Annotated in this window: 225 protein-coding genes, 2 tRNA genes, 7 pseudogenes and 6 other annotated features (2 of these 240 running past the window's edge); of the genes and pseudogenes, 176 read left to right on the top strand and 58 right to left on the bottom strand. The window is 36.7% G+C overall.

Annotated elements, in window-relative coordinates; translation table 11 throughout:
* Window positions 1-195, top strand: the 3' portion of a protein-coding gene (locus MHH45_RS20290) for a DUF2553 family protein (RefSeq protein WP_033671564.1). The gene continues 42 nt to the left of window position 1, outside the view; 195 of the gene's 237 nt are visible here — the last part of the coding sequence; its start codon lies beyond the left edge, outside the window; it ends in the stop codon at window positions 193-195.
* Window position 196: 1 nt separating this feature from the next.
* Window positions 197-379, top strand: coding sequence for a sporulation protein Cse60 (locus tag MHH45_RS20295; RefSeq protein ID WP_003201211.1), 183 nt, complete (start codon window positions 197-199; stop codon window positions 377-379).
* A 34-nt stretch (window positions 380-413) separates the two neighbouring features.
* On the opposite strand, the gene MHH45_RS20300 is transcribed toward MHH45_RS20295, so the two are convergent.
* Window positions 414-632, bottom strand: a complete 219-nt coding sequence (locus MHH45_RS20300) for a DUF3973 domain-containing protein (RefSeq protein ID WP_016116700.1) — start codon at window positions 630-632, stop codon at window positions 414-416.
* 360 nt (window positions 633-992) lie between these two features.
* Here MHH45_RS20300 and MHH45_RS20305 point away from each other — a divergent pair, with 360 nt between their 5' ends.
* Both MHH45_RS20305 and MHH45_RS20310 read left to right on the top strand, forming a co-directional pair.
* Window positions 993-1,421 (top strand): SRPBCC family protein, encoded by a 429-nt coding sequence (locus MHH45_RS20305; RefSeq protein ID WP_016116699.1) that lies wholly within the window; start codon window positions 993-995, stop codon window positions 1,419-1,421.
* On the top strand, window positions 1,422-1,745 hold the full coding sequence (locus tag MHH45_RS20310; RefSeq protein ID WP_016116698.1) for an ArsR/SmtB family transcription factor: 324 nt from the start codon (window positions 1,422-1,424) through the stop codon (window positions 1,743-1,745). It abuts the gene before it with no gap.
* 133 nt (window positions 1,746-1,878) lie between these two features.
* Here MHH45_RS20310 and MHH45_RS20315 read toward each other — a convergent pair whose 3' ends face one another.
* Window positions 1,879-3,312: an MDR family MFS transporter gene (locus MHH45_RS20315; protein WP_016116697.1), complete on the bottom strand. Its 1,434-nt coding sequence runs from the start codon at window positions 3,310-3,312 to the stop codon at window positions 1,879-1,881.
* Window positions 3,313-3,419: 107 nt separating this feature from the next.
* On the bottom strand, window positions 3,420-4,691 hold the full coding sequence (locus tag MHH45_RS20320) for an NAD(P)/FAD-dependent oxidoreductase (RefSeq protein WP_016116696.1): 1,272 nt from the start codon (window positions 4,689-4,691) through the stop codon (window positions 3,420-3,422).
* Window positions 4,692-4,841: 150 nt separating this feature from the next.
* On the opposite strand from MHH45_RS20320, the gene MHH45_RS20325 reads away from it, so the two are divergent.
* Together MHH45_RS20325 and MHH45_RS20330 are read left to right on the top strand one after the other, a co-directional pair.
* The gene (locus tag MHH45_RS20325) at window positions 4,842-6,494 is read left to right on the top strand and encodes a putative polysaccharide biosynthesis protein (RefSeq protein WP_016132126.1); all 1,653 of its coding nucleotides are present in this window, start codon (window positions 4,842-4,844) and stop codon (window positions 6,492-6,494) included.
* 42 nt (window positions 6,495-6,536) lie between these two features.
* Window positions 6,537-7,271: a pseudouridine synthase gene (locus MHH45_RS20330; protein ID WP_016116694.1), complete on the top strand. Its 735-nt coding sequence runs from the start codon at window positions 6,537-6,539 to the stop codon at window positions 7,269-7,271.
* Between the two features lie 83 nt (window positions 7,272-7,354).
* Here the strand turns inward: MHH45_RS20330 and MHH45_RS20335 are convergent, their stop codons facing one another.
* Window positions 7,355-7,576: a DeoR family transcriptional regulator gene (locus tag MHH45_RS20335; protein WP_000805512.1), complete on the bottom strand. Its 222-nt coding sequence runs from the start codon at window positions 7,574-7,576 to the stop codon at window positions 7,355-7,357.
* Between the two features lie 357 nt (window positions 7,577-7,933).
* Here MHH45_RS20335 and pepV point away from each other — a divergent pair, with 357 nt between their 5' ends.
* From pepV to MHH45_RS20355, 4 genes are all read left to right on the top strand, one after another.
* On the top strand, window positions 7,934-9,340 hold the full coding sequence (gene pepV / locus MHH45_RS20340) for a dipeptidase PepV (RefSeq protein ID WP_088093798.1): 1,407 nt from the start codon (window positions 7,934-7,936) through the stop codon (window positions 9,338-9,340).
* 113 nt (window positions 9,341-9,453) lie between these two features.
* Window positions 9,454-10,008 carry an RNA 2',3'-cyclic phosphodiesterase gene (gene thpR / locus MHH45_RS20345; protein ID WP_016116692.1) on the top strand — a complete coding sequence of 185 codons (555 nt, stop codon included), beginning with the start codon at window positions 9,454-9,456 and terminating at the stop codon, window positions 10,006-10,008.
* 429 nt (window positions 10,009-10,437) lie between these two features.
* Window positions 10,438-12,579, top strand: a complete 2,142-nt coding sequence (gene pulA / locus MHH45_RS20350) for a type I pullulanase (RefSeq protein ID WP_016116691.1) — start codon at window positions 10,438-10,440, stop codon at window positions 12,577-12,579.
* A gap of 486 nt (window positions 12,580-13,065) precedes the next feature.
* Entirely contained in the window at window positions 13,066-13,863 is a 798-nt protein-coding gene (locus MHH45_RS20355; protein ID WP_016116690.1) for a phosphotransferase family protein, read from the top strand.
* An 8-nt stretch (window positions 13,864-13,871) separates the two neighbouring features.
* On the opposite strand, the gene MHH45_RS20360 is transcribed toward MHH45_RS20355, so the two are convergent.
* Complete coding sequence (locus MHH45_RS20360; RefSeq protein ID WP_016116689.1) at window positions 13,872-14,150, bottom strand: YtzH-like family protein; 279 nt, start codon at window positions 14,148-14,150, stop codon at window positions 13,872-13,874.
* Between the two features lie 274 nt (window positions 14,151-14,424).
* Between MHH45_RS20360 and trmB the strand changes: the two genes are divergently transcribed.
* From trmB to MHH45_RS20395, 7 genes are all read left to right on the top strand, one after another.
* Window positions 14,425-15,078, top strand: coding sequence for a tRNA (guanosine(46)-N7)-methyltransferase TrmB (gene trmB, locus MHH45_RS20365; protein WP_003201235.1), 654 nt, complete (start codon window positions 14,425-14,427; stop codon window positions 15,076-15,078).
* A 195-nt stretch (window positions 15,079-15,273) separates the two neighbouring features.
* On the top strand, window positions 15,274-16,137 hold the full coding sequence (locus MHH45_RS20370; protein WP_016116688.1) for a YtnP family quorum-quenching lactonase: 864 nt from the start codon (window positions 15,274-15,276) through the stop codon (window positions 16,135-16,137).
* A 203-nt stretch (window positions 16,138-16,340) separates the two neighbouring features.
* Window positions 16,341-17,903, top strand: coding sequence for a fatty acid--CoA ligase (locus MHH45_RS20375; protein ID WP_016116687.1), 1,563 nt, complete (start codon window positions 16,341-16,343; stop codon window positions 17,901-17,903).
* On the top strand, window positions 17,903-19,048 hold the full coding sequence (locus MHH45_RS20380) for an acyl-CoA dehydrogenase family protein (protein WP_016116686.1): 1,146 nt from the start codon (window positions 17,903-17,905) through the stop codon (window positions 19,046-19,048). The genes MHH45_RS20375 and MHH45_RS20380 overlap by 1 nt, the downstream gene beginning before the upstream one ends.
* Window positions 19,048-20,163: a CaiB/BaiF CoA transferase family protein gene (locus MHH45_RS20385; RefSeq protein WP_016116685.1), complete on the top strand. Its 1,116-nt coding sequence runs from the start codon at window positions 19,048-19,050 to the stop codon at window positions 20,161-20,163. The genes MHH45_RS20380 and MHH45_RS20385 overlap by 1 nt, the downstream gene beginning before the upstream one ends.
* 135 nt (window positions 20,164-20,298) lie before the next feature.
* Window positions 20,299-21,171: a 3-hydroxyacyl-CoA dehydrogenase family protein gene (locus tag MHH45_RS20390; RefSeq protein WP_016116684.1), complete on the top strand. Its 873-nt coding sequence runs from the start codon at window positions 20,299-20,301 to the stop codon at window positions 21,169-21,171.
* Window positions 21,168-22,319 (top strand): thiolase family protein, encoded by a 1,152-nt coding sequence (locus MHH45_RS20395; RefSeq protein WP_016116683.1) that lies wholly within the window; start codon window positions 21,168-21,170, stop codon window positions 22,317-22,319. Before MHH45_RS20390 ends, MHH45_RS20395 begins: the two co-directional genes overlap by 4 nt.
* Window positions 22,320-22,511: 192 nt before the next feature.
* Here MHH45_RS20395 and MHH45_RS20400 read toward each other — a convergent pair whose 3' ends face one another.
* Window positions 22,512-22,823 carry a PepSY domain-containing protein gene (locus MHH45_RS20400; protein ID WP_016116682.1) on the bottom strand — a complete coding sequence of 104 codons (312 nt, stop codon included), beginning with the start codon at window positions 22,821-22,823 and terminating at the stop codon, window positions 22,512-22,514.
* 142 nt (window positions 22,824-22,965) lie between these two features.
* Between MHH45_RS20400 and MHH45_RS20405 the strand changes: the two genes are divergently transcribed.
* The 10 genes from MHH45_RS20405 to murC all read left to right on the top strand — a co-directional run bounded on the left by MHH45_RS20405 (window position 22,966) and on the right by murC (window position 35,893).
* Window positions 22,966-24,039, top strand: a complete 1,074-nt coding sequence (locus MHH45_RS20405; RefSeq protein WP_016116681.1) for a M42 family metallopeptidase — start codon at window positions 22,966-22,968, stop codon at window positions 24,037-24,039.
* A gap of 380 nt (window positions 24,040-24,419) precedes the next feature.
* Entirely contained in the window at window positions 24,420-24,929 is a 510-nt protein-coding gene (locus MHH45_RS20410) for a DUF84 family protein (RefSeq protein WP_003201255.1), read from the top strand.
* A gap of 82 nt (window positions 24,930-25,011) precedes the next feature.
* On the top strand, window positions 25,012-25,326 hold the full coding sequence (locus MHH45_RS20415; protein WP_003201257.1) for a thioredoxin family protein: 315 nt from the start codon (window positions 25,012-25,014) through the stop codon (window positions 25,324-25,326).
* 80 nt (window positions 25,327-25,406) lie between these two features.
* Window positions 25,407-26,219 (top strand): DUF1444 domain-containing protein, encoded by an 813-nt coding sequence (locus MHH45_RS20420; RefSeq protein WP_016116680.1) that lies wholly within the window; start codon window positions 25,407-25,409, stop codon window positions 26,217-26,219.
* On the top strand, window positions 26,216-26,830 hold the full coding sequence (gene ytpR, locus MHH45_RS20425) for a YtpR family tRNA-binding protein (RefSeq protein WP_016116679.1): 615 nt from the start codon (window positions 26,216-26,218) through the stop codon (window positions 26,828-26,830). Before MHH45_RS20420 ends, ytpR begins: the two co-directional genes overlap by 4 nt.
* Window positions 26,831-27,362: 532 nt before the next feature.
* Window positions 27,363-27,719, top strand: coding sequence for a hypothetical protein (locus tag MHH45_RS20430; RefSeq protein ID WP_003201263.1), 357 nt, complete (start codon window positions 27,363-27,365; stop codon window positions 27,717-27,719).
* A gap of 239 nt (window positions 27,720-27,958) precedes the next feature.
* Window positions 27,959-28,933, top strand: coding sequence for an N-acetylmuramoyl-L-alanine amidase (locus MHH45_RS20435; RefSeq protein WP_016116678.1), 975 nt, complete (start codon window positions 27,959-27,961; stop codon window positions 28,931-28,933).
* Window positions 28,934-29,255: 322 nt separating this feature from the next.
* Window positions 29,256-33,152, top strand: a complete 3,897-nt coding sequence (locus tag MHH45_RS20440; RefSeq protein ID WP_340862897.1) for a DNA translocase FtsK — start codon at window positions 29,256-29,258, stop codon at window positions 33,150-33,152.
* Between the two features lie 60 nt (window positions 33,153-33,212).
* A complete protein-coding gene (locus MHH45_RS20445; RefSeq protein WP_016116674.1) occupies window positions 33,213-34,331 on the top strand; it encodes a nicotinate phosphoribosyltransferase in 1,119 nt (372 codons plus the stop codon).
* A gap of 251 nt (window positions 34,332-34,582) precedes the next feature.
* The gene (gene murC, locus MHH45_RS20450) at window positions 34,583-35,893 is read left to right on the top strand and encodes a UDP-N-acetylmuramate--L-alanine ligase (RefSeq protein WP_016116673.1); all 1,311 of its coding nucleotides are present in this window, start codon (window positions 34,583-34,585) and stop codon (window positions 35,891-35,893) included.
* Here murC and MHH45_RS20455 read toward each other — a convergent pair.
* On the bottom strand, window positions 35,860-36,126 hold the full coding sequence (locus MHH45_RS20455) for a hypothetical protein (protein WP_139350061.1): 267 nt from the start codon (window positions 36,124-36,126) through the stop codon (window positions 35,860-35,862). The genes murC and MHH45_RS20455 overlap by 34 nt on opposite strands.
* A complete protein-coding gene (locus MHH45_RS20460) occupies window positions 36,123-36,467 on the bottom strand; it encodes a PadR family transcriptional regulator (RefSeq protein WP_016116672.1) in 345 nt (114 codons plus the stop codon). Before MHH45_RS20460 ends, MHH45_RS20455 begins: the two co-directional genes overlap by 4 nt.
* A 123-nt stretch (window positions 36,468-36,590) precedes the next feature.
* On the opposite strand from MHH45_RS20460, the gene MHH45_RS20465 reads away from it, so the two are divergent.
* The 6 genes from MHH45_RS20465 to MHH45_RS20490 all read left to right on the top strand — a co-directional run bounded on the left by MHH45_RS20465 (window position 36,591) and on the right by MHH45_RS20490 (window position 39,691).
* Window positions 36,591-37,004 (top strand): MerR family transcriptional regulator, encoded by a 414-nt coding sequence (locus MHH45_RS20465; protein ID WP_016116671.1) that lies wholly within the window; start codon window positions 36,591-36,593, stop codon window positions 37,002-37,004.
* Window positions 36,994-37,902 carry a DMT family transporter gene (locus MHH45_RS20470; RefSeq protein ID WP_016132119.1) on the top strand — a complete coding sequence of 303 codons (909 nt, stop codon included), beginning with the start codon at window positions 36,994-36,996 and terminating at the stop codon, window positions 37,900-37,902. The genes MHH45_RS20465 and MHH45_RS20470 overlap by 11 nt, the downstream gene beginning before the upstream one ends.
* Window positions 37,903-37,966: 64 nt before the next feature.
* Window positions 37,967-38,515: a GNAT family N-acetyltransferase gene (locus tag MHH45_RS20475; protein WP_016116669.1), complete on the top strand. Its 549-nt coding sequence runs from the start codon at window positions 37,967-37,969 to the stop codon at window positions 38,513-38,515.
* Entirely contained in the window at window positions 38,512-39,003 is a 492-nt protein-coding gene (locus MHH45_RS20480; protein WP_016116668.1) for a GNAT family N-acetyltransferase, read from the top strand. Before MHH45_RS20475 ends, MHH45_RS20480 begins: the two co-directional genes overlap by 4 nt.
* Before the next feature lie 90 nt (window positions 39,004-39,093).
* Entirely contained in the window at window positions 39,094-39,492 is a 399-nt protein-coding gene (locus MHH45_RS20485; protein ID WP_016116667.1) for a PH domain-containing protein, read from the top strand.
* A 13-nt stretch (window positions 39,493-39,505) separates the two neighbouring features.
* On the top strand, window positions 39,506-39,691 hold the full coding sequence (locus tag MHH45_RS20490; RefSeq protein ID WP_016116666.1) for a hypothetical protein: 186 nt from the start codon (window positions 39,506-39,508) through the stop codon (window positions 39,689-39,691).
* Between the two features lie 69 nt (window positions 39,692-39,760).
* Here the strand turns inward: MHH45_RS20490 and MHH45_RS20495 are convergent, their stop codons facing one another.
* A complete protein-coding gene (locus MHH45_RS20495) occupies window positions 39,761-40,876 on the bottom strand; it encodes an aminopeptidase (protein WP_016132118.1) in 1,116 nt (371 codons plus the stop codon).
* 142 nt (window positions 40,877-41,018) lie between these two features.
* Between MHH45_RS20495 and MHH45_RS20500 the strand changes: the two genes are divergently transcribed.
* The 8 genes from MHH45_RS20500 (at window position 41,019) to MHH45_RS20535 (ending at window position 48,793) form a co-directional block, all read left to right on the top strand.
* A complete protein-coding gene (locus tag MHH45_RS20500; RefSeq protein WP_033671532.1) occupies window positions 41,019-41,567 on the top strand; it encodes a DUF948 domain-containing protein in 549 nt (182 codons plus the stop codon).
* A 1-nt stretch (window position 41,568) separates the two neighbouring features.
* A complete protein-coding gene (ytxJ, locus tag MHH45_RS20505; RefSeq protein WP_016116663.1) occupies window positions 41,569-41,895 on the top strand; it encodes a bacillithiol system redox-active protein YtxJ in 327 nt (108 codons plus the stop codon).
* 355 nt (window positions 41,896-42,250) lie between these two features.
* The gene (locus tag MHH45_RS20510; RefSeq protein WP_088093800.1) at window positions 42,251-43,321 is read left to right on the top strand and encodes a bifunctional 3-deoxy-7-phosphoheptulonate synthase/chorismate mutase; all 1,071 of its coding nucleotides are present in this window, start codon (window positions 42,251-42,253) and stop codon (window positions 43,319-43,321) included.
* Between the two features lie 273 nt (window positions 43,322-43,594).
* A complete protein-coding gene (gene ccpA, locus MHH45_RS20515) occupies window positions 43,595-44,593 on the top strand; it encodes a catabolite control protein A (RefSeq protein WP_016116661.1) in 999 nt (332 codons plus the stop codon).
* Between the two features lie 452 nt (window positions 44,594-45,045).
* The gene (locus MHH45_RS20520) at window positions 45,046-45,357 is read left to right on the top strand and encodes a hypothetical protein (protein ID WP_016116660.1); all 312 of its coding nucleotides are present in this window, start codon (window positions 45,046-45,048) and stop codon (window positions 45,355-45,357) included.
* Between the two features lie 75 nt (window positions 45,358-45,432).
* Window positions 45,433-47,463, top strand: a complete 2,031-nt coding sequence (locus tag MHH45_RS20525; protein WP_088093801.1) for a hypothetical protein — start codon at window positions 45,433-45,435, stop codon at window positions 47,461-47,463.
* A 2-nt stretch (window positions 47,464-47,465) separates the two neighbouring features.
* The gene (locus MHH45_RS20530; protein ID WP_016116658.1) at window positions 47,466-48,113 is read left to right on the top strand and encodes a putative bacteriocin export ABC transporter; all 648 of its coding nucleotides are present in this window, start codon (window positions 47,466-47,468) and stop codon (window positions 48,111-48,113) included.
* A gap of 407 nt (window positions 48,114-48,520) precedes the next feature.
* Window positions 48,521-48,793 (top strand): DUF3917 domain-containing protein, encoded by a 273-nt coding sequence (locus MHH45_RS20535; protein ID WP_016116657.1) that lies wholly within the window; start codon window positions 48,521-48,523, stop codon window positions 48,791-48,793.
* Window positions 48,794-48,854: 61 nt separating this feature from the next.
* Here MHH45_RS20535 and MHH45_RS20540 read toward each other — a convergent pair.
* The 3 genes from MHH45_RS20540 to MHH45_RS20550 form a co-directional block, all read right to left on the bottom strand.
* A protein-coding gene (locus MHH45_RS20540; RefSeq protein WP_340862339.1) for an IS3 family transposase occupies window positions 48,855-50,188 on the bottom strand; the annotation gives its coding sequence in 2 pieces (ribosomal slippage) (window positions 48,855-49,801 and window positions 49,801-50,188; 1,335 coding nt in all).
* A 125-nt stretch (window positions 50,189-50,313) separates the two neighbouring features.
* A complete protein-coding gene (gene mscL / locus MHH45_RS20545) occupies window positions 50,314-50,712 on the bottom strand; it encodes a large conductance mechanosensitive channel protein MscL (RefSeq protein WP_016116656.1) in 399 nt (132 codons plus the stop codon).
* 147 nt (window positions 50,713-50,859) lie between these two features.
* Entirely contained in the window at window positions 50,860-51,792 is a 933-nt protein-coding gene (locus MHH45_RS20550; protein WP_016116655.1) for a Gfo/Idh/MocA family protein, read from the bottom strand.
* Between the two features lie 132 nt (window positions 51,793-51,924).
* Here MHH45_RS20550 and MHH45_RS20555 point away from each other — a divergent pair.
* Window positions 51,925-52,032: pseudogene (locus MHH45_RS20555) on the top strand (DNA-binding response regulator); the annotation flags it as partial.
* A gap of 5 nt (window positions 52,033-52,037) precedes the next feature.
* On the opposite strand, the gene MHH45_RS20560 reads toward MHH45_RS20555, so the two are convergent.
* From MHH45_RS20560 to MHH45_RS20575, 4 genes are read right to left on the bottom strand one after another with little or no spacing between them, the layout of a single operon-like run.
* On the bottom strand, window positions 52,038-52,895 hold the full coding sequence (locus tag MHH45_RS20560) for an alpha/beta fold hydrolase (RefSeq protein WP_016116654.1): 858 nt from the start codon (window positions 52,893-52,895) through the stop codon (window positions 52,038-52,040).
* A gap of 52 nt (window positions 52,896-52,947) precedes the next feature.
* The gene (locus MHH45_RS20565; protein WP_018764514.1) at window positions 52,948-54,114 is read right to left on the bottom strand and encodes an acetoin utilization protein AcuC; all 1,167 of its coding nucleotides are present in this window, start codon (window positions 54,112-54,114) and stop codon (window positions 52,948-52,950) included.
* Window positions 54,111-54,755 carry an acetoin utilization AcuB family protein gene (locus MHH45_RS20570; RefSeq protein WP_016116652.1) on the bottom strand — a complete coding sequence of 215 codons (645 nt, stop codon included), beginning with the start codon at window positions 54,753-54,755 and terminating at the stop codon, window positions 54,111-54,113. Before MHH45_RS20570 ends, MHH45_RS20565 begins: the two co-directional genes overlap by 4 nt.
* A 16-nt stretch (window positions 54,756-54,771) precedes the next feature.
* Complete coding sequence (locus tag MHH45_RS20575) at window positions 54,772-55,404, bottom strand: GNAT family N-acetyltransferase (protein ID WP_016116651.1); 633 nt, start codon at window positions 55,402-55,404, stop codon at window positions 54,772-54,774.
* Window positions 55,405-55,584: 180 nt separating this feature from the next.
* Here MHH45_RS20575 and acsA point away from each other — a divergent pair, with 180 nt between their 5' ends.
* The 7 genes from acsA (at window position 55,585) to MHH45_RS20610 (ending at window position 61,064) form a co-directional block, all read left to right on the top strand.
* The gene (gene acsA, locus MHH45_RS20580) at window positions 55,585-57,303 is read left to right on the top strand and encodes an acetate--CoA ligase (RefSeq protein WP_016116650.1); all 1,719 of its coding nucleotides are present in this window, start codon (window positions 55,585-55,587) and stop codon (window positions 57,301-57,303) included.
* A 98-nt stretch (window positions 57,304-57,401) separates the two neighbouring features.
* Entirely contained in the window at window positions 57,402-57,959 is a 558-nt protein-coding gene (locus MHH45_RS20585) for a maltose acetyltransferase domain-containing protein (protein WP_033671531.1), read from the top strand.
* A gap of 69 nt (window positions 57,960-58,028) precedes the next feature.
* Entirely contained in the window at window positions 58,029-58,409 is a 381-nt protein-coding gene (locus MHH45_RS20590; RefSeq protein WP_016116648.1) for a hypothetical protein, read from the top strand.
* Window positions 58,390-58,923 (top strand): RNA polymerase sigma factor, encoded by a 534-nt coding sequence (locus tag MHH45_RS20595; protein ID WP_016116647.1) that lies wholly within the window; start codon window positions 58,390-58,392, stop codon window positions 58,921-58,923. The genes MHH45_RS20590 and MHH45_RS20595 overlap by 20 nt, the downstream gene beginning before the upstream one ends.
* Entirely contained in the window at window positions 58,916-59,161 is a 246-nt protein-coding gene (locus MHH45_RS20600) for a hypothetical protein (protein WP_016116646.1), read from the top strand. Before MHH45_RS20595 ends, MHH45_RS20600 begins: the two co-directional genes overlap by 8 nt.
* Window positions 59,162-59,239: 78 nt before the next feature.
* Window positions 59,240-59,465, top strand: a binding site (T-box leader).
* A 68-nt stretch (window positions 59,466-59,533) separates the two neighbouring features.
* Window positions 59,534-60,790, top strand: coding sequence for a tyrosine--tRNA ligase (tyrS, locus tag MHH45_RS20605; protein ID WP_077295316.1), 1,257 nt, complete (start codon window positions 59,534-59,536; stop codon window positions 60,788-60,790).
* A 145-nt stretch (window positions 60,791-60,935) separates the two neighbouring features.
* A complete protein-coding gene (locus MHH45_RS20610) occupies window positions 60,936-61,064 on the top strand; it encodes a hypothetical protein (protein ID WP_016116644.1) in 129 nt (42 codons plus the stop codon).
* Window positions 61,065-61,193: 129 nt separating this feature from the next.
* Here MHH45_RS20610 and rpsD read toward each other — a convergent pair whose 3' ends face one another.
* The gene (rpsD, locus tag MHH45_RS20615; RefSeq protein ID WP_016116643.1) at window positions 61,194-61,796 is read right to left on the bottom strand and encodes a 30S ribosomal protein S4; all 603 of its coding nucleotides are present in this window, start codon (window positions 61,794-61,796) and stop codon (window positions 61,194-61,196) included.
* A 352-nt stretch (window positions 61,797-62,148) separates the two neighbouring features.
* Between rpsD and megL the strand changes: the two genes are divergently transcribed.
* Window positions 62,149-63,339, top strand: coding sequence for a methionine gamma-lyase (gene megL, locus MHH45_RS20620; RefSeq protein WP_016116642.1), 1,191 nt, complete (start codon window positions 62,149-62,151; stop codon window positions 63,337-63,339).
* Window positions 63,340-63,381: 42 nt separating this feature from the next.
* Here megL and MHH45_RS20625 read toward each other — a convergent pair whose 3' ends face one another.
* The gene (locus tag MHH45_RS20625) at window positions 63,382-63,861 is read right to left on the bottom strand and encodes a GAF domain-containing protein (RefSeq protein ID WP_016116641.1); all 480 of its coding nucleotides are present in this window, start codon (window positions 63,859-63,861) and stop codon (window positions 63,382-63,384) included.
* A 149-nt stretch (window positions 63,862-64,010) separates the two neighbouring features.
* Between MHH45_RS20625 and refZ the strand changes: the two genes are divergently transcribed.
* The gene (gene refZ, locus MHH45_RS20630; RefSeq protein ID WP_016116640.1) at window positions 64,011-64,649 is read left to right on the top strand and encodes a forespore capture DNA-binding protein RefZ; all 639 of its coding nucleotides are present in this window, start codon (window positions 64,011-64,013) and stop codon (window positions 64,647-64,649) included.
* A 46-nt stretch (window positions 64,650-64,695) separates the two neighbouring features.
* Here the strand turns inward: refZ and MHH45_RS20635 are convergent.
* A pseudogene (locus MHH45_RS20635) lies at window positions 64,696-65,007 on the bottom strand (EamA family transporter); the annotation flags it as partial.
* Here MHH45_RS20635 and MHH45_RS20640 point away from each other — a divergent pair.
* The 7 genes and pseudogenes from MHH45_RS20640 to MHH45_RS20670 form a co-directional block, all read left to right on the top strand.
* Window positions 65,004-65,385, top strand: a pseudogene (locus MHH45_RS20640) (LysR family transcriptional regulator substrate-binding protein); the annotation flags it as partial. The pseudogenes MHH45_RS20635 and MHH45_RS20640 sit on opposite strands and share 4 nt — an antisense overlap.
* Window positions 65,386-65,628: 243 nt before the next feature.
* A complete protein-coding gene (gene ezrA, locus MHH45_RS20645; RefSeq protein ID WP_016116637.1) occupies window positions 65,629-67,338 on the top strand; it encodes a septation ring formation regulator EzrA in 1,710 nt (569 codons plus the stop codon).
* Window positions 67,339-67,549: 211 nt separating this feature from the next.
* Window positions 67,550-68,692: a cysteine desulfurase family protein gene (locus MHH45_RS20650; protein WP_033671530.1), complete on the top strand. Its 1,143-nt coding sequence runs from the start codon at window positions 67,550-67,552 to the stop codon at window positions 68,690-68,692.
* Between the two features lie 6 nt (window positions 68,693-68,698).
* Window positions 68,699-69,910 (top strand): tRNA uracil 4-sulfurtransferase ThiI, encoded by a 1,212-nt coding sequence (gene thiI / locus MHH45_RS20655; protein WP_077295314.1) that lies wholly within the window; start codon window positions 68,699-68,701, stop codon window positions 69,908-69,910.
* A 79-nt stretch (window positions 69,911-69,989) separates the two neighbouring features.
* Entirely contained in the window at window positions 69,990-70,184 is a 195-nt protein-coding gene (locus MHH45_RS20660; protein ID WP_000168892.1) for a small, acid-soluble spore protein, alpha/beta type, read from the top strand.
* A gap of 150 nt (window positions 70,185-70,334) precedes the next feature.
* Entirely contained in the window at window positions 70,335-71,921 is a 1,587-nt protein-coding gene (gene mbcS, locus MHH45_RS20665) for an acyl-CoA synthetase MbcS (RefSeq protein WP_016116634.1), read from the top strand.
* A 119-nt stretch (window positions 71,922-72,040) separates the two neighbouring features.
* A complete protein-coding gene (locus tag MHH45_RS20670; protein WP_016116633.1) occupies window positions 72,041-72,472 on the top strand; it encodes a VOC family protein in 432 nt (143 codons plus the stop codon).
* A 62-nt stretch (window positions 72,473-72,534) separates the two neighbouring features.
* Here the strand turns inward: MHH45_RS20670 and MHH45_RS20675 are convergent.
* Window positions 72,535-73,702: pseudogene (locus tag MHH45_RS20675) on the bottom strand (IS3 family transposase).
* 154 nt (window positions 73,703-73,856) lie between these two features.
* Here MHH45_RS20675 and MHH45_RS20680 point away from each other — a divergent pair.
* Window positions 73,857-75,419: an amidohydrolase gene (locus MHH45_RS20680; RefSeq protein ID WP_016116632.1), complete on the top strand. Its 1,563-nt coding sequence runs from the start codon at window positions 73,857-73,859 to the stop codon at window positions 75,417-75,419.
* 97 nt (window positions 75,420-75,516) lie between these two features.
* Here the strand turns inward: MHH45_RS20680 and MHH45_RS20685 are convergent, their stop codons facing one another.
* Window positions 75,517-76,320: an NAD kinase gene (locus tag MHH45_RS20685; RefSeq protein WP_016132112.1), complete on the bottom strand. Its 804-nt coding sequence runs from the start codon at window positions 76,318-76,320 to the stop codon at window positions 75,517-75,519.
* A 194-nt stretch (window positions 76,321-76,514) separates the two neighbouring features.
* Between MHH45_RS20685 and MHH45_RS20690 the strand changes: the two genes are divergently transcribed.
* The 5 genes from MHH45_RS20690 to MHH45_RS20710 all read left to right on the top strand — a co-directional run bounded on the left by MHH45_RS20690 (window position 76,515) and on the right by MHH45_RS20710 (window position 81,012).
* Window positions 76,515-77,153 (top strand): DUF2953 domain-containing protein, encoded by a 639-nt coding sequence (locus MHH45_RS20690; protein WP_016116630.1) that lies wholly within the window; start codon window positions 76,515-76,517, stop codon window positions 77,151-77,153.
* A 9-nt stretch (window positions 77,154-77,162) separates the two neighbouring features.
* Window positions 77,163-77,558, top strand: a complete 396-nt coding sequence (gene ytfJ / locus MHH45_RS20695; protein ID WP_006096135.1) for a GerW family sporulation protein — start codon at window positions 77,163-77,165, stop codon at window positions 77,556-77,558.
* A gap of 134 nt (window positions 77,559-77,692) precedes the next feature.
* Entirely contained in the window at window positions 77,693-78,193 is a 501-nt protein-coding gene (gene tpx, locus MHH45_RS20700) for a thiol peroxidase (protein ID WP_003201032.1), read from the top strand.
* Window positions 78,194-78,536: 343 nt separating this feature from the next.
* On the top strand, window positions 78,537-79,526 hold the full coding sequence (locus MHH45_RS20705; RefSeq protein WP_016132110.1) for a class I SAM-dependent methyltransferase: 990 nt from the start codon (window positions 78,537-78,539) through the stop codon (window positions 79,524-79,526).
* Window positions 79,527-79,818: 292 nt separating this feature from the next.
* Entirely contained in the window at window positions 79,819-81,012 is a 1,194-nt protein-coding gene (locus MHH45_RS20710) for an acetate kinase (protein WP_016132109.1), read from the top strand.
* Window positions 81,013-81,034: 22 nt separating this feature from the next.
* On the opposite strand, the gene MHH45_RS20715 is transcribed toward MHH45_RS20710, so the two are convergent.
* Window positions 81,035-81,472: an NUDIX hydrolase gene (locus MHH45_RS20715; RefSeq protein WP_016132108.1), complete on the bottom strand. Its 438-nt coding sequence runs from the start codon at window positions 81,470-81,472 to the stop codon at window positions 81,035-81,037.
* 108 nt (window positions 81,473-81,580) lie between these two features.
* Here MHH45_RS20715 and MHH45_RS20720 point away from each other — a divergent pair, with 108 nt between their 5' ends.
* Window positions 81,581-82,414, top strand: a complete 834-nt coding sequence (locus MHH45_RS20720; RefSeq protein ID WP_077294872.1) for an EcsC family protein — start codon at window positions 81,581-81,583, stop codon at window positions 82,412-82,414.
* 30 nt (window positions 82,415-82,444) lie between these two features.
* Here the strand turns inward: MHH45_RS20720 and MHH45_RS20725 are convergent, their stop codons facing one another.
* From MHH45_RS20725 to MHH45_RS20735, 3 genes are all read right to left on the bottom strand, one after another.
* Window positions 82,445-83,095, bottom strand: a complete 651-nt coding sequence (locus MHH45_RS20725) for a YitT family protein (RefSeq protein WP_016116625.1) — start codon at window positions 83,093-83,095, stop codon at window positions 82,445-82,447.
* Window positions 83,096-84,026: 931 nt separating this feature from the next.
* The gene (locus MHH45_RS20730) at window positions 84,027-85,931 is read right to left on the bottom strand and encodes a C39 family peptidase (RefSeq protein ID WP_340862924.1); all 1,905 of its coding nucleotides are present in this window, start codon (window positions 85,929-85,931) and stop codon (window positions 84,027-84,029) included.
* Between the two features lie 279 nt (window positions 85,932-86,210).
* Window positions 86,211-86,528 (bottom strand): hypothetical protein, encoded by a 318-nt coding sequence (locus tag MHH45_RS20735; protein ID WP_016116621.1) that lies wholly within the window; start codon window positions 86,526-86,528, stop codon window positions 86,211-86,213.
* Window positions 86,529-86,695: 167 nt separating this feature from the next.
* Between MHH45_RS20735 and MHH45_RS20740 the strand changes: the two genes are divergently transcribed.
* From MHH45_RS20740 to MHH45_RS20760, 5 genes are all read left to right on the top strand, one after another.
* On the top strand, window positions 86,696-87,901 hold the full coding sequence (locus tag MHH45_RS20740) for an argininosuccinate synthase (RefSeq protein WP_016132103.1): 1,206 nt from the start codon (window positions 86,696-86,698) through the stop codon (window positions 87,899-87,901).
* Entirely contained in the window at window positions 87,898-89,286 is a 1,389-nt protein-coding gene (gene argH / locus MHH45_RS20745; protein ID WP_088093802.1) for an argininosuccinate lyase, read from the top strand. The genes MHH45_RS20740 and argH overlap by 4 nt, the downstream gene beginning before the upstream one ends.
* 291 nt (window positions 89,287-89,577) lie before the next feature.
* Entirely contained in the window at window positions 89,578-89,919 is a 342-nt protein-coding gene (locus MHH45_RS20750) for a zinc ribbon domain-containing protein YjdM (protein ID WP_003201064.1), read from the top strand.
* A gap of 971 nt (window positions 89,920-90,890) precedes the next feature.
* Window positions 90,891-92,270: a catalase gene (locus MHH45_RS20755; protein WP_016116618.1), complete on the top strand. Its 1,380-nt coding sequence runs from the start codon at window positions 90,891-90,893 to the stop codon at window positions 92,268-92,270.
* A gap of 42 nt (window positions 92,271-92,312) precedes the next feature.
* Window positions 92,313-92,465 carry a hypothetical protein gene (locus MHH45_RS20760; RefSeq protein WP_016116617.1) on the top strand — a complete coding sequence of 51 codons (153 nt, stop codon included), beginning with the start codon at window positions 92,313-92,315 and terminating at the stop codon, window positions 92,463-92,465.
* A 446-nt stretch (window positions 92,466-92,911) separates the two neighbouring features.
* Here MHH45_RS20760 and MHH45_RS20765 read toward each other — a convergent pair whose 3' ends face one another.
* Window positions 92,912-93,091 carry a hypothetical protein gene (locus tag MHH45_RS20765; RefSeq protein ID WP_000502255.1) on the bottom strand — a complete coding sequence of 60 codons (180 nt, stop codon included), beginning with the start codon at window positions 93,089-93,091 and terminating at the stop codon, window positions 92,912-92,914.
* A 281-nt stretch (window positions 93,092-93,372) separates the two neighbouring features.
* Window positions 93,373-93,831, bottom strand: coding sequence for a universal stress protein (locus MHH45_RS20770; protein ID WP_006096151.1), 459 nt, complete (start codon window positions 93,829-93,831; stop codon window positions 93,373-93,375).
* 148 nt (window positions 93,832-93,979) lie between these two features.
* Here MHH45_RS20770 and MHH45_RS20775 point away from each other — a divergent pair, with 148 nt between their 5' ends.
* Together MHH45_RS20775 and ald are read left to right on the top strand one after the other, a co-directional pair.
* Window positions 93,980-94,777: an SDR family oxidoreductase gene (locus MHH45_RS20775; protein ID WP_088093803.1), complete on the top strand. Its 798-nt coding sequence runs from the start codon at window positions 93,980-93,982 to the stop codon at window positions 94,775-94,777.
* Between the two features lie 276 nt (window positions 94,778-95,053).
* Window positions 95,054-96,187, top strand: a complete 1,134-nt coding sequence (ald, locus tag MHH45_RS20780; RefSeq protein WP_016116615.1) for an alanine dehydrogenase — start codon at window positions 95,054-95,056, stop codon at window positions 96,185-96,187.
* A 163-nt stretch (window positions 96,188-96,350) separates the two neighbouring features.
* Here ald and MHH45_RS20785 read toward each other — a convergent pair whose 3' ends face one another.
* Together MHH45_RS20785 and MHH45_RS20790 are read right to left on the bottom strand one after the other, a co-directional pair.
* Window positions 96,351-96,761, bottom strand: a complete 411-nt coding sequence (locus tag MHH45_RS20785; protein WP_088093804.1) for a hypothetical protein — start codon at window positions 96,759-96,761, stop codon at window positions 96,351-96,353.
* Window positions 96,762-96,763: 2 nt separating this feature from the next.
* Window positions 96,764-97,021 carry a helix-turn-helix transcriptional regulator gene (locus tag MHH45_RS20790; protein ID WP_088093805.1) on the bottom strand — a complete coding sequence of 86 codons (258 nt, stop codon included), beginning with the start codon at window positions 97,019-97,021 and terminating at the stop codon, window positions 96,764-96,766.
* A gap of 178 nt (window positions 97,022-97,199) precedes the next feature.
* Between MHH45_RS20790 and MHH45_RS20795 the strand changes: the two genes are divergently transcribed.
* From MHH45_RS20795 to MHH45_RS20830, 8 genes are all read left to right on the top strand, one after another.
* A complete protein-coding gene (locus tag MHH45_RS20795) occupies window positions 97,200-97,634 on the top strand; it encodes a hypothetical protein (protein ID WP_016116613.1) in 435 nt (144 codons plus the stop codon).
* Window positions 97,635-97,882: 248 nt separating this feature from the next.
* On the top strand, window positions 97,883-98,101 hold the full coding sequence (locus MHH45_RS20800) for a hypothetical protein (RefSeq protein ID WP_016116612.1): 219 nt from the start codon (window positions 97,883-97,885) through the stop codon (window positions 98,099-98,101).
* Between the two features lie 27 nt (window positions 98,102-98,128).
* On the top strand, window positions 98,129-98,461 hold the full coding sequence (locus tag MHH45_RS20805; protein WP_016116611.1) for a cupin domain-containing protein: 333 nt from the start codon (window positions 98,129-98,131) through the stop codon (window positions 98,459-98,461).
* Window positions 98,458-99,252 (top strand): GNAT family N-acetyltransferase, encoded by a 795-nt coding sequence (locus MHH45_RS20810; protein ID WP_088093806.1) that lies wholly within the window; start codon window positions 98,458-98,460, stop codon window positions 99,250-99,252. The genes MHH45_RS20805 and MHH45_RS20810 overlap by 4 nt, the downstream gene beginning before the upstream one ends.
* 3 nt (window positions 99,253-99,255) lie before the next feature.
* Entirely contained in the window at window positions 99,256-99,600 is a 345-nt protein-coding gene (locus tag MHH45_RS20815) for a DUF6176 family protein (RefSeq protein ID WP_088093807.1), read from the top strand.
* Between the two features lie 135 nt (window positions 99,601-99,735).
* On the top strand, window positions 99,736-100,245 hold the full coding sequence (locus MHH45_RS20820) for an RNA polymerase sigma factor (protein WP_088093808.1): 510 nt from the start codon (window positions 99,736-99,738) through the stop codon (window positions 100,243-100,245).
* The gene (locus MHH45_RS20825) at window positions 100,226-101,245 is read left to right on the top strand and encodes an anti sigma factor C-terminal domain-containing protein (protein WP_016132101.1); all 1,020 of its coding nucleotides are present in this window, start codon (window positions 100,226-100,228) and stop codon (window positions 101,243-101,245) included. Before MHH45_RS20820 ends, MHH45_RS20825 begins: the two co-directional genes overlap by 20 nt.
* Before the next feature lie 64 nt (window positions 101,246-101,309).
* Window positions 101,310-101,516: a hypothetical protein gene (locus MHH45_RS20830; protein ID WP_016116606.1), complete on the top strand. Its 207-nt coding sequence runs from the start codon at window positions 101,310-101,312 to the stop codon at window positions 101,514-101,516.
* Window positions 101,517-101,529: 13 nt separating this feature from the next.
* Here MHH45_RS20830 and MHH45_RS20835 read toward each other — a convergent pair whose 3' ends face one another.
* Complete coding sequence (locus MHH45_RS20835; protein ID WP_016132100.1) at window positions 101,530-102,363, bottom strand: DUF2785 domain-containing protein; 834 nt, start codon at window positions 102,361-102,363, stop codon at window positions 101,530-101,532.
* Between the two features lie 190 nt (window positions 102,364-102,553).
* Here MHH45_RS20835 and MHH45_RS20840 point away from each other — a divergent pair, with 190 nt between their 5' ends.
* Window positions 102,554-102,958 (top strand): DUF3221 domain-containing protein, encoded by a 405-nt coding sequence (locus MHH45_RS20840; RefSeq protein WP_016116604.1) that lies wholly within the window; start codon window positions 102,554-102,556, stop codon window positions 102,956-102,958.
* 28 nt (window positions 102,959-102,986) lie between these two features.
* Here the strand turns inward: MHH45_RS20840 and pepQ are convergent, their stop codons facing one another.
* Window positions 102,987-104,084 carry a Xaa-Pro dipeptidase gene (pepQ, locus tag MHH45_RS20845; protein WP_016116603.1) on the bottom strand — a complete coding sequence of 366 codons (1,098 nt, stop codon included), beginning with the start codon at window positions 104,082-104,084 and terminating at the stop codon, window positions 102,987-102,989.
* Window positions 104,085-104,232: 148 nt separating this feature from the next.
* Here pepQ and MHH45_RS20850 point away from each other — a divergent pair, with 148 nt between their 5' ends.
* Window positions 104,233-104,916: a metal-dependent hydrolase gene (locus MHH45_RS20850; RefSeq protein ID WP_088093809.1), complete on the top strand. Its 684-nt coding sequence runs from the start codon at window positions 104,233-104,235 to the stop codon at window positions 104,914-104,916.
* A gap of 38 nt (window positions 104,917-104,954) precedes the next feature.
* Here the strand turns inward: MHH45_RS20850 and MHH45_RS20855 are convergent, their stop codons facing one another.
* Window positions 104,955-105,116 (bottom strand): hypothetical protein, encoded by a 162-nt coding sequence (locus MHH45_RS20855; protein ID WP_088093810.1) that lies wholly within the window; start codon window positions 105,114-105,116, stop codon window positions 104,955-104,957.
* Window positions 105,117-105,362: 246 nt separating this feature from the next.
* Here MHH45_RS20855 and MHH45_RS20860 point away from each other — a divergent pair, with 246 nt between their 5' ends.
* Window positions 105,363-106,676, top strand: a complete 1,314-nt coding sequence (locus tag MHH45_RS20860; protein WP_016116600.1) for a DRTGG domain-containing protein — start codon at window positions 105,363-105,365, stop codon at window positions 106,674-106,676.
* 336 nt (window positions 106,677-107,012) lie between these two features.
* Entirely contained in the window at window positions 107,013-107,279 is a 267-nt protein-coding gene (locus MHH45_RS20865) for a DUF3949 domain-containing protein (RefSeq protein ID WP_016116599.1), read from the top strand.
* Between the two features lie 6 nt (window positions 107,280-107,285).
* On the opposite strand, the gene MHH45_RS20870 is transcribed toward MHH45_RS20865, so the two are convergent.
* A complete protein-coding gene (locus MHH45_RS20870; RefSeq protein ID WP_006096165.1) occupies window positions 107,286-107,591 on the bottom strand; it encodes a YtpI family protein in 306 nt (101 codons plus the stop codon).
* A gap of 439 nt (window positions 107,592-108,030) precedes the next feature.
* On the opposite strand from MHH45_RS20870, the gene MHH45_RS20875 reads away from it, so the two are divergent.
* Complete coding sequence (locus MHH45_RS20875) at window positions 108,031-108,963, top strand: DHH family phosphoesterase (RefSeq protein WP_088093811.1); 933 nt, start codon at window positions 108,031-108,033, stop codon at window positions 108,961-108,963.
* Window positions 108,964-109,011: 48 nt separating this feature from the next.
* On the opposite strand, the gene ytrI is transcribed toward MHH45_RS20875, so the two are convergent.
* Entirely contained in the window at window positions 109,012-109,515 is a 504-nt protein-coding gene (gene ytrI / locus MHH45_RS20880; RefSeq protein WP_088093812.1) for a sporulation membrane protein YtrI, read from the bottom strand.
* Window positions 109,512-109,847, bottom strand: a complete 336-nt coding sequence (locus tag MHH45_RS20885) for a YtrH family sporulation protein (RefSeq protein WP_033671552.1) — start codon at window positions 109,845-109,847, stop codon at window positions 109,512-109,514. Before MHH45_RS20885 ends, ytrI begins: the two co-directional genes overlap by 4 nt.
* A 117-nt stretch (window positions 109,848-109,964) precedes the next feature.
* Here MHH45_RS20885 and dnaE point away from each other — a divergent pair, with 117 nt between their 5' ends.
* The 8 genes from dnaE to MHH45_RS20925 all read left to right on the top strand — a co-directional run bounded on the left by dnaE (window position 109,965) and on the right by MHH45_RS20925 (window position 120,900).
* Window positions 109,965-113,294 carry a DNA polymerase III subunit alpha gene (dnaE, locus tag MHH45_RS20890; protein WP_088093813.1) on the top strand — a complete coding sequence of 1,110 codons (3,330 nt, stop codon included), beginning with the start codon at window positions 109,965-109,967 and terminating at the stop codon, window positions 113,292-113,294.
* 133 nt (window positions 113,295-113,427) lie between these two features.
* Entirely contained in the window at window positions 113,428-114,636 is a 1,209-nt protein-coding gene (locus MHH45_RS20895) for an NAD(P)-dependent malic enzyme (protein ID WP_170927928.1), read from the top strand.
* A gap of 14 nt (window positions 114,637-114,650) precedes the next feature.
* Window positions 114,651-115,295 (top strand): FadR/GntR family transcriptional regulator, encoded by a 645-nt coding sequence (locus MHH45_RS20900; RefSeq protein ID WP_016132098.1) that lies wholly within the window; start codon window positions 114,651-114,653, stop codon window positions 115,293-115,295.
* Window positions 115,296-115,549: 254 nt separating this feature from the next.
* On the top strand, window positions 115,550-116,419 hold the full coding sequence (gene accD, locus MHH45_RS20905; RefSeq protein WP_006096170.1) for an acetyl-CoA carboxylase, carboxyltransferase subunit beta: 870 nt from the start codon (window positions 115,550-115,552) through the stop codon (window positions 116,417-116,419).
* The gene (accA, locus tag MHH45_RS20910; RefSeq protein ID WP_016116592.1) at window positions 116,407-117,381 is read left to right on the top strand and encodes an acetyl-CoA carboxylase carboxyl transferase subunit alpha; all 975 of its coding nucleotides are present in this window, start codon (window positions 116,407-116,409) and stop codon (window positions 117,379-117,381) included. The genes accD and accA overlap by 13 nt, the downstream gene beginning before the upstream one ends.
* Window positions 117,382-117,509: 128 nt before the next feature.
* The gene (pfkA, locus tag MHH45_RS20915) at window positions 117,510-118,469 is read left to right on the top strand and encodes a 6-phosphofructokinase (RefSeq protein WP_016116591.1); all 960 of its coding nucleotides are present in this window, start codon (window positions 117,510-117,512) and stop codon (window positions 118,467-118,469) included.
* Window positions 118,470-118,522: 53 nt separating this feature from the next.
* Window positions 118,523-120,280 (top strand): pyruvate kinase, encoded by a 1,758-nt coding sequence (gene pyk, locus MHH45_RS20920; protein WP_016116590.1) that lies wholly within the window; start codon window positions 118,523-118,525, stop codon window positions 120,278-120,280.
* A gap of 230 nt (window positions 120,281-120,510) precedes the next feature.
* The gene (locus MHH45_RS20925; RefSeq protein ID WP_016116589.1) at window positions 120,511-120,900 is read left to right on the top strand and encodes an FxsA family protein; all 390 of its coding nucleotides are present in this window, start codon (window positions 120,511-120,513) and stop codon (window positions 120,898-120,900) included.
* 243 nt (window positions 120,901-121,143) lie between these two features.
* Here MHH45_RS20925 and ytvI read toward each other — a convergent pair whose 3' ends face one another.
* Window positions 121,144-122,262 carry a sporulation integral membrane protein YtvI gene (gene ytvI / locus MHH45_RS20930; RefSeq protein WP_016116588.1) on the bottom strand — a complete coding sequence of 373 codons (1,119 nt, stop codon included), beginning with the start codon at window positions 122,260-122,262 and terminating at the stop codon, window positions 121,144-121,146.
* Between the two features lie 407 nt (window positions 122,263-122,669).
* Between ytvI and MHH45_RS20935 the strand changes: the two genes are divergently transcribed.
* The 5 genes from MHH45_RS20935 (at window position 122,670) to MHH45_RS20955 (ending at window position 127,768) form a co-directional block, all read left to right on the top strand.
* Window positions 122,670-123,131: a DUF441 domain-containing protein gene (locus MHH45_RS20935; RefSeq protein ID WP_003200968.1), complete on the top strand. Its 462-nt coding sequence runs from the start codon at window positions 122,670-122,672 to the stop codon at window positions 123,129-123,131.
* A gap of 385 nt (window positions 123,132-123,516) precedes the next feature.
* Window positions 123,517-124,665 carry a citrate synthase gene (gene citZ, locus MHH45_RS20940; protein WP_003200970.1) on the top strand — a complete coding sequence of 383 codons (1,149 nt, stop codon included), beginning with the start codon at window positions 123,517-123,519 and terminating at the stop codon, window positions 124,663-124,665.
* Between the two features lie 161 nt (window positions 124,666-124,826).
* Window positions 124,827-126,119: an NADP-dependent isocitrate dehydrogenase gene (gene icd, locus MHH45_RS20945; protein ID WP_016116587.1), complete on the top strand. Its 1,293-nt coding sequence runs from the start codon at window positions 124,827-124,829 to the stop codon at window positions 126,117-126,119.
* A gap of 20 nt (window positions 126,120-126,139) precedes the next feature.
* Window positions 126,140-127,078 carry a malate dehydrogenase gene (gene mdh, locus MHH45_RS20950; protein ID WP_016116586.1) on the top strand — a complete coding sequence of 313 codons (939 nt, stop codon included), beginning with the start codon at window positions 126,140-126,142 and terminating at the stop codon, window positions 127,076-127,078.
* A gap of 216 nt (window positions 127,079-127,294) precedes the next feature.
* Complete coding sequence (locus tag MHH45_RS20955) at window positions 127,295-127,768, top strand: MaoC/PaaZ C-terminal domain-containing protein (RefSeq protein WP_006096177.1); 474 nt, start codon at window positions 127,295-127,297, stop codon at window positions 127,766-127,768.
* A 245-nt stretch (window positions 127,769-128,013) separates the two neighbouring features.
* Here the strand turns inward: MHH45_RS20955 and MHH45_RS20960 are convergent, their stop codons facing one another.
* A complete protein-coding gene (locus MHH45_RS20960; protein WP_170927927.1) occupies window positions 128,014-128,154 on the bottom strand; it encodes a hypothetical protein in 141 nt (46 codons plus the stop codon).
* A 97-nt stretch (window positions 128,155-128,251) separates the two neighbouring features.
* Window positions 128,252-128,575 carry a YnfA family protein gene (locus MHH45_RS20965; RefSeq protein ID WP_003200983.1) on the bottom strand — a complete coding sequence of 108 codons (324 nt, stop codon included), beginning with the start codon at window positions 128,573-128,575 and terminating at the stop codon, window positions 128,252-128,254.
* A gap of 171 nt (window positions 128,576-128,746) precedes the next feature.
* On the opposite strand from MHH45_RS20965, the gene MHH45_RS20970 reads away from it, so the two are divergent.
* The 19 genes from MHH45_RS20970 to MHH45_RS21060 all read left to right on the top strand — a co-directional run bounded on the left by MHH45_RS20970 (window position 128,747) and on the right by MHH45_RS21060 (window position 150,182).
* Window positions 128,747-129,463: a response regulator transcription factor gene (locus tag MHH45_RS20970; RefSeq protein ID WP_016116583.1), complete on the top strand. Its 717-nt coding sequence runs from the start codon at window positions 128,747-128,749 to the stop codon at window positions 129,461-129,463.
* Complete coding sequence (pnpS, locus tag MHH45_RS20975; RefSeq protein WP_016116582.1) at window positions 129,456-131,219, top strand: two-component system histidine kinase PnpS; 1,764 nt, start codon at window positions 129,456-129,458, stop codon at window positions 131,217-131,219. The genes MHH45_RS20970 and pnpS overlap by 8 nt, the downstream gene beginning before the upstream one ends.
* 954 nt (window positions 131,220-132,173) lie before the next feature.
* Window positions 132,174-134,807, top strand: a complete 2,634-nt coding sequence (gene polA, locus MHH45_RS20980) for a DNA polymerase I (RefSeq protein ID WP_016116581.1) — start codon at window positions 132,174-132,176, stop codon at window positions 134,805-134,807.
* A 12-nt stretch (window positions 134,808-134,819) separates the two neighbouring features.
* Window positions 134,820-135,650 (top strand): DNA-formamidopyrimidine glycosylase, encoded by an 831-nt coding sequence (mutM, locus tag MHH45_RS20985; protein WP_003200990.1) that lies wholly within the window; start codon window positions 134,820-134,822, stop codon window positions 135,648-135,650.
* A gap of 83 nt (window positions 135,651-135,733) precedes the next feature.
* Entirely contained in the window at window positions 135,734-136,366 is a 633-nt protein-coding gene (ytaF, locus tag MHH45_RS20990; RefSeq protein ID WP_016116580.1) for a sporulation membrane protein YtaF, read from the top strand.
* 52 nt (window positions 136,367-136,418) lie between these two features.
* On the top strand, window positions 136,419-137,021 hold the full coding sequence (gene coaE, locus MHH45_RS20995) for a dephospho-CoA kinase (RefSeq protein ID WP_016116579.1): 603 nt from the start codon (window positions 136,419-136,421) through the stop codon (window positions 137,019-137,021).
* 109 nt (window positions 137,022-137,130) lie between these two features.
* Window positions 137,131-138,159, top strand: coding sequence for a glyceraldehyde-3-phosphate dehydrogenase (locus MHH45_RS21000; RefSeq protein ID WP_016116578.1), 1,029 nt, complete (start codon window positions 137,131-137,133; stop codon window positions 138,157-138,159).
* Between the two features lie 394 nt (window positions 138,160-138,553).
* Window positions 138,554-138,937 (top strand): adenosylmethionine decarboxylase, encoded by a 384-nt coding sequence (gene speD / locus MHH45_RS21005; RefSeq protein ID WP_006096185.1) that lies wholly within the window; start codon window positions 138,554-138,556, stop codon window positions 138,935-138,937.
* A 266-nt stretch (window positions 138,938-139,203) separates the two neighbouring features.
* Complete coding sequence (gene nrdR / locus MHH45_RS21010; RefSeq protein ID WP_016116577.1) at window positions 139,204-139,665, top strand: transcriptional regulator NrdR; 462 nt, start codon at window positions 139,204-139,206, stop codon at window positions 139,663-139,665.
* A gap of 115 nt (window positions 139,666-139,780) precedes the next feature.
* A complete protein-coding gene (locus MHH45_RS21015) occupies window positions 139,781-141,187 on the top strand; it encodes a replication initiation and membrane attachment family protein (protein WP_016132096.1) in 1,407 nt (468 codons plus the stop codon).
* 33 nt (window positions 141,188-141,220) lie between these two features.
* A complete protein-coding gene (gene dnaI, locus MHH45_RS21020; protein WP_016116575.1) occupies window positions 141,221-142,159 on the top strand; it encodes a primosomal protein DnaI in 939 nt (312 codons plus the stop codon).
* Between the two features lie 230 nt (window positions 142,160-142,389).
* Window positions 142,390-143,271 (top strand): putative sporulation protein YtxC, encoded by an 882-nt coding sequence (gene ytxC, locus MHH45_RS21025; protein WP_016116574.1) that lies wholly within the window; start codon window positions 142,390-142,392, stop codon window positions 143,269-143,271.
* 31 nt (window positions 143,272-143,302) lie between these two features.
* Window positions 143,303-143,531, top strand: a binding site (T-box leader).
* Window positions 143,532-143,578: 47 nt separating this feature from the next.
* Window positions 143,579-145,510 (top strand): threonine--tRNA ligase, encoded by a 1,932-nt coding sequence (gene thrS / locus MHH45_RS21030; RefSeq protein ID WP_016116573.1) that lies wholly within the window; start codon window positions 143,579-143,581, stop codon window positions 145,508-145,510.
* A 206-nt stretch (window positions 145,511-145,716) separates the two neighbouring features.
* Window positions 145,717-145,838, top strand: a sequence feature (ribosomal protein L20 leader region).
* Window positions 145,839-145,899: 61 nt separating this feature from the next.
* The gene (gene infC, locus MHH45_RS21035) at window positions 145,900-146,403 is read left to right on the top strand and encodes a translation initiation factor IF-3 (RefSeq protein ID WP_000973214.1); all 504 of its coding nucleotides are present in this window, start codon (window positions 145,900-145,902) and stop codon (window positions 146,401-146,403) included.
* Between the two features lie 21 nt (window positions 146,404-146,424).
* Window positions 146,425-146,625, top strand: a complete 201-nt coding sequence (gene rpmI, locus MHH45_RS21040) for a 50S ribosomal protein L35 (RefSeq protein ID WP_001125945.1) — start codon at window positions 146,425-146,427, stop codon at window positions 146,623-146,625.
* A 37-nt stretch (window positions 146,626-146,662) separates the two neighbouring features.
* Window positions 146,663-147,019, top strand: a complete 357-nt coding sequence (gene rplT, locus MHH45_RS21045; RefSeq protein WP_003201011.1) for a 50S ribosomal protein L20 — start codon at window positions 146,663-146,665, stop codon at window positions 147,017-147,019.
* A 197-nt stretch (window positions 147,020-147,216) separates the two neighbouring features.
* Window positions 147,217-148,233 carry an alcohol dehydrogenase AdhP gene (adhP, locus tag MHH45_RS21050; protein WP_016116572.1) on the top strand — a complete coding sequence of 339 codons (1,017 nt, stop codon included), beginning with the start codon at window positions 147,217-147,219 and terminating at the stop codon, window positions 148,231-148,233.
* A 301-nt stretch (window positions 148,234-148,534) separates the two neighbouring features.
* Window positions 148,535-149,026 (top strand): dUTP diphosphatase, encoded by a 492-nt coding sequence (locus MHH45_RS21055; RefSeq protein ID WP_003200923.1) that lies wholly within the window; start codon window positions 148,535-148,537, stop codon window positions 149,024-149,026.
* A gap of 70 nt (window positions 149,027-149,096) precedes the next feature.
* Window positions 149,097-150,182, top strand: coding sequence for a M42 family metallopeptidase (locus tag MHH45_RS21060; RefSeq protein ID WP_016116571.1), 1,086 nt, complete (start codon window positions 149,097-149,099; stop codon window positions 150,180-150,182).
* Window positions 150,183-150,222: 40 nt separating this feature from the next.
* Here the strand turns inward: MHH45_RS21060 and MHH45_RS21065 are convergent, their stop codons facing one another.
* Window positions 150,223-150,516 (bottom strand): DUF2691 family protein, encoded by a 294-nt coding sequence (locus MHH45_RS21065; RefSeq protein WP_016116570.1) that lies wholly within the window; start codon window positions 150,514-150,516, stop codon window positions 150,223-150,225.
* 16 nt (window positions 150,517-150,532) lie between these two features.
* The gene (locus MHH45_RS21070; protein ID WP_006096191.1) at window positions 150,533-151,150 is read right to left on the bottom strand and encodes a TetR/AcrR family transcriptional regulator; all 618 of its coding nucleotides are present in this window, start codon (window positions 151,148-151,150) and stop codon (window positions 150,533-150,535) included.
* A 298-nt stretch (window positions 151,151-151,448) separates the two neighbouring features.
* On the opposite strand from MHH45_RS21070, the gene MHH45_RS21075 reads away from it, so the two are divergent.
* Together MHH45_RS21075 and MHH45_RS21080 are read left to right on the top strand one after the other, a co-directional pair.
* Window positions 151,449-152,102 (top strand): HlyD family secretion protein, encoded by a 654-nt coding sequence (locus MHH45_RS21075; RefSeq protein WP_016116569.1) that lies wholly within the window; start codon window positions 151,449-151,451, stop codon window positions 152,100-152,102.
* 16 nt (window positions 152,103-152,118) lie between these two features.
* Entirely contained in the window at window positions 152,119-153,879 is a 1,761-nt protein-coding gene (locus MHH45_RS21080) for a DHA2 family efflux MFS transporter permease subunit (protein WP_016116568.1), read from the top strand.
* A gap of 38 nt (window positions 153,880-153,917) precedes the next feature.
* Here MHH45_RS21080 and MHH45_RS21085 read toward each other — a convergent pair whose 3' ends face one another.
* The 3 genes from MHH45_RS21085 to MHH45_RS21095 form a co-directional block, all read right to left on the bottom strand.
* A complete protein-coding gene (locus MHH45_RS21085) occupies window positions 153,918-154,283 on the bottom strand; it encodes a hypothetical protein (RefSeq protein ID WP_016116567.1) in 366 nt (121 codons plus the stop codon).
* Between the two features lie 51 nt (window positions 154,284-154,334).
* Window positions 154,335-155,042, bottom strand: coding sequence for a CPBP family intramembrane glutamic endopeptidase (locus tag MHH45_RS21090; RefSeq protein ID WP_077294890.1), 708 nt, complete (start codon window positions 155,040-155,042; stop codon window positions 154,335-154,337).
* 146 nt (window positions 155,043-155,188) lie between these two features.
* Window positions 155,189-155,902, bottom strand: a complete 714-nt coding sequence (locus tag MHH45_RS21095; protein WP_016116565.1) for a CPBP family intramembrane glutamic endopeptidase — start codon at window positions 155,900-155,902, stop codon at window positions 155,189-155,191.
* 287 nt (window positions 155,903-156,189) lie between these two features.
* Between MHH45_RS21095 and MHH45_RS21100 the strand changes: the two are divergent.
* Window positions 156,190-156,294, top strand: a pseudogene (locus MHH45_RS21100) (sigma-70 family RNA polymerase sigma factor); the annotation flags it as partial.
* Window positions 156,295-156,416: 122 nt separating this feature from the next.
* On the opposite strand, the gene MHH45_RS21105 reads toward MHH45_RS21100, so the two are convergent.
* Window positions 156,417-156,998, bottom strand: coding sequence for an HD domain-containing protein (locus MHH45_RS21105; protein ID WP_016116564.1), 582 nt, complete (start codon window positions 156,996-156,998; stop codon window positions 156,417-156,419).
* A 175-nt stretch (window positions 156,999-157,173) separates the two neighbouring features.
* A complete protein-coding gene (gene sspI / locus MHH45_RS21110) occupies window positions 157,174-157,383 on the bottom strand; it encodes a small acid-soluble spore protein SspI (protein ID WP_016116563.1) in 210 nt (69 codons plus the stop codon).
* Window positions 157,384-157,497: 114 nt separating this feature from the next.
* Here sspI and MHH45_RS21115 point away from each other — a divergent pair, with 114 nt between their 5' ends.
* From MHH45_RS21115 to MHH45_RS21135, 5 genes are all read left to right on the top strand, one after another.
* On the top strand, window positions 157,498-158,262 hold the full coding sequence (locus MHH45_RS21115; RefSeq protein WP_016116562.1) for a TrmH family RNA methyltransferase: 765 nt from the start codon (window positions 157,498-157,500) through the stop codon (window positions 158,260-158,262).
* A 63-nt stretch (window positions 158,263-158,325) separates the two neighbouring features.
* Window positions 158,326-158,554, top strand: a binding site (T-box leader).
* Window positions 158,555-158,598: 44 nt separating this feature from the next.
* On the top strand, window positions 158,599-159,633 hold the full coding sequence (gene pheS / locus MHH45_RS21120) for a phenylalanine--tRNA ligase subunit alpha (RefSeq protein ID WP_016116561.1): 1,035 nt from the start codon (window positions 158,599-158,601) through the stop codon (window positions 159,631-159,633).
* 18 nt (window positions 159,634-159,651) lie between these two features.
* Window positions 159,652-162,072 carry a phenylalanine--tRNA ligase subunit beta gene (gene pheT, locus MHH45_RS21125; RefSeq protein WP_016116560.1) on the top strand — a complete coding sequence of 807 codons (2,421 nt, stop codon included), beginning with the start codon at window positions 159,652-159,654 and terminating at the stop codon, window positions 162,070-162,072.
* Window positions 162,073-162,557: 485 nt separating this feature from the next.
* Window positions 162,558-162,810, top strand: a binding site (T-box leader).
* Window positions 162,811-162,862: 52 nt separating this feature from the next.
* Window positions 162,863-164,254: an asparagine--tRNA ligase gene (gene asnS, locus MHH45_RS21130; RefSeq protein ID WP_016116557.1), complete on the top strand. Its 1,392-nt coding sequence runs from the start codon at window positions 162,863-162,865 to the stop codon at window positions 164,252-164,254.
* Window positions 164,255-164,527: 273 nt separating this feature from the next.
* A complete protein-coding gene (locus tag MHH45_RS21135; RefSeq protein ID WP_077294892.1) occupies window positions 164,528-164,662 on the top strand; it encodes a YuzL family protein in 135 nt (44 codons plus the stop codon).
* Between the two features lie 92 nt (window positions 164,663-164,754).
* On the opposite strand, the gene rnhC is transcribed toward MHH45_RS21135, so the two are convergent.
* On the bottom strand, window positions 164,755-165,693 hold the full coding sequence (gene rnhC / locus MHH45_RS21140) for a ribonuclease HIII (protein WP_016116556.1): 939 nt from the start codon (window positions 165,691-165,693) through the stop codon (window positions 164,755-164,757).
* Window positions 165,694-165,816: 123 nt separating this feature from the next.
* Between rnhC and zapA the strand changes: the two genes are divergently transcribed.
* The 7 genes from zapA to MHH45_RS21175 all read left to right on the top strand — a co-directional run bounded on the left by zapA (window position 165,817) and on the right by MHH45_RS21175 (window position 175,324).
* A complete protein-coding gene (zapA, locus tag MHH45_RS21145; RefSeq protein WP_000082702.1) occupies window positions 165,817-166,086 on the top strand; it encodes a cell division protein ZapA in 270 nt (89 codons plus the stop codon).
* 1 nt (window position 166,087) lies between these two features.
* Window positions 166,088-166,627, top strand: a complete 540-nt coding sequence (locus MHH45_RS21150; protein WP_016116555.1) for a CvpA family protein — start codon at window positions 166,088-166,090, stop codon at window positions 166,625-166,627.
* Between the two features lie 55 nt (window positions 166,628-166,682).
* Window positions 166,683-168,401: a DNA polymerase/3'-5' exonuclease PolX gene (gene polX, locus MHH45_RS21155; RefSeq protein WP_016132095.1), complete on the top strand. Its 1,719-nt coding sequence runs from the start codon at window positions 166,683-166,685 to the stop codon at window positions 168,399-168,401.
* Window positions 168,402-168,422: 21 nt separating this feature from the next.
* Complete coding sequence (locus tag MHH45_RS21160; protein ID WP_016116553.1) at window positions 168,423-170,783, top strand: endonuclease MutS2; 2,361 nt, start codon at window positions 168,423-168,425, stop codon at window positions 170,781-170,783.
* A gap of 209 nt (window positions 170,784-170,992) precedes the next feature.
* Window positions 170,993-171,682, top strand: coding sequence for a 23S rRNA pseudouridine(2604) synthase RluF (locus MHH45_RS21165; protein ID WP_016116552.1), 690 nt, complete (start codon window positions 170,993-170,995; stop codon window positions 171,680-171,682).
* A gap of 96 nt (window positions 171,683-171,778) precedes the next feature.
* Window positions 171,779-172,030, top strand: a binding site (T-box leader).
* A gap of 119 nt (window positions 172,031-172,149) precedes the next feature.
* Window positions 172,150-173,475, top strand: coding sequence for a branched-chain amino acid transport system II carrier protein BrnQ6 (gene brnQ6, locus MHH45_RS21170; protein WP_016116551.1), 1,326 nt, complete (start codon window positions 172,150-172,152; stop codon window positions 173,473-173,475).
* Window positions 173,476-174,124: 649 nt separating this feature from the next.
* Window positions 174,125-175,324 (top strand): class I SAM-dependent rRNA methyltransferase, encoded by a 1,200-nt coding sequence (locus MHH45_RS21175; protein WP_088093814.1) that lies wholly within the window; start codon window positions 174,125-174,127, stop codon window positions 175,322-175,324.
* Between the two features lie 93 nt (window positions 175,325-175,417).
* Here MHH45_RS21175 and MHH45_RS21180 read toward each other — a convergent pair whose 3' ends face one another.
* Window positions 175,418-175,612: a YwbE family protein gene (locus MHH45_RS21180; protein WP_016116548.1), complete on the bottom strand. Its 195-nt coding sequence runs from the start codon at window positions 175,610-175,612 to the stop codon at window positions 175,418-175,420.
* Entirely contained in the window at window positions 175,613-175,786 is a 174-nt protein-coding gene (locus tag MHH45_RS21185) for a hypothetical protein (RefSeq protein WP_016116547.1), read from the bottom strand. It lies immediately after the preceding gene.
* A gap of 170 nt (window positions 175,787-175,956) precedes the next feature.
* On the opposite strand from MHH45_RS21185, the gene MHH45_RS21190 reads away from it, so the two are divergent.
* The 8 genes from MHH45_RS21190 to MHH45_RS21225 all read left to right on the top strand — a co-directional run bounded on the left by MHH45_RS21190 (window position 175,957) and on the right by MHH45_RS21225 (window position 182,238).
* The gene (locus MHH45_RS21190; protein WP_016116546.1) at window positions 175,957-176,649 is read left to right on the top strand and encodes a response regulator transcription factor; all 693 of its coding nucleotides are present in this window, start codon (window positions 175,957-175,959) and stop codon (window positions 176,647-176,649) included.
* Window position 176,650: 1 nt separating this feature from the next.
* The gene (locus tag MHH45_RS21195) at window positions 176,651-177,586 is read left to right on the top strand and encodes a sensor histidine kinase (RefSeq protein ID WP_016116545.1); all 936 of its coding nucleotides are present in this window, start codon (window positions 176,651-176,653) and stop codon (window positions 177,584-177,586) included.
* 253 nt (window positions 177,587-177,839) lie between these two features.
* Complete coding sequence (locus tag MHH45_RS21200; RefSeq protein WP_033671547.1) at window positions 177,840-178,763, top strand: ABC transporter ATP-binding protein; 924 nt, start codon at window positions 177,840-177,842, stop codon at window positions 178,761-178,763.
* On the top strand, window positions 178,756-179,436 hold the full coding sequence (locus MHH45_RS21205) for an ABC transporter permease (RefSeq protein ID WP_088093815.1): 681 nt from the start codon (window positions 178,756-178,758) through the stop codon (window positions 179,434-179,436). Before MHH45_RS21200 ends, MHH45_RS21205 begins: the two co-directional genes overlap by 8 nt.
* A gap of 50 nt (window positions 179,437-179,486) precedes the next feature.
* A complete protein-coding gene (locus MHH45_RS21210) occupies window positions 179,487-180,191 on the top strand; it encodes an ABC transporter permease (RefSeq protein WP_016116542.1) in 705 nt (234 codons plus the stop codon).
* 55 nt (window positions 180,192-180,246) lie between these two features.
* A complete protein-coding gene (locus tag MHH45_RS21215) occupies window positions 180,247-181,119 on the top strand; it encodes a DUF4097 family beta strand repeat-containing protein (protein WP_016116541.1) in 873 nt (290 codons plus the stop codon).
* A gap of 132 nt (window positions 181,120-181,251) precedes the next feature.
* Window positions 181,252-181,425, top strand: a complete 174-nt coding sequence (locus tag MHH45_RS21220) for a hypothetical protein (RefSeq protein ID WP_016116540.1) — start codon at window positions 181,252-181,254, stop codon at window positions 181,423-181,425.
* 117 nt (window positions 181,426-181,542) lie between these two features.
* Entirely contained in the window at window positions 181,543-182,238 is a 696-nt protein-coding gene (locus tag MHH45_RS21225) for an ABC transporter permease (RefSeq protein ID WP_016116539.1), read from the top strand.
* Window positions 182,239-182,302: 64 nt separating this feature from the next.
* On the opposite strand, the pseudogene MHH45_RS21230 reads toward MHH45_RS21225, so the two are convergent.
* Window positions 182,303-182,392, bottom strand: a pseudogene (locus MHH45_RS21230) (spore coat protein C); the annotation flags it as partial.
* 96 nt (window positions 182,393-182,488) lie between these two features.
* Window positions 182,489-182,992 (bottom strand): DinB family protein, encoded by a 504-nt coding sequence (locus MHH45_RS21235; protein WP_016116538.1) that lies wholly within the window; start codon window positions 182,990-182,992, stop codon window positions 182,489-182,491.
* A 505-nt stretch (window positions 182,993-183,497) separates the two neighbouring features.
* Here MHH45_RS21235 and MHH45_RS21240 point away from each other — a divergent pair.
* From MHH45_RS21240 to trxA, 6 genes are all read left to right on the top strand, one after another.
* Window positions 183,498-185,183, top strand: a complete 1,686-nt coding sequence (locus tag MHH45_RS21240) for a long-chain-fatty-acid--CoA ligase (RefSeq protein WP_140385986.1) — start codon at window positions 183,498-183,500, stop codon at window positions 185,181-185,183.
* A gap of 115 nt (window positions 185,184-185,298) precedes the next feature.
* Window positions 185,299-185,886 (top strand): TetR/AcrR family transcriptional regulator, encoded by a 588-nt coding sequence (locus MHH45_RS21245; RefSeq protein WP_018764425.1) that lies wholly within the window; start codon window positions 185,299-185,301, stop codon window positions 185,884-185,886.
* A gap of 11 nt (window positions 185,887-185,897) precedes the next feature.
* The gene (locus tag MHH45_RS21250) at window positions 185,898-186,674 is read left to right on the top strand and encodes an enoyl-CoA hydratase (RefSeq protein WP_016116536.1); all 777 of its coding nucleotides are present in this window, start codon (window positions 185,898-185,900) and stop codon (window positions 186,672-186,674) included.
* 79 nt (window positions 186,675-186,753) lie between these two features.
* Window positions 186,754-187,527 (top strand): electron transfer flavoprotein subunit beta, encoded by a 774-nt coding sequence (gene etfB / locus MHH45_RS21255; protein WP_016116535.1) that lies wholly within the window; start codon window positions 186,754-186,756, stop codon window positions 187,525-187,527.
* Window positions 187,528-187,563: 36 nt separating this feature from the next.
* The gene (etfA, locus tag MHH45_RS21260) at window positions 187,564-188,541 is read left to right on the top strand and encodes an electron transfer flavoprotein subunit alpha (RefSeq protein WP_016116534.1); all 978 of its coding nucleotides are present in this window, start codon (window positions 187,564-187,566) and stop codon (window positions 188,539-188,541) included.
* A 209-nt stretch (window positions 188,542-188,750) separates the two neighbouring features.
* A complete protein-coding gene (trxA, locus tag MHH45_RS21265; RefSeq protein ID WP_016116533.1) occupies window positions 188,751-189,065 on the top strand; it encodes a thioredoxin in 315 nt (104 codons plus the stop codon).
* A gap of 285 nt (window positions 189,066-189,350) precedes the next feature.
* Here trxA and MHH45_RS21270 read toward each other — a convergent pair.
* A pseudogene (locus MHH45_RS21270) lies at window positions 189,351-189,595 on the bottom strand (cytoplasmic protein).
* Between the two features lie 284 nt (window positions 189,596-189,879).
* Between MHH45_RS21270 and uvrC the strand changes: the two are divergent.
* On the top strand, window positions 189,880-191,664 hold the full coding sequence (uvrC, locus tag MHH45_RS21275; RefSeq protein WP_016116532.1) for an excinuclease ABC subunit C: 1,785 nt from the start codon (window positions 189,880-189,882) through the stop codon (window positions 191,662-191,664).
* A 315-nt stretch (window positions 191,665-191,979) separates the two neighbouring features.
* On the opposite strand, the gene MHH45_RS21280 is transcribed toward uvrC, so the two are convergent.
* Window positions 191,980-192,429 carry a YslB family protein gene (locus tag MHH45_RS21280; RefSeq protein WP_016116531.1) on the bottom strand — a complete coding sequence of 150 codons (450 nt, stop codon included), beginning with the start codon at window positions 192,427-192,429 and terminating at the stop codon, window positions 191,980-191,982.
* A 312-nt stretch (window positions 192,430-192,741) separates the two neighbouring features.
* Between MHH45_RS21280 and sdhC the strand changes: the two genes are divergently transcribed.
* The 4 genes from sdhC (at window position 192,742) to MHH45_RS21300 (ending at window position 196,674) form a co-directional block, all read left to right on the top strand.
* Entirely contained in the window at window positions 192,742-193,368 is a 627-nt protein-coding gene (gene sdhC / locus MHH45_RS21285; protein WP_016116530.1) for a succinate dehydrogenase cytochrome B558, read from the top strand.
* A gap of 13 nt (window positions 193,369-193,381) precedes the next feature.
* Window positions 193,382-195,175, top strand: a complete 1,794-nt coding sequence (gene sdhA / locus MHH45_RS21290; RefSeq protein WP_016116529.1) for a succinate dehydrogenase flavoprotein subunit — start codon at window positions 193,382-193,384, stop codon at window positions 195,173-195,175.
* Window positions 195,168-195,929 carry a succinate dehydrogenase iron-sulfur subunit gene (gene sdhB / locus MHH45_RS21295; RefSeq protein ID WP_016116528.1) on the top strand — a complete coding sequence of 254 codons (762 nt, stop codon included), beginning with the start codon at window positions 195,168-195,170 and terminating at the stop codon, window positions 195,927-195,929. Before sdhA ends, sdhB begins: the two co-directional genes overlap by 8 nt.
* A gap of 298 nt (window positions 195,930-196,227) precedes the next feature.
* Window positions 196,228-196,674: an acyl-CoA thioesterase gene (locus tag MHH45_RS21300; protein ID WP_016116527.1), complete on the top strand. Its 447-nt coding sequence runs from the start codon at window positions 196,228-196,230 to the stop codon at window positions 196,672-196,674.
* A gap of 35 nt (window positions 196,675-196,709) precedes the next feature.
* Here the strand turns inward: MHH45_RS21300 and MHH45_RS21305 are convergent, their stop codons facing one another.
* Both MHH45_RS21305 and MHH45_RS21310 read right to left on the bottom strand, forming a co-directional pair.
* On the bottom strand, window positions 196,710-197,489 hold the full coding sequence (locus MHH45_RS21305; RefSeq protein WP_016116526.1) for a M15 family metallopeptidase: 780 nt from the start codon (window positions 197,487-197,489) through the stop codon (window positions 196,710-196,712).
* Between the two features lie 526 nt (window positions 197,490-198,015).
* On the bottom strand, window positions 198,016-198,846 hold the full coding sequence (locus MHH45_RS21310; RefSeq protein WP_003200718.1) for a 5'-nucleotidase, lipoprotein e(P4) family: 831 nt from the start codon (window positions 198,844-198,846) through the stop codon (window positions 198,016-198,018).
* Window positions 198,847-199,212: 366 nt separating this feature from the next.
* On the opposite strand from MHH45_RS21310, the gene MHH45_RS21315 reads away from it, so the two are divergent.
* The 3 genes from MHH45_RS21315 (at window position 199,213) to MHH45_RS21325 (ending at window position 201,874) form a co-directional block, all read left to right on the top strand.
* On the top strand, window positions 199,213-200,097 hold the full coding sequence (locus MHH45_RS21315) for an ABC transporter ATP-binding protein (RefSeq protein ID WP_016116525.1): 885 nt from the start codon (window positions 199,213-199,215) through the stop codon (window positions 200,095-200,097).
* Window positions 200,098-200,099: 2 nt separating this feature from the next.
* Complete coding sequence (locus MHH45_RS21320) at window positions 200,100-201,326, top strand: ABC transporter permease (protein WP_016116524.1); 1,227 nt, start codon at window positions 200,100-200,102, stop codon at window positions 201,324-201,326.
* A gap of 116 nt (window positions 201,327-201,442) precedes the next feature.
* A complete protein-coding gene (locus tag MHH45_RS21325) occupies window positions 201,443-201,874 on the top strand; it encodes an Rrf2 family transcriptional regulator (RefSeq protein WP_016116523.1) in 432 nt (143 codons plus the stop codon).
* A gap of 153 nt (window positions 201,875-202,027) precedes the next feature.
* Here the strand turns inward: MHH45_RS21325 and MHH45_RS21330 are convergent, their stop codons facing one another.
* Window positions 202,028-202,993, bottom strand: coding sequence for a DMT family transporter (locus MHH45_RS21330; protein WP_077294902.1), 966 nt, complete (start codon window positions 202,991-202,993; stop codon window positions 202,028-202,030).
* 105 nt (window positions 202,994-203,098) lie between these two features.
* Between MHH45_RS21330 and MHH45_RS21335 the strand changes: the two genes are divergently transcribed.
* The 8 genes from MHH45_RS21335 to MHH45_RS21370 all read left to right on the top strand — a co-directional run bounded on the left by MHH45_RS21335 (window position 203,099) and on the right by MHH45_RS21370 (window position 214,827).
* Window positions 203,099-203,671 carry a helix-turn-helix domain-containing protein gene (locus tag MHH45_RS21335; RefSeq protein ID WP_016116521.1) on the top strand — a complete coding sequence of 191 codons (573 nt, stop codon included), beginning with the start codon at window positions 203,099-203,101 and terminating at the stop codon, window positions 203,669-203,671.
* Between the two features lie 120 nt (window positions 203,672-203,791).
* A complete protein-coding gene (locus MHH45_RS21340; protein ID WP_016116520.1) occupies window positions 203,792-205,501 on the top strand; it encodes a sensor histidine kinase in 1,710 nt (569 codons plus the stop codon).
* Window positions 205,498-206,664, top strand: a complete 1,167-nt coding sequence (locus MHH45_RS21345; protein WP_016116519.1) for a response regulator transcription factor — start codon at window positions 205,498-205,500, stop codon at window positions 206,662-206,664. Before MHH45_RS21340 ends, MHH45_RS21345 begins: the two co-directional genes overlap by 4 nt.
* 186 nt (window positions 206,665-206,850) lie before the next feature.
* Complete coding sequence (locus tag MHH45_RS21350) at window positions 206,851-208,101, top strand: ABC transporter substrate-binding protein (protein WP_077294914.1); 1,251 nt, start codon at window positions 206,851-206,853, stop codon at window positions 208,099-208,101.
* Window positions 208,102-208,123: 22 nt separating this feature from the next.
* Complete coding sequence (locus MHH45_RS21355; protein WP_016116517.1) at window positions 208,124-209,068, top strand: carbohydrate ABC transporter permease; 945 nt, start codon at window positions 208,124-208,126, stop codon at window positions 209,066-209,068.
* Window positions 209,069-209,091: 23 nt separating this feature from the next.
* The gene (locus MHH45_RS21360) at window positions 209,092-209,919 is read left to right on the top strand and encodes a carbohydrate ABC transporter permease (protein ID WP_016116516.1); all 828 of its coding nucleotides are present in this window, start codon (window positions 209,092-209,094) and stop codon (window positions 209,917-209,919) included.
* A 49-nt stretch (window positions 209,920-209,968) separates the two neighbouring features.
* Window positions 209,969-213,055: a glycoside hydrolase family 2 TIM barrel-domain containing protein gene (locus MHH45_RS21365; RefSeq protein ID WP_088093817.1), complete on the top strand. Its 3,087-nt coding sequence runs from the start codon at window positions 209,969-209,971 to the stop codon at window positions 213,053-213,055.
* 50 nt (window positions 213,056-213,105) lie between these two features.
* Entirely contained in the window at window positions 213,106-214,827 is a 1,722-nt protein-coding gene (locus MHH45_RS21370) for an amylo-alpha-1,6-glucosidase (RefSeq protein ID WP_016116514.1), read from the top strand.
* Window positions 214,828-214,859: 32 nt separating this feature from the next.
* Here MHH45_RS21370 and MHH45_RS21375 read toward each other — a convergent pair whose 3' ends face one another.
* Together MHH45_RS21375 and MHH45_RS21380 are read right to left on the bottom strand one after the other, a co-directional pair.
* Entirely contained in the window at window positions 214,860-215,045 is a 186-nt protein-coding gene (locus MHH45_RS21375) for a PspC domain-containing protein (protein WP_016116513.1), read from the bottom strand.
* Window positions 215,046-215,248: 203 nt separating this feature from the next.
* Complete coding sequence (locus tag MHH45_RS21380; RefSeq protein ID WP_016116512.1) at window positions 215,249-217,072, bottom strand: APC family permease; 1,824 nt, start codon at window positions 217,070-217,072, stop codon at window positions 215,249-215,251.
* 775 nt (window positions 217,073-217,847) lie between these two features.
* Here MHH45_RS21380 and gerE point away from each other — a divergent pair.
* The 8 genes from gerE to MHH45_RS21420 all read left to right on the top strand — a co-directional run bounded on the left by gerE (window position 217,848) and on the right by MHH45_RS21420 (window position 222,540).
* On the top strand, window positions 217,848-218,072 hold the full coding sequence (gerE, locus tag MHH45_RS21385; protein WP_000659494.1) for a spore germination transcription factor GerE: 225 nt from the start codon (window positions 217,848-217,850) through the stop codon (window positions 218,070-218,072).
* Between the two features lie 190 nt (window positions 218,073-218,262).
* Window positions 218,263-219,078 carry a glutamate racemase gene (gene racE, locus MHH45_RS21390; RefSeq protein ID WP_139350037.1) on the top strand — a complete coding sequence of 272 codons (816 nt, stop codon included), beginning with the start codon at window positions 218,263-218,265 and terminating at the stop codon, window positions 219,076-219,078.
* Window positions 219,079-219,229: 151 nt separating this feature from the next.
* On the top strand, window positions 219,230-220,276 hold the full coding sequence (locus tag MHH45_RS21395) for a GerMN domain-containing protein (RefSeq protein ID WP_077294904.1): 1,047 nt from the start codon (window positions 219,230-219,232) through the stop codon (window positions 220,274-220,276).
* A gap of 136 nt (window positions 220,277-220,412) precedes the next feature.
* Window positions 220,413-221,150, top strand: coding sequence for a ribonuclease PH (gene rph, locus MHH45_RS21400; RefSeq protein WP_016116509.1), 738 nt, complete (start codon window positions 220,413-220,415; stop codon window positions 221,148-221,150).
* 11 nt (window positions 221,151-221,161) lie between these two features.
* A complete protein-coding gene (locus MHH45_RS21405; RefSeq protein ID WP_016132081.1) occupies window positions 221,162-221,770 on the top strand; it encodes an XTP/dITP diphosphatase in 609 nt (202 codons plus the stop codon).
* 13 nt (window positions 221,771-221,783) lie between these two features.
* Complete coding sequence (locus MHH45_RS21410; protein ID WP_016116507.1) at window positions 221,784-222,290, top strand: metallophosphoesterase; 507 nt, start codon at window positions 221,784-221,786, stop codon at window positions 222,288-222,290.
* Window positions 222,291-222,391: 101 nt separating this feature from the next.
* Window positions 222,392-222,465: transfer RNA gene (locus MHH45_RS21415), tRNA-Gly, on the top strand.
* A 1-nt stretch (window position 222,466) separates the two neighbouring features.
* Window positions 222,467-222,540, top strand: a tRNA-Arg gene (locus MHH45_RS21420).
* Window positions 222,541-222,592: 52 nt separating this feature from the next.
* Here MHH45_RS21420 and MHH45_RS21425 read toward each other — a convergent pair.
* Window positions 222,593-223,207, bottom strand: coding sequence for a PH domain-containing protein (locus tag MHH45_RS21425; protein WP_016132079.1), 615 nt, complete (start codon window positions 223,205-223,207; stop codon window positions 222,593-222,595).
* 524 nt (window positions 223,208-223,731) lie between these two features.
* On the opposite strand from MHH45_RS21425, the gene MHH45_RS21430 reads away from it, so the two are divergent.
* From MHH45_RS21430 to lon, 6 genes are all read left to right on the top strand, one after another.
* Window positions 223,732-223,980 carry a hypothetical protein gene (locus tag MHH45_RS21430; RefSeq protein WP_016116504.1) on the top strand — a complete coding sequence of 83 codons (249 nt, stop codon included), beginning with the start codon at window positions 223,732-223,734 and terminating at the stop codon, window positions 223,978-223,980.
* A gap of 198 nt (window positions 223,981-224,178) precedes the next feature.
* The gene (locus tag MHH45_RS21435; RefSeq protein ID WP_016132078.1) at window positions 224,179-225,177 is read left to right on the top strand and encodes a hypothetical protein; all 999 of its coding nucleotides are present in this window, start codon (window positions 224,179-224,181) and stop codon (window positions 225,175-225,177) included.
* 333 nt (window positions 225,178-225,510) lie between these two features.
* Window positions 225,511-226,794: a trigger factor gene (gene tig, locus MHH45_RS21440; RefSeq protein ID WP_016116502.1), complete on the top strand. Its 1,284-nt coding sequence runs from the start codon at window positions 225,511-225,513 to the stop codon at window positions 226,792-226,794.
* Between the two features lie 269 nt (window positions 226,795-227,063).
* A complete protein-coding gene (gene clpX / locus MHH45_RS21445; protein WP_016116501.1) occupies window positions 227,064-228,323 on the top strand; it encodes an ATP-dependent protease ATP-binding subunit ClpX in 1,260 nt (419 codons plus the stop codon).
* 106 nt (window positions 228,324-228,429) lie between these two features.
* Window positions 228,430-230,100 carry an ATP-dependent protease LonB gene (gene lonB / locus MHH45_RS21450; protein WP_016132077.1) on the top strand — a complete coding sequence of 557 codons (1,671 nt, stop codon included), beginning with the start codon at window positions 228,430-228,432 and terminating at the stop codon, window positions 230,098-230,100.
* 362 nt (window positions 230,101-230,462) lie between these two features.
* Window positions 230,463-230,686: the 5' end (the start) of an endopeptidase La gene (gene lon, locus MHH45_RS21455; RefSeq protein WP_016116499.1), read on the top strand. 2,107 nt of this gene lie beyond the right edge of the window; 224 of the gene's 2,331 nt are visible here — the first part of the coding sequence; the start codon lies at window positions 230,463-230,465; its stop codon lies off the right edge, out of view.

Below are 230,686 nucleotides of genomic sequence, written 5' to 3' on the forward strand. Positions count from 1 at the left end.
GCAAGATTTAAATCAAATTATTTAGAATTATATACAAATAAATTTATGATAGGTAAGTTTTATGTCTATACTGAAGATAAGCAATATGTGTTAGAAGACGGATATGTATATGAAGATGGTAAGTTTTATCGCATCATAGATACGCACCGTGGCAATAATCGAGCGGCGGAGAGCTGTGATCTAGGATGGTGTTAACATGATTCGCGTTAAGGTGTTTGATGAAAGTCATGAAAAGGACTTGGAAGACTCCGTAAATGTGTTTCTAAAGAAGCTGAATGACGAACAGCTTGTAGATATTAAATATCAAGTTGGTGTATCCATTAATGACGATGAAAATCAAATTTATTGTTTTTCGGCAATGGTTATCTATAAAACATAAAAAAGAGCTGGGGAACCAGCTCTTTTTTATGTTTTTAAGTAGAAATTATATGGGTTGGTAAAGCATTCATAATGGATTGTGGTGCCAGGTTTTCTTTTGTAGATAGAACTTTTTCACCAATGGTAGCATCTTTACACATACCGAGATGGTAGCGTTCACCTAGGAATGGATCAATATAAAAACCATTTTTGAAGACTCGATCAGTCAAACCTCTTTCATGATGAATTTCAGAGCAATGAATGCAGTAATACATATCTTTCATCTCCTTTTATTGTTAAAAATTTTTAAAGAAAAAGAGTGAGTAGGTAGTCAGTTTATTGTTTTTGAAAATCGCCACCTGCTCAAATTACATTGCGTATACATATCTCGTTTATATCAATGTGTTTTCTAAATAAATCCCAAGGGAAGGAGGGAGGCTAAGGATTGAGATGTGTTTGCTTTTGTGAGTATATTATGACGAAATGTTGCACTGGTGTTTGTCCTGTTGAAAAAATGTTGATAATTTCTCAACAGGCAAATGGAGGTTTCTTGACGTGAAACCAAAAGGTGTTATATTATCAAGAGGTAAAACCAAAAGGTGTTATATTTTGATGCCTCGTAAAGGAGATATAATATGGAAGAGCAAAATACATTACAAGATATTAAACAAACAGTTATTTTTGAAGCGCCTATTCAAAAAGTATGGAATACAGTATCGACTTCAGAAGGGATTGCATCTTGGTTTATGCCAAATGACTTTGAACCTAAGGTAGGGCATGAGTTTCATGTGCAATCACCTTTTGGACCATCTCCGTGTAAAGTGTTAGAAATTGATGAGCCTCATCGTTTATCTTTTTCATGGGATACAGATGGTTGGGTCGTTTCATTTGTTTTGAAAGATTTAGGAGATAAAACGGAGTTTACTCTTATTCATGGTGGATGGAAGCAGGCTGATACAATTCTTCCGAAAGCAAACGAGAAAAGTTCTGTTATTCGCGATAGAATGGCAGGTGGCTGGGTAACAATTGTAAATGAAAAACTGAAAAAGGTTGTTGAAGGATAAGTGTCCTCATCAGCAGCGAAATACGATGTCTTTCAAGCAATTGCTGATCCAACACGCCGCGAAGTACTCCGGTTATTAACTGAAAAAGAATTGCCGATTTCTAAAATAACAGATCATTTTCCAATGAGTCGTACAGCTGTAGCGAAACATCTTCACATTCTTTCAGAAGCGAAATTAGTAAGTAGAAGAAAAGTTGGGAGAGAAAAGATATATCGGTTGCAGCCTGAGCCGTTGGCCGAATTACAGCAGTGGCTTTCCTATTATGAACAGTTTTGGAATAATAAATTGTCTATGCTCAAATATGTGGTGGAACATGAAGAGTAAGTGTTGTCACGTATTGTCGAATGGTCGATATTCTGTGTCGAATCGCCGATATATCGTGAGAAACGGTGGATATATTTAAAAAATCGCCGATATATAGAAAGAGGATGATCGCTATGAACGATCATCCTCTTTTTTACTGTTCAGTTGTTTGCGTAGCTGGCTTTAATAGAAGCCACCCGATAAATAGTGTAAGTAGTGCAAGTGCAAATGTACTCATATAAATGATGTGTACGCTCGAAGCTAATACTTCTTGTGATTTTGTTACTACATTTGTTGTACCGCCATGTCCACCTGAGACAAGATCAACATTTTGCATGCCTTGTGCATGAATCATCGTATTAAAGATTGTTCCGAAGATAGCGGCACCTAATGTTTGGCTAAATGTATTAACAAATGTGTTTAAACCAATTGCTGTTCCGCGTGTATGTGCAGGGACAGCTGCTTGAATGGTTACCATATAAATTGGTGTAATAAGTCCCATTCCTAAGCCGAATAGTCCGACCGCAACATAAATTAGAAATGCTGGTGAATGAGTTGATAATATGAATAATAAGAAGGTAGCGACTGATAAAATGCTAGCTCCAAGTAAAATAATTTGTTTTGTTTGCAACTTACCAACTAAATTCCCGGAAAGAATCGCACCAAATGTCCACATAACGGGAACTGGCATGAGAATAATTCCAGCTTCGGTAGCATTTTTTCCTAATACACCTTGACTCCAAATTGGAAGGTACATTGTAATACTAATGATCATTACGCCAGCAATAAGCGTTAGTACATTTATTGTTGATAATGTACGGTTTGAGAAAAGTGCTAACGGGATTAATGGTTCCGGAGATTTTTTCTCAACGAATAAGAAAATAATGAATGAAACAGCTGCAAAGATTAGGAGGCCGATAATTGTAATGTCGCCCCAGTTTTGCTTACTGCTTCCTGTTAAGAGTGCGTAAAGTAAAGCGATTGTACTTAGTGAGAAGATAATCGCACCAGGATAATCGATATGATGTTTCGCTGGTTTGATCGACTCTTTATAAGAAGTGGCAATCATCACACAAGCAAGGATTCCAAATGGAACGTTTAAGAAGAAGATGTAGCGCCAAGAAAGAGAGTCAACTAAAAATCCGCCTACTAACGGTCCTACAACACCTGAAACGCCCCAAACAGCACTCATCCAGCCTTGTGCTTTTGCACGGTCTTTTGCTTCGCTATATAAGTCTCCGATAATCGTCATTGTAATTGGCATAACAGCGCCGGCACCTATACCTTGAAGAGCGCGAAAGACGATTAATTGTTCCATCGATGTCACGACTCCGCATAATGCAGAACCGATTAAAAAGATGGCTGCACCGATGAGCAGTACTTTTTTACGTCCGAATAAATCTGCTAGTTTTCCGTAGATTGGAGTCGAGACAGCAGTTGCGAGCATATAAATTGCATACACCCAACTAACAAGTTCAACGCCAGATAAATCACTCGTTATACGAGGGATTGCCGTACTAACAATCGTTCCTTCCACAGCGGAAAGAAACGTCATTAACATTAAAGATATCATGACTTTTTTTCTCATATGTTTTCCCCTTTATAATATTCAACAATATAAAATATAAAGCTACTAAGCTATATAAGGCAACAAAAAAGAAACAGGAGGGGGAAGAATCCACCCGTGTTTCTTTTTTAGTACCGCACTTTTGCGTTTTGTCCTGCAGTTGTTCCGGCGATTCGCCCTGTGACAAGAGCGGAAGTGATATTGTAGCCGCCTGTATAGCCATGAATATCAAGAACTTCTCCGCAGAAGTATAGACCATTCATTAATTTAGAAGCCATTTCTTTCGGATGAATTTCTTTAACAGAAACGCCGCCGCCTGTAACGAATGCTTTTTCAAGTGGCTGTGTGCCGTTTACTGTTACTTTAAACTCTTTGAAGTCTTTCACAAGTGCACGGATTTTTTCATGTGAAACTTGCCCAGCTTGTTCGCTACCGTCAATTCCGTTTCTTTCTAATAAGAATAGGAAATAACGTTCAGGAACATATCCTTTTAACACATTTTTGATTCCTTTTTTGGGTTCTTCTTTCATTTGTTTCATCATGCGTTGGAAGAGCTGTTCGCTATTTTCTTCTGGCAGTGCATCGATGCTCATTTCTACTGCGCGCATTTTAAATTTTTTCATCGTTTTTACAACGAATTGGCTACAGCGAAGAGCGGCTGGGCCAGAAATACCAAAGTGGGTAAAGAGCATGTCCATTTTATGAGAAATGACAGCTTTTCCTTTTGGATTTAATACGCTTAAGTTTACATCGCGTAAAGCAAGACCTTGCAATGTACGGTCACGAATAAATGGTTCGTTTGAAGTAATTGGGACTTCCGTTGGGAAAAGTTCTGTAATTGTATGTCCCGCTTTTTCAGCCCAAGCGTAGCCATCCCCAGTTGAACCAGTGTGAGGGACAGATTTTCCGCCAACAGCAATTACAACATGATTTGTTTCAAGAACCTCGCCTGTCTGGAGAACAACGGCTTTTGTTTGACCGTTTTCATATTCGATCGTTTCAACAGGTGTGTTCGTACGCATTTTAACGCCTAGTTCTTCTAGTCTTGTTAATAAAGCGTCGACAACTGATTGCGCTTTATTTGAGACAGGGAACATGCGCCCATGATCCTCTTCTTTTAGCTTTACACCAAGCTTTTCGAAGAACGTAATAATATCTTCATTATTAAAGATAGAAAAGGCACTGTATAAAAAGCGACCGTTTCCTGGTATATGTTTCACAATTTCATCAAGCGGTAAGCGGTTTGTTACGTTGCAGCGTCCACCGCCAGAAATCGCAAGCTTACGTCCTAGTTTATTTCCTTTATCAAGAAGCAAGACGCGTGCGCCTTCTTCAGCAGCACCGATTGCGGCCATTAATCCTGAAGGGCCTCCTCCGATGACAATCACATCATAATGCATAGTATATCGACCTCATTTTCTACATTTCCTGCCTAAAAGAATAGCATGTTTTCGTAGAAAAGAAAAATTCAGTGATATACTGTTTCGCTGAAGAATTGTGGTACAATACAAAGGTTAGAGTTCAGCGTTATATATGTAGGAGGATCATCTATGTCCGATTCAAAATTTCTGCGCGGAACGCTTATTGTGACGTTAGGAACTTTTTTAGTTAAGTTTCTAGGCATGATTTATGTCTTTCCATTTCATGCCTTAGTTGGCACAGAAGGCGGAACGCTCTATACGTATGGATATATTCCATATACGATCTTTTTAAGTATTGCAACGGCGGGAGTGCCGCTTGCTGTTTCAAAGTTTGTTTCTAAATATAATGCGCTTGGAGATTATAAGACGAGCCGGAGAATGTTCCGCTCGGGAATGGTTATGATGATTGCAACAGGAATCCTTTCCTTCTTAGTTCTTTACATGTCTGCGCCATTATTTGCTGAGGCAATGCTTGGTAAACAACGTGTACACAATAGTATAGAAGATGTTACGATGATTATTCGCCTCGTAAGTTTTGCGCTTATTGTTGTACCAGCAGCAAGTTTAATTCGTGGTTATTTCCAAGGTCATCAATCGATGGGACCGACTACGGTATCGCAAATTATTGAACAAATTATTCGCATTATCTTTTTATTAGCGGGTAGTTTTATTGTCATTAAAGTAATAGGTGGATCAGTAGCGGCAGCAGTTGGAGTGGCAACTTTCGCAGCGTTTGTTTCAGCTGTGGGAGCGCTTGGTGTATTAATATGGTACTGGTTAAAACGCAAAAAGCATCTCGATCAATATTTAATTGAACAAACTGTACCAGAATCAACAGTAAGTACAATTCAATTATTTAAAGAATTATTTGCATATGCAATTCCTTATGTTGTTATTGGATTAACAATTCCTTTATATCAACAAATTGATACATTAACATTCAACTCTATTATGCAAGCGATTGGACAAGGTGATATTGCAGAGCGAGCACTTGGTATTTTTACGATGTGGACGCATAAATTAATTATGATTCCTGTGTCACTTGCAACGGCGTTTAGTTTAACTCTTGTTCCAGCAATTACAAAATCATTTACAGAAAAACAATTTCGCTATTTAAAACTACAAATTACACAAACATTCCAGGCAAATATGTTCTTGACATTACCAGCGGTAGTTGGTATTTCGACGCTTGCGTATCCGATTTATACAGCGTTTTATGAAAAGGATCCATTAGGTGGACAAGTATTGATGTGGTATGCGCCAGTTGCGTTATTATTCGCGTTATTTACAGTGACTGCAGCGATATTGCAAGGGATTAATCAGCAGAAGCATGCGGTTATTGCGCTTGGCATGGGCGTTATTTTGAAGTTTTTATGTAATGTGATTTTAATTCGTTACTTCGGTACAGTTGGAGCTGTTTTAGCAACAGGTATTGGATTCCTAGCTTCCATTTGGTATACGAATAAACAAATTCGAAAACATGCACACTATTCATTCGGTGTTGTATATAAACGAACATTCCAAATTGCAATATTAACAATTGTGATGGTCATTGTCGTAAAACTATCACAAGGAATTTTATCCTTTGTGATTTCGCCTGAGGGCCGATTTGGTGCACTGATTACAGTTGCGGTTTGTGCAGGTATTGGTGGCCTTACTTACGGATTGTTAGCGATTCGCACAGGTGTACTTGAAAGAGTATTTAGCGGAGAAGCTTTAGAGAAGATTCAGCGTAAGCTTGGCGGTAAGCTGAAAATAAAGATGAAATCAAAAGGGGCGTAATACACGTCCCCTTTTCTATGATAAATACAAGAAGGTGAAAAAATGAGATTAGATAAATTATTAGCAAATATGGGATACGGAAGTAGAAAAGAAGTAAAGAAGTTATTAAAGGATGGCGTTGTAAAAATTGATGGAATTTCAGTAAAAGATGCGAAGTTTCATGTGAATGTAGAAGAACAAGAGGTTACGATTCACGGTGAGATTGTTGAATATAAGGAATTTGTATATTTAATGATGCATAAACCACAAGGGGTCATTTCGGCAACAGAAGATGATAATCATGAAACAGTTGTTGATTTATTGGAATTAGAAGATGCAATCTTTGATCCGTTTCCAGTTGGAAGACTTGATATTGATACAGAAGGCTTCCTATTATTAACAAATGATGGGAAGCTTACGCATCAGTTATTATCTCCGAAAAAGCACGTTCCGAAAAAGTACTATGCACACGTAGCTGGAGTTGTAACAGAAAAAGATGTAGAAGAATTTGCAAAAGGTGTTATTTTAGATGATGGCTATGAAACGAAGCCAGGTGAACTTACAATTTTGAAAAGCGATGATGTGTCTGAAATCGAGCTTGTCATTACAGAAGGAAAATTCCATCAAGTAAAGCGCATGTTTGAAGCGGTAGGGAAAAAGGTTGTCTACTTAAAGAGAACGGAGATGGGACCTTTAGTGTTAGATGGAGAATTAGAACTTGGTCAATACCGTGAATTAACAGATGAAGAAGTGGAAATGTTAAAAACGTATCAAGTTCAAACAGAGAGTCAAGATTGAGACCGATTCTAAAAAATAGAAAGAACCCCTTTCTGATTTTACAGAAAGGGGTATGTATTATATTTTAGATACAATTGTTTTCGTTATGAGGTCATTCTCACTTTCTTTCCTGTTGTTGTCCACTTACCGCGGCAAGGGCTATACACGAGTTCATTAAATTGCAACACATTCAGATCACGTTGTATTGTTCGCGGTGTGATCCCGAACTCATCTACAAGGTCTTTCGTCGTTACCGTACCATTCTCATTGATGTACATATAAATTGATTTAATGCGTGTTAGCATACGAGTAGTCGTAGGTTTCAAGAGAAAACCACTCCTCTACTAGTTTTTTTGACCCCATTCAGGAAAGAAGGTCCTTACTTCCATTGTACTCCACTTGACAAATTTCATGCTTTAACCTAGTTAAATTTTACAAAAGTTTAACAAATAATAAAATATAAAAATATTGGTAGTTGACATTCTATGTCTCTTCTATCAACTACCACATAAATTTCTACGTAAAACGCCAAATTCCTGCAAATTTTTTTAGAAAAATAAAAGAAAAACTAATATGAAGTGTCTGAAAAATTAAAATTGTTCATTATTGGATGTTCTCCTGTTGTCATATCGGATTTTCGTTTGCTATGATGAAAGAGAGAATATAGAAGAGGTGAATGAGTTATGTCAGCAATTAATTGGACAGAAGAAGTTGAGAAAAGAAAAGATGAATTAATTCATGACGCGCAGCAATTCCTGCAAATTAAAAGTGTATGGGAAGAAGAAACGGAAAAAGAAGGTGCACCGTTTGGAGAAGGTGTAGCAAAGGCATTATCCTTCATGTTACATAAAGGGGAAGTAGAAGGATTTACTTCTAAAAATTTAGAAGGGTATGCAGGGCATCTTGAAATGGGACAAGGAGAAGAGTTAGTTGGCATTCTTTGTCACGTTGATGTTGTACCAGAAGGAGATGGTTGGACAACTCCTGCATACAGCGCTGATATTCGTGACGGAAAGATTTTTGCACGCGGTGCAATTGATGATAAAGGGCCAACAATGGCTGCTTACTATGCAATGAAAATTGTAAAAGAATTAGGATTGCCGCTTTCAAAACGCGTACGCATGATTTTAGGAACGGATGAAGAAAGCAACTGGAAATGTGTCGATCATTATTTCAAAAATGAAGAAATGCCAACAATGGGGTTCGCGCCAGATGCAGATTTTCCTATTATTAATGCGGAAAAAGGGATTTCTGATATACAAGTTGTGCAAAAGAATAGCGAAACAGAAGGCGGGGAATATGAGCTTGTTTCATTTGCTTCAGGTCGCCGTTTAAATATGGTTCCTGATTTTGCGGAAGCAGTGATTACGACTGAAAAAGCAGAGGAACTCAGCAATGCTTATGAACAATACTTACAAACTGTGAAGAAGACAGGTAAAGCAAATGTAGCAGGAAATACCGTGACACTACAATTAGAAGGAGTTTCAGCTCACGGTTCTACTCCTGAAAAAGGTGAAAATGCAGGACTCTTATTAGCGAACTTTTTAACAACGATTGCTCTTGACGGTAAAGGCGCTTCATTTGCGGCGTTTGTTACAGAAACATTTACGAATGATACGCTTGGAGAAAAAGCAGGAATCGCTTATAAAGATGAAATTAGCGGACCGTTAACAGTCAATGTAGGTCGCCTTTCTTATATGAAAGAAGAAGGCGGAAACTTAGGTTTAAATGTGCGCTATCCAGTAACAACGAATTTTGAAGAGACGGTGCAGAAATTAAAAGACTATGTCGGCAACAAAGGCTTCCAAGTAGCTGATTATTCTAACTCACGTCCGCATCACGTTGATAAAGATCATGTTTTAATTCGTACATTACAACGTGTGTATGAAGAACAAACAGGAGAGAAAGCGGAGCTATTAGCAATTGGTGGCGGTACATATGCTCGTTCATTAAAAGCTGGTGTAGCATTCGGTCCGCTTTTCCCTGGAAAAGAAGAACTTGCTCATCAAAAAGATGAGTATATTGAAATAGAAGATTTACTAAAAGCAACAGTAATTTATGCACAGGCAATTTATGAATTAGCGAAATAGGTTGATTTTCCTGTGATATATGACCGCTCCCTATTTTAGGGAGCGGATTCTTTTTATCCAATTGAATGAGATACAAAAGAAAAGCAACAATAACAAGAAAGGAGAAGATACAAATGGTACCACATTATTTTTTAGCAGTTACCCTGCCGGATCATATAAAAGAAATACTTGGAAATTACAAAGAAGAAATGAAGGATAAGTTGCCATTTCGCTCATGGGTATATAAGGAAGACTATCATATTACACTTGCTTTTTTAGGGAGTGCGGCGCAGGAACAATTGAAAGGAATAGAGAAAGGATTACAACTCCTTACAAATAAAACGGAATTAGATCTCACGCTGCAAAATTTTTCTACATTTGGCCTAGTAGAGAGCCCACGTATATTTTGGGCTGGATTAAAAGAAAATCAAGCGTTATTTGATATGCAAAAACAGGTGCATGCTATTTGTGAAAGAAACGGTTTTTCGCTTGAAACACGTCCCTATCATCCGCATATTACTGTTGCTCGTAAGTGGATGGGAGAAGAAACATTTAATCTTAAAGATCTGAAGCAATTAGATGCGATATTGTTTCAGGCTGATACGATTACATTGTATGAGTCTCACATCCATCAAACTCCAAAGTATGAGTCAATTTATGAAATAAAGTTACAGAATCTTAAAGTGTGAAAACGTTTCTTATGAATGTGAATATACTATAGAAAATAGTAAGTTTGTGTAACGTCCCATTTATCCTGTTATTTTCGGGCAGTAAGACCCCCCACCTCAATATTCAGAGAGAAACAAGGGAGATGGGTGGAAGATGAAGAAAACCCCCACTGATGGAAGTTTCACTTTATCTTTAGGGGATACCTATTTCTTACAGATATATAAATCTATTTTGATTTTTCAACATAAAATCCCCTGTTATGTAAAGCAAAAAGTGATCGCTACTTGTTTTCTCTCTTTGTTTTAGCGTTGCACGGGGCAGGAAGAGGTTCTGACCGCTTCTATGAATGGCCAGTTGCTCTCTCCCACCTAAAGATTGGGTTTTATGTCGGTTTTTCAAATTGTATTCATATAGTTTCATTTTAATTTCGAGAATGATGGTGATTTTTTATGCTGAAAGTAAAGCGTCCATTTGAAGCTTATTTAGATGAAATGAATAAAATTACAATTTTGCTCCCGCATACGTATGGAACAAGCCGGACATTTTTTATGCAGGAAGGAAATCATGTATGGGAGCTTAAGGTTGCTCAAATTATTTCCCTTGCAGATGTAACAAAGTATGAATGTTATATAGAATATCCACTTGATGTGGGGAAGTATTATACAGTGCGGGATGAGCGGAATGAAGAAACAGATTTACAAATTGGAGCGGTTATTCGAACGGCTGTATTTGATGAAAAATATTATTATGATGGTAGCGATTTAGGAGCTTGTTATAGAAAGGAAAAAACAACTTTTAAAATGTGGGCACCAACTGCAAGACTTGCGAAAGTAAGAATTTATAAAAATGATAAAGAGTATACGGATTATGAGATGCAAAGAGAAGAGAATGGTGTTTGGTCTCGTATTTTACAAGGAGACTTTGAATTAGCAAGGTATACATTTCTTGTTTGTATTAATTTAATATGGAATGAAGTTGTAGATCCATATGCAAAATCGGTATCGGTGAATGGTAAGTATGGAATTGTAATTGATCTTGCGAAGACATATGTAAAAGAACAAAATTCATTACCTAAACTTGAATCTTTTACGGATGCAATCCTTTATGAATTGCATATTCGTGATGCCACTATGCATCCAAATAGTGGTGTGGAAAAAAAGGGGACATATACTGGATTAACAGAAGAGAATACGAAGGGGAGACTTGGGACAGAGACGGCCTTTTCTTATATAAAAGGATTAGGAGTTACACATGTTGAGCTTTTACCTCTTCATCATTTTGCTGGAGTAGATGAAACGACCCCTTTTGTAACGTATAACTGGGGCTATAATCCATTATATTACAACGTTCCAACGGGAGTGTATGCAAGTGATCCTACCGACCCTTATAACCGAATCAAGGAATGTAAACAACTTATTGAAAAGTTTCATGAGCATGGACTCCGCGTTATTTTGGATGTTGTATACAACCATGTATATGAAAGAGAAACATCATCTTTTGAAAAGCTTGTACCAGGATACTATTTCAGACATGATGAAAATGGTATGCCATCAAATGGAACTGGAGTTGGGAATGATCTAGCATCAGAGCGAAAAATGATGCGGAAATTTATTATTAATTCTGTTTTATATTGGCTTACTGAATATAACGTGGATGGTTTTCGATTTGATTTAATGGGAATTTTAGATGTAGAAACGATGAATGAATTAGAAAAGGAAATAAGGAAAAGAAAAAAGGATGCACTGTTATTAGGGGAAGGCTGGGATTTACAAACACCGCTTCCGGCAGAAGAGAAGGCAACGCTTAACAATGCAAACAAAATGCCACAAATCGCGCAGTTCAACGATCAATTTCGTGATGGAATAAAAGGTAGCACGTTTGATGTAAGTAAACGTGGTTTTGCATTTGGAGGAAGTGTAGACCCCGCGCATTTGCAATATGTGTTAACAGGAAGTCTTGTAAATGAAAAAGGAGACGGGTTATTTTTAGAACCCATTCAAAGTATTAACTATGTGGAATGTCATGACAATATGACGATGTGGGATAAACTCGTGCGTAGCAATCAGGAAACGGAAGAAGTGCAAAAAAGGCGTCATCGTTTAGCGACAGCGATGACATTACTCTCACAAGGAATTCCATTTTTACATGCAGGACAAGAGTTTTATCGTTCTAAGAAAGGAAATGAAAATAGTTATAATGCGCTTGACGAAATTAATCAACTCGATTGGGATCAAAAAGAGAAAGAAATAGAAACAATTGCTTATATACAAGGCTTGATTGCGATTCGTAAGGCACATAGAGCGTTTCGCTTACAGTCAGCGAATCTTATAAAGAAGCATATGACATTTTTACAAACATCTCCTACTGTTGTTGCTTATCATTTACAAAATATAGGAAAGTTCGGTCCTTGGAAGGAAATTGTGGTGTTGTTTCATAATGGTGTGCAATTAGAAACGATTTCACTGCCGAAACACGAAATGTGGTACGTATTAGCAGACAGTACAAAAGCGAAAGTACATCCGATTTCTTCATTTCAAGGAAGTGAACTTCAAATGGTTCCGATTAGCTCGTATATATTGGCGATAATGTGACAAATCGCTACTTGACGATGAGAATATAATAAATGTAGAATTGACAAAGGTGACGATTTCGATAAGTTGTCATTGTATTATTGGTTTTGTAAAATATAAAAGAATAGACGGTTAGTTTGTTTTGATTTCTTGGCCCATGCCAAGTTTTCTTTTATCAAAAAAAGTAAGAAAACTCCACTTTCAAGGAATATGCTTAGTATAGTCTTTGAGGATGAAGATGAATTGCTAGTAACTGTCTTTATACAATATATTAAAAAATTAGTTCCAGGGGCGTTTGCCAATGGAATAGAGGGGTTGTGCATCAGGCAGCTGTGTCAACTCTACTCGTGTTAATCATCTGTTAGAGATGATTAACACGAGAAACCCCTACTTTAAGAGCCAAAGGAGCTAAGTGGCGGGAGTTTTCATATGAATCCACAACATCTTCAAAAGGTGTTGCGGTTTTTCTTTTCATAACTATAAAAGATAAGGATTTGTTAACGGGTAATGAATATGGAATGGTTGGAACAATTATTAGGAGAAGAGTGGAGTCTTATACCAGCTGGTGGGGCAACAGGCGATGCATATATTGCGCAAAATGGACAACAAAAGCTATTTTTAAAGCGGAATACATCGCCTTTTTTAGCGGTATTGTCAGCAGAAGGAATTGTTCCAAAATTACTTTGGACAAGAAGAGTGACGAACGGTGATGTGATTTCAGCTCAAAAGTGGCTTCCAGGGCAAAAGCTAGAGCCAGAGGATATGAAACTTGAGCGTGTTGCAAAGCTTTTAAAAAAAATACATTCATCTAAAGCGCTTGTGCAGATGATACAAAGGCTTGGAAAACAGCCGCTCTATGCGCAGGAGTTATTGCAACAATTGTATTTTGTTTTAAGAGGAGATTTAAGAACGGATGAAACGATTCAGACAGGGCTACGATATTTAAAAACCACACTGAAAGATGTTGAACATGATGAGTTTGTCGTGTGCCACTGTGACGTCAATCATAACAATTGGTTATTATCGAACGAAGATGAATTATTTTTAATTGATTGGGATGGAGCGCTTATTGCGGATCCTGCTCTTGATCTTGGTATGTTATTATATTGGTATGTTCCGCGTCACGAATGGGACGAATGGTTAGCGTATTATGGAATTGAAATGAATGAATCATTGGTTCATCGTATGAAGTGGTATGTAGTGGCACAAACTATTTTATCTGTTCAATGGCATACAACAAAAAAACAGCAAGCAGAAGCTGAATATTGGCATCAATATTTACAGCAACTACTTGCTTCAGAGTAATAAATAATTTAAGAGAAATTGTCCATTCCAGAAATCCATTGCGTGAGTTGCTCTTGATTATTGGAAATATGATTGTCTAAATCAGGAGAATATTTACCCGATTGACTATAGTAATATACATCGTTTAGCATTGCTTTTACATCGCTGTTCACACTATCGTTTGCAAGCAATGATTGAATGAGCCGTTCTAATTGTTCGCACTCAGAAACCGTTCCACAGCAATCGCTTTGGTGATTGACTAGAATATCTTTTAAAATTTCTAATTGATGTTGTTGATTAATCGGCATGATTGGATCATCCTTTCGATTGTTGTTCAATTTGAACAAGTAAGAGAAATTTTCTATTTCGTCATGGAGTAGCTAATCATTGGCTAACGAAACGTTTCTACAGGAGAGTTTCGTTCTATGCTCTTTGTAGTTTGTATCAAAATGGAACACCTTATACTTGAAAGAAACGGACCGAGTGCTCGTACGTACTTGGTTTTTTGTTTGATAGATTGATTAAAAAAGAAAGAAGGAATAAACCTTCTAAAAATAGTCTGGTAAAGAGAGGAAGACATCTATGCGTTTAAGACATAAACCATATGCAATGGATCGAATTAATGAGTATTCACAGTTTGTAATTGGAAACCCAGAGGAGCGTTGTGGCAATTGGAAAGAAGTGTTTGGAAATGACCATCCGATCCATATTGAAGTAGGAACAGGTCGTGGTCGTTTCGTTTATGAGATGGCAAAAGCGAATCCGCATATTAACTATATCGGAATTGAAAAATTCACAAGTGTTATCGTAGATGCGCTTGATAGGTTAATTGAAGAAGAAGTACCAAACTTAAAATTAATTAATAAAGATGCTGAAGATTTAACAGTTTTCTTTGCGGAAGGCGAAATTGACCGTGTGTATTTAAACTTCTCAGATCCATGGCCAAAAAATCGTCACGAGAAGCGTCGTTTAACGTATAAAACATTTTTACGCAATTATGAAGAAGTGTTAGTAACAGGCGGAGAGATTCATTTTAAAACGGATAACCAAAGTTTATTTGAATACTCTCTTATGAGTATGGCTGAATATGGCATGCTACTCACATTCCTTAGCTTAGATCTTCATAACAGTGATTTCGAAGGTAACATTATGACGGAATACGAAGAGAAGTTTTCTAGTAAAGGACATCGTATTTATCGTGTTGAAGCGAAATATAGAACAGAACCTGCGCAGTAATGCGCAGGTTTTTTTGTTGTAAAAAAACATTCTGAATTTTGTGTTAGAATAAAGAGGAACTTTAATCAGCCCGCACCAATCGGGCTTTTACGGGCAGTTGATTCCCCGACTAACTTCTTTGCATTTGCTGCATTTTGAGGTGGGAGTCTTACTGCACACGAATAGCGGGGTAAAATGGAAAAGGGGGAATGTGGAATGGAATCTTTAAAAATCGGAGAAATAAAAGTGACATGGCTCCGCGGAGGGAACACTCATTTAGATGGGGGAGCGATGTTTGGTGTCGTACCAAAAATCTTATGGTCACGCAAATATAAACATAATGATACAAATCATATTTATTTAAGAACAGATCCGTTGCTTGTACAAACGAAAGAAGGAAATATGCTCATTGATTCAGGAATTGGAAATAATAAAATGAATGAAAAAATGAAGCGGAATCAAGGGGTAACAGAAGAATCGTCAGTTGAACATTCTCTAGTGGAGCGCGGTCTAACAGCTGAAGATATTCATTATGTATTAATGACACACCTTCATTTTGATCATGCATCAGGATTAACAAAATCGGAAGATGGTGAGCTTGTTCCGACGTTTCCAAATGCAAAAGTGTATGTATCAGAAATAGAATGGAATGAAATGAAAAACCCTAATATCCGCTCTCGTAATACATATTGGAAAGAAAATTGGGAGCCAATTGTAGAGCAAATTGTCACTTTCAAAGACGAAATACAAATTTCAGATGAAATCAGAATGGTACATACAGGAGGGCATAGTGATGGTCATGCTGTAATTGTTCTTGAAAGTAAAGGAGAAACGATGCTTCATTTAGCGGATCTCTTGCCAACGCATGCTCATCAAAACGTATTATGGGTGATGGCATATGATGATTATCCAATGACTTCAATTGAACATAAGCAAAAATGGATGAAGTATGGCACAGAAAAGAAAGCATGGTTCACTTTTTATCATGATGCCTATTATCGCGCTGTGAAGTGGGATGAGGAAGGGAATATGGTTGAGAAGGTAGAACGAAAAGAGGAAAATGTATTAAGTGAAGTGTAAGAAAGATAGAAGTATGGAGTGGAGGGTCACCCCCTCCACTAAAAAGTAAATTTTTTATGTTCTTGTTCACCTACAAACACATGGCAAGGATTTGTCGAAAGAAATACTGTTAAAATATTCTGAAAATTGTTATAATATCTCTGAGTTACTGCATTGTGACATGCTCTATATGAGAAACTTTTTATTCGAAAGGGGGAAACGTATTGTATATAACGATTGGAAATTTGCTTGAACTGACTACTGGAAATTATCCAAATAAAGAAGCGATTGTTGAACCGAAAAAAAATATTCGCTGGACGTATACAGAATGGAATGAACAGGTGAATAAGCTAGCTTATGCGCTCCAAAAAAGTGGTATACAAAAAGGTGACCGTGTCTCGACATTTCTCTTTAATAGTAGTGAACTAGCAACTACATGTTTCGCTTGTGCAAAAATTGGCGCCATATTTAACCCAATCAATTTCAGATTAAAACCACAAGAACTCATTTATATATTAGAAGATGCCTCTCCAAAAATCGTACTTTTTGAACAGCAATTATCCTCTCAAGTACAAAGCATTTATAAACAGTTTCCTCATATTCAGTTCTGGTACATTGACCAAAATCATCCATCGTTTTCTATTTCATATGAAGAAAAATTATCCAATGCATTACCGGATTTTGAAACAGTAGAAGTAAAAGAAGATGATATTTGTTCCATTATGTATACAAGTGGAACAACCGGTTATCCGAAGGGAGTACTTCACCGTCACCAAGAAATTATCGATCAAAGCTTGATAGGAATCGCATATTTACATTATACCGAGAATAGTCGCGGTCTTGTAACAGCACCGATGTTTCATTGTGCTGAGCTGCATTGTTGCTTCGTTCCAAGGGTACATAGCGGCGGGGCGAATATTATTCTACACCATTTCGATGCAAAGAATGTGCTCGAAACGATTGAAAAAGAGAAGGTTACTGTTATGTTTGCGGCACCTACAATGTGGAATATGATGTTGCAGGAAGATTTAATGCAGTATGATTTATCTTCTCTTAGGTACGGTTTATATGGAGCAGCTTCAATGGCACCGGCACTTGTAAAAGCTTGTGATGAAAAATTGAATGTTTCATTAGTACAAGCTTATGGTATGACGGAAATGGGACCGGCAGTTACTTTTTTACGAGAGAATGAGCAACTTACTAAAGTAGGTTCTGCAGGAAAAGCTGCTTATAATCATGAAATTCGTGTTGTCCGTCCAAATGAAGAAGGACCATCTGAGCCGAATGATATATTACGACCGTATGAAATTGGAGAAATTATTGTGCGAGGTTCCTGTTTGATGAAAGGGTATTACAACAATGAAGAGGCAACAGCAAAAGCATTATATAAAGGATGGTACCATTCAGGAGATTTGGGGTATGTAGATACAGATGGTTATTTATACGTTGCGGATCGCGTTGACGATATGGTTGTTAGTGGTGGAGAAAACATTTACCCACGTGAGGTCGAGGATTTTTTGTATACACATGAAAGTGTTTTAGATGTTGCGGTGCTTGGAGAGAAAGATGAGCTTTGGGGAGAAAGTGTTCTAGCATACATCGTTTCAAAAGATCAGTCTCTTACCGAAGAGATATTAGATGAGTATTGCAAAGCAAGTGATAAGCTTGCTGATTATAAACGTCCACGTCGCTATGTGTTTGTTGAACAACTGCCAAGAAATGCAAGCGGTAAAATTCAAAAGTTTATTTTGCGTAATGCAGAAACGGAAGCTAAGGGGAGGATATGATGAGGCATAAATATTTACAGGAGGAGCATCACATTTTTCGTGATGCTTTTCATAAATTTTTAGAAAAGGAAGCATATCCATACTATAACGAATGGGAAAAAGAAGGAATAATTCCTCGTGCTTTTTGGACAAGAATGGGGAGTAAAGGTTTTCTTTGTCCAATGGTAGATGAGCGGTATGGTGGAGCAGGTGCTGATTTTGGATATTCGGTTGTCATTAACGAGGAACTTGAAAAGGTTGGATCAAGTTTAATCGGAATCGGTTTGCACAATGACATTGTCGTTCCATACTTCATGCAGTATGGAACAGAAGAACAAAAGAAACGTTGGTTACCAAAATGTGTAAGCGGTGAATGTATAACTGCAATTGCGATGACGGAGCCAGGAGCAGGTTCGGACTTAGCGAGTATTCGAACAACTGCAAGAAAAGAAGGTGATTATTATGTCGTGAATGGAGAAAAAACATTTATTACAAATGGTATTCATGCAGATTTAGTTATCGTTGTTTGTAAGACAGATACAAATATTAAACCGGCTCATAAAGGCATGAGTCTACTTGTTTTAGAAAGAGGAATGGAGGGATTTAAAAGAGGAAAAAAACTAAAAAAAATCGGCTTACATAGTCAAGATACAGCAGAACTTATTTTTGAAGATGTAAAAGTGCCTGCTTCGAATTTGTTAGGGGAAGAAGGAAAAGGTTTTTATTATCTCATGGAAAAGTTGCAGCAAGAACGTCTCATTGTTGCAATTGCAGCTAAAACAGCCGCGGAAGTGATGCTACATATAACGAAAAACTATGTCCAAGAGCGAAAAGCATTTGGGAAAAGTATAAGCGATTTTCAAACAGTACAGTTTCGATTAGCAGAGATGTATACGGAAATTGAAATTGGCAGAACATTTGTCGATGACTGTATTGCCAATCACATGAATGGTGAGAACATCGTAACGAAAGTATCGATGGCGAAGTGGTGGCTGACAGATCTTGCAAAAAAAGTGTCAGCAGAGTGCATACAATTGCACGGTGGATATGGATATATGGAAGAATACGAGATTGCGCGGCGTTATCGTGATATTCCAGTAAGCGCGATTTATGCTGGTACGAATGAGATTATGAAAAACATAATTGCGAAGGGTATGGGCTTATGATGTTGAAAGGAATAACAGTTGTTGATTTTTCTCACTACTTACCAGGTCCGTATGCAGCACTTCGCCTTGCTGATTTAGGTGCAGAAGTGATAAAGGTAGAACCGCTTTATGGTGATTTAGCAAGAGGGTTGGAATCTGGTAATCAGGCGTTTTTTTATGCGAATAATCGTAACAAGAAAAGTATTGCAATAAACGTAAAGCATCCAGAAGGAGTAGCGGTAGTGAAAAAACTTCTTCAAAAATCTGATGTTTTAATAGAAAGCTTTCGGCCTAACGTAATGAACCGTCTTGGTCTTGGATATGAAGAAGTTAAACGGATAAATAAAAGTATCATTTATACTTCATTAACTGGATATGGACAAAATAAAGAACATTCGAATCTTGCAAGCCACGACATAAATTTTATGGCAGTAAGCGGCGTATTAGCACAGTTGAAAGATCAAGAAGGAATTCCGGTTCATCCCAAAATTACCCTTGGGAATGAGATAGGCGGAATGATGGCTTCAGAAAAAATTATGGCAGCATTGTTTCAAAGAGAGCGAACTGGGGAAGGGAGTTATCACGATATTTCCCTCACAGATAGCTTAATGATGTTAATGAACAATCATATCATGCTTGAAAAAATGTATAACAAACGTCATGGGCTAGATTTGCTTAGCGGTAAGATTGTATGTTATTCCCTCTACGAAACGAGCGATGAAAGGTTTGTTGCGCTCGGAGCAGTTGAACAGAAATTTTGGCATTCCTTTTGTGAAGCGGTAGGAAGAGTAGAATGGGGGGATAAGCAATATGAACTAACTCAAGATGGTCAAATCATTTATGAGCAAATGAAAGCACTCTTTGCTAGTAAGCCATTGGCGTACTGGACGAAATTTGCGATGGAAGTGGATTGTTGTTTAGCGCCCGTTTTGGAGACAAATGAATTATCGTCGTCACCATTTACAAGGCATCTAGTAAATGAGAAAGGATATGTATTTACACATACGAGTCATGCATTTGCGAATCCACCGAAGCTTGGTGAGCATACCGAAGAAGTGTTGCAAAAGCTTGGATTATCGAAGTTAGAGATTGAGAGATTGGAACAATTAGATGTAATTGAGCGAGTTCGTGTATGAATAATTAGAGAGAAGATAGAGAATCAAGGGGACATTTATTTCTCGTGAATATGCAAGACTATTTCGAAAAGTATTGATTCGTTGTTGAAATGTATGTTGTGGAAATGAAAAGAAAATAATTAAAGGAGGAAAATAATGATTCAAAATATCGCAGTAATTGGTGCAGGAATTATGGGAAGTGGAATTGTCCAAGCGTTAGCGATGGGCGATAAACATGTGAAAATGTATGATATATCAGAAGAAAGTTTACAAAAAGCTTATGGAACTATCACCAAAAGCTTGAGTCGTTTCGTGAACGCAGGACGTATGACAGAGGAAGAAAAAAATGGCATTCTAGCTCATATTACTTCTACAGTTATATTGGAAGAAGCTTGCCAAAATGTAGAGCTTGTTATTGAAGCAGTACCAGAAATATTACAGTTAAAGAAGGAGATTTTTCAAAAGCTAGATTTGTATACATCGCAATCTACTATTCTAGCAACGAATACGTCTGAATTAAGTGTAACTGCAATTGCAAGTGTAACAAGTCGTCCAGAAAAAGTAGTGGGGATGCATTGGTTTAATCCCGCTCCTGTTATGAAGCTCGTTGAAATTGTACGAGGAGTGGTTACAGCAGAAAGTACGATACAAGCAGTAAGAACAGTCTCAGAAGGAATTGGGAAAGAAACGGTTGTTGTGAAAGATATGCAAGGATTTGTGACGTCGCGGGCAATTGCTATTCATATGTTAGAGTGCATGCGTATGTATGAAGAAGGAATTACAAGTAAAGAGGACATTGATAAGGCAATTAAGCTTGGTTTGAACTATCCAATGGGACCATTTGAATTAGCGGATTATGTAGGGCTAGATACGATGCTATTTGCGAGTACAGGACTAATGGAAGCATTTGGCGATAGGTTTAGAGCGCCGCAAACACTTGTGAAACTTGTAGAGGCAGGACATCTTGGAAGAAAGACTGGGAAAGGTTTTTATGATTATTCAAAAGGGAAAGTAGGCGAGAAAATATGAAGCGGGACGTTGTTATTGTTGAAGCTGTACGTACGCCAGTTGGTAAAAGAAATGGGGCATTTCGTTTACTTCACCCCATACAACTTGCGGCAGTTGCACTGAGTGAAGTAACAAAACGGGGGAATATAGAAAAAGGACTTATAGAAGATATAGTTATGGGGTGTGTAACGCCAATTAACGAACAAGGTTTTAATATTGGAAGACTTTCGGCACTTGAAGCAGATTTTCCTATAACGGTTCCAGCAGTAACGATTAATAGGCTCTGTGGTTCAGGGCAACAGGCTATTCACTTTGCTGCGCAAGAAATTAAATCAGGGGATATGGACATTACGATTGCAGCTGGTGTTGAGCATATGACAAAAGTTCCTATTTTAAGTGATGGAAATGAGCAGACGATCCCGAGTAGTCTTCGCGAAAAGTATCAAATTGTGCATCAAGGTGTATCTGCTGAGATGATTGCAGAAAAATATGGTATTACACGTGAACAGTTAGATGCTTACGCGCTAGAAAGTCATAGACGCGCACTTCAAGCTATTGAATCTGGACACTTTCAGCGAGAGATTGTACCACTGCGTGGTGTAGATAAAGAAGGCAATGAAATATTAGTTGAAAATGATGAAGGTCCGAGAAGGGATACTTCTTATGAAGCGTTATCAAATTTAAAAACAGTGTTTAAAGAAAATGGAGTGATTACAGCAGGGAATGCAAGTCAAATTAGTGATGGTGCTGCAGCAATCTTGCTGATGGATAGTGAAAAGGCTAAAGAGCTAGGTTGTAAAGCACGTGCTCGTATTGTTAATCAAGTGGTTGTTGGTTCTGACCCGACAACAATGCTTGATGGCGTTATCCCTGCAACAAAAAAAGTGCTACAAAAATCAAATTTAACAATTCGTGATATGGATGTTGTAGAAATCAATGAAGCATTTGCATCGGTTGTTTTAGCATGGCAAAAGGAAATGGAAGCGGATTTACAAAAGGTGAATGTTAATGGTGGTGCGATTGCGCTAGGTCATCCACTTGGGGCAACTGGTGCGAAATTAATGACTTCTCTTCTTCATGAATTGGAGCGGAGGCAGGGAAGGTACGGCCTACTGACAATTTGCATCGGACATGGGATGTCGACAGCGATGATAATTGAAAGAATGTGAAAAAGTGTGCAGAAATTCATCTGCACACTTTAATCTCACTACTCATGAGTGGTAGCCCTCACCTCAAAGTTATGCAAGCGGAGTATTATTGTCCGTAACAATCTAATTGGCCGGGAGTGAATAATCAATGTGGGAATGAGGCCCTCCACTGATCAAAATTTCACTTTATGCTTTTTGATTTTCTAAGTTATTTTAAGCAGCCGTTACTTCTAAAACGGTACCTGTTTTTGCATCTACTAAAAATTCAAATCGTTCTTGTATATCATTTAAAATTGTTGTAAGACCGCCGCGGTATACTTCGTACGCGACATCATATTTTTCAAACGTCTCTGGAACCATATGTACCCAAGAGCCAGTAATTTCGCCTTTATGACTTAATGCTTGTTTCACCATTTTTAATGCTTTCTCTGAAGAAATATGGGATTGTTCTTGAACTTTGTTTGCAACAAGATAACCAGCTGCAAAACCAACACCAACACCAGCTAGTAAACCTTTCCAGCTCATATATTCACCTCAATTCTATAAAGTAGTGTATTGATGATAATTATAATGCAATTTTAACGAAAAAAGAAGAAACTAGAAACATTTCGAAAATTTCGTTACAATAAAAGAGGTATTCTACTAAGGTTTGAAAGAAGGGAACTTCGTGAATAAAGAGACATTAGAATTATTTCGTACGTTAACAGAATTACAAGGTACATCAGGATTTGAACATGATGTGCGCCGTTTTATGAAAGAGGAGTTAAGTAAATATGCAGATGAAATCGTCCAAGACGGTTTAGGTAGCGTGTTCGGTCTGAAAAAAGGGGATGAAAATGGCCCACGTGTACTTGTAGCTGGTCATATGGATGAAGTTGGTTTTATGGTTACGCAAATTACGAAAAACGGGATGATTCGTTTTCAAACGCTAGGTGGCTGGTGGAGTCAAGTATTGCTGGCGCAGCGTGTACAAATTATGACGAAAAACGGCCCGGTTGTTGGGGTTGTTGGTTCGATTCCACCTCATTTATTAAGTGATGCACAACGTGCGAAACCAATGGATATAAAAAATATGTTAATTGATATAGGTGCAGATAGTTATGAACAAGCGCTTGAGATTGGTGTGAAACCAGGCCAACAAATTGTTCCAATTTGTCCGTTTACACCAATGGCAAACGAAAAGAAAATTATGGCGAAAGCTTGGGATAATCGCTACGGCTGTGGTCTTGCGATTGAATTGTTAAAAGAATTAAAAGATGAAACATTACCAAACACGTTATACTCTGGTGCGACTGTACAAGAAGAAGTTGGTCTTCGCGGCGCACAAACAGCAGCTAATATGATTCAGCCAGATATTTTCTATGCGCTTGATGCGAGTCCAGCAAATGATGCATCTGGGGATAAAACGCAGTTCGGTCAATTAGGAAAAGGAGCACTTCTTCGCATTTATGACCGTACAATGGTAACACATAGAGGAATGCGTGAATTTATTTTAGATACAGCAGAAACACATAACATTCCGTATCAGTACTTTATTTCACAAGGTGGTACAGATGCAGGTCGTGTACATACGAGTAACTCAGGTATTCCGTCAGCAGTAATTGGTGTTTGCGCTCGTTACATTCATACACATGCTTCTATTTTACATGTTGATGATTATGCAGCAGCGAAAGAATTGATTACAAAACTTGTGAAAGCAACAGATAAAACAACATTAGAAACAATTAAGAACAATGCTTAAAAGAAAGGGCCGAATTCGGCCTTTTCTTTTCGTATATGAAAAGAAATAAAAACACTCTTTTTAGATGGGAGAGAGCGTCCGCTCATGCATAGAAGCGGTCAGTGCTCTTTTTAGCCCCATACCATGTGAAACCAAAAAGAGACAATGAGTGGAGGTCTTTTTTGGGTCTCATAGCCGTAATGTATATGTTGGGAAATGGAAGAGGACATATGATGAAGAACTGAACAAAACACTCTTTTTTAGATAGGAGAGAGCGTCCGCTCATGTATAGCAAAGTTCAGACTTTTTCCTATCCCATATAGAGTTAAAAACAAAGAAAGAACAAGAGTGTCAATTACCTTTTGTTCTTTGTAGCAATGACTTATATAGAGGTGAACAATATGAAAGTAGCAGTCGGCTCAAAAAATCAAACAAAAGTAGGAGCCGTACAAGAAGTATGGAAAGAGGTAAGTATTACTTCAGTTTCTGTTCCTTCAGGAGTTGCAGCACAGCCATTTTCTGATGAGGAAACGATGCAAGGCGCAATCAATAGAGCGAAGCGAGCACTAGAAGAAAAACAAGCTGACATCGGTATCGGACTAGAAGGCGGCGTAATGAAAACAGAGCACGGTTTGTTTATGTGCAATTGGGGTGCTTTGGCGACAAGCGCGGGGAAAGTATTTGTCGCAGGCGGGGCACGGATTATGCTTCCTGATGATTTTCTTTCTCCTCTTGAAGATGGAAAAGAGTTAAGTGAAGTAATGGAGGCATTTGTAAAACGAAAAGACATTCGTAGCCATGAAGGTGCAATCGGAATCTTTACAGATCATTATGTGGATCGTACACAATTATTTGTACATGTTGTAAAGCTGTTAATTGGGCAATATAAGTATGACGAAAAACAAGCATAAACCTTGCACCATACGTGATGTATGGTAGTATAAAAGAAGATTAGAGATGAAAAGATACACTTCGTTAGAGGAGGAAATATAGATGAAATCATTAGAAAGCATGGAACAATTTCAAGAATTAAAAAATGAAGAGAACGTCATTTTTATGTTCTCAGCAGAATGGTGCCCAGACTGCCGTTTTATTGATCCATTTATGCCAGAAGTAGAAGAGAAATATAGCGATTTCTCATTTTACTATGTAGATCGTGACGAATTTATTGACCTTTGCGTGAAATTAGACGTATTTGGCATTCCGAGCTTTGTAGCGTACAATAAAGGTGAAGAAACTGGACGCTATGTAAACAAAGATCGTAAAACACAAGAACAAATCGAAGCGTTTATTGAAGGGTTAAAATAAGGCGATCTCGCCAATTAAATTGTAAAAACAACCTCTACCTTCGCGGGGGAGGTTATTTTTTTGGAAGGGAGGCAAACGAAATGAAAATGACAAGCAAAAAGATGAAAGACGAGTTAATGACTAGATTAGCTCGTCCAGAGTGGGAATTTCATTATGATAGCGAGAAGGATACGCTCCGTATTGAACAAAAAGATACGAAAAAGGGAATTAATGTTTCGCTTCCAGGAGTTGTGGCGAAATGGGAAGTGAAGAAGGAAGCAGCGATTGAAGATGTTGTGTATTACGTACAAGAGGCGCTACTTGCGATGCATAAAGAAGAAAGCGGCGCGGCAAAAATTTTACCGGTTATTCGATCCACTTCTTTTCCAAAGCAAGCTGAAGAAGGAAACCCTTTCGTAATGACAGATCATACAGCAGAAACGCGCATTTATTATGCATTAGATTCCAATAAAACATATCGATTAATTGATAAACGTTTGTTACAAAAACTAGGACTTACAGAGCAGCAAGTACGTGAAATGGCATTGTTTAATGTACGTTCCTTAAGTCATTCATTTAAACAAGATGAAGTGGCGGGGAATACATTTTATTTCTTAAACACAAATGATGGCTATGATGCGAGTCGTATTTTGAATGAATCATTATTACAATCGATGCGTGAAAAGATTTCAGGTGACATGGTTGTAGCTGTTCCACACCAAGATGTATTAATTATTGCTGATATCGTGAACGAAATCGGTTATGATATTATTGCACAAATGACAATGAAGTTTTTTGCCGAAGGTCATGTTCCGATTACATCACTTTCATTCGTATATGAAGATGGGGACTTTGAGCCAATCTTTATTTTAGCGAAGAATCGGAAGAAGACAAATGGAAAAGAGAAAGGATGAACAAAGTGAACGTTTTTTACAACCTTGAAGGAATTGGCGACACATTAATCGTTGCCTTACAAGATATCACATTAGAAAACCGTACATTTGACCGCAAAGGAGATGTTGCACGCGTTTATGATCGTGAAAGCAACGTAACAGGAGGATTCAACATCTTTAATGCGTCTTCTTATGTAGAAGTAAAGGAAACAGGAAACATTACTTTAACAAAAGAGCTTGTTGAAAAAATCAATGACATTTTAGCAAAGAATGGCTTTGAAGAAAAAGTAGAAGCAGACCTCACGCCGAAATTTGTCGTTGGCTACGTAGCTGAAAAAGAAAAGCATCCAAATGCAGATAAACTAAACATTTGTAAAGTAGAAATCGGTACAGATACACTACAAATCGTATGTGGTGCACCAAACATTGATGCAGGACAAAAAGTTGTTGTCGCAAAAATCGGTGCTGTAATGCCAAGTGGTATGTTAATTAAACCAGCTGAGCTTCGCGGCGTTCCATCTTCTGGAATGATTTGTTCTGCACGTGAATTAGAGCTTCCGGATGCTCCTCAGGAAAAAGGTATTCTTGTATTAGAAGACAGCTATGAGGTTGGACAAGAGTTCAAATTTTAATTGATATATAATTACAAATTGAAAACCCGACATAAAACCCAATCTTTAGGTGAGAGAGAGCATCCGGCCATACATAGAAGTGGTCAGATCCTTTTCCTGCCCCATGCCAAGTGAAAACAAAGGGAAAAAACAAGTAGCGATCATCTTTTGTTCTTCGTAGCAGCGAACGATATGCCGGAAAATTAAAATAGAATTATATAGAAAAAATAGTCTCATGATAAAATGAGGCTATTTTTTTATTTACATGTCCTTATATTGTAACGCTTTTCTCAAAATCTATATTGTATTTCAAAAACAAATTAGTTAAAATTTAGAAAAATATATAAATGCAAATTGAAAACCCGACATAAAACCCAATCTTTAGGTGGGAGAGAACATCTGGCCATGCATAGAAGCGGTCAGCCCCTTTTCCTGCCCCATGTCAAGTGAAAACAAAAAGAGAGAACGAGTGCAGGTCACCTTTTGTTTTTCATAGCAGCGACTTATATGTTGAAAAATCAAAATGGAGTTATATAGAAGGAGATAGGAACATATGAGACAATTTCCAAAAGTGAAAGAGCTTCTGGGGCTTATCGAAACTTCGAAGAAACATGATATTGAATTACAATCATTTGAAATATATTTATTGCATGAAAATGAATTGGAAAAGGGACAAATTGGATATCGATATGATAAAAACAAAAATTCACTCATGAGTGGGAAAAAGGGAGATTGGCAAGAGAGTTGGATTGTTATTGGATATGATACAGATATGGGTGATCCTATCTTTGTTGATATAGATAATCCACTCCATCCGATCTACACAGCTGAACAAGGATCGGAAATATGGGAACCAGTTTGTATAGCACGTAGTATAGATGAGATTATGAAACAGTTAAAAGAAATTTAGGGTGTTTTTATATAAATGCAAATTGAAAACCCGACATAAAACCCAATCTTTAGGTGGGAGAGAACATCTGGCCATGCATAGAAGCGATCAGTCCCTCTTTCAGTCCCATGCCAAGTGAAAACAAAAAGAGAGAACGAGTACAGGTCACCTTTTGTTTTTCATAGCAGCGACTTATACACTTGGAAACCAAAATGGATATATAAATAGAGTATGCGCAAAGTAGATGGGAGGAGGAAGCTATGAAATATATAAAAATGATGTGTGTAGTTGTATTACTTGGAATATATATGGGAGCGTGCTCGAAGGAACAAGAGAAGAAAATACCATCTACTGTGCAAGAAGAGAATAAAAAGGTTGTAGAACAAACGAAAGAAACGCCACCAGAGAAGCAAGCGGAAAAAGAGAAGAAAATAGAAGCTGAATTACCAGTGGAACAAAATGGAGAACAAGAGAAAAATGTTGAACAAGAACCATCCGTGGAGCAAGATGAAAAACAAGAGCTAAAGGTAGAGCAAGTACCACAGGCTGAGGAATCGGCCAAAACCCTTGAGGTAAAAGGAAATGCTGAGCAAAAACAAGCAAAATTTCTTGTTGTAATTGACCCAGGGCATCAAGAGAAAGCAAATTTAAATTTAGAACCAATTGGCCCGGGGGCAACTGAGCAAAAGTATAAAGTGACTGATGGAACGACAGGTGTTGTGACGAAAAAAAGAGAATCTGTTCTTGTATTAGAAGCTGCTGTCATATTGAAAGAGAAGCTCGAAGCAAAAGGTATGCAAGTACTTATGACAAGAACAACACATGATGTTGATATAAGTAATAAGGAGCGAGCGACATTTGCGAATGAGCATCAAGCAGATTTATTTTTACGCCTTCATGCGGATGGTTCAGAAAATCGAGCACAAAAAGGGTTTGCTGTGTTGACGCCAGCGGAAGGAAATACATATACAAAAGGAATCTATGCAGAAAGTTTACAAGTTTCTCAAATAATCGTAAAGAAAATGAAAGAAAACAGCCAGGTAAAAGTAAATGGAATCAAGTTTCGAGATGATCTTTCTGGATTTAATTGGTCAAAAGTTCCAGGCGTTTTACTTGAGCTTGGATTTATGTCGAATCCTGAAGAAGATCAGAAACTATCAGACACACAATATTTAGACTCTTTACTGCAAAGTGTAACCGATAGTGTAGAAGAATATCGGAAGAGTAAAGCTTAAACGGCAGTCTTATATATGAGGCTGTTTTTTTATGTATAAATACAAGTGAAAACCTTTCTTTTTGGGTGTGAGAGAGGGGACCGGCTATGTATAGAAGCGGTCAGGTCCTTTTTGAGCCCCGTGCCGGGTTTAAAACAAAGGGAGAAGGAGAGAGTAGGCCCTCTTTTGTGTTCATAGCCGCGACTTGTATGTTGAGAATCTATTGTACTTACTGAAAATTTGAATATGGTAGACAAAATACAAGAGCGTAATTTTACCTGCACTTTTTGCCGAATGCTGATACAATAAAGGATGTTACTATTTAGTAGAAAGAGTGGTAAACATGTTAGATTGGATGAAAAAGCTGTTTAACAAAGAGGAACATCAGGAAGAAAAAGCAGCGATAAATAAAGCAGTACCGAAGAACACTGAAAGTAAGCCGAAAATTCCTCGTGTAAACCACTACACTGAAGCAAGAGAAGCACAAATGGCTAGTCGGAATTTAGGTGTGAAATGCCGATTTCCGTTAATACCTGATGATGGATTTGATGAGGAGAATGTGGAAGAATCAACACATTTTGAGCAGCAACCTCTGCCAAGAGTAACGAACATGGAGAGACGCAGGCCAAGATATGTAGAAGAAGAACCAGAACCAGTTCATACATTTGCCCCGCCAAAAATTGAACGAGAAATTGAGCCAGAGCCTATCGTGCCAAAAAAATCTGTGCCAGTACAAGAAAGCCGTCGAAGACCATTTCGCCCGACAGAAATGATTTCGCCTATCTTTGGATATAAACGTCCTTCGAGAGAGAAACAAGAAGTTAAGACGGAAGAAAAAGGGCAGGAAGATCTTGAAATATCCGTTGAAGGAAAATCTGTCGTCGATGCTTGGTTGGAGAAAAAAGGATACTCTATTTCGAATTTCTCAGACGAATCCTTTATTCCTTCTAAGAAGCAGGAGAAAAACCTGGAGCATACTGGGCAACAAGAAAGCCCAGAAGAGGAAAAGTCAGTTGTTGATCAGTGGCTAGAGAAAAACGGTTACGATTCTGAGCGTTCATTCACTTCGTTAGAGGGGCAAGAAAAGGTAGATGTCATTTCAGACTCTCTTCCATTTGAAACTGATAACTTGTTACATAAATCAGTTGGACAGGATAATAAGAAAGAAGAGCATACTGTTGAAATCGTACAGGTATTTGAGCAAGAACCAGATGTAGTGGCGTTATCACAATATGATAACGAAGCGAAGGAAGAAATCTTGCAAGATGAGTTGCTAGATTCTACGGTAGAGAATATGGATACAGCGTCAACGGAAGAAAATGAATATAAGAAAGAAATAGAAGAAGAACAGCTAGTGGAGAAAACTACTTTAGAAGAAAATGTTGTTGAAGTAGTGGAAGAAGCTGAAGAACCAACGCCGGAAGTTGGAGAAGTGGAAGAAGCTGAAGAACCAACGCCGGAAGTTGGAGAAGTGGAAGAAGCTGAAGAACCAACGCCGGAAGTTGGAGAAGTGGAAGAAGCTGAAGAACCAACGCCGGAAGTTGAAGAAGTGGAAGAAGCTGAAGAACCAACGCCGGAAGTTGAAGAAGTGGAAGAAGCTGAAGAACCAACGCCGGAAGTTGGAGAAGTGGAAGAAGCTGAAGAACCAACGCTGGAAGTTGGGGCAGTGGAAGAGGCTGAAGAACCAACGCCGGAAGTCGGAGCGGTGGAAGAAGCTGAAGAACCAACGCTGGAAGTTGGGGCAGTGGAAGAGGTTGAAGAACCAACGCCGGAAGTCGGAGCGGTGGAAGAAGCTGAAGAACCAACGCTGGAAGTTGAAGCAGTGGAAGAAGCTGAAGAACCAACGCCGGAAGTTGGAGAAGTGGAAGAAGCTGAAGAACCAACGCTGGAAGTTGAAGCAGTGGAAGAAGCTGAAGAACCAACGCTGGAAGTTGGAGAAGTGGAAGAAGCTGAAGAACCAACGCCGGAAGTTGAAGCAGTGGAGGAACCAGAAGAAACGCTGGTAGCAGAAACATTTGAAGAAGCAAAAATTGCCGAAACAGCGAAAGAGTCTTCAGAAGAAACGGCTCAAGTAGTAGTTGAAAAAACGACAGAACAAGAGAATTTGGTTTCTAAAGCGGAAAACAATGTTTCAGAAACATCTTCAGCAGCAGACGAGCACACGAAGGAAGCAGTTCAAAACTTTGCAAATGTATTAATCGAAGAGGCAGAAGAAAAGCAAGAAGTTGCTGTGGAACAGCCTGTTAAGCAAAAAGAAGAACCGAAACGTGAGAAAAAGCGCCATGTGCCGTTTAATGTTGTGATGTTAAAACAAGATAGAAGAAAGTTAATAGAGAGACATGTGGCAGGAATGAAAACGCCGCAGACTCCTATAAAACAAGCTGAAGAACCAGTAAAGGTGCACGAGCAGTCTGTACAACAAGTGGAAGAAGCACCACAAGGAAAAGCGCAAACTGCACAGCAAGTTATAGTGGAAACTCAAGTGGAAGAGAAACCAGTAGAACAGGTTATAGTGGAAACTCAAGTGGAAGAGAAACCAGTAGAACAAGTTATAGTGGAAACTCAAGTGGAAGAGAAACCAGTAGAACAAGTTATAGTGGAAACTCAAGTGGAAGAGAAACCAGTAGAACGAGTTATAGTGGAAACTCAAGTGGAAGAGAAACCAGTAGAACGAGTTGCAGTGGAAGATCAAGTAACAGAGGAGCCAGTTCAACAAACGGAAATGAAGGCACCTGTTGCAAGTGCAGGAGTACAAGAGAAAGCATACGTTATAGCGCGAAGAGAGAATGATATGCGTAATGTACTGCAAACACCGCCTGAATATGCTATGCCACCATTAACACTATTGACGATTCCAAGTCAGTCGACATTAGATAATACGGAATGGTTAGAAGAACAGAAAGAATTATTAGATACGACGTTTAATAATTTCCATGTTGGGGCTCATGTTATCAATGTTTCACAAGGACCAGCTGTAACGCGCTTCGAAGTACAACCTGATCCGGGTGTGAAAGTAAATAAAATCACAAATTTAAGTGATGATATTAAGCTGAGTTTAGCTGCAAAGGATGTTCGAATTGAAGCACCAATTCCAGGGAAAAGTGCCATCGGAATTGAGGTTCCGAATAAAGAAAGTAAGCCGGTATTTCTTCGGGAAATCTTAAGAAGTCCTGTGTTTACGAAGAGTGAATCACCGCTTACAGTTGCGCTTGGACTTGATATTTCTGGAGCGCCAATTGTAACCGATATTCGAAAGATGCCGCATGGACTCATTGCTGGTGCGACTGGTTCAGGGAAAAGTGTGTGCATTAACGCGATTTTAACGAGTATTTTATATAAAGCGAAACCACATGAAGTGAAGCTGATGTTGATTGACCCGAAAATGGTTGAGCTCGCACCATATAATTCTATTCCCCATCTTGTAGCACCTGTTATTACAGATGTGAAAGCTGCTACAGCAGCGTTAAAATGGGCTGTAGAAGAAATGGAACACCGTTATGAATTGTTTGCGCATGCTGGTGCACGTGATTTAGCTCGTTATAATACCATCGTAAGTAGCCGAGAAATTCCAGGGGAAACATTGCCGTACATTGTTATTGTAATTGATGAGTTAGCCGATTTAATGATGGTTGCTCCTGGTGATGTAGAGGAAGCAATTTGCCGCATTGCACAAAAAGCACGTGCTTGTGGTATTCACTTATTAGTTGCAACGCAGCGTCCGTCTGTGGATGTTATTACAGGATTGATTAAATCAAACATTCCAACGCGTATTGCGTTTACAGTATCATCTCAAGTAGATTCACGTACAATCATTGATATTGGAGGAGCGGAAAAATTACTTGGTCGCGGTGATATGCTATTTTTAGGAAACGGTACGTCAAAACCCGTTCGTGTACAAGGGGTATACGTATCGGATGATGAAATTGAAAAAACAGTTGAACATGTGAAAAAGCAAATGAAGCCGAACTATTTATTTAAGCAAGAGGATTTATTGGCGAAAACAGAACAACATGAAGCCGAAGATGAACTGTTTTTTGATGCATGTCAATTTGTTGTAGAACAAGGGGGAGCGTCCACATCTTCTGTACAGAGAAAATTCCGCATCGGTTATAATCGTGCGGCACGTCTTATTGAAGAGATGGAAGCACAAGGTATTATTTCCGAAGCAAGGGGAACAAAACCGAGGGATGTTCTTATTTCAGAGGATGAGTTTGCTGCGATGCAGGAAACGAATGTATAGGAAGCGGTTTTGCTGTATACTAAGAGAAAATGTTGGATAGTAAAGTAGGGAGTAAACGACATGAAAGAAATTGAATTAAAATTAAAAGGTGAAATCAATCGACTAACAAATAAAACATTTAAATTTGATGAACGAGTTGGGGAAGGTTGGTTCTCTGCCGTTTACTTTTTAAAAACTCGTGACATTATTCAAGAATTTCGCCCGAAAAGTGTTGTGACAATGCAATTTTTCCAAAAGGAACATGCGGTACTTTGCGGAACAGATGAAGTATTAGCATTGTTACAAACATTTGCTGAACATCCGGAAGAGCTTGAAATCCATTCTTTAAAAGATGGGGACAATATTAATCCATTTGAAACAGTTTTAACAATCTCTGGACCTTATGAATATTTCGGGTTTTTAGAAGGTGTAATCGATGGGATCTTAGCTCGTCGTACATCTGTTGCAACAAATGTATATAATGTTGTACAAGCTGCTCGCAGTGGTGAAAAAGAAAAACCTGTTATTTTCATGGGAGACCGTGATGATCATTATACACAGCAAGCTGGTGATGGGTATGCTGCGTATATTGGTGGTATGAGTGCACAAGCAACGCATGCAATGAATGAATGGTGGGGCAAGAGTGGAATGGGGACAATGCCTCACGCATTGATTCAAATGTTTAATGGAGATGTTGTAGAAGCTGCAAAAGCGTACTATAAAAAGTTTCCAGAGGATGATTTAGTTGTACTAATTGACTACAATAATGATGTGATTACAGATGGTCTTCGTGTTGCACGTGAATTCGGCTCAGAATTAAAAGGTGTACGCATTGATACATCACGTACAATGATTGATCAGTATTTCATTCGTCATCCAGAAGTACTTGGCACATTTGACCCGCGTGGTGTAAATCCATCCCTTGTTTTCGCGCTTCGTAAAGCGCTTGATGAAGAAGGGTTCCAGCATGTAAATATTGTTGTAACTGGTGGATTTGATGAAAAACGTATTCATGAATTTGAAGCGCAAAATGTTCCTGTAGATCTATACGGAGTGGGCAGCAGTTTATTAAAAATGAACATTGGTTTTACAGGTGATAATGTAGAATTAAATGGAAAACCAGAAGCGAAAGCTGGACGTAAATATCGTCCAAACCCACGTTTAGAGCGTGTTCAACTAGAAAAAAGAGAAGATATGTAAGAAGAGGAAAAACTGATAGGGAATTGACCCTATCAGTTTTTCTGTTATCATAGTATAACGGATTGTTTTTTGCTATAATAAGTTTGTTATGGACATATAAGAAGTACGTACGTGTTTATCCCGATTGGTGAGAGCTAATGAAAGTTCCGCTGTATCGAGAATGTATGATGATTACCAAAATAAGAAAAGATTCATATACTGTCTTATAGATAGGCCGTTGTATTAGTTCGAAATGTTGGAGGTTCTTTAAGATGACAGTTTACCATTTTGTAGGAATTAAAGGAACAGGAATGAGTTCATTAGCACAAATTCTTCATGACATGAAGCATACTGTTCAAGGTTCTGATTTTGAAAAACGTTTCTTTACACAAGTAGCTTTGGAAAAGCGTGGTATCTCCATCCTTCCTTTTGATAAAAGTAATGTAAAAGAAGGACAAGTGATTATCGCAGGAAATGCGTTCCCTGATACGCATGAAGAGATTGTAGCAGCGAAAGAGTTAAATATCCCAGTACACCGTTACCATCATTTTTTAGGGAATCTTATGAGTAAGTATACAAGTGTTGCTGTAACAGGTGCACATGGAAAAACATCAACAACCGGCTTGTTAGCCCATGTAATGCAAGGTGCACACCCAACGTCTTACCTTATTGGAGATGGAACAGGGCATGGGGTAGAAAATAGTAAGTATTTTGTGTTTGAGGCATGTGAGTACCGTCGTCATTTCTTGTCTTACTATCCAGACTATGCAATTATGACAAATATTGATTTTGACCATCCAGATTACTTTACAGACATTAATGATGTATTTAGTGCATTCCAAGAGATGGCACTTCAAGTGAAAAAAGGAATTATTGCATGTGGTGATGATGAAGAACTGCAAAAAATTCAAGCGAAAGTACCTGTTATTTTCTATGGACTTGGTGAAGATAATGATTTCCAAGCACGTAACATCCAAAAGAGAACAGATGGTACTGTATTTGATGTGTTCGTTCGTAATACGTATTATGAAACATTCAAAATTACAGGTTACGGCAATCACAGCATATTAAATGCATTAGCAGTTATCGCGCTTTGTCACTATGAAAATGTTGATGTAGAAGCAGTAAAACATCAATTAACAACGTTTGGAGGCGTAAAACGTCGCTTTAATGAAAAACCGATGGGAGAACAGGTCATCATCGATGATTATGCACACCATCCGACAGAAATTAACGCAACGATTGAAGCTGCTCGTCAAAAGCATCCAGAGCGTGAAATTGTCGCTGTCTTCCAGCCGCACACATTCTCACGTACAGAAAAATTCTTAGATGAGTTTGCGGAAAGCCTAAGCAAAGCTGACCAAGTATACCTATGTGATATTTTCGGATCAGCACGTGAAAACAAAGGTGACTTAACAATTCAAGATCTGCAAAAGCGTATTGATGGTGCAGAATTGATTACCGATACAACAACGAATGTATTAAAGAAACATAAAAACGGCGTTCTTATTTTCATGGGCGCAGGCGATATTCAAAAATTCGAAGCGGCTTACGTGAAAGAAGTGCAAGTTGCGGAGAAGTAATAAAGCGAAGACGTGCAGCGGTGGCTGCACGTCTTTTTCATGTCGATTGTTGTAGAATGGTCACTATATTTTAATAAGATCTGATATATTGATGATGTATGTTCGTATAAGTCAGATTTAATTTCTAACACGTGCTGTTCTCTTATTTCTACAGGTAAATTCATTAAAGGTTGATTAAAATCATGTAAGAAATAAGTAACATATTGAGCTGCAAAAAGCACATCTTTGTTCATTTCTTATCATCCCCTTTTGCTAGTAACATGAGAGCGTGGTAAACTGCATCATAATCTTCTAAACGATTATGTAAAACTTCTCTCCCTTCATCTGTAATCCGATAATATTTTCTTTTCGGTCCATCACCTGATTCTTCCCAATAGGAAAGAGCCCAATCGTTTTTTGTAATTCGATTTAATATAGGATAAATCGAACCATTTGGGATATGAAATACAGGGATTTCTTGTAAAGCACTTGTAATCTCATATCCATACATAGGTTTCTTACTTATTAAAGACAAAATTGCGATTTCAAAAACACCTTTACGTAACTGAACAACCCAATTATCATTTTTTTCCATACTTTAACTATATATGATTCCAATCTATATATTAATCATATATAGTTGTTTTATTTTTACGTGTTGACCTAGAGTTAACTCTAGGTTGTAAAATAAGAATGTGAAAAACAAGGGGGAGATAACATGTATAAGATTGGTGAAGTAGCAGAGTTAACGGGGATGAGTATTCATACGCTTCGCTATTATGAAAAATTAGGGTTATTACCACCGCCAACACGAAATAGTGGTATTCGCCAATATACAGAAGTTGATGTACACTTGTTAAAATTTTTATATTCGTTAAAACAAACAGGTATGTCACTAGAGGAGATGGCGGAGTTTGCAAGTGATGGCTGCATTATAGAAGAGATTAGACAAAGAAAAGAGGAAGTTCCTGCGAAGGTGAAAAAGCGCATTGCGATTTTAACAACGCATTTAGATCGCTTAAAGGAGCAACAAGAGCAATTAAAGCGTGTAGTAGAACTAACAGAGGAGAAATTAGAAATTTATTACGGTTTTTTAGATGGCAAAGATGTGGAGGGTGACAATGAAAAATAAAGTATATGTACAGTTGTTAGGATTTGCGATATTTACAGGCGGAACGTTCAATGCTTCCAAATACGCAGTACAATATTTTTCAGCGGTTCACATCGCAGCTTGGCGTTTTGGAATTGCTGCTTTTATGATGCTGAGTATCTTAATGATAAGAAAAAACCTTGAGAGGGAAGTGTGGAAACAAAATATTGGTTATTATATTTTGCTTGGTATAGTGGGTGTATTTGGATTTAACTTCTTTTTCTTTTTAGGAATGAAACATACAGAAGCGATAAATGGTTCGCTTATTATGGCAACGAATCCGCTTGTTACGACGATATTAGCAAGGTTAATTTTGCGAGAAAAAATTGTGAGACAGCAAGTAATTGGAATGGGTTTCGCATTACTTGGAGTTGCTTTTGTTATTACACAAGGATCATTTTTGGTGATACAAAATTTAGCATTTTCAAAAGGGGATTTCTATATTTTATTAGGGAATATTTGCTGGGCATTGTATGGTGTGTTAGGTAGGAAGTTTATTAAGAACGGAAGTCCAATACAAACAACGACATATACAATGACTGTTGGAGCGCTTGCTTTCCTTATTGTATCTCTCACGCAAAAGAGTGTAGTGCCTATTTCAGAAATTCCTCTATTAGCATGGCTTTCTATCTTATTTATGGCGATTGGAATGAGTGTGCTCGGCTATCTTTGGTGGAATAAAGGAATCGTACAAATTGGAGCAGCAAAAACATCTTTATTTTTTAATTTAGTTCCCGTTGTTACAATGCTTGTTTCTTTTGTAGAAGGAGTGATTATCACAATCTCGCAATGTTTAGGGATGATTTTAGTCATTACAGGTGTTCTATATTCTTCCGGTTTTCTTGCTATAAAATCCAAAAAAGAAAGTGTGAATATATAACCCTTAACATTTTATAATTAGAAATGTTAGAATAATAAGAAAAGTGTTAGAGGGGGATAGAGCAATGTTTACACTTCGAGTCGATGATGAAATCAAACTTCAATTGTTAGAAAAACATCATAAAGAAGAATTGTATCAATTAGTGGATCGAAGCAGGGAGCATTTAAGAAAATGGCTTCCATGGGTAGAGGGGACAAAATCTGCTGATGCATATGACGAAATTCTTCCGATGTGGCTAAAGAAATATGCGGATGGAAACGGTTTTGAAACAGGTATACGTTATAAAGGAAAGCTCGTTGGAATGGTCGGTATTCACGAGGTGAACTGGGCTAAGAAAGCAACAAGTCTTGGATACTACCTTGCAGAAGAAGCAGGTGGAAAAGGAATTATGACAAGGAGTGTAAAAGCGGTACTTCGATATGCGTTTGAAGAACTAAAATTGAATAAGATAGAAATCCGTTGTGGGGTAGAGAATCAGAAAAGCCGTGCGATTCCGGAGCGACTTGGCTTTAAGTTAGATGGAGTTATGCGTGATGAAGAGTGGCTTTATGACCATTTTCATGATCTTGCTGTGTATAGTTTACTAGCTTCAGAATGGAAGGAGATTCGATGAGCGATACGATTTGCATTCAGTCATATGAAAGTAAGTACCAATCTGAAGTAGTCGATTTAATTATTCACATTCAGCAAAAAGAATATAACGTACCAATTACAAAGGAAGAGCAGTCAGATTTACAGGAAATTGAGCAGTTTTATCAAAGGGACAACGGAAGTTTCTGGGTAGCAACACATGATGGGAAAGTAGTTGGAACTGTAGCCTTATTGGATATTGGAAATAAGCAAGTAGCCTTGAGGAAAATGTTTGTGAAAAAAGAATTCCGGGGGAAGGTGTGGAATACCGCGAGCAAGTTGCTACAAACGGCTATCTCTTGGGCAAAAGAAAGAGAATTAGAAGGAATTTATCTTGGAACAACAGTACAATTTTTGGCGGCACATCGCTTCTATGAGAAAAATGGATTTCAGAGTATGAAAGTGGAAGAGTTACCAGGGAGTTTTCCGGTGCTGCAGGTAGATAAGAAATTTTATAGGTATGGTTTGTGAAGAATAGAGATCATTCAAATCGAGAATGATCTTTATTTTTTTGTTAAGGAAAATGGAAATGATGGTATAATTTAGGTGAGAGGTGATGGTATGAAATTTCCTATCCAAAGAAGCACACCAATTATGATTTTTGTAAGTGCAATGTTAATTCTTATGATTGTTTTACCAATCGGGATGTTGATTATGAATAAAGGAAACTGGGGATCGGCACTTATAGGAGGCGCAATTTGCCTCATTGTAAATGTACCGCTTGTTTGGGACGTATTTATTAAGAAATATACAGTCGAAAATGGTGTATTGAAATATGGCATATTGAACGAAGACGTTACACTATCTGATATAAGAGTGGTGCGTCAAGTTGGAAAATCACTCGAAATTACAACGAACCGATACAAAGTCCATATGATTGCTATGCCAACAGATAAAGAAAAGTTGTTGTCACTCATTCAAGAAGCGAATCCACATGTGAAAATAGATTTAAAAGCATAATGGAGGACGAGGAATGAAACATTTTCGGCTGTTATTTTGTTTTGAATTATTGATGGTACTGGTCGTTTGTGTTAGAGGGTATGTTCGTTGGGAGTGGCCGTTGTATTTGTCGATAGGTGTAGGCATTTTAGCAGTTGTACTTTTGTTTTATTACCATTCTCGTCAAATCAGAAGCAAAGGACAGGAAGTGGAGAAATAATATCGACCGTCCGATAAAACGCGACATACCAAAAGAGCTCTCCCACCAAAAGGAGAGCTCTTTCACATTTTATTTTAAGTTCTCAGGATTTAAAGTTTCTAATTCAGGTACAACGAAGCGACCGTCTTTACGGATTAATACGTCGTCGAAGTAAATTTCACCGCCGCCGTATTCAGGGCGTTGGATGCATACTAAATCCCAGTGGATGTTAGAGTTGTTGCCATTCCATGCATCGTCATAAGCTTGTCCAGGTGTAAAGTGGAAGCTACCGTCGATTTTTTCATCAAATAGGATATCACCCATTGGATGTAAGATGTATGGATTTACGCCGATTGCGAATTCGCCAACGTAGCGCGCGCCTTCATCTGTATCAAAGATTTTATTGATGCGTTCTGTATCGTTTGCAGTTGCTTCAATAATTTTTCCATCTTTGAATTTCAACTGTACATTTTCGAATGTATAGCCATTGTATGGTGATGGCGTGTTATAAGAAACTGTACCGTTAACAGAATCGCGAACTGGTGCAGAGTATACTTCACCATCAGGAATGTTTAAATGACCAGAGCATTTAATAGCTGGAATGTCTTTAATAGAGAATGTTAAGTCAGTTCCAGGTCCAACAAGACGAACTTTATCTGTTTTGTTCATAAGTTCAACAAGGTTATCCATTGCTTTATCCATTTTGCCATAATCTAAGTTACATACTTCGAAGTAGAAGTCTTCGAATGCTTCTGTGCTCATTTTTGCAAGTTGTGCCATAGATGCATTTGGGTAGCGAAGAACAACCCAGCGTGTTTTTGGAACACGAATGTCTCTATGAACTTTTTTACCAACTGTTTGACCGTGGATCTTCATGCGCTCACTTGGAACGTCGGCTTGTTCGTTAATGTTATCGCCAGAGCGAAGACCGATGTAAGCGTCCATATCTTTCATTACGCTTGCTTCATATGCAGCGATTTGCTCGAAGTGTTCTTCAGTAGCGCCCATCAATAATGAGCGATCGACCCCGTGATCTTTCAATGAAACAAATGGGAAACCACCAGCTGCATAGGCTTCTTTTACAAGTGCAGTTACAAGTTCTTTTTGCAAGCCAAAGTTTTCAATCAATACTTTTTCGCCTTTTTGTAAGCGGATTGAGTAGTTAATTAAATTATATGCTAAAGTTTCAATACGTGCATCTTTCATATGTAAAGCCCCCCTACTAATTATGTATCCTTCCTTATTGTACCCTACTTGCTGGAATTTGTTTAATGATTTATGGTACATTTGACGAACAAGTGTGAAAATTCTAGTGGAATTGCAAGGATTAGAACGAAACGGAAAATGATTGTATAATAGGAGAAAGTATGAAAAAGATAAAGGAAGTGATGAAATGCAAGTTCTTTTATACGTAAGTGCAGCCATAATTGCAATTGCTTTTGCCATATTGGTGGTGTACACATGTAGAACGTTACTATCCGTTCAGAAGACGCTTGAAAATGTTGCAAGCACGCTAGAAGGTTTAGAAAAGCAAATGCAGGGGATAAGCGTAGAGACAGAGCAATTATTACATAAGACGAATGCATTAGCTGATGATATTCAGCAGAAATCTCAGTCATTAAATAAGGTAGTAGAAGGCGTAGATGGAATTGGAACAACAATTCATTCTTTAAATACGAAACTTCGCAATGTATCAGATTCTGTAACAAATGAAATTGAAAATAATGCAGACAAAGTTGCACAAGTTGTACAATGGAGTAGTGCAGCGATTGAAGTGTATAATCATTTTCGTGCTACTAGACAAGAGAAGAAATTAGAAAAAGCTGAGAAGAAGTTAGAGAAGGAAGAGAAAAAAGAGAAGCGTTCTAGACTTCCAATTCGTATGAGAGGTGAATAACATGAGCATGACAAAAATCGAAACAATGGAAGAGTTTGAAGCATTATTAGAAACAGCGGAACCATATATTCTTTTTAAACATAGTACAACATGTCCAATTAGCCAAGGAGCCTACGCAGAATTTGAGGCATATTGTCAAGATGCAAAAGAAACACCTGCTTATTATTTATACGTACAAGATGCAAGAGATGTTTCGAATCGTATTGCAGAGCACTTTGGTATTAAACATGAGTCGCCGCAAGTACTATACATAAAAGATGGAGTAGCGGTATGGCATACATCACATTGGAATATTAAGAAGCAAACTTTAGAAGAGAATGTGAAGTAGGGAGAAGTAAGCGGAGACGCTTGCTTCTTTTTTTAGGATTCATGAACTATATAAATACAGATTGAAAAACTGATCGAAAACCGTTCTTTTTAGGTGGAAGAGAGGATCTACTCATGCATAGAAGTGGTCAGAGCCTCTTCTGCTCCCATGCCAAGTGAAGACAAAGAGAGAAAACGAGTGAAGGTTGAGTATGCTTTATGTAAGTGAAAGGAAACAATATATATTTCAAATAAGAGAACGATTCCATTTACAGTGTATATCATGTGACAACCTGATATCTATCGGATATAATAAATTATCTTAACCATGATAATAAGGTAATCTGTATATATAACTTGAAAGAGGTGGCTTTCTTATGGCATCACAAGAATTAGATCATTTACGCTCTCAAATTGATCAAATGAACCTACAAATTTTAGAATTATTAAATGAAAGAGGTCGTCTTGTTCAAGAGGTTGGTAAGTTGAAAGAAGTACAAGGTGTGAAACGATTTGATCCTGTACGTGAGCGTAATATGCTTGATTTAATTGCTGAGAAGAATGATGGACCGTTTGAAACATCAACTCTTCAACATATTTTTAAACAAATTTTTCAAACAAGCCTAGAATTACAAGAAGATGATCACCGTAAAGCACTTCTTGTTTCACGTAAGAAAAAGCCAGAGGATACGATTGTTGATATAAAAGGTGAAAAAATTGGTGATGGCAATCCTCACTTTATTATGGGACCATGTGCGGTTGAAAGTTATGAGCAAGTGCGCCAAGTTGCGGAAGCAATGAAGGAACAAGGGTTAAAGCTAATGCGCGGCGGTGCATTCAAGCCTCGTACATCGCCGTATGATTTCCAAGGGCTTGGCTTAGAAGGCTTGAAGATTTTACGACAAGTGGGGGATGAATATGATTTAGCGGTCATTAGTGAAATTTTAAATCCGAATGATATTGAAATGGCATTAGATTATGTTGATGTGATTCAAATTGGTGCTCGTAATATGCAAAACTTTGAGCTGCTGAAAGCTGCTGGATCGGTGAAAAAGCCAGTATTGTTAAAACGTGGTTTATCAGCAACGATTGAAGAATTTATGTATGCGGCAGAATATATTATTGCACAAGGTAACGGAGATATTATTTTATGTGAGCGCGGCATCAGGACGTATGAAAAGGCAACGCGTAATACGTTAGATATTTCTGCTGTGCCAATTTTGAAGAAAGAAACACATTTACCGGTCGTAGTGGATGTAACGCACTCTACAGGACGACGTGATCTCTTATTACCAGCTGCAAAAGCAGCGATGGCAATCGGTGCTGATGCGGTTATGGCTGAAGTACATCCAGACCCGGCTGTTGCGTTATCCGATTCAGCACAACAAATGGATATTCCAGAATTCAATGAGTTTATGAAAGAATTAAAGGCATTTCGCGGTAGATAGTCAGAATGGCTTGTGGGGTCTATGCGATACTTGTTGTATAGGCTTTTTTGCAGAAAATGTTCTTTTTCACATAAAAAATACGAAAATAGGAGAAAAGAAGCGAATTTTTTCGAAACTTTTGCGGGAAAATATTGTATGAGCCTGCATTTTTATCGTATCATTAGTAAAAGGACTCGGGAGTGACATCTTCAAGTAGAGTTGATGTCTTTTTTTCATTTTAGTGAACCGATACATAAAGATAAATAACATAATATAGAAGGAGTGTGCGAAGAGATGAACGTAACAATCTATGATGTAGCGCGCGAAGCGAACGTTTCGATGGCAACCGTATCACGTGTTGTAAACGGTAATCCAAATGTAAAGCCTACAACAAGAAAGAAAGTATTAGAAGCAATTGATCGTTTAGGATATCGCCCAAATGCGGTAGCACGTGGACTAGCAAGTAAGAAAACAACAACAGTAGGTGTTATTATTCCAGATATCTCTAATACATTTTATGCAGAACTTGCACGTGGAATCGAAGATATCGCAACAATGTACAAATATAACATCATTTTGAGTAACTCTGACCAAAATAAAGAAAAAGAGTTCCATTTATTAAATACAATGCTTGGTAAACAAGTGGACGGTATTGTATTCATGGGTGAAGATATTACAGATACTCATGTAGAAGAGTTTAAAAAGTCTCCAGTACCAATCGTTTTAGCAGCATCATTTGATGAGAACAATGAAACATCATCAGTAAATATAGATTATATACAAGCAGCTTATGATGCAATGAAGCATTTCTTAGAACAGGGTCATAAACGTATTGGTTTTGTATCAGGCCCTTACATTGATAAAGCGGGAAGCGCAAAGAAATTACAAGGTTATAAAAAAGCTTTAGAAGAAGCTGGTATCGCTTATGATGAAAATCTTGTAATCGACGGAGATTACACATACGACTCAGGTCTAGAAGCATTTGAAAAGCTTTGGGAACTTGATCAAAAACCAACAGCAATCTTTGTATCTTCAGATGAAATGGCACTAGGTGTAATTCATGCAGCACAAGATGCAGGATTAAATGTACCAGAAAACGTAGAAGTACTTGGTTTTGACAACACACGCCTTGCATTAATGGTACGCCCGCAGCTTTCAACAGTTGTACAACCAATGTATGACATCGGTGCAGTAGCAATGCGTCTACTTACAAAATACATGAACAAAGAAAACGTAGAAGATCATACAGTTATCTTACCTCACCGTATTCAATTTAGAAATTCAACGAAGTAAGAATAGGAAAACTCACAGGGAACCCTGTGAGTTTTTATTTTGTTCTAATGATATAAGATGTAATTTCTTTCATTTACCGTCTTTAAATTTGTTGAAACGGAAAATATGACAGATCAGGTTGAGAAATATTCATTTTTTTCTGTTTTTCTTTTAAGGTAATTATTGGCTCGGAGTCACAAATAAAAAGTATGCGGGTACAATCATTAGTAAAATTGATCTCATATTGAAACGCTCCTCTCAAAAAAACAATGTATTAATAAATAAAATTTTAAAAACTATAATAGCTTTTTTTGTAAGGTTTTCATTAGAATATTTTCGTTTACACATGTTTTGTCAAGATTTGTTTTGTTGAGAAAAGTTATAATTTCCGTTTTTGGAAAATAATCACAAATTTAAAAATTGTGTTATATTGAGTTCGGGGAAAAAGGACAATAAATATAGGGGTGGATACTATGAAAAAAATGAATCGAGTTATCATTGCATTCTTAACAATTATTACGTTTGCAATCCCGGTAGGAATTGTTTCGGCAGCATCAGTAGCAAATGGGGAATTGATTTATAAAGGCGGACAAACGGATTCAAAAGTATACTCTGATATTAGAGATGCGAAGCCTACTAATAATAAAAAATATATGGTATGGGCAGCTGTAAAGGTTTGTGGCAACACATATTCATCTGGATGGAAAGCAGATCAAGCTTATAAAGATGCGGACAGAAAATGGTATTGTGATGAAACTTCGCATTACGACTACTACCAAAGATAATATCTAAAAAATTTTTGTCCTTTTCCCCCTTCCTAAATGTATTTTTAGGTTGAATATGATGTGCAGGAGGATAGTATGAAAAAATTATTATTTATCTTTCTAATTGGGCAGCTATTTCTGCTATCTTATATATTTAATAAATCCGTTTATGATATATATGAGTTGAATAATTTAGGAGATACCACTCTTGATGGTTATATTGTAGAAGATGTTTCCGGGAATAAGTTGAACGAATTGTATGAGGAAATGAATTCGGCATGCTTATCAAATAAAACGTGCCAATTACAACTTATCAAAACACCTGTATCTAAGTATAATCAGTTTATTTATGACATATATCATAGTCAGGAAAAGGATATAAATAAACCGAAATCAATTTCATCTGATACAGTTTTAAATTATCATCCATTAACAAAAGAAGATTTTGTTGATAGCAATGGCGTATTTTATACGAACTTATCATTGGATAGATTAAATGATTTATCGAAGAAAATAGGAATTACCATTAATCCGTATCATAACGATATTGCTTATAGTCAAATTGTTACATACAATATTTTAAACTTTGTTATTCTCTTCATACTGACACAATTAGTTTTATTGATTTATACATTTACAAGAATAAAAGTAAATGCGATTAAAAAGATGCTTGGTTATTCGAAATTTAAAATGGTACAAGCGTCATTAAAAGACTTTATATTCATGGAAAGCATCATACTTATTATTACACTAGGCATTCATTTTCTATATTATGTATTCCTCGATAACGTTGTACCTCGTTATTTCTATTTATTGGTAGCGTTTTTAGTACTAGTGATTGCGATAAATGTTGTCATGCTATTGTTTACTCAAATTAGCTTAAGATTTATCGATATAAATTTGATGATAAAAAATAAAGTATATTCGAACAGGTTAAATTATATTTTATATGCAATTAAGATCCTCTTAATATTATCTATCACAGTTTCAATTTCTTCTTTTATCACGAATTACAGAGAGTATAAAGCTAAATCAAGAGATTTAGAGCGATATACGAAACTAGAGGGTTACTTTACATCGAATGGCTTTAACTCTAATGAGGATGAAAAAGTGCGAAATAATCCTAAATTAATAGCTGAATACGGTGAGGCTGTTAAGAAAATGTATCATCATTTTGATGAAAAAGAAAAGTTATATGTGAGTGATGCTTACATTCTTGAATTATTAAAACCGACATATTTAGAAATGAATGGTTTAAACAAAGAAGATTTATACACTTCTATAAAAGATAATTACATAGTAGTTAATGAAAGATATATACATGATTTTATGAAAATTAAGAATGAAGCAGGAATAAAAATAACAAATTTTCATGTAACAAAGCCTACAATCTTGGTGCCAGCTAAATATAAATCCCAAGAATCAAAAATTAAAAAGATTTATATTGAACAATATAATCAGTTACTGAATTATAATGAAAATTTTGGACTTCCTAAATCCGAATCAAAGAACATTGATAATGTAGAAGTTATCTATATTGCTAATAATCAGGAATATGAATTGTTAGGTAAAAATATGTCTGAAGATGATTCCGATATGAAACTGAAAGACACAATTATCATGATTGATCAAGGGAATTTTGGCAGCTTGTATTATTATGATCAGTTAAGTTCAGGTAACGTTTATTTTCATTTAAACCAAAGGGATGAATTTAGCCAAATACTTGCGAAGCATCATTTAAATAAACTTGTGAACGTTGGTACACTGTTAACACCTTATATGGATAAAGTGCATTTTGTAGAATTTATTATGTACAATTCTTTCGTCTTCACACTACTATTCTTATTTACATTAATTTTTGTAATTTGTATTTCAAATTATGTAGATATTGTCTCGAATAGTAAAAGGTACGCAATCCAATATATTTATGGATACAGTGTAATGAAAACATTTAAATTACATTTGATTGTATATGTGATGTTGTTAGGGATGACTCTTATGAATGTATTTATAGAGTTTAACATTCCGTTCTATCTTGTGATACTTGTAGTTGATTTTATTATTTTATTGTATTTTTATAAGAAGATTATTAAAAACGATACGCACAAAATCGTTAAAGGTGGATAAAGATGGAGATTATAAAACTCGTGAACGTTACGAAAACATATGAAAAGGAAGAAGTACTTTCAAATATTCATTTAACTGTAGAACAAGGTGAAATGATCGCAATTACTGGTAAAAGTGGAAAAGGAAAAACGACTCTCTTAAATATTATTGGCTTAATTACGAAAAAAGATAAAGGAGATTTATTGTTATTTGATACAAAAAATCCGTCGATTCATTCGAAAGAAGCGATGATGTTCAGAAGGGAAAAGATAGGTTATTTATTTCAAAATTATGGGCTAGTTGATGATGAAACGGTAAAATGGAACTTAAATTTGGCCCTAGAATATAAGAAGTTAAGTAAAAAAGAGAAACTCGAAAAAATTGATACCCTTCTTAATGAGTTTGGACTATCTCACTTGAAAGAAAAAATGGTCTATCAATTAAGTGGTGGGGAGCAGCAACGAATTGCAATCATAAGACTAATTCTACAAGAAAGTGATTTAATACTAGCAGATGAACCTACCGCTAGCTTAGATGCTGAAAATGAAAAAGTAATACTAGAGTATTTGAAACAATTGAATGAAAAAGGAAAAACAATAGTAGTTGTTACACATAATCAAGATATATTGCCTTATTTTTCGCGTGTCATTCGTTTACATGAATTGTCTTAAAGATAGAGGAGAGTGCAGAGTTATGAGAAGGAATTTTCATAACTCTGCACTTTTCTATTACTCAAAGCAACTGATTCTTCTTAGCTGTACGAATAAAAAAGAATAACATGGATTATGATCTTAATTATTTTCAATAAACGTCCATAGTTCATCTGTATTACGTAAATTATTATCTATACACATTTGTGCAGTTATTTTGAATCCTGTTAACAAATCATCAATTTGTAAAGTATGATAATTCTCTATATCTCCTTCCCTCTAGCATACTCTTTTTAACAGTACTCCAACATTCATCCCCTTCCTCAAGCACGTGCAGGACATAGGGGGTCATTCACCAGTAAAATTTCCTACAATTACGAAATGTCATGTATAATAGAAAGAAAAGGTTTGTGAGGGGGGAAGAAAAGATGATCGTTCTTTGGATGATTACGCTTTGTATGACTACTGTTTTTGCATATATGACGTTAAAACAAAATGGTCTAAAGCGCTTTGTTCCAGGAAGTATTCTTGCAGGAATTGCCCTTATCACGTATGTAACTTCTATTTTTATTGAAAGTATTTCAGTGAATTTGAGCACAAGCTTCGTATTTGTTGCAATTACATTATTTGCAGGTTCTATTATGATATTAGTGGTTGCCGGTATTATTTTGTTCATTCATATGAATTCGGAAACGCTATAAGATATAAAAAAGCATGTCCTATGTAATCTGTACCCTTTGTAAAGGACATTTTTAAAAAAAGTTATGCAACATCAAGAAGATGATTTCTGTATTCAACAGGAGTCATCTTTTTTAAATTCCATTGATATCTATAATGATTGTAATACGTCATGTAGTTCTTAATTTCATTTTTTAATTGTGCAAAAGACTCACAAGGTTTTATATATGCTTCATCTTTAAAATGACCAAAAAATGATTCTTGTGGGGCGTTATCCCAACAGTTTCCTCTTCTTGACATGGATTGTCCTAATCCATATTTCTTGACCAACTTTTGATAAATAGGACTTGTATAGTGAGAGCCTTGATCAGAATGAATAAATGCTCCTTCGGCTAACTTTACCTTTCTATTCTTCTTTAGCTTTACAAGTGTATCTATGGCTAAATCTAACGTAATTCGACTAGAAACGTGGTAAGCCAAAATTTCATTGGTTGATCCATCCTTAATAGTCGATAAATACGCTTTCTTTCCTTTTCCGTAAAATAAATAAGTGATATCGGTAAGTAATACTTTTCCCGGGATGTTTTGTTTGAATTCTCGCTTTAATAAGTTTGGGACCACTCTATGTTCTTGCGTCGCTTTCATCATTTTTTTATAAGGATTCGCTTTCCGAATCTGGCAAACAATCTTGTATTTTTTCATAATTCTTCGTATACGCTTCAAATTGTAAACAATATGAAATTGCCCCTCCAATGTCATTTTTATTTGACGGGCTCCTTTTTGACGTCCTTTAAAATGAAAAGCTTTTAATATGATTCTCTTCACTTTCTCGTCTTTTTTATCCATTTGTTTTCGTTGTTCTCTAGCTTTCAAAGAGAAATAGTTATAATATCCAGAACGTGAAACGCCAGCTATCTTACATAAGTGACTCACCATATTTCTTAGGTTATATTTTACGATAACAGAACGAATCAAGATATATTTTTTACTAGGTAGTAACGTTATTTCCTTTTCATCCTCCCTTCCATAAGTTTGATCTTTTTTAACAGCTCATTTTCAGCTTTTAGTAAGTTCCGTTCAGCTTCTAAACGCGCATACTTTTCCTCTAAAGTAAGTTCTCTCTCTAAAGATCTCCCTAGGTTTTCTTTACGTGTATCACGTAATCCTAATACACCATTTTTTCTATAAGCGGCACACCATCTATCTCTTGCCGACGTAACACGCTTCATTCCGATCATATCTATATCAAAACCATATTTTTCAAAAATGTCTCGTGGTAACTTTCCTTTTCTATTTTCTTCAATAAATATGCGCTTAAAGTCGTCTGTATAAGTAATTCCTTTCTCACTCATAGATTTTACGTATGGATTCTTTGATAGCGTTTGAACCTCTTTTTCTGTAAATAGCTTTTTCGTCATTGTGAAATTTCTCCGATTCTAATTTTTCTCCTATTATACAAGAAATACCCTATAGAATAGACTTTTTTTTAAGTGTCTATTCTATAGGGTACATTTTAATGTGGGCATGCTTTTTATCCGTTCAATTATGCGTTGTCTTTTGAAGCGTTTTGTTGTTTCAATAAGTCGCGAATTTCGCCAAGAAGTACTTCTTCTTTTGTTGGTTCTGGAATTTCTTCTTTCTTTTCTTCTTCTTTTTTGAATGTTAGCTTGTTGAAAACTTTAATAAATGCAAAGATAGCAGCTGCGATGATTAGGAAGTCAAAGATAGTTTGGATGAAGTTACCATACATAATAGCTGTTTTACCAAATGTAATTTTTAAACCTGTAAAGTCGATACCACCCATTAACATACCGATTAATGGTATGATAATGTCTTTTACTAAAGAACTTACGATTTTCCCGAAAGCAGCTCCGATTACAACCCCGACAGCTAAATCCATAACATTCCCTTTTAAAGCGAACTTTTTAAACTCGTTCCACATTTATAATTTCCATCCTTTCCACGATTCAGTATGAAACTTATAATTCCTATCAACATATTCTATAGAAGTTTTTGATAGAAATAAAGGGGAAATGGGAATGAAAGTAAATTCTGAAAAATGTATCCGTTTCCTTCTATAAAATCCAAATTATGTGATTTTCATTTCGGTAGATTGTAGTAATGAATCTAGCATTTGTTGGGATTTTAATCCTTCTACTCCATCAACTAGTGGCTTTGTATCCCCTTGTACACAATTGATGAAATGCTGCACAGCATCTTCAAAACCACGCTGCTTTAATGTCGTTCCCCATGAAGGTGAACCGCTTTGTGTAATGCGATTATCTTGTTCAACCTCTAGCGCATTCATGTTTTTTACACGAATGATTTTCCCTGTTGTGACAAGTTCGATTTGTTCTAGATTTGTACCAGCATGGCGATGCATAGCGGTAGAGAGTAATGTACCAGCTGAACTTGTATACGTATGATGGCCATAAAGGAGTTCATTTTTTTCGTTTGTTTGCAGCATATTATGAACAACGCGAAGATTACCATTTGCTAACCAGCGTGCTGTATCGACGATGTGTAAATAATCATCAAGCATTGTAAAGTCATATGTATATGGACCAACTTTGTTTGTGCGATGTTTTTCAATACGAATCCATGAAATATCATTTGCTTGTTCTTTTGCTGTAACATACATAGGGACAAATCGACGGTTAAAACCAACCATTAGTTTACGATTATGTTTTTCACTCAGTTCCACTAATCTTTCTGCTTGCTCGACCGTAGCAGCTAATGGTTTGTCAACGTAAACATCGATTCCTTTTTGAAGAAGTTCGGAAACGATTTCATAATGTGTTGCAGTGGAACTATGGACAAACATTGCATCGCATTCTGAAGCGAGAGTTTGTAAGCTAGTGAAGTCTTGAATACGATATTGCTTACAGATTTGTTTGCGTTTTTCAGCATTTGGTGTAAACGCTCCTGTAAATATCCAATCTGTTTCTTTTGTAAGAGTTGGAAGATAAGCTTTTTGTGCGATGCTACCTAGCCCTATCATACCAATTCGAGGTTTATTCATATAGTTTCCCACCCTGCTATGGATTTTTATAAGTTGTATAGTTGTATAGCAACTATACTGTAGCATACGTATTAGAAGGAAACAAAGATTAAAGTTTTGATATACCCGAAGTACTCTTTTACTGCAAGCACTTCGGATGATTATATTAAAAAGCCGTTCAGTTCAAGTGAATTAGTTGCAAGAGTAAAAGCACATATCGCTCGTTATGAACGATTATCTGGAAATATGATCAAGCAGCAAGTGATTTAGTACTTGCTGCTTTCATGCTGTAATGGTTTATAGAAAGTTTTAATAATAGACGAAAAATAATCGCTTTCTTCTAAAAAAGGATAATGGTTGCTATGCTCAAACGGAATAAAGATAGAACCAGGTATACCTTTGTGCATCTCGATAGAATATTGCACTGGACATTGAACGTCATGATTTCCACAAATGATTAATGTTTTTGCTGTAATAGATGAAAGCTGATCTCTTAAGTCGAATTGTGGGTATTCGTTAGCGAAAGCGTTCATCCGACTTACAGCCATTGTTTTATAAATCGGTTTCGAGAAGTATGTTTTATAGCGTTCTGGCTCATATAAAGATAATTTTGTTCGTTCAGCTGATAATACACTTCGCTCTTTTGGAGTAAGATTAGGGAGTTTCAATTCTTCCATAATGTCTTGCATGTATTGAAATTGTGGATGATTCGGATGGTAAATGCAATCGGATGTTTCTGTATAGTTACTAGCAGCAGCACCTACAACGATTAAGGATTGTAAAGAATTTGGATAAGTCACGGCATATAGGAGTCCAAGCATACCGCCTGTAGAATGACCAGCGAAATGCCATGATGAAAATTGCAATGCGTCTTTTAGTGCTTCTAAATCTTCAATTGCTTCGCTCAAGCTCAATTCAGTTTCCTGTGTAGCTTTTACAGAATGACCAGCATCTTTTAAATTAATAAGAAATACACGGTGAGTACGAGTAAAGCTCTCTGCAAAATAATCACCAGTTTCATTAAACTGTGAATAATGATGTGTAACACAAAGTGGTTCACCATCGCCTTTTATAAATACTTCAAAAGTACCACGCTTTGTATGTAAGCGTTTTTGTTCCCACATAAATATCACCTTTCATAAAAAAGAATAGGAGAAAGTCCCCTATTCTTATCATTTAATATAAAGCCTTTTTCGTATTATTCCGAATAATTTCAAGGGATTTTGCCACTGTTAATGCATTTTTTTCTTCAATTTCTGGCTTTCGAGGGATAGGGCTATACATGTTGTTAGGGTCTTCCCATGTGAGGGGAAGTTCAATAGGTGCTTGTCCTTTCCAAGCTTCAATCCATTCTGGGGGAAGATAACCTGAGATGTTTTGGATATTGTTCATTTCGAGCCAAATGAGTGCCCATGCTCTTGGAACGACGCGCCATATATCATAGCCGCCACCACCAACGGCGATCCAGCGTCCGTCGCAGTATTCATTAGCGATTTCATGAGCAAGCTTTGGAATTTCACGATAAATTTGCATCGTTGCACAAAGGTGAGTAAGAGGATCGTAATAATGTGCATCGGCTCCGTTTTGCGTTAAAATGATATCCGGTTTAAAGTAAGCTGCGACTTCTTTTACCACGGTACGATAAGATTGTAAAAAAGATTCGTCTTCTGTAAAGGCATCGAGTGGAACGTTAAAAGAATAACTATAGCCAACACCTTGACCGCGCTCGTTTACAGCGCCGGTTCCAGGAAATAAATAGCGCCCAGTTTCATGTAGTGAGATGGTGCAGACGTTAGGGTCATCATAAAAGGACCATTGTACACCATCACCATGATGGGCATCTGTGTCAATGTATAAAACACGCAATCCATATTTTTTTTGCATATATTTTATAGCAATCGAGCTATCGTTATAAATGCAAAAACCAGATGCTTTACCGCGAAATCCGTGGTGCAGGCCACCACCTAAATTTAATGCGTGCTTTACTTGACCTGAAAGAACGGCATCTACAGCCGTTAATGTACCGCCAACAAGTAATGCGCTCGCTTCATGCATATTTGGAAACATCGGTGTATCTTCTGTTCCAAGACCATATGACATGGCGATTGATCTTTCTAATTTTCCTTCTCCAGCACGTTTTACCGCATTTATGTATTCCTCTGTATGAATGAAAGCAATCTCCTCATCTGTTGCCATTCGCGGTGGAATAACTTGAGAAGGGTGAATCAGCCCACTCTTTTCTAGTAAATCGTAGGTGAGTGTAACACGAAGCTGATTAAAGGGATGTTCAGGGCTAAAGGAATAGCCCCGAAAATCATCTGAATAAATGAAGGCACTCTTCATGCCTGCATCCCCATTATGTTTGGCCATAAGACATGATAACCTTTTTGCTCTAATGTTTCGATCACTCTTAGAGGATTCATCGTTTGAATGCGGAAAACGAGTACTTTATCATTCTCATCTCTTGCTGGATAGACGAGAACGCTCACAATATTAATATGTAAATCACTAAAAATAGCAACTACCTTTCCGAGAATACCAGGTTCATTTTTCACTTGAATTTCAATTTGTGAACTTGGCTGATGGGCACCTGTTAGTTTCACGAGTGTATGTAATACTGTGGATTCTGATATGATTCCAACAAGCTTTCCGCCCTTTGTAACAGGAAGACAGCCAATTTTATTTTCAAAAAATAGTGTTGCAATTTCCTCTACAAAGTCAAGAGGATGGCATGTCATTACCGGTTGTTTCATAATTAGCTTAATCGGTTGCTTAAGTGTATCCATTGAAACTTGTTCATCAAGAATCGACGGACTCGCATCGCGTACGTCGCGATCAGAAATAATACCGACTACATTGTTCTCATGATTAACAATGGGAATGTGCCGAATGCTTTTCGCATTTAATGTGCGCAGTGCTGTTTCTATCGTATCATCTGGGTGCAGTGCGATTACATCATGATTCATAATTTCTTCTACAATCATTCCATATGCCCCTTTCTTAATACATAAAACGATTTTTAAAGCGTAAACGGTCAAAATCTTGGATGGAATTTGTATCGACGCGGTTGCCGATACGAACCATTAAACAGTTAGCTGGGTGGGAACAAATTTCTGGATCATCTGTTGCCATCCACTCTAGTCCGCCGGCATTCATCATCTTTTCCATTACTTTACGGTATTCCCAAACATTTAAACCAGTTTGTTTTAAATCCCAGTGCCAATAATATTCAGTCGTTAATATAATATAATCTTCCATATGATCATCCATCATCGAAACCTCTAATAGATTTTTTCCAACCGAGCATCCGCGGAATGCGGGAATGACTTCAATTGCTCCGAGTTCAATTAAGTTTTCCATGTTTCCTTCTGACCATCGTTCTAGCGGATCAGGATATAAATATGTAACATATCCGACAATTGTTTGGTCATGTCTTGCGATAATGAGACGAGCTTCTGGTAATTTAGAAATTTCGACAATCGCTTTATATTGTTGATCAGCGGGACGAAAGGCAACTAAGTCTGGATGAAATTCACACATTTCAAGATTATGGGTAGATACAGGACCTTCAATGATTAAGGTTCCTTGCGTTGTTTTTAAGTTTCTTGCATTATATATTTTTTTATGAATCAATGTTTTGCTCACCACCTTGAGGGTTTGTGAATCTACTATATATTATCGTACTTTATAATATATGCGATGTGAATCGAATTTTGTCAGTAAAAATTTGTCTAAAAATCAACAAATATACTGAAAATTTTAAATAATATCATTATAATAGATAATAGAATACATAGGAGGGGGATGTAAAGTATGAAAGTAGAAACGCTTCCAGTTATTAAAGGAGAAAATAATTTGCCCGATTATGAAGAAACATATGCAGGTTTCAACTGGGAGGAGGTTAATAAAAACTTTTCTTGGTATGAAACAGGCCGAGTAAATATGGCATATGAGACAATTGATAAACATGCGAAATCTGATCGAAAAAATAAAGTGGCACTTTATTATCAAGATGGAGTGCGCAAAGAGAAATATACATTTAAAGAAATGAAGGAGTTTTCCAACAAAGCGGGAAATGTCCTGAAAAACTATGGTGATGTAGAAAAAGGAGATCGCGTTTTTATTTTCATGCCGCGTTCACCAGAATTATATTTCGCACTTCTTGGTGCAGTGAAATTAGGAGCAATTGTTGGTCCGTTATTTGAAGCATTTATGGAAGGAGCGGTGCGCGATCGTTTAGAAGATAGCGAAGCGAAAGTGTTAATTACAACGCCTGAATTGTTAGAGCGTGTTCCGCTTAATGATTTACCAGCGTTAAAAACAGTCTTTCTTGTTGGAGAGAATGTAGAAGAAGGCGGAAAACTTGTTGCGTTTAATCCATTATTTGAACAAGCTTCTAACAAACTACAAATCGAATGGTTAGACCGTGAAGATGGATTAATTCTTCATTATACGTCCGGTTCTACAGGGAAGCCAAAAGGTGTTCTTCATGCGCAAAATGCAATGGTGCAGCATTATCAAACTGCAAAATGGGTGCTCGATTTAAAAGAGGACGATGTATATTGGTGCACAGCTGATCCAGGTTGGGTAACAGGAACTGCTTACGGGATTTTTGCACCGTGGTTAGTAGGTGGATCAAATGTCGTTTTAGGAGGGCGTTTTAGTCCAGAGGCATGGTACGAAGCACTGCAAGATTACGGTGTAACAGTTTGGTATAGTGCGCCAACAGCATTCCGCATGTTAATGGGAGCTGGCGAAGAAGCGATTAAGAAATACGATTTATCAGCACTCCGTCACGTACTAAGTGTTGGTGAGCCGTTAAATCCAGAAGTAATTCGCTGGGGAATGAACGCATTTGGCCTTCGTATTCACGATACATGGTGGATGACAGAAACAGGGGCACAAGTTATTTGTAACTATCCTTGTATGGAAATTCGCCCCGGATCAATGGGGAAACCAATTCCAGGTGTGAAAGCAGCGATTGTTGATAACGAAGGAAATGAAGTACCGCCATATACAATGGGGAACTTAGCGATTGCTAAGGGCTGGCCATCGATGATGCGCGCAGTTTGGAACAATCCGCAAAAATATGAATCTTACTTCATGCCAGGAGATTGGTATGTATCAGGTGACTCTGCTTATATGGATGAAGATGGATATTTCTGGTTCCAAGGGCGTATTGATGATGTCATTATGACTTCTGGTGAGCGCGTTGGTCCATTTGAAGTAGAAAGTAAATTAATTGAACACGCTGCGGTAGCAGAAGCTGGTGTAATCGGTATTCCAGACCCAGTGCGCGGTGAGATTATTAAAGCGTTTATCGCACTGCGCGCAGGTTATGAAGCATCTGATGAATTAAAAGAAGAGATTCGTCAATTTGTGAAAAAAGGCTTAGCAGCTCATGCAGCGCCAAGACAAATTGAATTCCGAGATAAACTACCGAAAACGAGAAGTGGTAAAATTATGCGACGCGTGTTAAAAGCATGGGAGTTAAACTTGCCAACAGGCGATTTATCAACAATGGAAGATTAACAGAGAAAGGTCTGAACGTATTATTTCGTTCAGACCTTTCTTTTTTGTGTTATCATAAGAAAAATAACTTATATATACGTGTTAAAGGGGATGCTATTATGAAAACAGAAAAAGAAAAAATGATACAAGGTGAAATGTACGTACCGGCTGATCCAGTATTAGTACAAGACAGGGAGCTGGCTCGTATATTAACAAGAAAATTAAATGAAACACCGGAAACAAAATCTGAAGAACGTAGTTTGCTAGTAAAAGAATTGTTTGGATCCATAGGAGACAACATTCATATTGAATCTTCTTTCAAATGTGATTACGGCTATAACATTCATGTTGGAGAAAACTTTTATGCTAATTTTGATTGCGTCATTTTAGATGTCTGTCCAGTCACAGTCGGTGAGAACTGTATGTTAGCTCCAGGAGTTCACATTTACACCGCAACACACCCACTTGATCCCATTGAACGTATCAGTGGCAAGGAATTTGGGAAACCAGTAACAATTGGGAATAACGTTTGGATTGGTGGAAGAGCTATTATTAACCCAGGGGTTACGATTGGAGATAATGCGGTGATTGCTTCTGGTGCAGTTGTAACGAAGGAAGTTCCTGATAACGTTGTAGTTGGTGGGAATCCTGCGAGAATAATTAAAAAAATAAAATAAATTCTTTTGAACCATTTGCCTCTGTCGGTTGTATAAGTTTATGACATGATAGATTAGGAGGCGACCTACATGCTAATTGGATTTATTGTTTCAGGTGCTGTAGTAGTTATTATGATGATTGTTATTCTTGGAATTGTGATACCTTTTGATAGGAAATATATCGTTCGAACAAACGGATATAAAATTGATTTTACAAAAACAAAAATATATTTTCGCTGGAATGTATTTGATACAATTTCTGTCTGTCTTGCGGTGTATGCGTGCATATGCGTACAAGTATTAAATATTTTAGTCTCGAGCGGATTTACGGTTCAAAATCCATACGTCCAGTTTTTTACGAATCAATCACAAGTGTGGACACTTGTAGCAAGTGGGTACTTAATTAGCCGAATTTCTTTAACCTTAAAAGGAATAAAGGAGATTAAAAAACATGGCGCAGATTGGGAGTGAGGAAGAGCTCATGCTTGCGTATCAAAATGGGGATAAGCAAGCTGGAGAAAAACTATATGTTTTAATGAAACCAGCGCTATATACATTTTTGTATCGATTTAACCGTGATGAGCAATTGAGTATAGATCTCGTTCAAGATACATTTTTATCGTTAGAACGTAAGAAGCATATGTATGAGATTGAAAAGGGGAAAATTAAAACGTATTTGTTTCAAATCGGTTATCGCCTTATGATTAATAAATTGAATCGAAGAAAAAAGTGGCGCTCTCTTTTACCGTTTTTAGTACCAATACAGGAGAAGGAATTTTCAGAAGAAGACCGGCTCACCGTAAGAGAGGCGATTTTGAAAGTTCCTGAAGAGCAAAGGGCGGTCCTTATTCTTTCTTATTATCATGATATGCCGCAAAAGGAAATTGCAGAGGTTTTAGGTATTTCTGTAGGAACAGTGAAATCGAGACTTCATAATGGTATAAAGAAATTGAAACAATTGCTGGAGGTGGATGAAATTGAGTGAAAATCCCTTAAAAAAAGAGTATAAATTAAAGCAGCATTTAGATAGCGACCATGTAGAAATACTGGATTTTCCAAAAACGGTAAGTCGCTTCGATCGATTACTTGGATTCCTTGCCTCCCCAGCAAAAGATCCTGTGGAAGCGACTATTGGAAATGATTTATCGATTGTGTTTCATGTTTCACTATTAGTTGGTGTTCCAATCCTCTCCCTTATTACAATATTCATTGCGACTTTGTAAAGGAATGGAAGACTAAGAAACTCACGCCTCTATTTGACATGCCTATATAAATGATGGTATAAAGAAAAGTATATAAATAACTGAGCGTGGAAAGGGAGAAGTAGTGATCATTTCCCTGTTTTAGAGAGCTGATGGTCGGTGGAAATCAGCACATAGATGATCGCGAATTACGCCCCTAGAGCATCTTTTTTCGATTGAATCGTATTCAAAAGGGAAAAGACGGTGCTGAGCCGTTATGTGAATGAGGTGGCAGGTTTTTGCCTGCAACTAGGGTGGTAACGCGATGATCAAAATCGTCCCTTATTTGAGGGGCGATTTTTTTATGTTTTCACATTTCACGCTCTATTTAATTTAAAGGAGAGTATGTAGAATATGGGTATTTTACAAGATCTTGAGTTTCGCGGGCTAATTAATCAGCAAACAGATGCTGAAGGTTTACAACAATTATTAGAAAAAGAAAGCGTTAAATTATACTGTGGTTTTGATCCGACAGCAGATAGCTTACACATTGGTCATATGTTACCGGTATTAATGCTACGTCGTTTCCAATTAGCTGGTCATCAACCAATCGCACTTGTAGGTGGCGGTACTGGTATGATCGGTGACCCAAGTGGTAAAAAAGCAGAGCGTACATTAAATACGAAAGATACAGTTGCTTACTACACGGAAAGTATTAAAAATCAGCTTTCAAACTTCTTAGAGTTTGAAAATGTAGAAAACCCAGCAACGATGGCTAATAACTATGATTGGCTTGGTAACTTAGATGTAATTACATTCTTACGCGACATCGGTAAAAACTTCGGTTTAAACTATATGTTAGCAAAAGATACAGTAGCATCTCGTTTAGAGACTGGTATTTCATTTACGGAATTTAGTTACATGATTTTACAATCATACGACTTCTTAAACTTATATCAACAACACGATTGCCGTCTGCAAATCGGTGGTAGTGACCAATGGGGTAACATTACAGCTGGTCTTGAATTAATTCGTAAATCAGAAGAAGATGCGAAAGCATTCGGTTTAACAATTCCGCTTGTTACGAAATCTGATGGTACGAAGTTTGGTAAAACAGAAGGCGGCGCAATTTGGTTAGATCCAGAGAAAACAACTCCTTACGAGTTCTACCAATTCTGGATCAACACAGACGACCGCGATGTTGTAAAATACTTGAAATACTTCACGTTCTTATCTCATGAAGAAATTCTTGAGCTAGAAAAACAAGTATCTGAAGCACCAGAAAAACGTGCAGCACAAAAAGCATTAGCTTCTGAAATGACAAAACTTGTTCATGGCGCTGAAGCATTAGAGCAAGCAATTAAAATTTCTGCAGCATTATTTAGCGGTTCTGTAGCTGAACTAACTGCAAACGAAATTGAGCAAGGTTTCAAAGATGTACCATCTGTAGAACGCAGTGCAGAAGATACAGTATTAATCGACTTGCTTGTTGAAAGCAAAATTTCACCATCAAAACGCCAAGCGCGTGAAGATGTAACAAATGGTGCAATTTACGTAAACGGTGAGCGTACACAAGCATTAGATTATGTTATAACAGAAAAAGACCGTATTGAAGGTAAATTTACAATTATCCGCCGCGGTAAAAAGAAATATTTCTTAATTCGTTACTAATCAATACAGGTTTATAAAAAAAGGCTTTGGGGAGACATACTCCTCAAAGCCTTTTTGTTTTAATCTTCTTTCTATGTTCATACGGAAATCACAAGTGAGGAGTATGATATATGTATAAGATAAAAGAAAGGAATGGTAAAAGAAAATGTCACTAGAAGCGCTCATCATCTTTTCTTTGCTAAATGCTAGTCAGCTTGCGGAGAATACACAAAGTGATGTACATAAAAATCCTAAAGATGCTTATGTGTATGTGGAGAAACAAGAAGATAAATAAACTTTATTTTATATATAAGAGTAAGTTAAAAAAAGGATGATAAAGATAGCGTTCGCTTTCGTTATCATCCTTTTTTAATAAGTGCTATAAGAACGAAAAAAGCCGATCCAAAGGATCGGCTTTACGTCATTAACGAGAGTAGAACTCTACGATTAACGCTTCGTTGATTTCAGCTGGTAACTCAGCGCGCTCAGCGTGACGAGTGTAAGTAGCTTCTAATTTGTCAGCATCGAAAGTTAAGTATTCTGGTACGAAGTTGTTAACTTCGATCGCTTCTTTAACAACAACAAGGTTGTTAGATTTTTCGCGAACGCTGATAGTTTGACTAGGTTTTACACGGTAAGATGGGATGTCTACGCGAGCACCATCAACCATGATGTGACCGTGGTTTACTAATTGGCGAGCTGCACGACGAGTGCGAGCTAAGCCCATGCGGTAAACTAGGTTGTCAAGACGAGCTTCAAGAAGGATCATGAAGTTTTCGCCGTGTTTACCTGGCATTTTACCTGCTTGGTCAAATGTGCGACGGAATTGACGCTCAGTCATGCCGTACATGTGACGAAGTTTTTGTTTCTCTTGTAATTGTAAACCGTATTCTGAAAGTTTCTTACGTTGGTTAGGACCGTGAGGACCTGGTGCGTAAGGGCGTTTTTCTAATTCTTTACCTGTGCCGCTTAGAGAGATTCCAAGACGACGAGACAGTTTCCAAGCTGGACCTGTATAACGAGCCATAGTTGACTCCTCCTTTAAGTGTTTTTATTTTCGTAAAATAAAAACAGACGTAATCGACATTTATGCGCATTTTGTTTTCATGTACCTTCGCTCCAGCAGCAGGGAGTTACGAGATACACCTCACACAAGAGGAACAAAATACAAACAATAAACTCACATTACAAGGCTGCCTTTTTATTTTACACAAACGCTATTATATCTTTTGAATGGGATTTCGTCAAGCGAGTTTCCATTTTGTTTTATACATGTAAAGTTTGGAAATTACAAGAAGGAATTTAAAACAACATGAAAGAAAGGATAGCAACAGATAGAAAACGCTTACATAAAATAGAAATATAAGGGGGATGTTTGTATGAAAAAGAAACATATAGAAACAGCGCTTATTCATCACGGGTATGAGTCTAAGATGCATAAAGGAAGTTTAACGCCGCCGCTATTTCAAACTTCAACTTATACATTTGAAACAGCGCAGCAAGGAGAAGCGAGTTTTGCTGGGCAGGATCCATCTTATATTTATTCGAGACTTGGAAATCCGACTGTGGAATTGTTCGAAGAGCGTATGGCTGTTTTAGAAGGGGGTGAATCGGCACTAGCATTTGGTTCTGGGATGGCAGCAATCTCGGCGACGCTCCTTGCATTTTTACGTGCTGGAGATCATATCATTTGTTCGAATGGATTATATGGGTGTACGTATGGTTTTTTAGAAGTACTAGAAGAGAAATTTATGATTACTCATTCATTATGTGATATGGAAACAGAAGAAGAGATTGAAGAGACAATTCGTTCGAATACAAAATTGATATTTGTTGAAACACCAATTAATCCAACAATGAGGCTTATCAATTTAGAGAAGGTTATCAAAGTTGCAAAACAAAATGAACTGCTTGTCATTGTCGATAATACATTTTGCTCGCCATATTTACAAACGCCTCTTACACTAGGCTGTGATGTTGTTCTTCATAGTGCTACAAAATATATTGGCGGTCACGGCGATGTTGTTGCTGGTGTGACGGTTTGTAAAACGAAGGAGCTAACTGAACAAATTCGGCCGATTCGAAAAGATATCGGGGGAATTATGGCACCTTTTGATGCATGGCTCTTGCTGCGTGGTTTAAAGACGTTAGCTGTACGAATGGACCGGCACTGTGATAATGCGGAAAAAGTCGTGGCCTTTTTGAAAAATCACGAAAGTGTTGAGGCAGTTTGGTATCCAGAAGGAGAAATAGCATCGTCTCAAATGAAGCGCGGAGGCGGTGTGATTTCATTTACGATTAAAGGTGGAAAAGAAGAAGCACAGGCATTCATGAATGAATTGCAATTTATTACAATTGCGGTGAGTCTTGGTGACACAGAGACGTTAGTGCAACATCCAGCAACGATGACGCACGCTGTCATTCCAGCGGCAGTACGCCATGAAATGGGCATTTCTGATAATTTAATACGCTTATCTGTTGGATTAGAATCATGGGAGGATATTGTCTCGGATTTAGCGTACGCGTTCCTGAAGCAATCGAATGCATTTTCTCATGTGAATGGGGAATGAAAAAATGAGCCATCGATTTACGAAATCGATGGCTCGCATCTTTTACATATGTTTTAGGAGCGTTTCCACAAATTTCTCTAAGTAGTGCTGATCCACTTCGTCGAAACGATTTTTTTCGGGACTATCAATATCGAGTACACCAATGACGTTGTCTTCTTTTATAATCGGTACAACAATTTCAGAATTAGAAGCGCTGTCACAAGCGATGTGCCCAGGGAACTGATGAACATCTGCAACAAGCTGCGTTGTTTTTGTTTCAGCTGCTACGCCGCAAACACCGCGTCCAAAAGGAATACGAACGCACGCTGGCATTCCTTGAAATGGTCCAAGTACAAGTTGAGTTCCTTCTGTTACATAAAAGCCAACCCAATTAACACGCTCTAAAAATTGGTTTAGAAGAGCCGAAGCGTTGGAGAAATTAGCGACTACATTTGGTTCACCAGTTAATAATGCATCAAGTTGTTTAATTACTGTTTCATATTGCTGCTCACGTGATCCTGCATAACTTTTTTTTGTAAACATGGAAACATCACCCTTTCTATCGAGAAATGTAAAATCATAGCAAAACACGCTGTATTTCATATGACTTTGTCGATAGAAAATTAAAGGAATTTGTCTTAAAAGTCAAGAAATTTACATTATAGCTGTTCAGGGTGAGAGGAAGTGAGCGCATGAAGCAGACGAAACAAAAGGTAATTGATGCGGCAATTTCATTGTTTTATACGAAAGGGTACGATGGAACATCGGTGCGAGATATTGCAAAGCGGGCGGATGTGAATGTGGCTAATATTTCATATTATTTTGCTGGAAAGCAAGGTTTATTAGAGCAGCTTATAACTGATTTTTTAGAAGGCTATATCGAGGTAATTGAAAGGTCATTTGAACAAAGAGAGTATTTGCCAGCTAAAGAAGTGATGAATCAAATTGTACGAGGGATTTTACGCTATCAGTTTGAGCATAGGGAACTTACTCGATTTTTTTACCGAGAGCTTTCAATTGATACAACGTTAATCCGGGAAGTGATGACTGTTTATTTTTCTAAAGAAAGATATTATATAGAGCAAATCATTAAGCAGGGACAAATGCAGCAAGAGTTTCAAAAGGTGTCTTTTACAATGTTTATGACGCAATTAAAGGGCATGATAAACATGCCGTATTTATATCCACAATATATATCGGAGGTACTGCATTCGTTTCCATCAGAAACATTCTTTTTGGAAATGTATACGAAAGAAGTAGAGCAATGGATGGAACAAATATTATGTTTAACGCATATGTATTATCCGTTACCGAGAGCAGTCCATATGTAAAGTACCCCCGCCATATTTTAGGTGGGGATATTTTTTGACGTGTTTTTCAAGAAGTGATTTCTTCTTGAATACGCTCTTGCTTTCGTTGCCATAAGTTGTTGCATAGTAAAGCGATAATGGTAATCATCGCTCCAATTACTTCAACTTTATAGCCTCGAAAAATCGATCCGATAAGTGCCAGTACAGGAACTAAATTCATAAATAAAATACCGTTAATGGATGAAATATATCGATTGCCCGTATTCCAACAAAAGACGGCGATAACTCCTGCGATAATCGACATATAAAATAGCTCAAAGCGAACTGTGACGATTGTATGGAGAGGTGGTACAGAAATCAAGTTTGTATACGTTAGCAAAGCTTGTAAAAGAGGTAAGAAGAGAAAATATTGTTTGTGTTGTTTCGAATGAACATGCCTATAAAGATGAACATACGATTCAAATAAAAGATTTGCAGCATGAAAAGCTCATTATTTATCCGGAAATTTGTGACATTAGAAAAATGATTATGACAATGTTCAAAGGAATGGGCGTTACGCCTACTATCGCCATCCTACGCTGAGCCGATGCTTGCGATGGTTCGGGCTGGCCTGGGTATTACGTTGTTGCCAGAAATTGCAGTGGAGCAGGCAGTGCGAGATGGGATTCGTATTATACATGTGGAGCCAACGTTAACGAGAGTGGTTTATTTTATATCCCATAGAGAAGATGCATCTTTATTACAGTCTTTACAGTAAATGTCTATAAATGCAGCGGAGTATGGAAAAAGAAAATCGAGAAATTTTTAGAAGGAATATTACAAACGCAACAAAAGAAACAAGAAATTTTAAAAAAAATTAGGCCAAAAACACGTCATTACATGGTATGATTAGTACATTGTTAGTTGTTAAATATAGGGGATTTCCCTTTTTATACATAATGCCTTCCATTTCATAAACGGAACGGACAAAAAAAGAGATATAAGTAGGAGGCTATTTTGCATGGATTCTATTCTGACGATCGTTATCATCGTAGTAAGCTCTATTCTAGTGCTGCTCATGATAGAGCTCGTGATAAGAAATCGTTTATATAAAGATATTGAAGCACTTGAGCAGTGGAAACAAGAAGTCAAAGATAAACCTGTTGCAGATGAATTGAAACGGGTTAAGGATTTAAATATGACTGGACAAACAGAGGAACTGTTTGGAAAGTGGCGTGAAGAATGGGATGAAATTGTTGCAAACCTTCTGCCAAAAGCTGATAAAACATTAGAAAATGCCCAAAAGTCAGCCTCACAATTTTCCTTCCGAAAAGCAAAGCGTTTGATGAGTGAATCCATTCGTGATTTAGATGAAGCGGATAACCGCATTACGGAGATTTTAAATGAGCTGCAGCAATTATTAGAGAGCTATGAGAAAAATAGTTCGGAAATTGAAGGTTTACGTGATACATATCGTAGTATGAAAAAGAGTGTACTGGCTCATCGTCATATGTTTGGACAATCCGAACAGAAAATTGAAGAGTTACTTGATATAGAATCAGCGAAGTTTCAAGAGTTTGACGAGACAACGGCAAACGGTGATTATTTAAAGGCACGTGATATTGTAAAAAGTTTGGAAGATGGATTGGCGAACTTAGAAATTATCGTTCATGAAATTCCTGATTTATTAGTGGAGTGTCAAGCAACATTACTGGTACAATTGGATGATTTATTACAAGGTCACGATGATATGAAAAAACAAGGGTATGTATTAAATCATTTAGAAATCCCTAAAGAAGTACGGGATATGAACAAACAACTACAAACATGTCTGATTGATTTAGAAGAGCTTCATATAACAGAAGTAAACGAGAAAATAGAAGGCTTAAAAAAGCGTTTGGATATGTTGTATGATCAATTAGAACAAGAAGTACATGCGAAGCATTATGTAGAGAAAACGTCAGTTAGTATTTACGAAGATTTAGAGGAAATTCATGAAAAAGCAATTGAGACAAAATCCGAAACGCAATTTGTGAAACAAAGCTATCAGCTGCAAGACAAAGACATTGAATCACAAAAGTTGATTGAAAAACAAATGCATATTTTAATGAAACGCTTTGAAGTATTGCAATTACGTGTTGCAGAGCAAGATATTGCATTCTCTGTTATTCGTGAAGAACTGGAAGAGATTTATGAGCAATGTGAAACATTGAAGGTACTTCATGTAGAGTATAAAGATATGTTGCAAATGATGCGTAAAGAAGAATTTGAAGCGCGTGAGAAATTAAATGAAATGCGCAATATGATCATAGAAGCGAAACGTTTTATGCAAAAGTCTAACTTACCAGGTCTTCCAGAAAGCATTATGGAAGATTTACAAAGAGGACAAGAGGCAATACAAGGTGTATATGAACAGTTAGAATTAAAACCACTAAATATGAATGTTGTAAATAGTATGTTAGAAGAAGCATATACAATGGTAAACGGTGTATATGAAAAGACGCAGGAGTTAATTGGACAAGCGTACTTAGTAGAAAAGCTAATCCAATATGGTAATCGCTACCGTAGTCATGATGTGGATTTGGCGCAAAGCTTAGAGAATGCAGAGAGATTGTTCCGCGAATATGAATATGATGCAGCTTTAGAACAAGCAGCTTCTGTTTTGGAACAACTTGAACCTGGTGTTGTACAAAAAATTGCTGAATTTGTTGATAATGAACAAACCCCTTGATGAAAAAGGGGTTTGTTTTTTTTGCACTGGATCTGTGTAAATTCTAGAGCGATATTGCTATAATGAATAGCGGAATACAGCAGTGTTTTTCGTTTCAAAATATAGAAGTATACTTCTGTATTGAAAAATGGAACCTTTGAGTATGTTTAGCGTAATTGCACGTATTTGTGATATGATTATACGATGTGACAGCGCTGAAAGGGGAAGAACGATGATCTATTTTGATAATAGTGCGACGACGAAACCATATCCAGAAGTCCTTCAATCTTACGTAACGGTTGCAGGGAAATATTTTGGGAATCCTTCTTCTATTCATTCGCTCGGGGGAGAAGCGGAGCGTTTATTAACACAATCGAGAACGATTGCAGCGCAGCTTCTTCATGTTAAGCCTGCCGAGATTATTTTCACATCGGGTGGAACGGAAGGGAATAACCTTGCGATTAAAGGAATAGCGATGAAGAATCGCTCTCGTGGTAAGCATATTATTACAACAAATATTGAACACGCGTCTGTGTTTGAAGCATATAAACAATTAGAAGGGCTCGGCTTTGATGTTACCTATTTACCTGTAAACGAACATGGTATTGTATCAGTAGAAAATGTAAAACGAGCGCTTCGTGAGGATACAATCCTTGTTTCCATGATCCATGTGAATAATGAAACAGGGGCGATTCAACCTGTTTCTGAAGTTGGTGAATTGCTAGCGAACTATCCAAAAATAAGATTCCATGTGGATCATGTACAAGGAATTGGAAAAGTACCACTTGATTTATATGCTTCTCATATTGATCTCTGTTCGATATCTGGACATAAATTTCATAGCGTAAAGGGAACAGGGCTTTTATATGTACGCGATGGTGTAAGATTAGATCCAATTTTATCAGGTGGTCAGCAGGAGCTGCGTTATCGCTCGGGTACAGAGAACCTACCTGGTATTGTCGCGATGGTAAAGGCACTACGTATGACAATGGAACATATGAGAGAAAAGAGTGACCACTTACAGAAATTGCAAGCAGAACTCGTACGTTTCTTAGAGGGAATGGAAGATGTAACAATTAATACATCGCTTGCGTATGCGGCGCCGCATATTTTAAATGTATCGTTCGTTGGGTTGAAACCAGAAGTAGTGGTTCATGCTCTAGAAGAACGTGACGTATATGTATCAACCAAATCAGCTTGTTCCTCAAAAGCAAATGAAGTGAGTCGTGTGTTAGTATCAATGGGAATACCACATGCTGCAGCAGCGAGTGCGATTCGCATTAGTTTAGCACCTGAAAATACGATGGAAGAAGTAACACAATTTGAAGAAATTATAAAAGAAACATTGCCAAAATTATATGAAGTGATGAGGTAAAGAAATATGATGACATATGAATATATTTTAGTTCGTTATGGAGAAATGACGACAAAAGGAAAAAACCGTTCTAAGTTTGTAAACACGTTAAAAGATAACGTTAAATTTAAATTAAAGAAATTCCCAAATATCAAAATCGATGCAACACACGATCGCATGTACATTCAGTTAAATGGTGAAGATCATGAGGCGATTGCAGAGAAGTTGAAAGATGTATTTGGTATTCATAAGTTTAACTTAGCAATGAAAGTACCGTCAGAATTAGAAGACATTAAAAAAGGAGCGCTTGCTGCTTTCTTACAAGTAAAAGGCGATGTTAAAACATTTAAAATTACAGTACACCGTTCTTATAAACACTTCCCGATGCAGACGATGGAGTTGCTTCCGGAGATTGGCGGCTATATTTTAGATAATACAGAAGACATTACAGTAGATGTTCATAATCCAGATGTAAATGTTCGTGTAGAAATTCGCAGCGGTTATAGCTATATTATGTGTGGTGAGCGCATGGGAGCTGGCGGATTACCAGTTGGCGTTGGCGGAAAAGTAATGGTACTTCTTTCTGGTGGAATCGATAGCCCAGTAGCTGCTTTCTTAACAATGAAGCGCGGTGTATCAGTGGAGGCCGTTCACTTCCATAGTCCGCCATTTACAAGTGAGCGTGCAAAACAAAAAGTAATCGATTTAGCACAAGAGTTAACGAAGTATTGTAAACGTGTAACGCTTCACCTTGTTCCGTTTACTGAAGTGCAAAAAACAATTAATAAGGAAATTCCATCTAGTTATTCTATGACAGTTATGCGCCGTATGATGATGCGTATTACAGAACGTATTGCAGAGGAGCGTAATGCACTTGCGATAACAACGGGTGAAAGTCTTGGACAAGTAGCGAGCCAAACGTTAGATAGTATGCATACGATTAATGAGGTTACAAACTATCCAGTAATTCGCCCGCTTATTACGATGGATAAACTAGAAATTATTAAAATTGCAAATGAAATTGGAACATATGATATTTCGATTCGTCCGTATGAAGACTGCTGTACAGTATTCACACCAGCAAGTCCATCGACAAAACCGAAGCGTGAAAAAGCAAATCGCTTTGAATCAAAATATGACTTTACACCACTTATTGAATCCGCTGTTGCGAATACAGAAAATATGGTATTACAAACAGTAGAAGTGGCTGAAGAAGAACAATTTGAAGATCTTTTCTAAAACCATAAATTACCATCATTAGATATGTATGAAGTCCTATGGTTTATCACACTCTATACTCACAAGGAGGTGATACCATATGGCAAGCACAAACAAATTAGCAGTGTCTGGTGCTCAAGCAGCATTAGATCAAATGAAATACGAAATCGCTCAAGAGTTTGGTGTTCAACTTGGAGCTGATTCAACATCTCGCGCTAACGGATCTGTTGGTGGCGAAATTACAAAACGTCTAGTTTCACTAGCTGAACAACAATTAGGCGGTTTCCATAAATAATCCCATATACGATGGCTTAGAAGGAGCGGGTTTTCCCGCTCCTTCTTTTTGTCGAAAAGTTATTAAAAAATTTGTCAAAAGAAGAGGGTTCAAAATTTACTGAAAATTCTTTATTATATAAGGGAGGCATAGATAAAGGAGGATGAAATTATGAATAGAGAAGAATTGTTAGCACCAACGTCTTATAACTTAGTTGCGGAGATAGAAAAATATACAAATGAAAAAGAGAAGCTGGCTTTAATTTGGCAAGATGACGAAGGGAATAGACGAGAGGTTACATACCTTGAATTAATACAAGGTGCGAATAAAATTGGAAACGCTTTTATAAAGAGTGGTTTGCAAAAAGGGGATAAGCTTCTCATTATGATGCCACGCTTAATTGAGGCGTATATGACGTACATTGCGGCAATTAAAGCAGGGTTTGTGGTTATTCCAAGTTCAGAAATGCTTCGGAAAAAAGATATTGAATATCGTTTACGGCATGGAGAAGTAAAGGCAATTGTCAGTTATGAACCGTATATCGAACAATTTGAAGATGTAGAGATGATGGAGTCCCTTCGAAAATTTGTACTGAGCGAGCAGTCAGTAGATGGTTGGATTAATTTAAAAGATGCGTTAGAAACAGAAAGTGATGAATTAGAAATCGCAAAGACAGACCGAGAAGATATGGTCTTTTTATCCTATACATCAGGAACGACAGGGAATCCAAAGGGCGTTGTACATACACACGCTTGGGCATATGCACATTTGCGTACAAGCGCTCCGAATTGGCTTGGAATAGAGGAGAATGATGTTGTATGGGCAACGGCAAGTCCAGGATGGCAAAAGTGGATTTGGAGCCCGTTTTTAGCAACACTCGGTTCAGGCGCAACAGGATTTGTATATCACGGTAAATTCGAACCGAAAACATATTTGCAATTATTAGATGATAATAAAGTGAATGTGCTTTGCTGTACGCCGACAGAATATCGTTTAATGGCAAAAGTAGAGAACTTACAGCAATATAATTTAACAGCTTTACATAGTGCTGTATCTGCAGGAGAGCCACTGAACCGAGAGGTAATAGAAACATTTCAAAATCATTTTAACGTTACAGTCAGGGATGGGTATGGACAAACAGAAAATACGTTGCTCGTTGGCGTTATGAAAGGAATGGAAATTAAGCCAGGATCAATGGGAAAACCGACGCCAGGTAATCATGTAGATATTGTAAATGAAGAAGGACAACCTGTATCTGTAGGAGAAGTCGGTGATATTGCTGTTCATATTGAAACGCCAGCACTTTTTAAACAATATTATAAAGATGATGAGCGGACAGCTATGCAATTTCGCGGTGATTATTATATTACAGGTGATAAAGCGAAAAAAGACGAAGAAGGCTATTTTTGGTTCGAGGGGCGCGGGGATGATATTATCATTAGCTCTGGCTATACAATTGGACCATTTGAAGTTGAAGATGCACTTGTGAAACATCCGTATGTAAGAGAGTGTGCTGTTGTGGCAAGTCCAGATGAAATCCGCGGAAGTGTCGTAAAGGCATTTATCGTTTTAAGAGAAAATGTACAAGAAAAAGAAGACACACTGATTCCTTTACTTCAAGAACATGTTAAAGAATTAACAGCACCATATAAATACCCTCGCAAAATTGAATTTGTAGACGAACTACCAAAAACAATTTCTGGAAAAATTAGACGCGTCGAACTTAGAAAACAAGAAATGGGATTAGGGCTAAAGTAAGAAAAAATGGAATTAGATTGTTGCAAGTACATGTAAGATTATGATATTATTTATAGGAACGTACGTTCTGTTTGTAGTGTGAAATGACTACTAAAAAATTGGAAAAAGAGGTGCCTTTTATGATTTTAGGTATTAATCCGTATTTAGTTTTGGATGGTAATGGACAAGAAGCAGTGAAGTTTTATGAACATGCATTGGATGCAAAAGTTGAAGTCATTCAGACTTTTGGAGAAATGCCTGAAAATCCAGAATTCGCTGTTCCAGATGAAGTGAAAGACCGCGTTTTACATGCACATTTAAAAATCGGTAATACGGACCTTATGATTTCTGATACATTCCCAGGACAACCGTACCAAATTGGATCACAAGTAACTGTAGCTATTAGAATAAGTGATGCAGAAAAAGCAAAAGAAGTATTTGAAAAATTGCAAGATGGCGGTCAAGTAATCATGCCAATTCAAGAAACTTTCTGGAGCCCGGCGTATGGGCAAGTAAAAGATAAATTTAATGTAGAATGGCAAGTATCAACAGTTCCAGCTGATCATAATTAATTTTTGGAAAAGCACCATGTTTGTTGAAGTGAACCCCGAAAACGGGACGCATATCAAAACACCTAAACCATCTGTTCCCTATATTCTTTAGGGGATAGGTGGTTTAATTTTTCTTGAATTCGCACACAATTGTAGTAATGAATGTATTCTAGCACAATCTTTCGCACAGTTGTGTTGGATACTTTTGTTATCTTTTGTGAGTAGAAAGCTTCGCTTTTTAAATGACCAAAGAAGCTTTCCATGACGGCATTATCATGGCAATTTCCTCTCCGGGACATGCTGGTGATAATGCCTTTTTCTTTGGCATATGCTTGAAATTCCTTCGCAGTATAAATACTTCCTTGATCCGAGTGAAGGATGACATCTTTTACTTTTCGCCCTCTCATTGCTTGTTTTAATGTCTTCATCGCTAATGTTAAAGTTTGTGATTCACTGATGACATAACTAATAATTTCACGATTAAAGGCATCCATAATCGTTGATAAATACAATGTACGCTCTCCAAATAATAGGTAAGTCATAGGTAAGTCACATCCGTAAACCACTTTTCATTTGGGGCTGATGATTCGAATTGACGTTCCAATCGATGAGGAGCTACGACTGGTTCAGCACCATTGATATATTTCTTTTTCTTACGACGAACTTTTGAGAGTATATGATATTGTTTCATGATCCGTAATACTTTTTTATGATTGACACACAGCCCCGTTTTTCGAAGAGTGGCGGTCACTCTTCGATATCCATACCGTAATTTATGCCTAAGGCAGACCTTCTTTACTTTCTCTTCTATCTCGTCTTTAGGGCGTTCGGTTATCTGTAACCAACGATAAAATGTGGAACGTGGTAATTCTAATACTTTACACAGTTCTTGTACGGTTAATTTTGTTTTTAATTCATTCCATAGGGTAATAACGGTATGTGGTTTCAGCTCCTTTCGATTTCCAGATACTTTCCCCATACAAGTAATTTTGTTTTTAAATGTTTATTTTCTAATCGTAGCTGTTCCAATTCACTTAGCTCTTTTGGTCCTTTTCCATAAGAATATTGTTTTCCTACAGGTTGTTGAAAACGATACGTTTGATCTGTACGATACCATTTCATCCATGTCTTAATTTGGGAAACATTTTTAATTCCGAGTGTCTCCATAATGGTACGATTTGAATAACCATCCTTTTTCATCTCAATCACTTTCCACTTTATTTCTTCTGGGTAATGTACTCTTTCTTTCAAATGAAAAACACCTCCGTTGAATTTGCATACTTAGTATGCGAATTCAGGAGGTGTTTTTTTCATGTACCACTATTCGGGTTCACTTCACTTCATGTACAGTGGTGCTTTTTTTCTACACTTAAATTTCGTAGACTAAAAGAAAAGGGGTGAGAAGATGGGGGAGATTTGGTTCGGCGGACATATTTATACAATGAATGAAGAGAACGAAATGGTTGAAGCTGTTTATGTAGAAGATGGGGTGATTATAGATACGGGTAATAAAAAGGACTTAGAGAGTCGTTATGAGTCTGAGAAGGTGCGGAATCTAGAGGGGAGAACGATGATTCCAGGCCTTGTGGATAGTCATATGCATCTTATTGGGCATGGAGAACGACTGCTCCGTTTAGACTTATCCGCTTGTACGTCTTATAAGGAAATGATTGAGCTTGTAGCTGAACGAGTGAAAGAAACAAGATTAGGTACATGGATTATTGGCGAAGGCTGGAATGAAAATAATTTCACAGATACCAAAAGCGTCCACGTTCGTGATTTAGATGCCCTTTCTAAGGAGCATCCCATTTTATTAAAGCGTGTTTGTCGTCATGTGACATGGGTGAATTCTTACATACTCGAAAAAGCAAATATAACAGCAGAAACGTCAGACCCAAAAGGTGGAAAGATTGGGCGTGGAGTATCCGGAGAACTAACAGGCCTGTTGTATGAACAAGCGCAAGAATTAATTAAGCATGTCCAGCCGGAAATTGATGAAGCTTATTTGCAAAGAGCGCTACAAACAGCCATTCAAGATTGCTGGAAATATGGATTAGTAGGTGGGCATACAGAAGACTTAAATTATTACGGTGGTTTTCAAAAAACGTATAATGCATTTTTACACGTAATAAAGGAAATGCCATTTAAAGCTCATTTGCTTGTACACCATGAAGTCGCACATGAACGCAAATATTATGGGACCGAGCACTATATTGAATTTGGCGCAATGAAAATTTTTTCAGACGGTTCCTTTGGCGGACGAACAGCACTATTAAGCGAGCCATATGAAGATGCGAAGGAAACAAATGGAGTAGCTATTTTTTCTCGTGAAGAGCTCGCGGAATTAGTGAAGAAAGCACGTAATTTACGGATGCCAGTTGCGATTCATACAATCGGTGATTTATCCCTTGAATATGTAATTGATGCACTGGAGTTATATCCTCCGGCAGAGGGGCTGCGTGATCGTATTATTCATTGTCAGCTTGCTCGTGAAGAGTTAATACAGCGGATGAAGCATTTGCAAGCTATTATTGATATTCAGCCTGTATTTGTCTCATCTGATTTTCCATCTGTTATTGAAAAATTAGGAGAGCATCGTCTTCGTTATGCGTATGCTTGGAAAACGTTACTCGGCGTGGGATTACATTGTTGCGGTGGATCAGACGCGCCAATTGAACAAGTAAATCCGTTTTTAGGAATCTATAGTGCAGTCACGCGGCGAAGTTTTATTGATGGAACATGTTACATACCTGAAGAGAGATTAACGGTATATGAAGCAGTTTCCTTATTTACGGCTGGAAGTGCTTATGCGATTGGTAAGGAAAATAAGCGTGGTAAAATTGTTAAAGGATATGAAGCTGATTTTACTATCATGGACCGTGACATATTTGAAGTTGAAGCAGAGGAAATAAAGGATATTCAAGTTACTATAACTATAATAGATGGTCGAATTGTATATCAGAAATAATATTGGTGTTTCGACACAAGATATGAATGTTTCTGCAAAAAAACGACATGTGAATCATGAAAAAAGAGTGCTGGGGAACCCCTCAGCACTCTTTTTTCTATAAAAACGTTCTCTGTACTTTTTCCCAGAACGAATTATTTTTTAGTTTTACTGTTTTAATTTGTTTATCACTTAAACGAACGACCGCTTTTTCCACTTGTTTAATGCTAAGCGCTTCGTTATCCATGCCGATAACAGGGTAATCATTACCGCCCGGAGTAAGCTTTAATGTTAATGTACGTTCATGGTTTAAGATAAACGGTGATCCAAGTGTACGGTATGTGTTGTTATTTAAAGAAGCAAGTTCGCTTATTTGGAAGCATGGAATTAATGGGTCAACAACCGCACCATGCAATGACTTATTATATGCTGTACTTCCTGTCGGTGTAGAAATAACTAGACCGTCTCCTCTAAATGTCTCGAAATATAAATCATCAACATGCACATCCACTACAAATGTTTTAATGATACTAGAGCGTAAAGAAAACTCATTTAAACAATGGAAAGATGTCTCCTGATCAACATCTATTTGGATTGTTGGATATTTTCGCACTTCAATTTCATTTTGTGTAATTTCTTGAAGGGCTGTATCGACATGGTCAATATGGAAATCACAGTAGAAAGAAATTTCATCTTTCGTAGAAACTCCTGCATATAAGCAATCTTCCCTGAACCCTGTTTTACGAACGGCTTGTAAGAAGGTGCCGTCATCTCCAACACTGACGATAGCGTTTGCATTTTTTGGATGATCTAATATGGTAAATCCATTTTCCTCTAAAATACGATATATTGGCTTCATTTTTTCGACAAGCGTAGCTTTGTCATCACCATAAAAGAAAAATAAATTGCGACGATCTGCCATTGTGTATCCCTCCATTGCAGTCAAATTTAGCGTTGTGCTCCATTAGAAAAAATTCTGATGGTATGCTCAAATAATATATTTCGATATAAAATGTCAAAATCCCTCTTTGTTTTTAGAAAAATTCCTATATTCAATTTTATTGCGAATTGTTTAATCTTGTTTGAACCTGTCGATAATGGATATGGAGTGAAAGGATGGTACGTATGAAATGGCTTGTAATTGGAATTGGCATTTTTCTCTTGCTCATTTTATTTATACTATTGTCGAAACTATCGCTTAAAGTGACGTTTTTATATTCAGAAATGGAGAAACAATGTCTATTTCAAGTGAAAATATGGATGATTCGATATACATTTGATGTGCTGGAAAGAATTGAAAAACAGCAAAAAAAGACTGGACAAAAAATTGAAAAGGCAGAGAAAGATGGCGGTATGGAAAATAAAATCATGGCGCAGCTTGATAGTATCGGGGAACTGATAAAAAGGCTTCAAGAGATCCATACTATCATTAAAGGTTTTCTTAAAAAAGTGAAAATCAATAGCTGGAAATGGCATTCACAAATTGGAACGGGTGATGCAGCTAGCACCGGAATTGTCACTGGATACGCATGGGGAATAAAAGGAATGACAGCCGGGGTCTTGGGACAATATACGCATGTTATTGATATACCGGAGTTTGAGATTACACCTGTGTTTCAAGGGAAGGGATTTGCATCGAAAGGTGAATTAACAGCTTCCTTTCGTATATATCGTGCCGTAACAACAGGAGTGAAATTACTCTTGTTTATGAGAAAACAAAGATCTGGTATAACAGAAAAATCCGTACAAGCATAGGGGGATAAAATGGACCATCCAATTCAAGGTTTAATGACAACTGCAATGCAGCATTTAAAACAAATGACTGATGTAAATACAATTATTGGCGACCCAATTAAAGCAGCTGACGGAAGCGTCATTTTAACAGTTTCTAAAGTAAGTTTTGGGTTTGCTGCTGGTGGGAGTGAATTTGGAAAAGTAGAGAGCTCTGGTCGTCATCCATTTGGAGGCGGGAGTGGTGGCGGTGTTTCAATTAACCCTGTCGCTTTTCTCGTTATAAATGGACAAGGCGTAAAAGTGTTACATTTAGATAAACAGACACATGTGATTGATAAAATCATTGAGTTAGCACCACAAGCTGTTGATAAAGTGAAGGAAATGATGGAGAAGCGAAAAGGCGATGAACCAGAATTTGAAATCTAACAGCGAAAAGAAGCTAATCGGTTGATTAGCTTCTTTATTTTTTTGTAAATAAAGCGATTTTGTTTGCATTCTGTATAGGGACAAACTATCATTTACAGTGTACATATTTTGTTTAAATAAGGGAGGATCTTCAAGTGGCAAACGTAACTTTTAAAGGTAACCCAATCACTTTAGTTGGAACAGAAGTTAAAGTTGGCGATCAAGCGCCAAACTTTCAAGTATTAGCAAATGACTTATCTCCAGTAAGTTTAGAAACATACAAAGGTGAAGTGAAATTAATTAGTGTTGTACCATCTATCGATACAGGTGTATGCGATGCACAAACTCGTCGTTTTAACCAAGATGCAGCTGGTATTGAGAACGCAAAAGTACTAACAATTAGTGTGGATTTACCATTCGCTCAAAAACGCTGGTGTGCGGCAAACGGCTTAGAAAACGTAGCAACACTTTCTGATCACCGTGACCTTTCATTCGGTGAAGCTTACGGCGTAGTAATGAAAGAGCTTCGTTTACTTGCTCGTGCAGTATTCGTAGTAGACAGCAACGACAAAGTAGTTTACGTAGAATACGTAAGCGAAGGTACGAGCCATCCAAATTATGAAGCAGCATTAGAAGCAGCAAAAGCTGCGAAGTAATGAAGACGACCTCTTATAGAGGTCGTTTTTTCTTGTCAGGCGTGTTTGTATATTGTCGAACCGCCGATATATTTGAAAAAGCGTTGATATAATTTAGCGGTCTCATGACATAGAGGCTGCTTTTTCTTTTGGGGGAAAATTAGATTACCCCGCATTAACGGGCAGTAAATCTCCTACCTTAAGGTGCAGTAATACAAAGAAGCTAGTTGGAGATAAACTGCCCGTAAATGCCCGATTGGTGAGGGCTAATAATCAGTGGGGATGAAGAAACCTCCTCACTGATTAAAGTTTCACTTTATGGTATGATATAAGTTATGTGTAATTGACAGAAGGAGGAATGTATGTGAGTCAGACAGTAGAAACATTATTTTCTATTTTTGATTCTTCTACCGTAATTTTACGTAAAGAATTGGATGTAACATATTTAGAAGCGCTTGTGGAAACGGGGGATAACCTGTTTGAAGGGACGATTCTGCAAGAAGAATTATCTGAATCAACAATTGAACGATTAAATCGTGAATATAGCAAGTTTAATGAAGAAACATATAAAAGCGAGGAAATTCGTAAAGCATTTCAGCTTGCCATTTTAAAAGGAATGAAAGATGGCATACAAGCCAATCATGAAATGACGCCTGATGCAGTTGGGATGTTTATGAGTTATCTATTCCATAAATTTATGAAAGATCAAAAAGAAATCGTTGTTTTAGATCCTGCTATTGGAACAGGGAACTTAATGACGACAATTTTTAATGTTGCTCAAGAAGGTACAACGATAAGCGGATTTGGTGTAGATGTGGATGATTTACTTGTTAGACTTGCTTTAGTGAATGCGAATTTACAAAAGCAAGCAATTGAGTTGTTCAATCAAGATGGACTAGCGCCGCTTTATATTGATCCGGTTGATGCTGTTGTTTGCGATTTACCGATCGGTTATTATCCAAACGAAATCGGTGCAAGTGAATATACTTTAAAAGCAGATGAAGGAATGTCTTATGCACACCATCTTTTTATTGAACAAAGTGTAAAACATACAAAAGAAGGTGGTTATTTATTCTTCTTAGTACCAAACTTCATTTTTGAAAGTGATCAAGCACCAAAACTTCATGCTTTTATTAAAGAAACAAGCTTTATTCAAGGGCTATTACAGCTTCCTGTTTCCATGTTTAAAAACGAGAAAAATGCAAAAAGTATACTTGTTCTCCAAAAGAAGGGGCCGGATGTAACGATGCCAAAACAGGCGTTATTAGTGGAATTACCTAAGTTTTCCAATATGAAGGCGATGGAGAATATAATGACTCAATTAAATAGCTGGTTTGCAACACATAAGTCATAACATATGTAACAGAGGTATTGATTAATGTAATACAGTTTTGTGTTATGTGCAGGAACTTTTAATGTATACAAGATAAAACTGAATTTTTTTGAAATCTGTAATATATATTTTTTCTTGGTGTTACAATTTTTTCACTTGAAATATATGTCGGACGATGTTTAAATTAAACTCGTGAGTATAAAATTTACTGAGAATGAAACGTTTTCATATTTGGTAAATTTAATCAGATAAAATCGAGCGGTTTGTGGTCTCATCCACACAACTACCAAGAGAAAAAGGGGCGAAAGACTAGATGTCAAAAATCATCGCGATTAATGCAGGAAGCTCTTCATTAAAATTCCAATTGTTTGAAATGCCAAGTGAGAAAGTATTAACAAAAGGTTTAGTAGAACGTATCGGTTTAGAAGATAGTATCTTCACAATTACTGTGAACGGTGAAAAACAAACAGAAGTTACAAATATTCCAGATCATGGAGTAGCAGTTAATATGCTTCTTAACAAATTAACTGAAAATGGAATTTTGAAATCTCTTGATGAAATTAGTGGTATTGGTCACCGTGTTGTACACGGCGGTGAAAAATTTGATGATTCTGCTGTAATTACTGAGCAAGTATTAGCAGAAATTGAAAATTTAAGCGAATTAGCACCACTTCATAATCCAGCACACGTTGTTGGTATTAAAGCGTTCCAAGCAGTACTTCCGAACGTACCAGCAGTTGCAGTATTTGATACAGCATTCCATCAAACAATGCCGGAAGAATCTTTCTTATACAGCTTACCATATGAATACTATGAGAAATACGGCGTTCGTAAATACGGTTTCCACGGAACTTCTCATAAATATGTAACACAGCGCGCAGCTGAATTATTAGGTCGTCCACTTGAAAGCTTACGTTTACTTTCTTGCCACTTAGGTAACGGTGCAAGTATCGCTGCTGTAGAAGGCGGAAAATCTATCGATACTTCTATGGGCTTCACTCCACTTGCTGGTGTAACAATGGGTACACGTTCTGGTAACATTGACCCTGCGTTAATTCCATACATCATGGAAAAAACAGGACAATCTGTAGAAGAAGTTCTGAATGTATTAAACAAGAAAAGTGGTATGCTAGGTCTTTCTGGATTCTCTAGTGACTTACGTGACATCGAACAAGCGGAAAAAGAAGGAAACCACCGTGCAGAAGTAGCGTTAGATGTATTCGTAGGACGTATTCATAAATATATCGGTTCTTATGCAGCTCGTATGAAAGGTGTAGACGCAATCATCTTTACAGCTGGTATTGGAGAAAACAGTGCTCTAATTCGTGAACGTGTATTAGAAGGCCTTGAGTTTATGGGAGTATACTTCGATCCAAAACGTAACAACATTCATGGCGAAGAAGCATTCATCAACTTCCCTCACTCTCCAGTAAAAATTATTGTAATTCCAACTGACGAAGAAGTTATGATTGCTCGTGACGTATTACGTCTTGGAAACATTGGTTAATATATGTAAAAAAGACGGGATCCTATAGGATTCCGTCTTTTCTTTTTGTGGCAACAAATTTCGTTAGTCCATTTGGATACAATACTTTTTCTTGGTTCAGAAATGCTGTAATCGGAATCCACGTCGCATATGTATTGGGTTCTCCGTCTATAATAGGAATTGTTTTGATCTCATAAAGCGATGTATCTACAAAATGAAGAGAATACAATTGAATGATCTCATGGCCGATTTCTTCGTTTGCGTAAAAGATATTTTCAAGACATCCTAAGTAAGTTGTAATTTCTACTTGTGCATTAAGTTCTTCCTTAAATTCACGAATCACTGTTTCATCTGATTTCTCTCCAAATTCAATAGAACCGCCGAGTGGTCTGTAATACGTTTCGCTTTCCGTAAGATACTCTTGAACGAGAATTCGTTCGTTGTGAAGTACAATTCCAAATGCCTTTGCGCGTGGGTACATATAATCCCCCCCATGTACTGGATAAATATATGTTTAGTCTATCAGATTTACAAAGAGAAACCGGAAATATGTTACAATAGAAAAAAATTGAGCGAGGTGGTTGTTACGATGCGATCAAAGCGAGAACAAGCCATTTTACAAGAGGTTAAAAATTGGGAAACGCAATTGTTAGAACAGGAGTCTACCGATTTTCAAAAGATGTTTGATAAGTGGTTGCATGCTTCAGTTGCGAAAATTCCAGAGAAAAAGCGAAAAGAGTTTTTTGCAAAAGCGGACGGAGGGTTATTCCATCTCCATGCATTGATTCAAAGCTCACAATCACAACTTGATGCACGGAATCGTATTTTAGGAACGGCACGATTGTTTGATGAATCGATTGAACAGTTGGAAGAATTGAAAGAGTTATCCATAGATCAATTAACATATATAGCCGAGCAGCAGACGGCGCGTCATCGTTTATATTCTTTCGTGCAGGGAGGAGCAACCGGAGTAGGTGGTTTGTTATTATTGACAGCTGATTTCCCTGTCATGATTGCGTTAAATGTAAAGGCGGTTCAGCTTATTGCAACGTCGTTTGGTCATGATGTGAACAAGCCTTATGAAATGATGCTCGCTTTAAAAGTATTCCATGCTGCGTTGTTGCCAACAAGGCTTCAGCAATATGCTTGGTATAACTTGCTTCAGGAGTTAGAACAAGAAGATTTGTTCTTTTATGAAGGGGAAGAAAAAGTGTTAAAACCAGCTTCTACAGAAGTGGTGTTAAAACAAATTTTGAAGACTTTTTCTATTTATGTGCTTCGTCGTAAACTCTTTCAAGGTATTCCTGTGTTAGGAATAGCGATTGGCTCTACGGTGAATTATCGTCTAACGCGGAATGTAACAGAGTTTGCAAATAGATTCTACCAAGTTCGTTACATATTAGAGAAAGAAAAAAGAGCATGAAAAAAGCGAGAGGCAGAGGCCTTTCGCTTTTTAGTTTGTTGCATGTTGTTTTGACATTGGAATAGATACTGTTTTCTTTTCTGTTTTTGGATAATAAATTAAATCCAATGTTTTTGCCTGCACGGCAATTGAAAGAATAGTAAAAGCAATTTCTGTCCAATTTAAATAATATAATGAAAGTGCAAGTACGATCGCATCAAAGACGAAGAAAATCTGCCCAATTGTAAAGCGAGTTCTTTTACTTAGTACAATTGTTAAAATATCGTCTCCGCCGGTTGCACCACCAAATCGTAATATAAAACCGAGTCCAATCCCAGCTAGCGCGCCGCCAAGTACTGCGGCTATCCATAAATGATTTGACAAATCTACTGTAAATGGAGAGAAATTTTCCATTAAAGAATAGAACACTCCGAATGAAATCGAACCCATAAATGAATAACCAACCATCTTCTTACCTAAAAATGTAGCACATAATAAAATGACCGGGATATCCATCAATACAGTTGAAATTGACGGTGAAATATCAAAAAAGTTTTGGATAAATAGCGCAATTCCTACAAAGCCACCTTCAGTTAAGTGGTTTTGGAAATGAATGTGATATAGTGCTGCTGATAAAATAAATGAACCGATTAAAACCATAAAAATTTCTTTAATAATTTGTCGACTTTGGATGTTCCTCATCGTTATTCCTTCTTTCCGTAGTTAGTAGTTCTTTTCATCTTGTAAACTAACTACGAGCCCATGTAGCCTTTAGTTAGTTTACATCAAACTAACTATGCTATATGTCACTGAAGAAATAACGAATAATCCTCTCGTCCATCAATTCTCCCTACTTTCGTTTTAGTTTAAGTCTAAAAACGACTAAACAAAACTTGGAGTAGGATTTGTTATTTAGCAATCCTGCTCTCTTCTTTGTTTTGTTTAGCAATTATCAATGGGACTTAAACAAAACGCTATGTGTAAGAAGAGTCTTTTCGTTGCCAAATTATCCTTCGGGCAATCATAATTTCCCCACTCTCGTATTTTTTTCGCTAGACTAAAGGATCTGAGCTGAAAAAATACGCTACGTGTAAGATTCGTCAATTCGATGCCACATGCTCCTTCGAGCGATCATGATATCTAAATCCTTTCTGTAAAAGATTTTATATTATTATATCATACTTTCAAAAAATGTATGCGGATGGAAACCGACAATAAACGAAGAAAAACCTACATAATTTGCGGTTTTATAGCGATTGAATTTTCATTCTTATATATTTTTGTAGAATAGTCTTGTTTGTTCAGGATTCATAAGTAATAAGTAGGTAGTAATCGTGAGAGTGACGACAAGTTATGAATAAGGAATAGGGGGTGAACATAAGGTGGAATTTTGAATCATGGCGAGACAAAATTATTCTTTTTGCTGATTTGTATTGCTTTTATCTGTTTTGTCTTTAAAAAAAGCCTCCCAACTAATTACACTAAGAAAAGTGAGAATAATAATGACAAAAGCATTCATGAATTTGATGCTCCTTTCAAAATCTATTTTATTCATTATATGGTATAAATGAGTAAATTTACAAAATAAAAGAGATAAAATGAATTTCATTTTATCTCTTTTTGTTTGTATTCACTACATACTTAATGCTTTTTTACCCATATAATTGTAGCTGCTGATAAATTTACTTTTTAGAATTTTAGCCCCTTTGCCACGTCTAAGAGGATCATTAATATATACATAATCATTATCATACCCAGTGACTAATACTACGTGCATATCAAAGTCAGCTTGTATAACTTTCCCTGATAAGGTTTTCCAACTCTGAGGGGATACCGGATGTGAAAAAGATGCTGTAATCCAAGTTACAACCGGTTTTCCTTGTGCTAATAAACGCTCAATTTTAGAAAAATCAGAGCCTGATAAATCGATACCGCTGTTTGTATAACGATCTAATAATCTTTTTAATGGTGCGGGGTCAATAGAATAACCAGGAGATGCGCCTGTTACATCTCCAACAAATCCAACTGAAGGATCTCCCCACGTTAAAATAGATCCAGCACTTTTTATCATGGGTGTAGAATCAACAGGTAATTGTTTAGCTAGTGTTAGCTTGTCTACATTATGTCCGTGATATTTTAGCATCATTGTCATTGAAACAACTTCGCATCCATTATGTAGCTCAGGTAGTTGGAAAATCATCGGAGCATCTAAATACACAGATTCTTTTTTCATTACTCCATCTTCATATAAGTAATACCATTTTCCGCTATCTTGGATCCATCCAGTAGCCATATTTCCGGCATTATGAAGATAATACCAGTCAACTCCATCAAAATACCATCCAGTAGTCATTACACCATTAGATTGAAGAAGGTACCAAGAGCCGTTAATCTTCGTCCATCCAGTAGCCATATTCCCGGCATTATGAAGATAGAACCAGTTAACGCCATCGAAATACCACCCAGTAGTCATTACACCATTAGGCTGAAGAAGGTACCAAGAGCCATTAATTTTTGTCCATCCAGTAGTCATATTCCCGGCATTATGAAGATAGAACCAGTTAACGCCATCGAAATACCACCCAGTAGTCATTACACCATTAGGCTGAAGAAGGTACCAAGAGCCATTAATTTTTGTCCATCCAGTAGCCATATTCCCGGCATTATGAAGATAGAACCAGTTAACGCCATCGAAATACCACCCAGTAGTCATTACACCATTAGGCTGAAGAAGGTACCAAGAGCCATTAATTTTTGTCCATCCAGTAGCCATATTCCCGGCATTATGAAGATAGAACCAGTTAACGCCATCGAAATACCACCCAGTGGTCATTACACCATTAGGTTGAAGGAGATACCAAGAGCCGTTAATTTTTGTCCATCCAGTAGCCATAGCACCATTGCCATGTAGGTAATACCAGCTACCTTGGTCATATTTCCATCCTGTTACTTTCTCATTATTTGAGTAATAGTACCAAGCATTTCCTTCTTTAATCCATCCTTCTTTTTTGTTTTTCTCTTCCTTGTTTGTATTTAATTCAGTTTTACTTTCTTGAGTTTGTTCTTTTGTAGCGGGAGCTAGACTGTTTTCTTGAGCTTGCTCTTTTTTATCGGTAGTTACATTATTTTCTTGAGCTTGCTCTTTTTTATCGGTAGTTACATTATTTTCTTGAGCTTGCTCTTTTTTATCGGTAGTTACATTATTTTCTTGAGTTTGTTCCTTTTTATCGGTAGTTACATTATTTTCTTGAGTTTGCTCCTTTTTATCGGTAGTTACATTATTTTTTTGAGTTTGTTCCTTTTTATCGGTAGTTACATTATTTTCTTGAGTTTGCTCTTTTTTGTCAGTTGAGACATCGTTTTTTTTTGAAATATCGTCTATGAATTCATCTGTTTTTAATGTTTTTGTTTGTTCGGTTGCTTTGGAATGGTCTTCTGTATGAAGGGGAGTTTTACTTATTTCTGTGTTTGCATAACTATGTATGGGAGATAACAATAAAGCACTAGATAAAATGATAATTGGAAGCTTTTTTTTCATATTTACAATCCTTTCTGTATTTACCTGATAAATAGATAGCTAGTTTTATTAAATTACTAGTTTTTAATATACATCTAATTTGGAACGTTTTTCCTATTCCTGTACATGTGCATCATGATACAATAAAAAACTTTTGAATGCGAGAAATTTTTTATGAAAGAAAAGAAGAGATTTATCGGTTAATCGTTTGAATCAACCGAATTTATTAGACTCATATGAAAAAGGATGGAATTACAAATAAAAAAGCATCTATTTGTAGATGCTTTTTTATTTGGCTTATTATTGATGCGCTTTCCCCTCAGATACATTTTGAGTAAGGCGATACCAAAGCCATAAATCGTTAATGATGGAGGCAAGATCAGCGATTTCAGAATTGAGGCTACAGGAAATTTCAAAGTTTTCTTCGTTATTTAAACGATGTTGTTTTTGATTAATATGATATTCAAGTTCTTTTATACGATCAGGTATTTTCCCGCGAATTTGTTCCCACTTTAATAAAATAGCATGCTGCATTTTTTCAGGGATATCTTCCCATTCTACTTGTAAGTCAGGTACTTCTATTCCTAGGTGTTCATCGTATATAAAATATTGTTCCATATAGACACCCCCATTTTCTGTTTCCATTGTATCGAAAAAAAGAAAGAAGTTCGATGGAATTGTTAGAATTTTTTTTGCTAATATCCCTTGATTCATTTTGTGAAAGGTGTTAAAGTGTGAATTAATATTAATGATAATGAATATTTATTCTTTAGGGGGATATGAAAATGGAGAAGAAAAAAGTTGTGTTAGCATATTCCGGAGGTCTTGATACTTCCGTTGCAATTAAATGGTTACAAGAGAAAAATTATGATATCATTGCACTTTGTTTAGATTTAGGGGAAGGTAAAGATTTAGAGTTTGTAAAAGAAAAAGCCATTTCAGTAGGTGCTACTAAATCTTACATGATTGATGTTCAAGAAGAATTCGCGAATGAATATGCATTGACGGCATTGCAAGGTCATACATTATACGAAGGAAAATATCCACTTGTTTCAGCGTTATCACGTCCGTTAATTGCGAAAAAACTAGTAGAAATCGCGGAGCAGGAAGGGGCAAGTGCTGTTGCACATGGATGTACAGGAAAAGGGAACGACCAAGTTCGCTTTGAAGTTTCTATCCAAGCATTAAATCCGTATTTAGAAGTGATTGCGCCAGTACGTGAATGGAAATGGTCACGTGAAGAAGAGATTGCGTATGCAAAAGAAAATGATGTACCGATTCCAATCAATTTAGATAGTCCGTTTTCCATTGACCAAAACTTATGGGGACGTAGCAATGAATGTGGAATTTTAGAAGATCCATGGGCAGCACCTCCAGAAGATGCATATGAAATGACATTAGCATTAGAAGATACACCGAATAAACCAGAGTTTGTAGAAATTGGATTTGAATCAGGGGTACCAACAACATTAAACGGCACTTCTTATTCACTTTCAGAACTTATCAAAACGTTAAATTCGCTTGCTGGAAAACACGGTGTTGGACGTATTGATCATGTAGAAAACCGTCTTGTTGGGATTAAATCACGTGAAGTGTATGAATGTCCAGCGGCAATGACGTTACTTACAGCGCATAAAGAATTAGAAGATTTAACACTTGTAAAAGAAGTCGCTCATTTTAAACCGATGATTGAACAAAAATTAACAGAATTAATTTATAACGGTTTATGGTTCTCACCTTTAAAACAAGCACTTGCTGCTTTCTTACAAGAAACACAAAAATCCGTAACAGGCACAGTACGTGTGAAATTGTTTAAAGGTCATGCAATTGTAGAAGGACGTAAATCAGAATACTCTCTATATGATGAAAAATTAGCGACATATACAGTGGATGATGAATTTAACCATGATGCAGCAGTTGGCTTTATTTCTTTATTTGGTCTTCCAACAAAAGTATACAGCCAAGTGAATCAAAAGAAGGTGGAAGCGTGAGCAAACTTTGGGGAGGTCGCTTTACAGCAGAAGCAGAAGCGTGGGTCGAGGAGTTTGGAGCTTCCATCTCCTTTGACCAGCAATTAGCGAATCAAGATATTGAAGGTAGTATTGCGCATGTTACGATGCTGGCGAAACAGGGAATTGTAACAAAAGAAGAAGCAGAGAAAATAAAAAAAGGTTTACAACATTTACTAGATGAAGCAAAAGAAAATAAGCTTGCGTTTTCTGCCCAAGCTGAGGATATTCATTTAAATATTGAAAAGATGTTAATTGAAAAAATTGGTGAAGTAGGAGGCAAGCTTCATACAGGCCGAAGTCGTAACGATCAAGTTGCTACAGATATGCACTTATATTTAAAGGAAAAAGTGCAGGACATCATAAAGGCTGCGAAGAAATTGCAGAAGGTTCTTGTTCATCAAGCAGAAGAGAATATTGAAACGATTATGCCGGGATATACACATTTACAACGTGCACAGCCAATTTCGTTCGCTCATCATGTGCTTGCATACTTTTGGATGCTAGAGCGCGATGTAAATCGTTATGAAGATTCACTGGGACGCATTAATATTTCTCCGCTTGGCGCAGGTGCGCTTGCAGGGACGACATTTCCGATTGACCGTGCGTATAGCGCAGAGATTCTCGGTTTTGAAGGAATCTATGAAAATAGCTTAGATGCGGTAAGTGACCGTGATTTCATATTAGAGTTTCTTAGCAATTCATCCATATTAATGATGCATTTATCACGTTTTTGTGAAGAGCTCATTTTATGGAGTAGTCAGGAGTTTCAATTTATTGAGATGAGTGACCAGTACGCAACAGGAAGCAGCATTATGCCGCAAAAGAAAAATCCTGATATGGCCGAGCTCATCCGTGGTAAAACAGGAAGAGTATACGGCAACCTATTTAGTTTATTAACGGTAATGAAAGGTTTACCGCTTGCTTATAACAAAGATTTACAAGAAGACAAAGAAGGTATGTTTGATACAGTTAAAACAGTAGAAGGCTGCCTGCACATTATGGCTGGTATGCTAGAAACAATGACTGTAAACAAAGAAAAAATGGGGCAAGCCGTAAAACAAGACTTCTCTAATGCAACAGAAATTGCTGATTACTTAGCAAGCAAAGGACTTCCATTCCGTCAGGCACATGAAATTGTCGGAAAGCTTGTTCTTCATTGCACGCAAAAAGGAATTTATTTATTAGATGTACCGCTAGAAACATATCAAGAGATGAGTCCGTCATTTGAAGAGGATTTATATGAAGTTCTTTCTCCTTATGCAGCGGTGAAACGTCGTAATAGTGCAGGTGGGACAGGGTTCGAACAAATTCAAAAAGCGCTGGAAAAAGCGAAGGTGCTAGTGGGAGAAACCGTAAATTTATAAGGATGAGAGGATACTAAGTTCCATAAAGGAGCAGAGTATCCTCTTTTTTTATTACTAGAAAAAATAATAAGTGTGTTAAAGGGGAAAGGAGAGCGCATGATACGATGTACTCTCCTTTTATTTTTTAGAAAACATGTTCATGTAAAGCTGGCTTGTCAATCTGGAAATACTATGGCAGTATATAAGGAACATCCCTGTTTTTTGTGAATTTCAAGTTCGCAATTGTTATGTTTACGAGGATATAAGAAAGGGAATTGAAAGTGATTTTTATAATGGAGGAAATAAAAAAATATGCAAAACTTACCAAACTGCCCGAAATGCAATTCAGAATATACTTATGAAGATGGAAGTCTTTTTGTTTGTCCAGAGTGTGCTCATGAGTGGGCTTTAGAATCAGAAACTGAAAACAGTGAAGGTAAAAAGGTTGTTAAAGATGCAAATGGAAATATCTTAAACGATGGTGATGCTGTAACAGTAATCAAAGACCTGAAAGTAAAAGGAACTTCATCAGTTATAAAAATAGGTACAAAAGTGAAGAGTATCCGTTTGGTTGATGGAGATCATGATATTGATTGCAAAATTGACGGTTTTGGAGCTATGAAATTAAAATCTGAATTTGTTAAAAAGGCATAAAGATAATCATATAAAAGTGATTGAAAAGACGTTCAGTAAGGTGATTTTGTCACGTAATGAATGTCTTTTTATTATGAAAAAAAGGATATACGTTCTTATTGTTGGCTTGAAATAAAGTTTAATCAAAAACACTCTACAAACCCATATTATATGGTAAATAAGAATAATCCATTTTGAAAAAAGATTAATCAAAATGGATTATTCTCTAGCAGTTTTAAGTTATGGTTTTATAAAAAAGTTTAATCATTTTCTACCTTCGATCTTCCAAAATCGCGCCCGGTGGTTGAACAAATATATATATTTTCTCAAAGAGATCAGTTATATAGAAAAATTCTAGGTCACGGTTAAGTTTTTTAAGTCACATTTAAGTTGTTTACTTCACAATCAGTGAGCTAGACTAAACAACATAAATCTTAAAATACAAATTTGTTACATCCCTTTAGATAGCTATATTCAAAAGGGGCAAAGCATCATAACTTTTTTGCAAACATCGCGACTATCTTCAAAACATCGCATCTTTTTTAGAAACATCGTGACTTTATTTTAAATCCACACTTAACAAAGTCAAGTGCAAAACCTATATTGTCTGGCAATCTAAGTTCTGAAAATAAATTCAGGGCGTAACTTAACCTCTTACATTTATTTGAAAGGCTTAAAAAAGTTCTGTTCCTTTTATCACACAAAAATAAGCTTCTATTTAAAGAAGCTTTTCCTTCTTCATATTCATCTTCATCTTTTCATAATTCTACCTGTTCAAAAAGGTCCACTGCATAGGAGTTTTCTTTAACTAGCGGTCTGTTTACACATCGGTTCAAATTCACTTTATATTGCAATTCTCTGAAAAATGCTACTAACTTTAAGAAACTATATTTCTAATGAATGTTGAAAATAAAAGAAGAAGATACATATTCGAGCCTTAAAAATCATATTTAGTAACGATTGATGAAAATTAAATTTTGGAGGCTATAATAATGAATGAAAAGCATCATAAACAGAGGCAAACCTTATTAGAGGAAAGCCATTATGAGAATCGATACCTCTCCAATGAGCCAGCTAAACTTCATTCCCAGACGATCGGATCTGGGGGACCTGTACTGGAACAAGATGGTGTACTACACGAAACCTTACAAGAATTTATTCATGAAAAGATTTTAGAAAGACCTGTTCATGTAAAAGGATTTGGTGCATTTGGTTATTTTCAAACGATATATTCGATGTCCGAACATACAAAACTGAGTTTTTTACAAAATTTTAATCAGAAAGTTCCTGTTATGGTTCGCTTTTCGTTAGCTGTCAGTACGAAAGGAACACCTGATACATCTAGAAATGTAAGTGGTTTTGCTACAAAATTTTATACAGAAGAAGGTGTTTTTGACCTTTTATGTAATCACATTCCTGTCTTTTCTGTTCGTGATGCGATACGATTTCCGGAATTTATTAAAGCATTCTTACCTTCACCAAAAAATAATTTAATTGACCCTGATAGGTTTTGGAGCTTTGTAGCAAGAGCGCCTGAATCAATTCATTTTGTTGTACGTTTATACTCTGATGCTGGTACGGTAAAAAGTCTTCGCCACATTCCAGGACATAGTGTAAATACATATGTTTGGAGAAATGCTCAAGGTATTAGAAAGTACGTTAAATACCATTGGTACCCATTTGAAGGTGTACAATACATTGGTCGCGAAGAAGCAAGTAGACTAGCCGCTGAAAATCCTGATTACGCTGGTAAAAATTTATACGATGCGATTGCGGGTGGTAAACTGGTGGAATATGGATTATATGTCCAGCTCATGGACCCAAAGGATGAAGCAAATCTTTCTTATGATCCTTTAGACGATACAAAAGTATGGGATGAAAAAGAGTATCCCCTAATACCAGTAGGCAAAATGGTATTAAATAAAAATCCTGATAATTATATGGAGCAAGTAGAAAAAGTCGCCTTCTCCCCTTCTAATTTACTAGACGGCGCAGAATTATCTGATGATAAAATACTGCAGGGCCGTGCCAATATTTATAGTGATTCTCAAAGAAGAAGAATTGGAGCTGAATTTCGTAAATTACCGGTTAACCAACAGCAAAATTGGACATCAACTAATCAAATTACAAGTGGTGATGGAAGATATGTTGAAGGCAAACTAGAAAGAACTTCTATAACAAAGCAAGACGATTTTGGGCAGGCTGGTGAATTCTATACGAGGTTAACTCAAATAGAAAAAGAACATCTTGTCGAAAATTTAACTAGTGATTTGAAAGTTATATCTGATGATATTAGAAAGAAAATTATGGAGTATTTCAATAAAGTATCATCTGACTTAGCAAAGAGAATTGAGATTGAAATGAAAAAGTGATAAGAAGATTAAAAAACAACAAAATTAAAAGATGGAACAAAAGTGATTATTGATAAGGATAGTAAAAATACGAAAATTATTCGTTGGAAAAAAGATGGACTTTATCGTGGGATTTCTTTAATTAAATCACCAGATGTTACAAAAGATTACACTATTAAAGACCTTGTAAAAACAGCAGATTCGATTAGCGAGTAATTATTGAACTAACGCATGCGTTAGTTGAACAACATACTAAAAATGTTGTTGTGTAAATGAGGTCATTTGTAGTACAAAAAAGGATAGAAATAGCAGTTTTTATTTCTGCTTTCCTATCCTTTTTGTTTCGGCCTAAAAATGTGTGACATTATATAAAATCATTTAAATATAAATATATTCATTCAATTGCTTGACTTTCAATAAAAAAAGAATAATCAAAATGGCTTCTTTTCTTCTTGAATGAACATTTCGTTTTATAAAAAAGTTTGATTAACACTCACTTAGAATTCTTTAATCGAAAAGGAATAAAACGATGCAACTTTTTTGTAAACGGTATAACTTTCTTTAAAACGGTACATCTTTTTTATAAACAGTACGACTTTATTTCAAAGCTACACTTATATGGAACGTATATCCTCTAATAAGTGTAATGTTAAAGGAGCTTTTTATTCATATTTATGTCTGTTTTCTGTAATACGAATATACTCAATATCCATCAAATCACGGAGGAGTGCACCATGGCTCAGCTCAACGCCATGTTTTTCTTTAAAATGCGAACAGATCGTATCGAGCATTTCAAGCTCCTCATCATTTACATCTAAAATAATTCGTTCGTGATCTCCCATGTAGTATCCCCCTTTTCATCTTTTTCTTAGCGTAACCGAACGGATATATTCTATCCTTTGATTTCTAAATTATGTAGATTAGTGTGGTGATAAGTAAAAGAAAGGGATGGATTATGAGGCGTATTTGGTAGTGGCTACACTAATGAGGGGATTATGGTCGTAAAAGTTTCTTCCACTGTTTTTATTTGCGAGTGTTATGGTAATCTTAGCTTGTCTTCATAGGAAAATACATAAAATAAAAAACACCAAATCTGCATAAGACTTGGTGTTTTCGTTATTTATTAAATGTCACCTTGCTCTTCTTCACCACGAACAACAAGGACATCGCATTTTGCATAGCGAATAATATGTTCAGAGACGCTACCGATTAAGAATCGTTCTACAGCGTTTAAACCAGTTGCACCACACATAATTAAATCTACTTTTTGTTTTGGAGCAATTTCTTTTGAGATTTTAGATTTTGGATTACCGAATTCTAATACAGTTTCTACTTTTTCAAGGCCAGCTTCAGTTGCAGTCTTTTTGTAGTCTTCTAATAAATCTTCTGCAAAGAGATTTGCACGCTCAGCGATTGCGCGGCTATATGCCTCTACAGCAGAGTATGCTTTTACATCAACGATATGAGCGATTGTTAATGTTGCGTTGTTGCGCTTTGCGACTTGAATTGCTTTTTTAAAGGCTTTTTCTGCTTCTTTGGAACCGTCCACTGCAATTAAAATATTTGTATATGTATTATTCATAGTAGATTCCTCCCAATTCGTTTTTATAAGATTTTACAACTTAATTATAAAACAAAATATGGTAACGTGCTTGCCAGAAACGTTACAGAATTTTGAAAACTCTGTTCCAATTCTTTTTAGTTGTAATTGTAGGGAGAACTTGTTACATATGAAGTATAGCAATTTAAAAGGAGGCATGTTTGTGAGACACGCGCTCATTACGGCCGGTACGAAAGGTTTAGGAAAGCAAGTAACAGAGAATTTATTAGCTAAAGGATATTCAGTAACTGTAACATATCATAGCGATATGAGTGCTGTAGAAACAATGAAAGAAAAGTATAAACATATAGAAGAACGTCTGCAGTTCGTACAAGCAGATGTCACGAAAAAAGAAGATTTACATAAAATAGTAGAAGAAGCAATTAGCCGTTTTGGCAAAATTGATTTTTTGATTAATAATGCGGGCCCTTACGTATTTGAACGTAAAAAGTTAATTGATTATGAAGAAGATGAGTGGAATGAGATGATACAAGGGAATCTAACATCAGTGTTCCGTTTATTAAAACTTGTCGTTCCCATTATGAGGAAGCAGCATTTTGGTCGCATTATCAATTACGGATTTCAAGGGGCAGATAGTGCACCTGGCTGGATGTACCGTTCTGCATTTGCGGCTGCAAAGGTAGGACTTGTTTCGTTAACGAAAACAGTTGCCTATGAAGAAGCGGAATATGGCATTACAGCGAATATGGTTTGTCCAGGAGATATTATTGGTGAAATGAAAGAGGCGACAATTAAGCAGGCGCGTACGATGAAAGACATTAGAACACCAATTGGTAGATCTGGAACAGGTGAAGATATTGCTCGAACAATTTCGTTTCTATGCGAAGAAGATTCCGATATGATTACAGGCACAATTATAGAAGTAACAGGGGCAGTTGATGTTATTCACCGATATCGACAAAGATAGATAAAGTGAAACTTCCATCATTGGGGAGTTTTATCCCTCAATGATGGTTAGCCCTCACCAATCAGGCATTTATGGATAGTGTATCCCCCACCTAATTTTGGGGCTTTTTCATCTTGAGAGGGGGATATTACTGTCCGTTAATGCGGGGCAAAATCTATCGGAAAACTCGCATTATTTTTTGTCAAATATTGAGATATTATGTTAGAATATAAGAGCGTAGAAAGCGCTTTAAAAAATGATTCAGGGGTCATTTCATAACTCAAGGGGGAATTAATAATGCGTATCGGTATTCCAACAGAAATTAAAAACAACGAAAACCGCGTGGCAATGACGCCAGCTGGTGCTGTACATTTAATACACAATGGTCATGAAGTTTTTGTTCAAAAGGGTGCAGGTTTAGGATCTGGCTTTACAGATGAAGAGTACGTACAAGCTGGAGCGAAACTTGTTGAAACTGCTGAGGAAGCATGGAATCAAGAGATGGTTATGAAGGTAAAAGAGCCAGTAGAAAGCGAATATGGTTATTTCCGCGAAGGTTTAATTTTATTCACATACTTACACTTAGCTCCAGAACCAGAATTAACAAAAGCATTAATTGACAACAAAGTAGTATCAATCGCTTATGAAACAGTACAATTAGACAATCGTTCTTTACCACTACTTGCACCGATGAGTGAAGTAGCTGGTCGTATGTCTGCACAAATCGGTGCGCAATTCCTTGAAAAAAATAAAGGCGGCAAAGGTATCTTACTTGCAGGCGTTCCAGGGGTAAAACGCGGTAAAGTAACAATTATCGGCGGTGGCCAAGCTGGTACAAACGCAGCGAAAATCGCGGTGGGCTTAGGTGCTGACGTAACAATTATCGACTTAAGTGCAGAACGTCTTCGCCAATTAGATGATATTTTTGGCAATCAAGTCAAAACATTAATGTCTAATCCATATAACATTGCAGAAGCTGTAAAAGAATCTGATCTTGTTATCGGTGCGGTATTAATTCCAGGTGCAAAAGCTCCAAAACTTGTAACAGAAGAAATGATTAAATCAATGGAACCAGGTTCTGTTGTAGTAGATATCGCAATCGACCAAGGTGGTATTTTCGAAACAACTGACCGCATTACAACTCATGACAACCCAACTTATGAAAAATACGGTGTTGTTCATTATGCAGTTGCAAACATGCCAGGTGCGGTTCCACGTACATCAACTCTTGCATTAACAAACGTAACAGTACCATATGCAGTACAAATTGCTAACAAAGGCTACAAACAAGCTTGCCTAGGAAATACTGCATTACTAAAAGGTATTAACACATTAGACGGCTATGTAACATTCGAAGCAGTTGCAGAAGCTCACGGCTTACAATACGCTGATGCGAAAGAGCTTCTTGAAAAAGCCCCTGCTTTATCATAATAGAAATGATTGTGAGGCCTTCCTTGTATAAGGAGGGTCTTTTTGTATTTGGCTGTGGAACATACATATAATATGTTCTATCAGTCCGGGATTGTCTTTGCTGAAAAAGAAAAATACAAGAGATTGTTGTTAATATTTTTTTAATTGCTTCCTTTTTTATCACTTATTGGTCTAGTTTCTTTACAATTTTCAAGCCGAACATCATTGTGAAGAAAAGAACTCCTATCACGTAATATAGAACATATTCTACTCGTATCATCGTATTCTTATTGGTTATATATAAAACAAATAGTATCACTGCAACAATCAAGTGAGACAGTCCAAAAATTTGAGCATAAAGTTTCAAACTCAACTTTTCAATTCGTTCGTCCATCTCTGGTAATGGATACTCTCCTGCTCCTGTATTCTTCTTAAAGAATAATTTCCTTAAGAGTCCAAACACCGATGAGAAGATGATAAACCCTACAGCATACATAAGGCTCACTTCAAGGCCTGCATCAAAATAAAAGAATACAGTTCCTAATAAAAGAATGGTAATATACGATGCTGTTTGTTGAATAGAATTATTTTTCATTATTATTCCTCCCCAGTTTTATCTAATTGAAATAAATCCTCCACTTTACGATCAAAAAACTCACATCGTTTTAAGGCTAATTCTAAGCTGGGGTTATATTTGTTCTTCTCGATGGCGATGAGGGATTGCCTGGTGATGTTAACAGCAGAAGCAAGTTGCTCTTGGGTGATGTCTCTAACAACGCGGAATTGTTTTACTTTATTTGTGACCAAATCCACAATTTCTCCTTTGTGTAAATTTATTACATTGATTTTAACCATTTTTCAGGTAATTTGTAAATGTAACTTTACAAAAAGTAAAGGGAACATTACTGTTACATAGCTAGATTTAGAGAGTATTTTTATTTTGAAAACCTTTTAATTGGTATATTTTTCTTGTTTGCAGAGCTCTCCATATGGTAGTTTGTAATTGTATGCGGAAAATAAAAGAGGTGATGTCATGGGGAGAAAGAGTAGGAAGAAAAAACAGATAAAACAGCAGAAATATATAAAGAAAAAGCAGGAACAGAATATATCGTTTGAAAAGAAATTGGCTCTTAGGATAGAGAAAATAGCAAGATATATTAGCATGATCATTTATGTAATTGTATGCATGTTTCTGTTAGGGGGATTTTACCAATTAGAAATAACACCTGAATTTTTGGAAGAAACCTTAGGGGTCATTGCTTTAATGGTAGCAGTGGGTATGTTTTTTGTGCTGTTTGATACAATATGGCCAAGCCGTGAAAGTGAAAAAGATAAGAAAAGAAAGCAGAAAAGGAAACGCTCTTCTTATTCCTCCAATTCATCAAGTGGATTTGTAAACTATAGCGATAACGATTGTAGTAGTTCAGGTGATAGTGGAGGAGGAGATTGTGGAGGCGGTGGAGATTAAAACTGAAATTAATTTGCTATGAAATGTTTTACTATTCAGAATGATGAAGAATGACGTTAATAAAATGAAGCTTCAATCAGTGGGGACTTCATCCACCACTGATGGTTACTCCTCACCAATCGGGCTTTTTACGTGCAGTCATCCCCCTAACTTTTGAGGGACTTGCTTCCAGTTAATGCGGGATAAAAATAGATTAAAAAATGAGAGCGCTAGAATGGAATAGAACGTTGCGGAAAGGGTGCATAGCAATGAACTTAGCAAAAGAGTCAGAAGAAAAAGTACAAGAGAAAAGTGAACTGAATGAAATGAAAGAAGCAATTGTTAAATTAGAACAAAGTGTACAAGAGTTAAAAGAAGAAGTAAAAAAGGTAAGGAAGAAAAAACAGGAAAAAGATATTGATTTTGGAACAATCGGCTTTTGGATTTGTATGATGATTATTGCACTTGGATGGTTTTGGGGGAAATAGTAAATGGATTAGGGGATGGGAATAACGATGGAGAAGGTAAACCTATTAGAACTTACAAAAGATATTACAGAAGGGCACAAAAATTTTGTTGTATCAAATGTGAATAATCATTGTTTACGGATTGCGGTATTTACAGGGGAATATGATTGGCACTTTCACTCCAATTCGGATGAGCTATTTATGGTACTCGAGGGAGAATTGCTTATCGATTTTCAAGATAAGGATACAGCTGTATTAAAACCAAATGATTCGATTTTAATTCCAGCAGGTACCATTCACCGAACGAGGGCACTACAGCGAACTGTTAATCTTTGTTTTGAAAACTTAGATGCGGATACGGTTATTGTGGAGAACGTATGAGAAAGTTAGCGTTAGCAGAATATCATACGGTTCTTCCGGTTTTAGAAAAGAACAAACAGACATCTACTTTTGCCTATGCAGTATGCAATCGAATAATAGATGGTGAGATTTTTGTAAATGAGAGATTAACAGTGGGAATGATTGTGATTGTTAATGGCATTTACTACCTGTTTGGAGATACACATGATCAGGAATTTCAACATACTTTGTTTTCTTATATTGAAAATGATGTTTTAACAACGGAGAAGCGATTCACATTATTTGTTTCTAGCATAGAGTGGGAAAGCATTATTGAAAATTATTTCAATGATTCTTTTAGAAAGATCCCTCGAAAAAAATTTCTATTTCAGAGAGATATCTTTGAAGGTAGGAAAAGAGAATTAGATGATTCTACATACAAGGTTATGCGGATTGATAGAAACATAATCGGAAAAAGTACTGAATTTACGGAACAGTATTATACAGAATATTGGGGTTCAAAAGAAGCGTTCTTGAAGGCTGGTTTTGGATTTTGTATTCTGCAAGATGAAAAAGTAGTAGCTGAATGCGTCTCGATTTTTAGGAGTAATCGTTTTGCTGAAATTGACATCGCAACACATCCAAACTATCAAGGAAAAGGGTTTGCTCAATTAGTCGCCACTTATTTTATAGAACATTGCATACAAAATAGTATTACGCCGTGCTGGGATTGTAATGTGGATAATATACCCTCACAAAGACTTGCTAGTAAACTAGGTTTTGATCATCCAGTGGAATATGTTTTATATGTACGTAAGAAAGTAGAGGGATAAAACATGAATGTCGAATTAACAAGATTCAAAGTGAAGTCAGGGAAAAGTCACCGTGTTGATGAATGGATGAAGATGTTAAATGAACATATGAAAGAAGTGTTATTGACATTAAACGACGAGAAAATGTATGTAGAGACAATTTTCCGGGAAATAAGAGATGGAGAAGAATATTTGTATTGGTATTCTGTACAAGAGGAAGGCGGGATAGATGTCGAAGCTTCTCGGCACGAAGTTGATAAAAAGCATTTGGAATTTTGGTATGAATGTATTGATGAGGAAGCGCCTGCTGCTAATATGGAAACAGAGGTTGTGATGATTCAAGATGTTGTCAAAGAAGCGATGAAGTAATCGAATGATATTCTTTGTATGGAACGAAAAGAGCGCATCAAAATAGATGGGCTTTTTTGTTTGCAAAAATTTTTTTTTGGAAAGTTGTATACATTTTAAGCTCTCAAACGTTGAGTATGTAGAAGGGAGAGCAGAATGAGTTATGATACGTTTGAATCATTATTGATAGAAAAGTCAACAGCTGTTTATGGATACTTAATTAAGATCGGCGCAGAAAGAAAGGAAGCAGAAGATATCGTACAAGATACGTTGTATAAAGCTCTTCTGCTTATGGAGGAAATACCGTTAGAACGATTAACACCATGGTTATTCCGCGTTGCGATTAATCAGCATCGTGATTTATACCGGAAAGAAAAACGATTAAATCCAGTTGCGATTGAATCAGTTGTTCTTATTAGTCAAAAATCATTAGACGAAGTTCTTTTGACAAGTGAGCTTCAAGGAGAAGTACAAGAAATACTAGAGACGATGACAGAAGATTATCGGCATATGTTATTGCTGAAATATGAGTATGAACTCTCTTATAAAGAAATTGCCGTTTTATTAAGTATGAAAGAAGAAACAGTGAAAACAAGTTTGTACCGTGCGCGGAATCAATTTAAGAAATTGTATAGGAGGAAGAATGATGAGTCGGAAGGACTTTGAGCTGGATATGGATGAGAAGCAGATGAAGGTTTTGATGAAGAGAGCGAAGCGGAAACAGCTTTTGCGAAACTGGATTATTTCTATTTGTGCGTCTGTTGTAGTTATCGTAGGACTGTTTTTAGGAACAGCATATTTTTCACAACAAACTTTTGAAAGGATGGAAAGACAAGTGGCTGCGTTACATACTGTCCAAGGACCGAATATACGCTTTAGTGGCAGTGTTAATTTAAGTAATAGTATGATAGGTCGAACCATCATATATAACTCTTATAAAAATATAGCGGGACAACCAGTGAAATGGGCAAATGAGATGTATGAATCAGGTGTATGGAATTATAGGATGATGCACTATAATGGTGAACTTGTTAGGTTAGATGAGGAAGAGGTAAATAAAGAGGGAGAGACTATTAAGTTACCAGATTATAATGTTCAAACAATGCAAAGGGAAATGAGGTTTTACTTGCCTTTCGTTACGTATGAAAATTATGTGAATGATTTAAAGGACATTGGAGAGCTGCAAAATAAAGTTGCGGAAATAGCGTTATCTTTTGATAAAGCATATACGGCTGAACAAATTGTGGAGATGTTACCAAAAGGTATACAACCTGTTTGGTTTTGGGCTGATACATATAATGAAAAAAAGGCCGATACGTATGTAGGATTAAAGGATCCTCAGAGTGGTGCGGTATTAAATGCTGAAATGGCTATAAAAGTGTTTGGCTTTGAAGGGAGTTATGCAAAAGCGCGAGAAAATATTAAAAATGATTTAACAAGAAATTCAAAAGAATTTCTGGATCAAATGAAGTATTTAGCAGAGAATAGTGAGGGTATACCAAACGATTATTTTAATCAATATTATAAAGAAATTAAAAATACACCACCAAAGGACCTACCAATCTACGGCGTAGTCGTAACAGGAAAGACAGAGGATTTAAAAAATTTACAAAGTTCACCGTATATAAAAGCAGCTGTAAGAGGTGTAACAGTTGAGAAATATTGATTACAAAACATTAATTAGAATAATCTGAAAATTTATGGTATAATATGGAGAAAAGGGGGCCTATATGAAGCAAATACATGGAGCAATCTACATCTACATAACAATGTTTTTCATAGGAGCATCTTATTATTTAGGACATTCATACTCGCACCCAATTGTAACTTTTTTAAGTGGGACATGTATGGCTATCGCGATTTTTGTACATCTTTTCTCAGTTTGGATTGTAAAGTTTCAACTAAATATTAGTGAAATGGAAGAAGGCACTTTTTGAGTGGCCTTCTTTTTTAGTAGTATTGGCGTAATTCCTTTAATAAATTTTCAACCTCGTTTTCGGTTTCTTTGCATATAGAAAGTGTTCGTAATCTAAAAAACAAGCTACGCAAGAACGATTTTATATTTCCATATAACGCTTCATAAGGTTCGATAGGTAATTCAGGTTTTTGAACTTGTAATTGATTTACTAAAGAATGAAGAGCTGAGATGAGTTCTTTTTCAACTAAACCATTTTTCAGCATGGCAATGATAGGAGTGATAATTCGCTCATCTTCTTCATACTTGTAATACATTGTATGTACATTTATTTTTTCTAACAAGACTTGTAGTATTTCTGGATAGTAAGAGGTATCAAGTTTTGGATTTTGAACGAGTTCATCGAATGTATCGGAAACATGAGCGATGCTGTGAGCCCAACCTCGGTCGTTAACATATCCGCGAAAATCATGTTCTTGGTTCATATATAACATTAATTTGTCTTTCACATCTAATATGTCAGACTGTGATAAAAAGTTATGTTTTGTATCGGCGTTTATGATTAAAGCAATTAATAGTGTTGTAAATGATCGAGTAAATACAGCGTCTGTATCGTCAGTGTTAATTTTGTAAAATAAATATTGCTCGCTTATACTTTGGGACAATAATTTCTGTAAATGCCTGTGTGTAATATGATCGTTTGTGATGAGATGATAAAAGGTCGTATAGATTAATTTATCTCGTAAATAGCCATCTGGTACACCGATATATTGAAGCATTTTTGAACTTAAATCATGAATATCTACAGTGGAATCTATAGCGTAATGATTAGCTTTTATTTCTTCTAATTGTTTTTGAAGTTGTTGCATGTAATCTCTCCTTTTTATTTAGAAAATTCTGTATTTTAATATTATGATAGAAACGGAGAATATACAAGAAATAAATACCTTTCTTCAACAAATCAATCATTTATTGAGGATTTCAAAAAAACGATTAGAGACGAACAAAAAATGTTAGAAATAGGATTGATTAATGAAGTTTCTATAATGGAGGCATGAAATGAAGAGAAACACATGGATGTTGTGTGTGTATGTTTTATTTACTGTTTCTTTCGTAATATTAATAGCATGTACACGTAATGAGCAAACTGAGAATGAGCCGGCGAGTGTGCAACAACAAACAGAACAAGGTGCTATGGAAGGATACGTTATAGTGAAAAATACGACTGTATATTTCGCTAGCAATAAAAAATTCGACACGAAAAAAGAGTTGCAGAGGTATGTGGATCAACAAAAACACATGAACATCCCAGCGGATACGATTCTACGTTTGGGTGATAAAAATGCATATAAACAGTTGAAATCAGGATATAAAATAAGAGTATGGTCTTCTCAGATACTTGAAAGTTATCCAGGGAAAATGACTGTTAATAAGTTTGAGATAGTAGAGAAAAATGATATTTAAAAAAGGTAGCGCAGTCGCTACCTTTTTCTTATTTCACAAACTGTAATTCTTTCGGGAATTTTGTTAAAATTTCTGATCCGTCTTTTGTGATATAAATATCATCTTCAATACGAACGCCACCTACGTTTGGTACGTAAATACCTGGTTCAATTGTGAAGACCATACCTTCTTTTAATGAAGATTCGTTGCCTTCTTTTACATCTGGATATTCGTGTACGCTAATTCCAAGTCCATGACCAAGGCGGTGCGGGAAGAATTCTCCGTAACCTGCATCTGCGATAACAGAGCGAGCAGCATTGTCAATTTCGCCAAGTGTAACACCTGGTTTACAAGCTTCAACCGCTTGTAATTGGCCAGCTAGTACAGTGTTGTAAATGCGTGTTTGTTCTTCTAAAATATCGCCAAATGCGACTGTACGTGTAATGTCAGAGCAGTAACCATCAATGATTACACCTAAGTCAAACAGTACGAAGTCACCGCGCTTCATTTTGTTTCCGCCTGGAATACCGTGTGGCAGTGCAGAGTTTGCGCCTGCTAATACCATTGTGTCAAAGGACATTTTATGTATGCCTTTTTTCTTCATTTCATGTTCGATGATTGCTAACACTTCTAATTCGCTACGATTTTCTTCAATTGCATTTACACCGATTTCAACAGCGTAGTCTGCCATGTGAGCTGCTTGGCGTAAAATAGAAAGTTCTTTTTCGTCTTTAATTAAACGAAGTTCGCGTACTTTTTCTTCAGCGGATTTGAAAGATGCTTTCGGGAATAATTTTGTTAATTCTTCATAGCGCTCTACATTTAAATGTTCTTTTTCAATTGCCACTGCATTTACATCAATGCCGCGATCTGCGATTGCTTTTGCAATCATATCCCATGGTTTGTCTGTATCAGTAAATCCGATAATTTCATGTGCCCAGCCAGCGTTTCTAGCTTGACCTTCTTCCATTTTAGGACAGATTAAAATCGGTTCTTTTTCTTGGAATACAAATAGACCGAGTAGTCTTTCGTGTGGTTCACAATGGAAGTTTGTCATATAGAAGACGTTTGGTGTAGAAGTTAAAAATGCAGCTTCCACGTTTTGTTCTTGTAGCCATTGCATTAAGTTTTCTAATCTAGTATTCATAGATTTGCACCTCCGAGATTTGAGTTACATATATAACTTTACATCGGATGAAAGCGTTATGACAAGTAAATCGTTGTTTGAAAAGACAGGGAATTATGAAATCATGTAGAATAAAAGGTGTGAATGTGAATAAGGGAGGAATGTAATAATGAAAGTATCTTATCACGGGCATTCAGTTGTAAAGATTGAAACGAATGGAAAGGTTATTTTAATTGATCCGTTTTTAACAGGTAATCCGAAAACAGATTTAAAGGCTGAAGATGTCAAGGTAGATGCGATTATTTTATCGCACGGTCATGGTGATCATGTCGGCGATACAGTAGCGCTTGCGAAGAGAAATAATGCGGTTGTTGTGGCACCGTTTGAACTCGCAACATTTTTAGGATGGCAAGGTGTAAATACACATCCGATGCATATCGGTGGTTCACATGTGTTTGATTTTGGAAAAGTGAAATTTACACAAGCATTCCATGGGTCAAGTTATATTGATGAAGAAAATCAGACGATTACATATACAGGAATGCCAGCTGGAATTTTATTTACTGCAGAAGAAAAAACAGTGTATCATGCGGGAGATACTGCTTTATTTTCCGATATGAAGTTAATCGGTTCTCTTAATAATATCGATGTAGCATTTTTACCAATTGGTGATAATTTTACAATGGGGCCAGAGGATGCAGTGTTAGCTGCGGAATGGATTGGAGCAAAAACGGTTGTGCCAATGCACTATAATACATTCCCAGTCATCCAGCAAAATCCGCACCTTTTTGTCCAAAAACTAACAAGTAGTACAGGTAAGGTATTAGAAGCTGGAGAAAGCATTACACTATAAAAAAAACCCTTCATTTGAAAAGACAAGTGAAGGGTTTTTTATGTGTGTAAAAGAGGTTTGAAGGTCTGTGCTTGTTTTGGTTTTTCTTTTACTTTTTCTGGTAATGCTTGTTCTGGTGCTTCATTTAATTCCACTGCAACCTTTTTTCCATCAACGAAAGCTAAAAATACAGCACCTACAACTTCTAAAAAATTTTTCATTTTCATTCGCTCCTTTGTTTGATTTCTTGTCTTTATTGTACATTTGAAAGGATGGACAAACTATCGAATGAGATGACAATAGCATTACACTGTTGTAAGAATGTGACCGATGGAATGTAAGAGTCATTTTGTTATAAAAAAAATAGTACAGATACATAAAAGTACAGTGTAACAGTTTCGGAAATATAGTATACTAAAAATACAACACATGAAGAATTTAGGGAAAAGAAAGTATGGTGAAACCATTTGGCTACCAAACATAATCAAATTTTAGAACATATTAATAGCCTGCCGGTAGGGCATAAAATTTCTGTGCGCCAAATTGCAAAAGATTTGAGTGTAAGTGAAGGAACGGCCTATCGTGCGATTAAAGATGCAGAGAATAAAGGGTATGTTAGTACAATTGAACGTGTCGGAACAATCCGAATTGAACAAAAGAAAAAGGAAAATATTGAAAAACTAACATATGCCGAAGTGGTCAATATCGTCGATGGCCAAGTGCTTGGCGGAAGAGAAGGATTACATAAAACATTAAATAAATTCGTGATTGGGGCCATGAAATTAGAAGCGATGATGCGCTATACAGAAGCAGGAAACTTGCTAATTATCGGTAACCGTACGAATGCACATCAACTAGCATTAGAAGCAGGAGCTGCAGTATTAATTACAGGTGGATTTGATACAGAAGATCATGTGAAAAAGTTAGCAGATGAATTAAAGTTGCCGATTATTTCAAGTAGCTATGATACATTTACTGTGGCAACGCTTATTAACCGTGCCATTTATGATCAGCTTATCAAAAAGGAAATCGTACTCGTTGAAGATATTTTAACGCCAATTGAAGAAACGTTATATTTAAAACCTAGTGATAAAGTAGCGCAATGGCATGCGTATAATAAAGAAACAATGCATGGGCGTTATCCAATTGTAGATGAAAATAAAAAGGTATTAGGGATTGTTACTTCAAAAGATATGATTGGTATCGCAAAAGAAACGCCAATTGAAAAAGTGATGACAAAGCAACCGATTACAGTGAATGGGAAAATGTCTGTTGCAGCGGCAGCGCGCATGATGGTATGGGAGGGGATTGAACTTCTTCCTGTTGTCGATGAAGGCAACCGATTGCAAGGGATTATTAGCCGTCAAGATGTACTCCAAGCATTGCAAATGATTCAACGTCAACCGCAAGTTGGAGAAACGATTGAGGATATCGTCACAAATCAATTTGTGACTCCGAAAGAAGCAAAGAACGAACACAGTTATCAATTTTCTGTGACACCACAAATGACGAGTTCATTTGGAACATTATCATATGGTGTATTTACAACCGTTGTCACAGAAGCAACAAATCGCGCCATCCGTGCGCAGAAAAAAAGTGATTCGATTGTCGAGAATTTAACAATTTATTTTGTAAAGCCGGTTCAAATTGACAATGTTGTTTCTGTACATCCAAAGGTGTTAGAAATCGGTCGTAAATTTGGAAAGGTAGATGTGGAAGTGCGTCACGGAGGAGAGGTTGTTGGGAAAGCACTGTTAATGGTACAGCTGATTGATCGATAAGTATGGAAAAGAGCTGAATGAAGAATCCTTTTTTATAGGGAGGTTCATTCAGCTTTTTTTATGTATAAATACAAATTGAAAAACCGAAAGAAAGCCTATCTTTTTAGGTGGGAGAGAGGATCTGGCCATGCGTAGAAGCGGTCAGATCCTGTTTCAGCCCCATGCCAAGTGAAACCAAAAGGAGAAAATGACCTTTTGTTCTTCATAGCAGCGACTTATATGTTGGGATATTAAAAATGGATATATATATAAATTCCCTTCATTTGGTAATTGAAATGTAGTATAATCTAATTGTCAGATAATTTGTATATAAAAGAAAAAAGGATGGTGTTCACTATGTCATCAGAGTTGCTCTTTTTTGGTGGTGTTGCATTGTTTTATTTTCTTGCCATGATACCTATTCAGTATCTTTACATTGAAGGGCTAAACGAGCAAAAACAACGAACAAAGCTTTCACAACAAGAGTTGTATAAAAATATGTCTTTTGAAGAAGAACAATTACATTTTCACGTGCAAGGAAGTCCTTTTAATATTCCACCTGCATTTGTTGCATATATGATTTTAAAAATAAAACAATGTAAAAAGCATCAGCATAAATGCTGATGCTTTTTACATTGTTTTATACGCTTCTGCTTCTTCGACTGCAAGAGGTGAGAAATGTTTATACTGACGGAATCCATTAAAAATACTTGCACCACCAAATAAGATAAATAACACGCCAACGATAATACGTGCGGTAGAGAGTTCTAAGAAAAATTGGTTTGCACCAAATAGCGCAACGAATACACCGAGCGCCATTGCGGATTTTCCAGCAAGCCATCCTTTTTCCATCGGACGATTTGTACGAAAATATTTTGTTTTATAGAAGAGATACAACATAAATGAGATGATAATACAAAAGACTAATACTGGCATGATATGATCCTCCGTTATTTTGTATTTAGGTAAATTTAAAAATAAAACCTCATCTTTTTAGGTGGGAGAGAGTGTCCGCCCAAGCATAGAAGCGGTCAGTGCCTGTTTTAGCCCCATGCCAAGTGAAAACAAAGGGAGGGAACGAGTGGAGAATCCCTTTTGTTTTCATAGCCGAGACTGATATGGCGGGAAAATAAACTGAATAAAACTGAACTGAAACCCCATCTTTTTAGGTGGGAGAGAGTGTCCGCCCGAGCATAGAAGCGGTCAGATTCTGTTTCAGCCCCATGATAAGTGAAAATAAAAAACATTATCGAAACTTTCTAACTATTATTATAAAGCAATTGTCCACATGGATAAATTATTTTCAGTTATAATGAAGGATAAAGTGAGAAAATTGATTACAGAGGTAGAAATCAATAAAAAGGAGACTATACATATGCACGAACAAATTTTAACAGCGATTAAAGAGTTTGATACGATTATTATTCACCGTCATGTGCGCCCAGATCCAGATGCATTAGGTTCACAATGTGGGTTAGGAACCATTCTTCAAGAATCGTTCCCAGAGAAAAAGATTTATATGGTTGGATACAATGAACCTTCTTTATCGTATTTACGAGTAATGGATGAAATTGATGATGAGACTTATGAAAATGCGCTTGTTATCGTTTGTGATACAGCGAACCAAGAGCGTGTTTGTGATCAGCGTTATATGAAAGGAAAGAAGCTTATTAAAATTGATCATCACCCAAATGAAGATCCATACGGAGACGTTACGTGGGTTGATACGACATCAAGTTCTACAAGTGAGCTTATTTATGAGTTTTACTCTTACGGAAAAGATAAAGGTTTAACAATCTCAAAAGAAGCGGCTCGTCTTATTTTAGCTGGGATTGTTGGAGATACAGGTCGCTTCTTATTCCCAAATACATCAGCAAGAACACTTCGCTATGCAGGCGAACTTGTAGAAATGGGAGTGGAATTTCCAGAGTTATATAATGAAATGTATAAAACGAAAGAGAAAATCGCTCGTTTAAATGGATTCATTTTACAAAACTTTACGATGACAGAGGAAGGTGCAGCTTATATTAAGCTGACAAAAGAAGTACTAGAAGAATTTGATGTACTTCCTTCAGAGGCATCTGGTGTTGTTGGAGCGCTTGGCAATATTGATGGATTAAAAGCTTGGGTTCTATTTCTAGAGGAGGAAGATGTGATTCGCGTTCGTCTTCGTTCAAAGGGACCGGTAATTAATAAATTAGCGATGCAGTATAACGGCGGAGGTCATCCGATGGCTTCTGGTGCGAAAGCATCTTCTTGGGAAGAAGCAGATCGTCTTTTCACGGACTTGTGTGAGATCTGTAAATAAAACAAGTACTTCATGTGTTAAAAACAAGAAAGGCAGGGCTCAGAAGCTCTACTTTTCTTGTTTTATGTTGATGCTAATTTCGAGCACAGTATCAAAGGAAATTGTTTCGATTTTAAAGCGGTAGCGTCGGTCATAATGTTTGTATACTTTATTTTCAATTGCTTTTATTAACAATTCTTTGTTTTTTGCTACGCTTTGAACGTTTTTTGTTACGAGGTGCTGGAGGTCTTCTTGAAGAGAAGTAATCATATTTTCAAGAGTAACACGGTCTAAATCGTATTTATCATGATTCGGAATCTCAATTTTAATTTCTTGGATCGTTAAAAGGCTTTTATTTTCCTCATTTAATTTAGTACGATCTTCCGTAAGAACATGAAGATTCTTTTTTAGCCTTGTAATTTCCGTTTCTTGAAACACAATTTTTTTTGCATAATCTTCTTGAAAAACGCCGTATATGTACAAAAAAATAAACCAACTCAAAATTCCTCCAACGGCAGCGCCACCTAAAAATAAATACCACTTTTTTGCTATTGTAGCGCTTGGAACCCTCATACATGATCCTGCGTAATCCATTTAATAATAATCAGGCCCGTTTGCATGCCGCCTGTTGCGAAAAAAATAAGTAAAATTTGTTTCACAATATCTTTTGTGGCACCTTCGAAAAAGGTTCGTTCAAAGCTATAAAATGTATCAAAAGTTCCGCCAATTGCTGCAACGAGTGCCCAAATACGTAAATTTTCTGCGAATTGATTTATGGCAGTAAGAGCTGGTTTTCCAACAAGAAATGCTCCAATTCCTCCGATTAAAGAACCACCAAGCATTACTCCAAAGGCAATAAAGTAAGTTGTAATGAGAAGAGAGAAAAAAGTTTGTCTTACATCCATCGTCATTCCCCTTTCTCCTCCATATATATGGACAAAGTATAAGAAGTATGTTTTGATTTCCGCTTTCTTCATCACCTATAATGAAAGTAGTCAAATAGATAAAGAGAGGGTACAACAGTGAAGTTTGTGCATTTACAATGTCAAACCGTTTATAGTTTGTTAAAAAGTGCTTGTAAAATTGATGAACTTGTAAGCCGTGCGAAAGAGCTTGGATTTTCATCGCTTGCAATTACAGATGAAAATGTGATGTACGGAGTGATTCCATTTTATAAAGCATGTAAGAAGAATGGCATACGGCCAATTATCGGATTAACAGCCTCTGTTTTTAGTGAGGAAGAAGAGCGATCCTATCCGCTTGTACTGTTAGCAGAAAATGAGATGGGATACCAAAACTTATTGAAAATTTCTAGCACCATCATGACTAAGTCTAAAGACGGGATTCCGAAAAAGTGGCTTTCTCATTATGCAAAAGGGTTGATTGCGATTTCTCCAGGAAAAGATGGGGAAATTGAACAGTTATTGCTACAAGGAAGAGACGAGATTGCTGAAGAAGTAGCTCGTGCGTATCAAAATATGTTTGGAAGTTTTTATATGAGTTTGCAGCATCACGCAATTCAGGATGAACTATTCTTGCAAGAAAAATTACCACAATTTGCAAACGAAATAAACATTCCAGTCGTTGCGACAAATGATGTTCGTTATGTGAACCAAAGCGATGCGCTTGTGCAGGAATGCTTGCTATCTGTTCAGAGCGGAACAAAGATGACTGATCCAGACAGACCAAGGCTCAAAACAGACCAGTATTATTTAAAATCATCGGCTGAAATGGAAGCTTTATTTTCTCATGCAGAAGAAGCTCTTCAAAATACAGTTCGTATAGCTGAACGTTGCCACGTAGAAATTCCTTTCCACGTCAATCAATTGCCAAAGTTTCCTGTTCCATCTAACGAAACATCAGATGCTTATTTGCGCCGCATTTGTGAAGAGGGGCTAAATAAGCGATATGGGGTGGTTCAAGATGTACATAGGAAACGTTTGAATCATGAACTTGAAGTTATCTCTCGCATGGGATTTAGTGATTATTTTCTCATTGTTTGGGACTTTATGAAATACGGACATGAACATGGTATTTTAACAGGACCGGGCCGTGGCTCAGCAGCAGGTTCTCTTGTTTCTTATGTGTTAGAAATTACAGCTATCGATCCAATTGAGTACAACTTGCTGTTTGAACGATTTCTAAATCCTGAACGTGTTACGCTTCCAGATATTGATATTGATTTTCCGGACATTAGACGTGATGAGATGATTCGTTATGTAAAAGATAAATATGGTCAACTTCGCGTTGCCCAAATTGTTACGTTCGGAACGCTTGCTGCAAAAGCAGCGATTCGGGATATCGCCCGCGTAATGGGGCTTCCGCCGAGAGATATTGACATATTTTCGAAACTGATTCCATCAAGGATTGGGATTACATTAAAAGAAGCACATGAAGAATCCGGGTCCCTTCGTGAATTTGTACAAGGAAATCTCTTGCATGAGCGTGTTTTTGAAATTGCGAAGCGTGTAGAAGGTTTACCACGTCATACGTCTATTCATGCAGCAGGAGTCATTATGAGTCAGGAGCCATTAACGGGAAGTGTTGCGATTCAAGAAGGACATAACGATGTATATGTAACGCAATATCCAGCAGAAGTGTTAGAAGAACTTGGTCTGTTAAAAATGGACTTCTTAGGCTTACGTAATTTAACGTTACTTGAAAATATTCTTACATTTATTGTGAACAAAACGGGTAAACAAATTGATATACGGAATTTACCTCTTCAAGATGAAAAGACATTCCAATTACTAGGAAGAGGAGATACAACAGGTGTATTCCAGCTCGAATCTGGGGGAATGCGGAATGTACTCCGCGGTTTAAAACCAAATGAGTTTGAAGATATTGTTGCCGTCAACGCTTTATATCGTCCAGGGCCAATGGAACAAATCCCAACCTTTATTGAGTCAAAGCACGGGAAGCGTCAAATTCAGTATTTACATTCAGATTTAAAGCCAATTTTAAAAAGCACATATGGCGTTATTGTATACCAAGAACAGATTATGCAAATTGCTTCGCAGTTAGCGGGATTTTCACTCGGAGAAGCCGATTTGCTCCGCCGTGCAGTGAGTAAGAAAAACCGTGAGATTTTAGATCAAGAACGAAAGCATTTTGTACAAGGGTGTTTACGAAATGGATACGATGAAACATCTGCAGAACAAATTTATGATTTAATTGTTAGATTTGCAAATTACGGTTTTAACCGAAGCCATGCTGTAGCGTACAGTATGATTGGATATCAGCTCGCTTATTTAAAAGCGAATTATCCTTTAGAGTTTATGACGGCACTCTTATCCAGTGCGATAGGTAACGAAGATAAGATTGTGCAATATATACGTGAAACGAAGCGCAAAGGTTTTTATGTTTTACCGCCGTCTCTTCATAGAAGTAGTTATAATTTCCAAATAGAAGGGAATGCAATTCGCTATAGTTTGCTTTCGATTCGAAATATCGGGATGGCTACAGTGAATGCGGTGATCGAGGAAAGAGAAAGAAATCCATTTCAAGATTTATTTGAGTTTTGTCTTCGTATGCCAGCAAAGTTTGTTACGGAGCGTAATTTAGAGGCATTTGTTTGGGCCGGCTGTTTCGATGATTTTCAAGTTTCGAGAACAACTTTGTTTAACAGTATTAAGGGTGCTTTAGAGTATGCAAGCCTTGCGCGTGAATTGGGGGAAGAAAGTGTCCCAAAATCAGTATACGTACAAGGAGAAGAGCTATCTTTTATTGAACAATTAAATAATGAGAAAGAAGCGCTTGGCTTTTATTTATCCAGTTATCCAACGGCGCAGTATGCAAAGCTTGTAAAAGAACTAGAAATTCCGTCTCTTGCGCAAGCGATGAGGCAAAAGCGAAACGTACAGCGTGCGATTGTTTATGTAACAGGTGTAAAAGTCATTCGGACGAAAAAATTGCAAAAAATGGCGTTCGTCACTTTTTGTGATCAAAATGATGAAATGGAAGCGGTTGTCTTTCCGGAGACGTATATTCATTTTTCGGAGAGGTTAAAAGAAGGTGAAATTGTTTTAGTGGAAGGGACGATTGAACAACGAAATCATAAATTGCAATGGATTGTAAACGGTCTTTATCCATTAGAACAAATGGATGTTTACAATGAAATGAGAGAAGCATCGATTTATGTAAAACTACCATCGCAGTATGAAAAGAAGTTGTTAAATCAAGTTACAAAAGTATTGTTTCACTATTCAGGTTTTGCGAAAGTACTAATTTATTATGAAAAGGAACATAAAATGGTACAATTATCTCGTAGTTTGTCAATTCATCCAAGTGAAGAATGTTTAGGAGCACTTCGCGAAATAGTCGGTGAGGAAAATGTCGTAGTGAAAATATAATGGACAATTTCCCTATAGTTCGATTATTATAGTAATAGCATTCGTGGTCAGACCACTTGGAGAGAATGATATCAGCAAGAATAATTTGAGGAGAGTGGATAGTTTGTCAACACTTCGTGAAGAAGCACTTCACATGCATAAAGTGCATCAAGGAAAATTAGAAACTGTATCAAAAGTAAAAGTAGAAAATGCTAAAGACTTAAGTCTTGCGTATTCTCCAGGGGTTGCAGAACCTTGTAAAGAAATTTATGACGATAAAAGTAAGGTATATGAATATACAATGAAGGGAAACATGGTAGCAGTTGTGACGGACGGAACAGCTGTACTTGGTCTTGGTAATATCGGACCAGAAGCATCTCTTCCAGTAATGGAAGGTAAAGCTGTATTATTCAAAAGCTTTGCTGGCGTAGATGCATTCCCTATTGCTTTAAATACAAACGATGTAGATAAAATTGTTGAAACTGTAAAATTAATGGAGCCGACATTTGGCGGTGTAAACTTAGAGGATATTGCAGCACCCAACTGCTTTATCATTGAAGAACGTTTGAAAAAAGAAACAAATATTCCTGTATTCCATGATGATCAACACGGAACAGCTATTGTAACAGTAGCAGGTCTTGTAAACGCACTTAAGTTAGTTGGAAAGAAAATGTCTGACATTAAAGTTGTAGCAAATGGTGCAGGTGCAGCAGGTATTGCAATCATTAAACTTTTATATCGCTATGGTGTACGCGACATTATTATGTGTGACCGAAAAGGTGCGATTTATGAAGGTCGCCCTGTTGGTATGAACCCGGTGAAAGATGAAGTTGCAAAATATACGAATAAAAATCGTGTAGAAGGTTCATTAGCGGATGTTCTGCAAGGCGCGGATGTATTTATCGGTGTATCTGTAGCGGGTGCATTGACTGAGGAAATGGTTCGTACAATGAATGACGATGCAATTATTTTTGCAATGGCAAACCCAGTTCCAGAAATTATGCCGGAACTGGCAAAAGCAGCAGGAGCAGCTGTTGTTGGAACGGGTCGTTCTGACTTCCCGAACCAAGTAAATAATGTACTAGCGTTCCCTGGTATTTTCCGTGGTGCACTGGATGTACATGCTACGCAAATCAATGAAGAAATGAAGATGGCAGCTGTACAAGCCATTGCAGAGCTTGTAGCGGCAGATGAGCTGAATGTAGACTATATCATTCCAGCTCCGTTTGACGCGCGTGTAGCACCTCAGGTGGCGGCTTATGTTGCAAAAGCTGCGATGGAGACAGGAGTAGCTCGCCGTCAAGTAGATCCAAATGAAGTCGCTGAGAAAACAAAAAATTTAGCGTTGATTGGTAAAGAGTAAGCGAGGAATTTCTATTGACATCATCAAATACAAAAGTATATCTCGAAATTGTAAAGAAAATCCGTTCCATTATGGAAGAGGATGGTTTAGTCGCAGGTGATCGTTTACCATCTGAGCGCGAGTTAAGTGCGCGTTTAAACGTTGGGCGTTCATCTGTACGGGAAGCATTGCGAGCTTTAGAACTCGTAGGATTAATTGAAACAAGACGCGGTGAAGGAACGTTTATTCGAAACTTCTATGACAATGGTCTTGTTCAATTAATCGCACCATTTTTATTACAAGATCAGAAAACAATTCGTGATTTGTTACAGACGAAACAATTGCTTGAAAAAGATGTTATTCGAATCGTATGTGATTTACCGAAAGAAACGTTTTCTAGTGTATTAGGTATGTTGAAACAAGTTCTTAAAAAGGACGGAAGTTCAATTCAGGAGTTTCATCAAATGTTTTTCAAAACACTTATTGAACAAGTGGACAATTATTTACTATATCGAATTTGGAGAATTGTAAATGATTACGTTGCGACTCTTTCTTATGAAATTTCACTAGAATCTATAGAAATCTATAGAAAGCTTTACGAAGTGTTATACGTGAAAAAAGAAGAAGAGGCACTAAAAATTTATGATGAATTAATGGAAAACATACAGTTTCACTCGTAATGTATAAAATTTGTCGAAATAACCATGACACGTTATGACAAACAATCTATCGCATAGCGGTTAAAGTTAAACGTAAAGAGAGAGGTTATGAGTGCGTGTTCAAAAAAAGAGGATAAAGAGAACTGAGTAGCTATCTTGACCGGACTGTTTGAACATCCTCTATTAGACAGATTGAGAAGACAAGGCTAACATCGATTTTTGGTGTTAGCCACATTTTCTTCCTAACCTTAGCTCTCAACAAAGGGGGTCAAATTGTGCTAAGAGATTTATTCGTAAAAAAGAAAAAGTACGCTGCAATTCCTTCAGAACAAGTACGAAGAGATGTACCGGACGGTGTTATGACAAAATGTCCGAAATGTAAGAAAATCATGTATACAAAAGAGCTTCTTAAAAATTTAAAAGTATGTGTAAACTGTGGCTATCATCATCCTATGAATGCATGGGAACGCCTTGATAGTGTATTGGACGAAGGTTCATTTCGTGAGTATGACAAAGAGATGGTTTCGTTAAATCCACTTGGGTTCCCAAATTATGAAGAAAAATTAGAGAGTGATCGCAAGAAAACAGAATTAAATGAAGCAGTTGTGACAGGTGAAGGAACAATTGATGAAATGCTTGTTGTGATTGCAGTAATGGATTCTCGCTTTCGAATGGGCAGCATGGGCTCTGTTGTAGGAGAAAAAATTGCACGTGCAGTTGAAAAAGCATACGAATTACAAGTTCCATTTATTATCTTTACTGCATCGGGCGGTGCGCGTATGCAAGAAGGTATTTTAAGCTTAATGCAAATGGCAAAAACGAGCGTAGCTTTGAAAAAGCATAGCAATGCTGGAGGATTATTTATTTCTGTTATGACTCATCCGACGACAGGCGGTGTTTCAGCGAGTTTCGCTTCACTTGGTGACTATAATCTTGCAGAGCCAGGTGCACTTATCGGCTTTGCTGGTAGACGTGTAATTGAACAAACAGTGCGTGAGAAGCTGCCAGAAGACTTTCAAACGGCAGAGTTTTTACTAGAGCACGGTCAATTGGATGCGGTTGTGCATCGCGATGATATGAGAGAGTCGCTCCGTAAGATTTTAGAAGTTCATCAAGGAGGGGAAACGGCTATATGGCAGAGCTAGAATTTGAAAAACCAGTTGTTGAGCTAAGAAATAAGATTCGTGAACTGAAAGACTATACGAAAAACACCCAGATGGACTTCAGCGAGGAGATTCGTATTTTGGAAGACAAGCTAGAAAATTTAGAGGAAGAAATATACGGCAATATGAAAGTATGGGACCGCGTTCAAATTGCTCGTCATGCAGAACGACCGACAACGCTCGATTATATTGAGCGCTTATTTACTGATTTTTTTGAATGTCATGGAGATCGTCTATATGGCGATGATGCAGCGATTGTCGGCGGCATAGCGAAATATGATGGCATGTCTGTAACAGTAATTGGGCACCAGCGCGGGAAAGATACGAAAGAAAATATTCGTCGTAATTTTGGAATGCCTCATCCAGAAGGATATCGAAAGGCACTACGTTTAATGAAGCAAGCGGAGAAATTTAATCGTCCAATCATCTGCTTCATTGATACGAAAGGTGCTTATCCTGGTAAGGCTGCTGAAGAACGTGGGCAAAGTGAAGCGATTGCACGTAATTTATTCGAAATGGCAGGGCTTACTGTACCTGTGATTTGCATTGTTATCGGTGAAGGTGGCAGTGGTGGTGCGTTAGGTCTTGGAGTAGGAGATTACATTCATATGCTAGAAAATTCCACTTATTCTGTTATTACACCAGAGGGAGCGGCAGCGATTCTTTGGAAAGATGCAGGAAAAGCGAAAGAAGCTGCAGAAGCGATGAAAATCACGGCGGCGGATTTGAAAGAATTAGGTGTAATTGACGAAATTATTCCAGAAGCACGCGGCGGTGCGCATCGTAATATTCTAAAGCAATCAGAAAATATTGACTTAATGTTGAAAAAAACATTCGGGCAATTAAACGGTATTTCGAAAGATGAATTAATCGAAAAACGTTATGAAAAATATATGAAAATTGGGCAAGTTTCGTTTTCAAACGCTTCCATTTGGATAAAATAAGAAAAGCGTGCGTTCCATTTCGCGAATGCACGTTTTTATTGTGAAAAGACACATCTTCTCCATTGTATTTTTATATTTCTTCATGTTATTTTATTATAAGGTAAATAATCTTTATGAGGTGAGTACAAATGAAACGTATTGGTGTATTAACAAGTGGTGGAGATTCACCTGGTATGAATGCTGCCATTCGTGCAGTTGTTCGTAAAGCGATTTTCCATGATGTAGAAGTATATGGTATCTACCATGGATACGCTGGATTAATTTCTGGTCACATTGAAAAATTAGAACTTGGTTCTGTTGGCGATATTATCCACCGCGGTGGTACAAAATTATATACAGCAAGATGTCCTGAGTTTAAAGACCCAGAAGTACGACTAAAAGGTATCGAGCAATTAAAGAAATTTGGCATTGAAGGAATTGTTGTTATTGGTGGAGACGGTTCTTACCAAGGTGCTAAAAAATTAACAGAGCAAGGATTCCCGTGTGTCGGTGTACCAGGTACAATTGATAATGATATTCCTGGGACAGACTTCACAATTGGTTTCGATACAGCATTAAACACTGTTATTGATGCAATTGATAAAATTCGTGATACAGCTACATCTCATGAACGTACATATGTTATTGAAGTAATGGGGCGTCACGCTGGTGATATCGCATTATGGGCTGGTTTAGCAGATGGCGCAGAAACAATCTTGATTCCAGAAGAAGAGTATGACATGGAAGATGTTATTGCTCGTTTAAAACGTGGTAGTGAGCGTGGAAAGAAACATAGTATTATCGTTGTAGCAGAAGGTGTTGGAAGCGCGATTGAGATTGGTAAACACATTGAAGAAGCAACAAACTTTGATACTCGTGTAACTGTATTAGGTCACGTACAACGTGGTGGATCACCAAGTGCACAAGATCGTGTATTAGCAAGCCGTCTTGGCGCAAGAGCAGTTGAACTGTTGATTGAGGGTAGAGGTGGACGCTGCGTTGGTATCCAAAATAACAAACTTGTTGATCATGACATTATCGAAGCGTTAGCTCAAAAGCATACGATTGATAAAGATATGTATCAATTATCTAAAGAATTATCCATCTAATTGGCGTAATATCGAATATTTGGGAACGGTTTCATAATTTTCGGAGGTGCAATATGCGTAAAACTAAAATTGTATGTACTATAGGTCCTGCTAGTGAAAGTATTGAGAAATTAGAGCAATTAATCGAAGCGGGTATGAACGTTGCTCGTTTAAACTTCTCTCATGGTAGCCATGAAGAGCACGGAGCACGTATCAAAAACATTCGTGAAGCTTCAAAGAAAACTGGTAAAACAGTTGCGATCTTACTTGATACAAAAGGTCCAGAAATCCGTACACATGACTTCGTAGACGGACAAGCTGAGCTTGTAACAGGTGCAGAAGTAGTTATCTCTACTGAGCAAGTATTAGGAACTGCAGAGAAGTTCTCTGTATCTTATGCTGGTCTTTATGAGGATGTAGACTCAGGTTCTCGTATTCTAATCGATGACGGCCTTATCGAACTAGAAGTAATCGAGAAAGCTGACGGAAACATCCGTACAAAAGTATTGAACAGCGGAACTGTGAAAAATAAAAAAGGTGTTAACGTACCAAACGTAAGCATTAAGCTTCCTGGTATCACTGAAAAAGACGTACAAGATATCGTCTTTGGTATCGAGCAAAAAGTTGATTTCATCGCGGCATCTTTCGTTCGTAAAGCAGCTGACGTGTTAGAAATCCGTGAATTGTTAGAAGCGCATAATGCACAATTCATTCAAATCGTACCAAAAATTGAAAACCAAGAAGGTATCGATAACATCGATTCTATCTTAGAAGTTTCTGACGGTTTAATGGTAGCTCGTGGTGACATGGGTGTAGAAATTCCACCAGAAGAAGTGCCGCTAGTACAAAAACGTCTAATCAAAAAATGTAACGTATTAGGTAAACCGGTTATTACTGCAACACAAATGTTAGATTCTATGCAACGTAACCCACGTCCAACTCGTGCGGAAGCAAGTGACGTAGCGAACGCAATCTTTGATGGTACAGATGCAATCATGCTTTCTGGTGAAACTGCAGCGGGACAATACCCAGTAGAAGCAGTAACAATGATGGCGAACATCGCAGTACGTGTTGAAAAATCATTGCAATACGAAGATATGTTCAAAAAGCGTATTAAAGAGTTCACTCCAACAATTACAGATGCAATTAGTCAATCTGTTGCACACACAGCGCTTGCTCTTGATGTAGCTGCAATCGTAGCTCCAACAGAAAGTGGATATACTGCAAAAATGATCTCTAAATATCGTCCAAAATCTCCAATCGTAGCTGTAACATCTGACGAGCAAGTGGGCCGTCGTCTTGCGCTTGTTTGGGGTGTAGAAGCGTTTATGGCTGGAAAACGTGCAGCATCTACTGATGAAATGTTAGATACTGCAATTCAAACAGTTATGGATGCAGGTCTAATCGGACTTGGAGATACAGTTGTAATTACTGCTGGTGTACCAGTTGCTGAAACTGGTACAACAAACTTAATGAAAATCCATGTTGTTGGTGAAGAAATCGCTAAAGGACAAGGGATTGGTCGCAAAGCTGCAAAAGGTAAAGTAGTTGTAGCGAAAACAGCTGCAGAAGCTGTAGCGAACGTAACGAAAGGTGACATCCTTGTTACAACAAGCACTGATAAAGATATGATTCCTGCAATTGAAAAAGCTGCAGCTCTAGTTGTAGAAGAAGGTGGCTTAACAAGCCATGCGGCTGTTGTAGGTGTATCAATCGGTATCCCGGTTATCGTTGGGGTAAACGGTGTGACAACGACTTTAAAAAATGGCCAAGAAGTAACAGTTGATGCGGCGCGCGGAATTGTTTATAATGGACATGCGGAAGTGCTATAAGAAGTAATATGGAGAGAAGGATCGGAGTCCTTCTCTTTTTTTAATTTAAATACAAAAACCATTCTGAAAAAAGAAATCTTCGGTAGTGGGAAAGGGATTTCATTTTTTGTTTGATGTTTTGTGGGTTGTTTTGAGGGCATGAGGAGATCGAGAGAGTCTAATTAGGCTGTTGTTAGGGTAGCGTGAGTATCTTGCTTCCTGTAAATAGTGTGATGAAGGAGGATGAGGGAATGAAGTGGCTTCTTTTTCTTTTAATTTTAATTCCTGCTGTTGAAATAACAGTATTAATTGGATCTAGTCATTTAATTGGTATGTGGTCGACGTTTGCTATGATCGTGTTTACAGGTGTACTTGGCGCTTATTTAGCAAAACGACAAGGGCTTATAGTATTAAAGGAGATTCAATTTCGGTTAAATAGAGGTGAAATGCCAGGAGATGCTGTATTAGATGGTATTTTTGTTTTTATAGGTGGACTTCTTCTTTTGACACCAGGGTATGTGACGGATGTAATCGGGTTTATTTTTATATTTTCGGTAACACGACAGCCGTTTAAGTTCATGATGATTAAATGGTTAGAGCGGAAAATAAGAAGAAACACGACAATTATTGTACAAAAATAACACTTGAAACAGAAATGTTGTAAGTGTTATTTTTTTGTCGAAATATAAAATGTATATTTATTCATTTGTAGAAAAAGGAAGAAAAGGGATTGATATTTATGTTTAAAATAGAATAAAAATACAAATACAAATACAAATGTATTATCGGTCGTATTATTTTATGCAAAAAACAAGGGAATCCCCCATTTATTATAGGAAATTCCCTTGTTTATTTTATTGCGAACAACGACTATTGTGGAAAATTTATTTTAATGGTGTGCCTTTAATAAACTTCCATAAATCATGAAATACATGAGCTTTGTGCAATGTGTTTAATAATACTAATGTGACTGGGCCAATGATTAATCCTAAGAAACCGTATAGCTTAAACCCAACGAATAACGCAATAAGTGTTGGTAATGGATCGAGTCCGATGTTGGATGATAACACTTTCGGTTCCATGATTTGTCTTTGAACAATGACAACAATATATAAAATAAGTAGACCAATTGCGAAAGCTGTGTCCCCTGTGAAAAATACATATATAACCCAAGGAACAAAGACTGCTCCCGTTCCTAAATAAGGAAGTAAGTCTACAATTCCTGTAATGATTGCGATTGTGATGGCGTATGGTACGCGCAAAATTAATAGTCCAATTAGTACGATGACGGTAGTCATAGATACAAGTGTGAGTTGTGCTTTTATAAATCCAAATAATGCTTTTCGTAAATCAACAAAAATAGTCTTTCCGTATCCGTGTATGCGATTTGGAAGTAATCGCTTTACTTTGTGAGCGAGTGTATGCCAATCAAAACTAATAAAGAAAGTCGCTAATAAGACGAAGACGAGGACTGTTAAAGTTGTTGGGAGTGCACTGATGAAATTTGTTAATCCACTTATAATGGCGGTTAACAGCTCTTTCATTTGTTTTGTTGCTTCCGTTCCTAGATTTTGAATGTTTTGTGTAATTGTATATTGTTGTGATTCACCAAGGTGATTAAATTTAGAAATTAAATCATCATATAAAGGCATAATATTATTGAGTGCAAATTGCTGTGCATACTGTACAATTGCTGGAAACTTCTCTGTGACGATTTGTAGTAAGTAAGTTGTGGCGGAAATCGCTTCTGTCACAAGATATGTAACAAGTCCGACGATGGCACCGAACACGAGAATTAAGCTGACGAGTACCGCTAAGGCACGAGGGAACTGTAGTTTTTGATTGAGAAAATTTACGACTGGATTAATCAAATAAGCAAAAGCTAATGCGATGATAAAAGGGTATATAAGACCTGAAACATACAAAATCGCATAAAACCCAATTGTTATTGCTAAAATGACAAATATAAGTCGCAATACGATATACAGTGAGTTTCGATTCAAAGGTGCTTACCTCCCATTCCAAATTGTATTTATGTTATAGTGGAATGATGGATTTATCCTGCTATTCGCGGGCAGTATGAATTACTTCAAGGTGTGAAGTGATCGGCGCGTAAAAGCTTGACGGTGAAGGCTAATCAATAGTAAATGTTTTCTCTGTACTGATTGACGAGAGCCTCACTTTACCTACTTTTTATTTTACTGGTTTCTTATAAGAAAAGAAAGAAGTGTGCTTTTCTTTCTCGGTAAATATAAAAACAACTTATTTTGGTCTTGTTTAGAGCGTTTAAGGTCTGCTGTATCATCTATATTGATTGATGAATACTCTTGCCTATATCGTGTATAACGATATGTTTAACAGCGATTTACTTTGTAAACAGGTTCATTATTTTCAGAAAGGAAGTGTAATCATGATTAGTCAATCAACGTTATTTTTATTCATACTACTTATTATTGGACTTATTGCTAAAAATCAATCGCTCACTGTAGCAGTTGGCGTTTTATTTTTATTAAAGTGGACGTTTCTAGGAGAAAAAATCCTTCCATATTTACAAACAAAAGGAATTAATCTTGGTGTAACGGTTATTACAATTGCGGTTCTTGTTCCGATCGCTACGGGTGAAATTGGATTTAAGCAGCTTGGTGAAGCAGCTAAATCATATTATGCATGGATTGCGCTCGCTTCAGGGATAGCGGTTGCTTTGTTAGCAAAGGGTGGTGTGCAGTTATTAACGAACGATCCTCATATTACAACTGCGCTTGTATTTGGAACAATTATTGCAGTTGCATTATTTAATGGAGTTGCTGTAGGACCATTAATTGGAGCTGGAATTGCCTATGCTGTGATGAACATTATACAGATGTTTAAGTGAAGAATTTTATAGTAATATAAAATTTTTGAATTCTTTCCATTCACAAAAGTCAGATAATTGTTTATAATAGAATTAGAAAACATGTAAAGGCTACATAGCAACGAAGACTTACACCAGATAAAATAAAAACAACATAAAATAATTTTCTGCTGACATTGTTTTATGTTGTTTTTATCATAAACTCTTCGAAACTAGTTTTCCTCACCATCTATTGTTCTAAGCGTGAGGATTCGGAGAGAAACTCACGCTCATGCTTTGATAAAGCAATGGAACAACGAGATGGGAACATCACAACAAATTTGCATGATCGTGCATTTTGCTTGCCTAAAGAGTGAACGGGCGTTCATAATTTAGAAGGGAAGCAAACAGATATAAGGGAGCAAGGTTGGGAGAATTTTCAGGAAAAGGAGAGAATGTCATGACTGTTATTCGAGGATTAGAAGGGGTAGTAGCAACAACATCATCCGTAAGTTCTATTATTGATGATACATTAACGTATGTTGGGTATAATATTGATGATTTAGCGGAAAATGCTACGTTTGAAGAAGTGGTATATTTATTATGGCACCGTAAACTTCCTAATGAAGAGGAATTAAATGAGTTAAAAGAAACTCTATCTGAATATTCTAAAGTTCCAAGTGAGATTTTATCATATTTAAAACAAGTAGATTTAAAGATTGCACATCCGATGTCTGTTTTACGAACTGCGATTTCCATGTTATCATTATACGATGAGAGCGCTGAATTAATGGATGAGAAGTCCAATTATTTGAAAGCGGTTAAATTACAGGCTCAAGTAGGGACTCTTGTTGCAGCGTATGCAAGAATTCGTAAAGGTTTAGAAGTGGTTGAGCCACGAAAAGATTTATCATTAGCTGCAAACTTTATTTATATGTTAAATAACCGCGAACCAAATGAAGTGGAAATTGAAGCTTTTGATAAAGCTCTTGTACTTCATGCGGATCATGAATTAAATGCTTCTACATTTACAGCTCGCGTTTGCGTTGCTACACTTTCAGACGTATATTCTGGTATTACAGCAGCGATTGGTGCTTTAAAAGGACCTCTTCACGGCGGAGCGAATGAAAATGTAATGAAGATGTTAAAAGAAATTGGCGAAGAAGAAAATGTAGAATCCTATATTCATAACGCACTTCAAAATAAGGTGAAAATTATGGGATTTGGCCATCGCGTATATGAGCACGGTGATCCTCGCGCGAAACATTTACGTGAAATGTCTAAGAAATTATGCGTGCTTTTAGGGGAAGAAAAATGGTATAATATGTCTATCAAAATCGAAGACATTGTTACAAAAGAAAAAGGTCTTCCACCAAATGTCGATTTCTATTCTGCTTCTGTTTACCATTGTTTAGGAATTGATCATGATTTATTTACACCAATCTTTGCGATCAGTCGTATGTCAGGTTGGTTAGCTCATATTCTAGAACAATATGAAAATAACCGCTTAATTCGTCCGCGTGCTGATTATAATGGACCAACGCATCAACGCTATGTTCCATTAGCACAACGATAAGTTAAAAACACTATTTAGATAGTGAAAATACGCTTTCAAAAATCTGATTTTTTTGCAAAGATGTAATGATTGGAATATTTTAATTTGACTAACGGTTTGAACTGAGGGGTTTATTCCCTCAGTTTCACACATATGAAATTTCAAACATGGGGGTTATCACAGTGACGACAGGAGAAAAAATTACTGTAACGAATGGTGTTATGAATGTACCAAACAATCCAATTATTCCTTTTATTGAAGGTGATGGAATTGGACCAGATATTTGGGCGGCAGCATCTCGTGTATTAGAAGCAGCTGTTGAAAAAGCTTATGATGGTGAGAAGAAAATCGTTTGGAAAGAAGTGCTTGCAGGGGAAAAAGCATTCAACCAAACAGGCGAATGGTTACCAGAAGAGACGTTAAATGAAATTCGCGAATATTTAATCGCGATTAAAGGCCCACTTACAACGCCTGTTGGTGGCGGCATTCGTTCTCTAAACGTAGCGCTTCGTCAAGAGTTAGACTTATATGTATGTTTACGTCCAGTTCGTTATTTTGAAGGTGTTCCTTCACCTGTAAAACGTCCGGAAGATACTGATATGGTGATTTTCCGTGAAAATACAGAAGACATTTATGCTGGTATTGAATATGCACAAGGATCTCCAGAAGCACAAAAAGTGCTTGAGTTCTTAAAAGAAACAATGGGTGTAAACAAAATTCGCTTCCCAGAAACATCAGGAATTGGTATTAAACCAATTTCAGAAGAAGGAACAAAGCGTCTTGTTCGTGCTGCAATTCAATATGCAATTAACGAAAAACGCTCTTCTGTTACATTAGTTCATAAAGGAAACATTATGAAATTTACAGAAGGTGCTTTCAAAAACTGGGGTTATGAAGTTGCGGAACAAGAATTCGGCGATAAAGTATTCACTTGGGCTGAATATGACCGTATTGTTGAAAAAGATGGTAAAGATGCAGCGAATAAAGCGATGACAGAGGCTGAAGCAGCTGGTAAAATCATTGTTAAAGATTCTATTGCGGATATCTTCTTACAACAAATTTTAACACGTCCGCGTGAGTTTGATGTTGTTGCAACAATGAACTTAAATGGCGATTATATTTCTGATGCACTTGCAGCACAAGTAGGTGGCATTGGTATTGCACCTGGTGCAAACATTAACTATGTTACTGGACATGCTATTTTTGAAGCGACACATGGTACAGCTCCAAAATATGCAGGTTTAGATAAAGTGAATCCATCTTCTGTTCTTCTTTCAGGAGTATTATTATTAGAGCATTTAGGATGGAATGAAGCTGCGAAATTAGTAACTGCTTCAGTAGAAAAAACAATTGCTTCAAAAGTGGTAACATATGACTTCGCACGTCTTATGGATGGCGCAACTGAAGTGAAATGTTCCGAATTTGCTGATGCCCTTATTAACAATATGGACTTAGCAGTAATCAAAAACGCATAATTCAGAGTGGGGGAGAAAGTATGACAATCAAACGCAAAAAAGTATCAGTCATCGGTGCAGGATTTACCGGAGCAACAACAGCGTTTTTATTAGCTCAAAAAGAGCTTGCAGATGTTGTATTAGTGGACATTCCACAACTGGAGAATCCAACAAAAGGGAAAGCGTTAGATATGTTAGAAGCAAGCCCTGTACAAGGTTTTGATGCTAACATTATCGGCACATCTGATTACGTAGATACTGCTGATTCTGACGTTGTTGTTATTACAGCAGGAATTGCACGTAAACCAGGTATGAGCCGTGATGATTTAGTAGCAACAAACTCTAAAATTATGAAAAGTATTACGAAAGATATCGCAAAACATTCACCAAACGCAATTATTGTTGTGTTAACAAATCCAGTTGATGCAATGACATATTCTGTATTTAAAGAAGCTGGATTCCCGAAAGAGCGTGTTATCGGTCAATCTGGTGTATTAGATACAGCTCGTTTCCGTACATTCATCGCACAAGAATTAAATCTTTCTGTTAAAGACATTACAGGATTCGTTCTTGGTGGCCACGGTGATGACATGGTGCCTCTTGTACGTTATTCTTACGCAGGCGGTATTCCATTAGAAACATTAATTCCTGCAGAACGCTTAGAAGCAATCATAGAACGTACGCGTAAAGGCGGCGGCGAAATTGTAAGTTTACTAGGAAACGGTAGTGCATACTACGCGCCAGCTGCTTCTTTAGTTGAAATGACTGAAGCGATTTTAAAAGATCAACGCCGTGTATTACCAGCTATCGCATACCTTGAAGGTGAATATGGCTATAGCGACCTTTACCTAGGTGTACCAGTAATTCTAGGTGGTAACGGAATTGAAAAAATTATTGAATTAGAACTTCGTGAAGAAGAAAAAGAAGCGTTAGATCGTTCAGTAGAATCTGTACGTAACGTTATGAAAGTTCTTGTTTAATACAAAATATATGTTAGAAAAAGATTCGGGGCCCCGAATCTTTTTCTACTATTTAGAGGATTATTTTTTTAAAATAATATGAAAACGCTATCATTAATTGTGTCCTACAATGGGAACATAGACTTATAATATACATTGCCCTCATTATAGTAGCGCTTCGGATAATATATTGCTTTTGGTAGGATAATAAAATAAAAATTGGAGGGGGATTGTAACATGTTAAAGAAAAAAATTCAAATTGGTCGTCGAATGGATGAGATTACAGTAGGAGAAAAGTTATCTATCACTGAAAAAATTGAGGATAAAGATCTGTTATTGTATTTAGGATTAACAAATGATTCAAATCCATTATATATTCAGCATGATTACGCATCCCAAACTCCGTATGAAAAACCAATTGTACCAAGCATTATGTTAACGGGTATGATTACAACGGCAGTTACGAAATATTTACCAGGTCCAGGCAGTCATGTTGTTAGGAAGGACCTGACTTTTGTGAAGCCTGTACATCATTATGAAACTTTGCAAATTCATTTTGAAGTTGTAGCAGTTGCGGGGGAAGAGCATACGATTGATATGCGTGTATTCGCTTATGATGAAAAAGAAGAAGTGGTTGTGAAAGGTGTACTAACAGTAGCGCCGCCTTACAAATCAGCTTCTATTTTAGAAAAAGCGTTGGATAATTTTTAATAATGAGTTAGTAAGAGTGTAATGAAAAATAGTGCTAACCTATTATATGCTAGGTTAGCACTATTTTTTTATCCCGCATTAACGGACAGTAACACTCCCACCTCAAAATTCAGCGAAAGCAAAGAAGTTAGGTGGGAGATGAACTGTCCGTAAAAGCCCGATTCGTTCAACTAATAATCAGTGGGGGATGAAAAAAAACCCCACTGATTAAAGTTTCACTTTATAGGATCGAATGTAAGTATAACTTAACTGAAAAAACCTTCTGCAAACCCTTCTGAGAAATCAGAGATGTCAGTTTGTAATGTTTCCCAGTTTGAAAAGCCGGCAGTAAAACCAACTATAAATAATAAAGCGAAGCCAGATAATACCCAATTTTTACGATTCATTTTGAATCCGCTCCTTAACAGTTTAATCTTTATATTAAAATTTAATTATATTGATTATTACATTTTAAGGAGATATAAGTTAAATGGGTACCTGTTTTTAGCCACGTGGCCAAAGAATAATAAACACACCGACAAGGCAAACAGCTGCACCAGCCCAATCGAACAAATCAGGTGTTTTCTTATCAACCATCCATCCCCATAATAAACTCATGAGAATAAATACACCGCCATAAGCTGCGTATACACGTCCGAAGCTAGAAAATACTTGGAATGTGGCAATTACACCATATAAACATAAAATGATTCCTCCCATTAGACCGAACCAGATGGAACCACCTTCCCGTATCCATTTCCAGATGAGATATCCACCACCAATTTCAGCTAGTCCGGCAAGAATGAAAATAACAGCTGCTTTAAACATGAATATGTACCATCGCTTTCTATTAGATATATTTTCCTATATAACTATAGCACAATCAAACTTAGTGAATGGACAATTCTATTGAGAGGAGAATTGTTTTCTAGTATGATGGGAATAGTGGGGAAATACTAGGATGAAGAAGGTTTCAAGTCTATAACTTGGAGGAAGAGAATGAGCAATCGAATTTTAGTTGTTGATGATGAGGAGTTTATTTTAACTTTAATTGAATTCAATTTGCAGCAAGCAGGATTTGAAGTGATAACAGCGATGGATGGTGAAGTTGCGCTTCATAAAGCAACAACGGAACGTCCAGATCTGATTATATTAGATTTAATGCTTCCAAAAATGGATGGTATGGAAGTGTGTAAAGAATTGCGTTTGCAGCGTATTATGACACCTATTTTAATGCTAACAGCGAAAGATGATGAGTTTGATAAAGTGTTAGGTCTTGAGCTTGGGGCAGATGATTATATGACAAAGCCATTTAGCCCAAGGGAAGTTGTTGCACGTGTGAAGGCGATTTTACGTCGTACGAAATTGCAAGATGAACCAGTTTCAGAAGTACAGGATGAAAATAGTATCAATATCTTTGATTTAAGAATTTTACCTGAATTTTATGAGGCGTATTTCCAAGGAGAAAAGCTAGAACTAACGCCAAAAGAATTTGAGTTACTTGTATATTTAGCAAGGAATAAGGGTCGTGTATTAACACGTGATCAGTTACTAAGTGCTGTATGGAATTATGATTTTGCCGGCGATACAAGAATCGTCGATGTTCATATTAGTCATTTGCGGGATAAAATTGAAAAGAATACGAAAAAACCAGCGTACATTAAAACAATTCGTGGATTAGGTTATAAATTAGAGGAGCCAAAGGGGGATGAATAAATTTCGCTCGAGGCTTCTCTTTACATTTGTTTCTCTTATTATTCTTATTTTAGTTGGACTAGGAGTACTTTTGGAAACGGTGTTTGAGAATTACTACATCGATCATGCGAAAGACAGAACGGTAAAAGAGGCAAGATATGTTGCTTCATTAGTAGAGGCAGAAGGTATTGATCATGTTCTAAAAGCGCCAAACGTATTTGAAAAATTAGAAGAACAAGTGCCGGTTTCGGTTATATTTACTGATGAAGAGAAGAAAGTCAAATATAGTAAAGGTAAGCAACCTATATTCGACCAAGCGACAATTGAGGAACTTTCCTCTGAAACAGCAAAACAAAAAAATAGAGTGATTACGAAGGAAACAGATGATAAAAATGTATTCCATCATGCGGTGTTTGTTCAAGATGCAGAGGGGAAGCAAGGGTACATCATTATAAAAAGTACAATTGCTCCTTTGAAAGATGTTCATCAAAAAACGTGGGGATTACTCATTGTAGGGTTTGTGATTGCTTGTCTTGTTGTTGTTTTTCTTGGTGTGAAAATTACAGGTCAATATATTCGTCCAATAGAGTCTGTTACGAAAGTAGCGATTGAATTAGCGAAGGGGAATTATAAGGCACGTGCTTATGAAAGTCATTCAGATGAAACGGGGATGTTAAGTAAGGCGATCAATATTTTAGCGCGTAATTTACAAGAAATGACGCTAGAGCAAGAAATGCAACAAGATCGTTTACATACACTGATTGAAAATATGGGAAGCGGTATGATCTTAATTGATAGCCGCGGTTATATAAGTCTTGTAAACCGTTCGTATAAAGAAATATTTCATGTAACGGATGAAGAGTATTTAGATCGTTTGTATTATGAAGCGTTTTTTCATGCAGAAATCATTGAACTTGTGGAAGAAATTTTTATGACAGAAGTGAAAGTGCGAAAGCAAATGTTGCTGCCACTTGGTATTGAAAGAAAGCACTTTGAAGTATATGGCGCACCAATTATTGGGACAAATCATGAATGGAAAGGGATTGTTCTCGTATTCCACGATATAACAGAGCTAAAGAAACTAGAGCAAATGCGAAAAGACTTTTTAGCGAACGTTTCACATGAACTAAAGACGCCAATTACTTCTATTAAAGGGTTTTCTGAAACGTTGCTTGATGGTGCGATGGAAAATCAGCAGTTTTGCGAGCATTTCCTGAACATTATTTTAAAGGAAAGCGAGCGTATGCAAGGCTTAATCGAAGACTTATTGGATCTATCAAAGATTGAACAACAAGGATTTAAGTTAAATATGGGTACTGTTGAGATGAAGGAATTGCTTGAAGAAATCAAAATGGTGCTAGAGAATAAATCACAAGATAAAGAAATTTCCTTACAAGTTGATGTATTGAGACGTGCTTCAGTGATAGGGGATCCAAGTCGATTAAAACAAATCTTTATCAATTTAGTTAATAATGCAATTGTATACACACCAGCTGGCGGTACAGTTTCTGTAAAGTTGTTAGAAGATGAACATAACGCCTATATAAAAGTATCTGATACAGGGATCGGAATTAGTAAAGAAGAAATCCCACGTATTTTTGAACGTTTTTATCGCGTAGATAAAGCGAGAAGTCGAAATACAGGCGGTACAGGCCTTGGGTTATCGATTGTAAAACATTTAGTAGAAGCGCATCATGGGACAGTTACTGTAGAGAGTGAAGTAGGAGAAGGAACAACATTTACAGTTGCTTTACCGAAATCGGATTTGGAGAAGTAATGGTAATGTGAAACCTTTATCCCACTATTCGCGGGCAGTAAGACCCCCACCTGAAAATTCAGCAAAGGAAAAGAAGTTAGGTGGGGGTCGGGCTGTCCGTAAAAGTCCGATTGGTGAGGGCTAATAATCAGTGGGTATGGAAAAAACCACTGATTAAAGTTTCACTTTATTGGATGAGAGCTATATAAATCCATTTTGATTTTTCGATATATAAGTCGTTGATATGAAAAAGGTGACCTACACTCGTTTTTTCTCTCTGCTTTAACTTGGCATGGAGCAGGAAGAGGGTCTGACCGTTTCTATGCATGGCCGGATGCTCTCTCTCGCCTAAAAAGAAAGGGTTTATGTCGGTTTCTTAATTTGGATTTATATAGTAAACGTTTGAACGGGATATATTTACATTATATTAACAATAGCTTCATTAAATATTAATAAAGTCCTGTTAATATAATACATGAAAACCCCTTCATCCAAGGAGTAATTTTGGACGAGAATAGGTGCTCTATTCTCGTCACTTCCCTTTTTGTGAAACTATAATATCTTTGTTTTTGAAATATCTCTATGTAACTTATATCAAAGTGTTATATCAATACGATAAGGTTATTTTAATTCATGAGATATTGTGACAGCATCTCCATTTTACATTAAATATATGTAGTAGGAAAAACCGTTATTTTTCTTCTCTCTCTTAGTCGTGTTAATATAGAGAGAAGGAAAAGACGGTTTTTTCTTTCTATATAAATCCATTTTGATTTTTCAATATATAAGTCACTGCTATGAAGAACAAAAGGTGACCTGCGCTCGTTTTCTCTTTTTGTTTTAACTTGGCATGGGGTGACCGCTTCTATGCATGGCTGGGTGTTCTCCACCTCCTAAAAAGAAAGGGTTTATGTCGGTTTTTCAATTTGGATTTATATATAAATCGTTTTAAATTTGTATGGGGAGGTTTCTAATTTGGAAAAAAAGGTCGTATTAGTCGATGGAAATAATATCGCGTATCGTGCTTTCTTTGCACTGCCGCTTTTAAATAACGACAAAGGTATACATACGAACGCAATTTATGGTTTTACGATGATGTTAATGAGAATATTAGAAGAAGAAAAACCAACGCATATGCTGGTTGCGTTTGATGCGGGTAAAACAACATTTCGTCACAAAACATTTAGCGAATATAAAGGAGGTCGTCAAAAAACGCCACCTGAGCTATCAGAGCAATTCCCATTTATTCGTGAACTGTTAGATGCGTTTCACGTACCACGCTATGAGTTAGAGAACTATGAAGCAGATGACATTATGGGCACACTAGCGAAAGAAGCGAACGAACAAGGTGCTCACGTAAAAGTTATTTCTGGAGATAAAGATTTACTGCAGCTTGTTTCTGATACCACGCTTGTATGTATTCCGCGTAAAGGGATTACAGAAGTAGATGAATATACGAAAGAAGCGTTATTCGAAAAATATAATTTATCACCAAAGCAAATTATTGATATGAAAGGTTTAATGGGAGATCAATCTGATAACATCCCAGGTGTACCGGGAGTTGGTGAGAAGACAGCAATCAAATTGTTAACGCAATTTGAAACAGTAGAAGCAGTATATGAGAACTTAGACAAGGTGAGCGGAAAAAAATTAAAAGAAAAGCTAGAGATGAATAAAGAGCAAGCGTTTATGAGTAAAGAGCTTGCCACAATTATTACCGATGCACCAATTACAGTGCATGTAGATGATATCGAATATAAAGGATATGAAGCAAGTGACGTCATTCCAATGTTCGAGAATTTAGGATTTACTTCGCTATTAAATAAGCTCGGTGCGACTCCTGAAGAAACAGCTCCAGCTGAATTAGATGATATTTCATTTGATATTGTAGAAGAAGTGACAGAGGAAATGCTGCAGCAAGATAGTGCAATTATTGTGGAAGTACAAGAAGACAATTATCATAAAGCTGACATTCAAGGGTTCGGTATTCAAAATGAAAATGGCTGTTATTTCATTCCGAGCGATGTTGCGCTAAAATCTGAAGCTTTTAAGAAGTGGCTTGCAGATGATGAAATGAGAAAGTATACGTTTGATGCGAAACGTGCCATTGTTGCACTTAAGTGGAAAGGTATAGAGATTCAAGGGATTGACTTTGATTTACTAATTGCCGCTTATTTACTTGATCCAGCAGATACAGACAAAGATTTCCGTGCTGTAGCGAAAATGAAAGAAACGCATGCTGTTAAATCTGATGAAGAAGTGTATGGAAAAGGTGCAAAACGTGCGGTTCCTGCGCAAGATATAGTTGCGGAGCACGTAGCTCGAAAAGTACATGTATTATACGATGTGCAAAAAACATTTGTAGAAGAACTACAAAAAAATGAACAATATGAACTATTTACTGAGCTTGAAATGCCGCTTGCTCGTGTGTTAGCTGAAATGGAAGTGAAAGGTGTTACGGTTGATACAGAGCGCTTACGTAGTATGGGAGATGAGCTTGCTGGAAGGCTTAAGGAAATGGAACAAGAAATTTATGAGCTTGCAGGAACGGAATTTAATATTAATTCTCCAAAGCAGCTCGGCGTGGTTCTATTTGAGAATTTAAATCTACCGGTTATTAAAAAGACGAAAACAGGATATTCTACGTCAGCTGATGTGCTGGACAAGTTAATGGAGCATCATGAAATTATTCCTAAAATTTTACACTATCGTCAATTAGGAAAATTAAATTCGACATATATTGAAGGATTATTAAAAGTTGTTCATGAAGATTCATCTAAAATTCATACTCGTTTTAATCAAGTGTTAACGCAAACGGGCCGATTAAGTTCTACAGAACCAAACTTGCAAAATATCCCGATCCGTTTAGAAGAAGGAAGAAAGATTCGTCAGGCGTTCATTCCTTCAAAAGAAGGTTGGATTATGTATGCAGCCGATTATTCACAAATTGAACTGCGTGTCTTGGCGCATATTGCAAAAGACAAAGGGTTAGTAGAAGCGTTCCAGCATGATATGGATATTCATACGAAAACTGCAATGGACGTGTTTGGGGTTGGAAAAGATGAAGTAACATCGAATATGAGACGTCAAGCAAAAGCGGTTAACTTCGGAATTGTTTATGGTATTAGTGACTATGGGCTTTCACAAAACTTAGGAATCACACGAAAAGCAGCAGGGGAATTTATTGAAAAGTATTTCGCGAGCTTCCCTGGTGTAAAAGAATATATGGATGAGATTGTACAAGAAGCGAAGCAAAAAGGATACGTTTCTACATTATTAAATCGTCGCCGTTATATTCCGGAAATTACGAGTCGTAATTTTAATTTGCGCAGCTTTGCGGAGCGTACTGCGATGAATACACCAATTCAAGGTAGTGCGGCAGATATTATTAAAAAAGCGATGATTATTATGGCGGATCGCTTAGAAGAAGAAGGCTTACAAGCGCGTCTTCTTCTGCAAGTGCACGATGAATTGATCTTTGAAGTGCCAAAAGAAGAAGTAGAAAAATTAGAAAAGCTTGTACCTGAAGTGATGGAGCATGCGATTGAACTTGCTGTTCCTCTAAAAGTTGATTATTCTTCTGGTCCAACTTGGTATGACGCAAAATAAGGAAGTGATTGAATGCCTGAACTACCAGAGGTTGAAAATGTTAGAAGGACACTTGAAAACCTTGTAACGGGAAAAACAATTCAAGATGTGATCGTAACATATCCAAAATTAGTAAAGCGACCAGATGACGCAGAGCTCTTTAAAGAAATGTTACGAGGTGAAAAGATTGAACGGATTGAGCGAAGAGGTAAGTTTCTACTTCTATATGTAACAAAGTATGTTATTGTTTCACATTTGCGTATGGAAGGGAAATATTTGCTTCATAAAGATGATGAGCCGGTAGATAAACATACGCATGTGCGTTTCCAGTTTACAGATGGTACAGAGTTACACTATAAAGATGTAAGAAAGTTCGGCACGATGCATCTCTTTAAAAAAGGTGAAGAATTTGACCAAATGCCACTTGCTGATTTAGGGCCGGAGCCATTTGACGCTGAACTGACAGTAGGGTATTTGCAAGAAAGATTGCAAAAGACAAACCGTAAAATAAAAGTTGTATTGCTCGATCAACGTCTTTTAGTCGGGCTTGGTAATATATATGTAGATGAAGTTTTATTCCGTTCCGGGATTCACCCGGAACGAGAAGCTTCATCTTTAACGAAAGCTGAAATAGAAAAGATTCATGCGGCGACCGTTGCAACATTAGCGGAGGCTGTTGAGCGCGGTGGAAGTACAATCAGAACGTATATCAATTCGCAAGGACAAATTGGCTCGTTCCAAGAGCTTCTAAATGTGTATGGAAGAAAAGGTGAACCATGCGTAACTTGTGGAAATGTGATTGAAAAGACAGTTGTTGGTGGACGAGGAACGCATTATTGTCCTATGTGCCAGCCAAAAAGCTAAGAAAGATATTGTTTTCTAATAACATCGGATAGGCATTTGTCATATACATACAGCAAAGCTATGTATAGGGAAGGAGCTTACCGATGTATCATTATTTCTCTCTTATTTTATTAGCTTTTACATTAAGTTTGGATAGCTGTAGTGTAGGGCTTACTTATGGTTTGCGGAGCGTACGGATTCCGTTAAAATCGATACTCATCATTGGAATGTGTTCAGCGGCTGTTATGCTTGTGTCGATGGGAATTGGACATATGATTGCTAAGGTGTTTTCTCCAGTGATTGCAACGCGCATTGGCGGAATCGTTTTAGTGGCTATTGGAGCGTGGGTGTTGTATCAGTTTTTTCGGAGTGATAAAAAAGACGAACCGCAGCAAGAAGAGAAAGTTTGGAAGTTAGAAATTGCTTCGCTTGGGTTAGTCATTCAAATTTTACGGAAACCGACTGTTGCCGATTTTGATAAATCAGGCACGATTTCTGGTGGAGAAGCCTTGCTTTTAGGTATCGCTCTTTCAGTAGACTCGTTTGGAGCAGGGATTGGTGCATCCTTACTAGGATATACACCCGCCATGATGGCAGTGTTAGTTGCCGTTATGAGTTCTCTGTTTTTATTTATCGGAATGAGGATAGGAACGGTTTTATCGAATATGCGATGGTTACAAAAATTTACGTTCCTACCTGGGATTTTACTTATTATTATTGGAATTTGGAAAATGTAAGTGGGAGCGTGAAACATAAGTTTCACGCTTCTATTTGTGAGGAGGAAATAGAATGACAATTGTTATAGGTTTAACAGGAGGTATTGCAAGCGGAAAAAGTACTGTTTCACAAATGTTTTGTGAGCTGCACATACCTGTAATTGACGCGGATATTATTGCAAGAGAAGTTGTAGAACAAGGTAAAGAAGCATATAAAGAAATTGTAGACGTATTCGGTGAAGAAATATTACAAGCAGATGGCGAACTTGATCGTCCGAAGCTTGGGAGTATTGTATTTCATAATGAAGAAAAACGATTGCGCTTAAATAAAATTGTTCATCCAGCTGTCCGCAAAGAAATGAATGTGCAGAAGGACATGTACATAAAGGAAGGCATGCAAGCGGTTGTACTAGATATTCCGCTTTTATTTGAAAGTAAGCTAACTTCACTTGTTGATCAAATTTTAGTTGTAGCTGTAGCACCTAGTACGCAGTTAGAACGTTTAATGAAGCGGAATGGCTTTATAGAAGAGGAAGCAAAAGCGCGTATTGATTCCCAAATGTCTTTAGCGGAGAAAATAACATTAGCTGATAAAGTTATTTATAATGATGGCACAATTGCTGAGACAAAAGCCCAATTACATCGCATTTTAAAAGAGTGGAACATCATTAACTAAAAAATTGTGAAATTAGTGAAAATGTTTAGTGACATATCCTCTTTTTGTGTTATACTATTATTGGGATTAGAGATAAATAGTATAACGCATTCAAGGGGGATAACATATTATGATTCGTGTGGCAATTAATGGATTTGGACGTATTGGGAGAATGGTATTTCGTCAAGCAATAAAAGAAAGCGCATTCGAAATTGTAGCAATCAACGCAAGCTATCCATCAGAAACATTAGCACATTTAATCAAGTATGATACAGTTCATGGCAAGTTTGACGGAACAGTGGAAGCATTTGAAGATCATTTATTAGTGGATGGGAAAATGATTCGCCTTCTAAACAACCGCGATCCAAAAGAGTTGCCTTGGAAAGAATTAGGTGTTGAAGTTGTAATCGAAGCAACTGGTAAATTTAATGAAAAAGAAAAAGCGATACTTCACGTAGAAGCTGGAGCGAAAAAAGTTATTTTAACAGCACCTGGTAAAAATGAAGATGTAACAGTTGTAGTTGGTGTGAACGAAGAACAATTAGACATTACAAAACATACTGTTATTTCAAATGCATCTTGTACAACAAACTGTTTAGCGCCTGTTGTTAAGGTGTTAGATGAGCAGTTCGGAATTGAAAACGGTTTAATGACAACTGTTCATGCTTATACAAATGACCAAAAAAATATTGATAACCCACATAAAGATTTACGAAGAGCACGTGCTTGTGGACAGTCTATTATTCCTACAACAACAGGGGCTGCGAAAGCATTAGCGAAAGTTCTTCCACATTTAAATGGAAAACTTCACGGAATGGCACTTCGCGTTCCAACACCAAACGTGTCTCTTGTTGACTTAGTAGTAGATGTAAAACGTGATGTAACAGTTGAAGACATTAATGAAGCGTTTAAAACAGTTGCAAACGGTGCAATGAAAGGGATTATTGAGTTCAGTGAAGAACCTTTAGTTTCTATCGACTTTAATACAAATACACATTCTGCTATCATTGATGGCTTATCTACAATGGTAATGGGTGAACGTAAAGTGAAAGTACTTGCTTGGTATGATAACGAGTGGGGTTACTCTCGTCGCGTTGTAGATCTTGTGAAGTTAGTTGTTAACGAATTAGCAAAACAAGAAAGTGTACAACACATTTAATGATAAAAAATGATAAAAAAGGAGGCAAGCGATTGCGTGTCTTCTTTTTTATGTTTTTTCTGAAAAGGAAAAAATTATATGAGTATATTTTTATAAATGGTACATATAAAAAACCATTGTGATTACTGCATTTGTGAATCAATTATTTTTTTGGGGAAAAGTAAAGAAGAGAATATGACAAAAAATCGAAAAAACTGTTGTTGCAAAATGAAAATAAACAAAGTATACTAACACTCGTAAACTTAAGAGCTGAGGTACGTAGTCACTACTTAAAGGGTTAGGACCTCTCTGGACTAACTTTCCCCCGTGGTAGTGGAGCAAGCCAAATTGCAAATTAGTTTTCAATTCGAACAGTTAGATTAAATTTACAAGGGGGAACTGTAGAATGGATACTATGGACACGATGGGTCGTCACGTAATCGCTGAACTTTGGGATTGCGATTTCGACAAACTGAATGATATGCCGTTTATTGAACAATTATTTGTGGATGCAGCACTAAGAGCAGGTGCTGAAGTACGTGAGGTTGCTTTCCATAAGTTTGCGCCGCAGGGTGTAAGTGGAGTTGTAATCATTTCGGAATCACATTTAACAATTCATAGCTTTCCAGAGCACGGTTATGCAAGTATTGATGTTTATACTTGTGGGGATCGTATTGATCCAAATGTTGCTGCAGAGTATATTGCAGAAGGTTTAAATGCGAAAACGCGAGAGAGCATCGAGCTTCCTCGAGGCACAGGTAGCTTCGAAATTAAGCATAGAGAAACAAAAGCTCTTTAAAAAAGAACATAATTGATTTAAAATGTAAAGAGGTGTATAATGCACCTCTTTTTAGTTTATATAAATTTGAAATTGTAAAATGGTAGACTGTTTTTGACGAATGCTTGCTATAAAGTAAATTTTTTAAAAGTAACGTATTATTGAACGTGAAATAGTAGGATAAGGTAGTGAGCAAATACAAATAGGTTATATAATATTGTATATATATTTTCACATGTAGATGAAGTAAAAAAGACTGAAGATTAAATTGCAAGGGAGTGAATGAGTTGCGTTGTCCAGCCTGTTTTCATAATGGTACAAGAGTATTGGATTCACGTCCGGTAGATGAGGGACGCTCTATTCGAAGAAGAAGAGAGTGTGAAAGTTGTTTAAATCGATTTACGACATTTGAACGAGTAGAAGAACCACCTCTTATTGTTGTAAAAAAAGAGGGAACACGAGAAGAGTTTAATAAAGAAAAGATTTTACGTGGATTAATTAAAGCGTGTGAAAAAAGACCTGTATCGTTAAAACAATTAGAAGAAGTAACACAAAATGTGGAGCGTGAACTTCGTAATTTAGGAATATCAGAAGTGAAAAGTGATATGATCGGTGAAATCGTAATGGAAGCACTTCGAGATATTGATGATGTTGCTTATGTACGATTTGCCTCCGTATATCGTCAATTTAAAGATTTAAATGTATTTATTGAAGAATTAAAAGATATACTGCAAAAAGAACGAGAATAAAGTGAAACTTTGAGCCCGCAAATAGTGGTGAAAAAGAGCTAGAAGCGAAAGCTATTAGCTCTTTTTCACTAAGGAATTATATACGTAGAATGGAAGAAAGAAAGGAATTGCAAGGATGGAAAAACAGTCATGGATGGAGCTATTGCCAATTGATCGTTATAAAGTAAGTGCAAAAGGGTTGCTGCATAGTTACGATCGGAAGGTATTAACGATGTTATATCAACCATTAGTGGGTAGCAAGGCTTTTAGCTTATACATGACGCTGTGGGGAGAGCTAGAGCAGGATCGTGTATTTGGAAAAGAGAATACACACCACTCTCTTATGGTGACAATGCAAATGCAGCTTCCTGAAGTATATGAAGAACGGATGAAATTAGAAGCAATTGGGCTTTTAAACGTATATATTAAAAAAGAAAAAGATATTCGAATGTTTATATACGAATTGCAGCCGCCGTTATCACCAAAACAATTTTTTGATGATATTGTCCTGAGCATCTTTTTGTATAATCGATTAAGCCGTGCAAAATATAATCAAGTTAAACAATATTTTTTAGAAGAAGAGTTTGACTTTGCTTCTTATGAAAATGTTACACATTCCTTTAATGATGTATTTGGGTCTTTTAATCCAGGTCAATTTGAGCATGCGCAAGAGGAACTTCGAATTCCAAGTAGCGCAGTTATGCCGGGCAATGAAAAAGGAACTGCCCCACAACTTTGGAACGATTTCTTTGATTTTTCTTTATTTGTAGAAGGGTTATCGACTCTTGTGCCGCGAAAAGCGATTACGGACCAAGTGCGTGAATGTGTTGTTACACTCTCTTACGTGTATGGTGTGGATGTGCTGTCGATGCAAAGTATTGTGCTTGGTGCAATGACAGAATTGCAAACGATTGATATGGAAAGGCTTCGGAAAGGAGCGCGTGATTGGTATCAATTTGAAAATGGTCAAGCGCTCCCAGTGTTAAGTGAACGAGTACAGCCTCATGCTGCACGTACGATGAAAGAGAAAGAGCCGTCTACGCAAGAAGAGATGCTTATTAAACAGCTAGAAGAAATTTCTCCAAAACAATTGTTAAAAGAAATTTCAGGCGGGGCAGAAGCAACGAAAGCAGATTTGCAAATTGTAGAAGAAGTAATGATGAACCAAAAACTAACGCCAGGTGTGGTCAATGTACTTATTTATTATGTAATGCTGCGTTCGGATATGAAGCTTGCCAAAACATATGTTGAGAAAATTGCGGGGCACTGGGCACGAAAAAAAGTAGGTACGGTATCAGAAGCGATGGCATTGGCGAAAGAAGAGAATCGCCAATATCAAGAATGGGCTGAAACGAAGAAAAAGGGTCATACTTCGAAGAAAACAGTGCGGAAAGAAATGGTGCCCGATTGGTTGAAAGAACAATCCAAGGAACAACCAAAAGAACAGCCTAAGGAACTTACGAATGTGGCGGGAAAATCGAGCAAGTTAGAAGAAGAACGAAAGAAATTGGAAGCAGAGTTAAAAAAATATAAGCGTGATTGATAGAGGAGAATGAACGCTCTTTGAGGTGAAAGAATGGAGCATATTCAAAATTCATTTGCAAAGTTAATGCAAAATGAGAATTTTAAAAATAGATATGAAGTGTTAAAAGCGGAAGTTATGGCTCATCCGCGTGTGAAAGAGTTTGTAGAAGAACATAAAGGTGAAGTGACGACTTCCATGATAGAGCGAAGTCTTGTGAAACTGTATGAATACATTGGACAAAGTGTTGGATGTGCAGATTGTCCAAACTTAGAATCATGTGAAAATATGATTCAAGGGTATGAGCCGAAACTGATTATTCAAGGTAAGATGATTGATATTCAATATGATCGCTGCGTAAGAAAAGTGGCTTATGATGAGCGGAAGAAATATGAAAAGTTAGTTCAAAGTGTCTATATGCCAAGTGATATTTTACAGGCTTCTATGGAAAATTTAGATCCATCAGATTTAGAACCGCGAATTGAGGCGATTCGTGCAGCGAATGAATTTTTAAGTGCATACGAACCTGGAAAAAAAGTACAAGCGTTATATTTCTACGGTAAATTTGGTGTAGGGAAAACGTATCTCTTAGGAGCGATTGCGAATGAATTAGCCTTAAAAAAAATAAGTTCAATGATCGTATACTTACCAGAATTTTTACGAGAAATTAAAAGCTCACTGCAAAATAATACGATAGGTGAAAAGATTGATGCGGTGAAGCGTGTACAAGTATTAATGTTAGATGATATTGGGGCGGAAGCAATGTCAAGCTTTGTGCGTGATGATGTGCTTGGTGCTATACTGCAGTTCCGTATGCTTGAAAACTTACCGACGTTCTTTACGTCTAATTTTGACTTTAAACAGCTAGAACATCATTTAACCTACACACAGCGTGGAGAAGCAGAAGAAATGAAAGCGGCGCGTATTATGGAGCGTATTAAGTATTTGGCAAAGCCAGTTCCAATTGGTGGGAAAAATCGTCGTCATACGTAAAGAGTGAGCATACTGCTTGCTCTTTTTTTGTTTCTTCAGTATATGTTTGAAATTTCATACGAGCTTGTATCATTTTTTTTCTAGTCCCTTAATATATATAAAATTAGCAAGGATTGTAGAGTGAAGCGGGAGAAGGTATTGCTACTTAGCGCCTAGCTTTCGTGAACTGGACTCTTATGGGGGCTTGAGAGAAAGTAACTCCGTAGAGCGGGATAAAAGGGGGGACAAGAGTGATTGAAATCTGCTTCGAAGAAAAAAATGATGCTGCGCACGTATATCAACAACTGATAAAGAGAACGGAAAAGCTATATAAAGAAACAAGTGTTTATTTATATGAACAAAAGGTAACGATTCATATACCAATATGCGAATCGAATTATATTGAGAAAGTTTTAACACCAGTACTTCTTTATTTTATTGTTAATATAAAACAAAACGAATGGCTTCGTACTATTTTAAAAGAGAAATTTTTTTATGAAGAACAAGAAGAGTGCCATCAAATTTTACATATGGCACATGCTATCTTAAATGGAAAACGAAAAGGAATTGCCCGTGATCTAACACGTAATAAAATTGAAGTCCGTATTATGTCTTCTTTAAAAGGATGGCTCTGTGACCCGCTTTCTTTTTCTTTTTCATCTTATATTCGTTTTCGCCTCCGCGCATATAGGGAGATGGTACACCGACTTGCGGAAGTGGCGATCGATGAATATAAAATGGAGCAAGAATATCAAATGTTTGTAGAAATGCTAAGGCAACAAGTGAGCAGCCGAAAATCACGTTTACCGTGTCTACATCTTGTATTTGATGAAAGTTTTATTTTTTATGATGAAAAGGGAATACGTTTAAAACAAGAAAAATTGGTTCAATATATAGAAGAGGATTTACTAAATAAGCAGGGCGTATATATTGACACGAAGGTAATTGCACCGCTTCTTTCTATTGCGCCGAGAATGATTTATTTGTACACGAAAGAGCAAGATCACAATATGATTGTTACCCTTCAAAATGTATTTCAAGAACGAGTTCAGTTATGTGCACTGCATGAATTTGAACACAACGTGAAAAATTTAAAAAATAAAGGGAACGCCCTTGATTTTCTAAGTTTTTGAGCATATAATTACCTACATAAATGAAATATATTGAAATGTTACGATGAGGACATGAGTGATTTACTACGATTTTCAGAGAGGGAAGCCTTAGGGTGCGAGCTTCCTAGTACGGGTTTATTACTTACCACCTCTAAACTTTAGCAGTGAACATTTTTTCTAGTAATTGCTAACGGCCAACACCGTTATGTTGAACTTGAGCAATTGACAGTTTAGTTAATTGGAACAAGGGTGGAACCACGAATTCAACACTCGTCCCTTTTTACGGGATGAGTGTTTTTTATTTTGAGAAAAAAAGGAGTGACCAGTGATGGCAGATGTAGTTAAAATTACTTTCCCTGATGGAGCTGTGAAGGAGTTTCCAAAAGGAACAACAACTGAAGAAATCGCAGCTTCTATTAGCCCAGGCTTAAAGAAAAAAGCTGTGGCTGGAAAATTAAATGATGAGATGATCGATCTTCGTACACCAATTGAAGAAGATGGTGCAGTTTCAATCATTACATTAGATTCTGAAGATGGCTTATACATTTTACGCCACTCAACAGCCCATCTTTTAGCACAAGCGTTAAAACGCTTATATAAAGATGTAAAACTTGGTATTGGTCCAGTAATCGAAAATGGTTTCTACTACGATATCGATATGGAAGAAGCAATTACAGTTGAGGACTTCCCAAAAATCGAAAAAGAGATGCAAAAGATTGTGAACGAGAATTTAGAAATCGTTCGTCATGAAGTGCCACGTGCGGAAGCACTTCGCCGTTATGAAGAAATTGGCGATGAACTAAAATTAGAATTGATTAACGATCTTCCAGAAGATGCGGTTATTTCAATTTATGAACAAGGCGAATTCTACGACCTTTGCCGTGGGGTTCACCTTCCATCTACAGGGAAAATTAAAGTGTTTAAATTGTTAAGTGTTGCAGGTGCTTACTGGCGTGGCGATAGCAATAATAAAATGCTACAGCGTATTTATGGTACTGCATTCGTGAAGAAAGCAGAATTAGATGAGCATTTACGTATGCTTGAAGAAGCGAAAGAGCGTGACCACCGTAAATTAGGTAAAGAGTTAAAATTATTTACAAATAGCCAAAAAGTAGGACAAGGTTTACCGCTTTGGTTACCAAAAGGTGCAACAATCCGTCGTATTATTGAGCGTTACATTGTTGATAAAGAAGCGAGCTTAGGATATGACCACGTATATACTCCAGTATTAGGAAGCAGAGAGCTTTATGAAACTTCTGGTCACTGGAATCACTACCGAGATGGCATGTTCCCATCAATGGAAATGGATAATGAGGAATTAGTACTTCGTCCAATGAACTGCCCTCACCATATGATGGTGTATAAAAACGATATCCACAGCTATCGTGAATTACCAATTCGTATTGCAGAGCTTGGAACAATGCACCGCTATGAAATGTCGGGTGCACTATCTGGATTACAACGTGTACGTGGAATGACTTTAAATGATGCGCACATTTTCGTTCGTCCAGATCAAATTAAAGAAGAATTAAAACGCGTTGTAAACTTAACTTTAGAAGTATATAAAGACTTCGGTTTAGAAAATTATTCATTCCGCTTATCTTATCGTGATCCAGAAGATACTAAAAAGTATTATGCTGACGATGAAATGTGGGAAAAAGCACAATCTATGTTAAAAGAAGCTATGGATGAAATGGGTCTTGAGTACTATGAAGCTGAAGGTGAAGCTGCATTCTACGGTCCAAAACTTGACGTTCAAGTTCGTACTGCACTTGGAAAAGACGAAACACTTTCAACTGTACAATTAGACTTCTTACTTCCGGAGCGCTTTGAATTAACTTACGTTGGGGAAGATGGTAAACCTCATCGTCCAGTTGTTATTCACCGCGGTGTTGTATCAACTATGGAACGTTTCGTTGCTTTCTTAATCGAAGAGTACAAAGGTGCATTCCCAACATGGTTAGCGCCAGTTCAAGTACAAGTAATCCCAGTTTCTCCGCAAGTACATTTAGACTACGCGAAGAAAGTACAGGAAGACTTGCAACGTGCTGGTATCCGTGTGGAAGTGGATACTCGTGAAGAGAAAATCGGTTATAAAATCCGTGAAGCACAAATGCAAAAAATTCCGTATATGCTTGTAGTAGGTGACAATGAAGTTGCTGAAAACGGCGTAAACGTACGTAAATACGGTGAACAAAAATCAGAAACAATCGCATTAGATGCGTTTGTTGATATGATTAAAGTTGAAGGAAAACGCTAAGGAAAAGGCGCGGCATGCCGCGCCTTTGTTTTATGGATAAGGGGAACAAAAATTAGAAATAATAACCAAACAAGACTTATCATAAAAAAGTATTGCATGTATTCGTGTTGTTTGTTACAATATTTCTTGTTGTTAGTAAAATGCGTCTTCTTGACAGACGTTATATCCTATGGTAAACTCATCAAGGATAATAGAATATTGTTTTGTAGAACAAGTAGAAGCACCCGCTTCTCACCTGATTGACGCATACGCAGTTAGCAGGTAAATGTCTTTCTTACTTAAGATTGTACAAGTGTGGGTGTCCGTATGCCCACACTTTTTTGTTTGGGTTCTATGACTACAAACGTATTCTAAGAAAACCTTGGAGGTGGCTTACTATTAGCAAGGATATGATGATTAACGAGCAAATTCGTGCACGTGAAGTACGTTTAGTTGGTGCGAACGGTGATCAACTTGGCATCAAGTCTCGTAATGACGCTTTAGACTTAGCTGCAAATCTTAATCTTGATTTAGTATTGGTTGCTCCAAATGCGAAACCGCCAGTATGCCGCATTATGGACTACGGTAAATTCCGCTTTGAGCAACAAAAGAAAGAAAAAGAACAGCGCAAAAATCAAAAAGTAATTAGCATGAAAGAAGTTCGTTTAAGTCCAACAATTGATGAACACGACTTTAACACAAAACTTCGTAATGCTATCAAGTTTTTAGAGAAAGGCGACAAGGTTAAAGCGTCAATTCGCTTTAAAGGACGTGCCATTACTCATAAAGAAATCGGTCAACGTGTTTTAGATCGCTTCTCAGAAGCTTGTGCTGAAGTTAGTACAATCGAATCTAAGCCTAAAATGGAAGGACGTAGTATGTTCTTAGTTTTAGCACCGAAAAACGATAAGTAATAGATAGAGGAGGAAATACCTATGCCTAAACAAAAAACTCATCGCGGCGCTGCAAAGCGTTTCAAAAAGACTGGATCTGGTAAACTTAAGCGTTCACACGCTTACACAAGCCATTTATTCGCTAACAAATCTACGAAAGCTAAACGTAAACTACGTAAAGCTGGTGTAGTAAGCGCTGGTGACTTCAAACGCATTCGTCAAATGCTTGACAACTTAAAATAAGTTCGGCTGATATATAGAACAAATAGGAGGTAATATTATGCCAAGAGTAAAAGGTGGTACAGTTACTCGTCAACGTCGTAAAAAAGTTATAAAATTAGCAAAAGGTTACTACGGTTCTAAAAATACATTATTTAAGGTTGCTAACCAACAGGTTATGAAATCTTTACTATATGCATTCCGTGACCGTCGTCAAAAGAAACGTGACTTCCGTAAATTATGGATCACTCGTATCAACGCAGCTGCTCGTATTAACGGTCTTTCTTACAGCCGTTTAATGCACGGTTTAAAAGTTGCTGGTATCGAAGTTAACCGCAAGATGCTTGCTGACTTAGCTGTTCATGACGAAAAAGCTTTCGCTGAATTAGCAACAGTTGCAAAAAACAACTTAAACTAATTGTTCAAAAACCTTAGAAGAATTTTCTTCTGAGGTTTTTTTATTGTTTGGAGCTGCTTTTATAATTAATATAATCGTTCAATAATTTGTGATATATTTCGCAAATTATTGTCATAATTCAACTGCCTCTCGTTTCTTCTATTATATTAAGATGAACTTGTAAGAACTTTTTGTATCTATAACTAGGAGGCGTTTACATGAAAGCAGCAGTTGTAAATGAGTTCAAAGAGAAGTTAGAAGTGAAAGAAGTTCCAAAACCAAAAGCTGGACTTGGTGAAGTTCTTGTACATATTGAAGCATGCGGCGTTTGCCATACAGATTTACATGCGGCGCACGGTGATTGGCCGGTAAAACCGAAACTCCCACTAATTCCAGGACATGAAGGTGTTGGAGTTATTGAAGAAGTAGGGGAAGGTGTTACTCACGTAAAAGTTGGTGACCGGGTTGGAGTACCATGGCTATATTCAGCGTGTGGTCATTGTGAATATTGTTTATCTGGCCGTGAAACGCTTTGCTTAGATCAACATAATGCAGGTTACTCAGTTGATGGTGGTTATGCAGAGTATTGCGTTGCAGCAGCTGATTATGTTGTGAAAGTACCGGATAACTTAGAATTCGTTGATGCAGCACCGCTATTTTGTGCCGGTGTTACAACATATAAAGCATTAAAAGTATCAGAAGCAAAACCTGGCGATTGGGTTGCGATTTTTGGTATCGGTGGCCTTGGGCATTTAGCTGTTCAATATGCAAAAGCAATGGGATTACATGTTGTTGCTGTTGATACTGTAGATGATAAATTAGAGCTCGCCAAAGAACTTGGTGCAGATTTAGCCGTGAATCCACTTAAAGAAGATGCGGTAGCGTGGATATTCGAGAAAGTAAAAGGTGTGCATGCATCTATTTGCACAGCTGTATCAAAACCGGCATTTGATCAAGCGTACCGTTCTATTAGACGAGGTGGCGCGTGTGTAGCAGTAGGGTTACCACCAGAAATGATGGAAGTACCAATCTTCGATACCGTCTTAAATGGCGTGAAAATTATTGGCTCTATCGTAGGGACAAGAAAAGACTTACAAGAAACATTGCAATTTGCCGCAGAAGGAAAAGTAAAAGCAATTATAGAAACACGTCATCTTGATGAAATTAATGAGATTTTTAGTGAAATGGAAGAAGGAAAGATTAATGGACGTGTTGTACTTGATATGACAAAATAAGTATAAAAGCTATAACAATATAGAAGAATATACAGTAAAAAAGTCGGAGGATTTCCTCTGGCTTTTTTACTGTCGTTTAAAGGCATCTTTCCTAGTAGAAACGACACTGCTATAATGGAAAGATGATATGGAAGTTTCATCATATGTAGATGATGTCTGAAACGTATTGATGATTTAGGGACAAGCTATTTTATAAGGGGCTAGGAAGCTAATTAGATAATAAAGGGTAGGATTTTTAAAGCTTACAATAAATATGAGATGAAACAACATTGTTTTTATGCGATGTTGGAGGAGGAATAGAATGGATTTACTACAGCTATTTAAATTACAAAAAGAGTTAGATGATCGTATTGTGAAAGAACATGATTTACAACCGAAGAAATTATTAAAAGAAAAAATGCTAGCACTCCTTGTTGAAATTGGGGAACTTGCAAATGAAACACGTTGTTTTAAATATTGGAGCAAAAAACCAGCAGCTGAACGTGAAGTTATACTTGAAGAATATGTAGATGGTCTGCACTTTATTTTATCGATTGGAATTGACCTAGGAATTGATAAAAACTTCCTATTTTATAAATGTGCTCAAACGAACAAAACACAAGTTGAAATTTTCTTAGACACGTATGCGAAAGTAATTCGTTTTACGGACCAACCGTCTATTACAAATTATATTGAACTATTTACAAGCTACCTTCGTTTAGGACAAGCTCTTGAGTTTGGTCAAGAAGAAATTGAAAAAGCATATTTAGATAAAAACGAAGTCAATCATCAGCGTCAAACACAAGGGTATTGATTTGTTTTTTTGAATATTTCAATTTAATTTTGTATAATGAAGTGAATGAAGAAAAAGGAGGGTGTTGGCAATGACAAAATTAGATTCGACATTGACAATGCTAAAAGAATTAACAGATGCACGCGGGATTGCAGGTAATGAGCGCGAACCACGTGAAGTTATGAAAAAATATATTGAACCGTTTGCAGATGAACTTTCTACAGATAATTTAGGAAGTTTAGTTGCGAAAAAAGTTGGGGAAGAAAACGGTCCGAAAATTATGGTAGCTGGCCACTTAGATGAAGTTGGCTTTATGATTACGCAAATTGATGACAAAGGTTTCCTTCGCTTTCAAACAGTTGGTGGCTGGTGGTCACAAGTTATGCTTGCGCAGCGCGTAACAATTGTAACACGTAAAGGTGATGTAACAGGTGTAATTGGTTCAAAACCACCACACATTTTACCAGCAGAAGCTCGTAAAAAACCGGTTGAAATTAAGGACATGTTCATTGATATCGGTGCTTCTAGCAAAGAAGAAGCAATGGAATGGGGCGTACGACCAGGGGATCAGGTTGTACCATACTTTGAATTCCAAGTGATGAAAAATGAAAAGATGCTACTTGCAAAAGCATGGGATAATCGCATTGGCTGTGCTATTGCAATTGACGTGTTAAAACAATTAAAAGATGAAAAGCATCCAAACGTTGTATACGGCGTTGGAACTGTTCAAGAAGAAGTAGGTCTTCGCGGTGCGAAAACATCTGCACATTATATTAAACCAGATATCGCGTTTGCTGTAGATGTTGGTATTGCCGGCGACACACCAGGAGTAACAGAAAAAGAAGCGCAAAGTAAAATGGGCGATGGGCCACAAATCATTTTATATGATGCATCAGTCATTGGACATACTGGGCTTCGCAATTTCGTAGTTGATGTGGCGGATGAATTAGATATCCCTTATCAATATGATTCTGTAGCTGGTGGCGGGACTGACGCAGGGGCAATTCATATTTCTGTCAATGGTATTCCATCTATGGCGATTACGATTGCAACTCGTTATATTCACTCTCATGCAGCAATGTTACATCGTGATGATTATGAGAATGCAGTGAAGTTAATTGTAGAAGTTATCAAACGTCTTGATAAAGAGGCTGTACATAATATCACATTTAATTAATAAGAAAAAGCGAAGGGGGTTCCCTTCGCTTTTTTATGTTTTACCATGCAGTTATTCTTGTTCTTGTGTCATTTTCATCAGTAATAAATTGTATATTTTTAAATCCGAAGCTGTCTGCATTTTTGTAAAGCAATTCGAGTTTTTCTTTATCTTTGCAGTAAATAACGGTATAACAGCTGTCCACTACGAAAAGAACGAGTTCACACTCACTTTCAACGAATTCTTCATAAGTTTCAATTTCTGAAACTTTGTCTTTCGGATATACTTGTAAATCAGCGAAAATAATACAATACACATTATTTACCAATAGATTTTCAAGGTCAGTACCTTCCATTATTTTATTATCTGTTTCAAAAAGGTCTCTCTAATCCAGCCGCAGTATGAGCCCCTAAAATAATTAAACGTGTAAGCTGCATCGCCATAAAGTGCGGCGTATAAATCATCCCTCTTTTTAACCACGACATAATCATCCCGATATGCGCACCTGTTACATAGCTAATGAGAATATCACGAGGAACCATAAGTTCGTCATCGTCTGGCTGTGAAATAGACAGACTTAACGTTAAATGTGTCTGAATCGTCTTCATCATTTTATAAGAATAGTTTCCGGCTGCTTTGTCTCCGAGCATTACGTTATAAAAGGTTGCATTCTCAGCGATGTGTTCAAATAAGGCTAGAAAAATTGGATTAGGTGAATCAAATGTAAGCTGAAAATCTTCTTTTGTTTGCTTTTTTGGCTTAATCACTTCTGATAAAGATGCTAACATCTCCTCTATACTCTTATCCAATAAATCGTACTTATCATGATAATGGCTATAAAAGGTAGCGCGATTGACAGGAGCACGCTCAGCGATATGCTGCACTGTGACATTTTCAAACCCTTTTTCGCCTACTAAAGCGACAAAAGCATCCTGTATCAATTGTCTCGTTCGTTTTACACGCGGATCGTTTGTATTTTTAATAGACATTTTATTTCTCCTTGCTGAATTTTATTTACTTAATCAACACAAATGTAGTTAATTGTTGGATAAACAACATACATACTTAAATTGTTGGTTGTAGATTCAAAATAATTATTTATAATTATAAAGGATATTCCTTTAGAAAACTGCACCGCTCGCATGCAAACAAGAATCTGTTTTGTTATGCAAAAGGTGTGCTTTTTTTTGGTTAATGGTTAACATAATTAACAATTAAAGAGTATAAACAAAAGGAATATAAATAGTTTAGTAAAAAAATTATATGCGATATAAGGAGAGGAAAGCAATGAATCAATTTCGAAGAATGGTGATTATTAATATTATCACATTAATTGTATTAGTTGGCGGCGGTATCGGCGGTTATTACTACTACAACCAATCTGAAAATTACTTGAAAACAGATAATGCAAAAATTGATGGAAAAGTGATTCCAATTGCATCACCAGTAGCAGGGAAATTAGCAGAATGGAAAGCCGAAGTAGGTAAGAGCTACAATGAAAACGATAAATTAGGTGCTGTTACTGTATCAGGACAAAATGGTGAGCAAACAATCGACGTAACAATTCCTCAAAATGCAACAGTTGTTCAATCCAACGCAACAACAAATGCGTTTGTCGGAGCAGGTAGTCCAATTGCATATGCATACGATATGAACGATTTATGGGTAACAGCAAATATTGAAGAAACAGACATTGATAGTGTACAAAAAGGTCAAGAAGTAGACGTATATGTAGATGCATATCCTGATACAACATTAACAGGAAAAGTAGAACGAGTTGGATTAACAACAGCAAATACGTTCTCTATGTTACCATCAAGCAATGCAACAGCAAATTATACGAAAGTAACACAAGTTGTACCAGTTAAAGTTTCTTTAGATCATAGCAAATCAGTAAATATTGTTCCTGGAATGAATGTGACAGTTCGCATTCATAAGTAAGGGGGGGGAAGATAAAATGTCCTCAGGTTTAATTGTAGGATATGCATTATTTTGTATCATCGTCTTCTTCCTTGTAAATCGTCTTTTAAGAAAGAAAAAAACGAACGCGGGAGAAGAACAAGTCCCAGCCGTAAGTAAGATAGAAACAACGCAATCAGAGCAAGAACCTTCAAATGTAGTCGAATTAGAAACAACAAAGCAAGAAACATCAAAACTTGAAAAAGAAGCACCGAAAAAGCAATTGCCGGTAGAGAATGTCAATGTAAAAGCAGTTGTAGCAGTATTAATTCTCGGTATGTTCGTTTCGATTTTAAATCAAACAATCATTAATGTTGCTTTGCCGCCATTAATGAATGAATTCAACGTATCAACTTCAACAGCGCAATGGTTAATTACAGGATTTATGCTTGTGAACGGGATTTTAGTGCCAATTAGCGCCTTCTTAGTTTCTCGGTTTACGTATCGAAAATTGTTTGTAGCAGCTATGCTATTCTTTACAGTCGGCTCTATTATTTGTGCGTTATCTGGAACCTTCACAATGATGATGATAGGGCGTGTAATTCAAGCGGTAGGCGCTGGTATCTTAATGCCAGTTGGTATGAATATTTTCATGACTTTGTTCCCGCCGCATAAGCGCGGAGCTGCAATGGGATTACTTGGAGTGGCAATGATTTTAGCGCCAGCTATCGGACCAACTGTAACAGGTTGGGTTATTGAAAATTATAGCTGGAACTTAATGTTCTACGGGATGTTCACTATCGGTTTAATCATCATAGTACTATCTTTAAAATTCTTTACACTAGCTCAGCCAGTTTATAAAATAAAGTTAGATATGTTTGGCGTTATTAGTTCAAGTATTGGACTTGGTAGCTTACTGTATGGATTTAGTGAAGCTGGAAATAACAGCTGGAGCAGTGCCGAAGTTGTGATTTCACTTATCATTGGTGTAATTGGTATAGCATTATTCATTTGGAGAGAGATGACGACGGATAACAAAATGCTGGATTTACAAGTGTTTAAATATCCAACGTTTACTTTTACATTATTAATTAACGCCATTGTAACAATGGCATTATTCGGAGGTATGTTACTACTTCCTGTATACCTTCAAAATATTCGTGGCTTTACGCCAATTGAATCAGGTCTCCTACTTCTTCCAGGATCATTAATTATGGGGATTATGGGACCAATCGCAGGTAAGTTATTTGATAAGTATGGTATTCGCCCGCTAGCAATAGTTGGATTAGCGATTACGACATATGCAACGTATGAATTTACGCAGCTAACGATGGATACACCATATAGCGTCATTATGACGGATTATATTATACGTTCATTTGGTATGTCATTCATTATGATGCCAATTATGACAGCAGGTATGAACGCACTGCCGATGAAATTAATTTCTCACGGTACAGCAACACAAAATACATCTAGACAAGTAGCAGGTTCAATTGGTACAGCAATCTTAATTACAATTATGACGCAGCAAACAACCAATCACGTAGCGGATTATGGGAATATGATAACAAAAACAAATCCAATTTTAGTTGATAAAGTGCACGGAATGGGACAAAGCTTGGCATCCGTAGCTGGATCAGCACAAGCTGGAGATGCGATGAGCTCACAACTATTATTCGGGCAAATTTCGAAGCTGTCTGCGATTAATGGTATTAATGATGCTTTCTTAATTGCAACAATATTAGCGGGTATTGCCTGGGTATTATCATTATTCTTGCCATCAGGCAATAAGCCGAACCGAAAAGCAGGGAATTAATTTTCTCTGCTTTTTCTGTGTTCTTATATTCTAAAAAACTACATCGGCAGAGACATCAATTGATAGAAAATAGCTCCCAGTACTCCTGCCGAACAAATGATAATCCCCATATTGCGAATGCTCTTAATTTGATTACGTATCCCGCTTATACCTGCCAATAAGCCAGCTAAAGCGAAAAGAATCCAGTACAGGACAGTTGGAATTGGTAAGATCTTATTGCCATCAATCCCCATTCCCCAGAAAATAAAAGGCATAGCGACGAATGAGAAACAAATAATCCCCATTGTAATAACAAGTAGCTTTCGATACCTGACTCCTGCTATAACTAAATAAATTCCACCAACTATTCCACATGATACAAGTACGGGCATAAAGAAAACCCACAGAAAGCTTAATATTTGCATATTATAAATTCCTCCTAATTTGTAAGTTGTATTTTACAATAAAAGGTTTATTTAATAAAAGAAAGAAGAAGTATTGATAATGATATGAAGTAGCATAGCTGGAATGATAGATTTTGTTTGTTTATATAACAATGCGGCAAATAGTCCAGTAATAAATGCACTCACCATCACACCAACTGAATATGTATGAGCGATGCCAAATAATAGACTGGATAAAAGCGCAGCTGGCCAAAATGTAAACTTCTCTTCAAAGAAACGTAAAAGCAATCCCCTGCATACAAGTTCCTCATAAATAGGTGCAATGATTCCGACTGCGAGAACTAATAGAAATTTATAGTGCTCTAAAGTAGCGAAATCTAGCACATCTAGCTGTTCTTGTAAGGATTCAGGGAATAGTTTATCTAATATAAAGAAGTCGATAAAAGCACCAATCACATAATAAATTAGTACATAGATGTACATGCGAAAAGTTTTTAAACATTGAAAATCAACAGCTGGTAAAACAAGTTGTCTAAGTGGCTTATACTTCATCGTGTATAGTACCAAAAAGAGTAGAGCTACGAATTCATAGCTAATATTTTTTAACGATTCAAGTAAAGGTGCATTTGTATTTTGGTTAGCTTGCTCATACAACCAAATTGGAAGTATGGTAAAAGCAGAATTTATGAGTGGAAAACAGAAAAAGAGAACTAACAAAATCCCAAGAAATTGAAGCCATGATGTTTTGGTCCAATGATCTAACTGTGTACGTATTTGCAAAGCTATACTCCTTTTTCATTTAATAGATTAAAGTTTCAATTTATCACGTTATTTGTGGGCAGTAAGACTCCACGCCTCAAGATTCAGAGAGAAACAAGGGAGATAGGTGGGGGATGAAGAAAACCCCCACTGATTAAAGTTTCGCTTTACAAAAACGCTAGCGTATTATTCATAATATGAAATAGCATGGCTGGAAGGATGGAGTTTGTTCGTTTACATAAAATAGCCATCAATAGCCCCATAAGGAAAGTTACAACCATAACGCCGAGTGAGTATGTATGAGCAATACCAAAGATTAAGCTCGTCCCAATTGCAGCAATCCAAAATGGAAAACGTTCTGAGAAGAAACGAAGGATGATACCCCGGAAAATAATTTCTTCAAAAATAGGAATGAAAATTGCAGATCCAATAATTAATAAAATTCGATATTGCTTTAGAACATCCAAGTTTAAAGCTGATGCTTGTTGCGTTGTCGCATCAGGAAATAGATGTGTTAAGATTAATGAATTCAAGACGATATTTAAGATGAAGAAAAGAACTAAGTATACGTAAGTACTCACTTTTTTTAGTGCCTTGAAATTGAAGGCGGATGATAATAACTTTTTTGCTGGTTCATACTTATAGATGAATAACAATAAAACGAGCAGTTGTAATAAAGTGCTCGCAGTATTTCCAAGTGATTCATATAGAGCAATTGTCTTTTTATTTGTAATGCCTTCACTATAAATCGTAAGCGGGAGTAATATAAATAAGCCGCTTAGTAGTCCTGTTCCAAAAAAGGCAAATAAAGAAGAACCCAAAAATTGTAACCAGGACATAGAGTGTTTTGGACCGTATGTAAGTTGCGTAGTCGCTTGCATATATCGAATCTCCTCTTTATATTTATATATAAAAATTATACACATTTAGTTTCGGTATGTCATTGTCTAATATTACATAATAATCAGACATTTAAAGTTAGAAATGAATGATTAAGAAACAAAATGGAAAAGTACTACATTTCGTTATTGATTGATAGGATGGACTCATCAAAGGTATTTATTCAAAAGTATTTAATTTCTTTAGACGACGCACATGAAGAATGTATGGATGATATACAGTTAGTTATTCGGGGGAACATTGAAAAATAGAATATAGTCTGATATAAATTATTTTTACACCCACAGTCACATCAGGTGAAGAGGGAGAGAAGAAAACAGATTACCGAAAAGTGTTAAATGAGGAAGTGTTTGAAGTTGTTGTAAAATCATAAAAGAGGTATCGCTATGTAGCGGTGCCTCTTTTTATAATTCAATTTATGATTATCCTAATTCCATTCACTTATATGTGTGATGGGTGTTGTATGGATTGCCAATCCGGTATATTAAAAATATATTACTGGTTAACAAATTCGCTCTGTTCTTTTTTTTTATTTACAGAAATATGGGCATAGGACGTGGCTTGTGTTTGTAATTCGCGAGCTACCATTTTGTCTAATTGCTGAATTGCTTTGAGAGCTTTTTCATAAGAAATTGTCCGGTAGTGATGCACTCCGCCTGGCTCTTCATCTGCTTCGTCCGCCCACTTAATAATATTTTGTAGAGGTGTTCTTTCAATTGTTTGTTCTACTAGAAAAGAATCGGTATGCAGGAGAATAGCAACAGAAATTTCCTTTGCTTGCTTCGGGTGTTCTCCTAATCGGATTAATAATTTATGAGCTCTTTCCGCTCCTTTAATCGCATGTATATCATTCTTTTTATACAATTCATAGTCCCATTCTCCACCTGTGTACCATGTATGATGTCCTATGTCATGAAGAAAACCAGCCTTTGTTGCCGCATCGACTGAGGCGTGATGCTTTTTGGCTAAGTGAAACGCATGGTAAGCGACTGCAATCGCATGGACCATTCCAGAACGGTTGACATATTTTTGTGTGATATGATGTTGAAAAATTTGTTCAAGCGTAATACGGTGCATAAAACATTCACTCCTTTTATCTATTGATGTATATAAAGAAAATCGATAGGTTTAAATGTATTTTGAACATTGTACTCCATCACGTTATGTTAGTAAAGTAGAAATGTTTAGGAGGAGAGAATTTTTTATGCATATAAAAATCACCTTCGCTCATGCCAAGGTGATTTCCTATTCTTTATTTTTTTAGCCCTTGCTCAAGTGTTTCTAACATCTCATGTTTTCCATTTTCGTTGGCATTTTGCCAAATGACTTCAAATAAAACACCAAGCCCTGGAAGCATTTTTTCTTCACCACTTTGAATTGCTTCTACAATTGTCTCTTGTAACTCGCCCTGCGTATTTCCTGCAATGTTTGCTAATACAGCACCGCGTAGATTAAAGTTCATTCTTTTCACCTCTTCTTCTGAATTGAAACTGACGTTAGTTTTTGTTCTTTTTTATGTAAATATGTATGAAAAATAGGCTATAATGAGAAGACAAGAAGAGAGGGAATACATAGAATGAAAAACATTGATTCAGTACAAAATCCGCGTGTAAAGCAGTGGAAAAAGCTACAGACGAAAAAAGAGCGCGATAAAAAAGGTTTATTCTTTGTAGAAGGATTTCATTTAGTAGAGGAAGCTTTAAAAGCAGGAGTTATAACAGAACTTATCGTCTCAGATCAGACAGATCTTCCGAAAGATTGGACGGTTACTGATGTTGAAATGTATATTGTGCCGGAAGCAATTGTAAAGGTACTTCGTGAAACAGAAACGACGCAAGGTGTATTTGCTGTTTGTGAGAAGCGTGAGAAAGAAATCGCTCTTACAGATGGGAAATTTCTATTATTAGATGGTCTACAAGACCCAGGTAATTTAGGAACAATTATTCGTACAGCAGATGCAGCTGGTATCCAGGCCGTTGTGCTTGGAGAAGGATGCGTGGATGCTTATAATAGTAAAGTGCTCCGCTCTACACAAGGTTCGATCTTCCATTTACCGATTGTAAAAGGAAGCTTAGAAGAATGGGTAGATAAGTTAAAAGAAAAGAACGTTCCTGTATACGGAACAGCGCTTGAAAACGGAGTTCCATATGGTGAAGTAACGCCGACAGGAAGTTTTGCATTAATTGTAGGAAACGAAGGAAATGGTGTACGCCAAGAAATTCTTACAAAATGTAATCAAAACTTGTATATTCCGATTTATGGCGGGGCAGAATCATTAAATGTTGCGGTTGCTGCTGGAATTTTAACGTATTATTTACAAAGCCCAGTTGCGAACAGGTAAAAAACTTCTTATAATAAATTGAAGTACATGTTCATGATGAACATATAATAAAAGTGAAATAATGAAAAGACGTTGATAGAGAAGAGTAGCTTGCAAAATCGCCATATAGGGAGAGAGTGCCGTAGACTGAAAGCATTCTTATGGTAGACGGAAGTGAATTCACCTCTGGAGTTGACGCCAGGACCATTGATATGTAAAGGCGTTCCGGCCAAAGTTGGCCGTTATAACAATTAAGTGGGCAGACTTGTTCTGTCAATTTAGGGTGGTACCGCGAATTTACCTCGTCCCTTTTTAGGGAGCGAGGTTTTTTTATTTTTAAAATTAGGAGGGTTCCAAATGGAAGCACGTTTAAAAGAGCTAAAGCAAAAAGCGTTAGAGCTGATTGAAGAAGCGAAAGAGCTAAAAGGCTTAAACGATGTACGCGTTGCGTATTTAGGAAAAAAAGGTCCAATTACAGAAGTGTTACGCGGCATGGGGAAATTATCAGCAGAAGAGCGTCCACGTATGGGAGCATTAGTAAATGAAGTACGTGAAGCAATTCAAACACGTTTAGAAGACAAAATTAACCACTTAGAAAAAGCAGTAATCGAAGAAAAATTAGCATCTGAAACAATTGATGTTACATTACCAGGTCGTCCTGTAGAAACAGGCTGCCACCATCCATTAACAGCGGTTGTTGAACAAATTGAAGATGTATTTATCGGTATGGGATATGAAGTGGCTGAAGGAACAGAAGTAGAGAAAGATTACTACAACTTCGAAGCGTTAAACTTACCGAAAGATCACCCAGCGCGTGATATGCAAGATACATTCTACATTACAGAAGAAACGTTACTACGTACACATACATCTTCTGTGCAAGCAAGAACAATGGAAAAGAATGCAGAAAAAGGCCCAATTAAAATTATTTGTCCTGGTAAAGTGTATCGCCGCGATGATGACGATGCGACGCATTCACATCAGTTCATGCAAATTGAAGGTCTTGTAATTGACAAGAATATTCGCATGAGTGATTTAAAAGGTACATTACAAGTATTCGTGAAAAAGATGTTCGGTGAAGATCGTGAAATTCGTCTTCGTCCAAGTTTCTTCCCATTCACTGAACCATCTGTTGAGATGGATATTTCTTGTATGATGTGTCACGGGAAAGGTTGCGGCACTTGTAAAGGAACAGGCTGGATTGAAATTTTAGGTGCAGGTATGGTTCATCCGAACGTACTTGAAATGGCTGGTTATGATTCAAAAGAATATCAAGGTTTCGCATTCGGTATGGGTGCAGAGCGTATCGCAATGTTAAAATACGGCGTTGATGACATTCGTCATTTCTATACAAATGATGTACGTTTCTTACAACAATTCAAACGAGCGTAAGGGAAGGAGAGGATAAATATGTTCGTATCATATCGTTGGTTACAAGAGTATGTAGATATTAAAGATGTAACGGCACAAGAACTAGCAGATAAAATCACGAAAAGTGGTATTGAAGTAGAAGGTATTGAAGTATTAAATAAAGGTGTAAAAGGTGTTGTCGTTGGTCACGTATTAGAATGTGAAAAACACCCAGAAGCTGATAAATTAAGTAAATGTCTTATCGACATCGGTGAAGAAGAGCCGGTACAAATCATTTGCGGTGCTCCTAACATTGCAAAAGGTTTAAAAGTACCAGTTGCGAAAGTTGGCGCTGTTCTTCCTGGTAACTTCAAAATTAAAAAGGCAAAACTACGCGGTGAAGCTTCTCATGGTATGGTTTGTGCATTGCAAGAGCTTGGCATTGACGGAAAACTAGTTGCGAAAGAATATGCAGACGGTATCTTCATTTTCCCAAGCGATGCAGAAGTTGGTGCAGATGCACTTGAAATCTTAAACTTACACGATGAAGTGCTTGAGCTTGGCTTAACACCAAACCGTGCAGATTGCTTAAACATGTTAGGTGTTGCATATGAAGTAGCTGCTATTTATGGCCGTGAAGTGAAGCTTCCAGCTAGTGACTTACAAGAAATAGCAGAAAAAACTTCTGACTATATTTCTGTAAGTGTAGAAGCAACAGAGCAAAACCCATTATATATCGCAAAAATGGTGAAAAACGTAAAAGTTGGTCCATCACCAATGTGGATGCAAACTCGCCTTATGGCAGCGGGCATTCGTCCAATTAGCAACGTAGTTGATATTACAAACTACATTTTAATTGAATACGGCCAACCATTACATGCATTTGACTATGATAAATTAGGTTCAAAAGAAATCATTGTTCGTCTTGCAAAAGAAGGCGAAGCAATTCAAACATTAGATGATCAAGAGCGTAAATTACATGATCATCACCTTGTTATTACAAACGGCACAAAAGCGTTAGCGGTTGCTGGTGTAATGGGCGGAGCAGAATCTGAAGTTGACAACGATACAGTAAACGTTCTGATCGAGTCTGCATACTTTGCAGGGCAAACAGTGCGCCGCACATCAAAAGACTTAGGTCTTCGCAGTGAATCAAGTGCACGTTTTGAAAAAGGAATCGACCCAACACGTACATTTGAAGCAATTCAACATGCAGCTGCTTTAATGGCAAAATACGCTGGCGGAGAAGCGCTTGAAGGTGTAGCAGAAGTTGATAACTTACAAGTGCAAGAGCGCACAGTGTCTGTGACAGCTGAAAAAGTAAACCGTGTATTAGGTACAGAAATCTCTGCAAGTGAGATGGGTACAATCTTCACAAACTTCAAGTTCCCATTCACAGAAGTAGAAGGAACATTCCATGTGAACGTACCAGCACGTCGTCCTGATATTACAATCTCAGAAGACTTAGTAGAAGAAGTAGGTCGTCTGTATGGTTACGATCATATTCCAGTTACATTACCAACTGGTACAATGACACGTGGTAAATTAACAGCTGCACAAACAAAACGCCGTAAAGTACGTCGTTACTTAGAAGGCGCTGGCTTATATGAAGCAATTACGTATTCATTAACAAGCGCTGACAAAGCGAAACAATTTATGGTTGAGCCGAACGAAAAAGCACCTGTTAACCTTGCACTTCCAATGAGTGAAGAGCGCAGTCAACTTCGTTTAAGCTTAGTACCACAATTGCTAGAAGCAGTTTCATATAACAACGCTCGTAAAAATGACAGTGTTGCATTATATGAAGTAGGTTCTATCTTCTTACCAACAGAAGCAGGTGAACTTCCGAAAGAAGAACAGCATCTTGCTGGTGTTATGACAGGTCTTGCTCTTCATCATGCATGGCAAGGTGAGAAGAAAGTCGTTGACTTCTTCGTTGCAAAAGGTGTGTTAGAAGGATTATTCGACGGACTTGGCGTTGCAAGCAATATCACATATGCTCCTGCAAAACGTGAAGGTATGCACCCAGGACGTACAGCCGATATCTTACTAGACGAAGAAGTAATTGGTTTCATCGGTCAGTTGCACCCAGAAACGCAAAAACAATTAGATGTGAAAGATACATTCGTATTCGAACTATCTCTTGTAAAAGTATTCGGTGCAGACGTAGAAGAAACTTACTATACAGCAATCCCGCGTTTCCCATCTATGACACGTGATATGGCTGTTGTCGTAACGACAGATGTAAAAGCAGGCGAAATGAAGCAAGTTATTAGCGAAGCGGGCGGAGAACTTCTAAAAGAAGTAACACTATTTGACTTATACGAAGGTGAGAAAATGGAAGAAGGCAAGAAGTCACTTGCATTCTCTATGAACTACTTCGATCCAGAACGTACATTAACAGACGAAGAAGTAACAGAAGCACATAGCCGTGTATTAACGGTAGTAGAAGAGAAGTTTGGTGCGGAGTTACGTAAATAATTTTTACATGTGAAAGAGAGGATCATCACTCATGATAAGAGTGATGATCCTCTTTTTTTATGAAAAGAAAAAATCAATGCAACCAAATACTAGTTTTTTGTATCTAATAGGGTGTAAAGAACATGAAAACAATCGTATATTGAAATTAATTAGCAAGGGGGTTCTTGAATGGGAAAGTTAGAAGCCTTGGTGAAAAAGGCGAAAAAGGGAGATGGGGAAGCTTTTGTTTCTCTTGTGCAACGCTATGAAGATGGTAGACGAAACAGGAAAAGAATATAAATCAAAAGGGTATAGTCAGGATGTTGAGAATGGTAAAACGATTGTCTATGTTAATTTCTCGATTACTTCTTATGACAAAGCGAATACATTGAAGCTCCAAATGAAGAAGTTTGGAGAAATAGAATTAGTTAGGAAATAAAGTGAAAGATATAAGACAACTTGCATCTTTCCTACGAATGTAGTACATTAATTTTAGTTTAACAAAATGAAAGACGATGATAAGGAAAAGTAGTATATACTATAATCCATAGCGAGTCAGGGGCGGTGAGAGCCTGATGAGGCGGTATATGTGAAGAACACCTTGGAGTTGCTAACCGAAATTGAAGCTTGTATTCAAGAGTAGACTTAGACGGGAATCCGGCCTGTTACAAACCGGGAAGTATGTACATACATACGAGTTAAAGTTGGTCTTTATGACAAATTGGGTGGTACCGCGAAGTTTAACCTTTCGTCCCTTTATGGATGAAAGGTTTTTTTGTATTCAAATATATCAGCAAAGGAGAATTTCACTATGGAAAACACATTAGTAAAAAGTCTGTATAGAGATACAGATAAATACGTAGATCAAAAAGTACAAGTATCAGGTTGGATTCGTAACTTACGTGATTCAAAAGCATTTGGTTTCATCGAATTAAACGACGGTAGCTTCTTCAAAAGCGTTCAAATCGTTTTCGATACAGAATTAGATAACTTCAAAGAAATTGCGAAACTTCCACTTAGCTCTTCAGTTAAAGTAGAAGGTAAAGTAATTGCAACACCTGGAGCAAAGCAACCATTTGAAATTAAAGCAGAAAAAATTGATATCGAGGGCTTATCAGATTCTGATTACCCACTTCAAAAGAAACGTCATACGTTTGAATACTTACGTACAATTGCTCATTTACGTCCAAGAACAAATGCATTCTCTGCAACATTTAGAGTGCGTTCTATCGCGGCATTTGCGATTCACCAGTTCTTCCAAGAGCGCGGTTTTGTACATGTTCATACACCAATTATTACTGGTAGTGATACAGAAGGTGCAGGCGAAATGTTCCGCGTAACAACACAAGACATGAATAACGTGCCAAAAGGTGAAGATGGAAAAGTTGATGAATCAAAAGACTTCTTCGGCAAAGAAACAAACTTAACAGTAAGTGGACAACTTAATGCTGAAGCTTATGCATTAGCGTTCCGTGATGTATACACATTCGGACCTACATTCCGCGCAGAAAACTCAAACACAACTCGCCACGCAGCTGAGTTCTGGATGGTTGAGCCTGAGATTGCATTCGCTGAACTTGAAGATGTAATGGATCTGACAGAAGATATGCTGAAATATGCAATGAAATATGTACTAGAGCATGCACCAGAAGAAATGGAATTCTTCAACAGCTTTGTTGATAAAACAGTTCTAGAGCGCATGAACAACGTAATTAACTCTGACTTCGGCCGTATCACATATACAGAAGCAATTAAAGTGCTTCAAGAGTCAGGTGCAGACTTCAAATATCCAGTAGAATGGGGTATTGACTTACAAACAGAGCACGAAAGATACTTATCAGAAGAAATCTTCAAACGCCCTGTATTCGTAACTGACTATCCGAAAGACATTAAAGCATTCTACATGCGTATGAATGATGACGGTAAAACAGTAGCTGCTACTGACCTTCTCGTTCCTGGCATTGGTGAATTAATCGGCGGAAGTCAACGTGAAGAAAGAATGGATGTTTTAGTAGACAGAATTAAAGAATTAGGTATGAATGAAGAAGACTACTGGTGGTACTTAGAACTTAGAAAATACGGCGGCACAAAACACGCTGGATTTGGCCTAGGTTTCGAACGTTTCCTAATGTACATCACTGGTATGGCTAACATTCGTGACGTAATTCCATTCCCAAGAACTCCAGGTTCTTCGGAGTTTTAAGATGGTAAAAAAGCGAGAGCAATTGCTCTCGCTTTTTTTATATTGAAGCCTTTCTCTCGCACAGCTGAGGTTGCATTGGATATGGATGCCGCAAAGCGTCTATGGGATATTAGTGAAGAGCAGACTCATCTCTCAGGAAAATAGAACTAGCGTTAATAGAAATGAAAGTGTAAGAGTGACTTTATACTGATTGGATCGGCAGTATATATTTTGATTATTATGCTGTATAGTTTCTCGCCTCTAAGTAAAAAGTAACGCGAAGGGGTGAATAAAATGGGCAAAAAGATTAAAAAAGATCCTTCTAGAGCAAGTCTTGGTTCCTCGCAAGTCGAAGGGCAAGGAACTACAACAAACGAAACGGGTTCTTTTAAAGTATCTTCATCAAATAAGAGACAAAAACGAAGCTAAACATATAAATAAGAGTAGTCATGTCGACTACTCTTATTTATATGTTTTTATTTTGTTTAGTTCATTTATATATTGTCGATACTGAAAAATAGTTATTTTTTCAGTAAACGAAATGCTTTTTCTGTATTTGCAAAGTGAAGTTTCACAAACTCAGGAAGTCGTTCTTTTCCAAGTTTTTGAATCAATTTAGCCGCGGCAATATCAACTTGCTTGCCTGCCCCCTTCGAAAGTGGCATACCCGCTTTTTTGCTTAGTTCATCAAACTGTTTTACGAATGAGTAGCGAGCTAAAATGGAGGCTGCTGCAACTGCTAAATGGACACTCTCGCCTTTTGTTGCAAAATACACGTTTTCACGCTGGACTTCTTTTTGTTTTGTTAAGTATTTATAATATGTATCAGGTTGTGTAAATTGGTCAATTAGGATGCCTTCTGGCTTTGTCGGCGCGATCTTTTTTAGTAAATTTGTAAGAGCTTTATTGTGTAAGAGCGCTTTTAGTTTACCTTGATTGTTCCCTTTTTCGAACAGTTCGTTATATTTTTCATTATGCAAAACGAGAGAGCTGTAAGGAACAACGCTAAGTAGTTGCTTTGCAATTTCAGCAATTTGCGCATCGTTTAAATTTTTAGAGTCTTTTACACCAAGTTCTTTTAACAATGGAATTTGCTTTGCATCTACATATACAGCAACAACTGTCATCGGTCCGAAGTAATCTCCAGTACCTACTTCATCGGATCCTGCTATAGACATTGTTCCAATGGAAGAAGGCGGGGCATAGCAGTGTGAATTTGCCGTTTTTTTAACAGAAGATTTAGGTGCTTGAGAAACATTTTGCCAACGTGCTGCTTCTTCTAGAGCACGAGTACCTTGAAACATTACTTTGCCTGATTTATAGGCTGTAATTGTACAAGATGGGACTTTTGCCATAAAGACACCGCCTTGCGGAACTTTCGGTGCAATTGCTTGTTTATATTGCTGTTTCATATCTTCAATTGTTCTAGAACTTGTTTGGATTACGATAGAATTTGACAAAGTAGTCGCTCCTTTTTTATATTGTTATTTTTATCATATCGGATTGTTCTTTCTGTTTCCATATTATGATGGTTCATGGTATGATAAACTTTAGGATTCTGTACGTGATTGGAGGCCGGTGAGTTGTCACAACAAAAGGGAAATAAAAGTCGAATTAATGTAGAAATCTATGGTCAACAATATTCAGTTGTTGGCGATGAAAGTACAAGTCATATCCGCATGGTAGCAGCGATTGTGGATGATAAAATGCGCGAACTCAATGCCAAGAATCCTTCGCTTGATACGAGTAGACTAGCGGTATTGACGGCGGTAAACGTCATACACGATTACATAAAATTAAAAGATGAACATGAGAAATTGAAAGAAAGTATGACAAAAAAAGGAATGGAATAACATGATTGATATTATTATCATTTTACTGCTTGTTATGGGATTTTTCCTCGGTTTAAAAAGAGGATTTGTCCTGCAACTTGTAAAGTTAACAAGCTTTATTATCGCATACCTTGTTGCGTACTGGTACTGCAAAGATTTAGCACCAACATTTGAGAAATTTATTCCATATCCATTTGATAAGAACGTATCTGTTCCAGAATGGATTGATGCGAATAATATCGAAGCAGTATTCTATCAAGCAATTGCGTTCATTGTATTATTTATTATTACAAAAATCGCACTTTCATTGCTTGGGAATTTGCTGAATATGTTTACAGAAATCCCAGTTATAAAACAGGTGAATGCGTTTGCTGGGGCACTTCTTGGCTTTTTAGAAGTGTACATTATTTTGTTTGTCTTAATTATTATTGGAACAATTCTTCCGATTGAACAAGTACAAACGCCACTGCAAAAATCATCAATCAGCAAAATAATTGTAGACGATACACCGATTCTTTCTGAAAAAGTGAAGGAACTATGGCAGACAGGTAGCAAAGTATAACTTCTCTTTTCTCGGAAAGAGAAGTTTTTTTCTATGAAAGAAAGGTGGGGCAAGAATGAAAGTGAATAAAAAACAAGTGATTAAATTACTAGAGACAATCGGCCTTTTTATGGAGCTTAAGGGCGCAAATCCATTTAAAATATCCGCATTTCGTAAAGCGGCAGCAGCATTAGAAAGCGATGATCGTAGTCTTTCTGAAATTGAAGATTTCACAAAGATTCCGGGCATTGGAAAAGGAACAGCGACAGTTATTCAAGAATATATTGAAGCTGGAACTTCAGAAGTATTGCAGGAACTTGAAAAAGAAGTGCCGAGTAGCCTATTACCATTATTAAAATTACCGGGGCTTGGTGGCAAGAAAGTAGCAAAGTTGTACAAAGAGCTTGGCATTATTGATATGGAAACATTGCAAAGGGCTTGTGAAGAAAATAAAGTACAGGCATTAGCAGGGTTCGGTAAGAAAACGGAAGAGAAAATATTAGAAGCGATTGCTCAAGTTGGATCTCGTCCAGAGCGTTTACCGATTGCAATGGTCCTACCTATTGCCGGGGAAATAGAAGAGAAATTGTCGAATATCCAGGAAATTGTTCGATTCTCTCGCGCTGGTAGTTTACGACGCGTTCGCGAAACAGTGAAAGATTTAGATTTCATCATCGCAACGGCAGAGCCAGCAGCGGTACGTGAACATTTATTACAGTTTGATAATATGATTGAAGTCATTGCAAGCGGTGATACAAAAGTATCCGTTCGTCTTCAATATGAATATGATATTTCGATTGATTTCCGTCTTGTAAAACCTGAAGAATTTATTACAACTCTTCATCATTTCACAGGTTCAAAAGATCATAACGTAAGAATGCGCCAAATTGCGAAAGATAAAGGTGAAAAGATTAGTGAGTACGGTGTGGAAAACTTAGAAACGGGAGAAGTGAAGACGTTTGAAACAGAAGAAGCATTCTTTGCTCATTTTGGATTGCCGTTCATTCCACCAGAAGTACGTGAAGATGGAAAAGAGGTCGAATTAATTAAAGAATATCCGAATTTAATTCAGTTCTCTGACATACAAGGTGATTTACATATGCATACAACATGGAGCGACGGTGCTTTTTCCATTGAAGAAATGGTACAAGCGTGCCGCGGACGTGGGTATAAATTTATGGCAATTACTGATCACTCGCAATATTTGAAAGTAGCAAATGGTTTAACGAAAGAGCGTCTTCGTGAACAAGGAAGAGAGATTGAGCGCATTAACGAAAAATACCCGGATATCACAATTTTACGCGGAATCGAAATGGACATTTTACCAGATGCAACGCTAGATTTTGATGATGAAGTATTAGCAGAACTTGATTATGTAATTGGTGCAATCCACTCTAGTTTCTCACAAGACCGTGAAACGATTATGAAACGTTTGCGCACAGCAATTGAAAATAAGCATGTTACAATGATTGCCCACCCAACAGGTCGTCTCCTTGGACGACGCGAAGGGTATGATGTAGATACAGATTTACTCATTGAACTTGCGAAAGAAACAGATACAGTTTTAGAGTTAAATGCGAATCCGAACCGATTAGATTTAAGCGCAAAATTACTAAAGCAAGCGCAAGATGCTGGTGTGAAAGTAGCAATTAATACGGATGCTCATACACTTGAAATGTTAGAAGATATGGAAACAGGTGTAGCGGCAGCACGTAAAGGCTGGATTCAAAAAGATACCGTGATTAACACATGGGATATGAACCGTTTATTAGATTTTATTAAACGGAATAAGTAACACAAGGGGGACAGGCAACTTATGTTAGAACGAACGTTGCGTGTATTAGAATATAACAAAGTAAAAGAACAATTACTTGAGCATGTTGCTTCTTCACTTGGTCGTGATAAAGTGAAGAGCCTTGTGCCAAGTACAGATTTTGAAGAAATTGTAGAAATGCAAGAGACAACGGATGAAGCAGCAAAAGTCATTCGCTTAAAAGGACATGTGCCGCTCGGTGGGATTTTTGATATTCGTCCAAATGTAAAACGTGCGAAAATTGGAAGTATGTTAAGCCCACATGAACTTCTTGATATTGCAAGTACGATGTATGGTAGCCGCCAAATGAAGCGATTTATTGAAGATATGGTCGATAATGGCGTAGAGCTTTCAATCTTAGAAACTTATGTGGCGCAAATTGTGTCTTTATATGATTTAGAAAAGAAAATTACAAGCTGCATTGGTGATGGTGGCGAAGTAGTTGATAGTGCCAGTGATAAACTGCGCGGCATTCGTAACCAAATCCGTACTGCGGAAAGCCGCATTCGTGAGAAACTTGAAAATATGACGCGATCTTCTAATGCACAGAAGATGCTATCAGATGCAATCGTAACAATCCGTAATGATCGCTATGTAATTCCTGTAAAACAGGAATACCGCGGTGTATATGGTGGTATTGTTCATGACCAATCGGCGTCTGGACAAACGTTATTTATTGAGCCACAAGTCATTGTAGAACTAAATAACGCATTGCAAGAAGCACGCGTGAAAGAAAAACAAGAAGTAGAGCGTATCTTAATGATGTTAACAGAAGAAGTAGCATTAGAAGCAGATACTGTATTAGCAAACGTAGAGGTTATTGCGAATCTTGATTTCATTTTTGCGAAAGCATTTTATGCAAAGCGAATAAAAGCTACAAAACCAATTGTAAATAATGAACGCTATATGGATTTAAGAAAAGCGCGTCATCCGCTTATCAACCCGGAAATTATTGTGCCAAACGATATTATGCTTGGTAAAGACTTCACAACAATCGTTATTACAGGTCCGAATACAGGTGGTAAGACAGTTACATTAAAAACAGTTGGTATCTGTGTATTAATGGCGCAATCTGGCCTTCATATTCCAGTGTTAGACGAATCAGAGATTTGTGTGTTTAAAAACATTTTTGCTGATATCGGTGATGAACAATCGATTGAACAAAGCTTAAGTACGTTCTCCTCACATATGGTGAACATTGTAGATATTTTAGAAAAAGCTGATTTTGAAAGCTTAGTATTATTCGATGAATTAGGTGCCGGAACAGACCCGCAAGAAGGGGCTGCGCTTGCCATTTCAATCTTAGATGAAGTATATAACCGCGGAGCGCGCGTTGTCGCAACAACGCATTATCCAGAGCTAAAAGCATATGGTTACAATCGTGAACAAGTTATTAACGCAAGTGTTGAGTTTGATGTAAATACATTAAGCCCAACGTATAAATTATTAATCGGTGTACCAGGACGCAGTAACGCTTTTGAAATTTCCAAACGCCTTGGATTATCTGATCGCGTGATTGACCGTGCTCGTAATCATATTAGTACAGACACGAATAAAATCGAAAATATGATTGCGAAGCTAGAAGAAAGTCAAAAAAATGCAGAGCGCGAATGGAACGAAGCAGAAGAGCATCGTAAACAATCTGAAAAACTTCATCGTGAATTACAGCGTCAAATCATTGAATTTAACGATGAGCGTGATGAGAGATTATTAAAAGCACAAAAAGAGGGCGAAGAAAAAGTAGAAGCTGCGAAAAAAGAAGCAGAAGGCATCATTCATGAACTGCGTCAATTGCGTAAAGCGCAGCTTGCAAACGTGAAAGATCATGAGCTCATTGAAGCGAAAAGTCGTCTAGAAGGGGCAGCGCCAGAGCTTGTGAAAAAACAAAAAGTAAAAGTGAAAAACACAGCGCCAAAACAACAATTGCGAGCAGGCGATGAAGTGAAAGTATTAACGTTCGGTCAAAAAGGACAGCTGCTGAAAAAAGTAAGCGATAATGAGTGGAACGTTCAAATTGGTATTCTGAAGATGAAAGTGAAAGAATCCGATATGGAGTACATTAATACGCCACAACCGGTTGAGAAGAAAGCAGTCGCGACTGTTAAGGGAAGAGACTATCACGTTTCCTTAGAGCTTGACCTTCGTGGCGAGCGTTTTGAAAATGCGATGATGCGCGTTGAAAAATATTTAGATGATGCACAGCTTGCGAACTATCCTCGCGTATCAATCATTCACGGTAAAGGAACAGGAGCACTTCGCCAAGGTGTACAAGATTACTTGAAGAAGCATCGCGGCGTGAAAAACTACCGTTACGGTGACATGGGCGAGGGAGGCCTAGGCGTAACAGTTGTCGAATTAAAATAGCACAAAACCAAGCAAAAGGGGAAACCATTATATGTTTATGGACAAACTTGCAAAAGTATTGTTAGCTTGTTGCGGAATATTTTTGGTGATTGGGGTTATTTATTTAGTGGTTTTTGCGAAGTAAAGGAGCGTCAATCTCGGCATCAGTATACCGCCTGAGATTGACGCTTTTTCTTTTCGGATAATCTATAAGAAAAAAGGAATATGACATGAAAATTAACCAATTTATAAGCGAAGCATTATCCTGCTCAAGGCGAGAAACAGACCGCCTTATTAAAGCGGACCGCGTGGAAATTAACGGTGAAGTGTGTACGCACGGTGCGATTGTTACGGAGAATGATATTGTAACGATTGATGGCAAAACGATTGAAAAAGAGGACAAAGAAAAAATCTACATTGCCTTCCATAAACCAGTTGGCATTACTTGTACAGCTGCGGATCATATTGAAGGGAATATCATCGAGTATATCAATCATCCCGAAAGAATCTTTCCAGTTGGCCGCTTAGATAAAGCGTCGGAAGGATTGATTTTGTTAATGAATGATGGAAGGATTGCCAATCAAATTTTACACGGAGATCATGAGCATGAAAAAGAATATATTGTAACGGTCGATAAGCCATTTACAGATTGGTTTATTGACGGAATGTCCCGTGGCGTGAAGATTAAAGATGGAATAACGAAGCAGTGTAAAGTGACACGAGTAAATAGTTCTACATTTCGAATTATTTTAACGCAAGGAATGAACAGACAAATTCGTCGAATGAGCCGTGCTTTTGGATATACAGTAACAAAACTGAAGCGTGTACGAATTATGAATATTAAGCTTGATGGATTAGAGGCTGGAGAGTGGCGGAATGTCACAGAGCAAGAGTTACAGGAATTATTGAAGCAGTTATAGTTGTTTTTCTGTGTTTATTTTAAAAAAAATAAAACTATTGATTTTTTTTAAAATAGCCCATATAATAAAAAACAACAATATTCGACAATATATTTTATAAAAGTAATGATGAGGACACGAGTTATTTTTTACGATTCTCAGAGAGGGAAGCCTTAGGCTGTGAGCTTCCTAATACGAAAAGATATACTTACCACCTCTAAACTTCAAGAGTGAACGGCGTGATGCATTGTAATTCTTGACGGATAAAACCGTTATCAATTTACACGAGCTATAAAATGAGTTTATTTCGTTATACATTCATTTTATTAGAATAAGGGTGGAACCACGATTTCAACACTCGTCCCTTTGTTAGGGACGGGTGTTTTTTGCGTTCTTTTATAGGGGAAGTAGGATTGAAAGAGGAAATGTAACGAGTTTTTATTTCTGAATATTTTGTCTATTTATTAATTTTTAGGAGGTAAATCAAAGTGAAATTATCTTTAAAGTTATCTGAGATGTTTGCAATAAGTTTAATGTTATTTGCGCTATTCTTCGGCGCAGGTAATATGATTTTCCCACCAGCGTTAGGACAAGGTGCTGGAACAGATGTATGGATTGCGTTGCTTGGTTTTATCATTACAGGGGTAGGACTTCCTTTACTAGGGGTTATTGTCATTGCTTTAAAAGGAGATATCAATGAATTAGCAGGTCGCGTACATCCGTTATTTGCACTTGTTTTTACAGTTGTGATTTATTTATGTTTAGGTGTATTCGTCAGCGTTCCGCGTACAGGAACGGTTGCTTATGAAATGGGAGTCGCTCCATTTTTATCAAGTTCAGTAGCGGGCCAAGCATATCCACTTGTTATCTTTACATTCATTTTCTTTGCAGTTACTTTCTATTTAGCATTAAACCCTTCAAAATTAGTAGGGCGCATCGGAAAAGTATTAACACCAATTTTATTAGCTGTCATTGCAATTATTGTTATTAAAGCACTTATTACACCAATTGGAGAGTTCGGTGCACCGACAGAAACATACAAAGATCCACTGTTTAAAGGATTTATTGATGGATATTTAACATTAGACGGATTAGCAGCACTTGTTTTCGGAAATGTGGTTATCAATGCTTTAAAAGGAAAAGGGATTACAAATAAGAAAAGTATTGCGAAAGTAACAATCTTTGCAGGGATTATTGCAGCACTTGGCTTACTTATCGTTTACTTAGCGCTCGCTTACCTTGGGGCTTCTAGTGTATCGCTTGGAGTGGGAGAAAACGGCGGTGTTATTTTAACAAACGTTGTTCATCATTTATTTGGAAATTACGGCATACTACTACTTGGGGTAGCAATTGCGGCTGCATGTTTAACAACTTCTGTTGGGATTGTCGCAGCTTGTGGAGATTTTTTCTCAGCACTACTACCAAAGCTGTCTTATCAAAAGGTTGTTTTTATCTTCTGCGTGTTAGCATTTATGGTAGCAAACCTAGGTTTAACACAATTAAATGCATTAGCATTACCAATCTTAATAGCAATCTATCCAATTGGAATCGTATTAATCATATTATCGCTAATTGAAAATTACCTTCGTATCCCGTTGGCAATGTATGTGGGTGGTATTATAGGAGCATTTGTTATTAGCTTTTTCGATGGATTAAATAATGCACACATTCAAATTGCAGCATTAGCGCCGATTTTAGAAAAAGTTCCGTTTTATAGTGTAGGGATTGGATGGTTAATTCCAGGAATGATCGGTATGTTTGTTGGGTATGTCGTTTCTGCTTTTCAAAAGGGAGAGGTTGTCGTCGAAAAATGAGGAAAAGAGACTTTCATGTAAAGGAAGTCTCTTTTTGATAGAAAAGCCTACACACACATTTATAGGGGGATTTATCCTGTATTACTGCCTGTAAAAGCCCGATTGGTGGGGGATGAAGAAAACCCTCACTGATGAAAGTTTCACGTTATCTAAATCTATTATTCATTGATGAAGGAGTTTTTGAACTAAAAAAGACTGTCATTTTATTAATCCTTGTTTGTAACACCTATTCGGTTATAATATCGTCGTTCAATAAAGTTTGAGGAGGATTGTACATTATGAATAAAATGCCAATTGTTCTCCATGATGATCCTTTTGTAGCCCAGTACATGAAGGGGAAAAATGGATTGCTACATTATGGTTTCGTGAAAAACCACAATATTTAAAATTAATTATTTGATTTTTGAGAGGAATGAAAATCCTTATTTATGTACAGGTTTTTTCCATTGGACAGTGCTCTAAGACTGATCTCTAGATAAGAGTCTCATCTTCTACATTGTATAAATATATAACGGTCGTGCTAGATGAAGAGCTAGTTGTACCCGCAAAGCAATAATATGGTATAGTGAAACGAGGCTGTTTTTTGAGCCTCGTTTTTTAAATGCTTCCTACTAAATAGAAAGCATTCAAATGGAAAGGAAGACATTACATGCGATCAGAAGTAACTGTAAAGATAAAACCGAAATTTATAAAAGAAATTAAAAGTGGCTATCCACTTATTTTAAAAGATGCAATTCAAAACTTAAATGATATACGTGAAGAGGGGCAAATCATCAAAATTGTTGATGAGAAGAACCAATTTCTTGGTAAAGGCTACTACGGAAAGCAAAATAAAGGATATGGCTGGGTTTTAACAAGAAAAGAGCAAGAGCATATTGATCAAGCTTTCTTTGAAAGAAAAATCAAATCGGCGCTACATAAACGAAAAGGTTTTTACAAAGCGAATGATACAACTGCATTTCGTGTTGTAAATGGTGAAGGTGATGGACTTGGCGGTTTAATCATTGATTATTATGACGGTTTTTATGTAATAAGCTGGTATAGCGAAGGGATTTATTCATTCAAAAATGAAATCATTGAGGCTCTTCAGAAAGTAGCAAACTTCAAAGGAATCTATCAGAAGAAGCGTTTTGATACAAAAGGAAAGTATATTGAAGACGATGATTTTGTTGCTGGAGAGCGCGGCGAGTTCCCAATCATCGTGAAAGAGAACGGTGTAAACTTTGCCGTGTATTTAAATGATGGTGCGATGGTTGGCGTATTCTTAGATCAGCGTAACGTTCGAAAACAAATTCGTGACACATACGCGAAAAGTAAAACAGTGTTAAATATGTTCTCTTATACAGGTGCTTTCTCTGTATTCGCAGCGCTTGGCGGAGCGACAAAAACAACAAGTGTTGATCTTGCGAATCGTAGTTTAAGTAAAACAATTGAACAATTTAGCGTGAACGGCATTGACTATGAAGCACAAGATATTATTGTAGAAGACGTTTTCCATTACTTTAAATACGCAGCGAAGAAACAGATGAAGTTTGGCATGGTTGTATTAGATCCACCAAGCTTTGCACGGTCTAAAAAATATACATTTAGTGCAGCAAAAGACTATAAAAACCTATTAAAAGAAACAATCGCCATTACAGAAAACAACGGTATTATCGTTGCTTCTACAAACTGCAGTACATTTGATATGAAAAAATTTAAAGGTTTTATTGATACAGCGTTCAAAGAAATGAATGGCAAATATAAAATATTAGAAGAACATTCTTTGCCAGAAGATTTCCGTACGATTGACCAATTTAAAGAAGGCGACTATTTAAAGGTTGTTTTTATTGAAAAAATTAAAGGATAATTAAAACATATCAGCATTTTGACAAAGGATATCGACTTACAGATAAAAAACGATATAAGAAAAGGAGCTCAATTTCAAAATGAGCTCCTTTTCCTATTGAACAATATGCTGCACTCTGCCAACTTGTCCGTCTTGTAAGCGCACTTTAATGCCGTGTGGATGAGACGATGAATTTGTCAAAATATCTTTTACAATCCCTCGAGTGAGTGTGCCAGTACGTTGATCTTTCTTTAAGACAATGTCAACTTCAAGACCTGGTGAAATGTTAGCTCGTTTTTGCCCGTTCATTTACACACCTGTACGTCTACGTTGGTTGTTTGTTTTCTTTGTTTGTTGATTTTGTAATTTTTTCGTTGCTTGACTTTGATTTGCAGTATTTGATCCGTTTCCATTTCCTTGCTTTTTCTTTGCAAGTTGTTCGCGCATTAAATCAGCTAAGCTTACTTTTTTATTTTCTGACATGGTAAAACTCCTTTATATTAGGTTAATTGTAAACAATAGTTGTGAGTTCCATCATAACATTGTTATGAAAAGAAATGAAGTCGGATTGAATTTTCATATAATTCTTTTCACCTTTATCGACTTCAGTTACAATTAAATTGTTAATGTTTGTAAAAAAAGGGGATAGAAGCATGTCACATCATATTTTACTCGTGGAAGATGATAGCGCGATTCAAGAAATGGTCGAGAAATATTTAATCAAAGAGGGCTTTCAAATAACAATTGCATCCGATGGAGAAGAAGGAGTTCTCACATTTCTAAAAGGCTCATTTGATTTAATCATTCTCGATATCATGATGCCAAAGCTAGACGGATTAGAAGTTGTGAGAATCATTCGCGAAAAAAGTGCTGTGCCGATTTTAATGATGTCCGCAAAAGATACGGATGTGGATAAGGCGGTCGGTTTAGGACTTGGAGCAGATGACTACATCTGTAAACCATTTTCTATGATTGAACTGGCAGCTCGGGTAAAGGCAAGCATTCGAAGATCTACAAAGTATTCAGCCACGGAGCAGAAAGAAGAAACGATTGAGATTGGTGATTTAAAAATTGATCTGATCAATTTCACTGTGCAAAAAAAAGAAAAACAGCTAAAACTGACTTTGAAAGAATTTGAGATTTTAAAACTATTTGTGAAGAATCAAAATCGTGTATTTACAAAAGCACAAATCTATAACCTGATTTGGAATGAAGAATATTATGGTGATGATAACGTGATTAATGTTCACATGAGACGGTTGCGTGAGAAGATTGAAGATGATCCTTCTAATCCAGAATATATTAAAACATTATGGGGCATTGGCTATAAGTTGGAAGTGATGTAGTATGATCTCTCTTTTAACGATCGTTATCTTCATATTATTAGGTGTTATTTATTTTCAATATAGAATACAGAAAAGTAAAAGTGCAAATGTACGCTATACATATGAAAAGTTACAGGATATTGTAAAGCAGCAAACAGGTGAGAAATTATTAGTTGTGACGGATGATAAAGAACTGCAAAAATTATTAGTAGCAATTAATCATTTATTAGATGCGAAACAAAAAACGAATGCTGATCATGCGAAGGTTGAAATTTCGATGAGAAAGATGCTTTCTAACATTTCACATGACTTAAAAACACCGCTCACTGTTATTCTTGGATATACAGAAATGTTAAATACAGATAAAACGATGAATAAAGAGGAACAACAAGCATTGCTAGAAAAGGTACATTTGAAAACACTCGAAGTCATGGAACTCATTCATAAATTCTTTGATTTGGCAAAGTTAGAGTCTGGAGATAAAGCAATCGAAATGACAAAGGTAAACATGAATGAAGTGTGCCGAGAAAAGATTTTATCCTTTTATGATTTATTGACGACGAAAGGGTTTGAGGTGCATATTGATATACCTGAGAAGAATGTGTATGCACTTGGAAATGCAGAAGTACTAGGTAGGGTGTTAAATAATTTAATATCCAATGCGATTGCGTATGGATATGGCGGAAAAACACTCGGTATTACATTAAGAGAAGATGATAGGTGCGTGTATGTTGAGGTATGGGACCGCGGGAAAGGAATTGATGAATCTCATATTGATAAAGTATTTGAACGCATGTATACGCTAGAGGATTCAAGGAACCGATTGTATCAAGGAAGCGGCCTTGGGCTTACGATTACAAAACGATTGGTAGAAGCTTTAGGCGGAGAAATTCATCTTTCCAGTACGCCGTATGAGAAAACAATATTTACAATTATGCTGAAAAAAATAGAGTTTTAGCTTGTAGAAAAGAGTATTCTACAAGCTTTTTTTGAACGTAAGGAATTTGTAAGGAATGGGTAAGAAAAAAGAGACTTTCATTGTCTATGATATAAAGTGAAACTTCCATCAGTGGGGAGGCTTTATCCCCCACTGATGGTTAGTTGAACCAATCGGGCATTTACGGGCAGTTTTATCTTCCTTCGAGTTAGGGAAATCTTACTGCCCGTTAATGCGGGGGAAGTATGAAGTGAAAGCGAAAGGGGAAAATGATATGTCCTATGTATTAAAAACAAATCAGTTAACAAAAGTATTTGAGGGGAAAGAAGTGATTTCTGGGGTTAATATGCATGTGAAAAAAGGAGAAATCTATGGCTTTTTAGGACCGAATGGTGCTGGTAAAACAACGATTATGAAGATGATTACCAATTTAATAAAACCAACGAGTGGGGATATTGAAATTTTCGGTGAGAAATTAACCGATACATCTTATGACGTGTTAAAACGAATGGGAACAATTATTGAATATCCAATCTTTTATGACAAATTAACAGCTAAAGAAAATTTATATTTACATTGTGAATATATGGGTTATTACGACAAGAAGGAGATTGAGCATGCATTAGATCTTGTCAATTTACACAACGTGGAGAATAAAAAAGTAAAAGATTTTTCACTGGGGATGAAGCAAAGGTTAGGAATTGCCAGAGCAATTTTGACAAAACCGGAGCTATTAATTTTAGACGAACCAATCAACGGTTTAGATCCAATCGGTATTAGAGAACTGCGCGACTTATTTAAAATGCTTTGCAAAGAATATGGAATTACTCTATTAGTTTCTAGTCATATTTTAGGTGAAATGGAGCAGATGGCAGATACAATTGGGGTCATTCAAAATGGAAAATTAATAAAAGAAGTTTCTATGAAAAGTATTAATGGTAAGCAAACAGAGTATATTGAAATTCAAGTTCAAGATGTGAAACGAGCAGCTTATGTTTTAGAAAATAAACTACGTATAACAAACTACAAAATTATGAGTGAGAGTATGATTCGCGTGTATGAAGTGACAGCGACGCAGCAAGCGATTTCTAAAGCGCTCATCATGAATGACGTAGAAATTGAAAGTATAAACAAAAAGCATAGTTCATTAGAAGAATATTTCTTGAATCTCGTGAATGGAGAGGGGATCCATGCTTAATTTAATGAGACTTGAGCTTATGAAATTTAAGTTGTGGCCGGTTATTAGAGGGGCATTCCTTGCAACTTTTATTATTTCTATACTTATTTCATTAATTATGTTTGATGGAGAAGTGAATAGTTATGATAGTGCATTTCAATTGATTGATCGTTTTCCACGAGCGGCATTTATGATTTTTGGAGCAAGTTTAATTGCCAAATTTATTATTCAAGAGTTTCAAAATAAGACGATGACGGTTATGTTCATGTACCCGATTAATCGTAAAAAAATGATGGCAGCAAAAATGCTTATCGTTATTTTGTTTACTTTATGCGCAATTATCATTTCAGAAATTATCATATTTAGTTTCGTTTATGTTGTGAATATATATTATCCAGTTATTACTGAACCATTAATGATATCTATTTTAGCCGAGAACGCGGTCAAATTATTTGTAAATGCATTAGCGACAACAGGAATTAGTTTAATCCCACTTTACTTCGGAATGAAAAAGTATTCAGTTCGGACAACATTCGTATCCGCAATTATTATCGTATGTTTAGTTACTGCTAGTTTGAATGGGGAAATTTCGGTTTTTGATTTTATCGTAATTCCCATTACATTAGCTTGTGTTGGTCTGTTGATTGCTTATATGGCAATAAGAAAAATCGAACAGGTAGATTTGTTTCAATAAGGTGAATCTAGAAAAATACGTCTTAAATCATATTAATGGAGGCAGTTAACATGTTTAAACTAATGAAGCTAGAATGGAGAAAACATCACTTATCTGGTTACTTTAGAGGAGTCGCAATTTGTATTGTAGCAATCTTTGCCGCAGTTGGTCTTATGGCATGGGGTTCTAAAGTTGATAGTGATTTAATGTTTACGGATTATGCGGGATTTATGTCTTTAGCGAATATTTTTATTAGAGTAACATTTATCATTTTTTCAGCTGTCATTTTATCACGTTTAGTCATTGATGAATACAGGAGTAAAACAATGCAATTATTATTTACCTATCCATTACAACGAAAAAAAATCATGCAAGCAAAGTTAGCAATTGTTTTTGGATTTTGTTTTTGCAGCATAATTGTTACTACTTTTATGATCAATGTGTTAACTTTCTTCTTAAATCCAATGATAGGATTCTTTGAAACACCTGTTACTATGGATCAAATCATTGCTACCATTCCAGCTACTTTTCTTAGCGCATTTATGATGGCTGGAATCAGCTTAGTTCCCTTATATTTTGGTATGAGAAAAAAGTCAACTCCTACAACGATTACGTCATCTATATTAATTGGACTATTGATTAATTCAACTGTTTCTAATGGGGAATTACAGATTAGTTTGTTTGACTTCATTGTAGTACCAATTGCATTTTGTCTATTAGGTCTTACAATTGGCTATCTTTCGTATCATAAAGTTGACAAAATGGATGTGGCTTAAATAAAGATAAGATCATGAATAATGCGTAGATTTAAAATGAACTGGGGAATAAAGAGTGAAGAAAATTATATTAGCTTCTATTTTAATGATTGTAATTGTTGGAGTAGCTTTTAGTCTCAAAGAAGTAGGGACAAAGAGTTTTGAAAAAGAAATCTCCTTTGCAGTAGATAGTGTGGAAGAAATAGAAATAAATAACGAAGATTGGGATGTTGAATTCAAAAATACGGAATCAAAAAAAATAACAATCACAGTTGAAGGAAAACAAAAAGATAAGAAAAATGATCCTGTAACAATTAAAAATGATGGGGAGAAAATTGTAGTTAGTCAGAAAGAGAAAAAGGAAGGTTTTTGGGGAGGATTCAGTTTTGGAAAGAACGGTACTATTTATATTTCCATCCCCAAAAATGGAGTAGGTACGATTAAATTGAATAATAGCTCTGGTGATATAAAAATGAATGATATAACGACTAAAAATATTGTATTTTCAAACGTCTCTGGTTCTGAAAAGATCGTAGGACTATCAGCAGAAAAAGGTATGTTTACATCAAAAACTGGGGAACTAAGTTTAAAAGATAGTTCATTAAAAGAACTATTCGTATCTTCTACTACTGGTGATAGCTATATGACAAATGTGAACGGCAATAATATGAAAATCACTTCAACAGATGGTGAAGTATCAATTAAAGATATAAAAGAAGGAAAAACATTACTTGTAGAAACAAAGTCAGGAGATATTGAGGTGTCTTATAAAGAAATTCCTACTTCATTAAAGCTTACTGCTAACAGTAATTCATCTGATATAGCAGTGAATTTAAATGGATTTAACAAAAAAACGAATACGGAAAAATCAAAAGAAGGCACGATTGGTGATGCATTAAATACACTAGAGCTCTTAAGCAAAAAAGGAACTATAAATATAAATTCATAACTTTGATTTTCTTGGATTTACTCATGAATCAATACGTATGAGAATGCCAGTGATTTACTCTATACTAAGTGCTGTTTTGATAGGAATAGCAACAGTGTTCAGAATAATAAATGCAATTAGGGAGGAATGGTTATGGATTTACTGGTACTTAATATAGTCGGTGGGTTTATAGCACTTTTAATAGGAGGAATCTTATATTACAGAAATCCAAAGCAGAAGGTTTTTTTGCTTTTAATGGCAATAGGGATAGTAAGCGTCATTATAACTGGAATTAGAATGTTTTTAAAATACATGATTAATTGCTAAGTTTTATCGTTATTCCAATTATATTAGTTTGTATTGACCTACTTGTTGCTTATATGCCAGTAAGAAAGATCGAATCGATTTGTTAAATAAACATAGATGAACTAGGGAGGGAATGAAATGCTGCAACTCATGAAGCTAGAAATGAAGAAATTTAAGCTTGGGTGGTATGTGAAGGGTACGATTATCGCAAATATATTGATGGTTGCGCTTTTGTTTTTTGTAGGCTATGTGTCACAAATTGAAGGAGGTTTAGAACTAAGAAATTCTCAAATGATGCTTTTAATGGCTAGTACAATGGTGAGAGGAACATTTATTGTCTTTGCAGGAGTATTAATTGCAAAATTAGTAATTGAAGAATATAAAAACAGAACAATATTGCTCATGTTTTCGTATCCGATTAATCGAAAAAAAATCATCGCTAGTAAGTTATTAATTACAGCAATGCTAACCTTTATAACAGTTGTATTATCTAACATTTTTGTAGTAAGTGTTTTCTTTATGTTAAATAGCTATATGTTAGTTATTCCGAATACAATAACGATAGATGCGTTGATTCAAGAAAGTATAAAAGTGGTTCCTTTTGCCATTGCAGCTGCAGGAACAAGTTTAATTCCGTTATACTTTGGTATGCGTAAATATTCTGTACCAACAACAATTCTCTCTTCCTTAGTTGTTGTGGCGATTGCATGTCAAAATCAACCAGAGTTTTCACCAGCGACCTTTCTCCCGCTTCAATTCGCGCTTGCAGCTATTGGGATTATAATTGCTTATTATGGGATTAAAAATATTGAGAACGAAGATATAGCAGCGTGACCAAAAGAAGTAAAAAAGAGTTAGCATGACGCTAGCTCTTTTTTACTTCTATGTTTTAGCCGTATTACTTTGTAATTTTAGAATGTTGACTTAAATACTCCTGAACTTCTGGAGAAATGTCAAAGCGGTTCGGTCCTTTATACTCGATAATAAAGTAATCGTTGTATAGAAAATAGTTTCACATGAAACAAGTTACAGAAAAAGACAAGGTATTTAGTCTCCTTGTCTTATTTAGCATTATAACATACTGCTACATTTTCGGAGCTTCCATACCAGTAGCATCCCATTCTTCTTTTGTAGGTCCATAAATACCCGGAACTTTCAAGCCAGCTTGGCGCATTAAAACAGTCATTTGACCGCGGTGATGGTTTTGATGGTTAATGAGAGTCATTAAAAATATAGAATTCGGCATGGGACGTCCAAAGAAATCGTTAATTGTTGTTAAATCTTGATCGGTCCACTGCGTTTGAATTGCTTCAACAAAAGCTGTGTTTACTTTACGGTAATTTTCTGCAATCGTCTTTGCGGAAGTTGGTACAGGAGAATCTTTTGTTTCCTCCTCAAACTGTAAACCTGTCCCTGACAGCATTACTGGAATCGCGGTGACGATATGCCAAGCAACTCTACCTAAAGTCCAATGACCAGGTGCAATCTCTTGAGTCAGCGATTCATCCGTTAATGCATCCAATACCTTTTGCGTAGAATCAGCCTCGTATTTCCACGTTTTTAAAAAGCCTTCAATTGTTTGATACATTTTATCCCCCCTATGGTTACATTCATAGGGTAAATTCGTGAAAGGAGGAGGTTTTTCCTTTGATAATATCCAACAGTTTAAAGTACTACTAAAAGATGTGGATGGTAAAGAGGTAGTAATTGATTTGGTGCGAGAAGAGAAAAATAAAAAATAGTGCATAAAAGGGGGAAGGCTTCTAAATGATGAGGAAGCCTTCCTTTTTCATACATTAGATAGATCAACTGAATTTAGATTATACAATCAAGACAAAAAATATAAGCCGAAAGAGAAAAAAGCTGTATGTAATAAATATTAGAATGTACATCTTGGCTCCCCTATACAATTAGAATAGATGCAAAAGATCTTGTAGGAGGGCTAGTACATATAGGGTGAGATTATAAATGAATAGTTGTGTAAGAGTCAGAATATTATGATTGTAACACTGTTATGACTATAATATAATGAAAATAATCATCATGAATGGACATTCATTTTATTTGTGTAAGAACAGGAAGGAGGAATGGGAATGGAGAAACCTTGGTTACAAAATTATCCAAAGGAAATTCCACATACAATTTCTAATGATATGCGGCCGCTCCATGTATATTTACAGCAGATGTCTTCTCGGTACCCAGAAAAGAAAGCGCTTCATTTTTTAGGGAAAGATATTACATTTGCAGTGTTAGATCGTAAGGTGATACAATTTGCAAATTACCTTAAAAGGCTTGGTGTGAAAAAAGGTGACCGAGTTGCGATTATGTTACCAAATTGTCCGCAAGCTGTGATTGGATATTATGGTACGTTACTTGTAGGTGGTATAGTGGTACAAACAAATCCCCTTTATACAGAGAGGGAGTTAGAATATCAGCTCCATGATTCCGGGGCGAAAGTTATTCTTTGTGTTGACCTAGTTTTTCCGAAAGTCACCAATGTTCAATCTGCTACAAAGGTGGAGCACGTTATTGTAACCCGCATTGCTGACTTTTTGCCATTTCCAAAAAATTTACTCTATCCAGTTGTACAAAAGAAGCAAAGCAACCTGGTTGTAACAGTAACGGAAAGTGATACGATTCATGTTTGGAAATCGGTAGAAAAAGAAAGTGATGAAATGGTAGAAGTGCCGTGTGACCCTGAAAATGATTTAGCACTCTTACAATATACTGGAGGTACGACAGGTTTTCCGAAAGGAGTTATGTTAACACACAAAAACCTTGTATCGAATACACTGATGGGTGTGCATTGGCTATATAACTGTACAGAGGGAGAGGAAGTCATTCTCGGTGTTCTTCCATTTTTTCATGTGTATGGAATGACTGCTGTAATGAATTTGGCTATTATGCAAGGGTATAAAATGGTACTGGTTCCGAAGTTTGATATGAAAATGGTGTTTGAAGCGATTAAAAAACATAAAGTTACACTATTTCCGGGAGCTCCAACAATTTATATTGCCCTTTTAAATAGTCCTCTACTTCGGGAATATGATATTTCTTCGATTCGGGCTTGTATTAGTGGCTCTGCCCCACTTCCAGTAGAGGTACAAGAGAAATTTGAAAAGATTACAGGCGGTAAGCTGGTAGAAGGATATGGACTCACAGAATCATCTCCAGTTACACACGGCAATTTCTTATGGAAAAAACGTGTGCCGGGAAGTATTGGTGTTCCGTGGCCAGATACAGATGCACGCATTATGTCACTTGAAACAGGAGAATATTTGCCACCCGGTGAGATTGGTGAAATTGTAGTGAAGGGCCCGCAAGTGATGAAAGGATACTGGAATAAGCCTGAGGAAACAGCAGCGGTATTACAGGACGGGTGGTTACACACAGGTGATATTGGGTATATGGATGAAGAGGGTTTTTTCTATGTGAAAGATCGCAAGAAAGACATGATTGTTGCCAGCGGATTCAATGTTTATCCGCGCGAAGTGGAAGAAGTATTATATGAGCATGAAAAAGTGCAGGAAGTGGTTACGATTGGTGTTCCAGATCCGTATCGCGGTGAGACTGTGAAAGCTTTTGTTGTGCTAAAAGAAGGAGAAGTTTGTTCTGAAGAAGAGTTAGATCAATTTGCTCGTAAATATTTGGCTGCTTATAAAGTCCCAAAAGTATATGAGTTTCGGAGCGAGTTACCAAAAACAACAGTAGGGAAGATTTTACGCCGTGTCCTTATAGATGAAGAACAGAAGAAGAAAGAGGATGAGAAGACGGGCTAAAGGCCCTTTCTTTTTGAAAATATAGGATATAGGATTGACATTTTTTTAAATAGTCAGTATTATATGAAATATGAATGACCACTCATTCAGTCATCTTCTTGAAGGGGACAGTAAAGTGAAAAAAAATCGACCAAAATATAACCAAATTATTGATGCTGCGGTTATTGTGATTGCAGAAAATGGATACCATCAAGCGCAAGTTTCTAAAATTGCAAAGCAAGCTGGTGTTGCTGATGGAACTATTTATTTATATTTTAAAAATAAAGAAGATATATTAATATCCTTATTCCAAGAGAAGATGGGAGAATTTATAGAAAAAATTCGCCAAAAAACAGCAGGAATTGAAAGCGCTGTAGCGAAGTTATTTATGTTGGTAGAAACGCACTTCTTGCTGTTGTCACAAAATGATCCTCTTGCTATTGTCACGCAACTAGAGCTTCGTCAATCCAACCAAGAGTTACGCCTCAAAATAAATGAAGTATTAAAAGGATACTTACAAGTCATCGATGAGATTTTGGAAACAGGTATAAGACAAGGAGAATTCCAAGCGGATTTAAATGTTCGCGTAGCAAGACAAATGATCTTCGGAACAGTAGATGAAGTTGTGACCAATTGGGTAATGAGCGATCATAAATATGATTTGGTCGCACTTTCAAAAACGGTACATGGGCTGCTTATTTCAGCTTGTGGTTATCGTCAATAATGGGAGGGATCATGTTGAAATTCCTATCTGTAACAGTAGAAGACCATATTGCGGTGGCAACGTTAAATCATCCACCAGCTAATGCGATGTCTTCACAAGTTATGCATGACGTTACTGAGCTAATTGATCAAGTCGAAAAGGATGAAAATATCCGCGTTGTTGTTCTTCATGGTGAAGGCCGCTTCTTTTCAGCAGGAGCAGATATTAAAGAGTTTACTTCTGTTGAGGAAGCGAAACAAGCAACAGAGTTAGCACAGCTTGGACAAGTTACGTTTGAGCGTGTTGAAAAGTGCTCAAAACCAATCATTGCGGCAATTCATGGAGCGGCACTTGGCGGTGGCCTTGAATTCGCTATGTCTTGCCACATGCGCTTTGCAACTGAAAGTGCAAAGCTTGGTTTACCAGAGCTAACGCTTGGACTTATTCCTGGCTTTGCAGGTACACAGCGTTTGCCACGCTATGTTGGTAAAGCGAAGGCTTGTGAAATGATGCTAACAAGTACACCAATTACAGGTGCACAGGCATTAGAATGGGGACTTGTTAACGGCGTGTTCTCAGAAGAAATACTTTTAGAAGAGACTCTCAAAATCGCAAAACAAATTGCTGGCAAAAGCCCAGCGACAACTCGTGCTGTGTTAGAGCTATTACAAACAACAAAATCATCTCATTATTATGAAGGTGTACAGCGTGAGGCACAAATATTTGGTGAAGTGTTTACGAGTGAAGATGGAAGAGAAGGTGTAGCGGCATTCTTAGAAAAACGCAAACCTTCATTTAGTGGCAGGTAGTTCAAATTATTTTTTTAATATAAATTAACGGAATATTAAAATTGATAGAATCTTTCTGAAAAACAAGGGGGTAAATGGAATGAACATCTACGTACTCATGAAACGAACATTTGATACAGAAGAGAAAATCGTAATTAAAAACGGTGCAATTTATGATGGCGAAGCGGAATTCATCATCAACCCTTACGATGAATATGCGATTGAAGAAGCAATTCAAGTAAGAGACGCACAAGGCGGTGAAATTACGGTTGTAACAGTTGGCGGAGAAGATAGTGAAAAAGAACTTCGCACTGCGCTAGCGATGGGCTGTGATAAAGCGGTATTAATCAATATTGAAGATGATGTTGAGAATGGTGACCAATTTACAACAGCGAAAGTGCTTGCTGAATATTTAAAAGATAAAGAAGTAGATTTAATTTTAGGTGGAAACGTAGCGATTGATGGTGCGTCTGGACAAGTTGGACCACGCGTAGCGGAAGCGCTAAATATTCCATATGTAACAACAATTACGAAGCTTGAAATTAATGGCACAAGCGTGAAAATTGAGCGCGATGTCGAAGGTGATACTGAAGTGATTGAAGCATCACTACCACTTTTAGTAACAGCGCAACAAGGTTTAAATGAACCGCGTTATCCATCGCTTCCAGGTATTATGAAAGCGAAGAAAAAACCGCTTGAAGAACTAGAATTAGATGATTTAGATTTAGAGGAAGATGATGTGGAAGCAAAAACAAAAACAATCGAAATCTATTTACCTCCTAAGAAAGATGCAGGAAAAGTGTTACAAGGCGAGCTGCAAGATCAAGTAAAAGAACTTGTATCGTTGCTCCATACAGAAGCGAAAGTAATCTAATAAAATACGAAATTATATATGCAGGAGGGAAAATCTATGGCTCGTAAAGTATTAGTAATGGGTGAAGTTCGTGACGGATCACTACGTAACGTTTCTTTTGAAGCAGTAGCAGCAGCGAAAACAATCGCAGAAGGCGGTGAAGTGGTTGGCCTTCTAGTTGGAGAGAGCGTTGCATCTTTTGCAAATGAATTGATTCATTACGGTGCAGATCGCGTTGTGACAGTTGAAAATGATAAATTAAAATCATATACATCCGATGGTTATGCACAAGCATTTTTAGCTGTGTATGGTGAAGAGAAGCCAAAAGGTATTGTCTTTGGACATACAGCACTCGGTAAAGATTTATCACCAAAGTTAGCTGCTAAGCTTGAAGCTGGCCTTGTTTCTGATGTAACTGCATTAGAAGTTGCAGGTGGAAATGTTGTCTTCACACGCCCAATTTATTCTGGTAAAGCGTTTGAGAAGAAGGTTGTAACAGATGGCATTCTATTTGCGACAGTTCGTCCAAATAACATTACGCCACTTGAAAAAGATGAAGCGCGTACAGGTGATGTATCTTCTATTACAGTTGATGTAAAAGATTTACGTACAATCATTCAAGATGTTGTGCGTAAAACAGCAGAAGGTGTAGACCTTTCAGAAGCGAAAGTTATTATTGCTGGTGGACGCGGAGTGAAAAGTGAAGACGGTTTTAAACCGTTAAAAGAATTAGCAGATGTATTAGGTGGTGCTGTTGGTGCATCACGTGGTGCTTGTGACGCAGAGTATTGCGATTACTCATTACAAATTGGACAAACAGGTAAAGTTGTTACGCCAGACTTATATATTGCATGCGGTATTTCTGGCGCAATTCAGCATTTAGCTGGTATGTCTAACTCAAAAGTAATCGTTGCAATTAATAAAGATCCAGAAGCAAGTATCTTCAAAGTAGCTGACTATGGTATTGTTGGCGATTTATTCGAAGTGGTTCCTTTATTAACAGAAGAGTTTAAAAAGTTAAAAGTACATTCTTAATTTGAGTAACCCTTGAGTTTCAAGTGAAATACCCCTATATATAGAAAAACGAGAGGTCCCCTGCCTCTCGTTTTTTAGCATAGACTTTATATTTTTGTATAGTATAAAGGAACATTTTTTTGTTACAATACATAACGATACATAATATTCGCCACGTATATAACTTAATGATATACTTTTGGTAGAATATACTTGAAGGAGGAAATAAAATGGCAATTGTAAACGCAACTGACCAAAACTTCGCAGCTGAAACAAGCGAAGGGATTGTATTATTAGATTTCTGGGCACCATGGTGTGGTCCTTGTAAAATGATCGCTCCTGTATTAGAGGAGATCGATGCAGAATTAAGCGATAAAGTAAAAGTAGTAAAAGTAGACGTTGATGAAAACCAAGAAACAGCTCGCAGTTTTGAAGTAATGAGCATTCCATCTCTTTTCGTATTAAAAGATGGTAAAGTGGTTGACCAAGCGTTAGGATACAAACCAAAAGAAGCGTTAGTAGAATTAGTTTCTAAACACTTCTAAAACAAAAAAGCTGCCATGAGGTAGCTTTTTTGTTTTAAGTCTCTGTTAGACGATAATAATACAATTAGTAAGGGATGAAGAACCCCGCCGATTAAAGTTTCACTTTACCCCTTATTAATGGGTATTAAGACTTCACTTCAAAATTCAGTGAAAGAAAAGAAGTTAGGTGGGGATCAGCTGCCCGTAAAAGTCTGATTGGTGAGAGCTGATAATCAGTGAGGGAAAAAGTCCACCACTGATTAAAATTTCACGTTATGGTTTGTGTAATGAGGAGAATAAATTTAATTATTCAAAGCATCTTTGGCGCATTTCTTTTAAAAAGGTTTCAATGATTTTAAATCCAGAACCCTCTTCTATAATAAAGTCAATACCACAATAGGGGCAAACTGCTGTATCATCATCCCACCATTCATTAATTTTACTTGGGATGAAAATTTCTAAACAATAAAAACAACCACACATAGTGTCTTTTTTTAGTAAATTCTATTCTGAGAACAGAAACGGTGTGCTTCTTCAAAATATTTCTCCATTGTATCCTCCTTTTTACGCTTTTCTTTGATGTTTTATTTGAAAGCTTCTTTTGGATATTTCATGCACGAATTGTTTATATAATACATCATGATCAAAGGTTAAAAAACAAAATCAAAAATTCTATTTTGTTAGTTTAACATGAAAATTAATAGTACAATTCTATGTGAAAAGAAGAAAATATGTATAATGTTTTCATTTTTTTGTTCTTTCCGTTACAATAAAAGAACGTATGTTGGGTGTTTTGGAATAATAATGATAAATATGTAGAAACGGGGGTTTGCGAGTGCACGAGCATTTAAAAGAAAAATTATCAATTTTACCAGATCAACCAGGCTGTTACTTAATGAAAGATAAGCAAGGAACGGTTATATATGTCGGGAAGGCAAAGGTGTTAAAAAATCGTGTGCGCTCGTATTTTACTGGTTCACATGATGGGAAGACACTCCGTCTTGTCGGAGAAATTGTTGATTTTGAATATATTGTTACCTCCTCGAATCTGGAGGCACTTATTTTAGAATTAAATTTAATCAAAAAATATGATCCAAAATATAATATCCAATTAAAAGATGATAAAACATATCCATTTATTAAAATTACAGCTGAAAAACAGCCACGTTTGCTCATTACGAGAAATGTAAAAAAGGATAAAGGAAAGTATTTTGGTCCGTATCCAAATGCGCAATCAGCTCATGAAACAAAAAAACTGTTAGATCGCATGTATCCGCTTCGGAAATGTACAAATATACCAGATAAAGTTTGTTTATATTATCATATGGGACAATGCTTAGCACCTTGTGTACAAGAGGTAACGGATGAACAGAATCAAGAAATTGTAGATGGAATTGTTAAGTTTTTGAATGGTGGACATAAAGAAGTTCGTTCAGAATTAGAAGCGAAAATGTATGAAGCATCGGAAAAATTAGAGTTTGAACGTGCAAAAGAATTACGGGATCAAATTTCTCATATAGATGCGATTATGGAAAAGCAGAAGATGATTATGAGCGACTTAGTTGACCGCGATGTGTTTGGTTATGCGGTGGATAAAGGCTGGATGTGCGTGCAAGTTTTCTTTGTCCGAAAAGGTAAGTTAATCGAGCGCGATGTCTCTATGTTCCCAATTTATGATGAGCCTGAAGAAGGGTTTTTAACATTTATCGGTCAATTTTATGAACAAAACAATCATTTTAAACCAAAGGAAATTGTAGTGCCAGGCAGTATTGATCCTGAATTAGTAGAGCGTTTTTTAGAAGTGGATGTAACGCAGCCAAAACGAGGAAAGAAAAAAGACCTCGTTGAATTAGCAAACAAGAATGCGAAGATCGCTTTAGGGGAGAAGTTTTATTTAATTGAACGTGATGAAGAGCGGACAATTAAGGCTGTTGAAAATTTAGGTAAGCAGCTTGGCATTGAAACACCATATCGTATTGAAGCATTTGATAACTCAAATATTCAAGGGACGAATCCAGTTTCAGCAATGATTGTCTTTATTGATGGAAAACCAGCGAAAAAAGAGTATCGAAAATATAAGATAAAGACAGTTCGAGGGCCAGATGATTATGAATCGATGCGAGAGGTTGTGCGCCGGCGGTATACGCGTGCTTTAAAAGAGAATTTGCCACTACCTGATTTAATTGTGATTGATGGCGGGAAAGGACATCTTGCAGCTGCTAGTGATGTGCTTGAAAATGAACTTGGCTTATATATTCCGATGGCTGGACTTGTTAAGGATGATAAGCACCGTACATCGCATTTAATGATTGGTGATCCTCCCGAGCCTGTTATGCTTGAAAGAAATAGCCAAGAATTTTATTTATTGCAGCGTATTCAAGACGAGGTACACCGATTTGCAATTACATTTCACCGTCAGCTTCACGGGAAATCAGTGATTCAATCTGCTTTAGATGGGATTCCTGGAGTTGGTGAAAAGCGAAAAAAAGTATTGTTAAAACATTTTGGCTCCCTAAAAAAGATGAAAGAAGCTTCTGTGATGGAATTTGTCGAAGCGGGAATGCCGCAAAATGTTGCAGAAACTATTTATTCCTATTTAACAGATAAGAAGACGTTGTAGTTTACAATGTCTTTTATTTTTTGGTATAATTTCAGAAGATTAAAAATCATTGAAAACGAATGAATATGCAAAAATATATAAATCCATTTTGATTTTTCGACATATAAGCTGTGGCTATGAAAACAAAAACAGTTCTCCACTCATTTCCTCCTTTTGTTTTCACACGGCATGGGGGGAAAAAGGCACTGACCGCTTCTATACATGGCCGGATGCTCTCTCCCACCTAAAAGAAATGGTGTATGTCGTTTTTTTAATTTGGATTTATATAGAAAAGTCAACTAAACCTATATGTCTAGTTGACTGTTAGTGTAGATTCTACACTTCGATAGGATCTTTTACGTCCCATTTTACAAGAAATGTGATAGATTCCGAACGTTTTTTTTGCTCTTCATATGACTCTGCAACAACATTTCGTTGTTTTTGAATTTGCTCTGCAACAAATCCAGTTTCTAATTGGTAAGAAGAATGTCTATTTTGCTTTTGACGCTCTGTAATGAGCGGACTTGTTAGCTGAAAATGCATTTCACGGCGTTTATGCTCGATGATGTTCAAGCGGCCCCAGCTAGCTTTTTCAAAAAAATGAATGACTTCTTCAATCGTCTCTAGCGGATATTTTCGTGCTAGGTTTCTGCCGGCCCAGTATAAGATGTCATCTAATTCTTTACCAATTAGGTCAGGTAGTACTTCTTCACGCAGCAGCTCATAAGCGAAAGCGTTCAATGAAACATCTTCTAAAGATGCTATATCAAGTGTATTTTTGCTCACAATATTCCCCTCTTTCTATAGGGATTATTATATAACATTTCCCATTTATAAAAACAGTACTTTCTTTAGGAAAATCTAAATATATAGGAAGAAAAACGGAAGTGGCAAATTATATGCAAATTATGTACAAATTATGTATACGTTTTCTTGACGCTTCGACAAAAATAGGAGTAAAATGAATTTGGTATCAAATTATGCTGAAATATTTCGAATAATTTTTTCAGTTTTTCTTATAGCAATAGTGAAAAAACATTATTGTTATAAACTAATACTGAAAGCAGCAGTCAAACACTCAAGGGGGGTAATGGGGACATGAAAGGCCGCGAGTATACGTTTCGCAAGTGGCACTCATTAATGGGGGTCATTCCGGTTGGTGTCTTTTTGACGCAACATTTAGTAGTAAACAATTTTGCAACAAGAGGGGCAGAGGCTTTTAACAAAGCTGCTCATTTTATGGAGCTCCTTCCATTCCGGTATGCGCTAGAAATTTTCGTCATCTTTTTACCGATACTGTACCATGCTATATATGGATTATATATTGCATTTACAGCTAAGAACAATGCGACATCTTATAGTTACTTCCGTAACTGGATGTTCGTCTTCCAACGAATCTCAGGTATCGTTACGCTGATTTTCATATCTTGGCACGTTTGGGAAACTCGTATTCAAGCATTGTTAGGTAAACAGGTAAATTATGATATGATGGCAGATATTTTAAGCAATCCAGCTATGTTTGGCTTCTATTTAGTTGGGGTTGTATCAACAATTTTCCACTTTGCGAATGGACTATGGACATTCTGCATTAGCTGGGGAATTACAGTATCGCCACGTTCACAACGTATCTCTACTTATGTAACATTAGCTATTTTCTTAGGTTTATCTTATGTAGGTGTGAGTGCATTATTAGCGTTCATCGATCCACAGCTAGCAAATCAGTAAGGAGTGGGAGAGCATGAAAGGGAAACTTATAGTAGTCGGTGGTGGCTTAGCCGGCTTAATGGCAACGATTAAGGCAGCAGAAGCAGGAGTAAACGTGGAACTGTTCTCTTTAGTACCAGTAAAACGTTCGCATTCTGTATGTGCACAGGGTGGCATGAACGGTGCTGTAAATACGAAAGGTGAAGGGGATTCTCCATGGATCCACTTTGACGATACAATTTATGGTGGTGACTTCTTAGCGAACCAGCCACCAGTTAAAGCGATGTGTGAAGCAGCGCCTGGTATCATTCATTTAATGGATCGTATGGGTGTTATGTTTAACCGTACAGAAGAAGGACTTCTTGATTTTCGTCGCTTCGGGGGAACACAACATCACCGTACAGCATTCGCTGGTGCAACAACTGGCCAACAATTATTGTACGCATTAGATGAGCAAGTACGCCGTCATGAAGTAGCAGGACTTGTAACGAAATATGAAGGTTGGGATTTCTTACGTGCTGTTGTGGATGACGAAGGCGTATGTCGCGGAATCGTTGCACAAGACTTACAATCTATGGAGATTAAGAGTTTCCAAGCTGATGCTGTAATTATGGCAACAGGGGGCCCTGGTATCATCTTCGGAAAATCAACAAACTCTATTATTAATACAGGTACAGCAGCATCTGCTGTATATCAACAAGGTGCATATTATGCGAATGGTGAGTTCATTCAAATTCACCCAACAGCAATTCCTGGGGACGATAAGTTACGTCTAATGAGTGAATCTGCACGTGGTGAAGGTGGACGCGTTTGGACGTATAAAGACGGTAAGCCATGGTACTTCTTAGAAGAGAAATATCCTGCATACGGAAACCTTGTGCCTCGTGATATCGCAACGCGTGAAATTTTTGACGTGTGTGTCGAGCAAAAACTAGGTATTAATGGTGAAAACATGGTATATCTAGATCTTTCTCATAAAGATCCGAAAGAACTAGATATTAAACTTGGTGGAATCATTGAAATCTATGAAAAGTTCACAGGTGATGATCCTCGTAAACTACCGATGAAAATCTTCCCTGCTGTTCATTATTCAATGGGCGGACTATGGGTTGATTATAAGCAAATGACAAGTATTCCAGGGTTATTTGCAGCAGGTGAGTGTGATTACTCTATGCACGGTGGTAACAGACTAGGTGCTAACTCGTTACTTTCAGCGATTTATGGCGGTATGGTAGCGGGACCAAATGCGATTGAATATATGAAAGGTCTTTCAAAATCATCTGATGCTGTTTCATCTACTTTATACGAGCAAAATGAATTAATCGAAACAGAGAAATTTAACAATATTTTAACGTTAGATGGTAATGAAAATGCATATGTTCTTCATAAAGAGCTTGGAGAATGGATGACGGATAACGTTACAGTAGTTCGTGAAAATAAAAAGTTATTAGAAACAGATGCGAAAATCGAAGAGTTAATGGAACGTTATAAACGCATTAACATTAACGATACAGCAAAATGGAGTAACCAAGGTGCTTCGTTTACACGCCAACTGGCAAATATGTTTGAATTAGCTCGTGTTATTACAATTGGTGCGTATAACCGTAATGAAAGCCGCGGTGCGCATTATAAACCAGAATTCCCAAATCGTGATGATGCGAACTTCTTAAAAACTACAATGGCGAAGTTTGAAGGAGAAGGAAATGCACCGGCATTCCATTACGAGGACGTTGATGTTTCATTAATCAAACCACGTAAGCGTGACTATTCTTCAAAACATGATGTAGCTGCTAAGGGTGAAGAGAAGGGGGATAAACAACATGTCTGAGAAAACAATCCGCCTCATCATTACGAGACAAGATGGACCAGATGCACAATCGTTTGATCAGGAATTTGAAATTCCATATCGCCCAAATATGAATATTATTTCGGCTCTTATGGAAATTCGTCGTAATCCTGTTGATGCAAAAGGAAACCATACAACTCCTGTTGCATGGGATATGAACTGTTTAGAAGAAGTATGTGGTGCTTGTTCTATGGTGATTAACGGTAAACCACGTCAATCATGTACAGCGCTTATCGATAAATTAGAACAACCAGTTCGTATAAAACCGATGAAGACATTCCCGGTAGTACGTGATTTACAAGTTGATCGTAGTCGTATGTTTGATGCTTTGAAACGTGTTAAGGCTTGGGTTCCAATCGATGGTACGTATGATTTAGGACCAGGACCAAGAATGCCAGAGAAAAAGCGTCAATGGGCATATGAACTTTCAAAATGTATGACATGTGGTGTTTGCTTAGAATCATGTCCGAACGTAAACAGTAAATCTGACTTTATCGGACCAGCGCCGCTTTCACAAGCACGTTTATTTAACTCACATCCAACTGGTGAAATGCATAAAGCAGAGCGCTTACGTGCAATTATGGGTGATGGTGGCCTTGCGAACTGTGGTAACTCGCAAAACTGCGTACAATCATGCCCAAAAGGTATCCCGTTAACAACTTCAATTGCAGCATTAAACCGCGATACAACAATTCAGTCGTTTAAAGATTTCTTTGGTAGCGACAATAACTATTAATTTATATTGCCTCTTCGAATCGAAGAGGCAATATTTATATAAATACAAATGGAAAAACCGACATGAAATTCTTCTTTTTGGGTGGGAGAGAGGATCCGACCATGCATAGAAACGGTAGCCCTATTCCGAGTGAAAACAAAGGGAGAAAATGAGTGTAGGTCACCTGTTGTTTTCCATAGCCGCGACTGATATGTTGGAAAATCAGAATGGATATATGGCTTTTTATCGTTTTAATTTTTTGTTTATTCCGAAAGTTATTATGTGACTTATGAGAATGAGAGAAAAAGGAGAGAAAAACATGAAGAAGATTTCCTATATTGAAAACTTTGCTAGCTGGGAAAAAGATTTTTCATTTTACATTCCTGTGAAAGTTCGTTTTTGTGAAACAGATATGTTTGGACACATGAATAATGGTGTTGCTTTTACATACTTTGAAGAAGCACGTATTGAATTTTTTAAAGAGCTTGGTTTTATGCAAGAATGGACACATGAAGCATCAGAAACAATGATTGTTGTTGCTGATTTACAATGTAATTTTTTTAAACAAATTTTCTTCGATGAACATTTAAAGGTATATGTAAAAGCTGAAACAATTGGGAATTCTTCTTTGGATTTACACTATATGGTGAAAAATGAAGCGGGAGAAGTTTGCTTAGTAGGGCGCGGGGCAATGGTGCAAGCCTCAAAGAAAACGGGAAAAGGGGCACCTTGGCTTGAAGAATGGAAGCAAAAGCTACTGCAATAATGAATGCAAAAAAAATAAGAGAGCGCTATGCTCTCTTATTTTTTTGCATCCATTGCTTCTTCTAATGTTAAGTGATGTTTATGTAAGTATGTAGCATATGGATTACCAACATAGCGAATATGCCATGGTTCGTATGCGTATTCCGTCGTATCTGTTTTATCCTCTAAATAACGAATAATGAATCCAAATTCATGGGCATGTGCTGCTACCCATTTACCTTCCTCTGTTTCACCGAAAATAGGCTCTAATTGATAATTTGCTGATTTAGAACTAATATCCATTGTAAGGCCTGTTTGATGTTCACTTGTTCCAGGGATTGCGCTTACCGAATCTGCTTCAGCTTGTCCTTGTCGTTTTATATACATATTATGTAATGATTGTTGTCGTTTATAAGAACGGTATCCTGATACAGCAGTAAGCTCTAGTCCTTGTTCTTTTGCTGCATGGAACATTTTTTCGAGAGCTGCACCAGCATCTTTACGAAGTAATGTTTTCTCTTTATCTTTTGGATATGCAAATGGAACGTCTGGTCTTATAAGATCATCTGGTGTATAGCCATCTGGTAATTTACGATGCTTATTTACTAATACAAGAGGTGAATCCGGATTTGTAACAAGGGAGAAGTTCTCATCTATTTTTTTTGCTGTATGATTTGCTTTTGGAAATGCAGGAATCTCTTCTTTTGGATGTTCAATATGTTTCTTTGTTTCTACAGCTTTCGCTTCATTTTGTAGTGGAGACTTCGAGCCGAAGTAAGCGAAGGATGTGATACCGATTACAATCGTGGTGGCAGAAATAATAATTACCTTTTTCATAACGCTGTGTAATCTCAGTCCTTTCTTATAATTTTTCTAGTATGTTAATTATAAGTCTAGTTTCTATAAAAAGAAATATTAGAGTCGTAACGTAATAGAATTGCAAAGAAAATGTCAAAAAATGTGTAATTTTGTCGGTTTATATACATGCAAATGGAAAAAACAATACAAAACCTCTCTTTTGGGTGGGAGAGAGCGTTCGGCCATGCATAGAAGCGGTCCGGGCTTTTTTTAGCCCCATGCCGAGTGAAAACAAAGGGAGAAAACGAGTGGAGATTCTTTTTTATTTTCACAGCCGCGACTTATATGTTGAAAAATCAAAATGGATATGTATATTGTTCGGATATACACATGAATGGATTGGAATAAACTGTGAGTTAAGAAAGAAGGAATAAGATAAAAGGATGGCTTAAGCCATCCTTTTATCCCGTTATTCGCGGACAGTAAGACCCCCACCTCAAGACTCAGCGAAAGTAAAGAAGATAGGTGAAGGATAAAGAAAACCCCAACTGATGGAAGTTTCACGTTATTTGTTTACTTCAAATGATTTTAAGTTATCACGACGAATTTTATCTTTTTCTGCATCAGATTTTTTGAAATTGTAATCATATAGAGCGCCTTCCCAATCACCATACATTGGGTTAGGGAAAATGATGAATTTCTCGCCAAATTGTGCTTTTGTTTCTTCAACTGTTTGATTGCGATCTTTTACAGATTTTCCATCAAATCCAGTGAAGTCAGATAAGTTATCACCGAAGAATAGGACGATATCGTGCGATTGTGAAACAAGTTCACGACGTTTTTCTTTCCCTTTTTCTTTCGGGTCTTGTAGTAAAATATGTTCTTTTGTTGCTTGTGGAGCGCCAACGCGTTCAAGGTTTTTAATCGTTGCATCTAATTGATTTGTTTTACGGTTTGAAATGTAGTAGATATCGACACCTTTAGATTCAGTATATTTTAAGAAGTCAATTGCACCAGGAAGAGCTGCCGCTTCTGCTTTATTAATCCACTCATCCCATTTATAAGGATAGCCCTTTCCTTCTTTCACAGTCATCGCTTGGTGGGGGCTGTTATCTAAAACGGTTTCATCTAAATCTAGTACAATTGCTGGTTTTTTACTTGTCCCTTTTGCAAGAGCTGCATCGAGTTTTAATTGCCCGATGTTATAACCTTGATAATACAAAGCTTTTGTTTCACCGGCTGTTTGATACCATAGATCAGCCATTAGCTGTTGATCTGTTAATTTTACTTTTTCTTCTTTTGCTACAGTTTTTTCAGCTGTTCCTGAACATGCTACAAGTGATGTAGAAAGAACTGCTACAGATAATAATGTGGTAATGCCTCTTTTCATCTTCATATGTATCCTCCTTGATGTAACTAAATCCTTTAATATTATATATTAAAATATAATATTTTTTATACCTTTTTTATGAACTTTTACATACTATTATTTGTATATACAGTAGTATGTCCTACTTCAGTATAATAAGTAAGGGGATATATGATGAGTAATGACAATTATAATTGATAAAAGTCAGTTTTTTATTTACAATTTTAACTAAATAAAACAAATGGTGGATAGGAAAGGTGCGGGATATATAACGTTAATTTTAGAATTTTATTATAGAAATTGATGGATTTATATATGTTACAATATTTTTCCTATATGCAACATACCATTTAGAAGATTGTAAGAATAGTGAAAAAGGGGAGGGTTTATACTTTGAGTTTACAAATTCAAAACTTAACGAAAATATTCGGAGAATCAAAAGCGGTCGATCAATTAGAAATTTCATTACCAAAAGGTGAAGTATTAGGACTACTTGGCCGGAATGGCGCAGGGAAAACGACAACAATTAAAATGCTCCTTGGTTTATTAACCCCAAATGAAGGTTCTATTACATGGAATGAGAAAGCGATTTCTCAAAGTGATGTAACGATTGGTTATCTTCCGGAAGAAAGAGGATTATATACAAAAAGTAGAGTAATAGATCAACTTCGCTATTTCGGTAGATTAGAAGGAATGACGAAAAAAGAAGTAGACCGTGCGATTGATCGTTGGTTAGAAAAACTAGCAATCCCGGAATATAAATATAAAACGGCTGGAGAACTTTCAAAAGGAAATCAGCAAAAAATCCAATTAATTGCTGCACTTATTCACGATCCAGAGCTTCTTATTTTAGATGAGCCGTTTAGTGGACTTGACCCAGTTAATGCTGGAATGCTGGCAAATATTATTGAAGAAGAAGTACAAAAAGGAAAAACAATTATTTTATCAAGCCACCGCATGGAACAAGTGGAGGCGTTTTGTCAGCACGTTTGTATTTTAAAGAAAGGTGAAGCGGTTGTAGAAGGACAGCTAAGTGATATTAAGAAAGAATACGGTTTTCGTAATTTAACAATTGAAGATGCGGTGGAAAATGAACAGGCATTGCAAGCCTTACATATTTCGTATGAAAAACAACAAGGACTGCTTTATATGAAAGTTCATGATGATGCAGAGGCCTTAACTATTTTAAAAAATTTACAAGAGCAAGGTGTAAGCTTAAGGCAATTTAAAATGCTAGAGCCGACGCTAAACGAAATATTTGTAGAAAGGGCGAAATAACAATGCGTAAATTTTCTCATGTATTTTCATTTTATTTCAGGGAAGCATTTTTTTCTAAAAAATCATTGATTACGAGTGCGATTTTATTTTTAGTTGTGTTTGGAATCTTTGCATTTAACCATTTCACTTCTGATGGAGATAAAAGTAAGGAGAAAGATAAGATTGCAGTTGTAACGGAAAGTTCCACATATAAAGTGCAAAAAGAGGAATTAAACAAGTTACTACCATCAGCGAAAATAACTGTTGGTTCAAAAGAGGATTTTGATAAACTGCATAAACAAGTAGAAGAAGGGGATTTAGACGGTTTATTCCATGTAACAGAAAAGAATGGAGTACCTGAAGTTACGTATATGTATAACGGATTCCCAAGTCAAGCAACTTCTGCAATTATGGCAAGTTATTTAAAACAACAATATACAGCGGTAACAATTGCTAAAAATAATGTTTCACCAGAAGTAGCCAAACAATTACAAACAGAAATTCCTGTGAAACAAGAAGCGATAAAAGATCGTACGTCTTCTTTCGGTATTGCATATTTCTTTACGTTTGCATTGTATATGTTTATTATCGCTTTTGGTAATACAATTGCGATGAATATTGCTTCTGAAAAAGCATCTCGTGTTATGGAAGTGATGCTTCCGAAAGTAAAGCCTCTTACGATGATGTATGCAAAAATTTTGGCAGTTGTTTCAACGGCTTTATTACAACTTATCATATTAGCATGTGGTTATCTCATTCCATACGTATTAGGATGGGTAAATTTAGAAAGTGCGTCATTATTTGGGGTTCCAATTGATTTTACAAAATTAGATGCAAAAGTTGTAAGTATGTTTCTTATCTACTTTGTTACAGGGTATTTACTATATGCGATGATGTATGCAGCTGCTGGGGCGGTTGTATCCAAGACGGAGGATTTACAGGCAGTCTCTCTTCCTATAATGATTTTAATAATGGCCGCATTCTTTATTAGTATTAAATCATTAAGTGATCCAAATAGTACAATCGTTGTCTTGAGTTCCTACGTTCCATTCTTTACACCAATGGTTACATTCTCAAGAGTTGTAGCTGGAGAAGCAGGTACATTAGAAATTACTATAACACTAGCTATTTTAATTGTGACAATTGGTATATTGAATGCTGTTACAAGCCGCATTTACGTCAACGGTGTTATGAATTACTCTGATAAGGTGAAATTCAAAGATTTAACTAAATTTATTAAGCGTCAATAATCATAAAAGCATGATTTTCTAAGAGAATCATGCTTTTTCTTTATGCACAAATAAAAAATAGTATATAATAGTATGTATCGTCTTTTGACAGAATGAACGTAAAGGAGGGTGTGCAGATGGGAATTAGTAGCCGTTTTACAGTAGGTGTTCATATGTTAACGTTACTTGCGATAGATCGAAACTCTCGCTGTACCTCTGAATGGATTGCTGGCAGTGTGAATACAAACCCAGTTGTGATTCGCCGCATTACAGGAATGTTAAAAAGAGCAGGTCTAGTGGATGTACAAGCAGGGAAAGGTGGTACATCACTTGCTCGTGATTTAGATGAGATTACATTACTTGATGTATATAAAGCAGTGGAAGTAGTAGAAGAAGGACATCTATTTTCTTTCCATGAGAATCCAAATATTGAATGTCCAGTAGGTGCGAATATTCAATCGGTATTAGAAATTATATTAATGCAAGCGCAAGAAGCGATGGAAAGCGTACTTGCGAATGTAACAGTTCAGCAACTTGTTACAAATTTACAATCAAAAATTAAAAAGTAAAAAAAGCGAGCCTCCGTATAAGTGGGCTCGCTTCTTTTACTTTCAGAAAGATCGAAGATTCTATTTTTCAGTATTTAATACAATTTTAATCAAATAAAAAACATGATTCTCAAAGAATAATCATGTTTTTTATTTATGCAGTGTTTTCATTTGTTATGCTGTTTTCTTTCGTTTAGCAACTGGAACAGAACGATTTAAAATGCTATTTGCTACCATTCCAGCCATAATGATAATCATCCCAATAAGTGAGAGTCCGATAGGGAATGAACCATTTAAGAAAATCATTTCACCAAGAACAGTAAATACCATCGTTCCGGCTTGCGTTGCTTCTACAGCACCTAATAAGGAAAGGTTATCTTTCGCTAAATCTGTTGCAAAGAAAAATGTCATTGTGGCGATAACACCAGAACATAATGCTAATAAAAATCCTTGAAGCATTTGACCGGATGTTGGAATGCCTGTTGCCCTAAAACCATATATTGCAAGAATAATTGCTATAGGCAGACTGCCGATTGCCATTCCTAATACACGCTGGAAAGTATCAAGGCGTCCTCCTACAACTTCCATCATTTTTCGATTGCCGAATGGATATAAGAAAGCTGCAAGAACAATAGGAAGAAAACCAGATATAAATTGAGTGGCTGTAATATGCCCAGCTTCTGTTGCTTGCATACAAATGACACCAATTATAATGAAAAGTGATACGTATAAACTGCGAAGTGGGATTTTTCCGCGTACGCGTTTTGTACCTGTTTTTGTTTCAATCGTAATAAAAAATAATGGCGATAGTAGCAAGCCAGCGAGTATTGTAACTTGCCAAGTTCCTGCAACAAGCCAAGCTGGAGAAAAGACAGCAGCAAAGCTTAATAAAGAATAAAAGCCGATCCCTGCTAAAGATCCCCATCCTAGCCATGCAAAGGGATGTTTTCGCATTTCTGACCATAAGGGCCGAAGGTTTTTGCGGAATAAAACGATAAGGAATAAAATAGGGAGAGCAAATAAAAAGCGGAAAGAAGCAGTCCAAGCCCAGCTTGTTCCAGATACATTCATTGCTCTGTTAATAATGAATGTTGCAGAGAAAAAGGCGGATGATAAAATACCTAATAATATTGCGCGCATGATGCGTAAGCACTCCTTTCGAGATTTGAAACATTTATGTATATTATAATATACATAAAGTTAATTAAAGTAAATTATTTTATACTTAGAGGTGATTTTGTTACTATGAAAGAAAAAGAGGATATACAAACAAAAGAAGTCATTCAGCAAGTTGGTCAGTTATTAAGACAAATTCGTAATGAACAAAAACTGAGTTTAGAAGAATTGGCGCAAAAAACAGGGGTTAGTAAATTAACATTAGGAAAAATCGAAAGAGGTGAAACGAATCCAACATTAGCCGTCATTTGGAAAATTACGAAGGGGCTGTCAATTCCATTGTCGAGGTTAATGGTAGTTGGAGAACCAGTAGCGGTTGCGCGCTGTGGGGAAGGATTTGCGGTAGACGTAGGACAGGCATGGCGGTTAGAGACAATGTTCCGGTATACGAAAGAAACGGGCATGGAGATGCATCGTGCTTGTTTAAGACCGCAAAGTATTTATGAGCCAGAGTCTCACCATGAAGGAGCAATTGAATTCGTTACTGTTATGAAAGGGCAAGTTGCTATTCAAGTTGAAAATGATGTGTATGAATTAAATGAATTTGATTCGATTCAGTTTGAAGCGAATAAGAAGCATAGTTATAAAAATGCCGGAGATGAAATAGCTGTTTTGCATTTAACGATGAAGTATTCTTCTTAGCTATAAAAAGGAGCGCTTGCAATAAAGCGCTCTTTTTTTATAGATTTTAACTATATTTTTGATAAAATACAATTAAGTTGGAATATTCTGAAAAACAAAATAAATTAAGTAGGATAAGGGATGAGGCGAATGACGAAATTTAGATTATGGAGATTGGTGCAACAAATTCGAACAAGCCTTCGTTTAAAGTTATTAACATGTTTTTTAGTTGTCGCACTTATTCCGCTCATGTTGTTTAGCTGGATGTCATATGAAAAGTCATCCAATCTTGTAAATGAACAGTTTGGGGATTATGGAAAGTTTGCTATATCGCAGCTTCAAACTCAAATTGAATTAACATTAAGCCATATGCATTTAATTGCTAGTGATATTCAAGAATATTTATCAGACCCGACGTTAATTGTTTTAAAAAAAGAAGCACCGAAATCGTATTCGGAATTTATTATTGAGAAAAATTTTGAAAGGTTTTTAGAAGCGCATAAAACAGCACAAACGAAGGGAATCTTTTTAATTACACCTAGCGGTTATTATTATGGAGATCGGTATTTAGATGTGCAGAAACTAAAAAAAGAAAAATTTTGGGAAGAACAAGGGAATTTATCACAAGGGTATTGGAATGGAATTTATGTTCCGAACCATTACTCTGTAGCTGATAAAAGCAAAGTAATTGGATTACTTGTTCCAGTCAAAACATCATTCGGTAGCTTGAAAGATAGCCGGATATTAGTGGAAACAGATGCGACGGATTTATTTAAGTTTATTGATTCATTAGAAACAGATTTGCATGCACTGATTACCATTCGTGATGAAAAAAAACAGGTGATTTATACGACAGATGAAAATTATAAAAAAAACAAGGGTGATATCATTTGGGAAAAGCCAATTCCATCAAATAAATGGAGTCTAGAAATTATTATTCCAGAAAAAGAATTTTATCAATCTTCTACAATTATTTTGTTTGTTACATTAATTGGAATTGTTGTATCGCTATGCCTAGCTTTTATGTTGGCATTTTTAATCTCGGCTAAGCTAACGGAAAATGTCACGAATTTGGATCATGCAATATCTCAAGTAAGTAAAGGAGATTTTTATACAAATATACCAGTAAATTCACAAGATGAAGTAGGGAATTTAACTGTGAATTTTAATAAAATGGTTGTCAAAATTAAATCATTAGTAGAAGAAATATATGAGAAAGAAAAGTTGAAAAAAGACGCTGAGCTTAAGGCAATTCATTATCAAATTAATCCGCACTTGCTATTTAATACGTTAAATTCGATTCAATGGAAAGCAAAGCTTCAGGGGGCAAATGATGTAAGTGAAATGATTTATCATCTTGTTGCTGTGTTAGAAGGGAATTTAAATTTTGCGAATGATCTTGTCACACTCCAAAGTGAACTAACTATTATTGAGCATTATTTAAAGGTGCAGGAGATTCGATTTGGAAATTATTTTTCTTATACGCAAAACGTCCCATCTTCTATGAAAGAGGAGCAGATTCCAAGAATGTCGCTTCAGCCTATATTTGAAAACATATTTTTTCATGCTTTCGATGATGGAGAAGGAGCTATTACATTATCAGCATTTGAAAAGGATAATGGAGATTTATGTATACATATTACCGATGATGGCCGTGGTATTTCTGATAGGCGAAAACGAGATTTATTACAAGAGCCATCTGCAGAACAAAAGGGGGGGCTTGGATTATATAATATTGATCAAAAATTTAAATTGCATTTTGGGCTAGAGTACGGATTAACGATTCAATCAGAAGAAAAGAAAGGAACTATAATTCAGATTCTTTGGCCAAAGGGAGGGATACAGAAATGAAACGCATTAAAGTGCTCATTGCGGATGACGAGACGATTGTTCGAAGGGGCTTGAAGATGGCGGTAGATTGGTCGGCGTATAATATGGAAGTAGTAGCGGATGTACCCAATGGTGAGAGGGGATGGGAGGAGTTTGTACAGCATGAACCAGAGGTGGTTATTACAGATATTGTTATGCCTGTTGTAAATGGAATTGAATTTGTGAAAAAGATTAAACAACATGCGCCGAAAACAAAGGTATTATTATTAAGTTGTCATCGTGCTTTCGAATATGCACAAGAAGGAATTAAACTGGGAGTTTCAGGTTATTTATTGAAAACATCGTTTCATGATGAGGAGTTGGATCAATATTTACGAGCATTTCAAACAGAGTTAACCATTCATAAAGAAACGGAAGCGATTGAACAGCAAAAATCTCTCTTTTACGAAGATTTTTTTCAATGGTTATGTGGTTTTCAAAATCAGTTCCAAGAGATACTTGTGGATTTATTTCGTAATGAATGGAAATGGATGAACGATGGGTATTATGCCTGTTTTATAAGGTCAGAATCGAGATTGCATCTCATATTACAAGAGATGGATCAAAAGGTATCAAATCCGCATGTGAAGATATTATGTGGAAAGGATCAATGTTTCTTATTTCTTAATGAAAAATATAAGGAAATGATGGAACAAATGTTTATGGATGTAAAGAGTAAATACGAAGAGCTATATTGGATTACGTCAGGGGAGCTGTTCAGTATAGAGCAATGGATGAATTCAGTTAAATCGATGAAGCAATTTGCAGAACTTGAGATTAAGTATAAAGTAACGATTAACAATTGGCCAAAAACAATTAAAGAGGCTATTTTGTATACAATGAATCATTTATCAGAGCCAATTGTTGTTTCAGAAGTGGCGGAGATGGTAGGGCTAAGCAGAAGTCATTTTAGTATGCTTTTTAAAAAGATAATAGGTGAAAGTTTTCATTCTTTTACAGAACGAAGAAAACTTGAACTTGCCATGCAAATGCTTCAAACAACCTCACTTACGATTCAAGAGGTAGCGGAACATATTGGTATTTCAAATAGTAAATATTTTAGTAAATGGTTTAAAAAGTGTACAGGAACAACGCCATCAGAATATCGAGAAAAACAATGTGGAACTTTATATAAAACAAATTGACACCTGATTTCGTCGAACGAACAATTTGATAACAAAAATCGAACAAATCGATGTTTTTAACCGCTTTCATAAAAGGTAAAATGAAAGCGGTTAAATCATTTATTCTGAAAAAACAGAAATAAAAAAGCTTTTTGGAGAAGGGAAGTGTGTGCAGTGAGAAAAATGGTACATGTATGTCTTAGTTTTATGCTCGTACTTATTGTTTTTTTAGCTGGTTGTAGCTCAAATGAGACTACAAGTAAAAAATCATCAAAGGATGATGAAAAGAAACAAACATCAAATGATGGAACAGTATTGCGATTTGCAACTTGGGATGCTGGAAAGAATTTGAAGATTCAGCAGCAAATTGCAAAGAAATTTGAAGAAAAGAATCCGGGAGTAAAAGTACAGGTGGAGGCTTATGGTGATGGTTTTGATCAAAAGCTCGCAGCATCTTTCGGGGCGAAAAACCCACCGGATGTTATGTATATGTGGAATTTCCCATCTTACTATAAATCTCTTGAGCCTTTAGATGAACTGGCAAAGAAAGATCCAGATATGAAATTAGATGACTTTTATCAAGGGCTATTTAACTACTCTAGTATTGACGGGAAATTATATGGTATGCCAGCAGGTTTTACAACGCGGGTTATATATTACAATAAAAAGTTATTTGATAAAGCGAATATTCCATACCCGAAAGATGGATGGACTTGGGATGAGTTTGTAGACACTGCGAAAAAGTTAACAGATGCAAGCAATAAACAATATGGCTTTGCTTTACGACCTGAGCCAGATACGTATGATTTACAAGGGTTTATTTGGAGTAACGGTAGTAGTTTTGTAAGTGAAGATGGAAAACAAATAAAAGGACATATGAACAGTCCAGAAACAATTGAAGTTATGAAATCTTTCCAAAGTATGCTAAAGGATAAAACGGCTGTATTAGTAGGTGGAAAAAATCAACAGAGCGGTGATGATATTTTTAAAGCTGGGAAGTTAGCGATGTGGGAGAGTGGAATTTGGCCATTAGAAGGATTTAAAGATGCAAAAATTGATTTTGGTACAGTAGAACCTCCCGCATTTAAAGGGAAACCAGTGAAGGGACTTGTTGGTACATCAGCTGTTTCAATTGCAAAAGATGCAAAGCATAAAGAGTTAGCTTGGGAGTTTGTTAAGTTTTATTCTTCACCAGAAGCAATTAAAATGCGAACTTCTGATTTGCCAGTTCGAATTAGTGTTGTAAAAGAATTGAAGAAAGAGGAAGATGCGAATATTAAACCGTTCTACACAATGCTAGAACGTTCAACAAATACACCAGCATTTTTACTTAACCCAAAATGGGATGAAGTAAACCGGAATTTATCAGCGGCAATAAATGCAATTATGCTTGGGCAAGACCCAGAGCAATTATTAAATAAAGCTGTTCAAGATTCAGAGAAATATATGGATAAATAATTGTAAAAGCAAAGAGGTGTGGATGTTGAAATATGGAGTATCTATAGAGAGTGAAACGAATATAGCCATTAGGAAAAAGAAAATGAAAAGGGAGAAACTCGTTCCTTATGCATTTATATTTCCATGGGTATTTGGCTTTGTAGCCTTTACCCTTGGTCCTCTTTTATTTTCATTATTTATTAGTTTTTTTGACTGGCCGCTTATTGGAGAAGTTCAATTTGTTGGACTAAAAAACTATCAAGATATGTTTCTAAATGACCCGATGTTTTGGGGCTCGTTATGGGTTACGGTGAAATTTGCAGCATTATTTGTTCCATTTAATTTAATTATTGCCCTATTTTTAGCGATTTTGCTAAATCAAAAGGTAAAAGGATATGCGTTTTTTCGAACATTTTTCTATTTGCCAAGCGTTATTTCTGGTGTGGCTTTAGCGATGATTTGGGCATGGGTGTATAACGGGGAGTATGGTATTTTGAATTATTTTCTATCGCTTGTTGGTATAAAAGGACCAAATTGGTTAAGTGATCCGAACTGGTCGCTAATTGCGATGGTAATTGCTAGTTTATGGGGACAAGGTACGCTTATGCTCATTTTTTTAGCAGGATTAAAAAATATCCCGCAAAACTTGTATGAGGCTGCTTCCATTGATGGAGCTGGAAAAGTGCAACAATTTTTCAAAATTACATTGCCGATGTTAACGCCGACGATTTTATTTAATTTAATTACAACAATTATCGGTGCGTTTCAACAATTAACATTAGCGCTTGTATTAACCGGCGGAGGTCCATTAAAGTCCACCTATTTTTACGCGATGTATGTATATGAAAATGCATTTAAGTATTTTAAAATGGGCTATTCATCAGCGAATGCTTGGTTTATGTTTTTAATCATTTTAGGGTTAACACTACTTGTTTTTAAATCATCAGCAGCGTGGGTTTATTATGAAAATGAGATGAAGTCAAAGTAAAAGATGAATAAGGAGGATGCAGTGTGAGAACGAAGAAGCGCATACATCGAATTGTAGTATACGCACTATTAATAGGTTTTTCCATTTTATTTTTATTGCCCTTCTTTTGGATGATTACAACATCTGTGAAATCACCAGAAGAATTATATTTATATCCGCCAAAGTGGATTCCATCTGAGTTTAAATTCAGTAATTTTGCAAAGGCGTGGACGAGTCAACCATTTAATACCTTTTTATGGAATTCAATTGTGGTAACAGTATTTTCAACAATCGGACAGTTAATATCATCTTCTTTAGTAGCATACGGTTTTGCACGTTTTAAATTTAAAGGACGGGATATTTTGTTCATGATTGTGCTAGCGACGATGATGATTCCGTGGGAAGTAACGATGATTCCGCTTTATATGGAATTTAATGCTCTCGGCTGGATTAATACGTTAAAATCTTTAATTATTCCATCTTGGTTTGGCGGTGCGTTTTTTATCTTTTTAATGAGACAATTTATTATGTCTGTTCCAAAGGAGCTAGATGAGGCTGCAAGGATGGATGGTGCGAACGCTTTTCAAGTTTACTACCGTATTTATTTACCGATTATGAAACCGATTTTAATTCTTGTTGCTGTTTTTAATATTTTAGGATGTTGGAACGATTATCTAGGACCGCTTATTTTCTTAAATGACCAAAGCAAATATACATTAACGCTAGGCTTAGCACAGTTTAAAGGTATGTTTGGCGTTGATATGGAAGGGATTATGGCGGTGACATTGTTAATTAGTACTGTACCTCTTGCACTCTTCTTTTTCGCACAACGCTATATTGTGGAAGAATCGGGACATACGGGCCTTAAATAATAGAGCGTAGAAATGATGTGACAAAGTGAATGCAAAAAGGAGGATCGATATGGGACATAACATGTTAGAGGACTTAGAAAATGTTCAAGTAACAGGGCGGAATCGCATGGAGGGAAGAGCACATTTTATTCCCTTTCAAACTGAACAAGCGGCTCTATCTTTTACGCGTGAAAGCTCTTCTTATTACAAATTGCTGAATGGAATGTGGAAGTTTTTGTACTTAGAATCCCCAAAGCAACTTCCAGAGAATTTTTTCATAAGTGAATTTGATTGTAGTGAATGGGATACGATTCATGTACCTGGGCATTGGCAATTGCAAGGATACGGAAAGCCGCATTATACCGATTTATATTATCCGTTTCCGGTTCAGCCACCCCATGTTCCATTTGAAAATCAAGTGGGTTGTTATAAAAATGAATTTTATATACCAGAAAGTTGGAACGGAGGATGTATTCGTATTCGATTTGAAGGTGTGGATAGTGCCTTTCATTTATGGATAAATGGAGAAGAAGTGGGATATAGCCAGGGAAGTCGTTTGACGGCAGAGTTTGATATTACATCGTTTGTTCATGCCGGAAAGAATACGATGACAGTATGTGTGTATAGATGGTGTGATGGATCTTATATAGAAGATCAAGATATGTGGTGGTTAAGTGGTATTTTTCGTGATGTATACATTGTGCATGAACCTGCTGTACATATTTATGATATGACGTTATGTACAACGCTTGATGAAAATTATGAAAATGGTGTATTACAACTAAGTACAAAGATTTGCAACGAACAATTACTGAATAAAAATTATGTACTAGAGTATAAGTTTTGTAATAAGAATGGGGAAGTATTAGATCAACATACATCGTATTTGGACTTACAGGGGAAAAGGGTTATAGATGATACACATTCGTTTTTTGTCAAAAATCCGCAGAAATGGTCCGCAGAAGACCCGTATTTGTATATTGTATTGTTCACGATTCGAAACGAAAATGGTGAAGTTGTAGAAGTGATTTCACAGAAGATCGGTTTCCGTATGATTGAGATGAAGGATAGAAATCTTCTTGTCAATGGTATTCCCATTATATTTAAAGGGGTGAATCGTCACGATCACCACCCGGATACAGGGAGATATGTCACATATGGAACAATGAAACAAGATGTAATGCTTATGAAACAGCATAATATTAATGCGGTGCGAACAGCACATTATCCGAATGATCCACGTTTTTATGATCTATGCGATGAGTATGGTTTATATGTAATTGATGAGGCTGATTTGGAATGCCATGGATTTGAGTTAATTGGTAATGCAAACGTATTAAGTGATGATCCTGAATGGGAAAATGCTTATGTAGATCGTGTGGAACGTATGGTACGTCGAGATCGTAATCATTCTTCAATTATTATGTGGTCACTCGGAAATGAATCTGGGTTCGGTTGTAATTTTATTGCAATGGCGAATAAGTGTAGGGAATTGGACCAATCAAGAATCATTCATTACGAAGGGGATCGAGAAACGAAAGTCGCTGATATTTTTAGTACAATGTATTCTTCAGTCGAAAAGATTATTGGTTATGCAGAAGAAGAAAAGTGGGAAAAACCTCATATTTTATGTGAGTATGCTCATGCGATGGGAAATGGACCAGGCGGATTAAAAGAATATTGGGAAGCGATTTATAGTCATAAAAGATTACAAGGTGGCTTTGTTTGGGAATGGATCGATCATGGATTACGTCAAGTGAATGAAAATGGAGAAGAGTACTTTGCATATGGAGGTAACTTTGGAGATACTCCGCATAATAGTAATTTCTGCATTGATGGACTACTCTTGCCAGATCGAACGCCATCGCCAGCTTTGTTGCAATATAAGAAAATAATTGAACCTATTAAAGTAGGAGAGATAGACATACGAAGTGGTAGGATTTCGATACAAAATATATATGATTTTCGCTCATTGAAAGGCTATCGTGTGCAGTGGACTGTCAAAAAAGAAGGAAAAGTAATTGCGAGTGATTCTATAGATGCCCCGCCTTTGTTACCGAAAGAGAGTTGTGAGATTCAGTTGCTTTTTAAAGATGAAATAGCCCTTCATACAGAGAAGGATTGCTATGTAACAGTATCGATTGTATTAGGAGCAGATACAAATTGGGGAGTAGCAGGACATGAAATAGCTTGGGAACAATTTTGTATTCCAGCTCTAAAAAAGATAAGAAGAAAAAGAGATTCGAAGTTATATGAGCCAGTAACTTTACATGAAACAAAGGAGGAAATTCGTGTTGCTGGTGAAAGTTTTGCTATTTCTTTTCACCCTGTAACAGGGCGTATAAAAGACTGGACCTTTAAAGGACAATCACTTATGGAAGAAGGGCCTGAATTAAATATTTGGCGGGCAACAATTGATAATGATATGTATGTAGTTGAAAAATGGAAAGAACAATATGTACACCTTGTGAAACATGACGTAGCGAGTATAGAAGCTGTACAACTTGAAAATGGAAATGTTGAAGTTGTTGTGAAAGGATTTATTTCCCCGCTTGTTGTGAACTGGAAAATTACTTTTACTTATACGTATGAAATTGAAAGAAGCGGAGCTATGAAAATAGAGACAAAGTTGAATCCAAGCGGTACTTTACCAGAGATGTTTCCGCGAATTGGGCTCGAAATGCGTCTGCCAAAACAATATCAAAATGTAAGTTGGTTTGGACGTGGACCAGGAGAATCATATGTGGATAGTAAAGAAGCGAACAAAATAGATTTGTATGAAATGACTGTAAAAGATTTATTTTTCCCGTATGTTTTTCCGCAAGAGACGGGAAATCGAACAGATGTAAAGTGGGTTTCGTTATATGATCAATATCATGTTGGATTTGTTGCGCATAGTACGCAAGATTTTAATTTTAGCGCCTTGCCTTACACGACAGAAGATTTAGAGAAAGCAGAGCGTTTATATGAACTACAAGAAAGGGAGTTTGTTACATTCCATCTAGATTATAAGCAAAATGGTTTAGGAAGCGCGAGTTGTGGGCCGGCTCAGCTTCCGGAGTATCAGTTGAAGCCGGAGCCGTGCCAGTTTGAAGTGTACATTGTTCCTTTTAATTGGGATCATAAACGAGCTTTTGAGATCGTAAAAGAATCTTAAATTACAAGAGAGCCCTTCTATTGCTAGGGCTCTTTCCTAGGGGGATATAAATGTTTGATTTACAACAAGTTCCATTTAGTCGGTACGGTTCTTTTTTAGTTATTTCTTTAAACTATGATAACGGATTACTGATTCGAAACATTCGCGGTGGTGACGACGATTTTGGTGAAGTGTTTAAAATAGAGGTATTAAATCGGAAAGGAGAGGTTTTACCATGTGAAACAAAGATGTCGCCATCTTTACTAACGCTCCAAACTGTAGAAGGTGATGTGAAGATTTGTTTCTCTCATTCTGATACAATTCGTTTTTATTCGGATCGATTGCAGCTACGTTTTATTGGGATTACAAGTTCGTATGATTACTGTATTCCAAGTGCACAAGGTGGGTGGGAAATTAATAGCTTTTCAAAAGAAATGAGATTTCATTTATCTGCTATAGAAGGGGTTATGCATATGGATGCCCCGTTTGAAGAACTTCGTTGTAAACATATTATTGTTGATATTTATGCGCAAGATGAAGAATCAGGGATTGATGTGGAACTAACGGAATACAAAACAGTATTGCAGAAGCCGAAGGAGACAAAGACATTCGCGGAGACGGTGGATGCTGCTGAAGCGGATTTTGTAAATTGGTTACGTCATACATTGGCTGTCCCGAAAGACTTATTGAAAGGAAGAGAGTTAGCGGCTTATATTACATGGTCTTGTATGGTAGAAGCGGAAGGGTATTTACCGAGAAAAGCGATGTATATGTCAAAAAACTGGATGACAAATATATGGAGTTGGGATCATTGTTTTAATGCGATGGCATTAGCGATGCATCAGCCGACAGTAGCGTGGGATCAATTTATGATTTTCTTTGATAAGCAAGATGAGTGCGGTGTATTACCGGATTATATTAACGATAACAGTGGGCTATGGAATTGCTGTAAACCACCTATTCATGGGTGGACGCTGAAATGGATGATGGAACATACAGATTTTATAACAGAAGAGCATTTACAAGAAGTGTATGAACCGTTATGCAAATGGACGGATTGGTGGTTTACATATCGAGATGATGATGGGGATGGGGTTCCTCAATATAATCATGGGAATGATAGCGGTTGGGATAATAGTACGATTTTTCACCGTGGTGCCCCTATTGAGAGTCCGGACTTAAGCTCATTTCTTATTTTACAAATGGAGGTATTAGCGGAGGTCGCAGAGAAGCTTGGATTTGAAGAAGAAGCAAAGCGATGGGAAGCGCGAGCAAATACAACGCTCAATCGTATGATTCAACATTGTTGGAGAGAAAAGCGTTTTATTGCCCCGCAATCTGGGAATCATTCATATGAAGTATCAGATAGTCTTGTGTTATATATTCCTCTCATTTTAGGAAAAAGGTTACCTGAAGAAATCATTGAAAGTTTACTTGCAGAATTGAAAAAAGAAAATCACTTTTTGACAAAGTATGGTTTTGCAACAGAGAGTATAAGGAGTCCATATTATCGTGATGATGGATATTGGCGCGGACCAATTTGGGCACCGACAACATTTATTATGACTGAGGCTTTACAAGCAGTTGGCAAAAATGAATTTGCAAAGGATATTGCTGTTCGTTTTTGTAGGATGGCAAATAAAAGTGGGATGGCTGAAAATTTTCATGCACAAACCGGGCAAGGATTGCGTGATTTAGCGTTTACATGGACTTCTAGTGTGTTTCTTATTTTAGCAAATAAGTATTTGTTAACACAAAAAGAAAGTATGCTCTATCAAAAAGTGACAAGATGAAAGAAAGGCACCGATTGGGCACCGGTGCCTTTTTAGTAAGAACGTGGCATAAGCAACAAACAAACAAGGTAGGCTAAAAAGCCTGTTCCGAAGCATAGAATCGCAATAACCCAAAGTATGCGAATCATACTAACGCTTATATCAAAATATTCTCCTAAACCACCGCATACACCAAATAAAACTTTATCAGTTTCAGATCTACGTAACTTTTTTTCCATTATAAACCCCTCTCCTTTTTAATCACCATTTTGTTTCTTTTATGTATTGGTGATTCTTTATACTTTTATCTTACATGGAAAAGAATATGTAAACTATCGAATTATATTACATTTTTCTGAAAGAAGATTACAGTTTTGTAAGGCAGTTGTACACATAAAAGAAAGGAGAGAATAGCCTCCTTTCTTTTACGTATATATTGCTTTTATTTTCGGAAACGATAAGGAACTGTTGTGACTATAACATTTTTCTTATATAGAAGATAGACACGTAGTAATACACTCGATTGGTTGTGTAAAAAGTTATGCCAGTTCTTTTTTGTAATAAATTGCGGAATTAAAACGGTAACGAAACGATTTTTTTCTTGCGCCTTATGCTGAATAATTGTAATTAATTTTGCGATAGGACGCATTAAGCTTCGGTAAGATGAGATAAAGGTAACGAGACGAATATTCGGTTGCCATTCTTTCCATTTTTCCTGCATACGTAGTTCACTTTCTTTATCAAAAGCTACATACACAGCGATAACTTGATCGCTAATTGTTTCTGCGTAATTGATGGATTGTTCGACTACTTTTGTAATGCCAGCGATGGGAACGATTACGATGTTACCAGTTACTTTTTCAGGAATTTCATTAAAATTGATGCGCAACTGTTCTCCTACTGCAACATAGTGATTGTGGATGCGATGAAAGATGAAAACAATGATAGGTAGAAAGATGAGAATGGACCATACTTGTGCAAATTTTGTAATAAAGAAAATGAGAAGCACAGTTAATGAAATAAGAGCGCCTAATAAGTTCGTTAGTAACTTTGGCAGCCATCCTTGTGGTTTTTCTCGTAACCATTTTATAATCATCCCTGTTTGTGACAATGTAAAAGGAATGAATACCCCGACAGCATATAACGGGATTAATTGCTCGGTTTTACCTTGGAATGCAATGATTAAAAGGATAGAACCAATACCTAACGTAATGATCCCATTTGAATACCCTAAGCGATCTCCACGCATTAAATACATACGCGGCATATATTTATCTGATGCTAAATTAAATGCTAAAAGTGGAAATGCTGAAAAACCTGTGTTTGCAGCTAGTACTAAAATAAGAGCAGTTGTTCCTTGAATAAAGTAGTATACAAAATTCCTTCCAAATATATTTGAAGCGATTTGAGACACAACAGTGTCATTATGTTTTGGTGCGATTCCATACCAATAGGCTAAAAATGTAATACCCGTAAATAAAATAGCAAGAATCGTCCCCATGATAACTAATGTTTTTGCAGCATTTTTCGCAGCGGGTTCTTTAAAATTTGGAATTGCATTGGAAATTGCTTCTACCCCTGTTAAAGCGGAACAACCGGATGAAAATGCCTTCAACAAGAAGAAGAGTGTAATGCCAGGCACGACAGTTCCAATTGGTGTATGTAAATTTGCTGGAGCTTGTCCGAAAATGATTTTAAAAACACCAGCGATAATTAAAACGACAAGCGCAAAAGCGAAGAGATAGACAGGATAAGCTAAAATTGATGCTGACTCCGTTACGCCTCGTAGGTTCAAAATTGTAATAAATAAAACAAGTATGATCGCGATGGGAACGGTGTATGTGTGCAGAGTTGGAAAAGCCGATGTAATAGCATCGGTTCCAGCTGAAACACTTACAGCTACAGTAAGGATATAATCAACAAGTAGCGATCCTCCTGCAATAAGTCCAGCATTTGTACCTAAATTTTTTTTAGAAACAACATAAGCACCTCCGCCGTGCGGATAAGAAAAAATGATTTGCCGGTATGATAAAATGAGCGCTGTTAATAAGATTAAAACGCCAATTGCAATCGGGATGGAATACCAAAAAGCAATCGCTCCAAATGCAGCAAGAACAATTAAAATTTGTTCTGTTCCGTAAGCGACAGAAGAAAGTGCGTCAGAAGAAAGGATTGCGAGTGCCTTTAGTTTATTTAATTTTTGTTCTCCTAGTGCTGTTGATTTAAGTGGTCTACCGATTAACAATCGCTTGAAGGTCGAAAACATAATGACACCACCAATACTTAAAATTTTGTGTTCAAAACGGATTGCTATGAATCCATACATTCCTATTTGGTAGTATTCGCGGCTTTTCGGTGAATCTTTCTGAAAAGAAAGAGGTAATAAATGGAGTAAGATAATTTAGGGAGAGAACGGGAACTATATTTCAATCCGTTGTACTTCAATCTCTTTCTTTTGTTGTTCAATATGTTTGTGGGAACAATTCTTAGTATACGCGGCTGTGCCGCTTACTACTTATATATGTAAAATTTGGGGCAAGTGCATTGGATGGGTTTCTCTATATTATTTGTCTTTACCGTTACAAATTGTAATCCCTATTTTGTTGTTAGTTAATATATGGATTAAGAAAAAATAAACACAATGTAGTATTTTTTACATTGTGTTTATTTTCGTTTTGTTTGAAGTGATTTTGAAATGAAGAGGGGCAAAAAGAAGATGAGGAATCATATATAATCTTCCGTCACCATTTTATATTTTAATTTAGTAAATGAACTTAATGTATGGAAAATACTTAAACCTTGTAATATGTCCATTGAAATGACGATGCCCATTGTAAATAATAGCAGGACAATAGAGATAAATATAAGTTTCATTTAATCACCATGTTTTTCAGTTGTTTGTGTATCGACTGTAAATAACGTATGTAATTTCGCCTATTTTCATTCACCACCTGCACATTTCGTTCATACAATATCTTGACTAAATAAACACCCAACTTACACATGTACAGCTCTGGCTTAAGCAAGGAGGGTTATACCAGTTGAAGGAAAAAGCATATCAATCTAAACCGTTACTCACAAAGAGAGAGAGAGAAGTATTTGAATTACTGGTTCAAGATAAAACGACGAAAGAAATTGCAAGTGAACTTTTTATTAGTGAAAAGACCGTGCGCAACCATATATCAAATGCAATGCAAAAGCTAGGGGTTAAAGGGCGTTCGCAAGCGGTTGTTGAGCTTCTTCGTATGGGGGAACTCGAATTATAATGGGTGAGCCGACTTTTTTATAGAAGGTCGGCTGTTTTTCTGTCTTGCAAATTACGAAGAAAAGGAGCAAAATAAAAAAGTCCTGGTCTATACAGGTACATATTTGGAAATCTATTAACAGGTATATTTTGGATCTATAAAGATCTAAAGTATGTAAGATATAATGATATGCAAAAAAATAAGATGATGAATGAGAAAACGGGTGATTATGTTGAATAGAGCAATTGGTGTCATTGATTCGGGAGTAGGGGGATTAACGGTAGCGAAAGAGTTAATTCGTCAGCTGCCAAAAGAGCGTATTATATATTTAGGAGATACAGCACGTTGTCCTTATGGCCCGCGTTCTCGCGAGGAAGTGCGTCAATTCACATGGGAAATGACAGAGTATTTATTAGCACTTGATATTAAAATGCTAGTTATTGCTTGTAATACTGCAACTGCGGTTGTACTTGAAGAGATGCAAAAACAATTAAAAATTCCAGTAGTGGGTGTGATTCATCCTGGTTCGCGTACAGCTTTAAAAGTAACGAATATGTACCATGTTGGTATTATTGGAACAATTGGAACGGTGAAAAGTGGTGCGTATGAAGATGCGTTAAAGTCCATTAATAACCGCGTTATGGTAGAAAGCTTAGCGTGTCCGCCATTTGTTGAACTTGTTGAAAGTGGAAACTTTGAGAGTGAGATGGCGTATGAGGTTGTTAGAGAAACGTTGCAACCACTGAAAAATACTGAAATCGATACGCTGATTTTAGGATGTACACATTATCCGATTCTAGGCCCGGTTATTAAGCGGGTAATGGGAGATAAGGTGCAGTTAATTAGTTCTGGAGATGAAACAGCTCGTGAAGTAAGTACGATACTATATCATAGTAAAATGTTAAATGAAGGGGAAGAACAAAGCGACCATCTCTTCTTAACCACAGGAAAAATAGATTTATTCAAAGAAATTGCTTCTAAATGGTTTGGACAGCCCATTGAAAATGTAAAACATATTAATTTGTAAACAAGTTAATAATAGATTTGTATAAAAAACTTCTGAGAAATCAGGAGTTTTTTTGTTTAGTAAATTGTAAGATAAGTTGTCATTGCTTGTTCTAAAATGATAAACAGCTCGTATACATATAGTACAAACTTAGATTTTAGGGGGAAATGGTATGCCTAAATCCACTTTTAAATGGCTTGTTTGTGTTACAGTAAGCTTAGCTTTATTATCAGGATGCGGTTTGTTAAATCAGGAGAAAGAAACGGAACAAATTGATCCACCGAAAAAAGTTACGTATACAGATGGTGAGAAGAAAGAGACTGCTACAAAAGAAAAACAAGGGCAAACGAAGAAATATGATTTATACCTCGTTGATAAAAATGGTTATGTTGTACCGCAAACATTTGATTTACCTGCGCCCAAAGGGAATGCAGTTGTGAAGCAAACATTGGAATATCTTGTGAAGGATGGTCCTGTAACAAATATGTTGCCAAATGGATTTCAAGCGGTTCTTCCAGCGAATACAACGCTGTCAGTTGATGTGAAAACAGATGGGACAGCAGTTGTTGATTTCTCAAAGGAAATAAAAAATTATAAAAAAGAAGAAGAGCGTCAAATCGTGGAATCTGTAGCATGGACATTGACGCAATTTAAAGAAATTAAGCAAGTCAAATTCCAGATGAACGGTAAAAATTTAGAAACGATGCCGGTTGCTGGTACACCGATTGGTGAAGGGGTTAGCCGTGCGGATGGAATTAACTTTGATGATGAGCAAGTGGCGGATGTAACGAATACGAAGCCGGTTACACTTTATTTCCTAGCGCGAAATAATAAAAAACAGTACTATGTGCCAGTAACACGCCGCGTGGCAGAAGGAAAGGAACATGAAGTAGCAACGGTTGTGAATGAGCTTGTTAAAGGACCGTCGGGTTCAGCTTTACTTAATGATTTTAATCCAGATGTAAAGCTCGTTAGTGAACCGAAAGTGCAAGATGGAAAGGTTACATTGAATTTCAATGAAAATATATATGTGGACAAAGGAAAAAGTATGATTTCAAATTATGTACTGCAATCACTCGTTCTATCTTTAACGGAAAAACAAGGTGTGAAAAATGTTTCTGTTGAAGTAAATGGAAAAGCAAATCTTGTTAACGAGAAGGGTGAGAAATTAACAAAACCTGTTGATCGTCCGCAAAACGTGAATACAGGTAGTTTTTAATCGTAAATAATTTGATATACTTATGTAGAAAAGGGGAATTTCTTTTTGAGTTCCCCTTCTTCTGTTGATATACATAATCATAAATTTAAAACGGGCTATACTAACAAGTAGCAGTTACTAGGTAGGGGGTTATTTTATGCGAGTAGATGGTAGACAAGCGGCAGAACTGCGCGATATACATCTTCATACAAATTATTTAAAACATCCAGAAGGGTCTGTACTAATTGAAGTTGGAGATACGAAGGTTATTTGTTCGGCAACGATTGAAGAACGTGTGCCACCATTTATGAGAGGCGAAGGAAAAGGGTGGGTAACAGCTGAATACGCCATGATTCCACGCGCAACAGAACAACGTACAATTCGTGAGTCCAGTAAAGGGAAAGTAACTGGTCGCACAATGGAAATTCAACGTTTAATTGGACGAGCATTACGTGCGGTTGTTGATTTGGAAGCACTTGGGGAAAGAACGGTTTGGATTGATTGTGATGTAATCCAGGCAGATGGAGGAACACGAACAGCGTCTATTACGGGTGCTTATGTTGCGATGGTGTTAGCATTTGAAAAGTTATTACAAGCAGAAAAAATATCTAAAATTCCAGTAAAAGATTATTTAGCTGCAACATCCGTTGGAATTGTTGAAGACCAAGGTGTAGTTTTAGATTTAAACTATGCAGAAGATTCTCAAGCTGATGTTGATATGAACGTTATTATGACGGGGAAAGGCCATTTTGTTGAAGTGCAAGGAACTGGAGAAGAAGCAACATTTAGCCGTGCGGAGTTAAATGAATTACTTGATGCAGCTGAAAATGGGATTTTACAACTCATTGAAAAACAAAAAGAAGCATTAGGTGACATCGTATCTCATATAGAGTAGAGGTGGGAAATATGAAACATGTTGTTGTAGCAACGAAAAATATAGGGAAAGTACGTGAATTTGCCGAGCTATTTGAGAGATTTGACTTAGAAATAAAATCTCTTCATGACTTCCCTCATATTGAAGAAGTCGAGGAAACTGGTGAAACATTTGAAGAAAATGCACTTTTGAAAGCGGACAGTTTATGTAAACAGTTAAATTCAATTGTTATTGCGGATGATTCAGGGTTAATTGTTGATGCGTTGAATGGAAATCCTGGTGTGCGCTCTGCTCGCTATGCTGGTGAGCAAAAAGATGATCAGGCAAATATCGATAAAGTTTTAACAGAATTAGATGGCATTTCGATGGAAAAGCGTACAGCGCGTTTTTATTGTGCGTTAGCGGTTGCTTTTCCAGAAGAAAATAAAGAGTCGGTTATTGTAAATGGAACGTGCGAAGGGAAAATTCTAGAGCAACGTCGTGGTGAAAATGGTTTCGGATACGATCCAATCTTTTATGTAGAAGAATACAAACGAGCGATGGCAGAGTTAACTTCAGATGAGAAAAATGAAATCAGTCACCGCGGGCGTGCTCTTCGTAAGTTAGAAGAAAAAATTTCAGCGTGGTTTTTAGAAGAATAAGGGAGAGAGACCGATGAGAGCTTTAATTGTAAGCGATAGTCACGGTTCTACGAAAGAATTACAGCAATTAAAAGATACATATGAGGGAAATGTAGATGTTATGATTCATTGCGGTGATTCAGAACTAGCACCAGATCATCCAGATTTACGAGGGTTCCAAGTAGTAAAAGGAAATTGCGATCTTTATCATAGTTTTGAAGAAGAAATCATTACCGATGTAGATGAAATACGCTTTTTTGCTACACACGGTCATCGATACAATATTAAAATGACTTTGCAAACACTTTTATATCGTGCAAAAGAAGTGGAGGCGAATATTGTATGTTTTGGACATTCTCATATGTTGGGAGCGGAATTTATTGATGGTATTTTATTCATCAATCCAGGAAGCATTTTACTGCCACGTTCCCGTAAAGAAAAAACATTTACTTTGTTAGAAGTAAATGAAAAGGACATTGAAATTCGATTTGAAACATTAGCTGGAAAAGTTGTCGCACATAAAACTTTTCAAAGAGGATAAGAAAAATTATCCTCTTTGAAAAAAGGTGTTGACTTTATCTGCGTGTGCAAATATAATAAAACTTGTCGATAAGACATCAGGCGGAAATGAAAACAAAATATGCGGGTGTAGTTTAGTGGTAAAACAAGAGCCTTCCAAGCTCTGGTCGAGAGTTCGATTCTCTTCACCCGCTCCATGTCCCAGTAGCTCAGCAGGATAGAGCAACGGCCTTCTAAGCCGTCGGTCGGGAGTTCGAATCTCTCCTGGGACGCTAAAAAAACCTTGTTATCTTTTGATAGCAAGGTTTTTTATTTATTTTAGCATTAGTTATTAATAAACTTTTCAAACACAAACCCATAATCTTTCACGTTATATTGCTTCTTCGTATCCACAAGCCAATTAAACGCAATTTGATTCATTTCTTTAAATTGCTCTGCTAAATTAACTTGTGCATTCGTAATACGGCTAAATGTGTTAGAAGCCATATCTAAACTTTTGTGAGCGTACTGTAATGTAATATCATTTTCATATGAAATTTCCTCAATTTTGAGAAGGGCTTTATATAAGTCTTTGAGCTCTTCAATGTGCTTTTTATGAACGTCAATTGAGTAATACTCATCCCCCATATGAAATTTAATCTCCACATCTAAATCGATTGTACCAGCAGTTTCTAGCGCTACGTTTCTAATTTGATATTTACTATAACTATAACGGCGTAATGTGCGCTTCTTACTCGTTGCACTTGTACCATCTAAGTGAATTAACCCTTTGTTTGTAAAACAATATTCATCTGATTTTGATTTAATTAGAAAATAAACTTTCTCTCCATCTTCATGCATCACATAATCATCAGCATCCACTTTATCATAATCTTTCGGTGTGATTACAGAACCTACATCGCTTAGTCCGAGAACATCAGCAGCTACTTTTTTGAACATATGGATCATTCCCCTTTAATTTCTGGATTTTGAATTGCATAAAAATATTTTAACATTTTTTAACAAGGGAATTAGGCTGTATTTAAAAATTTATAAGAAGGTGAAGGAGAGAAATATCTCGAATGTGATGTAATAAATAATTACAAAAGTGTTTCGTAAATCAATTAGTTTAAGAATAAATCCACCAAAGCTAAGAAAAGAATGTTAATTTTGCAGACGATTATAGAGAACTCCCGTAAAACCACTTTCAATTATGTTAGGTGGTTTTTCTTTTCTTTTGAAATCTTACAATTCTGTAAGGTAAGTGTAAGGAAGTTCGATGGTAACAAAATGCCAGTTCTTTATAATTAAGGTAACGAAGATGACGCGAGGAGGAAGAAAACATGAAAGGATTAGTTGTAACAGCTTTAACAGTAGCTTTCGGGTTTGTTGCATATGAGAAATTAACAGATGTAATTGAGGTTGTAAAACATTTAGTAGCATAGAGAGAATTGTTATGAGAGGGAAAGGGAATGGGTAAATGAATGGAATGGTTATTTGGAATTATAGGTGTTTGTAGTGTTATATTATTGTTATTTGTCCCTAGCGGAATACTGAGTCCTACTACAAGTTTATTTTTTATGTGTTTACTTGCCTGCATTATACTTATTATTATGTTTTTGATGAAACGAAGTAAGCCAATCTTCTTTTTTAGCATAGTTGTTGTTACAATTATTGTTCTCCAAATGATTACTCTTTTCGTATATCCTACAATTATAAAAGCTGCCCATTAATGAGGAAATCCTCTGCGTTATTTGCTGAGGATTTTTTATATGTATAAAGAGGATTTTCTGATATGATTTTTTCGTTTTAATTATAAAAGTCGAATATTTTCATATTTCAAATAAATATATTTGGAATGTTGTTTTCTTAACAGCCATTTGTTATATTTACTTTGAAGATATTTAAAATCTAAAAAAAGAGGCGGACGTATGGATAAAAAAGAAAATACGGTCGTATTGTTTCCGCAGTTGTCAGAGCGTTATATTGATCAAGGGTTTATGGCGCTGCGGGAGCGGAAGTTCGAAGATGCATTGCGCTGTTTTGAAATATTACGCCAGTATAATGGAGAAACAGAGCAAACAGAATTAGCTTCAGTTATTTGTTTATTAGAATTAAAGCGAATGGAAGAATCAAAAGACCGATGTGAGAAGTTGCTTGAAACAGGAACAGTCTTGTTTGGGGATATTCTTGAAACATACGTGACTATTTTAGTTCAAACAAATGATTATGTAGGTGTAATTGAGACTGTTGAAGAGGTTTTGCAGAAGAAAGAATTGACTGTAGAGCAAAGAGAAAAGTTAGCGCAGCTTGCCCAATTTGCGGAGAATATGCTAAATGGTGAGGAAACGACGCTAGTAGAATCAGATTTTGATCTGGAAGAATTTTCAAAAGGTCTATTTGTAGAAAATTTTGGGCAGCAGCTACAGGTAATTCATGCTCTTTTAATTAAAAATCTCGAAAAAGCTTTGCCAGCTTTACGGAAATTTCTCGTTGATAGCACGCGACATCCATATTTAAAAACTTCTATTATATACAAAATGGTAGAGAAGCGTATGGAAGAAGAAATAGAAGTAGAGAAATTTGGCGAAAGAATAATGATTATTCCAGCTCATTTGGATCATAATGATGAGTACTCGAAGAAAGTTATACATATATTATCTAATCGTTTAGAAAGTGATAATCCAAATATGTTTGAGGCGATTATTACATACTGGAGAGAAATGCAAGCTAGTATTTTCCCGTTCCCATTACTAATGGATAAAGTAGAAGTATGGGCAGCGGTTTTAGAGCGAATCGGGAGAAAGCGTTTCGGATTAATCATCGATGAAGAGGAACTTATGGCGGCGTATAATATTACCGTTGAAGAGTTTCATATTGCCTATCAATGGTTTTTACGCGTGGAGAGAGAAGGGCATTTACCTGTATAATTATGAAAAAGAATCGTTCAGTTATTGAAACGAGAATATTCTATGTTATAATGTAAGGGTTGCAAAAGGCTGAATTATGCCTGCTTGTAAGAGGAGAGAAGTATAATTCTCTTACTTAATATGTTTCATATTATTCTCGAACAAAATATACCGTGTTTGTCTTATAGACAAATAATAGATTGAGAATCGCGTGTCTTAAGGCTTATTGCTAGAAGATTAGAAAGCTTAAATAAATTGGCTCTCATGCTTTTGTTGTTTCTAAAAAAGAAATAATGAAAATCTCAATCTGTAGAGGTATGTGCATACATTATTATAGTTGGAGGGAAAGAATAAATGGCTGCAAAATGGGAAAAATTAGAAGGTAACGTTGGCGTTTTAACAATCGAAGTTGATGCTAAAGAAGTAAACAACTCTATCGACGCTGCGTTCAAAAAAGTAGTAAAAACAATTAACGTACCTGGTTTCCGTAAAGGAAAAATGCCTCGTCCGTTATTCGAACAACGCTTTGGTGTTGAATCTTTATACCAAGATGCTTTAGATATTATCTTACCAAAAGCATACGGTGAAGCAATCGATGAAACTGGTATCTTCCCAGTTGCTCATCCTGAAATCGACATCGAGAAGTTCGAAAAAAATGAAAACTTAATCTTCACTGCAAAAGTTACTGTAAAACCTGAAGTTAAATTAGGTGAATACAAAGGACTAGCAGTAGAAAAAGTTGAAACAACTGTAACTGACGAAGATGTAGAGAACGAATTACAATCTTTACAAGAGCGTCAAGCTGAACTAGTTGTTAAAGAAGAAGGTACTGCTGAAAATGGCGATACAGCTGTAATCGACTTTGAAGGTTTCGTTGATGGCGAAGCATTCGAAGGCGGAAAAGGCGAGAACTACTCTCTAGCAATCGGTTCTGGTACATTCATCCCAGGTTTTGAAGAGCATTTAATTGGTCTAAAAGCTGGCGAGTCAAAAGACGTTGAAGTATCATTCCCGGAAGAGTACCATGCAGAAGAACTTGCTGGTAAACCAGCAACATTTAAAGTAACAGTTCATGAAATTAAAGCAAAAGAACTTCCAGCTTTAGATGACGAGTTCGCTAAAGATGCAGACGAAGAAGTTGCAACTCTTGAAGAGTTAAAAGCAAAACTTCGTACAAACTTAGAAGAAGGCAAAAAGCACGAAGCTGAGCACAAAGTTCGTGACGAAGTAGTAGAAAAAGCTGCTGCTAACGCTGAAATCGAACTTCCAGAAGCTATGATCGAAACTGAGTTAGATCGTATGATTCGTGAATTCGAACAACGCTTAAGCCAACAAGGTATGAACCTTGAGCTTTACTACCAATTCACAGGTACTGACGCTGACAAGCTAAAAGAACAAATGAAAGAAGATGCACAAAAACGTGTAAGAATCAACCTTGTTCTTGAAGCGATCATTGAAGCTGAAAACATCGAAGTTACTGAAGAAGAAGTAACTGCAGAAGTTGAAAAAATGGCTGCAATGTACAATATGCCAGTTGACGCTATCACACAAGCTCTTGGAAGCTTAGATGCTTTATCTGAAGACATTAAAGTTCGTAAAGCTGTAGACTTCTTAGTAGACAACAGCAAAGCTGCATAATAAAATAACAAGGCGCGATTTTGGATCGTGCCTTGTTTTATAAATATAGATATAAATATATTTATAAATTTTTTCGATGAAGAAGGAAATGAACCTTCTAAAGTCGAATATACATATTTCAAAAGTTTTAAAATTTTTTTATTTGTACATAACTGGTCATATTATTTGTATTTCTCGCCACGTAGTGACATAATATGTATTTACATACGATACATTTATCGTGTACATACGAAGGCAAGATATTAGCACTTTGTAAGGGGTGTGAAAATATGTTTAAATTTAATGATGAAAAAGGGCAATTAAAATGTTCTTTCTGTGGTAAAACACAAACGCAAGTCCGAAAGCTTGTTGCTGGTCCTGGTGTTTACATTTGTGATGAGTGCATTGAGCTTTGTACAGAGATTGTGCAAGAGGAGCTTGCGAAGGACGAAGAAGTAGAATTCAAAGATGTACCGAAACCGGTAGAAATTCGTGAAATCTTAGATGAGTATGTAATCGGACAAGATAATGCGAAGAAAGCATTAGCGGTAGCGGTATATAATCATTACAAACGCATCAATTCTAACAGCAAAATTGATGATGTAGAATTGGCGAAAAGTAATATCGCACTTATCGGGCCAACAGGTAGTGGTAAAACATTATTGGCACAAACATTAGCGCGTATTTTAAATGTTCCATTTGCAATCGCGGACGCAACATCTTTAACAGAAGCTGGATATGTAGGGGAAGATGTAGAAAACATCTTACTAAAACTTATTCAAGCAGCTGATTACGATGTAGAGAAAGCTGAAAAAGGAATCATTTATATTGATGAGATTGATAAAGTGGCGCGTAAGTCAGAAAATCCATCAATTACACGTGATGTATCTGGTGAGGGTGTACAGCAGGCCCTTCTGAAAATTTTAGAGGGTACTGTAGCAAGCGTTCCGCCTCAAGGTGGTCGTAAACATCCGCATCAAGAGTTTATTCAAATTGATACAACGAACATCTTATTCATTTGTGGTGGTGCGTTTGATGGCATTGAGCCAATTATTAAACGTCGCCTTGGTGAAAAAGTAATTGGATTTGGTTCAGAGAAGAAAAATGCTGATGTGAATGAAAAGCATGTTTTATCTCACGTATTACCAGAAGACCTTTTACGATTTGGTTTAATTCCAGAGTTTATTGGTCGTCTTCCAGTTATTGCGAATCTAGAACCACTTGATGAAGATGCTCTTGTTGATATTTTAACAAAACCGAAAAATGCGCTTGTAAAACAGTTCCAAAAATTATTGGAGCTTGACGATGTTGAGCTGGAATTTGAAGAAGGAGCACTGATTGAAATTGCGAAAAAAGCAATTGAACGTAAAACAGGTGCTCGTGGACTTCGCTCTATTATTGAAGGCTTAATGCTAGATGTAATGTTTGAGCTTCCATCTCGTAAAGATATCGAGAAGTGTATTCTTTCAAAAGAAACAGTAGCGGACAATGCACCGCCAAAATTGGTGTTACAAGACGGTACTGTACTTGATACAAAAACATCTGCATAGTGTAAAAAAGAAACAGCAATTTTTATAATTGCTGTTTCTTATTATGTTTAGCACTATTCCTCCCAGGAAATACTAAATGGTAAAACATAGCGGGAGGAAATGAATTATGAGCTGGACAAACATATTCTTACTTGTTCAACTTGTTTTCGGTGTAATTGTCGGATTGTATTTTTGGCATTTGCTCCGAAACCAGCGAACACAAAAAGTTTCAATTGATCGAGAATCGAAAAAAGAATTAGAACAACTTCGCAAAATGCGCGAGATTTCTTTAACAGAACCACTTGCCGAAAAGGTACGTCCTGCATCTTTTTTAGATATTGTTGGTCAAGAGGACGGAATTAGATCATTAAAGGCAGCGCTTTGTGGACCGAACCCGCAGCATGTCATTATATATGGACCTCCTGGGGTAGGGAAAACAGCGGCGGCACGTCTTGTGTTAGAAGAAGCGAAGAAAAATCAAAAATCACCATTTCGTATGAATGCAACATTTATTGAACTAGATGCAACAACTGCCCGCTTTGATGAGCGCGGCATTGCTGATCCTTTAATTGGCTCGGTACATGATCCGATTTATCAAGGTGCAGGTGCAATGGGGCAAGCAGGAATTCCACAACCGAAAAAAGGTGCTGTAACAGATGCACATGGTGGCATTTTATTTATTGATGAAATTGGTGAATTGCATCCAATCCAGATGAATAAAATGTTAAAAGTATTAGAAGATCGCAAAGTATTTTTAGAAAGTGCATACTACAGTGAAGAAAATTCAATGATTCCAACATACATACATGATATTTTTCAAAAAGGCTTACCAGCAGATTTCCGCTTAGTCGGAGCGACAACTCGTTCTCCAGATGAAATTCCTCCTGCTATTCGTTCTCGTTGTTTAGAAGTTTTCTTCCGTGAACTTGATACAGAAGAAATTCAAAAAGTAGCGAAGAATGCAGCTGAAAAAGTGAAAATGGAGATAGGAAAACAAGGTGTTGAAATGATCGGCATGTATGCAAGAAATGGAAGAGAAGCCATTAATCTTGTGCAAATTTCTGCAGGAATGGCGATTAATGAGGGACGTTCTTTTATTAAAGATGAGGATATTGAATGGGTTGTACATTCTAGTCAGCTGACTCCAAAATATGAAAAGCGTATTTATCCAATTCCGAAGATCGGTCTTGTAAACGGTCTTGCAGTATATGGACCGAATACAGGGGCGCTATTAGAAATTGAAGTAATGGCAATTCCAGCTGCGGAAAAAGGTACGATAAATGTTACAGGAATTGTGGAAGAAGAGAGTATTGGTAGTCAAACAAAATCGATTCGCCGTAAAAGTATGGCAAAAGGATCCGTTGATAATGTATTAACCGTGCTCCGCTCCCTAGACTTGTTACCAGAAGGATATGATATACATATTAATTTCCCAGGTGGTATTCCAATTGATGGTCCTTCAGCAGGCATTGCAATGGCAACAGGGGTATATTCAGCGCTTCACCAAGTGTATGTGAATAACGAAATAGCGATGACCGGAGAAATAAGCATTCATGGAGAAGTAAAACCAGTAGGCGGCGTATATGCAAAAGTAAAAGCAGCAAAAAAGGCAGGAGCGAAAAAGGTTATTATTCCTGCTGAAAACATGCAGCCATTTTTATATACGATAAAGGGTATCGAGATTATTCCTGTTCGAAAATTAAAAGAAGTTTTTGCCTTAACATTCGTTCAGGAAAAATTGCATCGTGAAATTGATGTGCACCGCGAGCTAGATGAAGGCGATGTACAATCGATGTAAATTAAATCGGGTTCTAAGAAGTGATTTCCTTTTAGGTAAATGGGAAATAGAACATGTAATATTTTCCAGACTTCGTTTAAGTTTGTATGCTTAAGCGAGGTCCCTTTTTCTTTTATCCCGCTATTCGTGGGCAATAGGCCCCTACTTCAAAGCTAAGAGAGAAGAGGAGAAAATAGGTAGGGCAACTTACCTGTAAAAGCCCGATTGGTGATGGTTAACTAAGGCCCCTACGGCTGGAAGTTTCACTTTATAGAGAAAGAAAAAGTAGGAGATTTGCAATTGTAAGGAATCTCTGCAATTGCATCCAAGTGTATTGTAATATAAAATAGTTGAACAGGAGTTTAATTTATTATGGAGGTGCTATGTCTAGTATGAATACGAACGAAAGAATTGTGCCCCTCCTACCATTAAGAGGCGTTCTCGTATATCCAACGATGGTTCTGCATCTTGATGTAGGACGTGATAAATCAATACAAGCACTAGAGCAGGCAGCAATGGATGAAAATATCATCTTTTTAGCGATGCAAAAAGAAATGAATATCGATGATCCAAAAGAAGATGACATATATAGTGTGGGTACAGTAGC

The organism is Bacillus sp. FSL K6-0042, from assembly GCF_038006685.1.
Lineage (GTDB): Bacteria > Bacillota > Bacilli > Bacillales > Bacillaceae_G > Bacillus_A > Bacillus_A pseudomycoides.

What these genes read in the sequence shown, in the direction of transcription:
- MHH45_RS20295 (WP_003201211.1), top strand. Translation starts at nt 197, where the DNA reads ATGATTCGCGTTAAGGTGTTTGATGAAAGTCATGAAAAGGACTTGGAA.
- MHH45_RS20300 (WP_016116700.1), bottom strand. Translation starts at nt 632, where the DNA reads ATGTATTACTGCATTCATTGCTCTGAAATTCATCATGAAAGAGGTTTG.
- MHH45_RS20305 (WP_016116699.1), top strand. Translation starts at nt 993, where the DNA reads ATGGAAGAGCAAAATACATTACAAGATATTAAACAAACAGTTATTTTT.
- MHH45_RS20315 (WP_016116697.1), bottom strand. Translation starts at nt 3,312, where the DNA reads ATGAGAAAAAAAGTCATGATATCTTTAATGTTAATGACGTTTCTTTCC.
- MHH45_RS20320 (WP_016116696.1), bottom strand. Translation starts at nt 4,691, where the DNA reads ATGCATTATGATGTGATTGTCATCGGAGGAGGCCCTTCAGGATTAATG.
- MHH45_RS20325 (WP_016132126.1), top strand. Translation starts at nt 4,842, where the DNA reads ATGTCCGATTCAAAATTTCTGCGCGGAACGCTTATTGTGACGTTAGGA.
- MHH45_RS20330 (WP_016116694.1), top strand. Translation starts at nt 6,537, where the DNA reads ATGAGATTAGATAAATTATTAGCAAATATGGGATACGGAAGTAGAAAA.
- pepV (WP_088093798.1), top strand. Translation starts at nt 7,934, where the DNA reads ATGTCAGCAATTAATTGGACAGAAGAAGTTGAGAAAAGAAAAGATGAA.
- thpR (WP_016116692.1), top strand. Translation starts at nt 9,454, where the DNA reads ATGGTACCACATTATTTTTTAGCAGTTACCCTGCCGGATCATATAAAA.
- pulA (WP_016116691.1), top strand. Translation starts at nt 10,438, where the DNA reads ATGCTGAAAGTAAAGCGTCCATTTGAAGCTTATTTAGATGAAATGAAT.
- MHH45_RS20355 (WP_016116690.1), top strand. Translation starts at nt 13,066, where the DNA reads ATGAATATGGAATGGTTGGAACAATTATTAGGAGAAGAGTGGAGTCTT.
- MHH45_RS20360 (WP_016116689.1), bottom strand. Translation starts at nt 14,150, where the DNA reads ATGCCGATTAATCAACAACATCAATTAGAAATTTTAAAAGATATTCTA.
- trmB (WP_003201235.1), top strand. Translation starts at nt 14,425, where the DNA reads ATGCGTTTAAGACATAAACCATATGCAATGGATCGAATTAATGAGTAT.
- MHH45_RS20370 (WP_016116688.1), top strand. Translation starts at nt 15,274, where the DNA reads ATGGAATCTTTAAAAATCGGAGAAATAAAAGTGACATGGCTCCGCGGA.
- MHH45_RS20380 (WP_016116686.1), top strand. Translation starts at nt 17,903, where the DNA reads ATGAGGCATAAATATTTACAGGAGGAGCATCACATTTTTCGTGATGCT.
- MHH45_RS20385 (WP_016116685.1), top strand. Translation starts at nt 19,048, where the DNA reads ATGTTGAAAGGAATAACAGTTGTTGATTTTTCTCACTACTTACCAGGT.
- MHH45_RS20390 (WP_016116684.1), top strand. Translation starts at nt 20,299, where the DNA reads ATGATTCAAAATATCGCAGTAATTGGTGCAGGAATTATGGGAAGTGGA.
- MHH45_RS20395 (WP_016116683.1), top strand. Translation starts at nt 21,168, where the DNA reads ATGAAGCGGGACGTTGTTATTGTTGAAGCTGTACGTACGCCAGTTGGT.
- MHH45_RS20400 (WP_016116682.1), bottom strand. Translation starts at nt 22,823, where the DNA reads ATGAGCTGGAAAGGTTTACTAGCTGGTGTTGGTGTTGGTTTTGCAGCT.
- MHH45_RS20410 (WP_003201255.1), top strand. Translation starts at nt 24,420, where the DNA reads ATGAAAGTAGCAGTCGGCTCAAAAAATCAAACAAAAGTAGGAGCCGTA.
- MHH45_RS20415 (WP_003201257.1), top strand. Translation starts at nt 25,012, where the DNA reads ATGAAATCATTAGAAAGCATGGAACAATTTCAAGAATTAAAAAATGAA.
- MHH45_RS20420 (WP_016116680.1), top strand. Translation starts at nt 25,407, where the DNA reads ATGAAAATGACAAGCAAAAAGATGAAAGACGAGTTAATGACTAGATTA.
- ytpR (WP_016116679.1), top strand. Translation starts at nt 26,216, where the DNA reads ATGAACAAAGTGAACGTTTTTTACAACCTTGAAGGAATTGGCGACACA.
- MHH45_RS20430 (WP_003201263.1), top strand. Translation starts at nt 27,363, where the DNA reads ATGAGACAATTTCCAAAAGTGAAAGAGCTTCTGGGGCTTATCGAAACT.
- MHH45_RS20435 (WP_016116678.1), top strand. Translation starts at nt 27,959, where the DNA reads ATGAAATATATAAAAATGATGTGTGTAGTTGTATTACTTGGAATATAT.
- MHH45_RS20440 (WP_340862897.1), top strand. Translation starts at nt 29,256, where the DNA reads ATGTTAGATTGGATGAAAAAGCTGTTTAACAAAGAGGAACATCAGGAA.
- MHH45_RS20445 (WP_016116674.1), top strand. Translation starts at nt 33,213, where the DNA reads ATGAAAGAAATTGAATTAAAATTAAAAGGTGAAATCAATCGACTAACA.
- murC (WP_016116673.1), top strand. Translation starts at nt 34,583, where the DNA reads ATGACAGTTTACCATTTTGTAGGAATTAAAGGAACAGGAATGAGTTCA.
- MHH45_RS20455 (WP_139350061.1), bottom strand. Translation starts at nt 36,126, where the DNA reads ATGAACAAAGATGTGCTTTTTGCAGCTCAATATGTTACTTATTTCTTA.
- MHH45_RS20460 (WP_016116672.1), bottom strand. Translation starts at nt 36,467, where the DNA reads ATGGAAAAAAATGATAATTGGGTTGTTCAGTTACGTAAAGGTGTTTTT.
- MHH45_RS20465 (WP_016116671.1), top strand. Translation starts at nt 36,591, where the DNA reads ATGTATAAGATTGGTGAAGTAGCAGAGTTAACGGGGATGAGTATTCAT.
- MHH45_RS20470 (WP_016132119.1), top strand. Translation starts at nt 36,994, where the DNA reads ATGAAAAATAAAGTATATGTACAGTTGTTAGGATTTGCGATATTTACA.
- MHH45_RS20475 (WP_016116669.1), top strand. Translation starts at nt 37,967, where the DNA reads ATGTTTACACTTCGAGTCGATGATGAAATCAAACTTCAATTGTTAGAA.
- MHH45_RS20480 (WP_016116668.1), top strand. Translation starts at nt 38,512, where the DNA reads ATGAGCGATACGATTTGCATTCAGTCATATGAAAGTAAGTACCAATCT.
- MHH45_RS20485 (WP_016116667.1), top strand. Translation starts at nt 39,094, where the DNA reads ATGAAATTTCCTATCCAAAGAAGCACACCAATTATGATTTTTGTAAGT.
- MHH45_RS20490 (WP_016116666.1), top strand. Translation starts at nt 39,506, where the DNA reads ATGAAACATTTTCGGCTGTTATTTTGTTTTGAATTATTGATGGTACTG.
- MHH45_RS20495 (WP_016132118.1), bottom strand. Translation starts at nt 40,876, where the DNA reads ATGAAAGATGCACGTATTGAAACTTTAGCATATAATTTAATTAACTAC.
- ytxJ (WP_016116663.1), top strand. Translation starts at nt 41,569, where the DNA reads ATGAGCATGACAAAAATCGAAACAATGGAAGAGTTTGAAGCATTATTA.
- MHH45_RS20510 (WP_088093800.1), top strand. Translation starts at nt 42,251, where the DNA reads ATGGCATCACAAGAATTAGATCATTTACGCTCTCAAATTGATCAAATG.
- ccpA (WP_016116661.1), top strand. Translation starts at nt 43,595, where the DNA reads ATGAACGTAACAATCTATGATGTAGCGCGCGAAGCGAACGTTTCGATG.
- MHH45_RS20520 (WP_016116660.1), top strand. Translation starts at nt 45,046, where the DNA reads ATGAAAAAAATGAATCGAGTTATCATTGCATTCTTAACAATTATTACG.
- MHH45_RS20525 (WP_088093801.1), top strand. Translation starts at nt 45,433, where the DNA reads ATGAAAAAATTATTATTTATCTTTCTAATTGGGCAGCTATTTCTGCTA.
- MHH45_RS20530 (WP_016116658.1), top strand. Translation starts at nt 47,466, where the DNA reads ATGGAGATTATAAAACTCGTGAACGTTACGAAAACATATGAAAAGGAA.
- MHH45_RS20535 (WP_016116657.1), top strand. Translation starts at nt 48,521, where the DNA reads ATGATCGTTCTTTGGATGATTACGCTTTGTATGACTACTGTTTTTGCA.
- mscL (WP_016116656.1), bottom strand. Translation starts at nt 50,712, where the DNA reads ATGTGGAACGAGTTTAAAAAGTTCGCTTTAAAAGGGAATGTTATGGAT.
- MHH45_RS20550 (WP_016116655.1), bottom strand. Translation starts at nt 51,792, where the DNA reads ATGAATAAACCTCGAATTGGTATGATAGGGCTAGGTAGCATCGCACAA.
- MHH45_RS20560 (WP_016116654.1), bottom strand. Translation starts at nt 52,895, where the DNA reads ATGTGGGAACAAAAACGCTTACATACAAAGCGTGGTACTTTTGAAGTA.
- MHH45_RS20565 (WP_018764514.1), bottom strand. Translation starts at nt 54,114, where the DNA reads ATGAAGAGTGCCTTCATTTATTCAGATGATTTTCGGGGCTATTCCTTT.
- MHH45_RS20570 (WP_016116652.1), bottom strand. Translation starts at nt 54,755, where the DNA reads ATGATTGTAGAAGAAATTATGAATCATGATGTAATCGCACTGCACCCA.
- acsA (WP_016116650.1), top strand. Translation starts at nt 55,585, where the DNA reads ATGAAAGTAGAAACGCTTCCAGTTATTAAAGGAGAAAATAATTTGCCC.
- MHH45_RS20585 (WP_033671531.1), top strand. Translation starts at nt 57,402, where the DNA reads ATGAAAACAGAAAAAGAAAAAATGATACAAGGTGAAATGTACGTACCG.
- MHH45_RS20590 (WP_016116648.1), top strand. Translation starts at nt 58,029, where the DNA reads ATGCTAATTGGATTTATTGTTTCAGGTGCTGTAGTAGTTATTATGATG.
- MHH45_RS20595 (WP_016116647.1), top strand. Translation starts at nt 58,390, where the DNA reads ATGGCGCAGATTGGGAGTGAGGAAGAGCTCATGCTTGCGTATCAAAAT.
- tyrS (WP_077295316.1), top strand. Translation starts at nt 59,534, where the DNA reads ATGGGTATTTTACAAGATCTTGAGTTTCGCGGGCTAATTAATCAGCAA.
- MHH45_RS20610 (WP_016116644.1), top strand. Translation starts at nt 60,936, where the DNA reads ATGTCACTAGAAGCGCTCATCATCTTTTCTTTGCTAAATGCTAGTCAG.
- rpsD (WP_016116643.1), bottom strand. Translation starts at nt 61,796, where the DNA reads ATGGCTCGTTATACAGGTCCAGCTTGGAAACTGTCTCGTCGTCTTGGA.
- megL (WP_016116642.1), top strand. Translation starts at nt 62,149, where the DNA reads ATGAAAAAGAAACATATAGAAACAGCGCTTATTCATCACGGGTATGAG.
- MHH45_RS20625 (WP_016116641.1), bottom strand. Translation starts at nt 63,861, where the DNA reads ATGTTTACAAAAAAAAGTTATGCAGGATCACGTGAGCAGCAATATGAA.
- refZ (WP_016116640.1), top strand. Translation starts at nt 64,011, where the DNA reads ATGAAGCAGACGAAACAAAAGGTAATTGATGCGGCAATTTCATTGTTT.
- ezrA (WP_016116637.1), top strand. Translation starts at nt 65,629, where the DNA reads ATGGATTCTATTCTGACGATCGTTATCATCGTAGTAAGCTCTATTCTA.
- MHH45_RS20650 (WP_033671530.1), top strand. Translation starts at nt 67,550, where the DNA reads ATGATCTATTTTGATAATAGTGCGACGACGAAACCATATCCAGAAGTC.
- thiI (WP_077295314.1), top strand. Translation starts at nt 68,699, where the DNA reads ATGATGACATATGAATATATTTTAGTTCGTTATGGAGAAATGACGACA.
- MHH45_RS20660 (WP_000168892.1), top strand. Translation starts at nt 69,990, where the DNA reads ATGGCAAGCACAAACAAATTAGCAGTGTCTGGTGCTCAAGCAGCATTA.
- mbcS (WP_016116634.1), top strand. Translation starts at nt 70,335, where the DNA reads ATGAATAGAGAAGAATTGTTAGCACCAACGTCTTATAACTTAGTTGCG.
- MHH45_RS20670 (WP_016116633.1), top strand. Translation starts at nt 72,041, where the DNA reads ATGATTTTAGGTATTAATCCGTATTTAGTTTTGGATGGTAATGGACAA.
- MHH45_RS20680 (WP_016116632.1), top strand. Translation starts at nt 73,857, where the DNA reads ATGGGGGAGATTTGGTTCGGCGGACATATTTATACAATGAATGAAGAG.
- MHH45_RS20685 (WP_016132112.1), bottom strand. Translation starts at nt 76,320, where the DNA reads ATGGCAGATCGTCGCAATTTATTTTTCTTTTATGGTGATGACAAAGCT.
- MHH45_RS20690 (WP_016116630.1), top strand. Translation starts at nt 76,515, where the DNA reads ATGGTACGTATGAAATGGCTTGTAATTGGAATTGGCATTTTTCTCTTG.
- ytfJ (WP_006096135.1), top strand. Translation starts at nt 77,163, where the DNA reads ATGGACCATCCAATTCAAGGTTTAATGACAACTGCAATGCAGCATTTA.
- MHH45_RS20710 (WP_016132109.1), top strand. Translation starts at nt 79,819, where the DNA reads ATGTCAAAAATCATCGCGATTAATGCAGGAAGCTCTTCATTAAAATTC.
- MHH45_RS20715 (WP_016132108.1), bottom strand. Translation starts at nt 81,472, where the DNA reads ATGTACCCACGCGCAAAGGCATTTGGAATTGTACTTCACAACGAACGA.
- MHH45_RS20720 (WP_077294872.1), top strand. Translation starts at nt 81,581, where the DNA reads ATGCGATCAAAGCGAGAACAAGCCATTTTACAAGAGGTTAAAAATTGG.
- MHH45_RS20725 (WP_016116625.1), bottom strand. Translation starts at nt 83,095, where the DNA reads ATGAGGAACATCCAAAGTCGACAAATTATTAAAGAAATTTTTATGGTT.
- MHH45_RS20730 (WP_340862924.1), bottom strand. Translation starts at nt 85,931, where the DNA reads ATGAAAAAAAAGCTTCCAATTATCATTTTATCTAGTGCTTTATTGTTA.
- MHH45_RS20735 (WP_016116621.1), bottom strand. Translation starts at nt 86,528, where the DNA reads ATGGAACAATATTTTATATACGATGAACACCTAGGAATAGAAGTACCT.
- MHH45_RS20740 (WP_016132103.1), top strand. Translation starts at nt 86,696, where the DNA reads ATGGAGAAGAAAAAAGTTGTGTTAGCATATTCCGGAGGTCTTGATACT.
- MHH45_RS20750 (WP_003201064.1), top strand. Translation starts at nt 89,578, where the DNA reads ATGCAAAACTTACCAAACTGCCCGAAATGCAATTCAGAATATACTTAT.
- MHH45_RS20755 (WP_016116618.1), top strand. Translation starts at nt 90,891, where the DNA reads ATGAATGAAAAGCATCATAAACAGAGGCAAACCTTATTAGAGGAAAGC.
- MHH45_RS20765 (WP_000502255.1), bottom strand. Translation starts at nt 93,091, where the DNA reads ATGGGAGATCACGAACGAATTATTTTAGATGTAAATGATGAGGAGCTT.
- MHH45_RS20770 (WP_006096151.1), bottom strand. Translation starts at nt 93,831, where the DNA reads ATGAATAATACATATACAAATATTTTAATTGCAGTGGACGGTTCCAAA.
- MHH45_RS20775 (WP_088093803.1), top strand. Translation starts at nt 93,980, where the DNA reads ATGAAGTATAGCAATTTAAAAGGAGGCATGTTTGTGAGACACGCGCTC.
- ald (WP_016116615.1), top strand. Translation starts at nt 95,054, where the DNA reads ATGCGTATCGGTATTCCAACAGAAATTAAAAACAACGAAAACCGCGTG.
- MHH45_RS20785 (WP_088093804.1), bottom strand. Translation starts at nt 96,761, where the DNA reads ATGAAAAATAATTCTATTCAACAAACAGCATCGTATATTACCATTCTT.
- MHH45_RS20790 (WP_088093805.1), bottom strand. Translation starts at nt 97,021, where the DNA reads ATGGTTAAAATCAATGTAATAAATTTACACAAAGGAGAAATTGTGGAT.
- MHH45_RS20795 (WP_016116613.1), top strand. Translation starts at nt 97,200, where the DNA reads ATGGGGAGAAAGAGTAGGAAGAAAAAACAGATAAAACAGCAGAAATAT.
- MHH45_RS20800 (WP_016116612.1), top strand. Translation starts at nt 97,883, where the DNA reads ATGAACTTAGCAAAAGAGTCAGAAGAAAAAGTACAAGAGAAAAGTGAA.
- MHH45_RS20805 (WP_016116611.1), top strand. Translation starts at nt 98,129, where the DNA reads ATGGAGAAGGTAAACCTATTAGAACTTACAAAAGATATTACAGAAGGG.
- MHH45_RS20810 (WP_088093806.1), top strand. Translation starts at nt 98,458, where the DNA reads ATGAGAAAGTTAGCGTTAGCAGAATATCATACGGTTCTTCCGGTTTTA.
- MHH45_RS20815 (WP_088093807.1), top strand. Translation starts at nt 99,256, where the DNA reads ATGAATGTCGAATTAACAAGATTCAAAGTGAAGTCAGGGAAAAGTCAC.
- MHH45_RS20820 (WP_088093808.1), top strand. Translation starts at nt 99,736, where the DNA reads ATGAGTTATGATACGTTTGAATCATTATTGATAGAAAAGTCAACAGCT.
- MHH45_RS20825 (WP_016132101.1), top strand. Translation starts at nt 100,226, where the DNA reads ATGAGTCGGAAGGACTTTGAGCTGGATATGGATGAGAAGCAGATGAAG.
- MHH45_RS20830 (WP_016116606.1), top strand. Translation starts at nt 101,310, where the DNA reads ATGAAGCAAATACATGGAGCAATCTACATCTACATAACAATGTTTTTC.
- MHH45_RS20835 (WP_016132100.1), bottom strand. Translation starts at nt 102,363, where the DNA reads ATGCAACAACTTCAAAAACAATTAGAAGAAATAAAAGCTAATCATTAC.
- MHH45_RS20840 (WP_016116604.1), top strand. Translation starts at nt 102,554, where the DNA reads ATGAAGAGAAACACATGGATGTTGTGTGTGTATGTTTTATTTACTGTT.
- pepQ (WP_016116603.1), bottom strand. Translation starts at nt 104,084, where the DNA reads ATGAATACTAGATTAGAAAACTTAATGCAATGGCTACAAGAACAAAAC.
- MHH45_RS20850 (WP_088093809.1), top strand. Translation starts at nt 104,233, where the DNA reads ATGAAAGTATCTTATCACGGGCATTCAGTTGTAAAGATTGAAACGAAT.
- MHH45_RS20855 (WP_088093810.1), bottom strand. Translation starts at nt 105,116, where the DNA reads ATGAAAAATTTTTTAGAAGTTGTAGGTGCTGTATTTTTAGCTTTCGTT.
- MHH45_RS20865 (WP_016116599.1), top strand. Translation starts at nt 107,013, where the DNA reads ATGTCATCAGAGTTGCTCTTTTTTGGTGGTGTTGCATTGTTTTATTTT.
- MHH45_RS20870 (WP_006096165.1), bottom strand. Translation starts at nt 107,591, where the DNA reads ATGCCAGTATTAGTCTTTTGTATTATCATCTCATTTATGTTGTATCTC.
- MHH45_RS20875 (WP_088093811.1), top strand. Translation starts at nt 108,031, where the DNA reads ATGCACGAACAAATTTTAACAGCGATTAAAGAGTTTGATACGATTATT.
- ytrI (WP_088093812.1), bottom strand. Translation starts at nt 109,515, where the DNA reads ATGAGGGTTCCAAGCGCTACAATAGCAAAAAAGTGGTATTTATTTTTA.
- MHH45_RS20885 (WP_033671552.1), bottom strand. Translation starts at nt 109,847, where the DNA reads ATGGATGTAAGACAAACTTTTTTCTCTCTTCTCATTACAACTTACTTT.
- MHH45_RS20895 (WP_170927928.1), top strand. Translation starts at nt 113,428, where the DNA reads ATGCATAAAGTGCATCAAGGAAAATTAGAAACTGTATCAAAAGTAAAA.
- accA (WP_016116592.1), top strand. Translation starts at nt 116,407, where the DNA reads ATGGCAGAGCTAGAATTTGAAAAACCAGTTGTTGAGCTAAGAAATAAG.
- pfkA (WP_016116591.1), top strand. Translation starts at nt 117,510, where the DNA reads ATGAAACGTATTGGTGTATTAACAAGTGGTGGAGATTCACCTGGTATG.
- pyk (WP_016116590.1), top strand. Translation starts at nt 118,523, where the DNA reads ATGCGTAAAACTAAAATTGTATGTACTATAGGTCCTGCTAGTGAAAGT.
- MHH45_RS20925 (WP_016116589.1), top strand. Translation starts at nt 120,511, where the DNA reads ATGAAGTGGCTTCTTTTTCTTTTAATTTTAATTCCTGCTGTTGAAATA.
- MHH45_RS20935 (WP_003200968.1), top strand. Translation starts at nt 122,670, where the DNA reads ATGATTAGTCAATCAACGTTATTTTTATTCATACTACTTATTATTGGA.
- mdh (WP_016116586.1), top strand. Translation starts at nt 126,140, where the DNA reads ATGACAATCAAACGCAAAAAAGTATCAGTCATCGGTGCAGGATTTACC.
- MHH45_RS20955 (WP_006096177.1), top strand. Translation starts at nt 127,295, where the DNA reads ATGTTAAAGAAAAAAATTCAAATTGGTCGTCGAATGGATGAGATTACA.
- MHH45_RS20960 (WP_170927927.1), bottom strand. Translation starts at nt 128,154, where the DNA reads ATGAATCGTAAAAATTGGGTATTATCTGGCTTCGCTTTATTATTTATA.
- MHH45_RS20965 (WP_003200983.1), bottom strand. Translation starts at nt 128,575, where the DNA reads ATGTTTAAAGCAGCTGTTATTTTCATTCTTGCCGGACTAGCTGAAATT.
- MHH45_RS20970 (WP_016116583.1), top strand. Translation starts at nt 128,747, where the DNA reads ATGAGCAATCGAATTTTAGTTGTTGATGATGAGGAGTTTATTTTAACT.
- pnpS (WP_016116582.1), top strand. Translation starts at nt 129,456, where the DNA reads ATGAATAAATTTCGCTCGAGGCTTCTCTTTACATTTGTTTCTCTTATT.
- mutM (WP_003200990.1), top strand. Translation starts at nt 134,820, where the DNA reads ATGCCTGAACTACCAGAGGTTGAAAATGTTAGAAGGACACTTGAAAAC.
- ytaF (WP_016116580.1), top strand. Translation starts at nt 135,734, where the DNA reads ATGTATCATTATTTCTCTCTTATTTTATTAGCTTTTACATTAAGTTTG.
- coaE (WP_016116579.1), top strand. Translation starts at nt 136,419, where the DNA reads ATGACAATTGTTATAGGTTTAACAGGAGGTATTGCAAGCGGAAAAAGT.
- MHH45_RS21000 (WP_016116578.1), top strand. Translation starts at nt 137,131, where the DNA reads ATGATTCGTGTGGCAATTAATGGATTTGGACGTATTGGGAGAATGGTA.
- speD (WP_006096185.1), top strand. Translation starts at nt 138,554, where the DNA reads ATGGACACGATGGGTCGTCACGTAATCGCTGAACTTTGGGATTGCGAT.
- MHH45_RS21015 (WP_016132096.1), top strand. Translation starts at nt 139,781, where the DNA reads ATGGAAAAACAGTCATGGATGGAGCTATTGCCAATTGATCGTTATAAA.
- dnaI (WP_016116575.1), top strand. Translation starts at nt 141,221, where the DNA reads ATGGAGCATATTCAAAATTCATTTGCAAAGTTAATGCAAAATGAGAAT.
- thrS (WP_016116573.1), top strand. Translation starts at nt 143,579, where the DNA reads ATGGCAGATGTAGTTAAAATTACTTTCCCTGATGGAGCTGTGAAGGAG.
- infC (WP_000973214.1), top strand. Translation starts at nt 145,900, where the DNA reads ATGATGATTAACGAGCAAATTCGTGCACGTGAAGTACGTTTAGTTGGT.
- rpmI (WP_001125945.1), top strand. Translation starts at nt 146,425, where the DNA reads ATGCCTAAACAAAAAACTCATCGCGGCGCTGCAAAGCGTTTCAAAAAG.
- rplT (WP_003201011.1), top strand. Translation starts at nt 146,663, where the DNA reads ATGCCAAGAGTAAAAGGTGGTACAGTTACTCGTCAACGTCGTAAAAAA.
- adhP (WP_016116572.1), top strand. Translation starts at nt 147,217, where the DNA reads ATGAAAGCAGCAGTTGTAAATGAGTTCAAAGAGAAGTTAGAAGTGAAA.
- MHH45_RS21055 (WP_003200923.1), top strand. Translation starts at nt 148,535, where the DNA reads ATGGATTTACTACAGCTATTTAAATTACAAAAAGAGTTAGATGATCGT.
- MHH45_RS21060 (WP_016116571.1), top strand. Translation starts at nt 149,097, where the DNA reads ATGACAAAATTAGATTCGACATTGACAATGCTAAAAGAATTAACAGAT.
- MHH45_RS21065 (WP_016116570.1), bottom strand. Translation starts at nt 150,516, where the DNA reads ATGGAAGGTACTGACCTTGAAAATCTATTGGTAAATAATGTGTATTGT.
- MHH45_RS21070 (WP_006096191.1), bottom strand. Translation starts at nt 151,150, where the DNA reads ATGTCTATTAAAAATACAAACGATCCGCGTGTAAAACGAACGAGACAA.
- MHH45_RS21075 (WP_016116569.1), top strand. Translation starts at nt 151,449, where the DNA reads ATGAATCAATTTCGAAGAATGGTGATTATTAATATTATCACATTAATT.
- MHH45_RS21080 (WP_016116568.1), top strand. Translation starts at nt 152,119, where the DNA reads ATGTCCTCAGGTTTAATTGTAGGATATGCATTATTTTGTATCATCGTC.
- MHH45_RS21085 (WP_016116567.1), bottom strand. Translation starts at nt 154,283, where the DNA reads ATGCAAATATTAAGCTTTCTGTGGGTTTTCTTTATGCCCGTACTTGTA.
- MHH45_RS21095 (WP_016116565.1), bottom strand. Translation starts at nt 155,902, where the DNA reads ATGCAAGCGACTACGCAACTTACATACGGTCCAAAACACTCTATGTCC.
- MHH45_RS21105 (WP_016116564.1), bottom strand. Translation starts at nt 156,998, where the DNA reads ATGCACCGTATTACGCTTGAACAAATTTTTCAACATCATATCACACAA.
- sspI (WP_016116563.1), bottom strand. Translation starts at nt 157,383, where the DNA reads ATGAACTTTAATCTACGCGGTGCTGTATTAGCAAACATTGCAGGAAAT.
- MHH45_RS21115 (WP_016116562.1), top strand. Translation starts at nt 157,498, where the DNA reads ATGAAAAACATTGATTCAGTACAAAATCCGCGTGTAAAGCAGTGGAAA.
- pheS (WP_016116561.1), top strand. Translation starts at nt 158,599, where the DNA reads ATGGAAGCACGTTTAAAAGAGCTAAAGCAAAAAGCGTTAGAGCTGATT.
- pheT (WP_016116560.1), top strand. Translation starts at nt 159,652, where the DNA reads ATGTTCGTATCATATCGTTGGTTACAAGAGTATGTAGATATTAAAGAT.
- asnS (WP_016116557.1), top strand. Translation starts at nt 162,863, where the DNA reads ATGGAAAACACATTAGTAAAAAGTCTGTATAGAGATACAGATAAATAC.
- MHH45_RS21135 (WP_077294892.1), top strand. Translation starts at nt 164,528, where the DNA reads ATGGGCAAAAAGATTAAAAAAGATCCTTCTAGAGCAAGTCTTGGTTCC.
- MHH45_RS21150 (WP_016116555.1), top strand. Translation starts at nt 166,088, where the DNA reads ATGATTGATATTATTATCATTTTACTGCTTGTTATGGGATTTTTCCTC.
- polX (WP_016132095.1), top strand. Translation starts at nt 166,683, where the DNA reads ATGAAAGTGAATAAAAAACAAGTGATTAAATTACTAGAGACAATCGGC.
- MHH45_RS21160 (WP_016116553.1), top strand. Translation starts at nt 168,423, where the DNA reads ATGTTAGAACGAACGTTGCGTGTATTAGAATATAACAAAGTAAAAGAA.
- MHH45_RS21165 (WP_016116552.1), top strand. Translation starts at nt 170,993, where the DNA reads ATGAAAATTAACCAATTTATAAGCGAAGCATTATCCTGCTCAAGGCGA.
- MHH45_RS21175 (WP_088093814.1), top strand. Translation starts at nt 174,125, where the DNA reads ATGCGATCAGAAGTAACTGTAAAGATAAAACCGAAATTTATAAAAGAA.
- MHH45_RS21180 (WP_016116548.1), bottom strand. Translation starts at nt 175,612, where the DNA reads ATGAACGGGCAAAAACGAGCTAACATTTCACCAGGTCTTGAAGTTGAC.
- MHH45_RS21185 (WP_016116547.1), bottom strand. Translation starts at nt 175,786, where the DNA reads ATGTCAGAAAATAAAAAAGTAAGCTTAGCTGATTTAATGCGCGAACAA.
- MHH45_RS21190 (WP_016116546.1), top strand. Translation starts at nt 175,957, where the DNA reads ATGTCACATCATATTTTACTCGTGGAAGATGATAGCGCGATTCAAGAA.
- MHH45_RS21195 (WP_016116545.1), top strand. Translation starts at nt 176,651, where the DNA reads ATGATCTCTCTTTTAACGATCGTTATCTTCATATTATTAGGTGTTATT.
- MHH45_RS21200 (WP_033671547.1), top strand. Translation starts at nt 177,840, where the DNA reads ATGTCCTATGTATTAAAAACAAATCAGTTAACAAAAGTATTTGAGGGG.
- MHH45_RS21205 (WP_088093815.1), top strand. Translation starts at nt 178,756, where the DNA reads ATGCTTAATTTAATGAGACTTGAGCTTATGAAATTTAAGTTGTGGCCG.
- MHH45_RS21210 (WP_016116542.1), top strand. Translation starts at nt 179,487, where the DNA reads ATGTTTAAACTAATGAAGCTAGAATGGAGAAAACATCACTTATCTGGT.
- MHH45_RS21220 (WP_016116540.1), top strand. Translation starts at nt 181,252, where the DNA reads ATGGATTTACTGGTACTTAATATAGTCGGTGGGTTTATAGCACTTTTA.
- MHH45_RS21225 (WP_016116539.1), top strand. Translation starts at nt 181,543, where the DNA reads ATGCTGCAACTCATGAAGCTAGAAATGAAGAAATTTAAGCTTGGGTGG.
- MHH45_RS21235 (WP_016116538.1), bottom strand. Translation starts at nt 182,992, where the DNA reads ATGTATCAAACAATTGAAGGCTTTTTAAAAACGTGGAAATACGAGGCT.
- MHH45_RS21240 (WP_140385986.1), top strand. Translation starts at nt 183,498, where the DNA reads ATGGAGAAACCTTGGTTACAAAATTATCCAAAGGAAATTCCACATACA.
- MHH45_RS21250 (WP_016116536.1), top strand. Translation starts at nt 185,898, where the DNA reads ATGTTGAAATTCCTATCTGTAACAGTAGAAGACCATATTGCGGTGGCA.
- etfB (WP_016116535.1), top strand. Translation starts at nt 186,754, where the DNA reads ATGAACATCTACGTACTCATGAAACGAACATTTGATACAGAAGAGAAA.
- etfA (WP_016116534.1), top strand. Translation starts at nt 187,564, where the DNA reads ATGGCTCGTAAAGTATTAGTAATGGGTGAAGTTCGTGACGGATCACTA.
- trxA (WP_016116533.1), top strand. Translation starts at nt 188,751, where the DNA reads ATGGCAATTGTAAACGCAACTGACCAAAACTTCGCAGCTGAAACAAGC.
- sdhC (WP_016116530.1), top strand. Translation starts at nt 192,742, where the DNA reads ATGAAAGGCCGCGAGTATACGTTTCGCAAGTGGCACTCATTAATGGGG.
- sdhA (WP_016116529.1), top strand. Translation starts at nt 193,382, where the DNA reads ATGAAAGGGAAACTTATAGTAGTCGGTGGTGGCTTAGCCGGCTTAATG.
- sdhB (WP_016116528.1), top strand. Translation starts at nt 195,168, where the DNA reads ATGTCTGAGAAAACAATCCGCCTCATCATTACGAGACAAGATGGACCA.
- MHH45_RS21300 (WP_016116527.1), top strand. Translation starts at nt 196,228, where the DNA reads ATGAAGAAGATTTCCTATATTGAAAACTTTGCTAGCTGGGAAAAAGAT.
- MHH45_RS21305 (WP_016116526.1), bottom strand. Translation starts at nt 197,489, where the DNA reads ATGAAAAAGGTAATTATTATTTCTGCCACCACGATTGTAATCGGTATC.
- MHH45_RS21310 (WP_003200718.1), bottom strand. Translation starts at nt 198,846, where the DNA reads ATGAAGATGAAAAGAGGCATTACCACATTATTATCTGTAGCAGTTCTT.
- MHH45_RS21320 (WP_016116524.1), top strand. Translation starts at nt 200,100, where the DNA reads ATGCGTAAATTTTCTCATGTATTTTCATTTTATTTCAGGGAAGCATTT.
- MHH45_RS21325 (WP_016116523.1), top strand. Translation starts at nt 201,443, where the DNA reads ATGGGAATTAGTAGCCGTTTTACAGTAGGTGTTCATATGTTAACGTTA.
- MHH45_RS21330 (WP_077294902.1), bottom strand. Translation starts at nt 202,993, where the DNA reads ATGCGCGCAATATTATTAGGTATTTTATCATCCGCCTTTTTCTCTGCA.
- MHH45_RS21335 (WP_016116521.1), top strand. Translation starts at nt 203,099, where the DNA reads ATGAAAGAAAAAGAGGATATACAAACAAAAGAAGTCATTCAGCAAGTT.
- MHH45_RS21340 (WP_016116520.1), top strand. Translation starts at nt 203,792, where the DNA reads ATGAGGCGAATGACGAAATTTAGATTATGGAGATTGGTGCAACAAATT.
- MHH45_RS21345 (WP_016116519.1), top strand. Translation starts at nt 205,498, where the DNA reads ATGAAACGCATTAAAGTGCTCATTGCGGATGACGAGACGATTGTTCGA.
- MHH45_RS21350 (WP_077294914.1), top strand. Translation starts at nt 206,851, where the DNA reads ATGCTCGTACTTATTGTTTTTTTAGCTGGTTGTAGCTCAAATGAGACT.
- MHH45_RS21355 (WP_016116517.1), top strand. Translation starts at nt 208,124, where the DNA reads ATGTTGAAATATGGAGTATCTATAGAGAGTGAAACGAATATAGCCATT.
- MHH45_RS21365 (WP_088093817.1), top strand. Translation starts at nt 209,969, where the DNA reads ATGGGACATAACATGTTAGAGGACTTAGAAAATGTTCAAGTAACAGGG.
- MHH45_RS21370 (WP_016116514.1), top strand. Translation starts at nt 213,106, where the DNA reads ATGTTTGATTTACAACAAGTTCCATTTAGTCGGTACGGTTCTTTTTTA.
- MHH45_RS21375 (WP_016116513.1), bottom strand. Translation starts at nt 215,045, where the DNA reads ATGGAAAAAAAGTTACGTAGATCTGAAACTGATAAAGTTTTATTTGGT.
- MHH45_RS21380 (WP_016116512.1), bottom strand. Translation starts at nt 217,072, where the DNA reads ATGTTTTCGACCTTCAAGCGATTGTTAATCGGTAGACCACTTAAATCA.
- racE (WP_139350037.1), top strand. Translation starts at nt 218,263, where the DNA reads ATGAGAAAACGGGTGATTATGTTGAATAGAGCAATTGGTGTCATTGAT.
- MHH45_RS21395 (WP_077294904.1), top strand. Translation starts at nt 219,230, where the DNA reads ATGCCTAAATCCACTTTTAAATGGCTTGTTTGTGTTACAGTAAGCTTA.
- rph (WP_016116509.1), top strand. Translation starts at nt 220,413, where the DNA reads ATGCGAGTAGATGGTAGACAAGCGGCAGAACTGCGCGATATACATCTT.
- MHH45_RS21405 (WP_016132081.1), top strand. Translation starts at nt 221,162, where the DNA reads ATGAAACATGTTGTTGTAGCAACGAAAAATATAGGGAAAGTACGTGAA.
- MHH45_RS21410 (WP_016116507.1), top strand. Translation starts at nt 221,784, where the DNA reads ATGAGAGCTTTAATTGTAAGCGATAGTCACGGTTCTACGAAAGAATTA.
- MHH45_RS21425 (WP_016132079.1), bottom strand. Translation starts at nt 223,207, where the DNA reads ATGTTCAAAAAAGTAGCTGCTGATGTTCTCGGACTAAGCGATGTAGGT.
- MHH45_RS21430 (WP_016116504.1), top strand. Translation starts at nt 223,732, where the DNA reads ATGGAATGGTTATTTGGAATTATAGGTGTTTGTAGTGTTATATTATTG.
- MHH45_RS21435 (WP_016132078.1), top strand. Translation starts at nt 224,179, where the DNA reads ATGGATAAAAAAGAAAATACGGTCGTATTGTTTCCGCAGTTGTCAGAG.
- tig (WP_016116502.1), top strand. Translation starts at nt 225,511, where the DNA reads ATGGCTGCAAAATGGGAAAAATTAGAAGGTAACGTTGGCGTTTTAACA.
- clpX (WP_016116501.1), top strand. Translation starts at nt 227,064, where the DNA reads ATGTTTAAATTTAATGATGAAAAAGGGCAATTAAAATGTTCTTTCTGT.
- lonB (WP_016132077.1), top strand. Translation starts at nt 228,430, where the DNA reads ATGAGCTGGACAAACATATTCTTACTTGTTCAACTTGTTTTCGGTGTA.